General features: G+C 65.2%; 178 protein-coding genes, 3 tRNA genes, 3 pseudogenes and 3 riboswitches (1 of these 187 only partly in view). Of the genes and pseudogenes, 96 read left to right on the forward strand and 88 right to left on the reverse strand.

The genetic code is table 11. From position 1 onward, the window contains the following. The first annotated feature begins 293 nt into the window (after positions 1-293). The 3 genes from LV28_RS31335 to LV28_RS31345 all read left to right on the forward strand — a co-directional run bounded on the left by LV28_RS31335 (position 294) and on the right by LV28_RS31345 (position 4,133). A complete protein-coding gene (locus tag LV28_RS31335) occupies positions 294-2,519 on the forward strand; it encodes a TonB-dependent siderophore receptor (protein WP_080685342.1) in 2,226 nt (741 codons plus the stop codon). 192 nt (positions 2,520-2,711) lie between these two features. Further along, positions 2,712-3,296 carry a TetR/AcrR family transcriptional regulator gene (locus LV28_RS31340; RefSeq protein WP_023871892.1) on the forward strand — a complete coding sequence of 195 codons (585 nt, stop codon included), beginning with the start codon at positions 2,712-2,714 and terminating at the stop codon, positions 3,294-3,296. A 411-nt stretch (positions 3,297-3,707) separates the two neighbouring features. Beyond that, positions 3,708-4,133: an organic hydroperoxide resistance protein gene (locus LV28_RS31345; RefSeq protein WP_023595018.1), complete on the forward strand. Its 426-nt coding sequence runs from the start codon at positions 3,708-3,710 to the stop codon at positions 4,131-4,133. A gap of 76 nt (positions 4,134-4,209) precedes the next feature. Here the strand turns inward: LV28_RS31345 and LV28_RS31350 are convergent, their stop codons facing one another. Together LV28_RS31350 and LV28_RS31355 are read right to left on the reverse strand one after the other, a co-directional pair. Further along, the gene (locus tag LV28_RS31350; protein ID WP_080685338.1) at positions 4,210-4,878 is read right to left on the reverse strand and encodes a DUF1439 domain-containing protein; all 669 of its coding nucleotides are present in this window, start codon (positions 4,876-4,878) and stop codon (positions 4,210-4,212) included. Positions 4,879-5,012: 134 nt separating this feature from the next. Further along, complete coding sequence (locus LV28_RS31355; RefSeq protein ID WP_023871891.1) at positions 5,013-5,216, reverse strand: SlyX family protein; 204 nt, start codon at positions 5,214-5,216, stop codon at positions 5,013-5,015. An 85-nt stretch (positions 5,217-5,301) separates the two neighbouring features. On the opposite strand from LV28_RS31355, the gene LV28_RS31360 reads away from it, so the two are divergent. Further along, positions 5,302-5,619: a YnfA family protein gene (locus tag LV28_RS31360; protein WP_023871890.1), complete on the forward strand. Its 318-nt coding sequence runs from the start codon at positions 5,302-5,304 to the stop codon at positions 5,617-5,619. Between the two features lie 111 nt (positions 5,620-5,730). Here LV28_RS31360 and LV28_RS31365 read toward each other — a convergent pair whose 3' ends face one another. Continuing rightward, positions 5,731-6,402: a helix-turn-helix transcriptional regulator gene (locus tag LV28_RS31365; RefSeq protein WP_038618272.1), complete on the reverse strand. Its 672-nt coding sequence runs from the start codon at positions 6,400-6,402 to the stop codon at positions 5,731-5,733. A 65-nt stretch (positions 6,403-6,467) separates the two neighbouring features. Between LV28_RS31365 and LV28_RS31370 the strand changes: the two genes are divergently transcribed. Continuing rightward, a complete protein-coding gene (locus LV28_RS31370; protein WP_025250499.1) occupies positions 6,468-7,940 on the forward strand; it encodes an MFS transporter in 1,473 nt (490 codons plus the stop codon). Between the two features lie 17 nt (positions 7,941-7,957). Next, positions 7,958-8,890 (forward strand): annotated as a pseudogene (locus LV28_RS31375) (LysR family transcriptional regulator); the annotation flags it as partial. Between the two features lie 50 nt (positions 8,891-8,940). Here the strand turns inward: LV28_RS31375 and LV28_RS31380 are convergent. After that, positions 8,941-10,464: a sensor domain-containing diguanylate cyclase gene (locus LV28_RS31380; RefSeq protein WP_224785333.1), complete on the reverse strand. Its 1,524-nt coding sequence runs from the start codon at positions 10,462-10,464 to the stop codon at positions 8,941-8,943. Between the two features lie 215 nt (positions 10,465-10,679). Continuing rightward, the gene (locus LV28_RS31385) at positions 10,680-11,144 is read right to left on the reverse strand and encodes an Lrp/AsnC family transcriptional regulator (protein WP_023595026.1); all 465 of its coding nucleotides are present in this window, start codon (positions 11,142-11,144) and stop codon (positions 10,680-10,682) included. Positions 11,145-11,412: 268 nt separating this feature from the next. Here LV28_RS31385 and LV28_RS31390 point away from each other — a divergent pair, with 268 nt between their 5' ends. The 5 genes from LV28_RS31390 (at position 11,413) to LV28_RS31410 (ending at position 16,605) form a co-directional block, all read left to right on the forward strand. Next, positions 11,413-12,042 (forward strand): LysE family translocator, encoded by a 630-nt coding sequence (locus tag LV28_RS31390; protein WP_023595027.1) that lies wholly within the window; start codon positions 11,413-11,415, stop codon positions 12,040-12,042. A gap of 511 nt (positions 12,043-12,553) precedes the next feature. After that, the gene (cyoA, locus tag LV28_RS31395; RefSeq protein WP_025250502.1) at positions 12,554-13,615 is read left to right on the forward strand and encodes a ubiquinol oxidase subunit II; all 1,062 of its coding nucleotides are present in this window, start codon (positions 12,554-12,556) and stop codon (positions 13,613-13,615) included. A 15-nt stretch (positions 13,616-13,630) separates the two neighbouring features. Beyond that, positions 13,631-15,610, forward strand: a complete 1,980-nt coding sequence (gene cyoB / locus LV28_RS31400) for a cytochrome o ubiquinol oxidase subunit I (protein ID WP_023871884.1) — start codon at positions 13,631-13,633, stop codon at positions 15,608-15,610. Between the two features lie 2 nt (positions 15,611-15,612). Continuing rightward, complete coding sequence (locus tag LV28_RS31405) at positions 15,613-16,239, forward strand: cytochrome o ubiquinol oxidase subunit III (RefSeq protein ID WP_023871883.1); 627 nt, start codon at positions 15,613-15,615, stop codon at positions 16,237-16,239. Further along, on the forward strand, positions 16,240-16,605 hold the full coding sequence (locus LV28_RS31410; RefSeq protein WP_023595031.1) for a cytochrome o ubiquinol oxidase subunit IV: 366 nt from the start codon (positions 16,240-16,242) through the stop codon (positions 16,603-16,605). It begins immediately after the preceding gene. Between the two features lie 672 nt (positions 16,606-17,277). Here LV28_RS31410 and LV28_RS31415 read toward each other — a convergent pair. The 3 genes from LV28_RS31415 to LV28_RS31425 form a co-directional block, all read right to left on the reverse strand. After that, positions 17,278-19,062, reverse strand: coding sequence for a peptidoglycan D,D-transpeptidase FtsI family protein (locus LV28_RS31415; RefSeq protein ID WP_023595032.1), 1,785 nt, complete (start codon positions 19,060-19,062; stop codon positions 17,278-17,280). 276 nt (positions 19,063-19,338) lie between these two features. Next, on the reverse strand, positions 19,339-20,148 hold the full coding sequence (locus LV28_RS31420) for a DUF3047 domain-containing protein (protein WP_051399210.1): 810 nt from the start codon (positions 20,146-20,148) through the stop codon (positions 19,339-19,341). A gap of 80 nt (positions 20,149-20,228) precedes the next feature. Then, a complete protein-coding gene (locus tag LV28_RS31425) occupies positions 20,229-20,855 on the reverse strand; it encodes a LysE family translocator (protein ID WP_023595034.1) in 627 nt (208 codons plus the stop codon). A 152-nt stretch (positions 20,856-21,007) separates the two neighbouring features. On the opposite strand from LV28_RS31425, the gene LV28_RS31430 reads away from it, so the two are divergent. Beyond that, entirely contained in the window at positions 21,008-22,369 is a 1,362-nt protein-coding gene (locus LV28_RS31430; RefSeq protein ID WP_147291576.1) for a hypothetical protein, read from the forward strand. A 27-nt stretch (positions 22,370-22,396) separates the two neighbouring features. Here the strand turns inward: LV28_RS31430 and LV28_RS31435 are convergent, their stop codons facing one another. Then, positions 22,397-22,942, reverse strand: a complete 546-nt coding sequence (locus tag LV28_RS31435; protein WP_029754800.1) for a chromate transporter — start codon at positions 22,940-22,942, stop codon at positions 22,397-22,399. Then, a complete protein-coding gene (locus LV28_RS31440) occupies positions 22,924-23,472 on the reverse strand; it encodes a chromate transporter (protein ID WP_025250505.1) in 549 nt (182 codons plus the stop codon). The genes LV28_RS31435 and LV28_RS31440 overlap by 19 nt, the downstream gene beginning before the upstream one ends. 265 nt (positions 23,473-23,737) lie before the next feature. Here LV28_RS31440 and LV28_RS31445 point away from each other — a divergent pair, with 265 nt between their 5' ends. Continuing rightward, the gene (locus LV28_RS31445) at positions 23,738-24,661 is read left to right on the forward strand and encodes a LysR family transcriptional regulator (protein WP_023871877.1); all 924 of its coding nucleotides are present in this window, start codon (positions 23,738-23,740) and stop codon (positions 24,659-24,661) included. Between the two features lie 32 nt (positions 24,662-24,693). Here LV28_RS31445 and LV28_RS31450 read toward each other — a convergent pair whose 3' ends face one another. Both LV28_RS31450 and LV28_RS31455 read right to left on the reverse strand, forming a co-directional pair. Continuing rightward, a complete protein-coding gene (locus LV28_RS31450; protein WP_048806409.1) occupies positions 24,694-25,302 on the reverse strand; it encodes a TlpA family protein disulfide reductase in 609 nt (202 codons plus the stop codon). A gap of 117 nt (positions 25,303-25,419) precedes the next feature. Beyond that, a complete protein-coding gene (locus LV28_RS31455) occupies positions 25,420-26,571 on the reverse strand; it encodes a transglutaminase-like domain-containing protein (RefSeq protein ID WP_023595040.1) in 1,152 nt (383 codons plus the stop codon). A 106-nt stretch (positions 26,572-26,677) separates the two neighbouring features. Between LV28_RS31455 and selD the strand changes: the two genes are divergently transcribed. Beyond that, positions 26,678-27,757, forward strand: coding sequence for a selenide, water dikinase SelD (gene selD / locus LV28_RS31460; RefSeq protein WP_023595041.1), 1,080 nt, complete (start codon positions 26,678-26,680; stop codon positions 27,755-27,757). A gap of 49 nt (positions 27,758-27,806) precedes the next feature. Here selD and LV28_RS31465 read toward each other — a convergent pair whose 3' ends face one another. The 4 genes from LV28_RS31465 to LV28_RS31480 all read right to left on the reverse strand — a co-directional run bounded on the left by LV28_RS31465 (position 27,807) and on the right by LV28_RS31480 (position 32,487). Next, a complete protein-coding gene (locus LV28_RS31465) occupies positions 27,807-28,628 on the reverse strand; it encodes an alpha/beta fold hydrolase (protein WP_025250507.1) in 822 nt (273 codons plus the stop codon). A gap of 14 nt (positions 28,629-28,642) precedes the next feature. Beyond that, positions 28,643-30,214, reverse strand: a complete 1,572-nt coding sequence (locus tag LV28_RS31470; protein ID WP_023595043.1) for a benzoate-CoA ligase family protein — start codon at positions 30,212-30,214, stop codon at positions 28,643-28,645. A 165-nt stretch (positions 30,215-30,379) separates the two neighbouring features. Further along, positions 30,380-31,966, reverse strand: coding sequence for a 3,4-dehydroadipyl-CoA semialdehyde dehydrogenase (locus LV28_RS31475; protein WP_025250508.1), 1,587 nt, complete (start codon positions 31,964-31,966; stop codon positions 30,380-30,382). A gap of 50 nt (positions 31,967-32,016) precedes the next feature. Next, a complete protein-coding gene (locus tag LV28_RS31480) occupies positions 32,017-32,487 on the reverse strand; it encodes a DUF4863 family protein (RefSeq protein ID WP_023871873.1) in 471 nt (156 codons plus the stop codon). A 270-nt stretch (positions 32,488-32,757) separates the two neighbouring features. On the opposite strand from LV28_RS31480, the gene LV28_RS31485 reads away from it, so the two are divergent. From LV28_RS31485 to LV28_RS31505, 5 genes are all read left to right on the forward strand, one after another. Then, positions 32,758-33,672 (forward strand): helix-turn-helix transcriptional regulator, encoded by a 915-nt coding sequence (locus LV28_RS31485; protein ID WP_023595044.1) that lies wholly within the window; start codon positions 32,758-32,760, stop codon positions 33,670-33,672. 111 nt (positions 33,673-33,783) lie between these two features. Beyond that, complete coding sequence (gene boxC / locus LV28_RS31490; RefSeq protein WP_023595045.1) at positions 33,784-35,439, forward strand: 2,3-epoxybenzoyl-CoA dihydrolase; 1,656 nt, start codon at positions 33,784-33,786, stop codon at positions 35,437-35,439. 106 nt (positions 35,440-35,545) lie between these two features. Then, complete coding sequence (boxB, locus tag LV28_RS31495) at positions 35,546-36,973, forward strand: benzoyl-CoA 2,3-epoxidase subunit BoxB (RefSeq protein ID WP_023595046.1); 1,428 nt, start codon at positions 35,546-35,548, stop codon at positions 36,971-36,973. 55 nt (positions 36,974-37,028) lie between these two features. Next, positions 37,029-38,285: a benzoyl-CoA 2,3-epoxidase subunit BoxA gene (boxA, locus tag LV28_RS31500; RefSeq protein ID WP_023595047.1), complete on the forward strand. Its 1,257-nt coding sequence runs from the start codon at positions 37,029-37,031 to the stop codon at positions 38,283-38,285. Between the two features lie 327 nt (positions 38,286-38,612). After that, a complete protein-coding gene (locus tag LV28_RS31505; RefSeq protein ID WP_023595048.1) occupies positions 38,613-39,194 on the forward strand; it encodes a DJ-1/PfpI family protein in 582 nt (193 codons plus the stop codon). Positions 39,195-39,260: 66 nt separating this feature from the next. Here the strand turns inward: LV28_RS31505 and LV28_RS31510 are convergent, their stop codons facing one another. Beyond that, complete coding sequence (locus LV28_RS31510; protein ID WP_038618257.1) at positions 39,261-39,779, reverse strand: 2-thiouracil desulfurase family protein; 519 nt, start codon at positions 39,777-39,779, stop codon at positions 39,261-39,263. Between the two features lie 156 nt (positions 39,780-39,935). On the opposite strand from LV28_RS31510, the gene LV28_RS31515 reads away from it, so the two are divergent. The 3 genes from LV28_RS31515 (at position 39,936) to nrdR (ending at position 43,451) form a co-directional block, all read left to right on the forward strand. Next, entirely contained in the window at positions 39,936-41,240 is a 1,305-nt protein-coding gene (locus LV28_RS31515) for a hypothetical protein (protein ID WP_023871870.1), read from the forward strand. 256 nt (positions 41,241-41,496) lie between these two features. Then, a riboswitch (ZMP/ZTP riboswitch) is annotated at positions 41,497-41,604 on the forward strand. A 98-nt stretch (positions 41,605-41,702) separates the two neighbouring features. Further along, positions 41,703-42,950: a serine hydroxymethyltransferase gene (gene glyA, locus LV28_RS31525; RefSeq protein WP_023595052.1), complete on the forward strand. Its 1,248-nt coding sequence runs from the start codon at positions 41,703-41,705 to the stop codon at positions 42,948-42,950. Positions 42,951-42,968: 18 nt separating this feature from the next. After that, positions 42,969-43,451, forward strand: coding sequence for a transcriptional regulator NrdR (gene nrdR, locus LV28_RS31530; RefSeq protein ID WP_023595053.1), 483 nt, complete (start codon positions 42,969-42,971; stop codon positions 43,449-43,451). A 163-nt stretch (positions 43,452-43,614) separates the two neighbouring features. Here nrdR and LV28_RS31535 read toward each other — a convergent pair whose 3' ends face one another. Together LV28_RS31535 and LV28_RS31540 are read right to left on the reverse strand one after the other, a co-directional pair. Next, complete coding sequence (locus LV28_RS31535) at positions 43,615-44,679, reverse strand: porin (protein ID WP_023871869.1); 1,065 nt, start codon at positions 44,677-44,679, stop codon at positions 43,615-43,617. Between the two features lie 574 nt (positions 44,680-45,253). Then, a complete protein-coding gene (locus LV28_RS31540) occupies positions 45,254-46,183 on the reverse strand; it encodes a LysR family transcriptional regulator (RefSeq protein WP_023595055.1) in 930 nt (309 codons plus the stop codon). A gap of 216 nt (positions 46,184-46,399) precedes the next feature. Here LV28_RS31540 and LV28_RS31545 point away from each other — a divergent pair, with 216 nt between their 5' ends. The 4 genes and pseudogenes from LV28_RS31545 (at position 46,400) to LV28_RS31560 (ending at position 51,723) form a co-directional block, all read left to right on the forward strand. Next, entirely contained in the window at positions 46,400-47,305 is a 906-nt protein-coding gene (locus tag LV28_RS31545; RefSeq protein ID WP_038618250.1) for a VOC family protein, read from the forward strand. 56 nt (positions 47,306-47,361) lie between these two features. Beyond that, a pseudogene (locus LV28_RS31550) lies at positions 47,362-48,294 on the forward strand (NAD(P)-dependent oxidoreductase); the annotation flags it as partial. Positions 48,295-48,417: 123 nt separating this feature from the next. Then, positions 48,418-49,932: an aldehyde dehydrogenase family protein gene (locus LV28_RS31555; protein WP_038618247.1), complete on the forward strand. Its 1,515-nt coding sequence runs from the start codon at positions 48,418-48,420 to the stop codon at positions 49,930-49,932. Between the two features lie 423 nt (positions 49,933-50,355). Next, a complete protein-coding gene (locus LV28_RS31560; protein WP_023595059.1) occupies positions 50,356-51,723 on the forward strand; it encodes a DUF3100 domain-containing protein in 1,368 nt (455 codons plus the stop codon). Positions 51,724-51,898: 175 nt separating this feature from the next. Here the strand turns inward: LV28_RS31560 and LV28_RS31565 are convergent, their stop codons facing one another. The 3 genes from LV28_RS31565 to LV28_RS48680 form a co-directional block, all read right to left on the reverse strand. Continuing rightward, a complete protein-coding gene (locus tag LV28_RS31565; protein WP_051610670.1) occupies positions 51,899-52,486 on the reverse strand; it encodes an EF-hand domain-containing protein in 588 nt (195 codons plus the stop codon). An 89-nt stretch (positions 52,487-52,575) separates the two neighbouring features. Further along, the gene (locus LV28_RS31570) at positions 52,576-52,842 is read right to left on the reverse strand and encodes a YMGG-like glycine zipper-containing protein (protein WP_025250512.1); all 267 of its coding nucleotides are present in this window, start codon (positions 52,840-52,842) and stop codon (positions 52,576-52,578) included. 145 nt (positions 52,843-52,987) lie between these two features. Then, on the reverse strand, positions 52,988-53,401 hold the full coding sequence (locus LV28_RS48680) for a hypothetical protein (protein WP_145929469.1): 414 nt from the start codon (positions 53,399-53,401) through the stop codon (positions 52,988-52,990). Positions 53,402-54,186: 785 nt separating this feature from the next. On the opposite strand from LV28_RS48680, the gene LV28_RS31580 reads away from it, so the two are divergent. Together LV28_RS31580 and LV28_RS31585 are read left to right on the forward strand one after the other, a co-directional pair. Then, positions 54,187-54,828 carry a TetR/AcrR family transcriptional regulator gene (locus LV28_RS31580; protein WP_048806408.1) on the forward strand — a complete coding sequence of 214 codons (642 nt, stop codon included), beginning with the start codon at positions 54,187-54,189 and terminating at the stop codon, positions 54,826-54,828. A gap of 10 nt (positions 54,829-54,838) precedes the next feature. Further along, entirely contained in the window at positions 54,839-55,795 is a 957-nt protein-coding gene (locus tag LV28_RS31585; RefSeq protein WP_023871861.1) for a LysR substrate-binding domain-containing protein, read from the forward strand. A gap of 167 nt (positions 55,796-55,962) precedes the next feature. Here LV28_RS31585 and LV28_RS31590 read toward each other — a convergent pair whose 3' ends face one another. The 12 genes from LV28_RS31590 to LV28_RS31645 all read right to left on the reverse strand — a co-directional run bounded on the left by LV28_RS31590 (position 55,963) and on the right by LV28_RS31645 (position 66,804). Then, positions 55,963-56,322, reverse strand: a complete 360-nt coding sequence (locus tag LV28_RS31590) for a helix-turn-helix domain-containing protein (RefSeq protein ID WP_023595066.1) — start codon at positions 56,320-56,322, stop codon at positions 55,963-55,965. A gap of 237 nt (positions 56,323-56,559) precedes the next feature. After that, entirely contained in the window at positions 56,560-57,270 is a 711-nt protein-coding gene (locus LV28_RS31595; protein ID WP_038618244.1) for an ABC transporter ATP-binding protein, read from the reverse strand. Next, complete coding sequence (locus LV28_RS31600; RefSeq protein WP_038618242.1) at positions 57,267-58,037, reverse strand: ABC transporter ATP-binding protein; 771 nt, start codon at positions 58,035-58,037, stop codon at positions 57,267-57,269. Before LV28_RS31600 ends, LV28_RS31595 begins: the two co-directional genes overlap by 4 nt. Then, positions 58,034-59,008 (reverse strand): branched-chain amino acid ABC transporter permease, encoded by a 975-nt coding sequence (locus LV28_RS31605; RefSeq protein WP_024788711.1) that lies wholly within the window; start codon positions 59,006-59,008, stop codon positions 58,034-58,036. Before LV28_RS31605 ends, LV28_RS31600 begins: the two co-directional genes overlap by 4 nt. 17 nt (positions 59,009-59,025) lie before the next feature. Then, positions 59,026-59,946: a branched-chain amino acid ABC transporter permease gene (locus LV28_RS31610; protein ID WP_023595070.1), complete on the reverse strand. Its 921-nt coding sequence runs from the start codon at positions 59,944-59,946 to the stop codon at positions 59,026-59,028. Beyond that, entirely contained in the window at positions 59,943-60,815 is an 873-nt protein-coding gene (locus tag LV28_RS31615) for an alpha/beta hydrolase (protein ID WP_025250515.1), read from the reverse strand. The genes LV28_RS31610 and LV28_RS31615 overlap by 4 nt, the downstream gene beginning before the upstream one ends. A 199-nt stretch (positions 60,816-61,014) precedes the next feature. Continuing rightward, complete coding sequence (locus tag LV28_RS31620; protein WP_023595072.1) at positions 61,015-62,208, reverse strand: ABC transporter substrate-binding protein; 1,194 nt, start codon at positions 62,206-62,208, stop codon at positions 61,015-61,017. Between the two features lie 220 nt (positions 62,209-62,428). Continuing rightward, positions 62,429-63,424, reverse strand: coding sequence for an amidohydrolase family protein (locus tag LV28_RS31625; protein ID WP_038618237.1), 996 nt, complete (start codon positions 63,422-63,424; stop codon positions 62,429-62,431). 37 nt (positions 63,425-63,461) lie between these two features. Beyond that, complete coding sequence (locus LV28_RS31630; RefSeq protein WP_023595074.1) at positions 63,462-64,013, reverse strand: 3-hydroxyanthranilate 3,4-dioxygenase; 552 nt, start codon at positions 64,011-64,013, stop codon at positions 63,462-63,464. A gap of 54 nt (positions 64,014-64,067) precedes the next feature. Then, on the reverse strand, positions 64,068-64,502 hold the full coding sequence (locus tag LV28_RS31635; RefSeq protein WP_023595075.1) for a RidA family protein: 435 nt from the start codon (positions 64,500-64,502) through the stop codon (positions 64,068-64,070). A gap of 84 nt (positions 64,503-64,586) precedes the next feature. Next, complete coding sequence (locus LV28_RS31640) at positions 64,587-66,059, reverse strand: 2-hydroxymuconic semialdehyde dehydrogenase (protein ID WP_038618234.1); 1,473 nt, start codon at positions 66,057-66,059, stop codon at positions 64,587-64,589. A gap of 178 nt (positions 66,060-66,237) precedes the next feature. After that, entirely contained in the window at positions 66,238-66,804 is a 567-nt protein-coding gene (locus LV28_RS31645; RefSeq protein ID WP_038618231.1) for an SRPBCC family protein, read from the reverse strand. A gap of 259 nt (positions 66,805-67,063) precedes the next feature. Here LV28_RS31645 and LV28_RS31650 point away from each other — a divergent pair, with 259 nt between their 5' ends. The 6 genes from LV28_RS31650 (at position 67,064) to LV28_RS31675 (ending at position 72,917) form a co-directional block, all read left to right on the forward strand. Further along, entirely contained in the window at positions 67,064-68,137 is a 1,074-nt protein-coding gene (locus tag LV28_RS31650; protein WP_048806407.1) for a LacI family DNA-binding transcriptional regulator, read from the forward strand. Positions 68,138-68,317: 180 nt separating this feature from the next. Beyond that, positions 68,318-69,331 (forward strand): extracellular solute-binding protein, encoded by a 1,014-nt coding sequence (locus LV28_RS31655; RefSeq protein ID WP_038618229.1) that lies wholly within the window; start codon positions 68,318-68,320, stop codon positions 69,329-69,331. A gap of 40 nt (positions 69,332-69,371) precedes the next feature. Then, a complete protein-coding gene (locus tag LV28_RS31660; protein WP_023595080.1) occupies positions 69,372-70,196 on the forward strand; it encodes an ABC transporter permease in 825 nt (274 codons plus the stop codon). Positions 70,197-70,200: 4 nt separating this feature from the next. Next, a complete protein-coding gene (locus LV28_RS31665) occupies positions 70,201-71,016 on the forward strand; it encodes an ABC transporter permease (RefSeq protein WP_023871855.1) in 816 nt (271 codons plus the stop codon). Positions 71,017-71,038: 22 nt separating this feature from the next. Then, on the forward strand, positions 71,039-72,082 hold the full coding sequence (locus LV28_RS31670; RefSeq protein ID WP_023871854.1) for an ABC transporter ATP-binding protein: 1,044 nt from the start codon (positions 71,039-71,041) through the stop codon (positions 72,080-72,082). 7 nt (positions 72,083-72,089) lie between these two features. Beyond that, complete coding sequence (locus LV28_RS31675) at positions 72,090-72,917, forward strand: phosphodiesterase (protein WP_038618225.1); 828 nt, start codon at positions 72,090-72,092, stop codon at positions 72,915-72,917. Between the two features lie 100 nt (positions 72,918-73,017). Here the strand turns inward: LV28_RS31675 and hmpA are convergent, their stop codons facing one another. The 3 genes from hmpA to LV28_RS31690 form a co-directional block, all read right to left on the reverse strand. Next, positions 73,018-74,220 (reverse strand): NO-inducible flavohemoprotein, encoded by a 1,203-nt coding sequence (gene hmpA / locus LV28_RS31680; protein WP_023595084.1) that lies wholly within the window; start codon positions 74,218-74,220, stop codon positions 73,018-73,020. A gap of 260 nt (positions 74,221-74,480) precedes the next feature. Then, positions 74,481-76,331 (reverse strand): ankyrin repeat domain-containing protein, encoded by a 1,851-nt coding sequence (locus LV28_RS31685; RefSeq protein ID WP_147291575.1) that lies wholly within the window; start codon positions 76,329-76,331, stop codon positions 74,481-74,483. A gap of 146 nt (positions 76,332-76,477) precedes the next feature. After that, on the reverse strand, positions 76,478-77,674 hold the full coding sequence (locus tag LV28_RS31690; protein WP_038618219.1) for an ankyrin repeat domain-containing protein: 1,197 nt from the start codon (positions 77,672-77,674) through the stop codon (positions 76,478-76,480). Positions 77,675-77,832: 158 nt separating this feature from the next. Here LV28_RS31690 and LV28_RS31695 point away from each other — a divergent pair, with 158 nt between their 5' ends. After that, positions 77,833-78,510: a DUF1415 domain-containing protein gene (locus LV28_RS31695; RefSeq protein ID WP_048806694.1), complete on the forward strand. Its 678-nt coding sequence runs from the start codon at positions 77,833-77,835 to the stop codon at positions 78,508-78,510. A 210-nt stretch (positions 78,511-78,720) separates the two neighbouring features. On the opposite strand, the gene LV28_RS31700 is transcribed toward LV28_RS31695, so the two are convergent. The 3 genes from LV28_RS31700 to LV28_RS31710 all read right to left on the reverse strand — a co-directional run bounded on the left by LV28_RS31700 (position 78,721) and on the right by LV28_RS31710 (position 81,445). Next, positions 78,721-78,796, reverse strand: a tRNA-Thr gene (locus tag LV28_RS31700). 188 nt (positions 78,797-78,984) lie between these two features. Beyond that, positions 78,985-79,998 carry a class 1 fructose-bisphosphatase gene (locus LV28_RS31705; RefSeq protein ID WP_023595088.1) on the reverse strand — a complete coding sequence of 338 codons (1,014 nt, stop codon included), beginning with the start codon at positions 79,996-79,998 and terminating at the stop codon, positions 78,985-78,987. Between the two features lie 163 nt (positions 79,999-80,161). After that, on the reverse strand, positions 80,162-81,445 hold the full coding sequence (locus LV28_RS31710) for an aspartate carbamoyltransferase (protein ID WP_023871850.1): 1,284 nt from the start codon (positions 81,443-81,445) through the stop codon (positions 80,162-80,164). A gap of 135 nt (positions 81,446-81,580) precedes the next feature. On the opposite strand from LV28_RS31710, the gene LV28_RS31715 reads away from it, so the two are divergent. From LV28_RS31715 to LV28_RS31730, 4 genes are all read left to right on the forward strand, one after another. Beyond that, positions 81,581-82,516, forward strand: a complete 936-nt coding sequence (locus LV28_RS31715; RefSeq protein WP_023595090.1) for a LysR substrate-binding domain-containing protein — start codon at positions 81,581-81,583, stop codon at positions 82,514-82,516. A gap of 109 nt (positions 82,517-82,625) precedes the next feature. Further along, positions 82,626-84,629: an aconitase family protein gene (locus tag LV28_RS31720; RefSeq protein ID WP_038618216.1), complete on the forward strand. Its 2,004-nt coding sequence runs from the start codon at positions 82,626-82,628 to the stop codon at positions 84,627-84,629. A gap of 356 nt (positions 84,630-84,985) precedes the next feature. Then, complete coding sequence (locus LV28_RS31725; protein WP_115344552.1) at positions 84,986-86,404, forward strand: MFS transporter; 1,419 nt, start codon at positions 84,986-84,988, stop codon at positions 86,402-86,404. Between the two features lie 64 nt (positions 86,405-86,468). Further along, positions 86,469-87,062: a class I SAM-dependent methyltransferase gene (locus LV28_RS31730; RefSeq protein ID WP_023871847.1), complete on the forward strand. Its 594-nt coding sequence runs from the start codon at positions 86,469-86,471 to the stop codon at positions 87,060-87,062. A 52-nt stretch (positions 87,063-87,114) separates the two neighbouring features. On the opposite strand, the gene LV28_RS31735 is transcribed toward LV28_RS31730, so the two are convergent. Then, a complete protein-coding gene (locus LV28_RS31735) occupies positions 87,115-88,038 on the reverse strand; it encodes a LysR family transcriptional regulator (protein WP_038618213.1) in 924 nt (307 codons plus the stop codon). A 143-nt stretch (positions 88,039-88,181) separates the two neighbouring features. Between LV28_RS31735 and metE the strand changes: the two genes are divergently transcribed. Further along, a complete protein-coding gene (gene metE / locus LV28_RS31740; protein WP_048806405.1) occupies positions 88,182-90,518 on the forward strand; it encodes a 5-methyltetrahydropteroyltriglutamate--homocysteine S-methyltransferase in 2,337 nt (778 codons plus the stop codon). 280 nt (positions 90,519-90,798) lie between these two features. After that, positions 90,799-91,392, forward strand: a complete 594-nt coding sequence (locus LV28_RS31745; RefSeq protein ID WP_023595097.1) for a hypothetical protein — start codon at positions 90,799-90,801, stop codon at positions 91,390-91,392. Between the two features lie 41 nt (positions 91,393-91,433). Here the strand turns inward: LV28_RS31745 and pepN are convergent, their stop codons facing one another. After that, positions 91,434-94,145: an aminopeptidase N gene (gene pepN, locus LV28_RS31750; RefSeq protein ID WP_038618211.1), complete on the reverse strand. Its 2,712-nt coding sequence runs from the start codon at positions 94,143-94,145 to the stop codon at positions 91,434-91,436. Between the two features lie 200 nt (positions 94,146-94,345). Here pepN and LV28_RS31755 point away from each other — a divergent pair, with 200 nt between their 5' ends. Continuing rightward, complete coding sequence (locus LV28_RS31755; RefSeq protein WP_023871843.1) at positions 94,346-94,954, forward strand: DUF4136 domain-containing protein; 609 nt, start codon at positions 94,346-94,348, stop codon at positions 94,952-94,954. A 174-nt stretch (positions 94,955-95,128) separates the two neighbouring features. Here LV28_RS31755 and LV28_RS31760 read toward each other — a convergent pair whose 3' ends face one another. From LV28_RS31760 to xdhA, 7 genes are all read right to left on the reverse strand, one after another. Continuing rightward, the gene (locus LV28_RS31760) at positions 95,129-95,686 is read right to left on the reverse strand and encodes a TMEM165/GDT1 family protein (RefSeq protein WP_038618208.1); all 558 of its coding nucleotides are present in this window, start codon (positions 95,684-95,686) and stop codon (positions 95,129-95,131) included. 14 nt (positions 95,687-95,700) lie between these two features. Next, a riboswitch (yybP-ykoY riboswitch) is annotated at positions 95,701-95,885 on the reverse strand. A 300-nt stretch (positions 95,886-96,185) separates the two neighbouring features. Continuing rightward, positions 96,186-97,514 (reverse strand): guanine deaminase, encoded by a 1,329-nt coding sequence (gene guaD, locus LV28_RS31765; RefSeq protein ID WP_023595101.1) that lies wholly within the window; start codon positions 97,512-97,514, stop codon positions 96,186-96,188. 19 nt (positions 97,515-97,533) lie between these two features. Further along, a complete protein-coding gene (locus tag LV28_RS31770; protein ID WP_255315172.1) occupies positions 97,534-98,958 on the reverse strand; it encodes an NCS2 family permease in 1,425 nt (474 codons plus the stop codon). A gap of 314 nt (positions 98,959-99,272) precedes the next feature. Next, the gene (locus tag LV28_RS31775) at positions 99,273-100,313 is read right to left on the reverse strand and encodes an adenosine deaminase (RefSeq protein ID WP_023595103.1); all 1,041 of its coding nucleotides are present in this window, start codon (positions 100,311-100,313) and stop codon (positions 99,273-99,275) included. Positions 100,314-100,381: 68 nt separating this feature from the next. Further along, on the reverse strand, positions 100,382-101,461 hold the full coding sequence (gene xdhC, locus LV28_RS31780; protein WP_038618203.1) for a xanthine dehydrogenase accessory protein XdhC: 1,080 nt from the start codon (positions 101,459-101,461) through the stop codon (positions 100,382-100,384). Beyond that, complete coding sequence (gene xdhB / locus LV28_RS31785; protein WP_038618200.1) at positions 101,461-103,824, reverse strand: xanthine dehydrogenase molybdopterin binding subunit; 2,364 nt, start codon at positions 103,822-103,824, stop codon at positions 101,461-101,463. The genes xdhC and xdhB overlap by 1 nt, the downstream gene beginning before the upstream one ends. Before the next feature lie 12 nt (positions 103,825-103,836). Next, entirely contained in the window at positions 103,837-105,309 is a 1,473-nt protein-coding gene (gene xdhA / locus LV28_RS31790) for a xanthine dehydrogenase small subunit (protein WP_023871838.1), read from the reverse strand. Between the two features lie 215 nt (positions 105,310-105,524). On the opposite strand from xdhA, the gene LV28_RS31795 reads away from it, so the two are divergent. Continuing rightward, positions 105,525-106,490 (forward strand): LysR substrate-binding domain-containing protein, encoded by a 966-nt coding sequence (locus tag LV28_RS31795; protein WP_038618197.1) that lies wholly within the window; start codon positions 105,525-105,527, stop codon positions 106,488-106,490. 223 nt (positions 106,491-106,713) lie between these two features. Here the strand turns inward: LV28_RS31795 and LV28_RS31800 are convergent, their stop codons facing one another. From LV28_RS31800 to LV28_RS31815, 4 genes are all read right to left on the reverse strand, one after another. Continuing rightward, on the reverse strand, positions 106,714-107,226 hold the full coding sequence (locus tag LV28_RS31800) for a disulfide bond formation protein B (RefSeq protein WP_023871836.1): 513 nt from the start codon (positions 107,224-107,226) through the stop codon (positions 106,714-106,716). Between the two features lie 273 nt (positions 107,227-107,499). Further along, positions 107,500-108,885: an amidase gene (locus tag LV28_RS31805; protein ID WP_023871835.1), complete on the reverse strand. Its 1,386-nt coding sequence runs from the start codon at positions 108,883-108,885 to the stop codon at positions 107,500-107,502. 2 nt (positions 108,886-108,887) lie between these two features. Continuing rightward, complete coding sequence (locus tag LV28_RS31810) at positions 108,888-109,571, reverse strand: GntR family transcriptional regulator (RefSeq protein WP_023871834.1); 684 nt, start codon at positions 109,569-109,571, stop codon at positions 108,888-108,890. Positions 109,572-109,633: 62 nt separating this feature from the next. Then, entirely contained in the window at positions 109,634-110,377 is a 744-nt protein-coding gene (locus tag LV28_RS31815; protein WP_024788851.1) for a DUF2848 domain-containing protein, read from the reverse strand. 476 nt (positions 110,378-110,853) lie between these two features. Here LV28_RS31815 and LV28_RS31820 point away from each other — a divergent pair, with 476 nt between their 5' ends. Further along, entirely contained in the window at positions 110,854-112,641 is a 1,788-nt protein-coding gene (locus tag LV28_RS31820; RefSeq protein ID WP_023595114.1) for a cation:proton antiporter, read from the forward strand. Between the two features lie 54 nt (positions 112,642-112,695). On the opposite strand, the gene LV28_RS31825 is transcribed toward LV28_RS31820, so the two are convergent. The 3 genes from LV28_RS31825 to LV28_RS31835 form a co-directional block, all read right to left on the reverse strand. After that, positions 112,696-113,262, reverse strand: coding sequence for a PaaI family thioesterase (locus tag LV28_RS31825; protein ID WP_023595115.1), 567 nt, complete (start codon positions 113,260-113,262; stop codon positions 112,696-112,698). 180 nt (positions 113,263-113,442) lie between these two features. After that, complete coding sequence (gene ribB / locus LV28_RS31830) at positions 113,443-114,168, reverse strand: 3,4-dihydroxy-2-butanone-4-phosphate synthase (protein WP_081326836.1); 726 nt, start codon at positions 114,166-114,168, stop codon at positions 113,443-113,445. 97 nt (positions 114,169-114,265) lie between these two features. Continuing rightward, positions 114,266-114,447, reverse strand: a riboswitch (FMN riboswitch). A gap of 204 nt (positions 114,448-114,651) precedes the next feature. Further along, positions 114,652-114,852: a heavy-metal-associated domain-containing protein gene (locus LV28_RS31835; protein ID WP_023595117.1), complete on the reverse strand. Its 201-nt coding sequence runs from the start codon at positions 114,850-114,852 to the stop codon at positions 114,652-114,654. 301 nt (positions 114,853-115,153) lie between these two features. Between LV28_RS31835 and LV28_RS31840 the strand changes: the two genes are divergently transcribed. The 4 genes and pseudogenes from LV28_RS31840 to LV28_RS48340 all read left to right on the forward strand — a co-directional run bounded on the left by LV28_RS31840 (position 115,154) and on the right by LV28_RS48340 (position 119,786). Next, the gene (locus LV28_RS31840; protein ID WP_048806403.1) at positions 115,154-117,646 is read left to right on the forward strand and encodes a heavy metal translocating P-type ATPase; all 2,493 of its coding nucleotides are present in this window, start codon (positions 115,154-115,156) and stop codon (positions 117,644-117,646) included. Positions 117,647-117,878: 232 nt separating this feature from the next. Further along, the gene (locus LV28_RS31845) at positions 117,879-118,685 is read left to right on the forward strand and encodes an endonuclease/exonuclease/phosphatase family protein (RefSeq protein WP_023871831.1); all 807 of its coding nucleotides are present in this window, start codon (positions 117,879-117,881) and stop codon (positions 118,683-118,685) included. Between the two features lie 7 nt (positions 118,686-118,692). Then, positions 118,693-119,091: pseudogene (cueR, locus tag LV28_RS49280) on the forward strand (Cu(I)-responsive transcriptional regulator); the annotation flags it as partial. Between the two features lie 554 nt (positions 119,092-119,645). Further along, positions 119,646-119,786 (forward strand): DUF3563 family protein, encoded by a 141-nt coding sequence (locus LV28_RS48340; RefSeq protein ID WP_023595121.1) that lies wholly within the window; start codon positions 119,646-119,648, stop codon positions 119,784-119,786. Positions 119,787-120,207: 421 nt separating this feature from the next. On the opposite strand, the gene LV28_RS31855 is transcribed toward LV28_RS48340, so the two are convergent. The 4 genes from LV28_RS31855 to LV28_RS31870 all read right to left on the reverse strand — a co-directional run bounded on the left by LV28_RS31855 (position 120,208) and on the right by LV28_RS31870 (position 123,613). After that, positions 120,208-120,873 carry a DUF799 domain-containing protein gene (locus LV28_RS31855; protein ID WP_023595122.1) on the reverse strand — a complete coding sequence of 222 codons (666 nt, stop codon included), beginning with the start codon at positions 120,871-120,873 and terminating at the stop codon, positions 120,208-120,210. Further along, positions 120,870-121,250 carry a DUF4810 domain-containing protein gene (locus LV28_RS31860; protein WP_038618191.1) on the reverse strand — a complete coding sequence of 127 codons (381 nt, stop codon included), beginning with the start codon at positions 121,248-121,250 and terminating at the stop codon, positions 120,870-120,872. Before LV28_RS31860 ends, LV28_RS31855 begins: the two co-directional genes overlap by 4 nt. Before the next feature lie 178 nt (positions 121,251-121,428). Further along, positions 121,429-122,178, reverse strand: coding sequence for a CsgG/HfaB family protein (locus tag LV28_RS31865; protein WP_081326837.1), 750 nt, complete (start codon positions 122,176-122,178; stop codon positions 121,429-121,431). A gap of 124 nt (positions 122,179-122,302) precedes the next feature. Then, positions 122,303-123,613 (reverse strand): Nramp family divalent metal transporter, encoded by a 1,311-nt coding sequence (locus LV28_RS31870; RefSeq protein ID WP_023595125.1) that lies wholly within the window; start codon positions 123,611-123,613, stop codon positions 122,303-122,305. Between the two features lie 245 nt (positions 123,614-123,858). Here LV28_RS31870 and imuA point away from each other — a divergent pair, with 245 nt between their 5' ends. From imuA to LV28_RS31885, 3 genes are read left to right on the forward strand one after another with little or no spacing between them, the layout of a single operon-like run. After that, complete coding sequence (gene imuA, locus LV28_RS48685) at positions 123,859-124,758, forward strand: translesion DNA synthesis-associated protein ImuA (RefSeq protein ID WP_048806402.1); 900 nt, start codon at positions 123,859-123,861, stop codon at positions 124,756-124,758. Next, a complete protein-coding gene (locus LV28_RS31880) occupies positions 124,688-126,388 on the forward strand; it encodes a Y-family DNA polymerase (protein WP_038618188.1) in 1,701 nt (566 codons plus the stop codon). The genes imuA and LV28_RS31880 overlap by 71 nt, the downstream gene beginning before the upstream one ends. 21 nt (positions 126,389-126,409) lie before the next feature. Beyond that, the gene (locus LV28_RS31885) at positions 126,410-129,793 is read left to right on the forward strand and encodes an error-prone DNA polymerase (protein WP_081326838.1); all 3,384 of its coding nucleotides are present in this window, start codon (positions 126,410-126,412) and stop codon (positions 129,791-129,793) included. 51 nt (positions 129,794-129,844) lie between these two features. Here LV28_RS31885 and LV28_RS31890 read toward each other — a convergent pair whose 3' ends face one another. From LV28_RS31890 to LV28_RS31920, 6 genes are all read right to left on the reverse strand, one after another. Continuing rightward, a complete protein-coding gene (locus LV28_RS31890; RefSeq protein ID WP_023595129.1) occupies positions 129,845-131,215 on the reverse strand; it encodes a nucleobase:cation symporter-2 family protein in 1,371 nt (456 codons plus the stop codon). Positions 131,216-131,665: 450 nt separating this feature from the next. Continuing rightward, entirely contained in the window at positions 131,666-133,168 is a 1,503-nt protein-coding gene (locus LV28_RS31895) for an HDOD domain-containing protein (protein WP_023595130.1), read from the reverse strand. An 18-nt stretch (positions 133,169-133,186) separates the two neighbouring features. Next, positions 133,187-135,169: a putative bifunctional diguanylate cyclase/phosphodiesterase gene (locus tag LV28_RS31900; protein WP_155765749.1), complete on the reverse strand. Its 1,983-nt coding sequence runs from the start codon at positions 135,167-135,169 to the stop codon at positions 133,187-133,189. Positions 135,170-135,500: 331 nt separating this feature from the next. After that, the gene (gene cuyB / locus LV28_RS31910) at positions 135,501-136,229 is read right to left on the reverse strand and encodes a cysteate racemase (RefSeq protein ID WP_023595132.1); all 729 of its coding nucleotides are present in this window, start codon (positions 136,227-136,229) and stop codon (positions 135,501-135,503) included. 104 nt (positions 136,230-136,333) lie between these two features. Beyond that, complete coding sequence (locus LV28_RS31915) at positions 136,334-137,236, reverse strand: transporter substrate-binding domain-containing protein (protein ID WP_038618183.1); 903 nt, start codon at positions 137,234-137,236, stop codon at positions 136,334-136,336. Between the two features lie 186 nt (positions 137,237-137,422). Then, positions 137,423-138,679 (reverse strand): D-amino acid dehydrogenase, encoded by a 1,257-nt coding sequence (locus LV28_RS31920; protein WP_038621321.1) that lies wholly within the window; start codon positions 138,677-138,679, stop codon positions 137,423-137,425. A 223-nt stretch (positions 138,680-138,902) separates the two neighbouring features. Between LV28_RS31920 and LV28_RS31925 the strand changes: the two genes are divergently transcribed. Then, positions 138,903-139,862, forward strand: a complete 960-nt coding sequence (locus LV28_RS31925; RefSeq protein WP_023595135.1) for a LysR family transcriptional regulator — start codon at positions 138,903-138,905, stop codon at positions 139,860-139,862. A gap of 57 nt (positions 139,863-139,919) precedes the next feature. On the opposite strand, the gene LV28_RS31930 is transcribed toward LV28_RS31925, so the two are convergent. Both LV28_RS31930 and dbpA read right to left on the reverse strand, forming a co-directional pair. Beyond that, positions 139,920-140,531 (reverse strand): hypothetical protein, encoded by a 612-nt coding sequence (locus LV28_RS31930; RefSeq protein WP_023595136.1) that lies wholly within the window; start codon positions 140,529-140,531, stop codon positions 139,920-139,922. A 226-nt stretch (positions 140,532-140,757) separates the two neighbouring features. Beyond that, entirely contained in the window at positions 140,758-142,170 is a 1,413-nt protein-coding gene (gene dbpA, locus LV28_RS31935; protein WP_023595137.1) for an ATP-dependent RNA helicase DbpA, read from the reverse strand. A 159-nt stretch (positions 142,171-142,329) separates the two neighbouring features. Between dbpA and LV28_RS31940 the strand changes: the two genes are divergently transcribed. The 3 genes from LV28_RS31940 to LV28_RS31950 all read left to right on the forward strand — a co-directional run bounded on the left by LV28_RS31940 (position 142,330) and on the right by LV28_RS31950 (position 149,896). Then, positions 142,330-147,573 (forward strand): NAD-glutamate dehydrogenase, encoded by a 5,244-nt coding sequence (locus LV28_RS31940; protein WP_048806400.1) that lies wholly within the window; start codon positions 142,330-142,332, stop codon positions 147,571-147,573. Between the two features lie 281 nt (positions 147,574-147,854). Continuing rightward, complete coding sequence (locus LV28_RS31945; RefSeq protein WP_048806399.1) at positions 147,855-149,114, forward strand: MFS transporter; 1,260 nt, start codon at positions 147,855-147,857, stop codon at positions 149,112-149,114. Between the two features lie 317 nt (positions 149,115-149,431). Further along, complete coding sequence (locus LV28_RS31950) at positions 149,432-149,896, forward strand: DUF3757 domain-containing protein (RefSeq protein ID WP_023595140.1); 465 nt, start codon at positions 149,432-149,434, stop codon at positions 149,894-149,896. A 15-nt stretch (positions 149,897-149,911) separates the two neighbouring features. On the opposite strand, the gene pdxR is transcribed toward LV28_RS31950, so the two are convergent. Beyond that, a complete protein-coding gene (gene pdxR, locus LV28_RS31955) occupies positions 149,912-151,465 on the reverse strand; it encodes a MocR-like pyridoxine biosynthesis transcription factor PdxR (RefSeq protein WP_023595141.1) in 1,554 nt (517 codons plus the stop codon). Between the two features lie 106 nt (positions 151,466-151,571). On the opposite strand from pdxR, the gene LV28_RS31960 reads away from it, so the two are divergent. Then, the gene (locus tag LV28_RS31960) at positions 151,572-152,297 is read left to right on the forward strand and encodes a GNAT family N-acetyltransferase (protein WP_038618178.1); all 726 of its coding nucleotides are present in this window, start codon (positions 151,572-151,574) and stop codon (positions 152,295-152,297) included. Positions 152,298-152,458: 161 nt separating this feature from the next. Here the strand turns inward: LV28_RS31960 and LV28_RS31965 are convergent, their stop codons facing one another. From LV28_RS31965 to LV28_RS31975, 3 genes are all read right to left on the reverse strand, one after another. Beyond that, positions 152,459-153,751, reverse strand: a complete 1,293-nt coding sequence (locus LV28_RS31965; protein ID WP_023595143.1) for an NCS2 family permease — start codon at positions 153,749-153,751, stop codon at positions 152,459-152,461. A gap of 91 nt (positions 153,752-153,842) precedes the next feature. Continuing rightward, a complete protein-coding gene (locus LV28_RS31970) occupies positions 153,843-154,883 on the reverse strand; it encodes a porin (protein WP_025250546.1) in 1,041 nt (346 codons plus the stop codon). A gap of 282 nt (positions 154,884-155,165) precedes the next feature. Next, positions 155,166-156,005, reverse strand: a complete 840-nt coding sequence (locus tag LV28_RS31975) for a metal-dependent hydrolase (RefSeq protein ID WP_028731391.1) — start codon at positions 156,003-156,005, stop codon at positions 155,166-155,168. Positions 156,006-156,119: 114 nt separating this feature from the next. On the opposite strand from LV28_RS31975, the gene LV28_RS31980 reads away from it, so the two are divergent. After that, a complete protein-coding gene (locus LV28_RS31980; RefSeq protein ID WP_023595146.1) occupies positions 156,120-156,770 on the forward strand; it encodes a TetR/AcrR family transcriptional regulator in 651 nt (216 codons plus the stop codon). A 441-nt stretch (positions 156,771-157,211) separates the two neighbouring features. Beyond that, a complete protein-coding gene (locus LV28_RS31990; RefSeq protein WP_038618171.1) occupies positions 157,212-158,429 on the forward strand; it encodes an arabinose transporter in 1,218 nt (405 codons plus the stop codon). Here LV28_RS31990 and LV28_RS31995 read toward each other — a convergent pair. After that, a complete protein-coding gene (locus tag LV28_RS31995; RefSeq protein ID WP_048806398.1) occupies positions 158,404-159,303 on the reverse strand; it encodes a PhzF family phenazine biosynthesis protein in 900 nt (299 codons plus the stop codon). The genes LV28_RS31990 and LV28_RS31995 overlap by 26 nt on opposite strands. A gap of 619 nt (positions 159,304-159,922) precedes the next feature. Here LV28_RS31995 and LV28_RS32005 point away from each other — a divergent pair. Further along, complete coding sequence (locus tag LV28_RS32005; RefSeq protein ID WP_038621312.1) at positions 159,923-161,233, forward strand: MFS transporter; 1,311 nt, start codon at positions 159,923-159,925, stop codon at positions 161,231-161,233. 167 nt (positions 161,234-161,400) lie between these two features. Here the strand turns inward: LV28_RS32005 and LV28_RS32010 are convergent, their stop codons facing one another. Further along, a complete protein-coding gene (locus LV28_RS32010) occupies positions 161,401-163,641 on the reverse strand; it encodes an NADP-dependent isocitrate dehydrogenase (protein ID WP_038618165.1) in 2,241 nt (746 codons plus the stop codon). A 637-nt stretch (positions 163,642-164,278) separates the two neighbouring features. Between LV28_RS32010 and LV28_RS32015 the strand changes: the two genes are divergently transcribed. Both LV28_RS32015 and LV28_RS32020 read left to right on the forward strand, forming a co-directional pair. After that, positions 164,279-165,685: a surface lipoprotein assembly modifier gene (locus LV28_RS32015; RefSeq protein ID WP_023871810.1), complete on the forward strand. Its 1,407-nt coding sequence runs from the start codon at positions 164,279-164,281 to the stop codon at positions 165,683-165,685. Continuing rightward, the gene (locus tag LV28_RS32020) at positions 165,672-166,925 is read left to right on the forward strand and encodes a hypothetical protein (RefSeq protein ID WP_144347284.1); all 1,254 of its coding nucleotides are present in this window, start codon (positions 165,672-165,674) and stop codon (positions 166,923-166,925) included. Before LV28_RS32015 ends, LV28_RS32020 begins: the two co-directional genes overlap by 14 nt. Before the next feature lie 152 nt (positions 166,926-167,077). Here LV28_RS32020 and LV28_RS32025 read toward each other — a convergent pair. The 4 genes from LV28_RS32025 to LV28_RS32040 form a co-directional block, all read right to left on the reverse strand. Beyond that, positions 167,078-167,152, reverse strand: a tRNA-Val gene (locus LV28_RS32025). Positions 167,153-167,420: 268 nt separating this feature from the next. Next, positions 167,421-168,161, reverse strand: coding sequence for a DNA polymerase III subunit epsilon (gene dnaQ / locus LV28_RS32030; RefSeq protein ID WP_023871808.1), 741 nt, complete (start codon positions 168,159-168,161; stop codon positions 167,421-167,423). Between the two features lie 114 nt (positions 168,162-168,275). Continuing rightward, positions 168,276-168,722, reverse strand: coding sequence for a ribonuclease HI (gene rnhA / locus LV28_RS32035; RefSeq protein WP_023595156.1), 447 nt, complete (start codon positions 168,720-168,722; stop codon positions 168,276-168,278). An 11-nt stretch (positions 168,723-168,733) separates the two neighbouring features. Continuing rightward, a complete protein-coding gene (locus tag LV28_RS32040) occupies positions 168,734-169,612 on the reverse strand; it encodes a methyltransferase domain-containing protein (protein ID WP_023595157.1) in 879 nt (292 codons plus the stop codon). Between the two features lie 14 nt (positions 169,613-169,626). Between LV28_RS32040 and gloB the strand changes: the two genes are divergently transcribed. From gloB to mdtD, 4 genes are all read left to right on the forward strand, one after another. Then, positions 169,627-170,454 (forward strand): hydroxyacylglutathione hydrolase, encoded by an 828-nt coding sequence (gene gloB, locus LV28_RS32045; RefSeq protein WP_023595158.1) that lies wholly within the window; start codon positions 169,627-169,629, stop codon positions 170,452-170,454. A gap of 338 nt (positions 170,455-170,792) precedes the next feature. After that, on the forward strand, positions 170,793-172,466 hold the full coding sequence (locus LV28_RS32050) for a transglycosylase SLT domain-containing protein (RefSeq protein ID WP_023595159.1): 1,674 nt from the start codon (positions 170,793-170,795) through the stop codon (positions 172,464-172,466). Between the two features lie 517 nt (positions 172,467-172,983). Then, complete coding sequence (locus LV28_RS32055; RefSeq protein ID WP_023871806.1) at positions 172,984-174,885, forward strand: propionate--CoA ligase; 1,902 nt, start codon at positions 172,984-172,986, stop codon at positions 174,883-174,885. 58 nt (positions 174,886-174,943) lie between these two features. After that, on the forward strand, positions 174,944-176,398 hold the full coding sequence (gene mdtD, locus LV28_RS32060; RefSeq protein WP_081214965.1) for a multidrug transporter subunit MdtD: 1,455 nt from the start codon (positions 174,944-174,946) through the stop codon (positions 176,396-176,398). A gap of 36 nt (positions 176,399-176,434) precedes the next feature. On the opposite strand, the gene LV28_RS32065 is transcribed toward mdtD, so the two are convergent. Continuing rightward, entirely contained in the window at positions 176,435-177,352 is a 918-nt protein-coding gene (locus tag LV28_RS32065; RefSeq protein WP_023595162.1) for a LysR family transcriptional regulator, read from the reverse strand. Between the two features lie 217 nt (positions 177,353-177,569). Here LV28_RS32065 and LV28_RS32070 point away from each other — a divergent pair, with 217 nt between their 5' ends. The 9 genes from LV28_RS32070 to LV28_RS32110 all read left to right on the forward strand — a co-directional run bounded on the left by LV28_RS32070 (position 177,570) and on the right by LV28_RS32110 (position 188,606). Then, positions 177,570-178,967: a M20 family metallopeptidase gene (locus LV28_RS32070; protein ID WP_038618160.1), complete on the forward strand. Its 1,398-nt coding sequence runs from the start codon at positions 177,570-177,572 to the stop codon at positions 178,965-178,967. Next, the gene (locus tag LV28_RS32075) at positions 178,964-180,298 is read left to right on the forward strand and encodes an MFS transporter (protein ID WP_023595164.1); all 1,335 of its coding nucleotides are present in this window, start codon (positions 178,964-178,966) and stop codon (positions 180,296-180,298) included. The genes LV28_RS32070 and LV28_RS32075 overlap by 4 nt, the downstream gene beginning before the upstream one ends. A gap of 177 nt (positions 180,299-180,475) precedes the next feature. After that, the gene (locus tag LV28_RS32080) at positions 180,476-182,818 is read left to right on the forward strand and encodes a bifunctional salicylyl-CoA 5-hydroxylase/oxidoreductase (RefSeq protein ID WP_038618157.1); all 2,343 of its coding nucleotides are present in this window, start codon (positions 180,476-180,478) and stop codon (positions 182,816-182,818) included. Positions 182,819-182,827: 9 nt separating this feature from the next. After that, on the forward strand, positions 182,828-183,640 hold the full coding sequence (locus LV28_RS32085; RefSeq protein ID WP_023871803.1) for an SDR family NAD(P)-dependent oxidoreductase: 813 nt from the start codon (positions 182,828-182,830) through the stop codon (positions 183,638-183,640). A gap of 62 nt (positions 183,641-183,702) precedes the next feature. Then, positions 183,703-184,566 carry an enoyl-CoA hydratase family protein gene (locus LV28_RS32090; RefSeq protein ID WP_023595167.1) on the forward strand — a complete coding sequence of 288 codons (864 nt, stop codon included), beginning with the start codon at positions 183,703-183,705 and terminating at the stop codon, positions 184,564-184,566. Between the two features lie 18 nt (positions 184,567-184,584). Further along, a complete protein-coding gene (locus tag LV28_RS32095; protein ID WP_025248860.1) occupies positions 184,585-185,769 on the forward strand; it encodes an acyl-CoA dehydrogenase family protein in 1,185 nt (394 codons plus the stop codon). A gap of 190 nt (positions 185,770-185,959) precedes the next feature. Then, positions 185,960-187,603 carry an AMP-binding protein gene (locus LV28_RS32100; protein ID WP_038618154.1) on the forward strand — a complete coding sequence of 548 codons (1,644 nt, stop codon included), beginning with the start codon at positions 185,960-185,962 and terminating at the stop codon, positions 187,601-187,603. Positions 187,604-187,725: 122 nt separating this feature from the next. Then, positions 187,726-188,196: an acyl-CoA thioesterase gene (locus LV28_RS32105; protein ID WP_023595170.1), complete on the forward strand. Its 471-nt coding sequence runs from the start codon at positions 187,726-187,728 to the stop codon at positions 188,194-188,196. Positions 188,197-188,198: 2 nt separating this feature from the next. Next, positions 188,199-188,606, forward strand: coding sequence for a RidA family protein (locus LV28_RS32110; RefSeq protein WP_023871799.1), 408 nt, complete (start codon positions 188,199-188,201; stop codon positions 188,604-188,606). Positions 188,607-188,672: 66 nt separating this feature from the next. Here LV28_RS32110 and LV28_RS32115 read toward each other — a convergent pair whose 3' ends face one another. The 4 genes from LV28_RS32115 to LV28_RS32130 form a co-directional block, all read right to left on the reverse strand. Beyond that, a complete protein-coding gene (locus LV28_RS32115; RefSeq protein ID WP_023871798.1) occupies positions 188,673-189,086 on the reverse strand; it encodes a DoxX family protein in 414 nt (137 codons plus the stop codon). 511 nt (positions 189,087-189,597) lie between these two features. Beyond that, positions 189,598-190,131, reverse strand: coding sequence for an ureidoglycolate lyase (locus tag LV28_RS32120; protein ID WP_025249244.1), 534 nt, complete (start codon positions 190,129-190,131; stop codon positions 189,598-189,600). Positions 190,132-190,296: 165 nt separating this feature from the next. Further along, positions 190,297-191,319: an allantoicase gene (gene alc / locus LV28_RS32125; RefSeq protein WP_023595174.1), complete on the reverse strand. Its 1,023-nt coding sequence runs from the start codon at positions 191,317-191,319 to the stop codon at positions 190,297-190,299. 108 nt (positions 191,320-191,427) lie between these two features. Then, entirely contained in the window at positions 191,428-192,753 is a 1,326-nt protein-coding gene (locus tag LV28_RS32130) for a C4-dicarboxylate transporter DctA (protein WP_038618151.1), read from the reverse strand. 441 nt (positions 192,754-193,194) lie between these two features. Between LV28_RS32130 and LV28_RS32135 the strand changes: the two genes are divergently transcribed. The 8 genes from LV28_RS32135 to LV28_RS32170 all read left to right on the forward strand — a co-directional run bounded on the left by LV28_RS32135 (position 193,195) and on the right by LV28_RS32170 (position 203,080). After that, complete coding sequence (locus LV28_RS32135) at positions 193,195-193,962, forward strand: SDR family NAD(P)-dependent oxidoreductase (protein WP_023871795.1); 768 nt, start codon at positions 193,195-193,197, stop codon at positions 193,960-193,962. Between the two features lie 2 nt (positions 193,963-193,964). Further along, the gene (gene treF / locus LV28_RS32140; protein ID WP_255315171.1) at positions 193,965-195,593 is read left to right on the forward strand and encodes an alpha,alpha-trehalase TreF; all 1,629 of its coding nucleotides are present in this window, start codon (positions 193,965-193,967) and stop codon (positions 195,591-195,593) included. A gap of 152 nt (positions 195,594-195,745) precedes the next feature. Next, a complete protein-coding gene (locus LV28_RS32145; RefSeq protein WP_023595178.1) occupies positions 195,746-196,507 on the forward strand; it encodes a FadR/GntR family transcriptional regulator in 762 nt (253 codons plus the stop codon). Between the two features lie 195 nt (positions 196,508-196,702). Continuing rightward, positions 196,703-197,848, forward strand: a complete 1,146-nt coding sequence (gene carA / locus LV28_RS32150; protein ID WP_023595179.1) for a glutamine-hydrolyzing carbamoyl-phosphate synthase small subunit — start codon at positions 196,703-196,705, stop codon at positions 197,846-197,848. Positions 197,849-197,888: 40 nt separating this feature from the next. Next, positions 197,889-198,557 carry a leucine efflux protein LeuE gene (leuE, locus tag LV28_RS32155; RefSeq protein ID WP_023871791.1) on the forward strand — a complete coding sequence of 223 codons (669 nt, stop codon included), beginning with the start codon at positions 197,889-197,891 and terminating at the stop codon, positions 198,555-198,557. Between the two features lie 18 nt (positions 198,558-198,575). Next, positions 198,576-201,818 carry a carbamoyl-phosphate synthase large subunit gene (carB, locus tag LV28_RS32160; protein ID WP_038618148.1) on the forward strand — a complete coding sequence of 1,081 codons (3,243 nt, stop codon included), beginning with the start codon at positions 198,576-198,578 and terminating at the stop codon, positions 201,816-201,818. Positions 201,819-202,104: 286 nt separating this feature from the next. Continuing rightward, positions 202,105-202,581 carry a transcription elongation factor GreA gene (greA, locus tag LV28_RS32165; RefSeq protein ID WP_023595182.1) on the forward strand — a complete coding sequence of 159 codons (477 nt, stop codon included), beginning with the start codon at positions 202,105-202,107 and terminating at the stop codon, positions 202,579-202,581. Continuing rightward, positions 202,565-203,080 (forward strand): DUF4149 domain-containing protein, encoded by a 516-nt coding sequence (locus tag LV28_RS32170; protein WP_048806396.1) that lies wholly within the window; start codon positions 202,565-202,567, stop codon positions 203,078-203,080. The genes greA and LV28_RS32170 overlap by 17 nt, the downstream gene beginning before the upstream one ends. A gap of 144 nt (positions 203,081-203,224) precedes the next feature. On the opposite strand, the gene yhbY is transcribed toward LV28_RS32170, so the two are convergent. After that, positions 203,225-203,728, reverse strand: coding sequence for a ribosome assembly RNA-binding protein YhbY (gene yhbY, locus LV28_RS32175; protein ID WP_038618145.1), 504 nt, complete (start codon positions 203,726-203,728; stop codon positions 203,225-203,227). Positions 203,729-203,865: 137 nt separating this feature from the next. Between yhbY and LV28_RS32180 the strand changes: the two genes are divergently transcribed. The 11 genes from LV28_RS32180 to phoR all read left to right on the forward strand — a co-directional run bounded on the left by LV28_RS32180 (position 203,866) and on the right by phoR (position 216,609). Further along, positions 203,866-204,516, forward strand: a complete 651-nt coding sequence (locus LV28_RS32180) for an RlmE family RNA methyltransferase (RefSeq protein WP_023595185.1) — start codon at positions 203,866-203,868, stop codon at positions 204,514-204,516. A gap of 119 nt (positions 204,517-204,635) precedes the next feature. Next, a complete protein-coding gene (gene ftsH / locus LV28_RS32185; RefSeq protein WP_038618142.1) occupies positions 204,636-206,510 on the forward strand; it encodes an ATP-dependent zinc metalloprotease FtsH in 1,875 nt (624 codons plus the stop codon). Between the two features lie 325 nt (positions 206,511-206,835). Then, on the forward strand, positions 206,836-207,726 hold the full coding sequence (gene folP, locus LV28_RS32190; protein WP_024788457.1) for a dihydropteroate synthase: 891 nt from the start codon (positions 206,836-206,838) through the stop codon (positions 207,724-207,726). Between the two features lie 173 nt (positions 207,727-207,899). Next, a complete protein-coding gene (gene glmM, locus LV28_RS32195; protein ID WP_023595188.1) occupies positions 207,900-209,243 on the forward strand; it encodes a phosphoglucosamine mutase in 1,344 nt (447 codons plus the stop codon). 575 nt (positions 209,244-209,818) lie between these two features. Beyond that, a complete protein-coding gene (gene pstS, locus LV28_RS32200) occupies positions 209,819-210,853 on the forward strand; it encodes a phosphate ABC transporter substrate-binding protein PstS (protein ID WP_023595189.1) in 1,035 nt (344 codons plus the stop codon). Positions 210,854-210,989: 136 nt separating this feature from the next. Further along, complete coding sequence (gene pstC / locus LV28_RS32205; protein WP_038618137.1) at positions 210,990-211,964, forward strand: phosphate ABC transporter permease PstC; 975 nt, start codon at positions 210,990-210,992, stop codon at positions 211,962-211,964. Further along, positions 211,964-212,860 (forward strand): phosphate ABC transporter permease PstA, encoded by an 897-nt coding sequence (gene pstA, locus LV28_RS32210; protein WP_038618135.1) that lies wholly within the window; start codon positions 211,964-211,966, stop codon positions 212,858-212,860. The genes pstC and pstA overlap by 1 nt, the downstream gene beginning before the upstream one ends. 66 nt (positions 212,861-212,926) lie before the next feature. Then, positions 212,927-213,709 carry a phosphate ABC transporter ATP-binding protein PstB gene (gene pstB, locus LV28_RS32215; RefSeq protein WP_023595192.1) on the forward strand — a complete coding sequence of 261 codons (783 nt, stop codon included), beginning with the start codon at positions 212,927-212,929 and terminating at the stop codon, positions 213,707-213,709. A 22-nt stretch (positions 213,710-213,731) separates the two neighbouring features. Further along, positions 213,732-214,439: a phosphate signaling complex protein PhoU gene (phoU, locus tag LV28_RS32220; protein WP_023595193.1), complete on the forward strand. Its 708-nt coding sequence runs from the start codon at positions 213,732-213,734 to the stop codon at positions 214,437-214,439. Between the two features lie 33 nt (positions 214,440-214,472). Further along, a complete protein-coding gene (gene phoB, locus LV28_RS32225; protein ID WP_023595194.1) occupies positions 214,473-215,177 on the forward strand; it encodes a phosphate regulon transcriptional regulator PhoB in 705 nt (234 codons plus the stop codon). 106 nt (positions 215,178-215,283) lie between these two features. After that, positions 215,284-216,609, forward strand: a complete 1,326-nt coding sequence (gene phoR, locus LV28_RS32230) for a phosphate regulon sensor histidine kinase PhoR (protein ID WP_038618131.1) — start codon at positions 215,284-215,286, stop codon at positions 216,607-216,609. A 39-nt stretch (positions 216,610-216,648) separates the two neighbouring features. Here the strand turns inward: phoR and ppk1 are convergent, their stop codons facing one another. Beyond that, entirely contained in the window at positions 216,649-218,763 is a 2,115-nt protein-coding gene (ppk1, locus tag LV28_RS32235) for a polyphosphate kinase 1 (protein WP_048806394.1), read from the reverse strand. 152 nt (positions 218,764-218,915) lie between these two features. On the opposite strand from ppk1, the gene ppx reads away from it, so the two are divergent. Then, positions 218,916-220,430, forward strand: coding sequence for an exopolyphosphatase (ppx, locus tag LV28_RS32240; protein ID WP_023871783.1), 1,515 nt, complete (start codon positions 218,916-218,918; stop codon positions 220,428-220,430). 128 nt (positions 220,431-220,558) lie between these two features. Here ppx and LV28_RS32245 read toward each other — a convergent pair whose 3' ends face one another. Together LV28_RS32245 and LV28_RS32250 are read right to left on the reverse strand one after the other, a co-directional pair. Next, positions 220,559-221,386 (reverse strand): GNAT family N-acetyltransferase, encoded by an 828-nt coding sequence (locus tag LV28_RS32245; RefSeq protein WP_023595198.1) that lies wholly within the window; start codon positions 221,384-221,386, stop codon positions 220,559-220,561. A gap of 209 nt (positions 221,387-221,595) precedes the next feature. Further along, entirely contained in the window at positions 221,596-222,072 is a 477-nt protein-coding gene (locus tag LV28_RS32250) for a SixA phosphatase family protein (protein WP_023871781.1), read from the reverse strand. A 179-nt stretch (positions 222,073-222,251) separates the two neighbouring features. On the opposite strand from LV28_RS32250, the gene LV28_RS32255 reads away from it, so the two are divergent. Continuing rightward, positions 222,252-222,328: transfer RNA gene (locus tag LV28_RS32255), tRNA-Pro, on the forward strand. 174 nt (positions 222,329-222,502) lie between these two features. Here the strand turns inward: LV28_RS32255 and LV28_RS32260 are convergent. Further along, positions 222,503-224,272, reverse strand: a complete 1,770-nt coding sequence (locus LV28_RS32260; protein WP_023871780.1) for a ShlB/FhaC/HecB family hemolysin secretion/activation protein — start codon at positions 224,270-224,272, stop codon at positions 222,503-222,505. Between the two features lie 330 nt (positions 224,273-224,602). On the opposite strand from LV28_RS32260, the gene LV28_RS32265 reads away from it, so the two are divergent. After that, positions 224,603-230,686: the 5' portion of a hemagglutinin repeat-containing protein gene (locus LV28_RS32265; protein ID WP_081326840.1), read on the forward strand. Its footprint extends 3,099 nt past the window's final position; 6,084 of the gene's 9,183 nt are visible here — the first part of the coding sequence; it begins with the start codon at positions 224,603-224,605; its stop codon lies beyond the right edge, outside the window.

Raw genomic sequence — 230,686 nt, forward strand, 5'->3', positions numbered from 1 at the left:
ACTTGGCGCGCGCGCCCCGGATGAGGGACGGCGTTCCATTCAATAAGCCGCTCGGTTGGCGACAGTGCCGCAATACTAGCCTATTTGTTCCGGGCCCCGCGCGCGATATCACGCGAGCCCGCATGTCACCCGTGTAAGGATCGGAAATGTTGTATTTCCGTGTTGTTGCCGTCAATGGCTGACAACATTTGTTGACGCGGCGCCGAGGTTTGCTAATATCCCGAAACTTAAATGAGAACGTTAACGATTCTCATTAAAAATAAAGATTTCGACAGTCACACGGGAATTCAAGCATGTCTTTTGTTCACGCCCCTCGGACGTTGCGCGCCGCGCGCAACGCCGCAGCACCGGTTACGCATTGCACGCCATTGGCTCGTCCGGCGCCCCGCAGCGCATTGGCGCCACTGGCACTGGCCACGTTGCTGAGCTTTGCCGTTGTTCCGGCCTTCGGACAGACGCCGGGTACCGTCGGCAATGCCGACGCGAGCTCGGCCGACACCGCCTCGCAGGCGACGCTCAAGGCCACGACGGTGACGAGTTCGGCGCTGCGCGAGACGCCGCAGAATCTCAAACAGCCGGTGCAGGCCGGCGCGCTCGGTTCGCGCAGCCAGCTCGACACGCCGTATTCGACCACCGTCGTGAGCCAGGAGCAGCTCGAACAGCGCCAGCCTGCCAAGCTCGGCGACGTGTTCGTGACCGACGCGTCGGTGACTGACGGCAGCAACGCCTTCGACGCCTGGGCCGGCTACATCTTCGTGCGCGGCATGCCCATCGACTGGCAGTCCGGCTTCAAGCTCGACGGCCTGCCGGTGATGACCTACGGCGTGACCATGCCGTACGAACAGTTCGATCGCGTGGAACTGCTCAAGGGGCTGTCCGGCTTCATGTACGGTTTCGTCGCTCCGGGCGGGGTAGTGAACTACGTGACGAAGAAGCCGACCGACGAGCGTATCGCGAGCGTCGACGTGGGCTTTCATTCCGAAGGCATCTGGCGTGAGCATGTGGATCTCGGCGGCCGCGCGGGACCGAACGACATGTTCGGTGCGCGTTTGAACTACACGCATGAAGAGGGGCGGACGTACACCGACGGCAACCTCAATCGCGACACCGTTTCGGTCGCGCTCGACGCGCGCATCACCCGCGATCTCACATGGAACTTCGGCGCGATGTATCAGGATCGGCGCGCCACGGGCACGTCCCCCTCGCTCTCGACGTACAACTTCTCCGGCACGCAATTGCCTGGTCCCGTCAATGTGTCCAATGCGAATCTGCAAACGCAGGCCACGCATCTGAACACGATCACGCAGTTCTACACGACCGGTCTCCAATACCAGATCAATCCGGATTGGAAGGTCTCGGCGAACTACGCGTACAACAAGTCGACGCGCGATCGCAACGAAGCCACGCTGTATCTGCTCAATGGCGCGGGCGACTTCAGCGGCCAGAACGATCTGGGCGACGAAAACAATACGTTCCGCGCCTGGCAGGTCACGGCCGAAGGCAAGGTGCGCACCGGCCCGTTCACCCATCAGTTGACGTTCGGCCTCGCCTCGCAGTATCAGACCAACGACTACGCCTATCTCTACAGCCCGAGCTATACGGGCAATCTGTACCAGGGCACGTCATACCAGTATTACGGCGACGGCACGACGCTCAAGGCGCAACGCTCCAGCGCCATCGAGCAGCGCTCGGTGTTCGCGTCGGACACCGTGCAACTGACCGAGCGCTGGTCGGTGCTCGCGGGCGGCCGCTTCACGAATTACAACCAGACGAACGCGCAGGGCGTGTCGACCTACTCGACCAACGGCGTGTTCACGCCGACGCTCGCCGCCATGTACAAGCTCGCGCCGAACACCACCGCGTATGTCAGCTACGTCGAAGCGCTGGAGGCAGGAGAAGTGGTCGGTTCGACCTACGCGAACGCCGGGGCGGTGCTCAACCCATTCAAGAGCCGCCAGTACGAACTCGGCGTGAAGACCGAGCAGTCGACGTGGAGCACGACGGCGTCGATCTTCCGCATCGAGCGCGGCGCCGTCTATACCAACAGCGCCAACGCGCGCGTGGCCGACGGTCAGTCGATCTACCAGGGGATCGAGATCGCGGGCTCGGTGAAGCTCGGACCGCAGTGGACGCTCGGCGCGAGCGCCATGGCACTCGATGCCTGGTACGCGCGCACGGCCAATGGCTTCGACGGCAATCGCGTCGGCGGCGCACCGCGCTTCGTGCTCTCGGGCAACGTCGAGTACAAGATTCCGTACGTGCCTGGCCTGTCGGTCGGTGGCGACATTCGCTACAACGGGCGCACGTCGCTCAATCCGCAGAACTCGCTCACGGTGTCGGGTTACACGCTCATCAACCTCGGTGCGACGTATCGCACACGCGTGGCCGGCAAGGATGTGACGCTGCGCGCCGCGGTGAGCAACCTGACCAATCGCCAGTATTGGGAGTACCAATACGACAATTACATCAAGCCGGCCGACCCGCGCATGATCAGCCTGAACGCGAAGATCGACTTCTGAGGGTGCTGCGTCGCGCCGGTATGGGCGACGCACGACCGACGGAATCTTCCTGGCAACAGCGGCCCGCGGGGCCGCTGTTGCGGATTCGTGGGTGCCGGGCGGACGAAGGCTATGACGACCATCGAAAATTTCAATCGACCCGGCATATCGAAATGCTTGACTATCTACCTATCGATAGATAAAGTTCGTTTCATGAACCGCACGACGACACCGACCGCTGCACCGACCGTGAGAGAGCAATTGCTCGATCACGCGCAGACGTTCCTGATGACGCGAGGCTACAACGGCTTCAGCTACCGGGATCTGGCCGAGCGTGTCGGGGTGAAGACATCGAGCATCCACTATTACTTCCCCACCAAGGAAGATTTGGTACTCGAAGCGGTGAAGGCGTATGACGCGGCGATCGCGCAGGACGTAGCGGGCATCGACGAGGCGTTGCCGGCGCAGCGCAAGCTGAGCCTGTACGCGCAGGGTTTCGGCCGTATCGTGGCCGACGGTCATCGGATCTGCCTGTGCGGCATGTTGGCCGCCGACATCGAAACGTTGCCGGAGACGGTGCGCAACGCGGTCCAGCGCTTCTTCGCATTTCATGAATCATGGCTGGCGCGCGTGTTGGCGGATGGCGTGGCGCAGGGAACAGTGACGCTCACGTCGTCACCCGAAGCGACGGCGCGGGCGTTGTTTGCCGGATTCCAGGGCAGCGTGATGGCCTCCCGGCTGTTTCGGGCGCCGTCGAGGCTGGAGGATGTGGTGGCGTCGGTCTGTGGTGTTGGTTGATGCCACGACACCGTCGGAGCGCGTGACAACGGCGCCATGAGGCGGGAGTCCATCTCCCCTATTTTTGTGATTTGATATCTATCTACTGATAGATAAATTTGTGTGATCGAAGGAATCGGGACGCGTTTCGGCGACAGGCCGATGGGGCGTCACGATGCGGGTGCCGGAGGTGCATCAGGATCGTCGACGGTGTTTGCGTGCGGCGCGGACGCGGCCAGCGACCGGGCGTGTGCGGCACATCGGTACCGTCGACGCGGGAACACACGCGTGCGAAACGCGTCATGACGTGGGTTCGACGCGCGTTTGTATGTCAGGTTGGATCGTTCGGCCGGCAGAGGTTGCCGCGATGGCACGTCAGGCCGCTGCGATCGAAGTTTGGAAGTGAAATTTTCTACTTACCAGGAGTTCGTCATGTCGATCGAAAAAGTGCTGTACACCGCTCATGCCACCGCTACCGGAGGCCGTGACGGCCGCGCCGTCTCCTCGGACGGCGTGCTCGACGTCAAGCTTGTGGTGCCCAAGGAAATGGGCGGCCCGGGCGTTGGCGGCACCAACCCGGAACAACTTTTCGCCGCGGGCTATTCGGCCTGCTTTCTCGGCGCGCTGAAGTTCGTCGCCGGCAAGGAAAAGATCGCGTTGCCGGCCGAGACCAAGATCGACGGCAGCGTCGGCATCGGCCAGATCCCGACCGGTTTCGGCATCCAGGCGGAGCTCAAGATCAGCGTTCCGGGCGTGGACCGCAAGGTCGTGGAAGACCTCGTGCAGAAGGCGCACATCGTGTGCCCGTACTCGAACGCCACGCGCGGTAACATCGACGTGACGCTGACGGTGGTCTGAGGTTGGCGGCCCACGGGGCCGTCGATTGCGGTAAAGGAAAAAGGGCAGCCGGTTGGCTGCCCTTTTTGCTTTGCGTCTATTGGGTCTTGACTTCGACCTTGATGCCGTCGGGCAGCACCGTGATGGCGCCCGGTTCGACGTCGCGTCCGCCGTAGCGCAATTGCTCCGGCCTGAAGGTATAGATCGGATACTGATCGAGGACCTGCTGCGCGACGGTGCCGCCGATCGCGGTCAATTGCTGGCCGTAGGCGGGTGGCATGCCGTTCACGTCGACCCGCTCGACGCTCGGATGGTCGAGCAGCACGGCGCGTCGGACAGGGTCGTATTTCAGTGCGCTCGAGATCGCCAGCGTGCCCTGGAGCGGCTGGCCTTGCAGCAGGATGTTCTTCAGTTGCGCGTCGACCTGCGTGTTGACGCGGTTGGCCTGCGGATTGAAGCCGATCTGCGGATGCGTCAGCTCGACGGTGAGCAGTTGGCCGTAGTTGAGCGTGGTCGGGAATCGCTTGTCGACGGCGCTCTCGATGTCCTTGCGCGTCATGGTGTATTCGCCGGTCCAGATGTTGTAACCGGCATCGGCTCGTTGCATGCGCGACGCGAGCGCCAGGCCGAGCAGGCCGGCGAGCCCGATGCGCAAGACTTCGCGACGCGACGCCGTGAGTTGTTCGGCCTCGACCGGGGACGTAGCCCGCGCCAACCAGGGCGATGGAAGCGAGCGGGGGAGCGAAGGCGGGCGGCGGGTGGTCATGTGGCGAAGGTCTGGGAGACGGAGACGGGGACGGGGACGGGCGGGGCGCGGCGGTGCCTGAGTCGTCGATAGCGATATGACTCGCGCGGCGGCGAATCGTTCGGCCTGCGCGAGCGCGCCGCCTGTCGGGCCGATCAGTAATGCGGTGGGATTTCGTGGCGCGGGTTGCCGTCGTTGCCGCCCGGGCCTTGCGAGAGCATCTGTTGGTAAAGGGCCTTGAACTGCTTCTGCAGCAGGTCGATTTGCTGCTCCTGCCGTGTCACGATGCCGTTGAGCGTTTCGAGCAGGTCTTCCTGAAACGCCGTCTTGATTTCGAGTTCGACGATGCGGGCTTCCAGCGATTCCATGAACTTCTCCGTTGAAGGCGGCATTGTAGGCCATTGTGCGGTGACGCATGGCCGGCGCGCCCGGCATAATCGCGTCATGAAAACCTTTGCGCTGTATGTCGTCACCGCGGTGGCGGAAATCGTGGGCTGCTATCTGCCGTGGCTCTGGCTCAGGCAGGATCGCAGCGCATGGCTGCTGGTGCCGGGCGCGGCGTCGCTGGCGCTGTTCGCCTGGCTGCTGACGCTGCATCCCGCCGCGGCCGGCCGCGTCTATGCGGCGTATGGCGGTGTCTACATCACCGTGGCGATCGTGTGGCTGTGGTGGGTGGACGGCGTGCGTCCGACCTCTTGGGACATGGCCGGGGTGACGGTGGCCCTGGTGGGCATGGGCCTCATCGCCTTCCAGCCGCGCTGAGCGCGGCTCACGGCACCCCATCCATCACACCGCTGTCGTACGCCCCGGATGCGCGCGTGCTGTTCCGCCAGCCTTCCCGCGAGCGCCCCGGTATTGACGCCCGCGACACGTTCACGGGGTTCGCACGCGGTACGTACATCGCTGCCCGCCCGCGAGGATGTGCGTCTCGCGAGAGACGGTGCCACGCTCGCCGATCAGTTCCTGAAACAACTCCAGCTCGGTGCGGCAAAAGCCCTGGCAGGTCTTGGCGGCGGCGCAGATCGGGCAGTGGTCCTCGATGAGCAGCCAGTCGTCGCCGTCACGCTCCACTCGCGCCATATAGCCCTCGGCCGACCGGATCTCCGCGAGCTTGTCGAGCCGCGCCTGCAGTCCCTTGAGCGGATCGACGGCCTGCTTGTAATGCAACCGCGTGTCCGCGGCGCGCTGGGTAATGAGCCGATCCAGCCCATCTTCGCCGAACAACTGACGGATCGATCCGATCAATTGGATCGTGAGATGCGAGTGGGCGTCGGGGAAGCGGGCATGCCCGGCTTCCGTGAGCATCCACGTCTGACGTGGGCGACCCGCGCCGCGTGAGGGCGTCGTCTGACCAACGAGCAGGCCGTCCGACACCAGCCGCTGCACCTGCTGGCGTGCAGCCTCGGCCGTGATCCCCAGCGCCGCGGCGACCTCCGCCGTCGACGCCGGCCCCTGCGTTTTCAACCAATGCAGGACGCGCTCGTGCCCGGCGCCGGTCGCCGATGGGACCGCCCTATTATCCAAGTGGTTATTTGTGTAATTCATGGTGCGGCATGTAATATCCAAGAACTTACTTGCATATTAGTCGCCCGAGGGGTGGCTGTCCATCCATGACAACGAACACGACGAATTCCGGGACGCCGGGCTGGCGGGATCTGTTGAGCGGCAACAACGGTTGGCGTTCGCTGGCGCTGGCCGGCGGGGTGGCGCTGCATGCCACCAATGTCTATGTGTCGACGACGGTGCTGCCGTCGATCGTTCGGGACATCGGCGGGCTCGACCTGTACGCGTGGAACACGACGCTTTTCGTGGTGGCGTCGATTCTCGGTTCGGTACTTGCCGCAACGTTGATGGCGACGTTCGGACCGCGCATCGCCTATGGGATGGCACTGCTCGGCTTCAGCGCGGGCACGATCCTGTGCGCGGCGGCGCCGACCATGCCGTGGATGCTTGCGGGCAGAACGCTGCAGGGTTTCGGTGGCGGCATTCTGCTCTCGCTCAGCTACGCCCTGATCCGCATTGTCTTTGTGCCGTCGTTGTGGTCGAGGGCGATGGGACTCATCTCGGGCATGTGGGGGGTGGCCACGCTTTGCGGCCCGGCGTTGGGCGGCATCTTCGCGCAGTTCGGGCATTGGCGCTGGGCCTTCTGGTCGCTGCTGCCGGTCGTCGTGGGCCTCGGACTCATCATTCGGGTGCAGGTGCCCGCCGGACGCGCCATGGCAGCCGGTGCGGCATCACCGCGCAGCGACGAGGCGCAGGTCATTCCGTGGTTCAAGGTCATCTTGCTGTGCGCGTCGGCGGTTGCGATCTCGCTCGGCGCGGTGGTTACCTCGCATCCGCTTGCCGCCGCGTGGATGGTTGCCGGACTGGCGCTGGTCGGATGGCTCGCGCACCGAGAGCGAAGTGCGCGACATGCGTTGCCGCGCCTGATGCCGACCGGCGCCTACTCGTTGCGCACGCGCCTGGGGGGCCTCTACGTGGCCATGGGCCTGCTCGGGCTGGCCATGACGAGCGAGATCTACATCCCGTATTTCCTTCAGACGATTCACGGGCAGACGCCGTTCGCGGCCGGCTACCTCGCCGCCCTCATGGCGGCGGGCTGGTCGGTCGGATCGATGACGAGTGCCGGGCGACAGGGCGATGCGGCCGAGCGGTGTGTGCGTCTCGGACCGGTGATCGTCGCGATCGGCATGTTCGCACTCGCCTGGTTGCTGCCGCAGCGCTCTCTCTTCGAGAGCACTGCGGGCGCGTTGAGCCTTGGGGCGGCGCTCTTCGGCGTCGGCATGGGCGTGGGCATCGGCTGGCCGCATCTGCTCACACGGGTGATGACCGCGGCACGTCCGGGCGAAGCACATCTCGCGTCCGCCTCGATCACCACGGTGCAGTTGTATTCGATGGCGCTGGGCTCGGCGCTCGCGGGACTGGTCGCCAATTCTGCCGGGCTCGCGGACGGTGCGCTCGAGGCCGCGCAGCGTGCGTCGGTCTGGCTGTTCGCACTCTTCGCGCTCGCGCCGGCTGGCGCGGCGATCGTTGCATGGCGTGGCAAGGCCGCCGCGCGCGTTTCGGGACAGGAGGCATCATGATCGATCGCATCACCGCCATGCGCACGTTCGTTCGCGTCGCAGAAGTGGGCAGTTTCACCAAGGCGGCGGCCTCGCTCGATCTGCCGCGCGCGACGGCGACCACGCAAGTGCAGCATCTCGAGCGCTGGTTCGGCGTGGCGTTGTTCACCCGCTCGACCCGGCGTGTGGCGCTCACGATGGAGGGCGCGGCCTACTACGAGCGGTGCGCCGCGATTCTCGCCGACGTGGAGGAAGTCGAATCGGGGTTGTTCGGCGCGCATGTGCAACTGCGCGGGCGGCTCGCGGTGGTGTTGCCGCCGGTGATCGCCCGTGAAGTGGTGATGCCGTCGCTCGCCGAATTCCAGTCGCGCCACCCGGGCCTGGAAATTGCACTGGATGCCACGCCGGCGCACGGCGACTGGCGCGGTGACGGCGTCGATTGCGGTGTGGTGCTGGGTGAGTTGCCCGATTCACGCCTCGTCGCTCGCCACCTGGGCGATTTGCCTCGCGTGACGTGCGCGAGCCGGCGCTATCTCGACGTGCATGGCACACCGGAAGACCTTGACGATCTCGCCATGCATACCTCGGTGAAGTGGCGCTCGGCGCCTGCCGAGTCGCTGACCGTGCCCGCCTCGCCGACGTCGACACCGGCCGCCGACGAGGCGGGCACGGCCGGCATGACGCTCGCGACGCCGACCACGCGATGCGGCGATCTCATGCTGATGGTCGGCTCGCGCGCCACGTGCGTGCGCACACGGGGGCAGCTGCACGTGGGCGACGAAGCCGCCTATCTTGCCGCGGGTCTCGAAGGGCTCGGGCTGATTCAGCCGACGGTGCTGGCGGCCGCGCCCTATCTCGCGTCGGGGCGTCTGGTGCCGGTCCTGCCGAATTGCCCGCCGCCTGCGCTACGCCTGTCCGCGGCGTATCCCGCGCAAAAGCGTGTGTCACCGCGCGTGAGGGCATTCGTCGACTGGCTCGCGCAGATCTGCGAGCCGTTGGGGCATGGCGGCCGTGGCGGGGCTCAGGCGTCGCCCCGGCCCGCCGAGCCAGGCGTGCCGGCGGAGCCGGGTGTGGCGGGCGTGGTGGGCGTGGTGGCGCTACCGCTGCCGGAAGGCAAGGCATCGAGCACGCGCCGTTCGTTCACGCTACCGGCGTAGTGATTGCGCTTCTCCTCATACATCAGCAGATCGGCGCGTTGAACAGTGGCTTCGAGTCGTTCGCCGGCTTCGCAGGTCGCCATTCCCATCGAGAACGAGAGCGGCGTGCCGGGATAGAAGGAGTTGTTGAGCTCGACGAGTTGCCGGATGCTCTCCATGACGGCCGCGCCGCCCGTGGCATCGGTCGACGGCAGTAGCAGCGCGAACTCGTCGCCACCGATGCGCGCGGCGATCTGCGGTGCCACGACCGCCTTGCCGAGCACTTCGCCCGCGCGGCGCAGCAGACCGTCGCCAGCGGCATGACCGAGTTGATCGTTGACAGCCTTCAGGCCGTTGAGGTCCGCCACGACGACCGTCACCGGATACGGTCCCTTGCGTTCGAGCCGGTTCAGTTCGTCGACATAGAACGAGCGGTTACGCAGCTTGGTCAGTACGTCGTGCTTGCCGAGGAACTCGAGATACGACTCGGCTTTCTTGCGCGCGGTGATGTCGGTCAGCGCGACGAGCACGAGATCCCACCGCGCCTCGTGTCCCGGGAGCACGGCGAATTGCAGGTGGACGTTGATCTCGTTGCCGTCGAGCGCGTAGTTGATGACTTCGCGTTGCTGAAAGAGTTTGTTCTCCCACAAGTCGATCAACTGCTCGCGGAAGTTGTGGCGCATGTCGTCGCGAAAGACGTCGGGCAGGCGAGCGAGCAGGGTGGCCTTGTCGGGCGCGACGAACATGGCGAGGGTGTGGCGGTTCACGTCGAGCACGTGGATCTCGGTCATGCATCGCTCGACGAACTCGGGGTGTACGTCGGTGAAGGTCCGGAAGTCGGTGATGCCACGCGAGCGGGCGTCGTCGAGCAGCAGCTTGATGGCGCTGAAGTCCTCCACCCATAGCGAGACCGGCGAATACTCGAACAAACCTCGTGCGTACTGTTCGCCCATCGTCACGCGCTCGCGGGCGTGTTCCAGTTCGGTGACATCCTCGAGCGAGATCAACACCCGCGCGAGCGTGGCTTCGTGGCCGGGCAGTACCGAGCCGTTGAGCAGCACGTCGAGCCGTCGGCCGTCGAGCGTGTAGTTGACGGTCTTGCTCGTGAATTGCGTGCGGCCGTCCCACAGTTGGCACAGCTCTTCGATGTGCGTCTTGAGCATGTCGTCGCGGAACACGCGCGGCAGGTTCGCCACCAGCGTGTCGAGCGACGGCGCGTTGAACATGCTCAGGGTGCGCCGGTTGACCTTGACGACGCGAATGCGCTGCGAACACGCCGACACGTGCCCCGGATCGGACTTGAAGTGCGCGCGCAGATCGGTCACGCCTTGCGCGCGCCATGTGTCGAACATCTGCTTCACGCCGCTGAAGTCTTCGAGCCAGAGCGAAACCGGCGCGAGGTCGAACATCAGGGCGTCGTCATTCGTCACGCCCGTGGCGCCTTGTGCGAGATTCGACGGGCTCGTCTGCGCGAGTTCGGTCGCAGCGCGCGAGGGCGCTTGAGGGGGTACGGCTGGCATGGCGTCCGGCATGTGGCACCTGGGAGTCTGGTCGCGCTTTATGGGATCTGATCAACTCGCCATTCTACGGGCAATCCGGGCCGTGCCACAGCGCGGGCGTCGGTCTACAGCAACGGTGCGCCGGTGTCGCGTTTGACTTCGCGCAGCGACAACATCGATTCGATCGACGAAACGCCGGGCAGGGCGCGCAACACATCGCGCGTGAACATTCCGTAGTCGTCGAGGTCGGTGGCGACGACGCCGAGCAGATAGTCGGCGCTGCCGGAGATGTTATGGCAGGACACAATACGATCGATCGCCTGCACCTCGCGCTCGAACTGCTCGGAGAGCGAACGATCGTGCACGGCGAAGCGTACGTGGACGAATGCCGTGACGCCCAGGCCCAGTGCGCGATACGAGAGTTCCGCCCGGTAGCCGGTAATGTATCCCTCGGCTTCGAGCCGCTTCAGGCGTCGCGCGCAGGGAGTCTCGGAGAGCGACACGCGCTCGGCGAGTCGCGCGTTGGAGATGCGGCCGTCGCGTTGCACGATGGCCAGGATCGCCCGATCGATGGCGTCGAGTTCGTTCATTGTGGGTATCCCGCTACGAAAAGCTGCTGCAAAGATGGCATTCCACCACGAACCGCGGCTTCCGGATAGTGTTGCCCTCGTCCGTATGGACTACGGCGAGTGGCGAGCTGGAACCCAGGGTGTCGGGGGATTCATCTATCGTTGATGATATGTTGGTGGTTATCGCCAATTATTTTGGTTTTTTGGCGTGAAAAACGCCATGTAATGCTCATGATTTGGCGGGATCATATCGCTATTCTCGATCGCACGGGTCGTCAGGGGAAAAGTCATGGTTTCGCTGCAGTTGCTCACCGTCTTCATTGGCGCGCTGGTGGTCGTCTACGCATTGCCGGGGCCCGACATGGCGCTTGTAATGCAAACGAGCATGACGCGCGGGGTGCGGCACGGACTGGCGACGGCGGGCGGGCTGGCCATGGCACGCGCAGGACACGTGACACTGTCCGCCTGCGGTGTGGCGGCGTTGCTGCGCGCGGCGCCGTGGCTGTTCGAGACGGTGCGTATCGTGGGGGCGATCTATCTCGCCTGGGTGGCGATCCAGATCTGGCGCTCGCCGGCTTTCGGCGTCGACGCCGTGGCGCTGTCGACCGATGCACCGCCCCCGCTCTCGCAAGCGGTGCGCCGGGGCGTGCTCTCCAGCGTGCTCAATCCCAAGGCACTGCTGTTCTGCTCGGTATTGCTGCCGCAGTTCGTGCGTGCGGAAGCGGGGCCTGTCTGGTCCCAGGTGCTCGAACTCGGCGTGCTGTTGCTGGTCGTTGGTGCGATTTTCGACGTCACGCTGGCATTTGGCGCCGCGCGCATCGCGCGTTGGCTGCGCACCCGCCCGCTTGCGCAAAAAGTGCAACGCTGGTCGTTCGGGGCGGCGCTCATGGCTTTTGCCGTGCGACTGTCGTTAGACTGAAAAGCCGGGCACAATACCTGCTCCCATCCCCAGCAGGTCCATGCGCACCAATGTGGTGCGTTTTCGCTGCGACACCGCAATTCAGGGTGCGACACAACGTCGCACCCGTTCAAATTCGCGAACCTTGCCCGATTGCTGCATTGCACAGCGTTTACCGCTAAAAAGGTGTCCATCTGCTTGGAAATCGTCGCGCGCGTACGCGTGAAGGTCGCGCGACACATTGTCGCGCCGGTGGGTGCGCGATGGGCGGCCTAATTAAACTTCGGCATAATGCCGCACCGTGATGGAAGTAAAAGACAAGAAGTCGGACAGTGACTTGAGGTCTGCGGGCGGCGATTTGCCCCGGTTCCCGTCTTTTCGATGACACAGTCGTCGTAGTTCAACCGGTGCAATACCGGCGTGACGACTGCTCCCGTCTCACCTTAACCCTTGCCAACCTCCTGCGACCCTGCATCAGGCCGGTAAGCCCGTGTTGTGCCGTTCGCTGGCCAACTCAACCCTGTCGTGTGACATGAAGAAACACAGAAACCCGCGATTGTTTAGGCTCCTCGCCTTGTGCTCGCCGCTGATTTTGGCCGGCTGCGACATGACGCTGCTCGACCCTAAAGGGCAGATCGGAGTAGAGAACAAGAACCTGATCCTCACGGCCACGTGGCTGATGCTGATCGTGGTGATTCCGGTCATCCTGATGACGCTGTGGTTCGCGTGGAAGTATCGCGCGACCAACAAGTCGGCGCGCTATGAGCCGAACTGGTCGCACTCGACGGCCATCGAGGTCGTGGTCTGGCTCGTGCCGATCATCATCATTGCGATCCTCGCGCGCATCACCTGGGTGTCCACCCACGAACTCGATCCGTACAAGCCGCTGGAAAGCGAAGTCAAGCCGATCACGGTCGAAGTGGTGTCGATGAACTACAAGTGGTTGTTCATCTACCCGGAGCAGGGCATTGCGTCGATCAACGAACTGGCTGTTCCTGTCGATACCCCGGTGAATTTCAAGATCACCTCGGAATCGATCATGAACTCGTTCTTCATTCCGCAGCTGGGTAGCATGGTCTACACCATGGCGGGCATGGAGACGAAGCTGCACCTGATCGCCAACCACGTCGGCGAGTACGACGGGATTTCGGCGAACTACAGCGGCGGCGGCTTCTCGGGCATGCGTTTCAAGACGCTGGCGATGACCGATGGCGACTTCCAGGCATGGGTGACGAAGGTGCGCGAGTCGAAGAAGGTGCTCGACAAGGGCACTTACGCCTCGCTGGTGCCGATGAGCGAGAACACGCCGGTCACGTATTACAGCTCGGTCGACGCGAACATGTTCCAGTCGATCGTGCACGCCCCGATGGCGTCGGGCATGGCGCAGCAGCAGGAAGGCCATGAGAACCACGGCGCCATGGACATGAAAGGCATGGACAAGAAGATGGAAATGAAGGGCGCAGGCACCGACGCCGCGACGGCTCCGGCCGCCGCTGCCAACGTGCAGAACGGCCAGTCGATGACCATGGCCATGGACAACGCCGGCGCGCATGCGATGCACGCCGGTGCGGCTGCGCACGCGCATAAGGAGTAAACAACAATGTCAACGCTGTTTGGCAAACTGACTCTCGAAGCCATCCCGTACCACGAGCCGATCATTGTCGGCGCGGTCGGCATGATGGTGCTTGGTGGGCTGGGCATCATTGCCCTGCTGACCTACTTCGGCAAGTGGAAGTACCTGTGGAACGAGTGGGTGACCTCGGTCGATCACAAGAAGATCGGTGTCATGTACGTGCTCGTGGCGCTCGTCATGTTGCTGCGCGGCTTTGCCGACGCCATGATGATGCGTACGCAGCTCGCGCTCGCGCACAACTCGCCCGGCATTCTCCCGCCGGATCACTACGACCAGATCTTCACCGCCCACGGCGTGATCATGATCTTCTTCGTGGCGATGCCTTTCATGACGGGGCTGGTGAACCTTGTGGTGCCGCTGCAGATCGGCGCGCGCGACGTGGCGTTCCCGTTCCTGAACACGCTGTCGTTCTGGTTGTTCGTGGCTGGCGCGGCGCTGGTCAACCTGTCGCTGGGCGTGGGTGAATTCGCGCGCACGGGCTGGTTGGCATATCCGCCGCTTTCGGGCATTCAGTACAGTCCGGGCGTGGGGGTGGATTACTACATCTGGGCCTTGCAGATCTCGGGTCTGGGGACGTTGCTCACCGGGGTGAACTTCGTCGTCACGATTCTGAAGATGCGTGCGCCGGGCATGAACCTGATGAAGATGCCGATCTTCACGTGGACTTCGCTGTGCACGATGGTGCTCGTTTGCGCTGCGTTCCCGGTGCTCACGGTGACCCTGGCGCTGCTGTCGCTGGACCGCTACCTCGACTTCCATTTCTTCACGAATGAGTTGGGCGGCAACCCGATGATGTACATCAACCTGATCTGGATCTGGGGTCACCCGGAGGTGTACATCCTGATCCTGCCGGCGTTCGGTATCTTCTCGGAGATCATCTCGACGTTCTCCGGCAAGAAGCTGTTCGGCTACAAGTCGATGGTGTACGCGACGGCCGCGATCATGGTGCTGTCGTTCCTCGTGTGGGCGCACCACTTCTTCACGATGGGCTCTGGCGCGAGCGTGAACGCCTTCTTCGGCATCGCGACGATGATCATCTCGATCCCGACCGGCGTGAAGATCTTCAACTGGCTGTTCACGATGTACCGTGGTCGCGTGCAGATGACCACGCCGGTGCTGTGGACGCTGGGCTTCATCGTCACGTTCGTGATCGGCGGCATGACGGGCGTGCTGCTGGCCGTGCCGGGCGCCGACTTCGTGCTGCACAACTCGCTGTTCCTGATTGCTCACTTCCACAACGTGATCATCGGCGGCGTGCTGTTCGGCTACATCGCCGGCATGAACTACTGGTTCCCGAAGGCGTTCGGCTTCAAGCTCGACGAGCGCCTGGGCAAGGCCAGCTTCTGGTGCTGGCTGATCGGCTTCTACCTCGCCTTCATGCCGCTGTACGTACTGGGCCTGATGGGCATGACCCGTCGCCTGAACCACTACAGCAATCCGGAATGGCAACCCTGGCTGATCGCCGCGCTGATCGGTGCCCTGTTCATCGCTGCCGGTATCGGCTTCCAGGTGCTGCAACTGGTTGTCTCGATCAAGAACCGCAAGGCACTGGCCGACACCACGGGCGACCCCTGGAATGGCCGTACGCTGGAGTGGATGACCTCGTCGCCGCCGCAGTTCTACAACTTTGCCGAAGAGCCGCGCGTGCACGACGTCGACGAGCTGGCCTATCGCAAGGAACACGGCATCAAGGGCGATCTGAAGACGAGCTACGCTCCGATTCACATGCCGAAGAACACGGGCGCCGGCTTCATCATCAGCGCGTTCTCGCTGGTGTTCGGTTTCGCTGCCATCTGGCACATCTGGTGGCTGGCCATCGTTGGCTTCGTGGGCATGATCGTGACGTTCATCTGCCGCAGCAATAACGATTCGATCGACTACTACGTGCAGTCGCCGGAAGTGGTGGCCATCGAAACGGCCCACCATCAGGCACTGGCCGCAGCAGCAAAGGCTTAATCATGACGAGCGAAGTTCTCAAACACTCTGGCGCGCATGCCGATGCGCATGCGCATGACCACGCGCACCACGACACCGGGGGCAACACCATCTTCGGTTTCTGGGTGTACCTGATGACCGACCTGGTGCTGTTCGCGGGCCTGTTCGCCACCTTCGCGGTGCAGCGCAGCGCCACGGCGGGCGGCCCGACGGGCCATGAACTGTTCGACCTGAAGTTCGTGCTGGTCGAAACGTTCATCCTGCTGTTCTCGTCGATCACCTACGGCTTCGCCATGGTGGGCCTGCACAACGGCAAGAAGGGCGCCGTGCAGGGCTGGCTGGCGATCACGTGGCTGCTGGGCGCGGGCTTTATCGCGATGGAACTGTACGAGTTCCACCACCTGATCCTCGAAGGCGCGGGCCCGAACCGCAGCGGTTTCCTCTCGGCCTTCTTCGCACTGGTGGGCACCCACGGTCTGCACGTGGCCTCGGGCCTGCTGTGGATGGCCGTGCTGATGTTCCAGATCGGCAAGAAGGGCCTGACCGCGACCAACACCACGCGTCTGCAGTGCCTCTCGCTGTTCTGGCACTTTCTGGACGTGGTCTGGATCGGCGTGTTTACGGTCGTGTACCTGATGGGAGCCATGTAAATGAGCAATAGCAACTCGGTGCAGTCGCACGGCCACGAGGCTGGCCACAACGCCGCCGGCGGCAGCCACGGCAGCGTGAAGTCGTACCTGATCGGCTTCGTGCTCGCAGTGATCCTCACTGTGGTGCCGTTCAAGCTGGTCATGGACGGCACGATGCCGCCGTCGACGGTGCTGCCGCTGATTCTCGGCGCAGCCCTCGTGCAGATCATCGTCCACCTCGTCTACTTCCTGCACATGGACCGCTCGTCGGAACAACGCTGGAACGTGATGGCCTTTGCGTTCACGATCCTCATCGTGGCCATCGTGCTCGTCGGCTCGCTGTGGATCATGCACAACGCCAACTCGCTGATGATGCCGGGGATGTAAGTCTTCCCCGGGCTTGCCTGCAGTTCCGGTAAGCGAAAAGGCAGCCTCGGGACGCTCCGGGCTGCCTTTTTTTATTGCGCTTTTGCGGTGGGTTGCGCTTGTTGAGGTGTCTCGGTATGCAAAAAAGGCAGTTCGAATCGTCGAACTGCCTTTTTTGCTCACACGCTCCCTGTTCGTCGACACCGCCCGGGCATTCCCCCTTAACGTCCTCCCCATCCCCCGTACCCGCGGCGCTTGGCGGCACCCTGACTGCGCTCCACCTTAAAGTCGCTCCGTCAGGGCACCGCCAAGCGCCGCTCACGCATCCTCGACCTCACAGTCCCCCACATGAATCCACCGCAAGCGGGCGCGCCCCGCCCCCGGTGTCGTCGCATCGCTAACGTTGACACATCGGATCGGGGGCCGCCCGCGGTGCGACTTAACAAGCAATGGAGTGCCGCGGGCGGCCCCCGATCCGATCCACCGCTGAGGTGAGAACCGGGGACGGCGGAAATTGAACAACTCGACTTGATTTACCGCTGAGGTGAGAACCGGGGAGGGCGGAAATTGAACGACTTGACTTGATTTACCACTGAGGTGCGAACCGGGGAGGGCGGGGCCATCACGACTCGATCCCCATCGACCACCGGGATCGGCGCCGGAAGGCACGCAGTGCGCCTCCCGGACGGTCACTCAACCGTGCGCGCCTTTGTCGTCCGGCGGCGAGTCGGATGTCGGCGCCGCCAGGATCACGCCGGGTCGCACCGGAAGGTCCGGCCGAATCCCCAGTAGTGGCAACGCCTGCGACGCAATCTCCGCAAACGCCGGCCCGGCTGCCTGTCCGCCAAAGTGTTGCGATGCCTTTGGTTCGTCGACCGACACCGCAATCACCAGGCGCGGCGCCGACAAGGGCGCAATCCCGACGAACGATGCGCGGTATTTCGAATGGTCGTAACCATGGGCGCCGGCCTTGTAGGCCGTCCCGGTCTTGCCGCCAATGCTGTACCCCGCCACCTGCGCCGTGGTGGCGGTGCCGCCGGTGTCGACCACGCCCGCCAGCATCTTGCGCATCTCGGCGGCCGTGCGGGCGTCGATCACGCGCACGCCCTCGGGCTGCACCGGTGTATCGGGCTTGATGATCGAGATGGGAACGAGCACGCCGTCGTTGGCGAAGATGGTGTACGCGCGCGCCAATTGGAAGAGAGACGCGGAAATGCCATAGCCGTACGCCATCGTGGCCTGTTCGATCCGACGCCATGATTTGTACGGACGCAACCGGCCCGACACGGCCCCCGGAAACCCCAGCTTCGGCTGCTGACCCAGGCCGATCTCGGTGAACATGTCCCACATCTCCTCGGCCCGCAGCATGGTCGACACTTTGGTCATGCCGATGTTGCTGGACTTCTGGATCACGCCCGCGGCTGTCAGCACGCCGTTCGCACTGTCGTCGCTGATGGTCGCCCCCTCGAAGACGTAACGCCCCGGCCCCGTGTCGATCAGGGTCGACGGCGTGAGGCGATGCAGATCGAGCGCCAGCGCCATGGTGAAGGGCTTGAGAATGGAGCCGGGCTCGAAGACGTCGGTGAACACGCGGTTGCGCAACTGCTCGCCGGTGAGATGCTCGCGGTCGTTGGGGTTGTAGGTCGGCAAGTTGGCCAGCGCCAGCACCTGACCCGACTTGGCATCGATCACCACCGCCATCGCGGCCTTCGCGCCGGTGCGGTCCAGCGCATTCTTGAGTGCCTCGTACGCGATGTATTGCACCCGGGTGTCGAGCGTCAGGCGGATGTCCTTGCCATCGCGCGGCGGGCTGGAGTCGTCGAGATCCTGGATGGTTCGGCCGATACGGTCTTTGATGACGCGCCGAACCCCGGCAGTGCCTTCGAGTAACGACTCTTCGCCCAGCTCCATGCCTTCCTGGCCCTTGTCCTCGACGTTGGTGAAGCCCACGACGTGCGCCGCCACTTCGCCTTCGGGATAGAAGCGCTTGTATTCGCTGCTTTCGTAGACGCCCGGGATGCCCAGCGCTTCGACCTGCTTGCCGATCTCGGGCGAGACCTGACGCTTCACGTAGACGAACTTCTTCTCGCCGATGAGTTTGGTGCGCAACTCCTTGGGCGGAATGTCGAGCAACTTGCTTGCCTTGCGGATGTCGCTGTCGGACAGGTCGTCCGGCACTTCGGCGGGCACCGCCCAGACAGTGCGCATCGGCAGGCTGGTTGCCAGCACGCGTCCGTCGCGATCTTCGATCTTGCCGCGCACGGCGGGCATCACGATGGTGTGCTCGTAGCGCTTTTCGCCCTGCGCGATGTAGAACCCGTTGCCCGGGCCGGCAATCCAGAACGCCCGCACGACCAAACCAATGAACGCCAGGGTGATGCCGATGACGACGAGTTTGGAGCGCCACAGCGATGTGCGCGATTGCAATACCGGACTGGAGGCGAACGTGACGTCCTTGGGCTGGCGATTCTTTTGCATGGCGCTCGCGGGGCGTTGAGAGGCGTGAACAGCACTGAGCCGGTGGCAAACCCTGGCTCGAATTCTAGGCGAGATAGCGTAGCACGCAAGTGACTGTTGCAATAGCGCAAAAGCCCCGTCGGACGGGGCTTTCAGGGTATATTTCGATGCGGATGCGCGGCATTTCCATCAGGGTCTCGACAGGTGAAACCGAGCATGCTTTTTCGCGATGGATTTTTGCCCGGAGCGATACGTCGTCGCGCACCCCGCTTCTGGTTTGCCATCGGCTGCCGCCGCCTATTTTTCCGCCCCGAACCGCACGTCGCCATACCAGGCATGTGCACTCGCATGGGTGTTGTCGCTGTCGGTGAAAACGCCGTAACCCAGCAGCCTGCCCGGCTTCTCCCTGAACACCCGCTCGTAATCGGCCGCGAGGTTTCGGCTGAACGTCTGCCACTTGCCGAGCGACGCATCGCCTCCCGCCACCACGAGCATCTGCACCCGGTCGGTGTGCGGGTTCTGGATGACGCCGCCCGGCACGGCGTCGTTGGACCAGATGTACATGAGCGTGGCGTATGGCAGGTCTTCGCCGCCCGCCTTGGCCAATGTCATCGTCGCGCGATCGCCGAACGGCAGCTTCGACTTGTCGCCATCGAAGAAGAACACGAGCCGCGCCGGTGAATCTTCCTTGTCGGCCACACGGTTGTCCGCGCCCGGGATGGCGTTGTCGACTTTCCAGCGCCATGTCACGACAGGCGTCGCGCCCAGGTCGATCCGGTCGCCCTTGGCCATGAGCGCCGAGGCGGAATCGGCGGCGTTCGCTTCGACGACGTTGCTCCGACCATCGGCGACGACGGTGTACGTCGTCAGCTTCTTGCCGCTCACGACCGGCAGGTTCTGCCAGCCGGCGAGCGAGGTGCTGCCGGGCGCCGCCCGCGAAAACGCGACGGCGGCGACGGCCGGGGGCGGCGGCGCGGCGGCGTCGGCCGCGAACACCGGGTCAACGGGCCCGAGTCCGGCGATCAGGCAGGCCGCCGCGCCAAGCACGCGTAGCGGTGGAACATTCGGGGAACGCACTGAGCGAAGCGGCGAAACGATGCGAGGCATGGTGAGCGACTCCGGCGTTTGCGACGTTTGTGACGTTTTTGACGTTTTCCCCTCGAAACGCGGCGCCCGACCGCGCGGGCTCAGCGCTGCTGCATGGCCACACGCAGGCCGAGGCCGATGAAGAGGCTGCCGATGATCTTGCCCTGCCAGCGCAGCAGCCACGTGAAGCGCTTCACGAATCTGCCCAGTGGACGCACCGACAAGGCGATCGCGGCGGTATACAGCGCGCTCATGGCGACGAATACCATGCCGAGCACCAGGAATTGCAGGAAGACGTTGCCCTCGTGCGCATGCACGAACTGCGGCATGAACGCGAGAAAGAAGAGCGCCGTCTTGGGATTGAGCACTTCGGTCGCCACGGCCTGCACGAAGGCGCGTCCCGGCGATACGCGAGGGGCCGCCGGCAATTGCGGGTCGCTCGGAGGCTCGCGCAACGCCTTGATGCCCAGATAGATCAGGTACGCCGCCCCCACGTATTTGACGACATCGAATGCCAACGCGGAGGTCATCAGCACGGCCGACAATCCGACAGCCGCGCACAAGGTGTGCACGAGATCGCCCAACGCGATTCCCACACCGGTCATGACCCCCGCCCGTCGCCCACCCTGCACGGTGCGCGTGATGGTCAGCAGTACGGCCGGTCCGGGAATCAGAAACAGCCCGAGAACGACAACGACGAACGTGGCAAGCGTGGCTAGGGTCGGCATGGGGCCTCCGGTGAGATCGATGGCGATGCAATGACGACATCATCCCAGATTCCGCGTGGATTCGCCCGAAAGCGATACGGGCGAATCCGGAAGCACGCCGCAGGCACTGCGCCGACGATGCTCGCCTCATTCATCGAACGGAGACATGCGATATGCCAATGACTTGCGCCGGCCCCGCCATCAACCCCACCGTTCCCCCCGCGAACACGTTTCTTCAGCTTGGCATGCGCGTGGTGACGTGCGTTCGGGACGGGTTTCGCGATGATTTCGCAGGCATGACCGCCTGCCTTCGCGAGAGCGGATGGCGGTGTTTGCTCGACGAGGCGTGGCACAACGCGAGCGAACGCTTTCGGGTTCGCGGTGTGACGCTGCCCGAGGCAGCGGACGTCACCTTCGCCTGCGCCGCCAGCATACTGGCGATCGGCGCGACCTGCCGGTATCTGTGGCCTGAACTCCGGGCACTGGAGCGGGCGATCGCCGAGGGGGAAGGCGCGCGGCACGAATGGGCGTTGCAAACTGACGCGCAATTGCGCCGCCGGACGCTGGCCGACGTCACGGTCATGCGCCAGTGCATGGCAGCGTTCGAAGCGACCGAAGCCGATGCTAACGCTGCCAATACCACCAATGCGGGCGTTTCCGCGCGCGATCACGATCGCATGTCGCCGACGTCGCGCCGTAGGCTGGCCGAGATGCGCATTTCGGAAGCTCTGGTGCTGCATGTCGCAGACGCGCCGCAATGCAGCCTGGCGCAAAGCGACCGCGTCGCGGGCCTCTGCCAGTTGCTGGCACACGGGCTCGGCTTTCGATTGCCCGCGGCGCGGTTGCGAACGCTGCACGTGAGCGACGCGCGCCCTTCCCTGATTCGCTTCGACGAGGCTTTCGCCCTGTTGCGCGAACGTCTCGAGCCGGATTGGCGACGCGACACCCCGGGCGCGCCGACGTTTTGCGTACACCCGATCGATGTCCAGCTCTTCGATCCCGCGGAGACGACCGACGATCTGTGCGCGGACGTTCGCGACGCGCGTCGCCTTCTCACGCACCCGGAAGCGCTGCGCCGCGTGCGCTCGCGCGTTGTCGCGCTGATCGCCGCGAGCGTACGTGAAGACTGCGGCGGGACAGGAGACTGGCGGGCACTCGCCGAGCGCGCATTACGCACCGCCGCGCAATTGGGCATGACGTGCGGGCGGGTGCTCGGTGCGCTGGGCATTGCCACGCGCTCTGGGGTGAGCGCTCGCGCCGCATGGCGGTGGAGCGACGAGGTCCCGATGGCGCCAGGCAGGCACCCCGCGCCAGCCATCGGGGCGGACGTTGCGCAGTGGGTCGCCCGCACCATGCTGCTCGCGGGCAAGACCGCATGCCCGCCACGCCTCGCGGCGCTGGCACGCGGCGATACGCCGGCGTCGCTGGTGATCGGCTCGGCCGCATGGACCGATCTGGTCGATGGCATCGCGGTGCTGGGACGCGAGCATTGGCGCGTGGCGTACGCGCAGGTGTGTGAGGTCGGCCGGGCCTGAACCCGCCCGGTCGCGCGTCTGGCGCGTCTACAGGTAGGCGCCGCCCAACAACCCTGCGACGCTGCCTGCCGCGAGCCACCAAAGCGGGTGCACACGCGTGCGAATCGCCAGCACCGCCACGCTTGCCGTGATGCCGGCGAGCAGCCATGAGGTGGCCGATGCCTGTGCGATCAAGGCGGCGCTCGCGGCCACGAGCCCGGCGGTCATGGGCACCAGACCGGCCTGAACGATGCGTCGCCACGGCCGGTCCTTGAACCGCTCCCACAAGTGCAGGACACCGACGGTGATGAGCGACGAGGGGCCGAATTTTGCAATGGAGGTGACCAGCATGCCTTGCCAGCCGGCCACGTGCCAGCCAACCAGCGTCACGATCATGAGGTTCGGGCCCGGCGCGGCCTGTCCCAGGGCGAATAGCGCGCTGAACGCTTCCGAGGTCATCCAGTGATGCACGTCGACGACTTGCCGCTCCATCTCCGGCAGGATGGTGTTGCCGCCGCCGAAGGCCAGTACCGACAGCTGGGTGAAGATGACGGCCAGCGAAATGAGGGTGCCGGTCACTGCGACACCCGCCATGTGGCATAGATCGAAATCGGCGTCATCACGGCCATGGTCAGCACCAACGGCACACGCAGCACGGCAATGGCGATGAAGCACGCGAGCGCCACTGCGCCGAGCACCATCGATTTGCGCAGCGGCCACGACACCTTCCAGGCCATCTGAATCAACAGGCCGGCCGCCGCCGCCGCGAGCCCGGCAAACAGATGCTTGACGTGCGGATCGTTCTGAAAGTGCTGGTAGATCATGCCGAGCAGGATCACCACGGCCGACGGTGCCGCGATGAGCCCCAGGATCGACGCGAGCGCGCCGCGCCAGCCGTGAAAGCGCATGCCCAGCGCGACGGACAGGTTGATGATGTTGCCGCCGGGCAGAAACTGGCAGAGCCCGAGCAGATCGGTGAACTCGGCAGGCGTGAGCCATCGGTGCTTCTCGACGACCATGCGCCGCGCGAGCGGCAACGCACCGCCGAATGCGGTCATTCCAAGGCCGAGAAAGCCGAGGAACAGCGCGCGGACGCTCGGCGCGGGGCGGGTGTCGCCCGGCATCGCGACGGACGTTGTCGACGGCGTGGAAGCGGGGGGGCAAGAGGCCGCCGGGACACGCGTCGTGGAACCGACGTCGGCAGCGGAGGGAGGAGGGGCCGGAATACACATGGCGGGTTCATTCTGAAAACGTGACTGCTTTGGGGGCCGCCCGGCCCTGGGCGCCATCGAGACAGCGATGCATGGGCCGCGCGGGACCCCTTGAGCGTAGGCGGATTCCGCTATATTGTCCAATATATGGAAGTGACTTGAATCATATCGAATCAATATGGCAAACATCGACGTACGCCTGTTGCGCTACTTCATTGCGGTAGCCGAAACCGGGCACATGACGCGGGCGGCCGAGCGGCTGGGCATCGGCCAGCCGCCGCTTTCGCAGCAGATCCGGGTGCTCGAGACGCAATTGGGCGTCACGCTGTTCGAGCGGCTGCCGCGCGGGATGGCGCTGACCGACGCCGGACAGGCCTTTCTTGCCGACGCGTACGAAGTCGTGCGCAAACTCGACCAGGCGGTCGACGACGTACGTCGCGTGGCGGCGGGGGTGAAGGGGCGGCTCTCGGTGGGCTTCACGAGTTCGGCGGCGTTGCATCCGTTCGTGCCGACGGTGATCCGGGCGTTCCGCGCCGACGCGCCGTCCGTTTCCCTGATGCTCGACGAAGCGAGCACGAGCGAGCTGCTCGACAGCCTGCGCGACGGCCAGCTCGACGTGGCCTTCATTCGTCAGCCGCAGGGCGATACGGGGCAGATCACGTTTGTGCCGGTACTCGAAGAGCCGATGGTGCTCGCCGCACCGTCGGCGCATCCGTTGGCCCTCACGGGGCGTGCGGGCAAGGCGGTGGTCCCGATGACCGCCATCGCTGCCGAGAAGCTGATTCTTTACCGGCGACGCACGGGGCAGGGGTTGTACGACGCGATCATCGCCGCATGCCACGGCGCGGGCTTCAGCCCGAACATCGAACAGGAGGCGCCGCGTTTGCTCACCACGCTCTCACTCGTGGCGGCAGGGCTCGGTGTGTCGGTGGTGCCCGCATCGCTCATGCGCATGCAGGTGGAGGGCATCGTGTACCGTCCGCTCGCGCCGCCGCCGCGCGCGCCCCTGTACTGCGCCTATCGCGAGGGCGTGCTGGCCGGCCCCACGGCGCGGCTGCTCGATCATGTCCACGTCGCGGCGCGCTCGGTCGCGCCGGAATAGGGCAGGCGGGGTCGACCGGGAGCGGCGGCCCGTCAGGCGGACGTGCCGCCCTTTTGCGCGAGCAACGTTTCGATGTGGCCGTGCAGGCCGATGTCGCTCCATTCGAGTTCGCCCATGCGCCAGAAGCGCGCATTGCCGGCGCGGTCGATGAGATACGTCGCCGGCAGTCCGATCGGACCGAAGCGCTTGTAGACGGCGCCGTCGATGTCGAGCAGCACGGTGCCGTCGATGGGGACTTTGTCGACGAACGGCTTCACGGTGGCCGGCGGTTCCTTGTAGTTGACGGCGACGAGCATCAGTCCGCGCTCGCGATACTGCCGCGCCACCGCTCCCATGGCCGGGATTTCCTCGCGACACGGCGCACACCACGTCGCCCAGAAGTTGAGGATGACCACTCGCCCGCGCCATGCCGACGAGGCATGCGTGGTGCCGTCGAGGGCCGGCAGCGAAAACGCCGGTGTGGCGCCGCGCCATGCCGAGAGCGTGCCGCCGGAGGTGCCGGCCAGCACGCTGTCGTCGACTTGCGCCGTGCCCTTGGACGGTCCTGCCGCCATGGTCGGCGCGCTCATGCCGCCGATCGCGCCGACGGCTCCGGCGGCGCCAATGGCGCCCATCGTGTGAAGGAAATGTCGGCGCTGCATGGCAAGGCGCTCCTCGGGACGTGATGTCGCGCCGCACGTTGCGCGGCGCGATCATTCTGGTGGCCGGTCGGTCGGCAGATCGACCGTTCGGCGTGAACGAAAGGCAAACGCCGCGGGTCAGGCGGTCAGCTCGCGCGCGCTCATGCGATAGCGGAACGTGTCCGGGTCAAGACTGTCGAGCCGGGCATTCGCCACTTCGCCGTTCGGATACATGAGGAACGGCACGGGCTCGCGGTTCGCTCGCGTGGCGCCCGGCAGCGCGATGTCCGCGCCGTGATTGAATGCGACCCAGTTCATTTCCCACTGACCAAAGAGCATGGCGCGGGCAGCGCGTACGCGCAGGTCGTCGAGCGGCAGGCCGCCCGGCACTTCCTCGAGCACGACCTTGCGCACGTCAGCCGGGTCCACTGGCACCCAGCCATAGCCGGCGGCATGGAATTCGGCGCGGCAATGCTGGGCCCGCGTCACGTCGCCGGCCTTGCCCAGGCTGTTGAAACCATGCTGCGAGGCGGCGACCCGCACGCCGTAGGCGTCGCGCGCCGGAATGCCCACCGAGCGCGCCAGCGCGGTGAACAACGCGTTGATGTCGGCGCATTTGCCCGCGAGATTGCCGGTGGTAAGCATGTAGCGCACGTCGCCCGTGCCGCAGCCGCGCACCGATCCTTCACGCCGACAGTTGTCCACGATCCACTCGTAGATGGCGCGCGCTTTCTCCACGTCGCCCTGTTGGCCGCGCGTGATTTTCTCGGCGGTCTCGCGCACGAGCCCATCCGTCGGCTGGAGCGTCGTGGGCTGCAGATACTGGCGCAGCACGGCCGGCGCTTCCTTCGGGGCATCGGCCGACGGCGGCTGCGACAAATCGACGCGCCTGTCGCGTGTGGCGAAGGTGTTGACCAGCGTGACGGTACGGGCCTGCGTCGCATCCGGCCAGGCGACCGCGAGCATCGGCACCCCCACGCCTGCCGCACCGCGCACCATGCGAAGTTCCGCCTTCGCGCCGGGCGCCTCCCAGCGGGTGCCGAGTGCCTGCTGGTAGCCGCCGCCGGGCGAAGTCGCCACGGGCAGCCAGACTCGCGCGGGGCCGCCGCCCGCGGCGGCGGCGGGCAGATCGACCTGCGTCGTCAGCTCGAACGTGCGCCAGCCGTCGGCGGCGTCGTGCGGCGAGGCGGCGCGCGGCGACGCGTGTGCCTGGACGGGCAGCAGCGAGCTGGTGAGAAGGGAGGCGGGCAGGGCGCAGGCGCCCAGAGAGAGAAAGCGGCGGCGTTGCATGGAGAGGTCCCCTAGGGTTCAGCGCTCACGGCGCATGTGAGAGGGTGCTACAAGGGCAAAGCTGCTCCATAATACGTCGAGTTTCGATAAACGAACACCAACCACCATGACCGCAATCGATGCAACCCAAGCGGGCGCCACGCCGGCCGCTCCGCGCCTGACTTCGCTTTCGCACGGCGGCGGCTGCGGCTGCAAGATCGCGCCGGGCGTGCTGTCCGAACTCCTGGCCCGCAACGATACGCCGCTGCCCGCGCCTGCCGCGCTGCTCGTCGGCACGGAAACGTCGGACGATGCCGCGGTCTATCAGCTCAACGACGAGCAGGCCATCATCGCCACGACCGACTTCTTCATGCCGATCGTCGACGATCCGTACGACTTCGGCCGCATTGCCGCGACCAACGCGCTGTCCGACATCTACGCCATGGGCGGCAAGCCGATCTTTGCGCTGGCCATCGTCGGCATGCCGATCAACGTGCTGCCGCGCGAGACGATTCGCGACATTCTGCGCGGCGGCGAATCGATTTGCGCCGAAGCGGGCATTCCGATTGCCGGGGGACACAGCATCGACTCGGTGGAGCCGATCTACGGCCTGGCGGCACTCGGCGTGGTGCATCCGAAGCGCCTGAAGCGCAACGCCGACGCTCAGGCCGGCGACGTGCTGGTGCTCGGCAAGCCGTTGGGCGTCGGCGTCATGTCCGCCGCCCTGAAGAAGAACCAGCTCGACGACGCGGGCTATCGCCTCATGATCGATGCGACCACGCGCCTGAACCGCGTCGGACCGGCCCTCGCCGCGCTGCCGGGCGTGCATGCGCTCACCGACGTGACCGGCTTCGGCCTGCTCGGGCACACGCTCGAGATGTGCCGCGGCGCGAATCTGGCCGCGTATTTGCGCATGGCCGACGTGCCGCTGTTCGACGGTGTGCGCGAACTCGCGGACAAGGGATGCATCACCGGGGCTTCCGGGCGCAACTGGGCGTCTTACGGCGCATCGGTGGAACTGGGAGATCGGTTGACCACGCGCGATCGCGACCTGCTGTGCGATCCGCAAACGGCCGGCGGCCTGCTGGTGTCGTGCGCGCCCGGGGCTGTCGACGACGTGCTGGCCGTCTTCCGTGCCGATGGCTTTGCCGAGGCGGGCATCGTTGGGGCAATGCGCCCCGGCAAGCCGGGCGTACGCGTGATCTGATCCGTCACGGGACCGTGGGCGTTCCCCCGATCGGGAGGCGCCCGCGATGTCATGCGGCCTGCCGCTCGGCGTGCGCGCCGATGAACGCCACGATCGCCTCGCCCAGCGCCTGTGGCGCGTCGCGATGCGGCGAATGTCCGCAGGCGGGCAGCTTCACCACCCTGGCGTGCGGCACGTTGGCCGCAATGCTGTCCATTTGCGCCATCGTGCCGTACTCGTCATCTTCACCCTGAATCGCCAGCAGCGGCTTCGTGATGCTCGCCACCGCTCCGACCAGGTTCCAGTCGCGAAACGCCGGGTTCAGCCAGATGTCGTTCCATCCCCAGAACGCGGAATCGACGTCGTCGTGATAGCGCGCGAGCTTTGCCCGCAGATCGCTCGTCTCGTACACGGTCTTCGTCCTGGCGATGCTGTCCACCGAGAGGTCCTCGACAAACAGATGCGGCGCGATGACCACGGCACCGGCGAGCCGGTCAGGGAAGGCCGCCGAGAACAACAGCGAGATCGAACCGCCGTCGCTGTGACCGACAAGCCAAACGCGCTCGGCCTGAGCCGCACCCACACCGACGGCGTCGAGAAACGCGGGCAGGACTTCGCGTGCCTGCCGGTGCATGAAGTCCACCGGCCATTTCTCGTCATGCGGGCGCGGTGTTGAGCGACCGTAACCGTTGCGCGAATACACGAGGCCGCGAAATCCCCCGGCCTCGCAGAGTTGCTGTGGCCAGTCCTTCCACATGGCCACGGAACCGAGCCCCTCGTGCAGGAACACGAGCAGGGGGGCCTGGCTGCGCTCGGGGTGAATCCAGCGGTACTCCAGCGAGAGCGGGCCGTGCGAGGCCGTCTCGATCTGCGCGAACTGTACGTCCGACATCGTTCTCTTTTCTCCTATAACAACTCGCGCAGCTTGAAGCGCTGCACCTTGCCGGTAGCCGTTTTCGGCAGGTCGTCGACAAACACCAGCTCGCGCGGATACTTGTGCGGTGCCAGACGCGACTTGACGAAGGCCTTGAGCTCGCTGGCCATCGCCTCGGTCGGCGCCATGCCCGGCTTGAGCACGACAAACGCCTGCGTCTTGGTCAGGCCGTTATCGTCGCGGCCGACGACCCCCGCCTCGAGCACCGCGTCGTGCTGCATGAGCACCATTTCCACTTCGATGGGCGACACGTATTGGCCGCTGACCTTGAGCATATCGTCACTGCGCCCGGCATAGACGTAATACCCATTGGGTAGACGTTGATACTTGTCGCCGCTCTTGAGCCAGTCGCCGAGGAACGTGGCGCGCGATTTCTCTCGATTGCACCAATACATCAGCGCCGCGCTCGGCCCGCGAATGTAGAGGTCGCCGATCTCGCCGTCCGGTACCGGGTGACCCTGTTCGTCCCGCAATTGCACTTCATAGCCCGGCACCGGCTCGCCGGTGGTGCCGTAGGCTACCTGGCCCGCACGATTCGACAGGAAGATGTGGAGCATCTCGGTCGAGCCGATGCCGTCGAGGATTTCGGCGCCGAAGTGCGCTGTGAACCGCTCGCCGATCTCGCGCGGCAGCGCTTCGCCGGCCGACGTGCACAGGCGCAACGCCACGTCGGCGCGCGCAGGCAGGTGCGGCGAGGCGAGCAGGTTGGCGTAGAGCGTGGGCACACCGTAGAAGATCGTCGGTCGATGGCGGCGAAGCCGCAGGGCCACGGCTTCAGCCGTCGGACGCTCAGCCATCAGGATCACGGTCGCCCCGACCGACAGCGGGAACGTCAGTCCGTTGCCCAGACCGTAGGCGAAGAAGAGCTTGGCCGCCGAGAAGGCAACGTCGTCTTCTCGAATGCCCAGCACGTTTCGACCATAGGTCTCGGCGGTCCAGTAAAGGTTGGCGTGCGTATGCACGGTGCCCTTGGGCTTGCCGGTCGAGCCGGACGAATACAGCCAGAAGGCGATGTCGTCGCCCGCGGTATCCGCCGGTACGGCGCTCGGCGGGCCGTCGACCAGGGCGTCGAAGGTCGGGAGCGCGGGGGCGGCACCGGCTTCGGCGGCGACCGGCTGGGAGACGATGCACGGCGGCACAGGGCCCGTCTGCGCCACTTTGTCGAGGGCGGCCTGCACCGTGGGCATGAGCACGCCGGACGCGATCACGAGTTGCGCCTTGCTGTGCGAGATCATGTACGCATAGTCGTCGGCGGTGAGCAGCGTATTGACGACCACGGGCACCACGCCCGCATACAACGCGCCGAGAAACGCGACCGGCAGATCGACGGTGTCGAGCATGATGAGCAGAATGCGCTGCTCACGATGCACGCCCGCGCGCGCCAGGCCGGTGGCGAAGCGCCGGCTTTGCTCGGCCAGTTCGCCGTAGGTGAGGGCGCGTGTGTCGTCGAGATATGCAGTCTTGGCGGCGCGCTCGCGATTGAGCGCCTCCAGATGCGCGGCGAAGTTGAAGTTCGCCGGCGGTGGGGTGAGTACGGCTTCCATGTTGCCTCCGGTGGATCACCGCGAGAGGTCGCTCCAAATGCGGGGCGCCCACGCGGCGTGAGTTCTTTTGGCGCTCTGTCGGCGCCTGTGTGAATCACCTTGACTGCGACGGCTTGCGGCTTGCTGCGGATAACTTGACTGTAGTGCGCGAATGGCGGGGCAGGGTCAGCCGTTCGGAAATTCCACGGCATCCTGCGTCAGCGCTTCGATCAGCGCGGCGGGGCCCTGAACGGCCGAGCGCACATGATAGAAACGCAGAGCACGCAATCCGCCCAACTCCTCGCCACCGCCGGCGCGACCCGGACCGCCATGCAGCGACTGCGGCATGACATTGCCGTGGCCGGTCTGCGATTTCGCGACGGACGGATCGACGGCGTGCACGCGCCCGTGCGCGTCGGCCAGCGCGAGCGCCGGTGCGTGCATCGCGACCGCATCGTTGCTGTACAGCGAGACGACCAGCGAGCCCCGCGCACGACGGGCGAGCGCGATGGCGTCGTCGAGGTCGCGGTAACCGACGAGTGTGGCGACCGGCCCGAACACTTCCGTGTCGTGGATGCGCACGCCGCTCGCGCCGTCGCGCAGCCCAAGCAGCACCGGCGCGACGCAAGCGCTTTGCGGGCCGGCATCGACGAAGGCGGCATCACGATTACCGTCGTACAGCGTCTCGGCTTCCGCTTGCAGGTGGGCGATGCCCTCGAGCACGGCGCGCTTTTGCGCGAGGCTCACGAGCGCGCCCATCTTCACCGTCTCGTTGCGCGGGTTGCCAACGACGGTCCTCGCCAGACGCTCGGTGATCGCCGCCGCGGCGGCGTCGAAATGTTCGGCAGGGACCAGCGCACGGCGAATGGCCGTGCACTTCTGTCCCGACTTGACGGTCATTTCGCGCGCCACTTCACGCACGAACTGGTCGAATGCGGGCGTGCCGGGCAAGGCGTCGGGCAGCAGGATCGCGCTGTTCAGGCTGTCGGCTTCCACGTTGATGCGCGCGGAGCGTTGCGTGAACGCCGGGTGGGCACGCAGCGTGGCGGCGGTGTCGGCCGAGCCGGTAAACGAGACGATGTCGAACGGGCCGATCCGGTCGAGCAGACCGGCGGCGCTGCCGCAAATCACCGACAGGCTGCCCGGCGGCAGGATGCCCGCCGCAACGACATCGGCCACCATGCGCTGCGTGAGCCAGGCGGTCGATGTCGCCGGTTTGACGATCACCGGCACGCCCGAGAGCAAGGCGGCGGCGGCCTTCTCCCACAACCCCCAGGCCGGGAAGTTGAAGGCGTTGATGAAGAGCGCGACGCCCGGCGTCGGACGAAACACGTGACGCACCGCGAACGACGCGTCTTTCGCGAGCGGCACGGCGGCACCGTCGAGCAGCGTGTGTGCGTCGCCGAGCGTCGCGCCGAGCTTCGCAAACGTCGACAGCGTGTAGATGGCGCCGTCGATGTCCACGGCGGAATCGGTGGCGACCGTGCCGGCATTGGCGGTGGCAATGGCGTAGTAGTCGTCGCGATTCGCCTGCAGCGTGGCGACGATCTGTGACAGACGCGCGGCGCGCTCGCCATACGACAGCGCGCGCAGGGCCGGGCCGGCGGTATCGCGCGCATACGAGAAGGCGGCGTCGAGATCGAGCCCGGCGCTCGAGACGAAGGCGAGCGTGTCGCCGGTCACGGGGTCGGTGAGCGCGGTGCGTTCGCCGCTGCCGGCCACCCATTGACCGGCAACGTAGTTTTCCAACAAGGCAGGGGTACGCATGTCCATGAACCGATAAGCAAACAGGGAAGCAGGCGGCAGGCGCCTGCGCGCGACGCTCAGGCGCCGCGCGTGAATTCGATGGCGCCCTCGGGCAGCAGATAGAGCACGAGCGCCCGACCGTGGGCGACCGTCGGACGGTGCGCCGTGCCGGGGCCGTACACGCACCAGCCTGCGGGATGACCGTCGAAGGTCGCGCCCGCCGTGAGCGGCATGATCAGATCGATTTCGCCATTCGGGTGCACGTGATGCGGACCGGCCAGATCCGCCATGTCGACAACGTCGACGGAAAAGCCGTGCGTGTCGGGCGAAGGTTTGATGACGCGTCCGTAGCGAATGCCGCCGCCTTCGCGGTTGCACAGCCAGCCTTCGGCGACACCGGTGCGGCAGGCGTCGGCGAGCGCTTCATACCCGGGGGAGCCTGCACCGTAGTGCGTGTTGAGCCAGTCGGCGAGGCCGGCGTCGAGCGGGCGTTGGTCGATTTGCCGGGTGAGCGCGGCAATCAGCGCCTGAAATTGAGGCACATCCATCCATGTCTCCTGGGGACGTTCGCAGGCGCTACACCGGTCGCGGCGGCAGCAGAGGTCCGGCAAAGGCCGGCCGGCATCGTCTCGACAATGCCCTGTCGTTCGCGCGCATGGCGGTCCGCGCACTGTCTGTTGGTATGACGTCGATCAATGGCGGTGCGCAGAGGTCTGGCCCGTGTTTGCTTTTTTACCGACGCATGGTGAAAATTAGAGCATGCAAATTTCGCTGTCAAGCAATATATTACATGTTATCTGCTTCGAGGATCTCCCCCGATGAATAAGAGTGCGCAAGCCGATGGGGTGCCGACGGCACGTGGCGCCGGTGAGAAGGACCCGTTCCTGGTCGCGCTGGGCGAGCGGGTACGCACGCTGCGTGCCCGCCGTGGCCTCACACGCAAGGCGCTGGCGCTCGACGCCGGCGTCTCCGAGCGCCATGTGGCCAATCTGGAGTCGGGGGTCGGCAATGCGTCGGTGCTGTTCCTGCGTCAGTTGGCACAGGCACTAAATTGCACATTGGCGGAAATCGTGGGCGACGAAACGACGTCGTCGGCCGAGTGGCTGCTCATTCGCGAAATCCTCCATGGACGCGACGGCGAGGCGCTCACGCGCGCGCGCCAGGCACTCACCGAACTGTTCGCGGGCAGCGAGCGCGACCCGGACCGGCGCGGGCGCATCGCGCTCATCGGGCTGCGTGGCGCGGGCAAGTCCACGCTCGGTCGCATGCTCGCCGACGACATGCACGTGCCGTTCGTCGAACTCAACCGCGTGATCGAGCAACTGGCCGGTTGCCCGCCCTCGGAGATTTACTCGCTGTATGGCGCCTCGGCCTACCGTCGATACGAGTTGCGCGCGCTCGAGGCGGTCGTCGCCGAGCACCCGCGCGCGGTGATCGCCTCGCCGGGCGGCATCGTGAGCGATGCCGCGACGTTCAATTTCCTGCTCACCCATTGCTATACGGTATGGTTGCAGGCCTCGCCCGAAGAGCATATGAAGCGGGTGGTGGCGCAGGGTGACCTGCGCCCGATGTCGGGCAATGCCGAAGCCATGGACGATCTCAAGCGCATTCTGGCCGGCCGACAGGACTTCTATGCCAAGGCCGACATGAGCTTCGACACCGGCGGGCGCGCCCTGGCAGACGCCTATTTGCAGTTGCGCGGCCGCCTCGCCGTGCAGTTATCGTCCGACTGACGAGGCGTAACTGCAAAATAATTCATTTTTATTTAAATAAACGGTTGACGATGGGTTTGTGCTGCACTATATTGCAATCCAACAAGATCATTATTCGTGTTGGAGGCAATCATGTTCGGCAAACCCCACGTCGACTATCGTACGGACCCCTCGCAGTACAAGCACTGGAAGCTGAGCTTCGACGGCCCCGTCGCCACGCTCGCCATCGACATTGCGGAAGACGGCGGCATTCGCGAAGGCTACAAGCTCAAGCTCAATTCGTACGACCTGGGCGTGGACATCGAACTGCACGATGCCATTCAGCGCATCCGCTTCGAACATCCGGAAGTCAAGACCGTGGTGGTCACCAGCGCCAAGGACCGCGTGTTCTGCTCTGGCGCGAACATCTTCATGCTGGGCCTGTCGTCGCACGCCTGGAAAGTCAATTTCTGCAAGTTCACCAACGAAACGCGTAACGGTCTCGAGGATTCCAGCCGCCACTCCGGCCTGAAGTTCCTCGCCGCCGTGAACGGTGCATGCGCGGGCGGCGGCTACGAGCTGGCGCTGGCCTGTGACGAGATCTATCTGGTCGACGACCGCTCGTCGTCGGTTGCGCTGCCGGAAGTGCCGCTGCTCGGCGTACTGCCGGGCACGGGCGGACTCACGCGCCTGACGGACAAGCGCCATGTGCGTAACGACCGGGCCGACATTTTCTGCACCATTGTGGAAGGCATTCGCGGCGAGCGAGCCAAGCAGTGGCGTCTGGTCGACGAAGTCGTGAAGCCCGCGCAGTTCGCGCAGACGATCGCGGCACGTGCGCTGGAGCTCGCGCAAGGCAGCGATCGTCCGGGCGGCAAGGGCGTGACGCTCACGCGCATCGAGCGCACCGACGAGCCGGACGCGATCCGCTACGAATTCGTCGAAGTGGAAATCGACCGCGCCAATCGCACGGCGAGCCTCACCGTCAAGGCGCCGAAGTCGGCCCCGCCCGCCGACATCGCGGGCATCGAGGCGGCCGGCATCAACTGGTGGCCGCTGAAGATGGCACGCGAACTCGACGACGCCATTCTCAACCTGCGCACCAACGAGCTCGACATCGGCACGTGGCTGCTGCGCACCGAAGGCGACGCGAAGCACGTACTTGCCGCCGATGCCTCGTTGCTCGCGCATCAGGACCACTGGTTCGTGCGCGAGACGATCGGCATGCTGCGCCGCACGTTCGCGCGCATCGATGTGTCGTCGCGCTCGCTTTTCGCCCTGATCGAACCCGACTCGTGCTTCACCGGCACGCTCGCCGAGTTCGCCTTTGCCGCCGATCGCACCTACATGGCGTCGCTGCCGGCAAGCGAGGAAGACGAGCCGGCCATCACGCTCACCGAGGTCAATTTCGGCCTGCTGCCGATGGTGACGGACCAGTCGCGCCTGGCGCGCCGGTTCTATGAGAACGCCGAGGAACTCGACGCGGTGCGCGCCACGATCGGCCGCCAGGTGCGTCCGGACGAAGCCGAGCGACTCGGTCTGGTGACGGCCGCCGTGGACGATCTCGACTGGCCCGACGAAATCCGCATCGCCATCGAGGAGCGTGCGGCCATGTCGCCCGATGCGCTCACCGGCATGGAGGCAAACCTGCGCTTCAACGGCCGCGAGACGATGAATACGCGCATCTTCGGCCGCCTGTCCGCCTGGCAGAACTGGATTTTCATTCGTCCGAACGCCGTGGGCGAGAAGGGGGCGCTGAAGGTCTACGGCAAAGGCAACAAGGCGCAATTCGATCTGAATCGCGTCTGACCGGGACGCACGCAAGGACCGGTCGTCGCGCGACGCAAGGCGACGCGCGACGACATCCAACGAGACGTTTTCCACAGAATACGCACGAGACACGAGGATTCCCACGATGGCTTCGATCAACTACAGCGAGAAGATCCCCAACAACGTCAACCTGTCGGATGACCGCACGCTCCAGCGCGCGCTCGAACAGTGGCAACCGAATTTTTTGTCCTGGTGGGGCGACATGGGCCCGGAAGGCTCGCATGGATTTGACGTCTATCTGCGCACGGCGGTGAGCGTCGATCCGGGCGGCTGGGCGCACTTCGATCATGTGAAGATGCCGGACTATCGCTGGGGTATCTTCCTCACGCCGGGCGAGGCCGATCGCAAGATCCATTTCGGCGAGCACAAGGGCGAGGCCGCGTGGCAGGAAGTGCCGGGCGAGCATCGCGCGAACCTGCGCCGCATCATCGTGACGCAGGGCGATACGGAGCCGGCGTCGGTCGAGCAACAGCGTCACCTCGGACTCACGGCGCCCTCGATGTACGACCTGCGCAACCTGTTCCAGGTGAACGTGGAAGAGGGCCGCCACCTGTGGGCGATGGTCTATCTGCTGCATCGCTACTTTGGCCGCGACGGCCGCGAGGAAGCCGAAGCGCTGCTCGGCCGCCGCTCGGGCGACGAGGACAATCCGCGTATTCTGGGCGCGTTCAACGAGAAAACGCCGGACTGGCTGTCGTTCTACATGTTCACGTACTTCACGGATCGCGACGGCAAGTTCCAGCTCTCGGCGCTGGCCGAGTCGGGTTTCGACCCGCTCGCGCGCACCACGAAGTTCATGCTCACCGAAGAAGCGCACCACATGTTCGTGGGCGAGTCGGGCGTGTCGCGCGTCATCGCCCGTACCGCGCAGGTGATGAACGAACTGAAGACCGACGATGTGGCGAAGCTGCGCGCGGCAGGCGTGATCGATCTGCCGACCATTCAGCGCTACATCAACTTCCACTATTCCGTGACGATCGACCTGTTCGGCGCGGACCAGTCGTCGAACGCCGCCATCTTCTACAGCTCGGGTCTCAAGGGGCGTTACGAGGAAAGCAAGCGCGACGACGACCACCAGCTCAATGGCCAGATGTATCGCCTGCTGGACGTGGACAACGGCCGGCTCGTGGAGCGCGAAGTGCCGATGCTCAACGCGATGAACGAAGTGCTGCGCGATGACTACATCAAGGACTCGGTCGCGGGCGTGAACCGCTGGAACAAGGTGCTGGAGAAGGCCGGCATCGATTTTCGCCTGACCGTGCCCCACAAGGCGTTCAACCGCCAGATCGGCACGTTCGCGGGGGTGCGCGTGTCGCCGGACGGTCGTGTGGTGAGCGAGACCGAATGGGCCGCGCACGAGCGCGAGTGGCTGCCGTCGTCGGAAGACCGTGCCTACGTCGCGTCGCTCATGGGCCGCGTGACCGAGCCGGGCAAGTTCGCGAACTGGATCGCGCCGCCCCCGATCGGCATCAACCGCCAGCCGATCGACTTCGAGTACGTGCGCTTCAACTGATGACGCGGGGGGCCATGCAGCCCCCCAGGCGCATTCCCCACAAGGAGACAGCATCATGAACGGCCCCGTTCCGGTCGAAGTTCTTAAGCAGCATCTGATCGATCCGGAGATCTGCATTCGCTGCAACACCTGCGAGGAGACGTGTCCGATCGACGCGATCACGCACGACGACAACAACTATGTCGTGCGCGCGGACACGTGCAATGGATGCATGGCGTGTATCTCGCCGTGCCCGACGGGGGCGATCGACAACTGGCGCGACGTGCTCAGGGCCGAAGCCTATTCCATCGACGATCAGCTCACCTGGGACGAACTTCCGGTGCAGGACGACGCCATTGCCGGCCAGGGATCGATCGGCGAGGCCGCATCCGCCCCGGCGGGCGTCAATCCGTCGGACGCGCCGGAACCGGTCATCGGTGGCTCGGATCTCGTACGCGGTTCGGTCGTGCCGCCGTGGTCGGCGGCAAAGCCGTACGTCAACCTCTACAACCACAAGGCGCCGGTGCAGGCCACCGTGGTCGGCAACTACCGTCTGACCGACACGAGCGCCGAGAGCGACATTCATCACATCGTGCTGGACTTCGGCAAGCAACCGTTCCCGGTGCTTGAGGGACAGTCGATCGGCATCATCCCGCCGGGCACTACCGCCGACGGGCGCGCGCATCACGCACGGCAGTACTCGATCGCGTCGCCGCGCGACGGCGAGCGACCCGGTTACAACAACCTGGCGCTGACGGTCAAACGCGTCACGAAGGACCATCACGATCAGGCGGTCGGCGGGGTGTGCTCGAACTATCTGTGCGATCTGAAGAAGGGCGACGTGGTGAACGTGATGGGCCCGTTCGGCAGCACGTTCCTCATGCCGAATCACGCCGATTCGCATCTGTTGATGATCTGCACCGGCACGGGGGCGGCGCCCATGCGCGCCATGACCGAGTATCGTCGCCGTCGGCGCCTGAAAGGCGCGACGGGCAAGCTGATGCTGTTCTTCGGCGCGCGCACGCAGGGCGAGCTCCCGTACTTCGGTCCGCTGCTCAATCTGCCGAAGGATTTCATCGACACGAACCTCGCGTTCTCGCGCACGCCGGGGCAGCCCAAGCGCTACGTGCAGGACGCCATGCGCGAGCGCGCGACCGACGTGGCAGCGTTGCTCCGGCACGACCACACTTATATCTACGTGTGCGGCCTGAAGGGCATGGAGGATGGCGTGCTGCAAGTGCTGCAGACCATCGCGGGCGAGGCCGGTCTCGACTGGCAGGCGCTGTGGCAGCGGATGAAGACGGAAGGGCGTCTGCATCTCGAAACCTATTGACGAGTCCGGCTCGCGCGGCGTCTCCTCGAGCGAGGCGCCGCCGGGCAACCGCTTGACCGACGGCGTTTTGCGCCGACTTGATACCGCGTGCCTCGGCACGCGGTTTTTTTTCGTCCGAAGGGTGTTCGTAATACGCCAGGGATGGGGCGCGACGGGGCCGAAATGGGGCCATGATGGGGCCACCATGAGGCCGCGATGGCCGCGGCGCGGCCGAACGCGATCGGCGCGCCGGTGGCCCGGGCTCGCGGCCGTCCCGGAGACGTCACCGGAATTGAGTAACATGGAAGGGCGGTTTCCCCTCCCTCTTTTCTCTGAATGGAGCGTCACATGGGCAAGAAGCGGATTTTGGTACTCGCGGGCGACTACGTCGAAGACTACGAACTGATGGTGCCGGTGCAGGCGCTGATGGCCGTGGGCCATCGGGTGGAGGTGGTCTGCCCCGGCAAGAAGGCGGGCGACAAGGTGCGCACTGCGATTCACGATTTCGAGGGCGATCAGACCTACAGCGAGAAGCGCGGCCACGACTTCACCCTCAACGCCACGTTCGACGGCCTGTCGCCAGCCGACTTCGACGCGCTGGTCATTCCCGGCGGACGCGCCCCCGAATACCTGCGCCTGAACGATGCGGTGCTCGAGGCGGTGAAGCATTTTGCGCAGAACGACAAGCCCATTGCCGCGATCTGCCACGGCGCACAACTCCTGGCGGCGGCCGGCGTGATCGAAGGACGGGAGTGTTCGGCCTACCCCGCGTGTGCGCCGGAAGTGCGCCTGGCCGGCGGGAAGTACATGGAGATCGGCATTGATGAAGCGCACACCGACGGCAAACTTGTGACTGCGCCGGCCTGGCCGGCTCATCCGGCCTGGATCGCCCAGTTCCTTGCGGTGCTCGGCACGAAGATCGAGTTGTAACGACGCACGCCAGGCGGCGCTTGGGGCGTCGCCATATCGCCGCGCTGTCTGCGCGCTATCGGCCTGCTATCGGCGCTCGTCGATGGCGCGCAGTCTCGCATCCGCCTCGGCGAGCGTGTATTCGCTGAACACCTCGACACCGTGGCGTCGTAACCAGGCCGCCGTCACGCCCGCTTCCCGCACCTTCCCGCCCGTGAAGCTGCCGTCGTAGATCGACGTGCTGCCGCACGACGGGCTGTCCTCCTTGAGGACGGCAATGCGTACGCCATGACACAGCGCCAATGCGAGTGCCTGCCGTGCGCCGTCGAGAAAGGCAGCGCTCACGTCGGCGCCGGTATCGTCGATCACGCGTGCGCGCTGGAGCCAGACGGCGTCGCCACCGGCGGCGCCTTCGATTTCGGCGGGCGGCCGCGGCGTGGGCAGGCCGCCCGCGACTTCCGGACAGACCGGGACGATGCGACCTTCGGCATGCCAGCGCTCGAGAAAGGCGGCGGCTTCGGATTCGCAAGACGCGCTGCGTCCGTGATAGCGAACCGGATGGCCGAGCAGGCAGCTGCTGACAAGAATGCGGGCAAGCGTAGACATGGGACGAGCCTATCACGTGCGGCGGAATTGTCCGATGTTGCCTCATTTTCGAAAGCTGGCCGCGCACTGCCGCAGCAACATCGGCCGATCTCGAACGGGTCGGCCGGCCCGCGCACTGCGTGCCGGGGCCTCGCCATACGACGAAGGAGGGTCGTCATGGATATCCACGGCTATTTGTCAGGCGCGCAAGCGGCAGCGGCCAAACCGGCGCCGACGACACCCCAGGCATCCCCGGCATCCGGTCCGGGCGCGCCCGGCGGCATCGCGGCGGCGCTGGCGCTGCCGGCCACGATGACGACTTTCGGCCGTCTTGGGGCCGTTGCGGGATGCGACGGCTGCGATGTGCCGCTGCCGGGCATCGGACCCCATGATTTCGGCGCGGCGCAGCGTGTTCACGAGGCGGCACCGGAACCGGCTGCGGTGCAGATGCGGCTCGGCCCGCACGCGGACGCGTCCCGGTTCGTCGTCAGGGCGTATCCGGATGCCCGGCAGGCGTCGCTGGCCTGGTTCGCGTCCAGGCTCTTCGGTGCGTTGGGGCTGGTGACGCCGACAGCGATCCTGGTTCGGGGCTGTGCGGCGGCATACGACGGCACGCTTGATGCGACGCGTGTCTTTCTGGCAACGCCGTATCTGCCCGGTTACTCGAGCCTTGGCCGTTGGCTCGAGAGCGATGCCGCGAGCCGCGTCGTCGATGGCGCTGCGCCTCGCGCTCAGGGTGCGGCGAGGGCATTCGATCGCCTTGGGGAAGGCCAGCCCGGTGACGACGCCAACCGGTGGCGCACGCAACGCTGCGCCATGCTGCCCGACATCTATCAATGTGAACTCGAGCGCCAGTACCTCGCCGCCCTTTGGCTGGACAACCGGACGCTGTGCGATGCGGCCATGGAGAACGTGGGGATCTGGCGGGATCAGAACGATCTGCCGCACGTGATGACGGTGGAATTCGGGGCTTGCCTGTGCGCGGACGCCTTGAACGATATCGATGCCCCACCGCAGCGCATGGACGGTGCCGCGCCACCATGGGTCGATCGGACGCGCGTGTCATGCAACGCTGTCGGCACCCCGTTTGTGCGTCGGTTGGCGGGGTTCGTGCCGCACGCTCACGAGAAGACGATTCGCGACGAATTGAGACAGCCGGACGGTGTGCGAGCGGTGGCGGCGGAAATGGCGTTTCGTCTTGGCCGCATCGATGCGGCGACGATACGGCCGTGGGCGGCCGATGCCTGTCAGCTTGCCCGCGAGGCGCAGGCGCTGGCCGGGCACGGGGACGATACGCGCGATGCCGACGCGTTGGTCGACCATGTGATGGCCAGACGCGGCGAGGTGCTGAGGCACCTGGGTGGAGAGCTGACGGCCCGTGCCTGGGCGCGTCTGTACCCGACGCGGGCGGCCGCCATCAGCGCGCAGCAGGCGCTGTTCCTCGCGCTGGCCCCCGCGGCGCGCACGACCGGCCTTGCATGACGGCGGGCTCGGCGACCGGTTCCCCCTCGTTGGTACGCCGGTCGAATGCCGTGTGGCCTTCGCGACACCATGTCGGCGCCGGGCCGTAAGGTTTCCATCATTGGCATGTCTGGCGGCGGAAGCATTGAAATCGCCTGTCTGTGCGGCACCGCGCCAGCGCTGTCGCCGTTGCGTCACGGGGCGTTCTGCAAGGTGGCGGTGCGGGTTTCCGAGCCGGTTGCCTAACGCCGCAAGCTCGCATAAACTATTGACGCCACAAACCCCGCGTGACTGGCGATTAGGGTGCACAGCCTTGTGCGCCCGAGGTGGATCAACCCACCGGGAAGCGCCGGGGTCTTATTTGCCGTTCGCCTGGGCAGCCGTGATGGTTGGTGCTGCCCTGTCTATCGTCTTCCGAAGCACAAAGGAAGGCGCGCTGCACCATCCCCTCCCGGAAAACCTGTTCAATTCAACGGAACCGCCATGTTCGACAAATCGAAATCCACCGTTGCCGCCGTCGATCCCGACGTGTGGGCCGCGATTCAGAAGGAAAACCAGCGTCAGGAAGACCACATCGAGCTGATCGCGTCGGAAAACTACACCAGCCCGGCCGTGATGGAAGCGCAGGGCTCGCAACTGACCAACAAGTATGCGGAAGGTTATCCGGGCAAGCGCTATTACGGTGGTTGCGAGTATGTCGACGTGGTCGAACAACTGGCGATCGATCGGGTGAAGGCGCTGTTCGGTGCCGAGGCCGCGAACGTGCAGCCGAACTCCGGCTCGCAGGCCAACCAGGGCGTGTACTTCGCCATGCTCAAGCCGGGCGACACGATCATGGGCATGAGCCTCGCCCACGGCGGTCACCTCACGCACGGCTCGCCGGTCAACATGTCGGGCAAGTGGTTCAACGTGGTGAGCTACGGCCTGAACGAGAACGAAGACATCGATTACGACGCTGCCGAGAAACTCGCGCAGCAACACAAGCCGAAGATGATCGTGGCGGGCGCATCGGCCTTCGCCCTGAAGATCGACTTCGAGCGCATGGCGCGCATCGCCAAGTCGGTCGGCGCCTATTTCATGGTCGACATGGCGCACTATGCCGGCCTGATCGCCGCGGGCGTGTACCCGAACCCCGTGCCGCACGCCGATTTCGTGACGACCACCACGCACAAGAGCCTGCGCGGCCCACGCGGCGGTGTGATCCTGATGAAGGCCGAGTTCGAGAAGGCCATCAATTCGGCGATCTTCCCGGGAATCCAGGGTGGCCCGCTCATGCACGTGATCGCCGGCAAGGCCGTCGCGTTCAAGGAAGCCGCCACGCCGGAATTCAAGGCGTATCAGGAACAAGTCGTGAAGAACGCACGCGTGCTGGCCGAGACGCTGGTCAAGCGTGGCCTGCGCATCGTGTCGGGCAAGACCGAATCGCACGTGATGCTGGTCGACCTGCGCGCCAAGAACATCACCGGCAAGGCTGCCGAAGCCGCGCTGGGTGAAGCGCACATCACCGTCAACAAGAACGCCATTCCGAACGATCCGGAAAAGCCGTTCGTGACGAGCGGCGTGCGTCTGGGCTCGCCGGCCATGACCACGCGTGGCTTCAAGGAAGCTGAAGCCGAGCTGGTCGGCAACCTGATCGCCGACGTGCTGGACAACCCGGAAAACGCCGAAACGCTGGCCACGGTCCGCGCCAAGGTCGCCGAGTTGACCAAGCGCTTCCCGGTCTACGGCTAAGCCGACGGCGTCGCACGCATGCGCTGCCCGTTCTGCCGGCACGACGACACGCAGGTCATCGACTCGCGTGAAGCGGAAGACGGCGCCGCCATTCGGCGACGCCGGAAATGCCCGTCGTGCGACAAGCGATTCACCACGTACGAGCGTGTCGAACTTGCCATGCCCGCGGTCGTCAAGAAAGACGGCAGCCGGGCCGAGTACGATCGCGCGAAGGTGCGTGCGAGTATGCAACTGGCGATTCGCAAACGCCCCGTGAGTGCCGAAGCGATGGATGCCGCGATTGCGCGCATCGAATACAAGCTGCTGGCCGGCGCGGAGCGCGAAGTGATGAGCCAGCGTATCGGCGAACTGGTCATGCGCGAACTCAAGCGCCTCGACAAGATCGCCTATATCCGCTTTGCCTCCGTGTATCGCAGCTTCGAAGACATTGCGGAGTTCCGCGATGTCCTCGAGGAAATCGACAGCACCGACCTCAAGCCCAAGCGCAAGCCGGTGGCGTAGGACAGCGCGAGAGGCCGCGATGCGGTCTGAACGAGCGACGAAAAACCCGTCGCGCCTGAAAGGGCGCGGCGGGTTTTTTCATGGTGGACGGCACCGTGGGCGCGGACGACGGGCGCTGGCACCCGTTGCCCGGCGACGCGCAAGTCAACAGCGCCGCATGCGCTCAGAACGAGTGCGACACCCCGATGTAGGCGCCGGTCTGGCTCTTGCCTGGCGGCGGGTTGTCGAGCGAGTCGCTCGGAATGGCGGCGACCGAGAAGCTTTGGTTGGCGCTGTTCTTCACGTAGGCGACGGTGCCATACAGGAACGTGCGTTTGGACAGGTTGTACGTGGTGCCGAGCTCGAACATTGTCGCGTGTCCGAAACCGCCCGGCACGTTCACGTGGTAGACCGCCGCATTGGCCGCCCACACGGCCGTCGCCTGCCATTTCACCCCGGCCCAGTAGTGATCGGCGCGCGTGGCGAAATCGGGGGCGGGGGCGTCAGGCGCCGACATGTGTGTGTAGCCCAGCGAGATCGTGAAGCGATTCAGGAAGACATTCGCTCCCGCGAAATACTCGCGCGAGGTGGCGAACACGTCCGTGAATCGCCCGTTGGTGTCGCGAATTTCGTCATACAACGCGCGCAACTGGAAACGATCGTGCGTGTAGGTCAACTGGGCGCCCATGCCACGCCCGTTGTTGAACTGTCCGGCGATATTCGAGAATGCGTATTGGCCGGCGATATCGAATCCGTACCAGTTCGGACTCTGGTAATTGACGGTATTGCTCGCTTGCGGCCAGTTGCGTCCGCGCACGAGCGATGCCGACGAGAAGGCCTGCTGCTGGAAGGGATCGAAATCCCAGACGCCATTGCTGATGAACAGGTTGCGGCCGAGCGTGAGCTGACCCCACGAGCGGGAATTGAAGCCGACCAGGGCACGCCGATCGAAGATCGAGCCGGAACCGTTGTTGTTGTAGCCGTTCATCAACTGGAAGCCGCCTTCCAGATTGAATACCGCATGCAATCCCTGCCCGAGATCTTCATATCCGCGCAGCCCGAACAGGCTGGTGCCGAAGTCGCCGCCCTGAGCGCTCCAGCGCGACGTCGTGCCGCCGTTGCCGTCCTGCAGGTTGTTCATGAACTGGAAGCCGCCATCGACGCGGCCGTAAAGTTGCACGCTCGACTGTGCGTGCGCGAACGAGCCGATGCCGCACAGCAGGCTGGCTGCGATGAGCTTCTTTTTCATGGTCTGTTCCCCAGGTTGCGTTTTGCCCCGCACCTTTCTCGCGTGGTTATGCCCGTCGTCGTCGTCCATCGCCCGTTTCGGGGCGAGGCAGGAGACGCTCGGGAAAGCCTGAATTTTCGTTACGAGTGACGAGAAATCGGCAAGCGGAAACGCCTGGGCAACGGGCGCCGCACGGGAGCGTGCGGGCGGTTGCGAGTGATGCCGGCACGCTCTGGTCGTCAGAGATCGTTTTCATGGCAGTCCACTGGCGTGAGGCCGTCTTCGGCGTGCTGCCACGCGCCGTCGGAATGACGCTCACGTGACACGCAGGGGCCGTCCGGCGACCGGAATCGGCTGGCGAGGCGCGCCAAGATGATCGATGTCTTGTACTGCGAGATAACTTTGCGCGCGACGCCCGGATGGCTTCTTTATAGCTGAATTCTCACGCCTGCAACATCGGGTAAAGGCTTAGTCGCCGGATTGTTGCGTGCCAGCAACCGAAACCGCCGTCAGTGCAACGGCCGACAAGGCCGTCGGCATCGGCGCGGCGCCGTATCGGCTTGCCGGGCGGTCGCCCGCGTGGCCCGCAGGCGCCTCAATCCGGCGCGCCGAAGGCTTCCATCTTGCTTGCCAGATGCGTGAGCAGCCGATTGGCCGCCCCGGAAAGCCGGCGGCCCGCGCGGGTGACGAGATGCGCCTCGGCGCGATTGAGGATCGGGTGATCGATCGGCAGCGCACTCAGAATGCCGGCTTCGATCTCCTGCGACACCGCGAACGCGGGCAGGAACGTCGCGCCCAATCCGGCGCGAACGAAGTGCTTGAGCACGGAAATCGAGTTGGTGGTGACCGCGGGCGAGAGCCGGCGCTTTTCGGACTGCTCGGCCATTTCCATCATCTGGCGGGTGCCGTAGGCCCCGTGCATGAGTGCGAGCGGCACGTCGTAGAGCTCGTCCAGACGCAAGGCGCCCGCCTGGGCCGCGCGTGCGACGAGCGGCGAATCGGGCGCGACGATGGCGTGCACGGGTTGGCGCAACTGCGCCCGGGAAACGATCTTGGGCTCCGCCGGCGGGTTGTAGACGAGCCCGATATCCGCGTCGTCCTCGGCAACCAGGCGCATCACTTCGTTGGTGCCGGCCAGATCGAGGGTGAGCGTGATGTCCGGGTAGCGCCTGCAGAAATACTGCAGCGGCGGGCCCATCAGATCGCTGACAAACCCCTCGCCAACGGCCAGTCGAATATGCCCGCGCCGAAGTCCGCGCACTTCCTGCAGCTTGGCAAGCAAGTCCTCCTGGTGGGCGCGTTGCTCCCGGTAGTACTCCATGAGCAGGCGGCCCGCCTGCGTGAGATGCACGCCGCGCTTGTGGCGTTCGATGAGCGGTAGCGACAGTTCGGCCTCGAGCAGGGCGATCTGGCGACTCACGGCGGACGGGGCGATGTCGAGCCGGTCGGCGGCGGCACGTACCGTGCCGCACTGGACGGCTTCGTACAAATAGGCCAGACGGCTCTCGTTGATGGCGGGTGTCATAGCCTAAAGACTAATTTTTAGAACAAAAATCTTCAAGCGTTGTCATTGAGCGTCGTTTTTTTTTCAATCCACACTGCAAAACATGCGGATCGGCCCCATCGCCCGGCCCCGAACCCAGGCGAGGCCGGGCGACGGCGGCCCGATTCCGCGCCAGATGGCATGCGCCGCGATGCATGAGCGGCGCGGGACCCACGAACGATTCCACAGGAGACCCCGATGATTCTTCCGCGAAACACGCGATTCGGCATCGATCATCCGCTGGTCACCGTTCACGACCACCCGAGACGCCTCGCGCACTACGCGCGACTTGGTTTCTCGCCGTCGCCGGTGTCGTATCACCCGTGGGGCACGGTCACCTCGCTCATGATGTTCGCGGACAACTTCATCGAACTGATCGGCGTGGACGATCCCGCGAAGTTCGGCACGAACGCGGTGGGCGACTTCTGTTTCGGACGCTATCTCGGAAGCTTTCTCGCCCGGGAGGAGGGCGTCTCGCTCGTGGCACTGCACAGCAAGGACGCCCGGGCGGATCAGTCGCGTCTCGCCCAGGCCGGGCTCGAGACGCAGGGCATCATCGACTTCCGCCGTGCCATGCGCAAGCCGGACGGCACGCCCGACGAAGCGGTCGTCTCGCTGGGCTTGTTCCTCGACGACACGCTCGGCGACGCCTCCAATTTCATTTGCCACCAGCATCGCCCCGAACTGATCTGGGTGCCCGAGTGGCAGCGCCACCCGAACGGCGTGAGCGCCATTGTCGGCATCACGTACGTGACGCCGGACGCGACGGCGCTGCGTCAGCTCGCCACGCGCTGGCAGCGCCTCTACGGCGCGCGTCATGTGGATCTGTACGACGGGGGCGCGGTGGCCGACACCGGCTGTGGCCAACTGCTCGCGATGTCGCCGCAACGCGCCGAGGCGCGCTATGCCGCGGTGGGCCTGCCGATGGCGCAGGGCACACGCACGCATGCGGTGGCGATCACGTTGCTCGCCCCCGATCTGGCGCGCATCGAGGCGATGTGGCGCGAGCACGGCGTGCCATACGGCTACAACGAGCACGGTCTGGTCGTGGAGCCCGAATTCGCGGGCAACGTCGTGCTGGAGTTCGTGAACCACCCGCATTGAAGTATTCCCAGGACATGTCCTGACGTGGGCCGTCGCAGGGCGGCGCGCGAAGCACGCGACGTCGCCCGTGGGGGTGGCGTCATCCTCGCAGTCAATTTGGAGTCAACATGAAAATCATCGGAGTGGTCGGACTGGGCAACATGGGACGCGGCATGGCGCTGTCGTTGCAGCGCGGCGGTTTCACGGTGCTCGGCTTCGACCCGTCGCCGGCCGCGGGCGCGGCATTGGCCGACGCCGGCATCGGCCTGCGCGGGTCGGTGGCCGAACTCGCACGCGAAGCCGACGCGCTCGTGCTGTCGCTGCCGACCTCGCAAGTGGTCGAGGCCGTGGTCAACGGCGCCGACGGCATCGCCGCGAACGGCCGCGAAGGGCTGGTGGTGATCGACACCTCGACCGCCGATCCGCAGAGCACCCGGGCGCTGGCCGTCACGCTGCGCGAGAAGGGCATCGCGCTGGTCGACGCACCGGTGTCGGGCGGACCGAAGGGGGCGCTCAACGGCGCGCTCACGATGGTGCTGGGCGGCGCGGCCGAGGACGTCGCACGTATCGAGCCGGTGCTCGCGGCGATGTCGGCCAAGCGTGTGCACATCGGCGATGTGGGCGCGGGCCACGTGACCAAGCTCATCAACAACCTGATGTGCGCGGCGCATCTGATCGTGGCCGGTGAAGCCATGCGCCTGGCAACCGCTGCCGGCGTCGCGCCCGAACAAGTGCTCGAGGGGCTGAACGCTGGCTCGGGCCGCAGCGGTGTGACGCAAACCAACTATCCGACGTGGATCCTCAACGACGCCTTCGACTCGGGCTTCACGATGAAGCTCATGCGCAAGGACGTGCGTCTGGCGATGGCCCTCGCGGAGCAGGCGGGGACGCTCGCGACCGGGCCGTTGTCGGCCGAGGTCGGCCGCCTCTGGGCGGCGAGTGCCGCGACGGTGGGCGACGACGAGGACTTCAACCGTATCGTGCAGTTCATCGAGCCGGGACGGGCGTGAGCGTCGGCCGGGGCCGGCTGTTTTGAAGCGGGCGCGGTGACGTGAATCGTCACGGCCGATTTTCGATCTCTTCAGTTTTGCATAGGACGATGCGCCGCGAGGTGCATCGCACGGAGTTTTCTCATGGCAGACCAACAAGCCGCCGCGTTGCTCGGCGCATTCCACAAATTCTTTCCCAACGCCACCACCATCGGCTCGTACGTCAACGGTGAACTCGTCGAAGGCGCGGGCGACGCCGACATCGATATCGTGAACCCGGCCAGCGGGCAGAAAGTGCTGGCCTATCGCGACGCCGGTGCCGCGGTCGTCGCGCAGGCGGCCGATGCCGCGCAGGCCGCGCAAAAGACCTGGTGGGCGCTCACGCATGCCGCGCGCGGTCGCGTGATGCAGGCCGTCGGTGCAAAGATTCGCGAGAACGCGGAGGCGCTCGCCCAGCTCGAATCGATCGGCGCGGGCAAGCCGATCCGCGATTGCCGCGGCGAGGTCGGCAAGGTAGCCGAGATGTTCGAGTACTACGCCGGCTGGACCGACAAATTCTTCGGCGACGTGATCCCGGTGCCGAGCACGCACCTGAACTACACGCGCCGTGAAGCCATGGGCGTGGTGCTGCAGATCACCCCCTGGAACGCGCCCGTGTTTACTTGCGGCTGGCAGCTCGCGCCCGCCATCGCCATGGGCAACGGCGTGCTGCTCAAGCCGTCGGAACTCACCCCGGCGAGCTCGCTCGTCGTGGCGGCGCTGGCCGAGCAAGCCGGCGTGCCGCGCGGGCTCATCAACGTGCTGGCAGGCTTCGGTCACACCACGGGGCAGGCCGCGATCTCGCATCCGGTGGTCAAGAAGGTCGTGTTCGTCGGTTCGCCCGCGACCGGCAGCAAGATTGCCGCGGCCGCCGCGCAACGCCTGTTGCCGAGCGTGCTCGAGTTGGGCGGCAAGTCGGCGAACATCGTTTTCGACGACGCCGATCTGAAGCGCGCCTGCCTGGGCGCGCAGGCCGCCATCTTCTCCAGTGCGGGCCAGAGCTGCGTGGCCGGTTCGCGTTTGCTGGTGCAGCGCGGCGTGTACGACCGCATGATCGAGATGCTGGCGCGCGGCGCGGAGCAGATCCGCGTGGGCGAGCCGCTCGACGATGCCACCGAAGTCGGCCCGATCTGCAACCGAACGCAGTATCAGCACGTGATGAACATGATCGACGCGGGCGTCGCGGGCGGAGCGCGTCTGGCGGCCGGGTCGCAGCAGCGCGGCGACGGCGGCTTCTTCGTGCGCCCGACCGTGCTGGCCGATGCGAACAACGCGATGGGTGTGGCGCGCACCGAGATCTTCGGCCCGGTGGTGGTGGCCATTCCGTTCGACACCGAAGAGGAAGCGCTCGCGATCGCCAACGACAGCGAATTCGGCCTGGCCGGCGCCGTCTGGACGCAGGACGTGGCCCGTGCGCACCGTGTCGCATCGCAGGTCAACGCCGGTACGTTCTGGATCAATGGCTACAAGACGATCAACGTCGCCTCGCCGTTCGGCGGATACCACCACAGCGGCTATGGCCGCTCGAGCGGTGTGGAAGCGTTGTATGAGTACACGCAGACGAAGAGCGTGTGGGTCGAGACGGCCGCGAATCCGGCCACGCCGTTCGGTTACGTCTGATTCCCACGCAAATGGGCTGTCATCGTGCGTTCCGCGTTCGCGGATGCATCGTAAAGGTGTGAGAAATGTTGGAAGTGTGCCGGACATCGGTCGTGAGGCCCCGTCCGGCATGCGGCCGTTTCAGCCCGCGGGACAAGCGGCCGGAACGGTGATTTTGACCGCGTATAATGCCGCCCTCGGGTGGTTCGGCGCGGAACGCTGTTGCTGTCACCGAGGCGCGCCAATATGGCGAGCGCATTGGGTAAGGCGTGGTTGTTGATGCGCAGTGCCGCAGTGCCGAATGGCGCCGTGGGGTGCGTTCGCCGGGTTTCGCAACCCGGTGAGCGGCGCGCCGAATTTCCTTAACCACCGAAATGTTCGCGCATCTTCCGGGCAACCGGACGGCACCGGACCGGTTCAATAGCAAGTGCAGTGGAGACCCAGATGGCAGTCATGGAACAAAACGCGGCAAAGCCGCAAGGGGGCGCCTTCAGCGATGGCGTGCGCCTGTACGTATGGGCTATCGTGATCCTCGTGATCGCGGAGCTGATCGGGGCGATCAGCATCAGCGCCGGTCACGGCAAGATCGTGTTGTTGCCGATGGTCTGGGCGTTGTTGCTCGGCGCGGCGCTGGGTCTGGCACAGGCGCGGTTGCCGCGCTTCGCGCAGATCGACCTGCCGTTGCAGCACAAGGCGGCCGCCATTTTGCAACCGGCACTGCTGCTGTTCGTGGCGAAGCTCGGCCTGCTCGTGGGCGGTTCGCTGCCCAAGCTCGTGGCTGCCGGCTGGGCGCTGGTGTTCCAGGAGTTCGGCCACTTCGTGGGCACGATCATTCTGGGCCTGCCGGTCGCGCTCATGCTCGGTATCAAGCGCGAAGCGATCGGTGCGACCTTCTCGGTCGGCCGCGAGCCGAGCCTGGCCATCATCGGTGAAAAGTACGGCTTCGATTCGCCCGAAGGCCGCGGCGTGCTGGCCGAGTACCTGACCGGCACGGTTTTCGGCGCCGTGTTCATTTCGCTGTTCGCCGGCTTCGTCGCCAGCCTGAACCTGTTCCATCCGCACTCGCTTGCCATGGGCGCCGGCGTGGGCTCGGGCTCGATGATGGCGGCCGCAGCCGGCGCCATCGCCGCGCAACAAACGCCGGAAGTCGCGAAGGAAGTCGCCACGTTCGCGGCGGCGTCGAACCTGATCACGACGACCATTGGCACGTACTTCACGTTGTTCATCTCGCTGCCGCTCGCCGTGTGGGGCTACCGCGTGATGGAGCCGGTGCTCGGCCGTATCAGCAAGCGCGGTCGCGCCAACGCGGAAGCCGCTGCCGTGGCCGACGCCGAAGCCGCCAAGGAACTCAAGCAGGCCAGCACTGCGCACACCGTCGAAATGAATTTCGGTGCGCGTCTGTTCGCGTGGGTGTTCTCGGGCGCACTGGCGCTCGTGGGCAACAGCATGGCCTTCAAGACGCCGTTCCTCGACGGCGTGCCGGGCATGTTGATCATCATCTGCGCCGTGATCGTCGGCGAAGCGTTGTATTTCGTCACGCGCCGCAAGGTGCCGGCCGTATGCTGGGTGTCGCTGATCGCGATGTTCCTGACCTCGCCCGCGTTCCCCTTCGCGCCAGTGGTCGAACAGTTCACGGGCAAGATCAACTTCCTGGCCCTCGTCACGCCGATGCTGACCTACGCCGGTCTGTCGGTTGCCAAGGACGTTCCCGCGTTCCGTCGCCTCGGCTGGCGTATCGTGGTCGTGTCGTTCCTGGCCAACGCCGGGACGTTCCTCGGCGCGGCGATCATCGCTGAGTTCTTCCACGTGTAATGGGTGGGGGCGGTACGCGGCAGCAACAGGCCGCGCCGCCATCGAGGGGCAGTGACTCGTTGTCGCGGCCCCGGGGCTGCAAGTACAAAACGCCACGGCTTGCCGTGGCGTTTTGCTTTTCGCCAACCCCTTCGCTCCCTTTCGCTTGCAGGGGCTTGCGAGCCCGGGCGCGCGCTCAGGGTTTGGTCGTCGCTGCGTCGGCCTGCTCCCGTTCGTGGTAGTAACGGCGGAAGAACGCACGAATCTCCGCCGGGGAGAGTTTGCCGTCGTGATTCACGTCGATCTGGTCGAAATGCTGGTAGAGGAAGGGCTCGGCGGCCGCCGTTTCGTCGCGGCTCAGATAGCCGTCGCCGTCCTTGTCGGCCGCCCTGAAGTAGCGCTCGAAGGTTGCGCGGCGTGCCTGCAACTGATTGCGCTGGTAGGCGGCCCATTCATTGCGATCGATCTTGCCGTCGTGGTTCGCGTCGATCACGTCGAACGAGCGCTGCAAATAGAGCCCCAATGCGGCGTTCTGATCGGCCGCGTCGCCATAGTCAGGGCCTTGTGCCCCTGGTGCCGCAGCCGGCGGGGGCGGTGGCACCGGGGTGGTCGGTACCACGCCGTTGATCGGGGCGCGCGCCTGCTGTGCATAGCCCGGCACGGCGGCGAGCGTGAGTGCCGCCGCGCCGACACACAGGGCGGCTGCCGCGAGCGTGCGGCGACCGAGCCGACGCGCGGACAGCGTTCGAAGCGATCGTTGGCGGAGTGTCACTTGGGATGTCATGTCGCACTTCTCCTTATGGCTTGAGCAATGACGGCGGCGCGTGGCTCGCCCGGCGAGCACGCTGCCGCCCGGGAACGGCCCGTCAGCCGTCAGTAGCGGCGACGATCGTTCGTGATGACGTTACCGATCACACCGCCCACGACGGCGCCGCCCACGGTGGTGCCGAGGTCGCCGCCGGAGATAAGCGCACCACCCAGCGCGCCGACGCCGGCGCCAACCGCGGTGTTACGCGACTCGCGCGGCGTCATGCCGCCGCAGCCGGCCAGCGTGCCGACGAGCGCGGCGCCCACGAGCACCGGGGCCGCCTTACGGGAAAAATGCGAGAGGTGCGAGATCCATCGTTGTGTGGTTTTCATGACGCATGGCTCCTTCAAAGGGGCGAGGCCCCCGGGTATTCGCAGGTCGTCGTGTCCGGGCGGCCTGCCGTTTGATGAAAGCGGTGCTCGACGATCCCGCCGGGGACGGCGCATCGATGTCGTTCGACGCACATCGACGGACCCGTCAGTGCGCGGTGGCCGACCCCGGCTCCGGTGCGCCCGCGCCGCCTGCCGGATTCGATTCCTGGTAGGCCGGGGGCGGGGGCGGTGGCGGATACGGACGGCCCTGGGCATCGGACGCGTACGGCCTGCCCGAAGCATCCGTCGGCGGGTAGGGGCGCCCGTAGGCGTCGGTGCCCGGGGCAACCGGCGGAGGCGGTGCGGCATACGGGCTGCACGCCGAGCCCGGCGCATACGGCGGCGGTCCGCAATTGGGCTGGTACGCCGGATTCGTCGGTTCGTTACCTCGATAGGGCAGGCGTGGCTGGGGCGGCGCCTGGTATGCGCAGCCCGCCGTCGCCAGCATCAGGGCCGCCAGTCCTATGGCCGCCACCGTCCTGGCGGTGAATGGGGCGCGGTTCTCAGCATTCGTTCGCATCATGACCTCCTTGCGAGAGCGGTGTTCGTCCCACTCGTCGTCATCATGGATTCGAAAAAGCAAGGGCGATTCGGCTGGGCCGTCGACGCAGCCATCGAGCACCGCGCCGCCAACGTCATCCGACCAGCATCGCTTGCCGACCCATGTTGGACGCAAGTTGCGAAATTTGGATCGCCGGATCTTGTAAGCGTTTGTAATCGCCCTGGGACGCGCCGCAGGGCGGGCGTTTCCGGCCGGTGCGCGCGATAGGGCAGACGCAACGCCGAACGCTCACATGCAAGGTATGCGATGTAGTCCGAATTAATGTAGGAATGCACCGACATCGCGCTGTCGGCAAACGGCGGAGGTGTGATGTAGGTAGCGACGCGCGACAGCGCGACATTCGATGCGAGGGGAATCGTCAATTCCGTATTCGTTGAAATATACGAACGCATGTGCGAAGCCGGCCCGCAGCGCGCTCATGTCCGCGGCGAGAAACATGACATCGAAACAGTTCAATTTTGAAGTATCTCGGGGCGGCGGTTTCACGGTCCGGACGCCTCGTCGGTCGTCCGGCGCTCATGCGCACATTGCGCGGCAAGACGGCGTAATACGCGATGTCTGTCATCGCAATTCACGTCGAATGCGTTTAAACACCGGGAAAGTCCGGGGGAGTGTTTGCGCTTAGTTTTCGCCGCAAGGGGCTTTTGCGCTGGCATACTGTGCGCGCTGACGTTCGGTATGCGCTTCAGTGGACGTTGAGAAATTTCGATCAAGGTGCCCGGCCTATCCGTGCAGGCTCACACATGCCACAAGTCAAGAAAGAAGACATTCGTCAGGCCATTCTGGAGGCGTCGCAGGCCCTATTTCTGGAAAAGGGGTATGTCGACACCACGATGGTGCAGATTGCCAAGCGCGCAGGTATTTCGCACGCGAACATCTACAGCTACTTCACGGCGAAGCTGCAAGTCTTCTTCTGTGTTTACGAAAAATGGTTCAAGGCGCGCGTCATCGCGATAGAGGCGGACGTTCTGGCCGCACACGGGGCCCATGCCCGCATGCGCACGCTGCTGGCCGGCACGCTGGTGCAATTGCCGCGGCTCGATAACGGCTTCTCGCACAATCTGGTCCAGGCGTTGGCCACTGTCAGCCCCGGCGACCCGTACGATCCGGCGTTGTTGCAGTGGTTTCGCGAACGCCTGTCGGGCATGTTGGCCGCGTGCGCCCCGAGCCTGGCTCGTGACAGTGTGCGACGCGCGCGTCTGGTCGACATCCTGGTGCTGACGTTCGACGGGTGCCTCGTCAATCATCATGTCAACCCGGCTTCGCTGCCCGACATCGCCATGCTCGAGGAGTTCGTGACGGCGTTCCTGTCGTCGGAGCCGGTCGAGCCCGCTCCCGCGCCGCACTCGCCGCTCACGCCGACAGGCTCCGCGGCGGCGGCCTGACAGGACGCCAATGCGATCACTTCCCTGGACCGCCCTCAACCTCGGACGCAAGCTCAAGTTCCATCAACTCCAGGTCTTCGACCGCGTGCTCGAGACGGGCTCGCTCGTGCGCGCGGCCAATGAAACGGGACTCACGCAGCCGGCCGTGAGCAAGATCGTGCACGAACTCGAGGCCTGCTTCGAGGGCCCGTTGTTCGTGCGCAGCAATCGCGGCATGCAGCCCACCGAACTGGGTGAGTTGCTCGGCCATCGCGTGAAATCGCTGATGGCCGAACTGCGTTACCTGACCGACGAGGTCAATGCGTTCAGCGCCGGCACCAGCGGTCACGTGATCGTGGGCACGCTGATCTCCGCGTCGGCCGATTTGCTGCCTCGCACCATTGCCATGCTCAAGGGACGCGCGCCGGGCGTGCTGGTCACGGTTCGCGAGGCCACCACCGCGCAACTGTTCCCGGCACTCGCGAGCGGCGACCTCGATATCGTCGTGGGCCGCTTGCCCGAGCGTGCGCTACCGGTGGCCAACGCGTTCGCGCTCACGCACGAAGTGCTCTTCAATGAATCGCTCTGTGTGGTCGGTGGCAAGCGCCATTGGGCCCATGCGCCCGAGCGAGTGCCGCTCGCGCAGTTGCGCGAAGGCGCGTGGGTCCTGCCGGTGCCCGAGTCGCCGTCGCGGCTGGCCGCCGAGCGCCTCTTCCATGACGCCGGACTGGCGTTGCCCGAGGACGTCGTTGAATCCCTCTCGATGCTTACCAACATCGGCCTGATGCTGGAGAGCCCGCGTGTCGTGCTCATGCCGCGCGCGGCCGCCAAGCCGTTCGTCGAATCGGGGCTGCTGCGGGTGTTGGCCGATACCGTGCCGGGCAGCTTCGGCGACGTGGGATATTCGCTGCGCACCGACAGGCCGCCAAGCCCCGCTTGCGAGCGCTTCGTCGCCTGCCTTCGTGAGGTGTGCGGCCTGACTCCGTAATACCGCGCGTGCCCGTGAACGTGTGTCGATCGTCCGAACGCCACAGGGCGGTATGCCGTCACGTCGCGATGTCTTGACGTCGTCGATGGCATACCGCCCTGGAGGCACTGCGCGTGGGGTGAGGGGCGAAGGCGCTCGCGGCGTGACAACGCCGCATCAGATGCGCGTCAGAGTCGCGCGAGGGACGAAACCAGGCCCGGATTCTGTTGCACGAGTCGAATCAGGCACGCCGCCTGGGCGTTGGGGCGTGCGCGACCCTGCTCCCAGTTCTCCAGCGTACGCGGATTCGTGCGCAGGTAGTGCGCGAACACGTTGCGCGACATGCCCAGATGCTTGCGTAGCGCGAGGAGTTCGTCGGGGAATACTTCCAGTTTCGGTAGCGGCGTGCGAGGCAGCTCCTTGATGTTGAGCGGAAGATCCGCTGGAAGGCCGTTCTTGACGTGTGCCGGCTCAGTGGGCGGTGGCGCACCGGTGTCTTGCGTGAGCAGCCAGCGGAAGGGATTCGAAGGCGTATTTGAGTAAGCCATAGTCCTGCCCGGGAGTCTGAATGTTGGAAATCGGAACGCTTGCTAAGGCAATCAAGCGGAGCCGATTGCACCACACACTGCTGCTGGGTGCTTTCACAAAACACTCCCGATTTTCGCGTCTGACACCTATCGAATACTACGCACTTCGTACAGGCGGGGTGCCGCGGAGTGTACGCAAAAAAGTGAGGCGCGCACGGCGGCGCGCGCTCACGCGCACTGTCACGCATCCACACGCATTCACACGCCGAGGTAGGTCTGCAGCTCGGGCAGCGCCTGACGCAGGCTCGCCGAGTTGCCCTGCCAGGCCACACGGCCCTTGTCGACGATGTAGTGCCGGTCGCCGAGCTCAAGCATCGGCGCGAGGTTCTTGTCGATACACAGGATCGACAGTCCGCTGCCTTTGAGTTGCTTGAGGCATTGCCAGATTTCACCCCGAATGAGCGGCGCGAGGCCTTCCGTGGCTTCGTCGAGAATGAGCAATTTCGGATTCGTCATCAATGCGCGGCCGATCGCGAGCATTTGCTGCTCGCCGCCGGACAGATTGCTGCCGAGGTTCTTCTCGCGTTCGCGAAGCCGCGGGAAGAGGCCGTAGATGCGCTCCAGCGTCCAGGGCGAGCTGGCGCCGTGGCGATTGCCTGCGGTCGCGACGAGGTTCTCGCGAACGGTGAGCGTGGGGAATATCTGGCGGCCTTCGGGGACCAGCCCCATCCCGGCCCGTGCAATGCGATGCGACGGGCTCGCATGCACGGGCTGGCCGTCGAACACGATCTCGCCGCGCGCCGGGCGCATAAGTCCCGTCATCGATTTGACGGTGGTGGACTTGCCCATGCCATTGCGGCCGAGCAGCGTGACGAACGTTCCGCGCTCGATCTCCAGATGCATGCCGAACAGCGCCTGGCTCGCACCGTAATACGACTCGACGCCGGACAAAGACAACAATGTGCTCATGCGGTCGCTCCCAGCATTTCGTTGCGGGTGTCATCCCCGAGATAGGCCTCGCGCACGCCGGCGTCGTTGCGAATGGCGTCAGCGGTCCCGCAGGCGATGGCGCGTCCGTAGACGAGCACGGTGATGCGGTCGGCGAGCGCGAATACGGCGTCCATGTCGTGCTCCACGAGCACGATCGCGTAATCGCCCTTGAGTTCGGCGAGCAGATGCGTCATCTGTTCCGATTCGGCTTGCGACATCCCGGCCATCGGCTCGTCGAGCAGCAGCAGCTTCGGGTGGCTGGCGAGGGCCATGGCCAGTTCCAGTTGACGATGCTCGCCGTGGGCCAGGGCGCTGGCCGGCACGTGCATGCGCGTCGCGAGCCCGGCGCGCGCCAGGATCTCGCGTGCGGGCTCGACGAGCGACGCTTCGCCGATGGCCGGACGCCAGAAGCCGAAGCTGTGCCCCTGCATGGCCTGCACGGCGACCATCACATTCTCCAGCGCGGTGAATTCCCGGAACACCGATGTGATCTGGTACGACCGCGCGAGCCCGGCGTGGGCGCGCTGCTCGATGGGCATGGCGGTGATGTCGCGCCCGTCGAAATGAATGTTGCCCTCGTCGGAGCGCAGCTCGCCCGCCAGTTGGCCGATGAGCGTGCTCTTGCCGGCGCCGTTCGGGCCGATGATGGCGTGCAGCTCGCCCGGCGCGACGTCGAGGCAGAAGTGATCGGTCGCGGTCAGTCCGCCATATCGTTTGACCAGTTGGTCCACGCGAAGCAGGCTCATGCTTTGCCCTCCACGGTGCCGGTGCGGCGCGAGAGTCGCACCTGAAGGTCGCCGAGCAGGCCGTACAGGCCGCGTCGCGAAACGAGCACGGCCACCACGATCAGCGGCCCGAAGATGATCATCCAGTGTTCGGTCATGCCCTTGAGCCACTCCTCGATGAGCAGCATGGCCGCGCTGCCGAGCACCGGACCGAAGAACGATCCGAGGCCGCCGAGCACGACCATCACGATCAACTCGCCGGAGGCGGTCCATGCCATGTACGCGGGCGAGACGAAATGCGTGAGATTGGCGTAGAGCATGCCGGCCACGCCGCAGGCCATGGCGCTCAGGATGTAAGCCACGAGTTTGTAGCGCAGCGTCGGATAGCCGAGCGCACGCATGCGACGGTCGTTCTGGCGAGCGCCGCGAATGACCATGCCGAAGCGGGCCTCGACGAGGCGGCGACCGGCCCACACGCACAGGCACAGCACGGCGAACGCGACGTAATACAGCACGGCCGGATCGTCGAGCGTCACGCTGCCGAAGCGGCTGCCGGCGGAGACGGGCAGGCCGTCGTCGCCGCCATACTGCTTCAGGCTCACGGCAAGGAAGTAGAACATCTGGGCAAACGCCAGCGTGATCATGATGAATGCGATGCCGGTGGTGCGCAGCGACAGCAGGCCGGTCACGGCACCCACGATCGCGCACAGCAGCAGCGTGAGGCCGAGATGCACGAAGCCGTTGTCCACGCCGTGATAGCTGAGGATCCCCACCACATAGGCGCCGAGGCCCAGATACAACGCATGGCCGAAGCTCACCATGCCGCCGTAGCCGAGGATCAGGTCGAGCGAGACCGCCGCGATGGCGAACACGACGATGCGCCCGAACAGGGTGAGATAGAACGGTTGCTGGGCGTATGTCGCGTAAAGCGGCACCAACGCCAGCGCGGCCAGCAGCAACAGGGGCACGGCAGTGCGAAGATTGAGTTTCATTTCCATCGTTTCCATCGTCAGCCGTGTTTGACCGGGAAGAGACCTTGCGGGCGCACGGCGAGCACGGCGGCCATCACAAGGTAGATGAGCATCGACGCCAGCGCGGGGCCGGCGGTGTCCGCGGTGCTGCGCTCCATGAGGCTGCGCAGCAGTGCGGGCAATGCCGTTCGGCCGACCGTATCGACCACGCCGACGATCAACGCCGCGAGAAACGCGCCGCGCACCGAGCCGATGCCGCCGATCACGATCACGACCATCGTGAGAATCAGGATCGGCTCGCCCATGCCCGGCTGAACCGACAGGATCGGGCCCGCCATCAGGCCGGCAATCCCGGCGAGAATCGCGCCCAGGCCGAACAGCAGCGAATTGAGCAGCACAATGTTCACCCCCAGCGCGCCGACCATCTGGCGGTGCGTGGAGCCGGCGCGGATCAGCATGCCGATGCGCGTGCGGTGGATGAGCACATAGCAGCCGAGCGCCACCGCAAGACCCACCACGATGATGAGGAAACGGTATGCCGGGTACGCCAGGCCGAACAGATTCACCGTGCCGGCGAGCCATTCGGGCACTTCCATGTAGTACGGCGACGGCCCCCAGATCATCCGGGCCAGTTCATTGAAGAACAGGATCAGGCCGAAGGTGGCCAGTACCTGGTCGAGGTGATCGCGGTCGTAAAGGGTCTTGAGCGCGACAAACTCGACGATCAGGCCGATGACGAGCATGGCCGGCACGATCGCCACGGCGGCAAGCGCGAACGATCCCGTGTGGTTGTACACGGTGGCGGCGATGAAGGCGCCCATCATGTACAGCGAGCCGTGCGCGAGGTTCACGAAATTCATGATGCCGAAAACCAGCGTGAGGCCGGCGGCCATCAGGAACAGCAGAATGCCCAGTTGCAGGCCGTTCAGGCACTGCATGACGAAAAGCGTGAGACTCATGTCGCCTCCCGGGGAAGCCCCATCTGGCGGAAGATGGCCTGCGTGAGCGGGCTCGCGGCGTCGTTGAGCGTGAGTACGATATCGAAGTGGTTGGTGCCGGGCATCGGCACGTACGTCCCCTCGAAGCCTCTGGCGCGCCACGCCGCGAGATAGTCGTCGGTCTGGCGCTTGAACTCGGCTGTCTCGGTCTCGCCGTACGACACCACCAGCGGGCAGCCGTGCGAGGGCAACTGGAAATACGGGCTGTTGCGGCGGGCGTCTTCCTCGGAGAGCTTCATCCATTCATTGATGTGCGTGAACGGAATGGGCGTGAGGTCGAACAGGCCGGAGAGCGGCACCGCGCCGGCGATCACGTTCTCGGGGACGCCGTATGCCGCGTGCCAGCCGTGGGCAAGCAGCATGCCCACCAGGTGGCCGCCGGCCGAGCTGCCGCAGACATGGATGCGGCGCGCGTCGCCGTGGTGCTCGCCGATGTGGCGATGCACCCACGCGAGCGCACGTCGGGTCTGGTCGACGATGGTGTCGAGCGAGGCACCCGGCGCGAGCGAGTAGTTGACGGCGACCACCGTGGCGCCGGCGCGTGTGAAGGCGGGCGCCATGTTGCTCGAATCGCTCTTGTTGAGCGCGCGCCAGTAGCCGCCGTGCACGAAGAAGAACACGGGGGCGCCGGGCGCGGGCGCGGGAAAGATGTCCAGCGTTTCGTCGGGATGCTCCCCGTAGGCGACATCCAGGACGCACGGCGTGGTCGCGCGGGCATGCGCGCTGTCGGCGGCGTACTGTTCCAGGATGTCGAGAATGTTCGGCGTGGTGGCGCGAGCGTTGTATTGAACGTCCAGCTCGGCGTCGTCGAAATTGCGGTAGCGCTTCATAAACCCTCGATGGTGCTCCGGTATGGCCCGGGTCGTGCAACGGCGGTGACGGTGGCGGTGGGGGCCACGGACACTTCAGCAGCGGCCCGCGGCGATCCCGCGCGCGGGGCGCGCTCGCCGTGTGCCGGTCCAGCAGTTCACATCACGCATGGCGGGACATCGTGAGCCACGACGGCCCCACCATGCAATGCGCAGCAGCTTACGATTTGATCTTGCACTGTGCGGCCAGATCGGCGCGCGTCTTGATGTGGATTTGCCCCTTGGTGGCGAAGGCGGCGCCCGAGGCGTCCTTCACCACGTCCACGCGATAGAACTGCGCGACGGGGAACTGGTTGCTGGCGAACTTGAACGGTCCGCGCACCGACGCGAAGTCGGCCGCCTTGAGCGCGGTGCGCAGCGCTTCGCGGTCCGCCACGCTGCCCTTGGTCTTGGCAAGCGCGGAGTCGATCAGGTTGGCCGCGTCATACGACTGCGCGGCGTACATCGAGGGCACGCGGTTGTACTTTTTCTGGAAGGCCGCGACGAACTGCTTGTTCTGCGCGTTGTCGAGATCCGGCGAGTACGGCGCGCTGGTGATCGCCCCCACGGCCAGTTCCTTGAGCGCGGGCAGGGTGGAGCCGTCGATGGTCGACACCGAGATCAGCGGGATCTTGCCGAGCAAGCCGGCCTGGCGGTACTGCTTGACGAAGTTCACGCCCATGCCGCCCGGATAGAACACATAGACGGCGTCGGGCTTGGCGGCCTGCAACTGGGCAATTTCGGCCGAGTAGTCCGGCTGATTGACCTGGGTGTACACCTCGTCGACGATCTGCCCCTTGTAGTCGCGCTTGAAGCCGTTCACGGCGTCGCGTCCGGCTTGATAGTTCGGCGCCATCACGTACATCTTCTTGTAGCCGAGATCGGTCGAGAGCTGACCGCCCGCCTCGTGCAGCTCGTCGTTGTCCCACGAGGTCGAGAAGAAGTTCGGCGAGCACTGCGCGCCGGCGATCGGCGTCGGGCCGGCGTTCGAGCCGACCATGACCACGCCCGCGTTCGTCACGTTCTTGTGGATGGCCATCATCACGTTCGAGAACGTCACGCCGGTGATGATCGACACCTTGTCGCGCTCCACGAGCTTCTGCGCGGCCTGCACGCCCACGTCGGGCTTGAGCTGGTCGTCTTCCTTGATGACCTGCACCGGCACGCCGCCGAGCTTGCCGCCCTTTTGCTCGACGGCGAGCATGAAGGCGTCGTACTGGTCCTGCCCGAGCGCGCCGCCGGGGCCGGAGAGCGTACCGATGAAACCGATCTTCACCTGGGCGTGCGCCCCGGTCGATGCGAACATCGCGGCGGCTGCGGCGACGGCGCCCAGTACGGCGATGGCTTTGCGTTGCGTGGTCTTCGTTCCCGTCATCATGGTCTCCAAACTAAGTGCCGAAACTGGCAATCACTGTCAGCAGAGGACTTGCGCCGGGATACTTGACCGCTTCTTCACGTCGGTCATGGCAGGCCAGGCGCGTCAGACTGATACAAATCGTCCTATATTGTTTAAGCGTCAAATATTTCAGTGCCCAGCCTAAACGACGCCTTTTGCGTAGGCAAGCAATTTCAAAAACACCTCGGGAAAGCACCAGTCAGAGGTTGAAGAACTCCCGGGCGTTGCCGGCCAGAATGCGTGCCCGGGCGGTCTCGTCCAGGCCCGGCTGCTCGGCCACGAGCCGGCCGATGTCCTGTTCGCCGAGCGGGAAGGGGTGGTCCGAGCCGAGCATGATGCGCTCCACGCCCATGGTGTCGACCAGCAGGCGCAGGGCGCGCGGGTCGAACACCGCGCTGTCCACGTAAAAGCGTTCGAGATAGTGCGACGGCGGATGAGGGCTGTCGGCGCGCACGATGTCGCGGCAGTGCCACGCGTTCTCGGCGCGGCCGAGCAGATACGGGAACGCGCCGCCGCCATGGGCGAAGCACAGCTTGAGCGAGCGCGGCAGGCGCTCGAACGCGCCGGAGAGGATCAGCGAGAGGATCGAGAGCTGCGTCTCGGCGGGCATGGCCACGAGCCACGGCATCATCCACTTCTTCATGCGCCCGTCGGTCATCATGTCCCACGGATGTACCAGCACGGGAATGTGCTCGTTGCCGCAGTGCCGCAAAAACGCCACGAGTTGTTCGTCGTCCAGATCTTTCGGCCCCAGGTGGTTGCCGATCTGCACGCCCACGTGGCCGGTGGCCTTGGCACGCGAGGCTTCCGCGCAAGCCAGGTCGAGATCCTGCAGCGGCACCTGCGCCATGGCCTTCAGGCGAGTGGGGGCGTAGGCGCAATGTTCGAGCGCGAGATCGTTCATGCGCCGCACCCAGTCGATCACCTTGCGGCCCTCGTAGCGGTAGCCGAACATGATCGGCGTGGCACACACGACCTGCAGGTCGATGCCGTGACGGTCGAGTTCTTCGATACGCAGCGCGGGATCCCACAACGCGCGGTAGACCGGCCGGAAGGCACGGTCGTCGAGCATGATGTTGCCGGTCTCGCCACCGTCGTCGATACGAAGCCAGGGCGCGGTGGCGGGGTCGAGGCGGGCCGCTTCCTCCCGCGCGATGCGCGGGAAGAAGTGGGCGTGCATGTCGATTTTCTTCATGACGTGACGTATTGGGTTCAGAGGGCGGCGCTGTGGCTCAGGCGGATGCCGCGGTGGTCTTCGGTTGCGCGGCGCGCCCCGGGTGGATCTCTCCGCAGCCCGGGCAGCGGCGCAACGCTTCGTTGCCGTAGAACGCCTCGAAAAGCGGGGGCAGGTCGGTCACGATGCTCTTGAGCTGGACTTCCACGCGGTGCACGCGGGTGCCGCAATTCAGGCAGTACCACTCGAAGCCGTCCAGCAGTCCGGCGGGGCGCTGGCGCTCGATCACGAGGCACAGGCTGCCGGCTTCGGGACGCTGCGGCGAGTGGCGCACATGCGGCGGCAACAGGAAGATGTCGCCTTCCTTGAGATCGATGCGCTCGGCGCGGCCGTCGATCCACAGGTTCACCCAGGCATTGCCCTTGAACTGGTAAAAGAATTCCTCGAGCGGATCGTCGTGATAATCGGTGCGATGGTTCGGGCCGCCCACGACCGTCACGATGAAATCGCTGTCCTGCCAGACTTGCTGGTTGCCCACGGGCGGTTTGAGCAAATGTGCGTGGTCGTCGATCCAGCGCTGGAAATTGAAAGGCTTGCCATACGTCAACATGCTGTCTCCCGGGTCATGCCGCGTCAGGTGGGGTATCGGTTGGCCGCTGTCTCGTCAGCGTGCGCGCGGCGAGTACGCCACGCATTTGATCTCGACGAGCAGCAGCGGATGCGGCAACTGGTGCACCGCCACGGTGGTGCGCGTGGGGCCGCTCTCGTCGAAATACTCGCCGTACACTTCGTTGTAGCCGCCGAAGTCGTTCATGTTGACGAGAAACGCGCCGACTTCGACCACGTCGGCGAGCGAGGCGCCTTCGCTGGCGAGAATGTCGCGAATGTTCTCGATGACCGCGCGGGTCTGCTCGCGAATGTCCAGTTGGGTCACGCCCAGGGCATCGACCTGGGCGCCGGCGTAGGTATTGTCCGGACGGCGCGAGCTGGTGCCCGAGACGAACAGGAAGTCTCCGGCGCGCTTGATGTGTGGGAATTTGCCGCGCGGTCTGGCCTTGCCTTCGACCACGCGGGCCTGCGTGTCTTGCGATGCGCTCATGGATTCAGTCTCCGATTGGCTTGGGTAGCATTGGCGCACGGGTGCGGCGCGCTCGACCCCCATCGATTGCGCCGCACCGTCGCCTCACAGTTTGATGCAGATGTTGGTGATTTCGGAATAGAAATCGAGCGAGTGGCGGCCGCCCTCGCGGCCCAGTCCCGAGAGCTTCACGCCGCCGAACGGCGTGCGCAGATCGCGCAGGAACCATGTGTTGACCCACACGAGTCCGGTCTGGAACTGCCGGGCCACCCGGTGCGCGCGCGAAAGATTCGTCGTCCACACGCATCCGGCCAGACCGTAGTCGCTGTCGTTCACGCGACGAATCACTTCCTCTTCGGTGTCGAACGGCGCCACGTGACACACCGGTCCGAAGATCTCTTCGCGCACGCAGCGCGCCGAGTCCGGCAGGCCGGTCCAGACGGTGGGCTGCACGAATGCGCCTTCGTCGCGGCCATCGCCGAACGTCGGCACGCCGCCGCCGGTGACGACCGTGGCACCTTCCTCCACCGCGAGCCGATAGTACGAGAGCACCTTCTCGCGATGCTTTCGGGAAACGAGCGGCCCCATCTGCACCCCCGGCGCATCGGGCGCGTCGATGCGCAGCGCGGCGGCCCGTTCGCCGAGCGCGGCCACGAATTTGTCGAAGATCGGGCGCTCGACATAGACACGCTCGGAGCACAGGCAGACCTGGCCGGCATTGGTGAACGAGGAGCGCACCACGCCGTCGACAGCCTTCTCGAAGTCGGCGTCGGCGAACACCACGGCGGCGTTCTTGCCGCCGAGTTCGAATGAGATTTCTTTCACGCCGTCGGCCACGGCCTTCATGATGGCGCTGCCGGTGCGCGATTCGCCGGTGAACGTGATCGCGGCGACGTCCGGGTGCCGGGTGAGGAATTCGCCCGCCGAGTTCGGCCCGAATCCGTGCACGAGGTTGAACACGCCCGGCGGCACGCCGGCGTCGTGCATCACCTCGGCGAGCAGCGTGGCGGACGAGGGCGTTTCTTCCGAGGGCTTGGCCACCACGCAGTTGCCCATCGCCAGGGCGGGGGCAACCTTCCACGTGAAGAGCAGCAGCGGCAGGTTCCACGGCGAGATGATGCCGATCACGCCGAGCGGCTTGCGTGTGACGTAGTTCATCACGTCGCCGCCGTCGGCCGCGCGCATCTCGAAGACCTCGCTGCCGGCGGTCTTGATGAGGTCCGCAAACATTCGGAAGTTGGCGATGCCGCGCGCGATGTCGAGGGTGCGTGCCTGTTCCTGCGGGCGTCCCGTGTCGGCCACTTCGGCGGCCACGAATTCGTCGAAGCGCGCCTGGATGCCGTCGGCGATGCGATGCAGCACGTCCGCGCGCTCGGCCGGCGTGGTCTTGCCCCATGGGCCTTCGTGCAGGGCGCGGCGCGCGGCGCGCACGGCGCGATCGACCGTGGTGGCGTCCGCTTCGCAAACCTTCGCGACGCAATGCCCGTCGACCGGGCTGAGGTTATCGAACTGACGATCGGTGGCGACGAACGCACCGTCCACGTAATGCCGCAGCAGCGGCGCAGTCGCAAGGCTCACGAGGTCTCCTGGAGCTGAGTGTTTTGCGGGGTGGCGGCGCGGCGCTCGACGCCATGGGTCCTCCACCGGATGCCCTCAAGTCTAGGCATCCGGGTCTATAAAAAATAATGAAATGTCGCGGATCGTCTATTCCTAAATGGAATAGCAGCGGGAATAGCAGCGGGAATAGCAGCGCCGTTCAGCGGTGGGATGGGTGGTTCACCCGGGCGCGGGCTTCACGAAGGTCGCGCGGGTCACGTTCCTCGCCGATGGCCGCGGGAGGCAGGTCGGAGTCCAGATATTCGACCAGGTGGGCGTTGAGCAGGGCGGCAAGTCCTTCGCCGCCGCGGCGCATCACGTAATTGTGGTTCCAGCGGAACAACGGCTGGGCAAGGGGGGCGAGCTTGTTCATCCATGGCCGCGTGGTGTGCACGTCCCAGGCATAGCGCACGACCGTGATCGCGCCTTCGGTATCGAAACGCCACACGCCGGTGCCTTGCGCCTCGCCGGTGGCCACGCTGCGCACTTCGCGCATGGGCTCGACGTGGGTGATGCGGGTCTCGAACGTCAGCGAGTAGGGCAAGGCGCCATGCCATGTGAGTTCGCGCACGGCGCCCACACCGTCGGCATCGCCCGGATCCAGCGTGCGCACTTCGCGCACGCATGGCCACCAACGTGCCCAATGGTCCACGTCGCGGATCGTGTCCCAGACTTCGTTGAGCGGCGCGGTGAGCCGCCAAAGGGTCAGAAAGTGATACTCGTTCATGGCCGATCCCGTTCGTGGTTGGAGGGGGCGTCGTCATGCCCGGTGCGGCAAATGCGCCCGAGGGGAACCGCATCGGACTTCCAGTATAGGCGGGCTGGCGCGCTTTGCCGGCACCGGCCATCGCCCCTGGGCCTGTCATCAATTCATCACATTCCCTCCATACAATCCCGTAGTGAAAACGTTTTCGTAAACGTTTACATTTACGCAAAATCCGTCAACGTCGATATCGGCGTCGTTTGACGACACTAACGAGAGGAGCATGGGCGTGGCAGATATCCGGGACGTGGCGCAGCGCGCGGGATGTTCGATTGCGACGGTGTCGCGCGCCCTCAATTCGCCGCAACTGGTGCGCCCCGAGACGCTGGCACGGGTGCAGGCCGCCGCGGCGGAACTCAAGTTCCGCCCGAATGCGCTCGGGCGGCAGTTGCGTGGCGAGCGCACCGGCCTGATCGGCGTGATGCTGCCCACGCTGGGCAACCCCGTGTTCGCCGACTGTCTCGAAGGGATCGAGGCGGCCATCGACGGCACCGGCCGCCGGCTGCTGCTCGTGACCACGCAGTACGACCCCGAGCGCGAGCGCAACGCCATCGAAACGTTGTTGCAACAGCGCGTCGACGGTCTGCTGCTCACGCTGGCCGATGCCGAGCACAGTGCGCTGATCGACGATCTCGCCGCCGAAGGCGTGCCCTGCCAGATGCTCTACAACGACGCGCCGGCGCGGCCGTGCGTGTCGGTCGACAACCGGGCGGCCGCCGCGCAGGGCGTGGCAATGCTGATCGAAGCGGGACATCGCGACATCGTCATGGTGACCGGGGCGCTGCACGCCTCCGACCGTGCCAAGCGGCGTTATCTCGGCTATGGCGACGCCATGCGGGCCGCCGGCCTCACGCCGCTGCCCGCCGTCGAAATCGATTTCAACAGTGGTGCACGCGGCGAACGCGTGCGCGAGTGGCTGGCGCAGCGCGAGCGCGACGGCGCTCGCCCCACCGCCATCTTCTGCTCCAACGATTTGCTTGCCCTCGGCGTGATGCGCGCGCTGCGCGAGGCGGGACTGCGCGTGCCCGACGACATGTCCGTGCTCGGTTTCGACGGCCTGGCCGTGGGCGAGCTGCTCTCGCCCACGCTCGCCACCGTCGTGCAGCCGAGCGTGGAGATCGGCCGCCACGCGGCGCAACGCCTGCTCGCGCAAATCGACGCGCGCGCCGGTGCGACGCCCGGGCACGAGGCGTCGCCGAGCCACGCGCTGATCCTGCCGCACGAGATTCGGCGGGGCGGCACGGTGGCGGCGCCGCCGCACGGCATCGGCCAGCAAGGCCCAGGCAGTGATGAATAGGGGCTGGCGAAGGTTTTGAAGGTTTTGCAGGGCAGCAGTAAGCAAGGAAATGGGCGCACGACTGGCTCCGCCAAGAGAGCACAGCGTTCGCCGAGGCAATCAGGCATTGGACTAGCACCAGACCGCAACTTGCGGCGGCATGAGAGTGCCGCCAACGCTCAGACATTCAGGAGCCCGGAAATGAAGCTTTGGATTACCCGCGCCGCACGCACGCTGGCGCTTTGCACCTTGCTCGGCGCTGGCGCCGCGCAGGCCCAGCAGACCGCCATCTGTTACAACTGCCCGCCGGAGTGGGCGGACTGGGCTGGTCAGGTCAAGGCGATTGCACAGGACACCGGCATTCGCGTGCCGCTCGACAACAAGAACTCCGGTCAGGCGGTCGCGCAGCTCATCGCCGAGCAGAAGGCGCCGGTGGCCGACATCGTGTACCTGGGGATCACGTCCGCGATCGAAGCGGCCAAGAAGGGTCTGCTCGCGCCGTACAAGCCCGCCAACTGGGATCAGGTGCCGGCCAATCTGAAGGACCCGAACGGCATGTGGACCACGATCCACTCGGGCACGGTGGGTTTCTTCGTGAACCGCGACGCGCTCGAGGGCAAGCCGGTGCCGCGTTCGTGGGCCGACCTGCTCAAGCCGGAGTATCGCGGCATGGTGGGTTATCTGGACCCGAGCAGCGCGTTCGCGGGCTATGCCGCGGCGATCGCCGCCAACCAGGCGCTCGGCGGCTCGATGGACAACTTCGGTCCGGCCATCGGCTATTTTCAGAAGCTCAAGGCCAACGCGCCGATCGTGCCGAAGCAGACGGCCTACGCTCGCGTGCTCTCGGGTGAGATTCCTATCCTGATCGACTTCGACTTCAACGCGTACCGTGCGATCTACAAGGACCGCGCCAACGTGCAGTTCGTGATTCCGATGGAAGGCACCGTGTCGCTGCCGTACGTCATCGCACTGGTCAGGGGCGCGCCGCATGCCGACAACGGCAAGAAGGTGATCGACTACACGCTCTCGGACAAGGGCCAGGCGCATTGGGCGCATGCGTTCCTGCGTCCGGTGCGTGCCAACACGATGCCGGCGGACGTGGCCGCCAAGTTCCTGCCGGCCACCGACTATGCCCGTGTGAAGCCGGTCGATCTGCAGAAGCTGGCCGCGCAGCAGGATGCGTTCGGTCAGCAGTATCTGAAGAACGTGCGCTGAGCACGGCAAAGCCCAACGAGGAAGAGGAGCAAAGCAAGCGATGCGTGACCTGACTCTGCCGCGCGGCTGGCGCGTGGCACTTCTGCTACCGGCGCTGGCGGTCTTTCTGGCGTTCTGGCTGTTGCCGATGGCCGCCCTCGTGCAGGTGAGCGGCGACGGTCATGCGTTCGAGACCTATCGCGCGATTCTCACCAATGCGCGCTATCTCGACAGCCTATGGCAGACCGTGGTGCTCTCGGCACTGGTCACGCTGGCCACACTGGCGTTGTCGCTTGTGGCGGGCCTCTTCCTCACCCGTCATGACTTTCGGGGCAAATCGGCACTCGTGTCGATGCTGACCCTGCCCTTGGCGTTCCCTGGCGTGGTGGTCGGCTTCATGGTCATCATGCTCGCGGGGCGTCAGGGCCTCATCGGCGATCTCACGCTCAAGCTCGTCGGCCACAAGCTCGTGTTTGCCTACTCGCTCGCGGGCCTGTTTCTCGGATATCTGTACTTCTCGATTCCGCGCGTGATTCTCGCCGTGATGGCGGCGGCGGAATCGCTCGATCATTCGCTCACGGAAGCGGCGGCGTCGCTGGGCGCGGGGCCGTTCGCCATTGCGCGCGACGTGACACTCCCCGCGCTGGCGCCGGCGCTGATCGCCTCGGGCGCGATGTGTTTCGCGACCTCGGTTGGCGCATTCGGCACGGCCTTCACGCTCGCGACGGATATCGACGTGCTGCCCATGACCATCTACACCGAATTCACGCTCAACGCCAACGTGGCGACGGCGGCGGCGCTCTCGGTCATTCTCGGCATCGTGACCTGGGCCGTCCTCATGCTGGCCCGCAATTTCACGGGTCAGGCCGTGGCCGCCGGAGGTTGATCCGATGCTCAAGAAAATTCTCTTCGCACTCCAGCTCACGCTCACGCTGCTGATGTGCGCATTCCTGCTGATTCCCGTGGGCATGTCGATTCTCGCCGGGTTGTCGGTGAACTACTTCCGCGGGCCGTCGGCCGGGCTCACGTTCCGATGGGTGATCCAGGTCTGGCAGGATTATCACGACGCCATTCTGAATTCCCTGTACGTCGGGCTGAGCACGCTGGTGCTCGTGACGCTGCTCGGCGTGCCTGCCGGCTATGTGCTCGCGCGCTGGAAGAGCCGCATGGCGCGATGGATCGAGGAATTGCTCACGCTGCCCATTGCGCTGCCCGGACTGGCGAGCGCGCTGGCGTTGATCAGCGTGTATGGCGGGATGCGCGGTTTTCGCGAGAGCCTGGCGTTCATCGTGGTGGGCCACGTGATCTTCACGTTGCCGTTCATGGTGCGCGCCGTGGCCGCGGCGTGCGCCGACTCGCGCATCAAGCTGATGGAGGAGGGCGCGGCCAGTCTCGGGGCGAGCTTCCTGCGACGCTTCACCACCGTGGTCCTGCCCAATATCCGTAGCGAGATCGTGGCCGCGGCGCTCATCGTGATCACGCTTTCGCTCGGCGAATTCAACCTCACCTGGATGCTGCACACCCCGGACACCAAGACATTGCCGGTCGGCCTTGCGGACGCCTACGCGTCGCTGCGGCTGGAGATCGGCAGCGCGTATACGGCGGTGTTCTTCGTGCTGATCGTGCCCCTGCTCATCGTGATGCAGATGACGGCGCAGCGCGCGAAGGCCACCAACGGGAAAAATTCGGCGCGCGGTCGCACCTGAACCGAACGCCAAGGACATGACGATGAAACTGACTTCCATCCCCATTCATCTGGAACGTTGTGCCAAGACGTTCAACGGCAACACCGTGCTCCAGCCGCTCGACCTGACGATCGGCGCGGGCGAGACGCTGGTTCTGCTCGGGCCGTCCGGCTGCGGCAAGACCACGACATTGCGCATGATCGCCGGGCTCGAGCGTCCCGACGCGGGAGGCCGCGTGCTTTTCGGCGACGAGGACGTTACACGCCTGCCGATCGAGAAGCGCCGTGTGGGCATGGTGTTCCAGAACTATGCGCTGTTTCCGAACTTCAGCGTGCGCGGCAATGTGGCATACGGGCTCAAGCTGCGCGGCCTGCCGTCGGCGCAGATCGACAAGCGCGTGAACGAATTGCTCGAACTCGTGCATCTCACGCCGTTCGCCGAGCGCGCCATCGCGCAGCTCTCGGGCGGCCAGAAGCAGCGTGTGGCCCTCGCGCGCGCGCTCGCACCGGAGCCGCGCGTGCTGTTGCTCGACGAGCCGCTCACGGCGCTCGACGCCAAGCTGCGCGAGACCGTGCGTGCCGACATGGATCGTCTGTTGCGCGGGTTGGGGGTCACGACGGTGTACGTGACGCACGATCAGGACGAGGCGATGGCGCTGGGCGATCGCATCGTGGTGATGAGTGCCGGGCGCATCGAGCAGATCGGTGCGCCGCGCGACATCTACTATCAACCGTCGTCGCGGCATGTGGCGAACTTCGTCGGCACGCTCAATCGTCTGGCCGGCGTGTGGCGCGACGGGCATTTCCATCTCGAGGGCGGCCGTCTGGCCTGTCCGGACGTACGAGCCGACGTACAAGAGCTTTACTTCCGTCCGGAGGATGCCATCGTCGTGCCCGCGGGCGAGGCCTCGCTCGTCGGCTGCATCGACGAAGTGCAGTTCCTCGGCGACCGCACGCGCCTCACGCTCAGCGGCGTGTCGTCGGCCGGGGCGGTGCTGGTCGAAGTCTCGAGCCGTCGCGAATGCCGCGTCGGCGACCGGGTGGGCCTGTCGCTGCCCGCTGCCCATGTCTTCTCGCTTCACGGATAAACCGCTCATGCTGTTCGCGCAAATCAGCGACCTTCACATCAAACGTCCCGGCAAGCTCGCCTATCGGCGTGTCGATACCGCCGCCTATCTGACGCGTTGCGTGGCACGGCTCAATACGCTCGCGCCGCGCCCGGACTTCGTGGTACTCACCGGCGATCTCGTCGATTTCGGCGCGCGAGAGGAGTATGACCACCTGCGCAGCCTGCTCGCGCCGCTGGAAATTCCGTACTACCTCGTCATCGGCAATCACGATGGACGCGATGCACTGCGGGAAGTGTTTCCGGAACACACCTATCTGGGCAATCCCGGGGAGTTCGTGCAATACGCTGCGACGTTCGGCCCGATGCGGCTCGTGGCGCTCGATACGCAGGATCCGCCCAACGGCGGCGGCAGGCTGTGCGATGCGCGACTGCAATGGCTGGAGGCGACGCTCGCCGCCGATACGGGAACGCCGACGGTCATCGCGATGCACCATCCGCCGTTCGTGTGCGGCATCGAGCACATGGATGTGCAGTCGCTCGACGCGGCCGACGCCGCGAAGCTCGCCGCCGTCGTGCGCCGGTTCGACAATGTCGAGCGCGTGATCTGCGGGCACGTGCACCGGCCCATTCACACGCGTTTCGCGGGCACCATTGCCAGCGTGTGCCCTTCGCCGGCGCACCAGGTCGCGCTCGATCTGCGCGACGGCGGACCGTCCGCCTGGGTGCTCGATCCCCCGGCGTTCGAACTGCATCGTTTCACGCCGTCGACGGGACTGGTGTCGCACCTCGCCTTCGTCGACGACGCGGGGGGCGCGCATCCCTTCTACGACGCCTCCGGTGCGTTGATCGATTGAGGCGGATGGTGCCGGCGCGATCCACGCCGAACGCCCGGAACGACACAAGGTCCCCGAACGGGGACCTTGTCGTTGGTGGCAACGAACTTGCGGCAAGGGCTTACAACAGATGGTCGAGCGCGTCCGGGCCGAAGACTTCGCGGTGCAGGCGCTCGGCCGGCACCCCGGCGTCGCGCAGGGCACGCCATTGTGTCTGCATGAACGGTACCGGACCGCACAACAGATAGTCGGCGTTGGCGGGCAGCGACAGGTGGGCGACGTCCATGCGCCCGGCATGGGTGAAGTCGGCGCCTTCGCGCTCGGTGTCCTGCGGCGTTTCGAAGAACGTGACCACGCGCAGGTGCGGCAATTGCTTCGCCGCGTAGGCGATGTGGCGGCGCAGCGCCATGTGCGAACCGTTGCGGGCGGCATGGGCGAATACGATGTCGCGACGCGAGCCCTTGGCGGCGAGCTCCGCGAGCATCGACATCATCGGCGTGATGCCCACGCCGGCGCTGAGCAGCACGAGCGGGTGAGCGGCGTCGAGACGGGGGGTGAATTCGCCGTAAGGCGGGCTCACCATGATGCGATCGCCGGCCTTCAGATGGGCGTGCAGCCAGTTCGACACCTGGCCGGCCGGCTTGGCGACGTCGGCGTCTTCACGCTTGACGGTGATGCGCCAGTGCGGGGCGCCAGGGGCGTCCGACAGGCTGTACTGGCGGCGCTGAACCAGCCCGTCCGGCAGTGTGACGGACACGCTCACGTATTGGCCCGGCACGAAGTCGCCCGGCGAGCCGCCCTCGGGCGTACGCAGGTAATACGAGACAACGTGATCCGTTTCGCGGTCGACATCGGCCACGATCAGTTCGCGCAGCATGCCGAGCGGTGCATGGCTGCGCTCCGAGAGACGTGCCTCGGCGGCGATCAGCTCCCCGGCGAGCAGCCAGTAGGCTTCATCCCAGGCGGCGATGAGTTCGGGCGTGGCGGCCTCGCCGAGCACGTCCTTGATGGCACCGAGCAGATGGCGACCGACGATCGGATAGTGCGACGGGGTAATGCCCACGGAGACATGCTTGTGCACGATGCGCTCCAGCACCGGCCCGAGCGCCGCGGCGTTGTCGATGTTGGCCGCATAGGCGAACACCGCCGAGGCGAGCGATTGCTGCTGTGCCCCGCTGGCCTGATTGCCCATGTTGAACAGATTGCGCAGCTCGGGGTGGGCGTCGAACATGCTCGCGTAGAAGTGGCGCGTGATCGCAAGACCGTGCTCGCGCAAAACGGGAACGCTGGCGTCGATGTAAGGGCGGGAAGCTGCGGAAAGCATGGCAAGACTCCTGAATATATAAGATGCAATTCATATGCATCTTTTTGGTCGCACTTGTGGGTGTTTCGTTGGCATCGTGCCGGGCGCTCGGCGAGGCAGTGGCACGGTGCGGCATTCGGTCGCCGGTACCCCAGGGCTCACAGCTCAACTCACGACAACAACATCGGGGCCCGGCGAGGTGATTATAAGATGCAAATTAAATGCATATTATTGCGATGCGGCGGAATGTCGCATCGGCGGCGCATCGGCAGCCTGGCAGGTCATGTCGGGCGTGGCGGACGTAGTGGACCCATTGCGCCGGATGGATTCCGTGGTGCTGACGACGGGGCCGGCGTCCTGGGTGCATGGGACCCATCGGGCGCGGCGGGCGCCGCGGCCGCACCGGGCGCCGCAGGTGTGGTGGGCTGACGACGGTGGGCAATCGTCCAGCGGGCGCGGCGGTGGGTTTCGGAGACAAACGCGTGGGTGGCGCGCACGAACCGTGCACGTTCGCCGCAGAGCATGGCCAGTGGCGTGGTGCCTGCCCGGTTCGCGCGGTTCGGATCGGCACCGTACCGCATGGCGATGTTGAGCAGGTAATCGGCGTGGGTCGGGTCGCCCGCCGCGCGTGTGGATCCGGCGAGGTAGTGCATGAGGGTATTGCCTTCGTCGTCGGGCGCATTGCCCGCGTCCGGCTGCAATGAGAGCAGGACCTCGGCGGCGCCGCAGAAGCCATGCCGGCCGAGCCAAACGATGGGCAGCGCGTATTCCCGGTGGACGGCCTCCCGGTCGGCACCCTGGCGTAGCAGCGCTCTGGCCGTCTGGAACAGCGACGCGTGGGGCAGCAGCGGATCGTGTCCGCCGTCGCACAGGCGCTTCGCTTCGCGCTGCATGGCGACGGTCAGCGGGGACAGGCGAGCGTCGGTGTCCGACACCGTCGGCGTCTCGCTCTCAAGTATCAGGTGGCGGGCGCGTTCGCGCGCCTGCGTGAGCATCGCCCGGTAGAGGTGAACGTATTTGACGAGGCTGCGTGGCAACAGGGCGATAGGCGTGGCACCGGCATGATTGGCCTGGCATGGATCGCCGTCGTAGCGCAGGGCGACCGTGAAAAGAAAGAAGGCGGCGTACGAGTGTGCCGAGTGTTGCGTGGCGGCGGCGAGGTGGTGCATCAGGGTATTGCCGTCGTGGTTCTCGATGTTGCACGTCTCGCCGAGCGACAGCACCGCCTCCGCGGCGGCGCAATAGCCGTTCAGGGCGAGCAGCATCGCCGGCGGCGAGGCCGTGGGGGCCGGTTGCGACGCGAGGGCGCCGTTCGACACGAGCAAAGTCCCCAGTCGGTAAAGCGATTCATGAAGCGTCAGCGGAGGGTGTCCGCTGTGGTGCAGGCGCTCGGCCTCGGCAGCCATGGCGGCGGCGAGCAGCGGCACGCCGGACGCCGCGCGCTGATTGGCGTCCGCGCCGAAATCCAGCAGACTCGGCAACCATTCCGGCGCGACCAGGCTGCACAGATGCGACAGCGGGGGATGGAAGTGACCGGGCATCTCGGAGGCGGCCACATCGCGGGTCGTGTCGCGACCACAGGCGACGAGCACGCGCAGCGCCGTTCGCAGTCGTGCATTGGGACCCTCCGCTGCGGTCGTCCCGGTCATTCCGGTCGTTCCGGGCGCGGTGCATTCGTTCATGATCGTGTCGACGAACACGCTCGGGTAGGCACTGGGCGACGCGGCGTATCGGAGCCAGAGAAGCAGGCCCTCGTCGCTGAGCAACAGGTCGGCTTCGTCGCGGCGCAAGTGGAGGCGGCGCGATGGCGTGACGAAAATTCCGCAGTCGTCGAGTTGCGCGAGCGTTCGGTCCTTCGCCGGTGTGCCCAGCAGCGATGCCAGGGAGAAGACGCGGTCCTCGGCCGCCGTGATGTCCGTCATTCGGCAGGCATCGCGCAGTTCCCGGCCCGAAGCGGTGTCCGTGCGCAGCAGCAGGTCGCGCACTGCCTGCGCGGCACAATGACCGCGTCGCATGGCGGCAAGCAGCTGGGGCAAGGGCAATTCCGTCAGGTTCGCCGGTTTGGGTTGGAGTGGCCTCAGTGGTGTGGTGGACGATGTCGACGGCAGGGGCGGCACCGTGGGATTGGTCATGCGTAAGTCGTGTGGCATGGTGCGTCGATGCGAGGAAAATGCTGTTTCGGGTGCTTGGAGGCGGTCGGTGTTTCGATGCCTGCGGGAAGGGCGACCGTGAAGAGGGGCCGGGCCGGAGTCTGAGGGCTAGAGTCAGCGGGCCGAAGTCAGAGGGCGGGACCGCCGATGCGGCGCAATGCTGTCCTGCGCACGGCGTCGATGAACTCGGGGCTGATGGGCGGCGGCGTGCCCTGGGCGTCGGGCATCCACGACAGGGGCGTATGGCCCGCGAGGTTCCTGCGTGTCAGGTCGCCGTGATGTCGCGCCGCGACGGCGATGCTGTAAAGGGCGAGGTTGGCGTTGTCGCGCTTGGCGGCGGTGTCGCGCGCACGGGCGATGATGCCCAGATGGTGCATGAACGTATTGCCATGGCGATCGGGGGCGTTCGGATCCGCGCCGGCCAGGAGCAAGGCTTCGACGGCTCCGCACAGTCCGAGCATCGCGAGCATTACACCTGCGGGGGCGCCGTGCCGGTTCGGTTGCATCAGGTCGCCGCCGTAATGCCTGAGCAATCGGGCGAGTTGGCGCAGCGACACATGCGGATGCAAGGGATCCTCACCAGCGCAATGCAGGCGCAGCGCCTGTGCTCGCATGGCGATGACCGTGAGCGGCATGCCGTGACGGTTGGTCTGATTGGGACTGGCGCCGATCTCGAGCAGACGTCTGAGCCATTGCGGGGCGATCTGACTGCACAGGTGGACGAGCGGATTGTCCGGCAGTGTGCGCGTCATGCTCGAGGGACGCGCGTCGGTTCTGTCGCGGCCGCAGGCGACCATCACCTGGAGGGCCTTGTCGATACGTGCGGTGTTCTCGTCGTCCGGCTCGCCGAAGATGTCGGAGGCGTCGAACAGGTTCAGATAGCCGGTGGGCGTCGCCGCGTATTGCAACCAGAACATGAGGCCCTTGTCGCTGCGCAGCAGGGCGCTCGCGTCGAGCGAAGGGGAGAGGTCGCGCGTCGGTATCAGAAAGACGCCGGCGTCGGACAGTCGATCGAGCGAGCGGTCGGCTTCCGGCAGCATCAGCAGCGTCACCATTTCCAGGAAAAGCGGGCCATTCGGGCAGGCGGCCTCGCAGAGATCGTGTAGTTCGCGGCCAGCGTAGGTGCGCGTGTTGACGAGCGTGTTCCAGATGTCCTGCGGGCGAAATTCGCGGTGAAAGTGGGCCTGGAGGACTTCTTGCAGGGACTGCGTGGCCAGAGGAGCGGTGTCGCGGTAATAGCCGCGTCGCTCGGCTTCGATGGCGGGACGTGTGACCGGACTGCTGGTGCTGTGAGCGGCGGAGGGGATGGGAGGTGTGCCTGGCATGGTGTGAAGACGCGCGGTCGTGGGAAAGGCGCATGGTTGCGCAGATGCGGCACGCGTGTTTTGGCATTCGCGCCGCGATGCTATCGAGCGAGGCCTTGCCGGTGGCGACGGGCGGCGATTTACAATGCCATCTTCAGGATTCATCGCCAGTTTTCGATATGCCGGAGAAAAAATCCCCCGCCGCGGAGTCGACCGCGCAGACACCGGATCACGACACCGTGATCGCCGCCACGCGCCACTGGCTCACGCGTGCGGTGATCGGGTTGAACCTTTGCCCTTTTGCGAAGGCGGTTCACGTGAAGGAACAGATTCGCTATGTGGTGAGCGGCGCGCGCGACATGGAGGGGACGCTGGTCGATCTCGAGCGCGAACTGCAATGGCTGGCGGGGTCGGACCCACAGGCAGTCGACACCACACTGCTGATCGTGCCGGCCGCACTGCGCGAGTTCCACGAGTTCAACGACGCACTGTTCTTTGCGCAGCGCATGCTCAGGCAACTGGGCCTGGAGGGCGAGTTGCAGATCGCGAGTTTCCATCCGGACTATCAGTTCGAAGGGACTGCGCCTGACGACGTGGAGAACTACACGAACCGCTCGCCGTACCCGATCCTGCACCTGCTGCGGGAGTCGAGCATCGACCGCGCCGTGGAGGCGTTTCCGGAAGCCGAGACGATCTACGCGCGCAACGAAGCGCTGATGCGCAAGATGGGCGTGGCGGGTTACCACGCGTGGATGGCGCAGCCCGCCAAGGACGAGGACGGGGCAAATGACAACCCGGGCGACCTCATGGATGCGGCGGATGCGGTGCGCGATACGCGCGGTGAGGCAGGGCAGTGAGGCGATAGCACCGCGACGATGCGGCGTGCGCGCCGCATCGGAATGCACGCTGCGGGCGCAGGCATGGCGGACAGGGAAGCGGGAGAGACGGTCCGGCGACCCAGGCGATTCGAACCGGACGCAGAAAACAAAAAAGCCGCACGACAAATTCGGGCGGCTTTCTTGTTGACTGCGGTCTTGCTTGCATGACCAGGGACTTCAGGAAGTCGCTGGTGCCGGAGAGAGGAATCGAACCCCCGACCTTCTCATTACGAATGAGCTGCTCTACCGACTGAGCTACTCCGGCGCTGCGAAGAAGTGAGATAATAGCAGAATTTCCGTGGTTGTCACTACTTTTTTCAAAGATTTTTTGCCGTCTCTGCGCGAGTCACGCGTAAATCATTGAAATTCCAGAAATCCTGCGCTTCGACCTCGAGAAAATGTTCTGCGACATTTTCATGCGACGTCTTCCCACTTCTCCCGCGTCACTGAAACTTACTTCGCGCCGCCTTCGTGGTGATAGCCGGTCACGCGTTCGACCTCGTTCTTCGAACCGAGAAACACCGCCACGCGCTCGTGCAACTTTTGCGGCTGAATGTCCAGAATGCGCTGCACGCCGTTCGTCGCCGCGCCGCCCGCCTGCTCGACCAGGAAGCTCATCGGGTTCGCTTCATACATGATGCGCAGCTTGCCCGGCTTGTCCGGATCGCGCTTGTCGGCCGGATACATGAACACGCCGCCGCGCGTCAGGATGCGATGCACGTCCGCCACCATCGAGGCGATCCAACGCATGTTGAAGTCCTTGCCGCGCACGCCTTCCTTGCCCTGCAGCAGCTCGCGGATGTAACGCTGCACCGGCGGGTACCAGTGACGCTCGTTCGACATGTTGATGGCGAATTCCTTCGTGTCCTCGGGAATGCGCATCCCTTCCTGCGTGAGCACCCACGAACCCATCTCGCGATCCAGCGTGAAGCAGTTCACGCCATGTCCCGTCGTGAGCACCAGCACCGTCTGCGGACCGTACACGGCGTAACCGGCGGCGACCTGCTGCGTGCCGGGCTGAAGGAAGTCCTTCTCCGTCGGATCCGTCACGCCTTCGGGGCAACGCAACACCGAGAAGATCGTGCCGATCGACACGTTCACGTCGATGTTGGACGAGCCGTCGAGCGGATCGAACATCAACAGGTATTCGCCCTGCGGGTAACGGTTCGGAATGTGGAAGACGTCCTCCATCTCTTCGGACGCCATCGCCGCGAGGTGGCCACCCCACTCGTTGGCCTCGAGCATGATCTCGTTGGAAATCACGTCGAGCTTCTTCTGAACCTCGCCCTGCACGTTCTCGCTGCCCGCGCTGCCGAGCACACCGCCCAGCGCACCCTTGGACACCGCATGGCTGATGGACTTGCACGCGCGCGCGACGACTTCGATCAACAGGCGCAGCTCTGCAGGAATATTGTTGTATTCCCGCTGCTGTTCGATGAGATATTGCGTTAGGGTCTTGCGCCGCATGAGGGCCTCCAGAAAAGCAAAAAAGCGTACATATTCGCGATGGACGCAATTTTACTCGTAAAGCGACGCTGCCCCCGGGAAAATCCTCGGGGCAGCGCAATTTCGGCGGTGTCTGAAGTCCGTCCCGGAAGCCTCCGCGACGCGCGGCCGGCACGTTCGTCGCTCAGTCGATCGCGTCGAACAAGGCGTCATCCGGACCGATGTGCGACGGTGCACGCCAGGCGGCGTCGCGCATGCTGTGCTGCACCTGCTTGTCCACGCCGAGCAGCACGGCGAAGATCGCCATGCGCACCGGAATGCCGTTATCCGTCTGACGGAAGATTGCCAGGCGCGGGTCGTGGTTCAGGTCGGTCGACAGGTCGTTCGCGCCCGGACGACTGTCGCGCGGCAGCGGATGCATGATGATCGTGCGGGCGTCGCAGTACTGATTGATCAGCGCTTCGTTGATCTGGAAGTCAGGCGTATAACCCTCGATCGCCTCGTCGGCGAAACGCTCCTTCTGGATGCGCGTCGCGTACACGACGTCGGCTCCCGTCAGGTCGGCGAGCGAGTTGCTCTGCACGATCACGTGACCGTTCTGCGAGATCTGGTCGAGAATGTACGTCGGCATTTCCAGCGACGGCGGCGAAATCAGCGTGAACTTCAGGCCGCGGTACAGCGCGAGCAGCTTGATGAGCGAATGCACCGTGCGGCCATAACGCAGATCGCCGACCATGGCGACGTGCGCGCCGTCGACCAGTTTGCCCAGACGCGAGAACTCGCGACCGATCGTGTACAGGTCGAGAATCGCCTGGCTGGGGTGTTCGCCGGGACCGTCGCCGCCGTTGATGACGGGGATGTTCGTGGCGCGGGCGAATTCCGCGACCGATCCCTTTTCCGGGTGACGCACGACGAGCGCGTCGACATAGCCACTCATCACGCGACTCGTGTCGTAGATCGATTCGCCCTTGGCCATCGACGAGAACGTGAAGCCGGTCGTGTCGCAGACCGACCCGCCCAGGCGGCAGAAGGCGGCGCCGAAGCTCACGCGGGTGCGGGTGCTGGCCTCGAAGAACAGGTTGCCCAGCACGGCGCCCTCAAGCACGCGCGAGATCTTCTGGCGGCGCGCGATCGGTTGCATGATGTCGGCGACGTGAAACAGCTCTTCGAGCGAGTCGCGCGAGAACTGGTCGACGGAGATCAGGTGCGGCTTGCCGTCGAGGCCCATGCGTTCGCGCAGCGGCTTGTGTGCGCTTTGCGTAGATTCCGCGGACGGTGCTTCACGGCCGAGGATTTCGCCCACGAATTTCTCCACGATGCTCGGCATCGTGCGATATTCGCTCGAATCCTCAGGCAGCAGCCAGGTGTCGAGGGCGCGCCGGCGAACGCCGATGCGCTCGGCGAAGCTGTCGCGGGTCATGTTCAGGCGACGCATCGCGTCGCGCAGGAAAGTCTGCTGTGCACTCATGGTCGGGTCGGCAGGGCTGTGTACGCGATGCGTATAATAGGCGTCGAATCGTTGTTTGTCCAGCAAAAGACGTGCTCCGCGTGGAGCCGCGCCGGCCGGGCGTTTCCGGCAATTCCGATGTGTTGTCCGACGGGTATGGAAAACCTTCTCCGCAAGCTTGACCTCACTTCTTTGCGCCTTTTCGTGGCCGTCTGCCAGGAGCGGAGCATGGCGCGCGCGGCCGAGCGCGAATTCATCGCGCCGTCGGCGATCAGCCGACGCATCGCCGACATCGAGGCGATCGTCGGGCTGCCCTTGATTCAGCGTCATCAGCGCGGCATCACCGTCACGCCGGTGGGCGAGACGGTGCGCCGCTACGCCGAACGTATCCTGGGGACCATCGAATCCCTGGGGGCCGAGCTGTCCCAATTCCATGAAGGCGCGCGCGGGAGCGTGCGCATTGCGGCGAACCTCTCGGCCATCGTGCAGTTCCTGCCGGAAGACCTCGCCGCGTTCGGCCGCGTATTTTCCGCCGTGGACGTCGAACTCGACGAGCAGCACAGCAACGAAGTGCTTCAGCGCGTGGCCGAACGCGCGGTGGACGTGGGCATCTGCAACGCCGTCGAAGGCATCGAGGCATTCACGATGGTGCCGTACCGTCGCGACCGACTTGCGGTGATTCTGCCGGTGGGACATCCGCTGGCCGCGCGTACGGGCGAGATTCCGTTCTCGGCCTGCGTTGGCGAGACGCTCGTGGGGCTTCAGGGCAACAGCGCCCTTACGCAGTTGCTGCGTCAGCAGGCCAGCGCGGCGGGCGCGTCGTTGCGCATCAAGATCCGGGTGTCGAGTCTGGACGCGCTGTGCCGCATGGCGCACGCGGGACTGGGCATCGCCATTGCGCCCGAGCAGGTCGGTCAGTTGTATGTCGGCAAGCTCGACGTGGTCGTGCGCCCGCTCACCGATGAGTGGGCGCACCGCCAGCTCTGGCTCGTGTTCCCGTCGCGCGAGCAGTTGAGCGCCACGGCGTCGGCGGTGGTCAATTTCCTCGCGCAAGGGCAGGGCGCCGGCGGCGTGGCGCACGTCAAGGGGTAACCCCGCGCGGTCGCGCCGACCCTTCGCAATCTGTCACGCCGGGCTTGCCGAGACGGCACGGCAGGCGCGTGGCCCGGCCGCTATGCTGTCTTCCGGAGGTAATTGCCGCATGGAAGACACCATTCGTTTCGACGGTCGCATTCTGTTCCTGTCCGACGACCCTGCCATCGTGCGTCGTCAGTTGGCCGGTGAGTCCCTCGCCCGCGTCGACGCCGGTCGGCTGCGCGACAACGTCTCGACCGACGAAATCACGCCCGTCACCGTCATGCTCACTTACGATGAGCGTCTCGGGCGCTACCCATACGTCGGTTTCAAGGCGGGAAACGAGATGCCCATCGGCGAGCACGACGTGCGTCGCGGCGGCTTCCAGGTCACGGTCGCGGGCAAGCGCTACGGCAAGGGCTCGTCGCGCGAATCGAGTCCGCTCGCCGAGCTCAGTGCCGGCATTCGCCTGATCGTGGCCGAGAGCTTCGAGCGCATCTATCAGCAGAACTGCGACAACATCGGCATTCTGACCACGACCGACGTCAGCGTTCTCGATCGCATCGCCGCCGGCGAGCCGATCCCCATCACCGAGTTTCTCAAGGGGCGCGACGCCCTCACGCAACAGATCATCCGCAGCGGTGGCCTGCTTGCGTTCAGCAAGTTTGCCGACTGGCCGGCGCCCGCCATCGACTCGGACGACGAGGCGAATGCCGGCGATCCGCCCGCCCGCACCCTCGTCGAGAAGATCATGGCACGTCGGCTGCATCCGTCGACGCCCGGGCTCGCCCACGGCGACGGCGTATTCCTGCGCGTGGACTGGCGCTTCTCGCACGACTACTTCACGGGTATGTGCGCGCATCTGATGCACCGTGCCTTCGGTGAACCGGCGGCATTGCACGACCCTGCACGCATCATCGCGTTTCAGGATCACCTGGTGCTGGCCGGGCAAAGCGTGCCGCACGCCACGCAGGGGCTGCTGCCGGGCGTGGCCAATCTGACGAGCGGCCACCGCGACTTCGTGGCGCGATATCCCGTGCTGGCGCATGGCGAACGGGCGGCGCAGGGCGGGCAGGCAGGCGATGGGACGGATGGTGCCGATGGTGCCGATGGGGCGGACGGCATTTGCCATGCGCTGATGGCCGAGCGCTACGCGCTGCCCGGACAGATTGTGATCGGCACCGATTCGCACACGCCGCACGCCGGCGCGCTGGGTTGCCTGGCCTTCGGCGCGGGCGCGACAGATGTCGCCAACAGCTGGGTTACCGGTTACGTGCGCTGCAAGGTGCCTGAGACGCTGCGTGTCGAGATCGACGGTGAACTGCCCGCCGGTGTCACGGCCAAGGACGTGGTGCTGCACCTATTGCGCCTCGATGCGATTCGCGGCGGCGAGGCCATCGGCGTCGTGTTCGAATACGCGGGAAGCGCGGTGCGCGCGATGTCGATCGACGAGCGCGCCACGCTCACCAACATGGTCGCGGAGCTTGGCGGCTTCACCGGGATCGTTGCCCCCGACGAGAAGACGGTGGCCTTCCTCAAGACCCGTCGGGGCGTCGATATCACGCTCGAGCCGTGGATGACGAGCGACGAGGGCGCGCGCTACCGCGATGTGATCCGTGTCGACGCCGGGTCGCTCACACCGATGCTGGCGCGCCCGGGCGATCCGGGCAACGGCGTGGCGCTTGCCGAGCTCGTCTCGCCCGTGGCCATCGACATCGCATACGGCGGCTCGTGCACGGCGGGCAAGCGCGACGACTTCGACGCCTATCACGCCGTGCTCGCCTGGGGCGTGGCGAATGGGCTGCGCGTGGCCGACGGCCGCCGGCTGTTCCTTCAGTTCGGCACCATGGACGTTCGCGCCTATTGCGAAGCGCAGGGCTATCTCGCGACATTCGAGGCGGTTGGCGCCACGCTGATCATGCCCGGTTGTGGCGCGTGCGCGAACTGCGGGCCTGGGCAGTCGACATCGGCCGATCAGGTCACGATCAGCGCCATCAACCGGAATTTCCCGGGGCGTTCGGGGCCCGGCAGCGTGTGGCTGGCGAGCCCCTATACGGTGGCCGCCAGTGCGCTGGCCGGACGTATCGCGAGTTTCGAGGAACTGAAGGCAGCGGCTGCCGTGGCGGACTGAGGGCGCGGCGTCGACGGCATCGGCACGGTGATTTCGATGGATGAGGCGGATGCCGCGGTTGGACGAATTCGTGGAAGGCTGAGCTGGGGGCGGGCGGGAGATTGGCATGCCGTGCTGCCGTCGGTCGGCATCATAGTTTTTTCGTAGTGCGTGATAAAGCTTGGCAAAGGTGACCGGCGCGGTGTCGTTCGTGGCACAATTTCGGCCTCGTGCCTGTCGATTCATGGTGTATCCGGCGTTCCGGCGACCGTTGGCGAACGCCTTCGGGAAGGTGCTGCGCGATGCCGGCCAATGAGCAGTTCGGCCATGACCGAACGGGCCCGGAGACGATTTTCATGCCATCCCCCGACGTTTCGATGCCTTCCATGCTTCATACCGGCCAAGCGGTTTGCGCGGCCACCCACCCGACTGCCGGCGACATTTCCGCCCGCCTCGACCGACTCCCTCCGACCCGCACCGTGTGGAAACTGGTGGTGCTGCTCAGTCTCGGTTTTTTCTTCGAGCTTTACGATCTGCTGTACACCGGCTACGTGGCGCCCGGCCTCGTGAAGAGCGGCATCCTCACGCCGACCACGCCGGGCCTGTTCGGCACCACGGGGGTCGCCAGTTTCATCGCGGCGCTGTTCTCGGGGCTGTTCATCGGCACCATCGCGTGCGGCTTCCTCGCCGATCGTTTCGGACGTCGCGCGGTGTTTACGGGCTCGCTGCTCTGGTACACCGCGGCCAACATCATCATGGCGTTTCAGGAGACGGCCACGGGCCTGAACTTCTGGCGCTTCGTGGTGGGCCTCGGCATCGGCGTGGAGCTGGTGACGATCGGCACCTATATCGCGGAGCTTGTCCCGAGGCAGATTCGCGGACGTGCATTCGCCTGCGAGCAGGCCGTGGGCTTCACGGCCGTGCCGGTCGTCGCGTTTCTCGCGTTCTGGCTCGTGCCGCGCGAATTCCTCGGGCTGGAAGGCTGGCGCTGGGTCGTGCTGATTGGCGCGCACGGCGCGGTGTTCGTCTGGTGGATTCGCCGGGCGCTGCCGGAAAGCCCGCGGTGGCTGGCGCAGAAGGGGCGGCTGGACGAGGCGGACCAGGTGCTGCGCGAGCTCGAGGCGAAAGTCGAGCGCGAGTATGGCCGACCGCTGCCGCCGCCGGGCGAGCCCGAGCCGGTGGTGCCCAAGCGCGCGTTTCGCGACATGTGGGTGCCGCCGTATCGCAAGCGCGCGATCATGATGATCCTGTTCAACATCTTCCAGACGGTCGGCTTCTACGGCTTCGCCAACTGGGTGCCCACGCTGCTCATCAAGCAGGGCATCACCGTGACGACGAGTCTGGCCTATTCGAGTGTGATCGCGCTGGCGGCGCCGGTCGGCCCGCTCATCGGGCTATGGATGGCCGACAAGGTCGAGCGCAAACATGCCATCGTCTGGACGGCCGGCATCGGCATCGTGTGCGGCCTGGTGTTCTCGCAGGTGACGTCGTCGGTGCTGCTCGTCGCCATGGGCATTGGCCTGACGCTCGCGAACAACATCATGTCGTACAGCTATCACGCGTACCAGACGGAGTTGTTTCCCACCGGCATTCGCGCGCGTGCGGTCGGTTTTGTTTATTCGTGGAGCCGCTTCTCGGCGATTTTCACGGCATTCCTGATCGCATCCGTGCTGCGCAACTTCGGTGTGACGGGTGTTTTCGTCTTCATTTCGTGCGCGATGCTCGTGGTCATGCTTTCCATCGGCCTGATGGGGCCGCGTACCCGAGATCTCGCGCTGGAGACGATTTCGCAGTGAGGCAGACAACCCTGGCGTGACGGCGAAGGCGCGCCGTCGCGCGCGAACTTCCGGAGATCGGACCATGACGGACCTGAAAACCGAAGCGGCCTACGAGGCCAATGCCGTGCGTTACAGCGAGGACTGGCTCAACCAGCCGCCGCCCGACGACATGTATGCGTTGCTGATGCGGCACTTCATTGCCGGCGGCCGCACCGTCGACGTGGGGTGCGGCAACGGGCGCGACGCCGCATGGCTGGCGCGTCAGGGGTTCGACGTGGAGGGATACGACAGTTCGCCCGCGCTGATCGAGCTCGCTCGCAAGACGTTCCCATGGGTGCCTTTCCACGTGGGCCGGCTGCCGTTGCTGGAGAACGTGACAGGCCAGTTCGATAACGTCGTATGTGAGACCGTGCTCATGCACCTGCCCGCCGCGCAGGTGCCGCAGGCCGCCGACCGCCTGTGGACGCTCGTGCGTCCGGGCGGCGTGCTCTACGTGTCATGGCGCGTGACCGAGGGGGCGGACGTGCGCCATGAAGACGGCCGTCTCTACAGTGCTTTTGCGCCGGACGTCGTGCGTGCCGCGTTGCACGAGGCCGTCGTGCTGCACGAGGAGGATGTGACAAGCGCGAGCTCGGGCAGGCGCGTCTGCCGTCTGATCGTGCGCCGGCCCGTCTGAGTTTTCGGCGCGCCGCGCCTTCCGGCCCCCTGAGGGTTCGGCGTGTCGAGGATCAGAGCAATTCGATTTCCGGTAGCGTCAACAGGCTCGTCTCGCGCATGAGCGATACGAACTCGCCGATGTACGGCCGGGTCGTGACGCTCGGCAGCGTGGCCGCCCACAATTCGGCGGTCAGCCCATCGGGCGTGATCGGCCGCGCGCTCACGTAGCGCCGTTCCAGATAGCCCGTGACCGCCCAAAGCGGGAGCGCGGCCAGGCCGCGACGACTCGCCACCAGTTGCAGAATTGCCACGGTCAGCTCGGTGGTGCGGCGCGTCGGTTCGATGCCGGCGGGGCGCAGTACCTGACGCACGATGTCGAGCATGTCGTCGGGCACGGGGTACGTGATCAGCGTCTCGTCACGGAAGTCCTCTGCCTCGAGACAGGGCTTCGCGGCCAGCGGATGGTCGTTCGCCATGAGCGCCATCATCTGGAAGCGGAACAGCGGGTGGAAGTCGACGGCTTCGCCCTCTTCGTGCTCCGAGATGATCGCCAGATCCGCGCGATCCTGATGCAGCAAGCCGATCGGGTCGGCATGGAAGCCCGACACGATGTCGAGCTCCACCTCCGGCCAGCGCAGGCGAAACGCATCCATCGCCGGCATCAGCCAATCGAAACAGGTGTGACATTCGACAGCAATACGCAGCGTGCCCTGCGTGCCTTGCGCCAGCCGGGTGAGGTCGCGGCCCGCCTCGTCGACCGCCGGCACCACCTCTTCGGCCAGGGCGAGCAAGCGCTTGCCCGCGGGAGTGAACACCAGCGGCGACGACTTGCGCACGAACAGCGGCAACCCGTAGAAGTCCTCCAATGCCTTGATCTGATGCGACAGCGCGGACTGTGTCAGGTGGAGCCACAGCGCGGCGCGCGACACGCTGCCGGTATCGCGCAGCGCGAGCAGCGTTTGCAGATGACGCAGTTCAATGGGGGTTCTTTGCATGAATAAAATTAATAATATTCGCTAAAAACTTTCGTTTGAATAATACACGGGCCGCCGGGATACTGCCAGCCTGGGCGGGAATTGCCCGCCAGCAACGACGTCGCGACGTCGCCCCATTGGAATCTCCCGGAAGGACAACGCACATGGCTCAGGCCCACGTACTCGGATTGCCGCGCATCGGCGCGCAGCGTGAACTCAAATTCGCCGTGGAGGCTTTCTGGCGTGGCGAGATGGACGTGGCGGCGTTGCAGGATGTCGGGCGGCGCATTCGCGCCGCGAACCGGCGCGCGCAGCGCGACGCCGGCCTGGACTGGATTGTCGTGGGCGACTTTCATTGGTACGACCAGGTGCTCTCCACGCTCGCGCTGGTCGGCGCGTTGCCGGCACGCTTCGGCGCCTCGCCTGCGGCGCTGACGCTGGCCGACTACTTTGCGGCGGCTCGCGGCACAGCGGCGCAGGGCGCGATGGAGATGACGAAGTGGTTCGACACGAACTACCACTATCTCGTGCCGGAGTACTCGCCGCAGACGCGCTTCGGCACCGGTACGGAGTGGTTCTTCGAGGAAGTGACAGAGGCGTTGGCCGAGGGCGATAACGTCAAGCCCGTGCTCCTCGGGCCGCTCTCGCTGCTGTACCTCGGCAAGGAAAAGGGCGGGCTGGCCGACCGCCTCGCATTGCTCCCCGACCTGCTCGCGCAATACGAGCGCGTGCTGGCGCGTCTCAAATCCCTGGGGGTGCAATGGGTGCAGATCGACGAGCCGATTCTCGCGCTCGATCTGCCGACGAACTGGAGCGAGGCGTTCGCGCCGGTGTATGCGCGGCTGGCGCCCGTGGCGCCGTCGCTGCTGCTCGCCACGTATTTCGGCGACGTGACCGAACATCTGTCGTTGCTCACCGCATTGCCCGTGTCCGGCCTTCACCTCGACGGCGTGCGTGCGCCGAAGCAACTCGAAGCGTTTGCCCGGCAATGGCCGCGGGACAAGGTGCTGTCCGCCGGGGTGGTCGATGCGCGCAACGTCTGGCGCTGCGATCTGGCCCGCGCGGGCGATATGCTCGCACCGCTGGCCGAAGCGCTGGGCGAGCGGCTGTGGGTCGCTTCGAGCGGTTCGCTGATGCACTGCCCGGTCGATCTGTCGAGCGAATCGCGCCTGGACAAGGAAGTGCGCAACTGGCTCGCGTTTGCCAGGCAGAAGCTCGACGAAGTGGCGCTGCTGTGCCGCTCGCTCGACCCGGCCGAATTCGCTCGGGCCGACGTGCGGGCCGCCTACCTCGCGGACGCCGCGGCGCATGCCGCGCGCCGCACATCGCCGCGCATTCACAACTCGATGGTGCAAAGGCGTCTGGCCGCGCTGACCGAATCGGATGCGCGCCGCCGGTCCGACTATCCGGTGCGCGCCGTCGCGCAACGCGCCTGGCTCAAGTTGCCGGTGTTGCCGACGACCACGATCGGTTCGTTCCCGCAGACGGCGTCGATCCGCGCGGCGCGCGCGGACTTCCGGCGTCGCGCGTTGTCGCATCTCGATTACCTCGAGACGATGCGCGAGCAGATTCGCCTGGCGATCGAGAAGCAGGAAGCCTACGGGCTCGACGTGCTGGTCCACGGCGAGGCCGAGCGCAACGACATGGTGGAGTATTTTGGCGAACAGCTCTGGGGATTCGTCATCACCGAACATGGCTGGGTGCAGAGCTATGGCTCGCGCTGCGTGAAGCCGCCGGTGATCTATGGCGACGTGTATCTGCCCGAGCCGATGACCGTCACCTGGAGTGCCTATGCGCAGCAACTGACCGACAAGCCGGTCAAGGGCATGCTGACCGGGCCGGTGACGATGCTGCAATGGTCGTTCGTTCGCGATGATCAGCCGCGCGAGATCACTGCCCTGCAGATCGCACTGGCACTGCGCGAGGAAGTGGCGGCACTGGAGAAAGCCGGCGTGCGCGTGATCCAGATCGACGAACCCGCATTGCGCGAAGGGCTGCCGCTGCGAGAGCGCGACCGGGCGGAATATCTCGAATGGGCGGTCCGCGCGTTTCGTGTGTGTTCGTGCGGCGTGGCCGACGAGACGCAGATTCATACGCACATGTGCTATTCGGAGTTTCACGACATTCTGCCGTCGATCGCGGCGCTCGACGCCGACGTGATCTCCATCGAGACCACGCGCTCCGACATGGAACTGCTCGACGCGTTCGAAGCATTCGACTATCCGAACGAAATCGGCCCGGGCGTGTACGACATTCACTCGCCGCGTGTGCCGTCACAGGCGGAAATCGAACGGCTGATCGAGGCGGCGCTCGCGCGAATTCCGGCCGAACGCCTGTGGGTCAATCCCGACTGCGGCCTGAAGACGCGCGACTGGACTCAGGTCGACGCCGCGCTTGCAAACATGGTCGCGGCGGCCAAAGCCATGCGTGCGCGTCTCGCATCGGCGCGAATCCAGGCCGAGGTGCAAACCCGGCTTTGCACTCAGGTCCAGGCTGCCTGAGAGGACCTTTCGGCCGATATCTGCTGATATCGGTCTCCTCCTGCGCGCGACCGATTCCGCCAGGCACCGGCGGCATCGTTTCGGCCGCGCGTCGACGCGATGCGCTGTCACCTGTCAGGGTTGACAGGTGCGTAACCGAGGGGCGTTGCCTAAACTGCGCAGCAAATAGCGCGCGTACGAAATAAGTGACGACGACGGCGTGATGAGGGGTATCGCCGGCAAAATCAATGACGCGCGCGGCAACGGCTTTCGGTTCGAGGCAGAAGTCGGGAGGTAGCGCATGGATGAGTTCATTCTCACGCGCGGTCAGCTCGTCGCGCCGTTATCCGTGGACCGTTGCTATCCGCGCGTCATGATCGATGCACAGGGGGTCTCCGAGCGCGAGTCGGTGCACGCTGACGGTTGCATGCGGGCCTGCTTTTACGAGGATGGCGACAGGAAGCCGTTTCGGCCTGTCGATGTGCGAATCGATACGGTAGACGGCTCGCCCTTCTGGTGGTGCGTGCGCGGGGAAGTGCGCTCACCCGTCGCGTCGCATGCGGCATTCGACGAAGTGCTCACGCTCACCTTCCGCTCGAGTCTGCTCAATGGCACCCATGCGGTGGGGGCGCCGCCCGGCGCGGACGTCATGCTGATCTATCGCCTGATGTTTCGCGATCCACCGGCCTATCCCGGGCGGGATGTCTATGTGGTCGCGGGCGCGACGAGCGGCACGGTGACACTGGGCAACGATCCTGCCAATTACCTCATGGCCGGGGCATTCGGCGAAGCGATCATTCAGGTTCCGGCGCTGTATCCGCTGGTCGGGACCGGGCCACGGTGGCCGTACGACCTCTGCATCAAGGGAGGGTATTTCGAAGTCATGCGGCCGTGACGCGTGCAGGCGTCGGGCCGCATGACCGGTGGATCGTCGGATCAGGCGAGGGCCTTCTCGACGATCTCGCGCACGTCCTTCGACAGTGCCTTGTGATCCCCGACACGCTGCAGTGCCTCGCGCATGCGCTCGCGCAGGGCCGGCGTGTACTTGCGCCAGCGATCGAGCACGCGGGCCAGGCGCGCGGCGACTTGCGGGTTCAGTGCGTCGAGCGCCAGTACCTGTTCCGCCCAGAACTGATAGCCCGAGCCGTCTGCGGCGTGGAACTGCGCCGGGTTGCCGCTGCAGAAGCTGAAGATCAGCGAGCGCGCGCGGTTGGGATTCTTCAGCGTGAACGCCGGGTGACGCATGAGCGCACGCACCGCATCGATCACGCAGTGGCTGCCGTCGCCGCGCTGCATTGCCTGCAGTGCGAACCACTTGTCGATGGCGAGCGGCTCGTGCTCGAAGCGCTGATAGAAGTCGACGAGCGCTTCGGCGGCGTGATTCGGGCCGTGCGCGGCATCGCCGTCGCGGGCGGCGCCGCCGCGCTGCACGAGCGCGGTGAGTGCGGCGAAGCGGTCCGTCATGTTGTCGGCTTCGTCGTATTGGGTGCGCGCGGTTTGCGCCACGCCCGCGTCCGAGAGCTCCATCAGATACGACAGCGCGAGGTTCTTCAGTGCGCGCTCGCCGGCCGACGCGGCGTCGGGGCGGTACGGACCGGGCACGCGATGGTTGTGATACGCCGCGAGCCACTCGGTGTGCAGCGACGCCGCGAGGCGTTGGCGCAGATATTGGCGCGCCGCGTGAATGGCCGCCGGGTCGATCTCGGCCATCTGCTCGCCCAGATACGACTCGGCCGGCAGCGTGAGCGCCTGTGCGCGGAAGGCGGGGTCGAGCGTTTCGTCGCGCAGCACCTGGCGGAAGGCTTCGAGCACGTAGCTGTCCACGCTCGGCAACTGCCCCATCTGGATCGACTCGACCAGTGCCAGCAACTGACGCGTGGCCAGTCGCTGGCCAGCTTCCCAGCGGTTGAACGGGTCGCTGTCGTGCGCCATCAGGAACGCGAGTTCGTCGATGGTGTACTCATGCTCGACGATCACCGGCGCGGAAAAGCCACGCAGCAGCGAGGGCATCGGTGCATGCGGCACGTCGACGAACGTGAAGCTCTGGCGCTCCTGCGTGAAGTCGAGCACGCGCGTGGTGGCGGCCGGTGTGTCGCCCGCGTCGTCCGCCAGATGCAGCGGCATGTCGCGCCCGTCGCGATCGAGCAGGCCGACAGCGAACGGGATATGGAACGGCTGTTTGATCAGTTGGCTGACCTGCAACTCCACGCCAACCTTCGGACAGCGCTGCGTGAGCGTCAGCGTGTAGGTGCGCGCGGCCTCGTCGTAGACGGCGTCGACGGTGACGCGCGGCGTGCCGGCCTGGCTGTACCAGCGGCCGAACTGCGTGAGGTCGCGCCGGTTCGCGTCGGCCATCGCGGCGCGGAAGTCGTCGCAGGTCACGGCCTGGCCGTCGTGGCGCTCGAAGTACAGGTCCATGCCGCGGCGAAAGCCGTCGCGACCGAGCAGCGTCTGGTACATGCGCACGACCTCGGCGCCTTTCTCGTAGACGGTGACGGTGTAGAAATTGTTGATCTCGACGTAGCTCTCGGGGCGCACCGGGTGCGCCATCGGACCGGCGTCCTCGGGGAATTGCGCCTGGCGCAGCACGCGGACGTCGTCGATGCGCTTGACCGCGCGGCCCGACTCGGAGCCCATCATGTCGGCGGAGAACTCCTGATCGCGGAACACCGTCAGGCCTTCCTTCAGGCTCAGCTGGAACCAGTCGCGGCAGGTCACGCGGTTGCCGGTCCAGTTGTGGAAGTACTCGTGGCCCACCACGGCTTCGATGTTGCCGAAGTCGTCGTCGGTCGCGGTGGCGGCGTCGGCCAGCACGTACTTCGTGTTGAAAATGTTCAGCCCCTTGTTCTCCATCGCGCCCATGTTGAAGTCGCTCACGGCAACGATCATGAAGCGGTCCAGATCGAGCACGCGGCCGAAGCGCTCCTCGTCCCAGCGAATCGAGTTCACGAGGGAGTGCATGGCGTGCTCGGTCTTGTCCAGATCCTGCGGCTGCACCCAGACCTGAAGCAGCTTCTCGCGCCCGTCGCCGGCGACGATGCGCTCCTCGCGGCAGACCAGGCGTCCGGCCACCAGCGCGAACAGGTAGCTGGGCTTCTTGAACGGGTCGTCCCAGATGGCGAAGTGACGGCCGTCGGGCAGGTCGCCCTGGTCGATCAGGTTGCCGTTGGCCAGCAGGACGGGATACGCCTCCCGATCGGCGCGCAGCGTCACGGTGTAGGTGGCCATCACGTCGGGGCGGTCCAGGAAGTACGTGATCTTGCGAAAGCCCTCGGCTTCGCATTGCGTGAAGAAATTGCCGCCGGAGACGTACAGCCCCATGAGCGACGTGTTCTCCTGCGGCCGGCAACGTGTCACGAGCGTGAGCTCGAACGTCTCGGGGGGGCCTTCGATCGTGAGCGTTTCCTCGCCCGTCCGATAGCCGCCCCACGGCTTGCCGTCGAGTTCGAGGCTCACCAGTTGCAGTCCCTGGCCCACCAGTTCCAGGTCGCCACCGGCGCCGGCCGGGTTGCGGTGCAGCCGCATTCGGCTGGTCACCGTGGTGACATCGGGGGCAAGATCGAAGTCGAGTTGGACGGTGTCGATCAAATACGCCGGGGGCGTATAGTCGGAGCGTTGGATGACACCTGCAAGGTCGGTTCTGAGCATGGACGGTATTTCACGGACGGCCAAGGATTCATAAATTGTAACGGAGTGGCGGGCCATTCGCGTCCGGCGTCGAAATTTGCTGAATTTTGGTGCGTCCCGGGTATCGAAAGCTCAGGACGTGCGCAGGGCGCCGTCCTATGCTTAAATCGGCGCGAGCGGCGCGCATGGGTGTGCCCGGCCTTTCTGTGGAGCAGCGAATCATGTGGAAACGATGGGCAATGGCGACGTTTGCCGTCGCCAGCGTATTGCTGGCGGGTTGCGCCAGCACGGTCACGAGCCAGGTGACCGCGTTCGGCAGCGCGCCGGGCTTTGACGGGCCTCGCACCTATGCGCTCACGCGCACCGCCGAGCAGCAGAACAACCAGGAGCACGCCACCTATGAGCAATGGCTGCGCAACCGTCTCGCGGGCGACGGCTTCAGCGAGCAGAGCCCGACGAGCGCGCATTACCTGATCGGCATGAGCTATGGCATCACCCAACAGGTGATGCGCGTGACGGAGCCCGCCTACGATCCAATGTTCTCGCCCGGCCCGTGGGGGCCGTGGGGACGCCCGTGGGGCTGGTACGGCGCGCCGTTCGGCCCGCCTCCGACCTACGTCCAGCGCGACTATGCCTACGGGCTGGCCGGCCTGCAACTGCGCTTCACGGACCGCGCGAGCGGCAAGGAGGTGTATCGCGTGCAGGCCAGTACCAGCGATGCCGGGACGTCGCTCGCCGCGGCCATGCCGTTCCTGATCGATGCGGCGCTCAAGCAACTGCCGTTCCCGAGCGGACGTACGGTCAACGTGCAGCAGAAGGTCGGGCAGTAGTCGCGTGCAGGGCCGAGGGCGAACACCGAAGCCGCATGGCGGCTGACGCGCCGGGGCGACACGGACCTGGACCACGGTGACGGATCATGCCGCCGACGCCGACGCCGACGCCGACGCCGACGCCGACGATGCGACGCGTGATGGCAACGCGTGACATCGTCGGCGTTTTTGCGTTTACTGCAGCAGCGTGACGATGCCGAGCACCGCGAAAATCACGGCGGCCACGACATGGACGGCCCGCGTGGGCAGGCGGCCGGCGAACTTGTGACCCACGAGCACGGCCGGTACGTTGGCGAGCATCATCCCGAGCGTGGTGCCTGCGACCACGCCGACGAAGTCCTGATAGCGCGCCGCGAGCATGACCGTCGCGATCTGCGTCTTGTCGCCCATCTCGGCAATGAAGAAGGTGATGACGGTGGTAACGAAGACGCCGAACCTGCGGCGCGTGTCCGCCTCTTCGTCGTCGAGTTTGTCGGGCACGAGGATCCAGATTGCCATGCCGATGAACGACGCGACGATCGCCCACTTCATGACGGCAGGGCTGACCGCGCTCGAGAGCCATTCGCCGATGGCGCCGGCAAAACCGTGATTGACGAGGGTGGCGACGAGAATGCCGAGAATGATCGGCACGGGCTTCTTGAAGCGCGCGGCGAGCACGAGGGACAACAGTTGGGTTTTATCGCCGATTTCGGCGAGCGCGACCACACCGGTCGAGACGAGGAATGGGGACACCTTGTATTTTCTCCGCCGGGCCGTGTATACGCGAGCCAATGACAATGCATCCCGGCCCGGTTGGCGGAAGCATCGTCATCGGTCTCGCCAGGCCCGAGGGCTGCGCACGCCATAGCCGGAACCGGCCAAGTCTGTTGACGTACGCCCCTGTCGAACACGAGTGTCCACGACAGGGCGGCTACTCCCCAATGAATCGAAGCGGATTATAGCATCGCGCCTCGGCGGCGGGGCAAGCGAAATGGCGCGGGTGGTGTGTACGACGCTGCCGGTGAGTTTCGACGCACTGCCGTAAAAAAGGGCAGCCATCGGCTGCCCAAGGAGATCCCCGACCGCATGCCCCTTGCGCGCGGTCGGTGACCGCGAGGCAGCGTGCATCGCACCAAGGCGACGACGCACGCTGCCTCGCGTAAGCGTTACGTGAACGACACGAACCGGCACGACGTGAGCGGCGCCCGCACGGCTGCGCCCGGAAGGGACGCGGCGCGCGGGAGGCCGCGACTCAGTGCGCCGCGCGGCGATGCACCGGTTTGCCGGCCGCATAGGTCGCGGCGACCGCCCGGTCGTCGCCGAGCATGGCGAAGGCAAACAGCAGCTCTTCCAGCGATTCGGCCAGTGCGGTCCGGCGCGCGAGCAACGGCGTCGCCTTGGGATCGAGCACCACGAAATCGGCCTCCGCCCCGGTCGCGAGCGTACCGATCGTGCCGTGCAGATCCAGCGCGTGCGCGGCCCCTTCGGTCGCCAGATAGAACATGCGTTCGGCCGACAGGTGGTAGCCCGAGAGTCGGGCGACCTTGTGCGCCTCGTTCATCGTTTGCAACATCGAGAAGGTCGAACCGCCGCCCACGTCGGTCGCGAGCGTGACCGGCATGCGCGAGGCCTCGGCGGCGGCAAAGTCGAACAGGCCGCTGCCGAGGAACTGGTTCGACGTCGGGCAATGCGCCGCGACGGCGCCGGTCTCGAACATGCGACGGCGATCATGTTCGTCGAGCCAGATGCAATGGCCGTACACGGCGCGCCGGCGCAGCAGCTTGTAATGGTCGTACACGTCGAGGTAGCTGCGATGCCCCGGAAAGAGCGAGCGCACCCACTCGACTTCGTCGGTATTCTCCGCTACGTGGCTCTGGATGAACACGTCCGCATAGCGCTGGGCGAGTTCGCCGCACACGCCGAGCTGCGCCTCGGTCGACGTCGGCGCGAAACGCGGCGTGAGCGCGTAGAGCTGACGGCCCTTGTTGTGCCAGCGCTGGATCAGCGCCTCGCTGTCGCGCGCGCCGCTCTCGGCGGTGTCGCGCAGAAACTCCGGGCAGTTGCGATCCATCATCACCTTCCCGGCGATCATGCGCAGGTCGCGGGCCTCGCTGGCGCGGAAGAAGGCGTCGGCGGAGCCGGGATGCACCGTGCAGTACACGAGCGCACTCGTGGTGCCCCCGCGCAGCAGTTCGTCGAGGAAGAACTGGGCGACGTCGGCCGCGTAGTCCGGGTTCTCGAAGCGCCGCTCGGTCGGGAACGTGTACTTCTCCAGCCACGGCAGCAGTCCCGGCGCGGGCGACGCAATCATGTCCGTTTGCGGATAGTGGATATGCGTGTCGATGAAGCCGGGCGTGATGACCTTGTCGCGCAGATCTTCGACGGGCGTGCCGGCCGGCAGCGTGGGCGCCACCCTGGCGTAGTCGCCCACGGCCGTGATGCGTCCGTTCTCGAAGGCGACGATGCCGTCGGTGTGGTGCACCGTGCCGGGCGTGCCGTCGAGATAGGCGCGCGCCGGATCGTGGGTGAAGTAGACCAGTTGCGCGCGTACGGCGCGCAGGCCTTGGTTCGTGGTGGACATGTGCGGGGTCCTTCAGTCGTTACATTTGTGTGAGCAGCAGCACTGCCAGGGCTGCGACGATCCACATGGCCGGCATGATCTCCTTCGCGCGTCCCGTGAACAGCTTGAGTACGACGAACGCGAGGAAGCTGTAGGCGATGCCGTCGGTGATCGAGTACGAAATCGGAATCATCACCAGCGCAATGAAGCTCGGGATCGCTTCGTCCATGCGGTGCCATTCGATGCGCGCCACAGACTCCATCATAAACACGCCGACCAGGATCAGCGCCGGCGCCGTCGCGATGGCGGGCACCAGCGAGAGCATCGGCGACAGGAACAGGAACGGCAGGAAGAGCAGCGCGCATACGACCGCGGTCAGGCCGGTGCGTCCGCCCTGGGCGATGCCGGCGGCCGACTCGATGTACGCGTTGGCCGGGCTTGTGCCGAGCGGTCCGGAGATGAGCACCGAGAACGAGTCGACGATCATGGCTTGCCGCATATTGCGCGGGTTGCCGTCGCGATCCTTCATGTTGCCGGCTTCGGCAATGCTCATGAAGGTCGAGAGGGTATCAAAGAACGCCGTGAAGAGCATCACGAAGATGAACGGCAGGTACGCGACCTTCAGTGCGCCGAGCAGATCCAGCTGGCCAATGCCCGAGAAGTCCGGCGCGGCGAAGAAGCCCTGGAAGTTCACCAGCGTGGCCGTGGCGATCTCCTTCGGAAAATAGGCGCTGCCGTCGCCCCAGTAACGGCCGATCGGAATGGCCATGAGCGTGGTGACGACGATGCCGATCATCAGCGCGCCGTTCACGCGGCGCGCGACGAGCACGGTCGTGAGCGCCAGGCCAATGAGGAAGGTGACCGTGGGCGGCGACAGATGCGCCAGGCGCACCACCGTGACCGGATCGCTCACCACCAGTTTGGCGTTGACCAGACCGATCACCGTGATGAACAGACCGATGCCGCACGAAATGGCGTAACGCAGGTTCGCCGGGATTGCCTCGACGACGAAGCGTCGCACGTTGAGCGCCGCGAGCAGCGCGAACAGAATGCCCGACCAGAACACGCACCCGAGTGCCGTCTGCCAAGGCATGCCAACACCGTGCACCATCGTGAAGGCGAACAGGGCGTTCAGGCCCATGCCGGGGGCGACCAACACCGGGTTGCGCGCGTACAGGCCCATTGCGCAGCTGCCGAAAAAACTGATCAGTACCGTGGCCGTCAGCGCGGCAGGGAAGGCCATGCCGGTCTTGGAGAGGATCGCGGGGTTCACGACGATGATGTACATCGCCGCGAGAAATGTTGTGATGCCCGCAATCACTTCGGTGCGCAACGTGGAACCGAGGGCGGTGATGCCGAAGTAGCGGTCGAGCGACGAGACAGGGTGCGCGCCCTCCACGCGCGTGCTGTCGTGGGCCACGTCAGGCGTGGCGCTACCCGCCGGGGGGCTGAGCGATGAGTCCATGGGGTGTTGTCTCCGATGTTCTAGGGTGTCGTGTGCGGTCGGCCTGCGCGGTGTGGGGGCACCGCGTGAAACCTATATGGGCACGCTCGAAAAATAGCATCGGGTCCCGGGGAAAATATTCCCCATCGGGAATGTTCGACATCATCCGGGGGTAATGTGGGCCGCGTTGCTCGCGAGGTGGGCCGGGGCGCCTGCGAGGCGGCGGCGATCACGCGACAAGGGGCGCCTCGACGTCGCGCAAGGCGGCAAAAAGGAAAACGCCCGAACGGGGTCGGGCGTCGAAGGGGGCGGCGGCGGCGCGGGCGCCGCTGTGCTCAGGCGGGATGCGCCGCGCGGAACCGGTCGAGCTCCGCGATGAGGCGGCGCTTCTCGTCGTCGTCGATGAACGACGCCTCGAAGCTGTTCCTTGCCATGGTGTAAGCGTCGTCGAGGGTCATATCGAGCGCATCGAACGTGGCGAGAAAGTTTTCATTCAGATAGCCGCCGAAGTAGGCCGGATCGTCGGAATTGATCGTCACGGCCAGTCCACGCTTGAGCAATTGATGCAGCGTGTGCTGGCCCATGTGATCGAACACCTTGAGGCGGACGTTCGACAGCGGGCACACCGTGAGCGCGATCTTCTCCCGGGCGAGCCGCTCGAGCAGGGCGTCGTCTTCGATGGCGCGCACCCCGTGGTCGACCCGCTCCACGTGCAATGTGTCGAGCGCCTCGTGAATGTAGGCGGGCGGACCTTCCTCGCCCGCGTGCGCCACGATGCGCAGTCCCAGCGCGCGGCAACGCTCGAACACGCGCGTGAATTTGCTGGGCGGGTGACCCTGCTCCGACGAATCGAGCCCCACGCCGACGAGCCGGTGTGCGTGACTGTCGAAGTAGGGCAGTGCCGTCTCGAGGGTTTGCAGGGCATCTTCCTCGGACAGGTGGCGCAGGAAGCAGAGAATCATGCGGCTGGTGATGCCGTGCGAGCGCTGCGCCTCGGCCAGCGCTCGCTCGATGCCGTTGATGACGGTGGCCATCGAAACACCGCGCGACGTATGCGTTTGCGGATCGAAGAAGATTTCCGTGTGGCGGATGTTGTCGGCCACGGCGCGTTCGAGATACGCGCGCGTCATATCGTGGAAATCATCTTCCGTGAGCAGCACGCTCGCGCCCGCGTAGTAAATGTCGAGAAACGATTGCAGATCCGTGAACGCATAGGCGTCGCGCAGCGCCTGCACGCTCGGATAAGGGAGTTTCACCCGATTGCGTTCGGCGAGCCGGAAGATCAGCTCGGGCTCCAGCGTGCCCTCGATATGCAGATGCAACTCCGCTTTGGGCATGGCGCAAAGGGTTTTGGCGAGTTCTGGCGTGAGCGGCATGGATCGATCGTGTAGTGGGGGATGGCGGGGATTTTACCGTTGACGTCGCCTTGCCTGGGCGCGGCACGTCAAGTGGGCGCACCGGCGGCGGGGGAGGGCGCGCCTGCCCCCAGCCGCATCTGCTGCTCGCGAACACGCAACAGCTGTGCCGCGACGGCGATCGCGATCGTGGCGGGCGCCTTGCCGCTGATGCCGGCCACGCCGACGGGGCAGATCATCTGTTCGAGTCGCTCGGCCGACACGCCGCGCTCTCGCAGACGATGCTCGAACTGACGACGCTTGGTCATCGAGCCGATCAGGCCGAAGTAGGCAAAGTCGTCACGCCTGAAGATCGCCTCGCACAGGCGCTGATCGAGCGCATGGTTGTGCGTCATCACGAGGAAATAGGCGCCTGGCGGTGCTTCGGTCACCAGGGCCTCGGGGGTGTCGGTGGATTCGACCACGGTGTTGGCCGGCACCGTTTCGGGGAACGTTTCGGTACGCTCGTCGGCCCACGTCACGCGGCACGGCAACGTGGCGAGCACCTGGACGATGGCCTGTCCGACGTGTCCCGCACCGAACAGCACGATATGAAAGTCGCTCGGCGCGAGTCGCTCGCTCAGCCACAGCCAGCCGTCGCTGCCCTGCCAGAAGGAGCAGGCGGCGTCGTCGGCGTCGCGAGTGAGCGTGTGCGGATGGGCGAGCGGTTCGTCGGGGTCGAGCCCGGTCAACATGACCGGACCGCCTTGCTGCTGACTGGCAGCGGCATTGGCACCGGGCGCGCCGAACGCCACGCTGCGCAGGCTCGCCTCGCCAGCCGCCAGGCGCTTGTGCAACGCGCTCACCCACGCCAGGTCGGTCAGCGTGAGCACCTCGAACGCGAGTGTGACGGCCCCGCCACAGCATTGCCCGAGGCTGGGGCCGAGGGCGAAACGCTCGACGTGACGTGCACCTTGCTGCCCGTATTGGCGCAACAGCGTGCGCGCCACCTCCATCGCCTTCCATTCGAGATGACCGCCGCCGATGGTCTCCCAGACGTGCTCGCGCGTGACGAGCAGGTGCGTGCCCGCTTCGCGCGGCGCGGAGCCTTCCACGCGTGCGATCGTCACCAGTACCGCGGCTTCGCCGCGGGCCAGCAGCTTGTGGGCGGCGTCGACCCAGCGATGCATCAGGCGGCGCTCCGGGTGCGCAACTCGGTGATGGCCATGAGCAGTGCTTCGGAAGTGGCGGGCGCATTGAGCAACGGTTCGTCGCGATAGTCGTTCACGCTGGCCACGGCGTCGCGCAGGGCGTTGAAGACCGAGAACGGCAGCAGCAGCGGCGGCTCGCCCACAGCCTTGGAGCGATGGATCGAGTCCGAGACGTTGGTGTTCTCGAACAGCGCCACGCGAAAGTCCGTCGGGCAATCGCTGATGCCGGGGATCTTGTACGTGGAAGGTGCGTGCGTCATCAGCTTGCCGTCCTGGTTCCACCAGAGCTCTTCCGTCGTGAGCCAGCCCATGCCCTGGATGAACGCGCCTTCGACCTGTCCGATGTCGAGCGCCGGGTTGATGGACTTGCCGGCGTCGTGCAGCACGTCGGCGCGCAGCAGGCGCCATTCGCCGGTCAGTGTGTCGAGAATGACTTCCGAGACCGCCGCGCCGTAGGCGAAGTAGAAGAACGGGTTGCCGTTCATGGTCCTGGCGTCCCACGACAGGCCCGGTGTGGCATAGAAGCCGTCGGACCACAGCTGCACGCGCGCCCAGTAGGCCGCTTCGACCAGATCGGGGAAGGGGACGTCGGTGCCGTTGACGCTGACCACGTCGTTGGCGAAGTGCACGTCGTCGGCCGAGCCGCCGTACTTCTGCGCGGCGAAGTCGGCCAGACGCCGGCGAATCTGCCAGGCGGCGTTCTGTGCCGCCTTGCCGTTCAGGTCGGCTCCCGTCGAGGCGGCCGTGGCGGAGGTGTTGGCCACCTTGCTGGTGTCGGTCGCCGTCACGCGCACGTGCGAGAGATCGACGCCAAGCTCGTGAGCGACCACCTGTGCGACCTTCGTGTTCAGGCCCTGGCCCATCTCGGTGCCGCCGTGATTGACGAGCATCGAGCCGTCGCGATAGACGTGCACGAGGGCGCCCGCCTGGTTGAAGGCCTGCACGTTGAACGAAATGCCGAACTTCAGCGGCGTGAGTGCGAGCCCCTTGCGCAGCACCGGACTCGTGCGGTTGAACGCGCGCACGGCTTCGCGTCGGGCCCGGTAATCGCTGGTCTGTTCCAGTTGCGCCACCAGCTCGTGAATGACGTTGTCCTTCACGAGCTGGCCGTAGGGCGTGGTGTTGCGCTCGGTCTTGCCATAGAAGTTCGCGCGGCGCACATCGAGCGCATCCTTGCCCAGGCGGCGCGCGATCGCGTCCTGCAGGACTTCCATGATAAGTGCGCCCTGCGGGCCACCGAAGCCGCGAAACGCCGTGTTCGATTGCGTATTGGTCTTGCCGCACAGGGCGCGCAGATCGGCGGCCGGCACGAAGTAGGCGTTGTCGAAATGGCAGATGGCGCGCGTGGCGACAGGGCCAGACAGGTCCGCCGAGAAGCCCGCGCGCAGCGTCATGTCGACCTTCGCGCCGACGATGCGGCCGTCGTCGTCATACCCGACGTCGTATTCGAAGTAGAAGCCATGACGCTTGCCGGTCATCATGAAGTCGTCGTCGCGATCCAGACGCAGCTTCACCGGACGTTTCAGTCGCGAGGCGCACAGCGACGCCACACACGCGAACAGGCCCGATTGCGATTCCTTGCCGCCGAAGCCGCCGCCCATGCGGCGGCACTCCACCTGCACCTGATGGCTATGCCAGCCGAGTGCGTGCGACACGAGCGCCTGCATTTCGGTGGGGTGCTGCGTCGAGCAATACAGGTGGATACCGTCGTTTTCCTTCGGAATCGCGTACGAGATCTGTCCTTCGAGGTAGAACTGCTCCTGACCGTTGCACTCGAACGTGCCGCTCAGTCGATGCGGCGCGGTTTGCAGTGCGGCATCGGCATCGCCGCGGCGCAACTGCATCGGCGGCAGCACGCCCGCACCGGCGGCCTTGGCGGCCTGCGGCGTGAGAATGGCGGGCAGGTCTTCGTACTCGCCCCTGGCCAGGCGCGCCGCGCGACGCGCCGCGTCGTGCGATTCGGCCACCACGGCGAACATCGGCTGGCCGATGTACTGGACCACGCCGTCGGCGAGGATCGGATCGTCGTGAACGACCGGACCGCAATCGTTCACGCCCGGGATGTCGGCGGCGGTGAAAACCGCGACCACGCCCGGTGCGCGTCGCACGGCGTCGAGATCGAGCGAGAGAATGCGGGCGTGCGCCCTGGGCGACGCGCCCAGCGCGCAGTGCAGCGTGCCTTGCACTTCGGGAATGTCGTCCGTGTAGGTGGCTTCGCCGGCCACATGGAGGACGGCCGATTCGTGCGGACGCGAGCGGCCCACCTGCGCGGTGGCCGCGGCCGGGGCGGCCTGTGCAGTCTGCGGGGTCTGCGTCATGAAGCCTTCGACTTGCGTGTTCATGGGCAACTCCGATTAGACGTTCGCGAACGCGTTGACTTCATGGGCCGCAAGCGGCGCATCGGTGCGCGTTTCCAGGAAAAAACGATACAACAGATTCTGCGCGCCGGCGAGGCGGTAGGCGCTCGTGGCGCGCATGTCCGACAGCGGCTGGTAGTCGGTGGGCAGCGCGGCCATGGCGGCGCGCACGGTGGCCTCCGTCCACGGCCGACCCGTCAGTGCGGCCTCGATGGCGCTACCTCGCCTGGGCGTGGCGGCCATACCGCCGAACGCGACACGGGCCGAGCGCACGGTCTCGCCGTCGAGTTCGATGGCGAACGCGGCGCACACGGCCGAGATGTCCTGGTCGAAGCGCTTGGCCAGCTTGTACGTGCGAAAGCGCTGTACGGCCACCGGCAGCGGCACGCGAATGCCTTGCACGAATTCGCCTGCTTCCAGCGCGTTCTTTTGATAAGCGAGATAGAAATCCTCGAGTGGCATTTCGCGCACGACGCCTTCGCGATGCAGCACGATGCGCGTACCCAGCGCGATCAGCGCGGGCATCGAGTCGCCAATGGGCGAGCCGTTGGCCACGTTGCCGCCGAGGGTGCCGGCGTTGCGAATCGGGAACGAGGCGAAGCGCTGGCGCAATTCGGCCAGCTCCGGATAGTGAGCCACGAGTGCGTCGAACGCGTCGTTGAGCAGTGCACCGGCGCCGATGTAAAGGCCGTCGGGGCCCTCGGAAATCTCGCGGAGTTCGGCGACCTGACCGAGGTAGATCAGGTGAGGGAGCTCGCGAAACTGTTTGGTCACCCACAGGCCGACGTCGGTGCTGCCGGCGAGCAGGCGGGCCTGCGGGTGCGCCGCGCGCAGGCGCGCCAGCTCGGCCAGCGTGCGGGGTGCGTGGAAGACCTGGCCGTCGTGTTCGTACGAGAGCGTTTCGCCGCGCTGCAGGGCCCGGAGCTGTTGGGCCAGTGCGCCGCGGTCGAACGCCTGACGCGGCAGATCGAACATTTTCTGGGCGGCGTCGACGATGGGGCGATAGCCCGTGCAGCGGCACAGGTTGCCGGAGAGCACGTCGTCGATTTCGCGCCGGCTCGGGCAGCCGGCGTCGGCCGGACGGTTCTGGTACATGGCCCACAGCGACATCACGAAGCCCGGCGTGCAGAAGCCGCACTGCGACGCATGGCAATCCACCAGTGCCTGCTGCACCGGGTGCAGCGTGCCATCGGCGCCGCGCAGGTCTTCCACCGTGAAGAGGGCGCGGCCGTCGAGCGTCGGCAGGAACTGGATGCAAGCGTTGACCGCACGCAGCGCCACGTTGCCGTCGTCGGCCAACTCGCCGATCACGACCGTGCAGGCCCCGCAGTCGCCTTCGGCACACCCTTCCTTGGTGCCGGTGCAATGCAGGTCTTCGCGCGTGTACTGAAGCACGGTGCGGGTCGTGGCCTCGCCAGTGACCTCGTGCACCTTGCCGCGGTAAAAAAAGCGGATGGCTTGTGTCTCCATGGTTCTCAGTGTAGTGCAGTGCATTGTGGACGCGCCGGATATCGTTGTCTCCGCCGGCGTGGGGGATGGGCCGAAGATAGCACCGCGGGCCGGGGGAAATATTTCGTCGGCATGATGATGCCTATTCGGGCGCCCCGATGAGGTGGCATTGTCATAAACTATGGCTCAACCCGCCGTCATCCGGCGTTCAACACGCCATCAGTGCGCCCCAGCTCATGCAAAGACCCCGCGAACAGATCGACGCCTACCTGCTGCGGGTACTCCATACGTTGCTGACCGAACAGAGCGTGTCGCGCGCCGCTCTCAAGCTCGGACAGTCGCAGCCGGCCGTCAGCAATTCGCTGCGCCGTCTGCGAGAGATCACCGGCGACGCCATTCTGGTGCGCGGCAAGAGCGGGATGGTCGCCACCGAACGCGGACAGGAGCTGCTGGGCTACGCGACCGACGCGCTCGCGGCCATCGACCGGATCACGCATCCGAGCACGGAGTTCGCGCCGCAGACCACGACCCGGGCCTTCCGACTGGGCGCGCCCGATTATCTCGACGCTGTCTTCCTCCCCAATATCGCCGAGGTGTTGCGTCGCGACGCGCCATCGGCGCGCCTGCACGTCCAGCCGATCAACGCGGGCTTCGATTACGCGGGCGCCCTGGAGAACGGCTCGCTCGACGTGGTGATCGGCAACTGGCTCGAGCCGCCGCCCCAATTGCACATGTCGCGCCTGTTCGACGACGAGGTGGTGTGCATGCTCGGTGCGCAGCATCCGCTTGCAAGCAAGGGCATTTCGCTTAAGCATTATCTGGAATTACCGCATCTGGCGCCCACGCCTTACGTGGCCGAGCGACAGAGCTTCATCGACGGATGGCTGGCCGACCAGGGCCTGCGCCGCAACATCCAGATGACGATGCCGTACTTCGGCCTCGTGCCGTACGTGCTGATGCGCACCGACCTGGTATTCACGACCGGCCGCCAGTTCGCGCAGCACTACGCGCGGTATCTGCCGATCCGGGTGCTGCCATCGCCCTTTGCCTTCCCGCCGATGCGCTTTTATCAGTTGTGGCACGAACGCACACACGCGGCGCCCGAGGTGACCTGGCTGCGACGACGCATTGCGGAAGTGGCGACGGAGCTCGACGTCGCGAACGGGAGCGGGGCGCAAGTGCCGGTGGCGTCGCGGCCCTGAGATTTGGGGCGCGTGTGCCAAGATTCGGGGCGGGCCAGGGGGCGCGTGAGGGCCGCTGTCCAGAGGCAGGAGGCACGAGGGCTGCCCGGTATCAGCGCGAGGCGCGAGCGGTCTGGGCGGTTGAGGAGGAAGGGGCTGGAGACGCGCGCGAGGCGGGAGGTGGCGACCCGAGGGAAGCCCCGGCCGTTGCCTGAAGGCGAACGGCCGGCAAAACGAACAACGCTCAGCGCAGCGAGACGGCGCGAGGCGGGCGGTGCAGCGCCAGCGACAGGAAAATCACGACGAACGCGGCGAGCGACCACATCGGCAGCGTCAGACCCAGAATCGGCGGGTACATCGTCTGGCACATGCCTTGTACCTGGAAGACCTGCGGCAGCAGGCGCGAGGTCGGCAGGGCGTCGACGAACGCCTCGACCACGTCGTACCCGCAGCTCACGAGCGGATTGGCCTGCACGTAGATCAGATAGCCCGACGCCGCCATGCCGCCGATGGCCGACAGCGCTGCCAGCACGCGGGCAACCTGAATGCCTGTCCGATGGCGCGAGATCGCACCGACCAGACCGAAGATTGCGATCAGCACGAGGGCATAGCGTGTCAGGATGCACAGCGGACACGGATCTTCGTGACGCACGTACTGGAAGTACAGCGCGCCGCCCAGCAGGGCGAGGCAGACCACGGTAAGCAGGAGATACAGCAGACGTTCGCGGCGCAGGGCCGGGTCGAGTTGGGCGTTCATGTCACTTCGGGCGGTGGGCCATCACAATTCCCGCAACACCCCGAATGACGCCGGGCGACGGGCACTTGGGCAGGGATTGTAACCCCACCCCGAGGTCAATGTGCGTCTCGCATGGCGCGAAAATGAAGCGAAAAGCCGGGAACTTTTCGCCCTGATTTGACACGCCCGACCCCTTCCCGCCGCAAGGCATCCCGCCGGCGGCACATCGGCGCGCCGACACGTGAGCGAGGCTGCCGTCCACGCGGCGCCTGGCGTGCCGCGGCGCGAGCGCGATCAGGCGCCGAGGCCCGCCGAGCGCAGCGCGTGCTCGATGGCGCGCGCCACCGGGAACAGGCGGGCATCGTCGCCCGCCGCGCTGCTGGCCATGAGGCCGATTGGGGCTTCTCCCTTGCCGTGGCAAGGCAGGGAGAAGGCGCAACCGTCGATCATGTTGATGGCGGTCGGGTTGCGCAGCACCAGCGCGTTGGTGGCCGTGAAGGTCTCGTCGCTCGCTTCGAGCGGTGCGATGGCCGGCGGGGTGAGCGGCACGGTCGGGCAAAGCACCGCGTCGAAGCTTTGCCAGACGGGGTTCGCCGCGGCAATGAGTGCCGCGCGTGCGTTCAGCAGGTCGATGTAGTCGGCGGCGCCCGCGGGTTCGCCCTTGCGAATGCGTACGAGCACGCGCGGATCATAGTCCTGCGCACGCTCGGCGAGCCACTTGCGATGCCATGCGTAGGCTTCGATCGGCGAGAACCCGAAACGGTTGATGGCAGGCAGGTCGTCGAACGGCGTGAACTTGAATTCCACCAGCGTGGCGCCTGCCCCGGCGAGCGCGGCCAGGGCGCGTTCGTAGATGGCGATGGCCTCCGGTTCGGCGCCGTCGAGCACGAAGTTCGTCAAGACACCGAAGCGCATGCCGCGCATCTCGCGCGGTGCGGCCGGGGCTTCGTCCACGGCCTGTCCCGCGAGGATGGCGTCGACCCGGGCACAGCAGTCGACCGAGCGGCCGATGGGGCCGACGGAGTCTAGCGACGTCGACAGCGGCAGGGCGCCCTCGCGCGGTGTGCGCGCGGCGGTCGGCTTGAAGCCCGTGAGGCCGCAGAAGGCCGACGGAATGCGAATGGACCCCCCGGTGTCGGTGCCGAGGCCGATGGCCGCCATGCCATCCGCGACCGAGGCGGCGGCGCCGGACGACGAGCCGCCGGCGATGTGGCCCGCGTCGCGCTGCCACGGCGAGCGCGGCGTGCCGTAGTGCGGATTCAGTCCGAGGCCGGAAAAGGCGAATTCCGTCATGTTGGTGCGACCGACGATCACGGCGCCCGCCTGCCGCAGCCTGGCCACGGCGAGCGCGTCGTGCTTGGCCGGGGGCGCGTTGTCGAGCACCCTGGAGCCGGCGCGCGTGACTTGTCCGGCGACGTCGAACAGGTCCTTCACCGACACGGGGATGCCCATGAGCGGCGACAGCCGCACCCCGGCACGGCGCAATGCGTCGAGCCCGTCGGCGGCGTCGCGGGCGGCTTGCGCGTCGACGTGCGTGAAGACGACGTGGCCCTGGCCCGCGGGGTCGGCAATGCGGGCGAGCGCCTGTTCGGTGAGGGCGCGGCTGGTGGTGCGGCCCGCGTCGAGCGCGGCGGCGAGGTCGGACAGGGGGCGTTGCAGATCGATGGCGTCGGTGCTCATGTTCAGATCGCTTTCAGGATATGGGTGCGGAATTCGTCAATGTGACGGGCGATGGCCCGGCGGGCGCGCTCGGCGTCATGCGCGGCGAGCGCGTCATACAGTTCGAGATGCTCCTCGTAGACGCCCTCGAGATGGCTCGGCGTCGACAGCGCAAGGAACCAGAAGCGCAGCGAGCGCTCGTGCAGGCCGCGCAGCAGATCGGCGAGTGTCTGGTTGCGCGAGGCGCGCGAGATCGCGAGATGGAAGTCACGGTCGATGCGCATCATGGCGGCCACGTCGCGCGCGGCGATGGCGTCGCGAGAGCGCAGCAGCACCGCCTCGATGGCCGCGAGGTCGTCGGGCGTGGCCGCGCGCGCGGCCAGCTCGACGCAATAGGTCTCGTTGATCATGCGCACGTCGATGATCTCGAGCGCGTCGTTCAGCGAGACGGGCGCGACCATGGCGCCCTTGCGCGGCAGGATGACCACCAGCCCTTCGAGCGCGAGGCGATGCATGGCCTGATGCACCGGCGTGCGCCCAAGCCCCGTCGACTGCATCAGTTGCGCTTCGTTCAGGGGCTCACCCGGACGCAGACGCAGCGTGATGATGTCGTGCTTGATGGCTTCGTAGGCGCGCTCGGTAAGGCTGCGGCCCTCGGGGCTCGCGCTCGAACCGGGCGGGTTCGTCGCGGCGGTCGCGTCGGGCATGCGGCGCACGGGAGCGTTGGGGGGAGGGGCGGTCGTCTCGTTGGGCATCGGGTCTGAGGAGGTCAGTCGGCGATGGCCAGCGCCTGCGTGACGTAGCCGTGCCGGATCGTGCGGCCGAGCACGGGGTCGTGCAGCTCGATCTCGAACCGCTCGCCGCCGGCCACGCCGCCAATGGCAGCGAGTGTGCCACAGAACATCGCGGCACCCGAGCGCAGTCCGCCGACACTCGCCGTATCGCCGGCACTACCGATACCATCGGCCCCGGCACCCGCTTCGAGCCTCGCCATCAATTCCTGCGGCGCGAGCAGCCCCGCCACCGTGCCCTCCTGATACAGGCGGCGCTCTCCGTCGCACGTGACCCACGAGCGCAGTTCCAGCCGATCCCAGTGCGCCGCCACATCGGCAAGGTGCCACGCGCCGCGCGCTACCGGCTTGGCGCAGATCTGCTTCGAGACCGTCACCCCATATGCCTCGACTTCCCGGTCGGTGTGGTCCGAACCGACGCTCACGAGCATGGCGTCGCCGTGGCGCACGAGCACGCATTCGGCCTCTCCGCTGCTCGTCTGGCCGACGACGTCGATGGTTTCATCCTGCGACAGCAACGCCGGCGCCAGTCGATAGAAGCAGGGCGTGCTCGACGGACGGCGCACGCCGAGCGCGGCCAGCTCTGCAATGTGATGCTCGACGGCGTCGCGATCGCGGCCGGCCCAGCCCGCAATGATCAGGGTGTCGATCGGCACGTCGACGCGCGTGGCGACGCCGCTGCCGCCGACAGCGGACACCGAAAAGGACAGACGGGAACCCATACGTTGCAAACTCCTGAAAGTGCGACTAGTGAAATTGATTTGATATTGTTGTGATATTTCACTGGCGGAGGCGACAAAAAGCAAGCGAAAAAATTTCGTCGCATCTTGCGGAAAACGGGAATCTTTTATGAAAAGCCCCGTCAATCTTGGGTTGCGCGCCGGTTCGCCCGTCGCGTATATTGATTCCGCACCCGTTTTCGGCCTGTGGTTTGTCGGGTTTCGGCATTCCGGCGAGCGCGTCGGAGCCCTCCCCGGGGGGAGGGGGTGCGGACCCGCGACCCGGTGGCCGTCCGGTCGGCGGGACCGGGCAAGCGAGCGCAACGTCTATCAAGCCGGCGGCACATGGCCGGCTTCCCACCTTTATCAAGCATCACGTCTTGTGTTGCCGCTGCGGCCCGCGAGGGGCGCGACGCGTGGCCGGCGTGGAGTCAAGAACAGCAAAATCGGCGCAACGCGCCGCGGGGAGAACGTATCGGATGCATCACGCCATCGACTTCATTCAGGACCTGGCCGTCATCATGCTGCTGGCCGGCATCGTGACGGTCATCTTCAACCGGTTCCGGCAGCCGGTCGTGCTCGGCTACATCGTGGCGGGGGTGATCATCGGCCCGTACACGCCGCCGTTTGCCCTGATACACGACGAGAAGACCATCGGCATTCTGGCCGAGCTGGGCGTGGTGTTCCTGATGTTCTCGCTGGGGCTGGAGTTCAGCCTGCGCAAACTCGCACGCGTGGGGGTGACCGCCTTCGTGGCGGCGCTCACCGAGATCGTGCTCATGCTGTGGATCGGCTACGAGATCGGCCGCTTCTTCGGCTGGGGCACCATGGATTCGATCTTCCTCGGCGCCATGCTCGCGGTGTCGTCGACGACCATCATCGTGAAGGCGCTCGACGAGCTGGGCATGAAACGCGAACGTTTCGCGCAACTGATCTTCGGTGTGCTGATCGTCGAGGACGTGTTGGCCATCGGCATGATCGCGCTGCTCTCGGGCATTGCCATCAGCGGCTCGGTCGACGCCGGGGAGGCTACCTTCACCCTCGGCAAGCTGCTGTTGTTCATGGTGGTGTCGCTGGTCGTGGGTATCCTGCTGGTGCCGCGCATTCTCGCGTACGTGGCCAAGTTCAAGAGCGACGAGATGCTGCTGGTCGTGGTGCTCGGCCTGTGCTTCGGCTTCTGCCTGCTCGTCATCCAGATGGGTTACAGCGTGGCGCTCGGTGCGTTCCTGATCGGTGCCATCATGGCCGAGGCCCGCGAGCTGCATACGATCGAGCGACTCGTCGCGCCGCTGCGCGACATGTTCAGCGCGGTGTTCTTCGTCACCATCGGCTTGCTGCTCGATCCGCACGTGCTCGCCACGTACATCTGGCCGATCCTGGTGATCACGGTGGCGGTGGTGCTCGGCAAGATCGTGTCCTGCGGGCTGGGGGCCTATCTCTCAGGGCAGGACGGCCGCACATCGATGCGCGTGGGCATGGGGCTGTCGCAGATCGGCGAGTTCTCGTTCATCATCGCGTCGCTGGGCCTGTCGCTCAAGGTGACCAGCGACTTCCTCTATCCGATCGCCGTGGCGGTGTCGGTCATCACGACGCTGCTCACCCCCTATCTCATCAAGAGCGCCGATCCGGTAACGGGGTGGCTCGGACGCGCGATGCCGGGCCGTCTGTCGTACGTGCTCGGACAATACACGCAGTGGTTGCAGAGCATTCATCTGACGGGCGACAGCGCGGCGATCGTCACCATCGTGCGGCGCATCGTGGTGAGCGTTGCGATCAATCTGGCGCTGGTGGTGACGATCTTCCTCGGTGGCGCATTCTTCTACCGGCGCCTTGCCGAACTGATGTCGCCGTGGGTGAGCGATCCGAGTCTGCAAAGTGCGGTGGTTTGGGGCGCGGCGCTGGTGTTGTCGCTGCCGTTCCTGATTGCGGTGTACCGCAAGCTCAAGTCGCTCTCCTTGCTGCTCGTGGAGCTTTCCGTGCCGCCGAGTCTGACGGGGCGCTACACATTCCAGGTGCGACGTGTGGTGGCGGAGATCCTGCCGATCGCGGCGATGGTCGGCGTGATCCTGCTCGTGGCGGCGCTCTCGGCGAGCATTCTGCCGTCGACGGAGATGATCGTCCTGATCGTGGCGGGCACCGTGGTGCTGGCCGTCGCCATGCGCAGCTGGTTCGTGCGCATGCACGCAAAGCTCCAGATCGCGCTCAAGGAGACGCTCGAGCATCAACCGGACAGCGGCGAGCAGGGCGGCGGCGGGGCGTCGCACTGAGCGGCACCAAGCGGCACCAAGCGGCACCAAGCGGCTTCGGATGCTTCCGGCGCTTCAGCTTTTGCGCGGCGGGAAATCAAAGATCAGGCACGTGGTCGTGGCGTGCGCGTACAGCGTGCCGTCCGGCCCGACGATGCGCCCCTCCGCGATGCCGACCTGACGCCCCGCCTGAATGACTTTCCCTTCGGCGCGCACGCACGGGACATCCCGGGTGAGGGCGCGCACCATGTTGGTCTTGAGTTCCAGCGTGGTGTAACTGCGACCGGCGGGGAGCGTCGAATGAATGGCGCAGGCCACGGCCGAATCGAGCAAGGCGGCGAACCAGCCGCCATGGACCGAGCCCAGCGGGTTGTAATACGGCAGGGCCGGTCGTCCCTGAAAGACCGCGCGGCCCTCTGCCACTTCGATGGCGATGAAGCCGAGTGTCTCGCTGATCGGCGGCATCGGCAGCGCCCCATCGAACATCGCTTCGAAAATCTCCCGACCCGACAGCCCGACGACGTCGGCGGGGTTGGCGACGCCATAGCGTGCCGGCCCGCGACGTTCGATGCGTTCGCGCACGGCCGCTTCGTCGGCATTCCACTGTGCCAGCACCGCGGTGGCATCCGGCTTGTTGTTCATGACGTCTTCCTCGTAACTTTTATAATGCTAGGGATGTGGCCCGATTATAGAAGTCACGATGCATGCCCAGGGGCATTTGCGTTAGAGGGAAGTGTCGATGTTCGGCGGCGAGCCACGGGGGGGCGGGAGGACGCGGGGACCAGACTCACTGTCCCCGCTGTCTCCACTGGCCGTGGCCGTTCAGGCCGCCTGCGCGTGGCTGCGACGGTAGTTCGCCAGCTCGTCGATCGTGAGGATCGGCAGGCCGTGCAGCTCGGCGAAGCGCTCGATGTCAGCGCCTCGCGTCATCGTGCCGTCCGGGTTCATCAGCTCGCACAGCACGGCGGCCGGCTTCAGACCGGCGAGAATCGCCAGATCCACCGACCCCTCGGTGTGGCCGCGGCGCGTGAGCACGCCGCCCGGCTGCGCACGCAGCGGGAAGACGTGACCGGGGCGTGACAAATCGGAAGGCTTGGCATCGTCGGCGATGGCGGTGCGGATCGTGGTGACGCGATCGGCCGCCGATACGCCGGTGCTCACGCCCTGACGCGCCTCTATCGTCACCGTGAATGCGGTGCCGTAACGGCTCTGGTTCTGCTCGACCATCGGGGGCAGATCGAGACGGCGCAGCGTCTCGTCGGGCAGGCACAGACAGACGATGCCGCTGCATTCGCGAATCAGCATGGCCATCGTGGTCGGAGTGATTTTCTCTGCGGCCACGATCAGATCGGCTTCGTTCTCGCGGTCGAGATCGTCCATGAGGATGACCGGACGGCCTTCGCGCATGGCGTCGAGTGACGCCGCCAGACGAACTTCGACGGGCGGCAGGTTGGCGAACGCCGGATAGGCGTGCAGATCGTCGGCGTTGTTGGCGGCCGGTGTATCGGCTTGCGGTGCGACTTGGGCAGTGCTGTTGAATGCGGACATGAAACGCTCCTCGCGTAAGTCAATCGGGCGAAAAACGTTTTCGGGGCATGCGAACGGACGTCGCCATGGGACGGCATCCCATGGTGCGCGGGTATCGACGCATCTTCTCTCATCCGGACTATGACCGTCGGCTCTGGCTTCGCACCAGATCTGCTGACCCTGCCGGTGTCGCGAAAGCAACGATGGCAGGCGCTCGCGGGCTCGTGACGCACGCAACTCGCGCTGCGTGAGGTGTCACATACCGCCGGTGGGGACTTTCACCCCGCCCTGAAGACGTGTGTGTCGAACGCATCGCACCTCGCGGATACTCATTGCGCGGCGTCATTGCGTATTCGACACGCCGGAGCGTAGCACAAGGTGCCGAGGGTTCGCAGCGAAGACTGCGCGACATATGGGGGCATTCGGGATGCGCAGGGCGCGAATCCGGAGGCTGTCGCGGCGCGCCAGTGGCGCCGCGACCCGGCAACGACGCCGCCGAAAACGTCAGGCGCTCGTGCCCTTGACGGTGTACCCGGCGTCCGTGATGGCGGCGCTGACTTCCGCCGGCGAGAGCCGGCTTTCGACGTCGACGCGGCCGGCGCCGAGATCCACGTTGACCTTGGCTGTGGCGTCGCGCTCGGTGATCGCTCGCGTGACAGCCTTTACGCAATGACCGCAGCTCATTCCTTCGACTTGCACTTGCATGTTGCTCTCCTTGAAGTAGGTATCGGTTACGGATACGTCAAACCGATCATAGACCTTCCTATGGCGGGAAGCTCAAGCACTTTTTCGGATGATTCGCGTCGACGCTCAGACACGCCCCAAACGCATGCGGCGCCGACAGCGCTATTGTGGATAGGTGAAGGGTTCTGGCGCGGCGTTGCCTGCGACACGTTGACGCGGTGGGCCCCAAAGGCATGGAAGCGCGCGGCGAGACACTTGACCTTCCTGCCATGGCAAGCTTTAAGCTGCGAAGCATGATGACAGTCCTCCCGGAGGCCGCTATATGACTCAGAACTGGTCGGTGGGTATCGAAGGCATGACCTGCGCGTCGTGCGTGACGCGGGTCGAGAAGGCGTTGCGACGCGCGCCGGGCGTCGCGAACGCCAATGTGAATCTCGCTACCGAGACGGCGGCGGTGGAAGCGCTCGCCGGAGTTGCGCCGGCCGCCCTGCTGGGGGCGGTCGAAGCCGCCGTGAGCGACGCCGGCTATCAGGTCGCCGAGCAGCCGTTCGAGCTGGCGATCGGCGGCATGACATGCGCATCGTGCGCGGGGCGAGTGGAAAAGGCGCTTCGCGGCGTGCCGGGCGTGGTGGAAGCGAACGTCAACCTGGCAACCGAGCGTGCCGCTGTACGCGGGGTGCGAGGGGTGGTCGACATGAGTGCGCTGACAGCGGCGGTGGCGAAGGCGGGGTACGAGGCGTCGCCCGTCACCGATCCGGCGCAGGCGGCATCGTCCGGCGAGGGGCCGACGTGGTGGCCCGTGGCGGTGGCGGCACTGTTGTCGTTGCCGCTGTTGCTGCCGATGTTGCTCGAACCGCTGGGCGTCCATTTGATGCCGCCGCCATGGGTGCAGTGGTTGCTCGCCACACCCGTGCAGTTCTGGCTCGGCGCCCGGTTCTACCGGGCGGGGTACAAAGCCGTGCGTGCCGGTAGCGGCAACATGGATCTGCTGGTGGCGTTGGGCACGTCTGCCGCGTACGGCTTGAGTCTTTACGAGTGGTGGCGCGCACCGACCGGCAGCATGCCGCATCTGTATTTCGAAGCGGCGGCCGTCGTGATTACGCTCGTCTTGCTCGGCAAATGGCTGGAAGCGCGTGCGAAACGACGCACGGTCGAGGCGATACGTGCGCTGGCGGCATTGCGGCCCGAAACGGCGCGTGTGCTGCGCGATCCGCAGGGTCTGGCCAGTGAAGTCACGGTGCCGCTCGGGCAGGTAAAGGTTGGCGATTGGGTGGTCGTGCGCGCCGGCGAACGCGTGCCGGTCGATGGCGTGATTCGCGATGGCGCCAGCCAACTCGACGAGTCGCTGCTCACGGGCGAGCCGCTGCCGATCGACAAGGCGGCGGGGGACACGGTCGTGGGCGGCTCGATCAATGGAGCGGGCACGCTGCGCGTGGAGACGAGCGCCATCGGTGCGGACACCGCGCTCGCCCGCATCATTCGGATGGTCGAAGATGCACAGGCCGGCAAGGCGCCGATTCAGCGCGCCGTCGACCGCGTGGCGGCGATATTCGTGCCGGTGGTCGTGCTGATCGCCATCGTCACGGTGGTCGCCGGACTCATGCTGGGGATCGGCCTGGAAGCGGCGCTGCTCAATGCGGTGGCGGTACTCGTCATTGCCTGTCCGTGTGCGCTCGGATTGGCCACGCCCGCCGCGATCATGGTCGGCACGGGCGCCGCGGCGCGGCAGGGCATTCTCATCAAGGATGCCGAGGCGTTGGAGCTGGCGCATCGCATCCGTGTGGTGGCGTTCGACAAGACCGGTACGCTGACCGAAGGGAAGCCGCGCCTGGTGGCGCATCTGCCTGCCGGAGGCACGTCTGCCGAGACGTTGCTGCGCTGGGCCGCGGCAGTCCAGTCAGGCAGTTCGCACCCGCTCGCGAAGGCCGTGATGGTCGCCGCGGATGAGGCGGGGCTGACGTCGTCCCTGCCGGTGGCGTCCGACGTGACGGCGTTGCCCGGTCGTGGCATGCGGGCGCACATCTCGGAAGCGGGCGACGCGAGCGGTGCGCACAGCCTGCAGTTGGGCAACACACGGCTGCTCGAGGAACTCGGGGTGTCTGCGGGTGCGCTCGCGAGCGAGGCGACGCGCCTTGCCGCCGAGGGACGCACGGTATCCTGGCTGGTCGAGACGCCTGGGGCGAGTGCCGCGCAATTGCTCGGCTTGCTGGCATTCGGGGATACGCTCAAGGCAAGCGCCAGGCCGGCGATCGAGCGGCTCCATGCGCTTGGTGTGCGATGCGTGATGGTCACGGGCGACAACGCCGGGAGCGCCGGGGCGGTGGCGGCGGCGCTGGGCCTCGACGCGGTTCATGCGGATGTGTTGCCGGAGCACAAGGCGCAAGTCATCGCGCAACTCAAGCGCGATGGTGCTGTCGTAGCGATGGTCGGCGACGGCATCAATGACGCGCCGGCACTGGCGGCCGCCGATGTGGGCATCGCCATGGGCTCGGGCACGGACGTTGCGATGCAGACGGCAGGTATCACACTCATGCGCGGCGATCCGCTGCGTGTGGCCGATGCCATCGATGTGTCGCGTCGCACGTGGTCGAAGATTCGTCAGAACCTGTTCTGGGCATTTGCCTACAACGTTGTCGGCATCCCGCTCGCGGCCTTTGGCCTGCTGAGTCCGGTGATCGCCGGGGCAGCGATGGCGCTGAGCAGCGTCAGCGTGGTGAGCAATGCCTTGTTGTTGCGCCGCTGGCGTCCGGCGGTGCTGGCGGCCAACGTTGGGGCGTCCGACGTCCCCCACTTGCCGCGCGACGCGCGAGCGTGACATGCCCCGGTGCCCCCCCGACAGGTCGATCGTGCACCGGGCAGGGGCGTTCGGCTTGCCCGGGCGTCAGGCGAACGGCGCATAATGGGCTCATCGGGACGGATGTCGCGGCGACGGACAGGCCAACCGGCCGGGCCGCGTCGCCTGAATTTTTTTGACTTGAAAATCGCCGAAAGCGACCTCATCTAGGTGATATCGTCTGTCTTCCGGCACGAGGTCCATGCTGCCGAATATGAATAGTCTGCATATCGCGAGTTACAACATTCACAAGGGATTTTCCGCGTTCAACCGCTTGCGCGTTCACGAACTACGCGCCGGGTTGGAGGGGCTCGCGCCGGATCTCGTTTTCCTGCAGGAAGTGCAGGGCATGCATCAGAGACACGCCCTGCGCCATACCGATTGGCCGCTGCAACCGCAGCACGAGTTTCTGGCCGGGGCGATGTGGCGCGATCACGCGTATGGTCGCAACGTCGTTTATGAGCACGGGCATCACGGCAATGCGATTCTCAGTCGCTATCCGATCGTGAAATCGGACAATCACGACATCACGACCTATAGTTTTGAGAAGCGGGGCATGCTTCATTGCGAGATCGCCGTGCCGGGATTGGCGCAGCCCCTGCATTGTCTGTGTGTGCACCTGTCGCTGGCTGGGCCTGGCCGTCGGCGCCAGTTCGAGATGCTTACCGAGCGCGTTGCCGATGCCATTCCGGCGGATGCACCGCTGATCATTGCGGGCGATTTCAACGACTGGAGCAATCAGGCCGATCGGTTGCTGGCCGAGAAACTGGCGCTGACCGAGGTTTTCCAGAACAGTGCGGGGCGTCCTGCCCGGAGTTTTCCGAGCGGAATGCCGCTTTTGCGACTTGACCGCATTTACGCACGCGGCTTTCATATTGAAGGGGCGCAGGTTTTACACGGTCGCCCCTGGTCACGGATCTCCGATCACGCGCCGATCAGCGCCCGACTCGTGCCGTCGGGTGGCGACGAGGCGGTGAACGGCTCCAATACCCCGTCGTTCAACCCTCGTTCCCCCCAGTGAGGCAGCCATGAACATCGGACAAGCGGCACAGGCCAGCGGCGTGACCGCCAAGATGATCCGGTACTACGAGAGTATCGGCCTGATGCCCCCGAGCCCGCGCTCCGAGGCAGGTTACCGGCGCTATGGCGAGCAGGATCTGCACCTTCTGCGTTTCATCCGTCAGGCCCGACGATTGGGCTTCGGCATCGATCAGATCCGCCAGTTGCTCGCCCTTTGGCAGGATCGCGACCGGTCCAGCGCCCAGGTCAAGGCGTTGGCGCAATCCCACGTCGACGAGCTGAATCAGCGCATCGGGGAATTGGTGGCGATGCGCGATACGCTCTCGCATCTCGCGAAGCACTGCCACGGCGACGATCGTCCCGACTGCCCGATTCTCGAAGGTATTGCCGCGGCCGGGTTGTCGTCGGCACCGAACCCCAAGGCGGACGGCTCCTCGGAAGGCGCGTCACCTTGTGTTCATGAGCCAGCGGCGCTCGCGCAGGGCGCAGCCACCGGCGTAACCGCCACGGCCGGCACTGCTGGCTCGGCAGATACTACGGGAACCGCCGGCACCACGGCGCCCGCCAGTGCGGCCGGAGGCGATGGGGATGGCAAGGCGTTGCACAGCCTGCAGAAGTAATTGGATCACCCGGACATCGGCCGCGAACCGCCCTCGGGTCCAAAATTCGGGCCGCATACCGTCCGTTGCAACATGACGCGCCGCAATAGCGGCGCTTTTTTTTGTCTGCGTAATTTTGATCGATCGCTGCGACACCGTGCCGCAAGCCAGTCGTCGGGACTGTGGAATTTTTTTATCTAATTGATTTTTATAATATTTATATGGAATAAATTGGATTCGAAGCGTGCCTCTAGCAGATTTTGTGGGATTTTTGCACATAGGGGCTAACCCTTACCGGGAAAACCCTATATAATGCGAAGCACTGCTGCGATGCAGCACACTAAATGAACTGGAGAAACGTCATGTTTGCCGCCCTGTTTGAAGTCGTGAACACTTGGTTTGAAACTGCTGAGCGTCGTCGTCGTGAAGCGTTCCTGGCTGAGTCGAAGGACATCATTGAGTTGGAACAACGTATCCGCGCGATCGAAACCGCCGGTTACTAAGCCAGTCTGCAAGAAGTCCTTTCGGACGAACGGTCGTCGCTGGCGCAATCAGATCAGTCGATCGGCCAACGGGCGATTCGCGTCATCGGTTGCGATGACGTGCGACGGCGCCCCGCCGTGAGTCCGGATGCCAAATCTCGCTGTTCCGGGAATTGGTTCGCGAAAGCCCGCCACCTTGGCGGGCTTTGTCGTTTACCTCGCGGTGTCGCCTTGTCGCCGTGTCGCTGTGTCGCCGTGTCACCGCGTCACCGCGTCGTCGCTGGCAGCTTCGTTGCCTCCACCGCCCCCCGCCATTGCCGCAGCTCAGGTCCCCGCCGTCGGCAGGCGTATCGGCAATGTGCTGGGGGGGTGTCGATGCCCGCCCAATGCGGGTGAGGTGCCCGGGAGCAGGGGGCTCCCGGGATACGCTTCAGGTACGGCGTCAGTCGGTGCCGTACTTCGGCGAGCGCGGCCCGTACAGCAGGCCGTTGGGGTGTCCGGCGGACAGCAGACGAGCGTTCGCCGTGCCCGCCACCGTGTAACCGGCGTTCGACACGCTGTTGACGATCTGCTTGACCGCTGCCGTGATCAGCATGCCGATCAGGCCGCCGCCGCTGTTGTTGCCTCCCTCGTTGTTCGACGCACTTGCGGCACCGCTCCAGAGCTTGGCACCGTTGCGCAGGTCGATGAGATCGGCTGACACCGTGACGACGGTCGCGCTGTCGAGCACCATGTACTTCGTGCCGTATTGCTTGATCTTGATATAGAGGGCGGCGTCGGCGCCGAAGATCTCACGCAGCTTGGCCGGGCTTACCTGGTGGATGTCGCCGGCTACCGTCAAGCCATTCTGACGGAACGACTCGTCGACCAGCGCGACGGGCATCACGTAATAGCCGGCTTCGCCCAGCGGCACCGTCACCTGCGACAGCACGCTGTAGGTGGCATCGATGTCGGGTGATTCGTTGAGCGGCGGCAGCACCAGAATCGACTTCGGCTTGCTTTCCTTGAACGCGGTGTAGTCGTAGGGCTTGGCCTGATGCACGGCGCACCCGGTCATCGCGGCGGCGAGCGCCGCAACGGCCATCCATTTGCAAAGTCGGGCGATCATTGTTTGGCCTCCGAGGTCTTGTTCTTGAGGAGGAAGTCGATGTAGCCGGCCGATTCGGGGAACAACTGCTTTTCGGTCTGGAATTCCTCGACCATCTTGTCGGGCTTGCCGACCGATGCGTAGAGCAGTCCAAGGTGCGCGTGATAGCCCGGGGGCGTGGCGTGGTTGCCGGCCTTGATCTTTTCGAGATCACGCTCGAGCACGATGATCTGCGCTTCCTTCGATTCTCCCTTGAAGTATTCGTAGACCTGTGGCTGATAGCTTTCCCAGTCGTACAGCGGCTTGGGCGGCGTGGCACAGCCGGTCACCAACGTGACGACGGCGCCACCCACGGCGGCCGCGAGCGCGGCACGGCCGAACGAGAACTTGCGATTCATGGCGTAGTAATCCTGTCAGGCATGGCGCGGCGTGGTCGTGCATCGCGCTCGCGCACACGAGAAGTGCGCGCGATCACGCGATTACGTGAGTAAGTGAGTACGCGGGCGCGCGGCGTGCGCGTCACGGTCGACGCGCCGCGACATGCGGCATCAATAGAGGCTTGGGGCGTGAGTGGGCTTACTTGCCGGGCTTCCAGGCACCGCTTTCGATGCCGGCGACCAGGTTGTTGACCGCTTCGCGCATGGCCAGATCAAGGACCTTGCCATTGAGCGTGGAGTCGTAGCCGGCGGTGCCGCCGAAGCCGATCACCTCGCGATTCGACAGCGCGAACTCGCCCGCGCCACCGCTCGAGAAGACGACTTCCGACGTGGCGATGTCGACCACGTTCAGATTGACCTTGGCGTAGGCGATCTGCTCGCGGCCTCGGCCGAGAATGCCGAAGAGCTGTTTGTCGCCCACTTCCTTGCGGCCGAACTCGACGACATCCCCGGTGATGACGTAGTCGGCACCCTTGAGGGTCTGCCGCGTTTTCTTGATGTCGGCTTCCTGGCGAATCTCGGCCATGTTGTCGCGGTCGAGCACGTTGAAGCGGTTGGTTTGCTGCAGATGCGTGATCAGGATCGTCTTGGCCTGACTGCCGAGGCGGTCGACGTTATCGGAAAACACGCCTCGCATGTATGCCGAACGATTGTCGAACTTGCCGACGGCGATCGGCGTGCGCACCCCGACGAATGGGCGGCTGGCACTCTCGACCCTGGCGACTTCCACGGTACGCGAGCTTTCGGTGGCGCAACCGCCGAGCACGCCGACGGCGAGCACGGCGGCGCTGAACAGCGCGACGCTGGACTTCCTGTTTTGCACGGTGAACCCCTTGTAGTGTTGTCGCCCGGCGGTCGACGTCTCGTGGCGTCGACCTGCTGCGGGCATCTGATCGCCTTACCGGAATTGCGGACTTCTCGTTCTGATATTTGGTAAGGGGTGCTGATGTTAGCACGCGTGCGAGCCGGTGAGGGCGTTGCCGAATGTCAAAAAATGCTCGCGTTCGGTCGCCTCAGTCGAGACCGAAGACGAGCAGGAGGTTGGTGGCGGTGATGAGGGCGAACAGGCTCCACGCCGCCACTTGCGTGGGGCGTCCGATGGCGTTGCCGCGCATCACGCGGCGATCGCTCACCGAGCGGATGAGCGGCCACATGGCGAACGGGAGTTGCAGGCTGAGCAGCACCTGACTCCAGACGAGCAGCTTGCCCACGGCGCCGTCGCCGAGCCACAGCACGCCGACGAGCGCGGGCACGAGCGCCAGCCCACGCGTGATCAGGCGTCGCTGATAGCACGGGATCTTCAGGTGCAGGAAGCCGTCCATGATGACCTGACCGGCGATGGTGCCGGTGAGCGTCGAGCTTTGCCCCGAGGCGAGCAGGGCGATACCGAAGAGGAAGGCGGCCGCACTGCCGGCAATCGGCGTGATGAGTTGATACGCCTGCTCGATATCGGTGACGTTGGTCTGGCCGCTGGCGTGAAACACCGAACCCGCAAGCATCAGGATCGCCGCATTCACCCCCATGGCGATCACGAGCGAGACCCACGTATCGATGCGCACCAGCGCGAGCGTGTCGTGCACGTCGCCGCGCTTGCCGCCGACCACGCGCCGGGTCTGCACGACCGACGAATGCAGGTACAGGTTGTGCGGCATGATCGTCGCGCCGACAATGCCGAGCGCGAGCACGATGGCATCGCGCCGGTCGTGGCTCGGGGCGCCGGGCACGAGTCCGGCGGCAACCGCATGCCAGTCGGGCGGCACCATCGCGACCTGCGCGACGAAGCAGAATGCCATGGTGCCGATCAGTCCGAAGACAATGGCCTCGATCTGCCGGAAGCCTTTGCCCTGCAGGCCCAGCACGATCATGGTGTCGAGCGCGGTGAGCACGATGCCCCACGCGATCGGCACGCCGAGCAGCAGTTTGAAGGCCAGCGCGCAGCCGAGCACTTCGGCGATATCGCACGCGATGATCGAAATCTCGGCGGTGATCCATTGCACGAAACGTCCCGCGCGGCCGTACCGTTCATAGCTGGCCTGTGCGAGATCGCGTCCGGCAACGAGTCCCAGCCGCGCCGCGAGCATCTGGAGAAAGATGGCGGCGAGACTCGACATCGCCACGACCCAGAGCAGGGAGTAACCGAATTGCGAGCCGGCCTGAATGTCCGTGGCCCAGTTCCCGGGATCCATGTAGCCGATGGCGATGAGCAGCCCGGGACCGGCGAAGCGCTTGAGCTTGCGCCAGCGGGAGTCGCGTGCGTCGATGACGATGCTGCCTTTGACTTCGGAGGGACAGAACGGTGCGGTGGCGGTGGTCGGCAGGGGCATGAAGGCGCAAAGGCGGGAAGCGGGAAATGAGAACGGTTGGCAACGGGTTTCGTCCGATCCCGCAACGTTAGCCGGGTGTGCGCAGGCTCGCAAGCGGGATCGCGGCGGGAGGGGGGCGGTGAGCGGCGAGGAACCGGGGGACAAGGGTAAGCGGTGAGGGGCGCCGCCGGAAATGCGATCACGAATCTCTGGTCAATGACGGGTGAACTGTTATACTGTACATTCATACAGTATTTCGACGCGTGATGACCCTGTCGCTTTCCTCCCTGCCTGCCGGGCTGTGGCGTGCCAGTGAACTGGCGCATTGCCACCGTGCGGGGCACGCCTCCGGCTTTGCCGCGCTCGACGCCGAGTTGCCCGGCGCCGGATGGCCATATGGCGCGGTGACGGAGTTGCTGAGCGATCGTCCCGGGATCGGTGAATGGCGGCTGCTCGCCCCGGCGTTGCGCGATCTCACGCAGGCGGGCAAGCCGGTGATGGTGATTGCGCCGCCGATGCTGCCGTATGCGCCAGCGCTGGCCGGCTGGGGAATCGATTTGCGCTGGCTCAGTGTCGTGCTGCGTCCCGTGCATGACACGGCAGGCGCGGGGGCGCGCCGGCGTGGTGTGCGTGGCGTGCGTGGGGCGGGGGCCGCCGGCGCGCAGGACCGGGACATGCTCTGGTGCACCGAGCAGGCGCTCAAGAGCGCGTGTTGCGGCGCGGTGCTGACCTGGCTCCCGGCGGCCACACCCGAGCAGATTCGGCGGTTGCAGGTCGCGGCGGGGGGCGCGCAAACGCTGGCCTGGGTGATGCGTCCTTGTGCCGCGGCGGCCACGGCTTCGGCGGCGCCGTTGCGACTGGGGCTGAGCGTCGGCGAGGGGAGCCGTCTCGGCGTGCGGTTTCACAAGCGTCGAGGTCCGCCACGGCTCGAACCTCTCTGGCTGAGCCTGCCCGCCCCGTACGCTGGTGTTGCTCAGGGGGGCACGGGAGCCGCCGATGTCGCCGACGACGGGATGGCGGTGTCCGCGGCGCCCGATCCCGCGCCTTCGCCCGCACCGTCCACGGTGCCTTTCGTTTCTGCTTCCGGAGTCTCGCATGGCTTGCTGGATCGCCCTGCATCTGCCGTATCTGGCGCTCGAGATCGCCGCGTCGTTCACGCCGGCTGACGCGCAGACGACGGTCGTGCTCGCGCAGTCGCGCGTCTGGCAGGCCGGCGAGGCGGCACGGGCGGCGGGCGTGCAAAACGGCATGCGTCGCGGCGGGGTGTTGGCGCTGTTGCCGCAGGCGCGATTCCATGATCGCGACGAAGCGGCCGAGCGCGTTGCACTCGAGGCGCTGGCGCTCGCGTTGCTGCGTTTCGGCCCCGACGTTGCCATTGCCTCGCCACAGTGCGTGCTGATCGACGTGGCCCCGAGCCTGCGCTTGTTCGGCGGGCTGGCCTCGCTTGCCGCGCAGGTATTCGAGAGCGCCGAGGCGCTCGGGCACCGGGCGTCGCTCGGCATTGCCGCGACGGCCGGTGCGGCGGCGTTGCTCGCGCGTGCCGGCGAGGCGGTGCCGCTGCCTGTCGACTCGCAGGCGGACTCGCAGGCGCCGACACCGCGGCAGATGCAGGCCGCCATGCAGACGCGAGCGTCGCGCCGCTCGATCGCGCCCGGGGAAGCCCGGCAGGCGGTAGCCACGAGAACTTCTGCGGAGACGGCGATGCCGCTGGCATCCGCATGGCGCGGCGAGCCATTGTTGCCGCCAGACGAGCGGGCGCTGCCGCAACAGCTCGACTCGCTGTCGGTGGCATGGGTGCCCGAGGCGCAGCCGTGGCTCGACTGGCTCGCACAGATCGGGTGTGCGACGTTGGGCGAATTGCGGGCATTGCCTGCGCCCGGCGTGCGACGGCGCTGCGGCGCCGAACTGCTGGCGGCGCTTTCCCGCGCGTATGGCGAGACACCGGAGGCACCGGCCTGGTACCGTGCGCCGCCCCATTTCGAGGCCGTGCTGCCGCTGCCGTCACTCACGCATGACGTCGAGGTGCTGCTCTTCGGCCTGCGCCGTCTGCTGGCCCAGCTCACCGGGTGGCTTGCGTCAGGTCAACTGGCCACGCGCGCGCTCACGCTGGTGCTGGAGCACGAGCCGCTTGGCCGGCAGACTCTGGCGCCGACACGTTTCGATATCCGCCTGGCCGAGCCGAGCGCCGCGCCCGCGCACCTGCTGTCGCTGTGCAAGGAACGACTGGCCCGTGCGCCGCTGGTCGCGCCGGTGTTGACCTTGCGGCTCGACGTCACGCAAACGGCCCGGCATGAACCGCAAAGCGGATCGTTGCTGCCCGAGCCGGGACGCGCCCGGCAGGACTTCGTGCAACTGATGGAGCGCGTGACGGCGCGGCTGGGCGATGAACACGTGAGGCGTTTGCACGTGCGCGGCGATCACCGCCCGGAGGCGGCCTGCGTCAGTGAGCCCTACGGCTCGCCCGCGGCATCCGGTCAGGCATCCGTCGGCAAACGCGCGACGCCCGATGCGAGTCGCCATCTGCCGACGCGGGAGGTGCCGGTCCCGCCGCGTCCGGTGTGGCTGCTCGATACGCCTCAGCGGTTGCGCGTGCACGAGGAGCGTCCGTGGCGGCAGGGCGTGTTGCAACTGGTGAGCGGCCCGGAGCGCATCGAGGCCGGCTGGTGGGCGCCGGGAACGGTCACGCGCGACTACTTCATCGCCGCGGACACCACAGGGGCGCTGCTGTGGGTGTTTCGCGAGCGTCCCGTGAAGGGGGCGGACGCCGCGTGGTATTTGCATGGCTTGTTCGGTTGAATTCGACGAGACCGTTCTGCTATGAATGTCGACGATTTTCTGCCATGGCAAGGGCCTACCGAGGGGCTGGCCGCCAATGACGACGGTGCCGATGACAGTGCCGCTGCGTCCGCTGCGGCCGCTTCGGCCGCTTCGCGCGAGACGGACGACGGCGGTCTGCCCGCCTATGCCGAACTGCATTGCCTGTCGAACTTCTCGTTTCAGCGCGGTGCGTCGCATCCGGAGGAGTTGATCGCGCGCGCTGCACATCTGGGCTACACCGCGCTGGCGATCACCGACGAGTGCTCGCTGGCCGGCGTGGTGCGCGCGTTGGCCGAGGTGGTGAAACATCCGTCGATGTCGCTGATCGTGGGCAGCGAGTTTCGCCTGACGCCTCAGGCACCGCAAGCGGCCGAGCCGGTGCCGGCCCGCGCGCCGCTGGCGCCCGCCGGCATCGACACCTCGGGACAGGATCCGGATCGCCTGGGAACTCTTCATCTCGTGGCACTTGCGCAGCATCGCGACGGTTACGGCAACCTTTCCGAGATGATCACGCTGGGGCGCATGCGCGGGCCGAACCGCAGTTATCGCCTGCACCCGCGAGACTTCAGTGCGCCGCACGCCGGGCAGGCCCATTTGCGGGGGCTGCCGGGCTGCCTGATCATTCTCGTGCCCGACCCCGACGCGAGTGTCGAGTGCACGCTGGCCCAGACGCGTTGGGCAAGGCAGACGTTTGGCGAGGGGCGTGTCTGGCTCGCGCTCGAGCGGCGGCACCGCGCCGACGATGACGCGCATCTGGCACGGCTGCGCACGATCGGCGCCGAATGCGGCGTGCCGCTCGTTGCCACCGGCCACGTTCTCATGCATGTGCGCTCGCGCAAGCCGTTGCAGGACACGCTCACGGCCATCGGACTGGGCAAGCCGGTGCAGGCCTGCGGGCTGGCACTGGCGGCCAACGCCGAGCAGCATCTGCGTACACGGTTGCGGCTCGCATGGCGCTATCCGGCCGAGGCCCTGGCCGAGACGATTGCCATCGCTTCCCGGTGCCATTTCGATCTGCGCAGCCTGCGTTACGAGTATCCCGAGGAGCTGGTGCCCGCCGGTCATACCCCGCAGACCTACCTGCGTCAGGAAGTCGAGGCGGGCGCGAAGCGGCGCTATCCGCATGGCGTGCCGCAAAAGGTTCGCGACCTGATAGAGAGCGAACTGGCGCTCATTCGGGATCTCGAGTACGAGCCGTACTTTCTGACGGTGTACGACATCGTGCGCTTTGCCCGCAGTCAGAACATCCTGTGCCAGGGGCGTGGGTCGGCGGCCAACTCGGCGGTGTGCTATTGCCTGCACATCACGGCCGTCAATCCGGACGAAGTGCAGTTGCTCTTCGGTCGCTTTCTGTCGAAGGAGCGCAACGAGCCTCCCGATATCGATGTCGACTTCGAGCATCAGAAGCGCGAGATCGTCATCCAGTACATCTACAACAAGTACGGCAACGACCGGGCGGCGCTGGCCGCGACGGTGATTTCCTATCGCATGCGCAGCGCGGTTCGCGATGTCGGGCGGGCGCTCGGCATCGATCTGTCGATCGTCGAGCAGGTGGCGCAGAGCCAGCAGTGGTGGGACGGGCGCGAGAATCTGCTCGCGCGCATGGCGGCACAGGGGTTGTCGCCCGATGCGCCGACCACGCGGATGTGGGCCGACCTGGTGGCGCGGCTGATCGGCTTTCCGCGGCATCTGTCACAGCACGTCGGTGGTTTCGTGATCTCGCGCGACAGACTCTCGCGGCTCGTGCCGATCGCACCGGCGGCGATGGAGAATCGTTACGTCATCCAATGGGACAAGGACGACATCGAGACGCTCAAGCTGCTCAAGGTTGACGTGCTGGCGCTTGGCATGCTGAGCGCGTTGCGTCGTACGCTCGACCTGCTGGGCGAATGGCGGGGCAAGCCGATGGAGCTGGCCGATATTCCGCGCGACGACCCGGCAACGTACGGAATGATTCGCCGGGCCGATACCGTGGGCGTTTTCCAGATCGAGTCGCGGGCGCAGATGAGCATGCTGCCGAGGCTCAAGCCGGACAAGTTCTACGATCTCGTGATCGAAGTGGCGATCGTGCGGCCGGGGCCGATTCAGGGCGGCATGGTGCATCCGTATCTGCGCCGCAAGCAGGGCAAGGAGGCGGTGATCTATCCGCGCGAGGAGATCAAGGCGGCACTCGAGCGCACGTTGGGCGTGCCGATCTTTCAGGAGCAGGTCATGCAGATCGCGATGATCGCCGCCGACTTCTCGCCCGGCGATGCCGATCAGTTACGCCGCTCGATGGCCGCATGGAAGCGCAAGGGCGGGCTCGAGAAATTCCAGACACGCATCATCGGCGGGATGCAGAAAAACGGCTATCCGCTCGAATTCGCCGAAGCCATCTGCCGACAGATCGAGGGCTTCGGCGAATACGGGTTCCCCGAAAGCCATGCGGCGAGTTTCGCGTTGCTCGCGTATGCCAGTGCGTGGCTCAAGTGTCATGCGCCGGAGATGTTCCTGTGCGGGTTGCTCAACAGTTTGCCGATGGGGTTCTATTCGGCGTCGCAACTGGTGCAGGATGCGCGCCGGCATCGTGTCGAGGTGCGGGCGGTCGATGTCTGTGTGAGCGATGTCGATTCGCGTCCCGAGGCGAGGGTCGGGCGATACGGCAATGCCCGGCGCCCGGCGGTGCGGCTTGGGCTGTCGTTGGTCAAGGGCCTGTCGGAGGCGGGCGCGAAAGCGATCGAGCAGGCGCGGCGGCAGCGCCCGTTTACCGACATCGACGATCTGACCGCTCGCGCGGCGTTGTCGCGACGCGATCTCGATGCGCTGGCGGCGGCCGATGCATTGTCGGCCTTGCTGGGCGGACGCCGCCAGGCGCGCTGGGCGGTGGCGGCGTGGCAGCCGCCCACGCCGCTGCTGGGCGCAACGGTCCTGCGCGACGCGCTGCCGGGCAGTGCCGACGAGCAGGTGGCGTTGCCGGCGATGCCCGAGGGGCAGGACATCGTGGCCGATTATGCGAGCACGGGGTTGACACTGCGGCGTCACCCGTTGCTGTTGCTACGCGAGAAACTCGCGAGAATGCGCGTGCGAACGGCAAGGGAGTTGCAGGCCGAGGGCGTCAACGGCCGACGCGTGCGAACGGCAGGCATCGTGACGGGGCGCCAGCGTCCCGGCACGGCCAATGGCACGGTGTTCGTCTCGCTGGAAGACGAGACTGGCGTGATCAATGTGATTGTCTGGCCGGACCTGGTCGAATCGCAGCGCAAGGAACTGCTGGCGTCGTCCTTGCTGGGGGTGGAAGGCGTGTGGCAGCGCGAGGAGCGTGTGACCCATCTGGTGGCGCATCGCCTGGTCGATCTCTCGTCGATGCTCGGCGAGCTCACGATCTCGAGTCGGAACTTTCACTGACACGATTTCGCCAGCTCACCGAGGCGTGATGCACGCCTCCGGCACGTCGGTTCAATGGGCGGCGTCGGCTTGCTTGCCCGCCTCCTGAGCGAGTGCACTGGCCTCTTCCTCGCTGCGCAGGCCGTTGAAGTGAGCGTTGAGCAGCACGGCGCTGATCGAGGCGAGCAAAATGCCGCTGTGAAAGAACGGCGCGAACGCGTGCGGCAGCTTCATGAAGAACTTGTCCGACGCCACGGGAATCATCCCCACGCCGATGCTGATGGCGATGATGTAGAGGTTGTAGCGATTCTTCGAAAGATCCACCTTCGAGAGGATCTTGATGCCTGTGGCCGTGACCATGCCGAACATCACGATGCCCGCACCGCCCAGCACGAATTGCGGCACCGATGCCACCACGTGCGCCACCTTCGGAAACAGTCCGAGCACGATCAGGATCAGCCCGCCCGTCGCGCACACCCAGCGGCTTTTCACTCCCGTCACGCCAACGAGCCCGACGTTCTGCGAGAACGACGTGTACGGAAACGTATTGAAGATCCCGCCGATGACCGTGCCCAGTCCGTCGACGCGCAGCCCGCGCACCAGCGTCTTCTGATCGACCGGGCGACCGACGATGTCGCCTACCGCGAGAAACATGCCGGTCGATTCGATGAACGTCACGAGCATGACCAGCGTCATCGTGGCGATGGCGATCGGATCGAAACGCGGCATGCCGAAGTGAAAGGGCATGACGAAGCCGAACCACGGCGCCTCGGACACCCCGGCGAACGACACCTTGCCGAGCACGACCGCCACGATCGTGCCGAACAGAATGCCGAGCAACACGGCAATGTTGGCGAAGAAGCCGCGAACATATTTGGTGATGAACAGGATGCACAGCAGCACCGCGAACGACACGCCGAGGTAAAGCGGATTGCCATAGTCGGGGTTGCCGAAGCCGCCCGCCGCCCAGTTGATGCCCACACCCATGAGCGAGATGCCGATCACCGTAATGACCGTGCCCGTGACAACCGGCGGGAAGAGCCGCAGCAGTTTGCCGATGAAGGGGGCGATGAAGATGCCGATCACGCCTGCCGCGATGGTCGCGCCGTAAATGTCGAGCAGTCCGAGCTCGGGGTTGGTGCCGATCGCGATCATGGGGGTGACGGCCGTAAACGTCACGCCCATCATGATCGGCAGGCGAAGGCCGAAGATCCAGAGGCCGAGCGTCTGTATCAGCGTGGCGATACCGCACGCGAAGAGATCGGCATTGATCAGGAACGCAATCTGATCAACCGACATCTTCAGCGCTCCGCCAATGATCAGCGGCACGGCGACCGCGCCCGCATACATCACCAGCACGTGTTGCAATCCCAGCGTGAACAACTTGGGCAGCGGCAGGCGCTCATCGACCGGGTGCACCGGCACAGCAGCGGATTGCGTCATGTCTTCTCCTGATCCGACGGCATGCGTAGATTTACAAGGCGAAGCCGAGCGTAAATTTTTTACCGGGGGGCAGCGAGTGCAGTCAAAAAAAGGCCGCGCGTGGCGATCATCCCTTCAAGGCCCGCAATCGACGTGCGGGCATGGCGAAAAACTGCGGTATGTCGCCATGGTACGCCTGCCGGCGAGGCAATTGCGCGTCGGGCGCAACGCCTTGCCGGGCGTGGCATGGGGCGTTATGCCTGCGTGCGGATGACACAATCGCGCACGCGACCGACGGCGTTGGAATGGTCCATTCGACAGCGTCCGGGCGCACCGTCGAGTGACTCAATATATCGATTTTGAAATACCAAAGATTGCGTCTGGCGTATGAGGCGGCGCGACACGAACGGCGGGTTCGCCGACGTCCCAAGCGCCTGGGCGCTCGGACGCGCAGACCCCGCGCCAGCAGTCCTAGCGCGTGCCGGTCGTACCGGAGGGCTTGCGCACGAGCGCGTCGCCGGTGTGGCTTCCCGTAGTGGCATTGCGTTGGGCGACGCTGTCGAGCTTGCTGGAGATTTCGTCACCCATGTGGTGCAGAAACTCCATTTCCTTCGCACCGATGCCGCCCGCGCAAAGCGCACCGCCCCAGTCGCCGTAGAGCAGGGCCACGGTCTGGTTACGCTGGCGAATCGGCAACAGGAAGAAAGACTTCACATTGGCGAAGTGCTGCCGGTGCCAGAGCGGGATACGCGCCACGATGCGAGGCTCGCGCGCATTGTCGATCAGGATGGCGCGTCCGTTGGTCAGCGCAAGGTGGAAGACGTCGGGCTCGAACGCTTCGGGGAATGCCAGCCCGAGCAGCGGCTGCACGTCGCGCCCGATGCCGAATCGCATCTCGAAGACCTTGTTGGCCGGCGAACGCACGAAAGCGGCGCAATTCACGAAGCCCAGCGACTGCAGGATCGCCTCGAGCGTCAGGTTGAGCAGGCCCACGGCATCCGTCTCGCCGGTGGCGGCACGTACTTCGGAGAGGCCGTCGGCCAGGCGGCGTGCCGCGTCCAGCGGCTTGCCGGCCGGCGGCTGGCGCGAGTTCGACGCACCGGTGCTGATCGCGATGAATTCCTGATGGCTCGTGTCGCGCGCCATCTCTTCGCCCACCGAGACGACTTCGCCGACGTCCAGCGCCAGACGGTCCGCGTAACGCTCCGCCAGCTCGGCCAGACGCGCCGGGTCGGCGCCGCGCGTGAGCTCGGTCACCATTTCGTTGGACATGTTGGCCACCGCGCACAGCCAGTCGGCGTGCGAGAGCGGCGCATCGCCTTCCAGGTCGATCGGCCGCATGCTGGTCGCGATCGACTCGGGCAACCCCCACTTGCGGGCCGCCGCTTCGGACAGTTCCGGGAACGAGATGGCCAGCACCTGTTCGCAGGCATCGCTGTCGCTGATGCCTTGCTGCTCGGCGAGCCTCTGGATCTCCACCCATTCGTCGGGAAAGCAGTACGTCACCAGCAATCGCGCCACGTGATGCAGCAACGTGCACACGACCGCCTCTTCGCCGTCGCGAATGCCGTTCTTGGACGTGATGTCGCGCGCGAACGCGCCCGCGAGCGTGGCGCGCGCGAGTTCGCGGGCCATGTCGTCGCGGCCCGCCGCGACTTCGCCGAAGCCTTCGAGCAGCTTGAGACTCAGGGCGAGGTGGCCGATCGTATCGACGCCGAGAATCATGATCGCGCGCGAGACCGTCGTCACGTTGCAGCCAAACGGCGCATACATGGCGGAGTTGGCCAGGCGGATCACTTTCTGCGTGAGCGCGAAGTCGGAGAGCACCGACGACGCCAGATCGGCGGTACTCGTGTTCTCGCTTTGCATGGCGGACACAATGCCCGTGACCGAGCGCTGCAGCGACGGAAAGTCGCCGCGCTCGGCCATGCGCTGCCATAACAGTTCGAGCGTTTTTTCTTTGGTCAGACTCATGGTGGCGGGGTTGTCCGGTCAGTGGCCGGCATCCACATGGAGGCGCCCGCTCGCAAAAGCCGCCTCGAGTTCTCCCGCGGGCAGGGCTTTCGACACCAGCCAGCCCTGGATGGAATGGCAGCCGCGATCAATCAGCATCTGCCGTTGTTCTTCCGTCTCGACGCCCTCGGCGATCGCCGACAGTCCGAGCTCGCGTGCCAGTCCGAGGACCGCGGTCACGATCGTACGGTCGTTCGGTGACGTGGGCATGTCTTTCACGAAGCTGCGATCGATCTTGAGCGACGAGAGCGGGAAGCGCTTGAGGTATCCCAGACTCGAATAGCCCGCGCCGAAATCGTCGACGGCAAAGCGCACGCCAAGCGTCTGCAACTCGCGCAGCACCAGATTGGCCTGCTCCGGATCGCGCATGAGCACGCTCTCGGTAATTTCGAGGACCAGCCGGTGGCCTTCCACGCCCGAATCGGCAATCGCCTGCCAGACCAGGCTCGGGAACGAGGGATGGTGAAACTGCTGCGCCGAGACGTTGACCGACATGTAAATCCCGTCGAGCCGGGTGCGATCCCAGCGCGCGAGTTGCATGCAGGCCGCGCGCAAGGCCCAGCCGCCGAGCAAATTGATCAGACCGTTGGCTTCGGCCAGCGGAATGAATTCCGCCGGCGAGACCGGGCCCAGCGCCGGATGCCAGCGCATGAGTGCCTCGACCCCTTTCACGTTCAACGTGATGGGGTCGCAGATCGGTTGGTAATGCAGGCTGAACTCGCCGTTGTGAATCGCCTCGAACATGGCCGATTCCAGCGAGAACGCCTTGCGATGCAGGTCGCCCAGATCGTCCGTGTAGACAAACAACCCGTTGCGGCCGCGATCCTTGGCGCAGTACATGGCGGCGTCGGCGTGCTTGATGAGCAGGCCGGCCGAGTCGCCGTGCTGCGGATAAAACGATACGCCGATGCTCGTGGTCAGGTGCAACAACTGGTCGCCGACCTGGAACGGCTGTTGCACCGCCGAGAGCAACCGCTTCATGATCCCGCCGAGCGCCTGTTCATTGTCGCAGCCCGGCAGCACCAGCACGAACTCGTCGCCGCCCATGCGCGCGGCCATGTCCGTGTCGCGGATCTGCGCGATCAGGCGCTGCCCGGCGTCGCGCAGCAATTGATCGCCCACGTCGTGGCCGAGCGAATCGTTGACCTTCTTGAAACCGTCCAGGTCGAGCAGGGCGACCGCGAAGTTCGGACCGCCCTCGCGCGCATGCTGAATCGCGTCGACGATGCACTGCTGGATGTACTGACGATTGCCCAGACCGGTCACCGCGTCGCGCACGGCCAGATCGGAAAGACGCGCCTCGTTTTCCTTGAAGGCGGTGATGTCTTCGCCATGGACGAGGAACGTCGCGCCCGCGCCGGCAATGCGCGGGGTGTACTGGGCGATGCGCAGGCGCATCCAGACCCGGTCGGTCAGGCCGCGCAGCAGACGAACCGTGCACTGCTGGGGACCGAGCGTCTGGGCGGCGGAGAAGGCGTCTTGCAGCAGCGGCACGTCTTCGATGCCGGTGAGCTCGAAAAGCGTGGCGTGGTCGATATACTCGCGCGAGTATTCGAGCAGGCGCAGGGAAGTCTCGGCAATGAAAAGAAAACGGCCGTCGGCAGCGACATGCGCCGAGAGTCCGCCGGTCAGCTCGACCAGCGCCCGGGACAGCGCCGGGGCCGGCACCGAGACCTGGGTCTCGGCGATGGCCGGCGTCAGGGTCGAAGGTTCGACCAGGGGCACGCCGGCTGGGAGTCGATCTGAACTCATTGTTGTTGTCTGTGCATGCATCACGTCGAGCGCGCTGCTGCTCATGTGCTTCCCCGTTAAGGCAAACGCGCTCATGGCCGGACGTCGGTCCGGCAGGTGTCCGATGGATTGTGGGCCATTATAGCCAAAGACGCCAGCGATTTTGGTGGCCGCAACCCTCGTTTCATGCCGCTTTCCACAGGTTTGGGCTTGTGGGTTTTTTTCTGACAAGGCAAGCCGGTTTTTTCCTGCGTGGACATGGGGCGTCAGACCGATGCCGTGCCGTGGGCCTGGCCGCAAACGCACGTCGGACGGCGCCTTGGGCGCACGCGATCGCCGACGCGCGCCGATGAGCACCGTTCGCGAGCGCCAAGTCGACTCGGGCGCGGGGTGTTTGCGGGCACGGCAATCTCGTGAATTTCGTGCCAGCGGCGCAACATCGCCGCTGGTGGACGAGCCGATGATGCCCGCAATGCACGACGTCGGCAACGCCGCCGACGGAGCGCGGCAGCGCGGTGGCCTGGTGGCCTGGTGGCGGTGGGGTTCCCGCGGGTGAATGCCCCTACGCTGCTACTGGGTTTTCGTGCGCGAGCGACCACGCGATGCACGCACGGGCGAGGGCGGCCGAGGCATCGAGGCCGAAGCGGCCGAGGGGAGTCTCGCAGGTCGCGAGCGCCACCGGAATCTCGGTGCAGCCGAGAATGACACGCTGCGCCCCGGCGGCGAGCAGTTGCTCCATCGCCATGGCAAGCGCTTCGCCGCCGCGACGCACGTCACCGGCCTTGGTGAGGCGGATGCCTTCGTTCACGAGCGCCTGATGGGCGAGCGGTTCGGCCGCCGAGGCAAACCGGTAACCGAGTGCTTCGAGCCGAGGGCGGTAGACATTGGCGTGGTGCGTGCCTTCCGTGGCCATCAGCCCGATGGGCGACCCGGGCGCGACGCAGGAGGACAATTCGCCCGCGACGGCCTCGACCACGTCGAGCACGGGCAGGCGGGTGCGATGTCGCAGGGCGTCGAGCCACGCATGCGCGGTATTGCAGGCAATGGCGATGCAGCCGGCGCCGGATTGCTCGAGCGCGTGCACACCGTCGAGCATGCCGTCGAGCGGGGAGGCGCCGTCGTGCAGCAGGGCTTCGGTGCGGTCGGGGATCTGCGGCACCGAGTAGAGGATGAACGGAATGTGATCCTGATCCCGGCTGGCCGGATGTTGATCGACGATCTTGCGGCAGAGGTCGATACCGGCGGCGGGGCCCATGCCGCCCAGGATACCGAGCGTGGCGTGCGAATTCATGGTGATGACAATCAGGAGGGGGAAGGCTGCGGTCGAACGGGATCGGGCGCCGGGCAGGGCGGCACAGGGGCGCAGGCCCCTGCACGACGCGCCGTCCTTCAGGATCAGTCGTAAGCCTTGGTGATCGGGTCCTTGAACATGGCCTTCATTTCCGCGGTCATCGGATAGTTCATGTTCTGACCCTTCGGCGGCACCGGCTGGGTGAACCACTTGTCGTAGAGCTTGGTCATCTCGCCCGACTTTTCCATGCTGGCGATGGTCGTGTCCACGACCTTGGTGAACGCCGGATCGTCCTTGCGCAACATGCAGGCGTAGTTCTCGAACTGGAGGTTCGGGCCGACGATCTCATAGTTCTTGCCTTCGTCCGCGGACAGCGCGGCGCGCTGACCGTAGAGCAGCGGCTCGTCCATCACGAACGCCACGGCGCGGCCTTGCTTGACCGTCAGGAAGCCGTCGGAGTGTTCCTTCGTCTGAATCAGGTTGAAGCCGATCTCGCCCTTCTTGCCCGACAGAATGCGGTCGGCGGTCGTGCCGGCGGTCGTGGAGATGGTTTTGCCCTTCAGGCTGTTCAGGTCAGTGATACCCGAACCCTTCTTGGCGATCATCTTGATCGAATACAGGAAGATGTTGTGCGAGAAGCCGACCTGCTTGGCGCGCTCGAACGTGTGCGTGGTCGAGCCGCATTCCAGATCGATGGTGCCGTTCTGCATCAGGGCGATACGGTTCTGCGAGGTGATCGGCGTCTCCGTCACCTTCAGGTTCGGCATGTTGAGCTCTTTCTTGACCGCGTCGACGATCTTGAGCGCGATTTCCTGCGAGTAGCCGATGGTCTTGCCGTTGTTGTCCGAATACGAGAACGGAATCGACGACTCGCGCACCCCGAGGGCGATCACGCCGGTGTCCTTGATCTTCTTGAGGGTTCCCGTGAGTTCCTGCGCGCTCGCGGTTTGCGCGAACAGGGCGGCAGCAGCGCTGACGAGCAGCAGGGGAGCAAACAGCTTCTTCATGGTCTCTGTCCTATCGGAAGTGAATGGCACGGTGGTCCGCGCCGTTGGAATGTCAAACCCAAACACACTGATACAACTCGACACGTCTTCCCGCGTTTTCCCCGTGGGAGAGAGGTACCTGACGTCTCACACCCGGCGCTGCCTGCATCGCCGGCCGGGCGGCCTGCTATGGTCGTCGACCAAAAATCACCCGGCCAGCCGGGCAAACCCTGCCAGATCGACAGCGGGGCGCTTGCCGTCGATCGCGTCGGCGATCACGCGCGCGGCGCCCATCGACAACGTGAAACCCAGGCCACCGTGGCCGACGTTCAGCCACAGATTGCCCAGCGTATGCGCGCGCCCCAGAATCGGGCGGCCATGCGGCGTTGCCGGACGCATGCCGGTCCACTCGAGCGGCGCGTCCGCACCGCGCAGCGCGGGGAACAATCCCGCCGACAACGTGCGCAGCGCGTCGATGCGGTGCGCGGCAATGCGATAGTCGTAGCCGACCAGATCGGCAATGCCCGCCACGCGCAGGTGCTCGCCGAGACTGGCATAGACGACCTTGTTGTCCGCATCGGTCACCGACACTTGCGGGCGGGCTTGCGGCGGTGCGCCGCGATACGTCAGGCTGTAGCCCTTGAGCGGATACAGCGACACCGACTCGCCCACGGTGCGCAGCAGCGGCATGGCTGCCAGCCCATTGGCGACCACGCACGCGTCGACCGTCACATCGCCCGAACGGGTGCGGATCGCCCGCACGGTGTTGCCGCGCGCGTCGAAACCGGTGACCTCGCGCTCGTACAGCAGTGCGCCGCGCGAATGTTCGCCGACGAGCCGTGCCAACGCCTGACACAGCAACTGACAATCGCCGGTCCCCTCGCCCGGCGTATGAATGCCGCCGGCCAGCTCGCCCGCGATCCTGGCAAGCGCGGGTTCGAGCTCGGCGCAGGTCGCGGCGTCCACGCGTCGTTGCGCATAGCCCAGCCCGTTGGCCAGTTCGAGCGAGCGCTCCGCGGCAGCGAGCTTGTCCGCGTCGCGATACACCACGAGCTTGCCGCTCAGCCGGTAATCGAACGACACCGATTCGCTCGTCAGGAACTCCAGCATCACCTCGCGGCTGTGCAGCCCGAGCGAGAGCAGGCGCAGCGTGGAGCTGGCGTTGGCCTGGGCATTGCAATGTTTGACGAACTCGATCGACCACCGCCAGAAGTCCGGATCGAACGAGGGTTTGATCCGCAACGGCCCCGTGCGCGAGAACAGCAGCGAGGGCAGTTGCGAGAGCACGCCGGGGGCGGCGAGGGGCGACACGTAGCCGTAGCTCAACTGGCCGCCGTTGGCGAAGCTGGTCCCGAGACCCGGACCCCGTGCGGCGTCGATGACCGTGACCTCGTGGCCTGCGCGAAGCAACTGATACGCGCTGGCGAGGCCGACGACGCCCGCCCCGATGACTCCAATATGCATGACGATGAATGACAACCAAAAACGCAGGGGAATGCAAGGCGGAAAAATATGCCCCGCCGGGGACGGGGGCGCCTCGCGGCGGGCCTTCCGCACCACCTTTGCTACGCAGTGTAGAGCGAGAAAATTCGGTAACCTATGCGGATTTGAGGCAGCATATGTCTTTTGGGTATAGGGTCGGCGGCCTCGCCGATGCGCGCTTCGGGACTGGGGGACGACGTCAGGCATGAAATTGCGGCATATCGAGACGTTTCGCGCGGTGGTGCTGACGGGCTCCGCCAGCGGCGCGGCGCAATTGCTCAACGTATCGCAACCGGTCGTCTCGCGCGTATTGCAGCACGCCGAACAGCAACTCGGCTTCAAGCTGTTCGATCGCGTCAAGGGGCGCCTCGTGCCGACAGCGGAGGCGCGCCGCTTGTACCCCGACGTCGAGCGTATCTTCAGCGACCTCGAGCGTCTTCGCACCACGTCGCGCAATCTGCGTCAGCACGGCATCGGGCATCTGCGCATTGCCGCCACGCCGAGTCTGGCGCACAGCCTTCTTCCCGCGGCCATCGAGCGCATGCGGCGCGCGCACCCCGATGTCGTCTTCGAACTCATCACCCACCACACGACCGAGATGATCACCGCGATTCTCACGTCGTCGGTCGACGTAGGCATCGTGTCCGCGCCGCCGATGGCGGCCGGCATCGTGAGCCGTCCGGTCGCGCAGGGACACATCGTGCTGGCGGTACCGGCCGTGTGGCCGAAGCTCGCGCGGCGCGGCCCGGCGAGCGCCGATGCGCTGGTCGGGCGCGACCTCATCAAGCTGCACGACGACACGCCGCTCGGTGCGCTGATCAACGAGCGTCTGGAGCAGACCGAACTGCTGCAGGATGCGGAGGTCATGGTGCAGACGTACTCGCTCGCGGCGGCGCTCGTCGAGCATGGCCTGGGGTATGCGCTGCTCGATCAGTTCACGGCGGCGAGCGCGAACGGGCAGGCGCAGCGCCTGTATCGCGTGGCGCCCGCCATCGTGTTCCCCGTGGAGATGCTGCGCCCGTCGCACGAACCCGAGTCGGTGCTCGCCGATACGCTGCGGCGTCATCTCGCGGATGTGGCCACGGAGCTCAGCGAGCGGGCCGACGCCCTGTGCGAAGGTCGCGAGATCGTGCTGGCGCCGAACGGCGTCGCCGAGGAAGGCTGAGCCCCTCGGCCGCCGTCGACGTGCATCGCTCTTCAGCGGGTGGCGAAGCGCGCGGCCTCAGCGGCAACTCGGTTCGCTCCTCACTTCCAGGTAGGTAAACGGCTGCGGCTGGAGCTTGTCGGCCAGCGACGGGTAATTGGCTTGCACGAAGCGGCGCGCGCCGGCCATGTCGAACGCCGTGCGCAACCAGAGTTTGCCGTCGTGACTGTCGAGCATGAGCGTGCCCGCGTAGATCACGTCGCCGCGACGCACATTGACGGTCGGCACCTTGCGTCCCTTGCAGTAGCGAAAGCGGTAACTGTTGTCGGCGGGGGTGAATTCCATCGGTCCGAAACGCTCGTTGCGCATGAGCGGCGAGACGCGCATGGCGATGAACCCGCGCGTGGGCGGATTGGCGTTGAGCGTGCGGATAAGCTTTGCGCCGACGATGCCGTTGACCGTTTGCGAGTCATCGGAATAACTCCACGGTCCCCAGGTGCTGCGCAGCGGCGTGTCGAGCCCGACGATCACGAGCGCGTATTCGTCGAGCGTGTCTTCGGTGAGGGCGGGGTTGGGCGGCACGCCCTTGGTGCTGCAGGCGGCGAGCCAGACGGCGCTCAGCGACGCCAGCGCGGCGAGCGCTGCACGCCGCGCGAGAGGCGAAAACAACAGGGTGCGAAACGACCTCATTGCAGCCTCCTTGTCGCGCCTGGCGCTCGGGGACGATTCCAACGGTACGAATGGTACGAATGGTACGAATGGTACGAGTGCTACGAATGGTACGAGTGCTACGAACGGTACGAACGGATTGACCGGATCGACTGAAGCGGCAAGACATCCGGCGGGTACCGTGCGACGGGTCGGTCCGTGCCGGGCAAGGCGCGCACGCCCGAAAACGCCGTCAGGCGCCCGAATCTCAGTCCTGCAGGAATCTTACCTTGACCTTGCGGCCCTTCACACGCCCATCGCTCAGCTTTCGCAACGCCACCGGTGCGATGTCGCGTTCCACGGCAATATACGTGAAGTTGTCGAGCACGTTGATCTTGCCGATCTGCGACGCGGTGAAGCCGGCTTCTCCGGTCAGCGCGCCGAGCACGTCGCCGGGACGGATCTTGTCCTTCTTGCCGCCCAGCATCTGAATCGTCACCATCGGCGGCAGCAGATGGCTGCTGCCCGACGGCGTAAGCTCGTCGAGCTTGTGCCACGGCACCTCATGGCCCAGCGCGGCTTCGATATTGCCCACACGGCCCATCTCGTTCATCGTGACGAGGCTGAAGGCCCAGCCGTCTTCGTCGGCGCGGCCGGTGCGGCCGATGCGGTGCACGTACACCTCGGGGTCGGGCGTCACATCCACGTTGATCACTGCCTCGAGCTGGGCAATATCCAGCCCACGTGCGGCCACGTCGGTCGCCACGAGCACGGAGCAGCTACGGTTGGCGAACTGGATCAATACCTGATCGCGCTCGCGCTGCTCCAGCTCGCCATGCAGCATGAGCGCATGGAAGCCTTCGGCGCGCAGCACGTCGGTGAGATCGCGGCACTGCGCGCGCGTGTTGCAGAACGCAATGGTGCTCACCGGGCGGAAGTGATCGAGCAGGCGACCCACGACGTGCAGGCGCTCGTTATCGTCCACTTCGTAGAAGCGTTGGCGGATCTTGCTCGCGTCATGCTTCTCTTCAAGGCGCACTTCGCGCGGTGCGCGCAGCAGGCGCTGCGCGAGCTTGCCGATGCCTTCCGGATACGTCGCCGAGAAGAGCAGTGTCTGGCGCGAGGCGGGGGTTTGGCGTGCGACCGTGGCGATATCGTCGAAAAAGCCCATGTCGAGCATGCGGTCGGCTTCGTCGAGTACCAGGGTCTTGACGCCGGCGAGCGAGAGCGTGCCGCGCTCCAGGTGGTCCATGATGCGTCCGGGCGTGCCGACGATCACGTGCGCGCCATGCGCGAGACTCTCCGCCTGCGGCCGAATCGGCGTGCCGCCACACAGGGTGAGCACCTTGACGTTGTCTTCCGCCCGCGCGATGCGGCGCACCTCCTGGGCGACCTGCTCGGCGAGCTCGCGGGTCGGGCAGAGCACGGCGGCCTGCACGGCGAAATCGCGGGCGTCGACGCGCTGGAGCAGGCCGAGCGCGAACGCGGCAGTCTTGCCGCTGCCGGTCTTGGCCTGCGCGATGAGGTCGTGGCCGGCGAGCATGTCGGGCAGCGACGCCTGCTGGATGGGCGTCATCGAGACGTAACCGAGCCGTGCGAGGTTCTCCTGCATGGCAGGCGTGAGCGGCAGGCTCGAGAAGGGGGCGCTGTCGTTGCGCGAGTCGGTGGCTTTTGAGTTCATGCGCAATTATACCGGGCAGGGGAACGGGCCGACGCGGGTCCGTCCTGGGGCTCGGGGTTTGCGCCGTTGCCAGTCCGGGGCCGCCGGGCGTAGCATGGCCGTGCCTGGTCGATATCGTCGCATGTTCCGAAGTCTCGTCCATTCCCGCAGAGGTTGCCCATGCCCGCGAATCCGGAAGAGAAGGTCCGCCAGCACATGGCGGAAGTCGTCGCAATGGCGCGCGAGCGCGCGCCCGACGTGGCCGCCCTGTTCGAACCGTTCGTGCGGCATTACTACGGACTGGCCGACGCCGACGACGTCGTCTCGCGCAGTGTCGCCGATCTGTACGGCGCGGCGATGGCCCATTGGCAGCTCGGCCAGAAGTTCGTCAGTGGCGAGCCGCGCATCCGCATCTACAATCCCACGCTCGACCAGCACGGTTGGCATTGCGGCCACACGGTCGTGGAGATCGTCAACGACGACATGCCGTTCCTGGTCGATTCGGTGACGATGGAGATCAACCGTCAGGGGCTCGCCCTGCATTCGGCGTTTCACCCCGTTTATCGGCTTCGGCGCGACGCGTCTGGCAAGCGCCTGGCCGTGGCGCCGGGCGCGGGGCCGGGGCGGGCGGCTTCGGCGGGCGAGAGCACGACGGCCGGCGCGGACAACGAGGGTGCGTCGGGCACGTCGGGCGCGTCGGGCACACTTGGTGGCGCCGGTGCGTTACTGACCCCGGGCGCGGGCGGCGCGGCGTCCGGCAATGGCGCAGGGGCGCATGACGGCAACGGTGCCCCGGCGGACGGCAGCCGTTTCGAATCGTACATCCACATCGAAGTCGATCGGTTCTCCGAGCCCGAGCGTATCCAGGCGCTGGCCGAGGGCCTGCAACGCGCGCTTGGCGACGTGCGCGCCGCCGTGGAAGACTGGCGCGCCATGCAGGCCGCGGCGCAAGCCGCCATCGAATCGCTCGCGCAACGGGCGCAGCACGCGGCTGTGAGCGCGCAGGAGCGTTCCGAGATCGACGAAGCGCAGGCGTTTCTCGACTGGATGCTCGCACGGCATTTCACTTTCCTGGGTTATCGCGATTACGAACTGGTCGTGCGCGACGGCGATCCCTGTTTGCAGGGCGTGGCGGGCACGGGCCTGGGCGTGCTGCGCGAGTCGCGGCGAGATGCCGCCACGCCGGACGTGACCCGTCTGTCGCCCGGCGCCATCGGCATCGTGCAGGCCACCACGCCGATTTTCCTGACCAAGGCGAACTCGCGTGCGAGCGTACATCGCCCGGGCTATCTCGACTACGTCGGTGTAAAGCGTTACGACGCTCATGGAAACGTGTGCGGCGAGCGGCGGTTTCTCGGCCTGTACACCTCCACGGTCTACATGGTGCCGGTCGACGAGATTCCGCTCGTGCGGCGCAAGGTCGCGGAAGTGATCGCGCGCACCGGCTTCTTGCCGAACGGTCATCTGGCCAAGACGCTGGTGACGATCCTCGAGCAGTACCCGCGCGATGAACTGTTCCAGATCGACGTCGATGCACTCACCGACATCGCCTTGGGCATTTTGCGGTTGCAGGAGCGCCAGCGCACGCGGCTGTTCGTGCGGCGCGACTGCTTCGACCGCTACGTGTCGTGCCTCGTGTTCGTGCCACGCGAGAAGTTCAATACCGATCTGCGGGTGCGCGTGCAGAACTTGCTGCTCGCGGCATACCACGGCACGAGCGTGGAGTTCACTCCCCAGCTCTCCGAGTCGATGCTCGCGCGCATTCACATCACGGTGCGCACGCAGCCGGGCAAGGTGCCGGACGTCGACGTGAACGAGTTGGAGGCGCGCATCGTCGAGGCCACGCGCCGCTGGCAGGACGATCTTGCCGACGCCCTGCGCGAGCAACTGGGCGAGGAGCGTGGCACGCGCGCGCTGCGGCGCTACGCGCAGGCCTTTCCCGCGGGATATCGCGAGGACTATGCCGCGCGCGTCGCGGTGCGCGACGTCGAACTGATCGAACCGCTGCTCGTGGCGGCATCGCCCTCGCCCTCGCCCTCTCCCTCGCCCGCCGCGGCGTCGGGCGCCAGGCCGCTGGCCATGCAGCTCTACCGCCCGCTCGAAGCCCCGGCGGGCACGCTGCGCTTCAAGATTTATCAGGCGGGCGAGCCTATCGCGCTCTCGCGCAGCCTGCCCATGCTCGAACACCTCGGCGTGCGGGTGAACGACGAGCGTCCCTATCGCATCGAGCCCGCAGGCGAAGGCGTCGTCTGGATGCACGACTTCGGCATGACGAGCCTCGATGGCGCCGACGTCGACCTGGAACACGCCCGGGCGCGATTCGAAGACGCCTTCGCGCGCATCTGGGCGGGCGACGTGGAGAATGACGATCTGAATCGTCTCGTGCTGCAAGCCGGGCTGACGTGGCGCGAGGTGCGTATCCTGCGTGCGTATGCGAAGTACATCCGGCAAGTCGGCTCGACGTTCAGCAATGCCTACATCGAGAGCGCGCTGACCGGGAATTCGGCGATCGCGGGCATGCTGGTGCGCCTGTTCTTGGCGCGTTTCGATCCGACGCGGGGCGACGACGCGCGTGCATCGCAAGCGCAACAGCTTCGCGGGCAAATCCACGCCGCGCTGGAGGACGTGCCGAATCTCGACGAGGACCGCATCCTGCGCCAGTTCCTCGGCGTGCTGGAAGCGACGTTGCGGACCAACTACTTCCAGACGACCGGCGATGGCCACACGCAGAAGGCCTATCTGTCGTTCAAGTTCGATCCGTCCCGGGTGCCGGGACTGCCCGAACCCAAGCCGATGTTCGAGATCTGGGTCTATTCGCCGCGCGTGGAGGGCGTGCACCTGCGTGGCGGTCGCGTGGCGCGCGGCGGCTTGCGCTGGTCGGATCGCCGGGAAGACTTCCGCACGGAAGTGCTGGGTCTGGTCAAGGCGCAGATGGTGAAGAACACGGTGATCGTGCCCGTGGGTTCCAAAGGCGGTTTCGTGGTCAAGCAACCGCCGCCGGCGGGCGATCGCGACGCCTATCTGGCCGAAGGCGTGGCGTGCTACCAGACGTTCCTGCGCGGGCTGCTCGATCTCACCGACAACTATGTCGACGGCCGACTCGTCCCGCCGAAGCAGACCGTGCGCATCGACGGCGACGACCCGTATCTCGTCGTGGCGGCCGACAAGGGCACGGCGACCTTCTCCGATTACGCCAACGCCATCTCCGCGGAATACGGCTTCTGGCTGGGCGACGCCTTCGCATCGGGCGGCTCGGTCGGGTACGACCACAAGAAGATGGCCATCACCGCGCGCGGGGCCTGGGAGTCGGTGAAGCGGCACTTCAGCGAGATGGGCGTCGACACGCAGACGCAGGACTTCACGGTGGTGGGCATCGGCGACATGTCGGGCGACGTGTTCGGCAACGGCATGCTGCTCTCCCGGCATATCCGGCTGGTGGCCGCGTTCGACCATCGTCATGTGTTTCTCGATCCGGCGCCGGACGCGGCGGCATCGTTTGCGGAGCGAGAGCGCCTGTTCCAGTTGCCGCGCTCGAGCTGGGCCGATTACGACACGCGCCTGATCTCGGAAGGCGGCGGCGTCTTTCCTCGCACGGCCAAGGTCATCCCGATCTCGCCGCAGGTGCGCGGGCTGATCGGCACCGACGCCACGGAAATGGCGCCCAACGACCTGTTGCGTGCGCTGCTCAAGGCGCCTGTCGATCTGCTCTACAACGGTGGCATCGGCACGTACGTGAAGGCGAGCAGCGAGACGCACGCCCAGGTCGGCGATCGTGCCAACGACGGCCTGCGGGTCAACGGGGGCGAGTTGCGCTGCAAGGTCGTGGCCGAAGGCGGCAATCTGGGCCTCACCCAGCTTGGCCGCATCGAGTATGCGCAGCACGGCGGGCGCATCAACACCGATGCCATCGACAACTCGGCGGGCGTCGATTGCTCCGATCACGAAGTCAACATCAAGATTCTGCTGGGGCTTGTCGTCACCGACGGTGAAATGACGCTCAAGCAGCGCAACAGTCTGCTTGCCGAGATGACCGACGAAGTCGGTGCGCTGGTGTTGCGCGACAACTACCTGCAGACACAGGCGTTGTCGCTGGGCAGGTTGCGCGCGCCGCAGTCGCTCGACGACGAGGCGCGCTTCATGCGCTTTCTCGAGCGCGCGCAGCGGCTGGCGCGCGCCATCGAGTTCCTCCCGGACGACGAAGCGCTCGACGCGCGTCGAGCGGCGGGCACGGGGCTCACCTCGCCCGAGCGCGCCGTGCTCATGGCATACAGCAAGATGTGGCTCTACGACGTGCTGCTCGCGAGCGATCTGCCCGACGCCGGGTTCGTGGCCGACGGATTGCCGTCGTACTTCCCCACGCCGCTGGCGAGCCGGTGCGGCGCGGCAATGCAGCGTCACCCGCTCAGGCGCGAGATCCTCGCCACGATGCATGCCAACGCGCTGGTCAACCGCGCGGGCGTGACGTTCGTGCACCGGCTCAGCGAGGAGACCGGGGCCGACCCGGCCGACGTGGTGCGTGCCAGTCTGGCCGCGCGCGGCGCCTACGGGCTCGACGCCCTGTGGCGCGAGATCGACGCGCTCGATGCGCGCGTGTCGCACGAGACACAGGCGTCGTTGTTTGCCGCGGTGTCGCAGTGGCATGAACAGGCGACGTTGTGGTTCCTGCGTCGCCGCCTGAGCGATGTACCGCAAACGGTCGAGCGTTTGCGCGGTGTGCTCGACCCGATGCTGCCCGCGCTCGACGGGCTCGTGAGCGGCGAGGCCGCCGACGCCGCAAGCGCGCGCTGCCGGACCCTGATCGACGCGGGCGTGCCGCCCGAGCTGGCGCGGACGGCCGCGGACATCGACGCCCGTGTGGCACTGCTCGACATTGCCGAGGTGGCCAGCACCTGCGGTCGCGAACCGGCGCTCGCGGCGCAGGTGTACTTCGCGCTCGCCGCGCCGCTGGGTTACGGCTGGCTTCAGTCGGGCGTGCTCGGCTTGCCGGTGCAGACGCACTGGCAACGGCTCGCGCGCGCCACGTTGCTCGAGGAGCTGTCGGTGTTGCGGCGGCGGTTGACGGCGAGTGTGCTGGCGCGCGACGCGGCCGTGGGCGAGGACGTGCGGGCGGCGAGGGCGGCCGAGGGGGCGGAAGGGGCGGAAGGGGAGGAAGGGAAGGAAGGAGCCGAGGGCGCAGACAAGGCGAAACGCGAGGGGAGCCGTGGCGCCGGGCGGGGCGAGGCAAGCGAGGTAAGCGAGGTGAGCGAACTAAGCGAAGCGGCCGATGCGACGCCGGCGGGCCGTCTGGTTGCGCACTGGCAGAAGGCGCATGCCGATGCGCTGGCCCGTTACCACCGCGTGCTGGCCGATCAGGTTGCGGCGGGGAGCGCCGATCTGGCGATGCTCTCGGTGAGCCTCAAGGCGCTTGCCGAAGTCGGGCGCTGAATGGAGCGTTGAATCGCGTGCGGACGCCGGCAGTCACCCCGCGGCGGGCCGATGTGGTGCCCGTCGTGCCCGGCGGCGTCCCGCGAGGGTGTCGTGCGGGCGGGCCCGGCGTCCACGTCGCCCCGCAAAACCGTCGTCAGGTAACTTTTAAGCGTTTACACAAAAGACGCGAAACGGCGTATCATCCGGGAAAACCCTAGGATTGCATCGACCCGTACGAACGCTTGCCCGTCGTACGTCTCGATGCGTCCTGGGGTTTCGTCGATTCCTGATCCCGCGAAATGCCCAACGATACCCGCCCTGCGAACGGACAGTTCGCCACGACGTTGCAGATCGTCTCCACCGTGTTTTTCACGTTCCTCTGCTATCTGACGATCGGCCTGCCGCTCGCCGTGCTGCCGTCGTTCGTGCACGTCGATCTCGCTTACAGTTCCGTGATCGCGGGGCTGGCCATCAGCGTTCAGTATCTCGCGACGCTGCTCTCGCGGCCGTACGCCGGTCGAACGGCCGATGCCTGGGGGCCCAAGCGCACGGTCCTTTGCGGACTGGCCGCATGCGGTGCATCGGGCTTGCTCGTGTCGCTCGGCGGACTCGTCTCCGGTGTGCCCTGGCTGTCCCTGATCACCCTGATTCTCGGGCGCCTCGTGCTGGGCTTCGGCGAGAGCTGGGTGTCGACGGGCGCGATCATGTGGGGCATTGGGCAAGTCGGGCCGTCGCACACCGCACGGGTCATCTCGTGGAACGGCGTGGCGACGTATGGCGCGCTGGCGCTGGGCGCGCCGCTCGGCGTGGCGCTCGACAATGCCTACGGGATCGAGGCGCTCGGCGGTGCGATCGCGCTGGCCGGCGTCGTTGGCCTGGCGCTGGCGCGCCTGAAGCGCGCAACGCCGGTCATTCACGGCGAACGGCTCGCATTCCGCGCGGTGCTCGGTCGCGTGATGCCATTCGGCATGGGGCTTGCGCTGGGTTCGATCGGCTTCGGGGCCATTTCGACGTTCATCACGCTCTACTACGCCAGCCATCACTGGGATCACGCCGCGCTTGCCCTGACGGCGTTCGGTCTTTGCTTCATGGGGGTGCGCCTGCTCTTTGGCAACAGCATCGGCCGTTTCGGCGGGTATCGCGTTGCGATGACTTCGTTCGCGCTCGAAGCCTTTGGCCTCATCGTGCTGGGGATTGCGCCCACGGGCTTCACCGCGCTGCTCGGTGCGGCGCTGGCCGGCGCGGGCTTCTCGCTCGTGTTTCCGTCGCTGGGGGTCGCGGCCGTCAATCGTGTGCCGGCGCAGAATCGCGGCGCGGCATTGGGCGCGTATTCCGTTTTCCTCGACGTGGCACTGGGCGTTACCGGTCCGGTGGCCGGCCTGATCGTTGGCGCGTACGGATACGCGCAGGTCTACCTTTGCGCGGCCATTGCGGCCATCGCGGCGGTGTTGCTCACGCTGTGGATGTCGCGCAACGTCGCGGCGAGCGAGGCGCACGACGCCGAGCCGGCGGGCCATCGGCCAGCCCGTGCCGCAACCTCTTCGGCCGCGTCTTCCTGACGACCGTCCGCGCGCCGCGACTTCCCCGGTCGCGACGTCGCTTGCCAGCGGCCACGTGCGCCGTACCCCCGGTGCGCGGCCTTTGGGCGCGACGCATCGCCACGCCAATGCAATCTCCCAAAGCACCTTAACGCTGCCGCGATCCCGACACGCGCGGCTCTTTTTCTGAAGTCTCTCCGCACGCACGCGCCTTAAATCGAATTCGCTGTACGAAGTCAACGGACGTACAACCGCCTCGATCGGCGTAGTGCAGCGCAGTGCGTACGACGTGCGCGTCGTTGGCGTCGCGTCGGCATTCAATGCTTCGGGAGATGACGATGGAACACCGTGAACTGGTTTGGGCCGCCTTGCTGGCGGCGTTGATGGTCGTGGCGACGCCGTCGCATGCCGGCGTCCAGGTCGGCGTGCAGCGTTGTCCGTCGATGGAGGATATCGGCGGCAAGGGGGAGGAATTCACACAGCCGTTGCTGGAAGCCGAGGGGGAGTGGCGCGCCGCGCCACTGGCCAAAGGCGCGCGCGGGCGCGTCGTGAGCTTCGTCAACGCGTTGGCGATTGGCGAGGGCGACGAAGTCCGCCTTCAGAAGTGCGTCTACAAGCTCGACGTCAGCGGCGAACTCGATGTGCTCTACGAGCCTGTGTCAAAGGACCGCGCCGTGAGGCTGCCGTCGGGGCCGACGAGTTGGACGCAAACGTCGTTCGCCGGTCTGACGGTGTTTGTTTGCGAGGCGGCGAAACCGGAGCGCTGCGTGTTCGCGCCGGCGGCGCGTCCCCGGAGCGACTGACGGTATTGACCTTACCTAAGCGGCTTGCGACGCCACGATCGCCGCAAGTCGTTTGATGAGGCCGGGGATGCGGGCGGCGTCCGTGTCTCCGTAGCCGATCACCAGCCCGTTGTCCGCCGGTTGTGGATCGAGCGCAAAGCTCGACAGCGCCCGCGGGCCGATCCCTTCGCGCTGCGCCGCCGCCACGATGGCCTTGTCGGGGAACGCCGGGTCCAGACGCACCGTGAGGTGCAGCCCGCAGCGCTCGCCGATCACCGCATAGCTCGGTCCGAAGTGTGCCGAGAGCGCGTCGCGCAATGCGCTCTGACGCTCCCGGTACAGTCGTCGCATGCGACCCAGGTGACGCGCGAACTGGCCGCTGCGAATGAAGTCCGCGAGCGCGAGCTGTTCGAAGCGATGGCCGCCGCGCAGCAATTCGTCGAGGGCATCGCGGGCTTGCGCGAGCAAGGACGGCGGGAGGATCAGGAAGCCCAGGCGCAGCGCCGGGAACATCGTCTTGCTGAATGTGCCCACGTACACCACGGGAGCGTCGGGCACCATCCCCTGCATGGCCGCGATCGGTTCGCCCTGGTGACGGAATTCGCTGTCGTAGTCGTCTTCGAGAATCCAGGCGCCATGGCGGCGCGCCTGCGCGATCAGGTCGAGCCGTCGCGCTGCCGAGAGCACACTGCCGAGCGGGTATTGGTGCGACGGCGTGACGTACACGAGCCGCGGCGGCATGCGTTCCCACCATCCATCGGGAATCACGATGCCTTCGTCATCCACCCGCAGCGCGTGCAGGCGCACGTCGCTCGAATGAAAGGCGGCCTTGGCGCCGCGATAGCCGGGATCTTCCATCCAGACGGCGTCGCCCGGATCGGTGAGCAGGCGTACACAAAGGATCAGCGCCTCGTGGGCGCCTTCGGTGATGACGACCTGCGAGGCGTCGCAGCGCACGCCGCGCGAGATGCGCAGGTGGCCCGCGATGGCCTCGCGCAGGGCGGGCTCGCCCAGAGGGTCGCCGTAGTGATAGAGGCGCGGCGGCGCCTCGCGCATGACTCGCTCGAGCGTGCGCCGCCACGTACTGGCCGGAAAACGCGTCAGCGCCGGCACGCCCGGGGTGAAGGGGAGCGGTGACTCGCCGGCGCGCGCGGCATGACGTGTGGCCGGCAGGCGTTGCAGGCGGCGCGAGGCCAGTGGCGGTGCTTCCGAATCGGACGGCGGCAACGGTGCGACGGTCCTCTGCCTGGCCGCCTCGGCGGCTTCTGCCGCGATTTGCGGATCGATGGACAGGTGCGCCACACGCGTACCGAGCCGGTGCGGCACGATGAAACCTTCCGCAGCGAGCTGGTCGTAGACGATCGACACCGTATTTCGGGAAACGGACAAATCTTCAGCGAGCGTGCGCGAGGCAGGCAGCCGCGCACCGGCCGGCAGGCGCCCCTCGAGAATGGCGTGTTTGAGCCGTGAGAGCAGTTGCTTTTGCAGCGAGGTGCCGCGCCCGGCACCGACGCTCAACGGACTGTCGAAGAGCGCGGCGACGTTTTCGGGAACGGGTTCGTGCAAGGGCGCAGCCGCTTTGGGATTCATGTGGCACCAAGAGATTGTTCGCGAGTGGTGCTTTTCATCGTACCACTGAACCGATACTTTTGACGTCAGAGACAGCGATGACCCATCCATCTCCAGTGAGGAAGCGATGACCGAAGCGCCGAACTTCAACGAATTCGATCAACCCATCGGGCCGCCGATGCCGGATTGGACGCCGCGCGCGTTGCCGCCGCGCACCCCGATCAGCGGGCGCTACTGCCGGCTCGAGCCGATCGACGTCGAGCGTCACGCAAAGGACTTGTACGAGGCCTACGCGAGCGCTCCGGATACCCGAGACTGGACGTACATGACCACGGGGCCGTTTCCGGACTTCGACACCTATTACGCGCATGCGACCCGACAGGCGGTGTCGACCGATCCCTTGCACCACGCAGTGATCGACCTGGCGACGGGCAAGGCCGTGGGCACGCTGTCGCTCATGCGCATCGATCCGGCCAATGGCGTGGTCGAAGTGGGGCACGTGGCGTATTCGCCATTGCTCAAACGTACACGGGCGGGGACCGAGGCGCAGTATCTGCTGATGCGCCGTGCGTTCGACGAACTGGGTTACCGGCGGTACGAATGGAAGTGCGATTCGCTCAATGCACCGTCGCGCCGAGCGGCGGCGCGTTACGGCTTCACGTTCGAGGGCATCTTCCGACAGGCGACGGTATACAAGGGCCGCAGCCGCGATACGGCCTGGTTTGCCATGACCGACGGGGAATGGCCTGCCATCAGCCGCGGCTTCGAGCAGTGGCTCTCGCCGGAGAACTTCGATGCCGAGGGCCGGCAGCGCGCGGGACTCGCCGCGTTGATCGCCGCGGCGCGGGTGTAGACGCGGGCATTACCGCAGGTATTGCTGCTGGCACGACCGCAAGCCGACAGGCGCGTTCAGGCGCGCTGGCGAAAACAAACGGCCCGCCGGAGTCATCCGGCGGGCCGTTGGCTTTGACGCGTCAGCTGGATGCCGACGCAATCTCGGACAAATCTTAGCGATCAGCCCGGGAAGAACACGTACTTCAGCACGAACAGCACGGCGATGACCCAGGCGGCCGGATGGACTTCCCTGGCACGCCCGGTGAACAACTTGAGCACGGCGTACGAGATGAAGCCGAAGGCCAGACCCGTGGCGATGGAGTACGTGAACGGCATGGCCAGCGCCGTGAGGGCGGCAGGCGTCGCTTCGGTGACGTCGTCCCATTCCACGTCGAGCAGTTCGCGCAGCATCAGGCCGGCCACGTACAGCAGCGCCGGGGCGGCGGCATAGGCGGGCACGGAGCCGGCCAGCGGCGCGATGAACAGCGCGAGGATGAACAGGACGGCGATCGTGAGCGCGGTAAGGCCGGTGCGGCCGCCGGCCTGCACGCCCGAGGCGCTTTCCACGTACGCGGTGGTGCTGCTCGTGCCCAGCAGGGAACCGATGAAGATGGCGATCGAGTCGGCGAACAATGCACGTCCGAGTCCCTTGTAGTGCGTACCTTCGAGCAGGCCGGCGCGCTTGGCCACGCCCATCAGCGTGCCGGTCGCGTCGAACACTTCCACCAGCACGAAGGCCAGGATCACATGCACGAAGCCGGCGTGCAGCGCGCCCGGAATATCGAGTTGGAGGAACGTCGGGGCAAGGCTCGGCGGCATGGCGAAAACGCCCTGGAACTGGTTCAGGCCCAGGACCATCGACAGCACCGTGACCACCAGAATCCCGATCAGGATCGCGCCACGCACGCGCAAGGCGTCGAGCACGGCGATCAGGAAGAAGCCGAAGATGGCGAGCAGGGCCTGCGGCGAGTGGAGGTCGCCCAGACCGATCTTCGTTGCCGGATTGGCCACGACGACGCCGGCGTTACCGAGGGCGATGATGGCGAGAAAGAGGCCGATACCGGCGGCGATGGCGCATCGCAGCGACTTGGGTACCCCGGCAATGAGCCAGGAGCGAATGCCGGTGACCGTCAGAATGATGAACAGGCAGCCGGAGATGAACACCGCGCCGAGCGCCTGTTGCCACGTGTAGCCCATGGCGCCCACGACCGTGAAGGCGAAGAACGCATTGAGCCCCATGCCCGGGGCCATGCCGATGGGATAGTTGGCCACGAAAGCCATGACCACCGAGCCGATCGCGGCGGCCAGGCACGTCGCGACGAACACGGCGCTCTTGTCCATCCCGGTCGTGCCCAGGATGTTCGGGTTGACGAAAATGATGTACGACATCGTGAGGAAGGTCGTGAGACCCGCCACGATTTCCGTGCGTACATTGGAGCCATGCTCCTCGAGCTTGAAGAATTTGGTCAGCAACGTGCTCTCCTTGTGACTTTGTTATGCCGTTGTCCGTGTGCAGCGGGGGCGCGCGCATTGTACTGCGGGCGCGTCCGTGCAAACGAGTTTGTCAGAACTTCATGCGCATGCCCACCCCGAAAGTATTCCCGGCGTCGAGCCCCGAGACCTTGTCGTTCAGGTAGGCCGCGTACAGGTCCGTACGCTTGGAGAGGTCGTAATCGTAGCCGAGCGCCCAGGTGTTACGACTGCTGGTGTTGGCGCCCGAATTCTTCGTGTAGGCGTAGGAAGCCATCACGCGGCCGCCGCCGAGCGGCACCGAAACCCCGAGCTGACCGCCGTTGGAGGTGAGGTTACCGCCCGTGATCGTGTTCTTGATGTACTGATACTGGCCGAACAGCTTCACCACCCGGAAGTCGTACGTCATGCCGGCCTGCAACGCCTGCTGATTGCGAAAGCCCGCGATGCCTGCCATGTCGTCGGGCGTCGTATCGAACTTCACTTGCTGGTAGGCGAGCGTGGCGGCGAACGGACCATGAAAATACATGGCGGCGGCGCTCCACTTGTTCTGGCCCGTCTCGCCGGCCTTGTTGCCGAAGGCGTACGAGACGCTGGCGCCCAGGCCCTTGTAATCCGGCGTGGCGTACATCACCGCATTGCTCCATCCCGAGTCGCCCACGATGCCCTGGCCCGCGAGGCCGAGGAACGTGTGATACACCATCGGGCTGAAGGTATACGAGTCGACGAACGGATTGAAAAGAATCGTCGAGACGAAATAGGACGTCGTCAGACGCCCCATGGTGATCGTGCCGAGGGTATTCGATTGAAGGCCGACGTAAGCGTTGCGCGAGAAGAAACTGTCGCCCGTGAATCGGCCATAAGTACCGCGTTGCGGCAGGAAGAAGTCTTCCAGCGTGAAGATCGCCTTCAGACCGTCGCCGAGATCTTCCGAGCCCTTCATCCCCCAGTACGATGTCGACATGCCCCCGCCGCCCTGCGTCCACGCGCGCTCGCCGCCGGGGGCCTTGGCCGCGCCGACCCAGGCGTCGACCTGACCGTAAAGCGATACGTTCGATTGTGCGTGAGCGACGCCCGCCGCGCCGCAGACCGCGAGGGCGAGCGCGCCCCGCAGCCAACCTGCTGCCTTGCTCATGAATGTGTCTCCGTCTCGTTATGATTTATGCGTGCCTCTGGACTTCCGTTCGTCACCGACGAGTGCAAGGGGCCGCCTGAGTCATTGACACACTGACTTCGCTTCGCGCGGGTATCGGTGCTGCTTTGAGGCGTGATCATTATTATCAGGATGCCTCGCGCGAAATATCACGCAGCGTTGATACCCGGTATTACGTTGTTGTCGTCACAGTTCGCGGGTTAACACCGGCAGCCGACCGCTTGCCTCCCGTTGCGGTCTCCGATCGGCGTTGCGCCGCGTGCGCTAACGAATCGCCCGCCAACTGGCGTGATGCGCGGCGAGCCAATTCCGCGCGAGGCTCGGATCGCCGTGCCGGTTCGGATGAAACGACGGCGCGAGGTATTTCAGCATCGGCCCAGTGCTGCGCCAGACCACGCCGTCGCGGCCGAAGAACATCGTGGCGAATCCCCACCACGTGCGGGGCTTGAAGAGCGTGCCGTCGTGCCAGAGGTTGTTGATCGTCTGCGCGTGGCTCTCGAGCGCGAACATGACGAGCACGTAGAGATAAGTGAGCACCCGTTGGCGTTCGCTGCCGCCAAGCGCACGGTACAGATCGAACGCCACCGCCTTGTGCTCCGTTTCCTCCGCCGCATGCCAGCGCCACATCAGGCGCATTTTCGGTTCGGCGTTCGCCAGCCATCGGTCATAGCGCAATGCGCCGTCGCCGAACACCGCGGTGCAGTGCTCATACGCCGCGGTGACCGCGAGCATGTACATCGGCGAGAGTTTGCGGCGGTGGGCCCAGCGAATGCGCCGGTTCGCCCAGTTCTCCCAGTGGTTCACCAGCCCCTGCCTGGCCAGTTGCGCGTTGTACTGACCATGCAAATGGCGATGCGTGGCTTCCTGCCCGATGAATTGGGCGATGTCGGCGCGCAACGTGTCGTAGCGGGCGTCCGCCGGAAGCCGATCCATCGTGTTGCGCACCGAGTCGATGAACGACTGCTCGCCGACCGGAAAACTCATCGACAACGCGTTGTAGTACATCGTTCGATAGGCGTCGCCGCTGTGCCAGTGCCGATCGAAGCCGGCGGCCAGATCGACCGTCAGCTTGCGCACGGTCAGCGCGGAAATGTCATGGCTCATGGTGTCGTATCTCCCCGGTCGGGTTGAGGAATCGCTTGATATCCGGTGCGAATGTGAGCATTATTCATTTTTCAGGCGCCTGGCCGCAACTCGCTTCCCACTCAGATTTTCCTCATGTCCACCACCAAGCCGCCCACGTCGCCGAATGCCTCGTCCACCATGCGAAAGCGGCCGATGCAGGCTCGCGCGCAACATACCGTCGAGACCATTTTCGAGGCCACCGCTCAGGTTCTCGACGAAGAAGGCGAAGCCGCGCTCACGACCAATCGCATCGCGAGGAAGGCGGGTTTCTCCATCGGTACGCTTTATCAGTACTTCCCCACGAAGGAGGCGATCCTGCTCGCGATGATCGCGCGCGAGCGCCGGCGGGTCATGGACGAACTCAATGAGCGCATCGCGCGCGCCGCGCAAGAGGGCGCCGACCCCGAACGTGTCATTCGCGAGCGGCTGCGTGTGCTGATCGAGGCGTTCGGTGCGGGGGGGCGCGTCAAGCGTTCGCTCATCAAGATGGCGTGGCAGCTCGACCATCACGAGAACATCATGCAGGCCATGCGCGAGGCCGCGGAGCACATTGCCGTCGCCATGTCGCGGCGCGACGCGCCCGAGATGCGCCCGCCGAGTGCTGCGACCGTGTTCGTGCTCACGCGTGCCGTGATGGGCACGCTGCGCTCGGCGGCGCTCGAAGACTCGCCGTTGCTTGGCACGCCTGAATTCGAGGACGAGCTTTACCGGTTGTGCTGGGGGCTCCTGCGCGCGGACACTTGAGGCGGTCCGGGGGCCAGCCCCGTCGCCGTTGGCGCAAGGGTGTGACGCGCCTCGACTTGCCTTACGCAAAGTGCGTGGCTAGAATGCGAACTGATTTTTGGTATCCGGCGATGTGATCGGCCGGTGCCACGTAAGCGTTCACGTGAACCAACGCATACTCCGCGACAGCGGCCGGGCGATCCGGCACGTCGGTCGAGGGGCGTGCGTTCGTCGATGAACCACCGGGCAGCCCATTCGGCGCAATCCCCGGTTCTCCACGCGCCACAAGCGCCTTCTCTCCCGATTTGTCCGTACTGCCGGTTCGTTCCGATGCCTGCGTCGCGATCGTTCGCCCGCCGGCTCGCGCTCGCGCCGCGCCCATCGGTATCGATGCCCTGTCGCTTCGGTCGCCGACGTGTGCGCGGCACTCGCGTCTGCCGGCCCCTCATGGAGTCTTGACACATGCCGTCCCCCGCAACTCCGGCCGCTGACGCGACCGTCAGCGCAACAGCCCGCGCAACCGCCAGCGCAACCGCGCTGCTGCTGCGCTTCTCGCTGAACGTCTTCCTCGCATGCCTGACCATCGGCATGTCGCTGTCCGTCGTGCCGCTGTTCGTGCACGACGTTCTCGGTTTTCACAACGTCGTGGTCGGATTCGCTGTCGGCGTACAGTCGCTCGCCACGGTGCTCACGCGCAAATTCGCCGGTCGCACGGCGGATCTGCGCGGCGCCCGTGTTGCGCTGATGCGCGGGCTGACGTTTGTCGGGCTCTCCGGTGTTGCCCTGCTCGCGACCGGGCTCGTCACGCTGTCCCCCGAGCCCCGGCTGGCGGTGCTGACCGTGGCACGTTTGCTGCTGGGCGTGGGCGAGAGCCTGTGCATCACCGGCACGCTGACGTGGGCCATCGGCAGTCTGGGGGCATCGCAATCGGGGCGTGTGATGTCGTGGACCGGGGCGGCCGTCTTCAGCGGATTTGCCGTCGGCGCGCCACTCGGCCTCTCGCTTTATGGGGCTACCGCGCTCATCGGCGTGGCCATCGCGATCTGCCTGCTGCCCATCGCCGGTTGGGTCGTGATCTCGCGGATTCCCGGCGTGGCGCCGGTACATCAGACGGGGCGTGCGCTGCCGTACTCGCAGGTGTTGCGCATCGTTTTCCTGCCGGGGCTGGCGCTCGCATTGCAGGGTGTGGGTTTCGCGGTGGTCGGCGCTTTCGTGGTGCTGTACTTCGATGCGTCGCGCTGGTCCGGCGCTGCTGTCGCGCTGTCGGCCTTTGGGCTCGCGTTCGTGCTGGTGAGACTGATCGGTGGACGTTGGCCCGAGCGCTTCGGCAATCTGCGCGTGGCGCAGGCGTCGCTCGCGGTCGAAGCCGTCGGCCTGTTGCTGGTGTGGCAGGCGCCGGGCGCGTGGCTTGCGCTGGCCGGCACCGCGCTCGCCGGCGCCGGCGCATCGCTGATCTTTCCCTCGCTGGGCATCGAGGTGGTGCAGCGTGCGCCCGCCGCTAGCCGTGGCACGAGCCTGGGCACGTATGCCGCGTTTCAGGACGTCGCCATTCTCCTGACCGGGCCGCTCGCCGGCGCCGTGGCCAACCCGTTCGGCTATCGCGCGGTCTTCCTGTGCGGTGGGCTCGCGGCAGCGGTGGGCGTCATCGTCGTCGTCATATTGCGCGCACGTCGCCGCTGATCCAACAGCCCGCGGCGGCGTCGAGCGGATCGCGCAGCGTCACGGTGATCGCCGAGGCGCGTCCCATGGCGACCCCCTGGCGCACGACGACGCCGCGCTCGCCAGGGAGAAGCCAGCCGTAGCGGCGCGCGCCGTAAAGCAGTGCGGCTGCCGCGATGCCGGTCGCGGCATCTTCGGGATAGCCGGAGGCGCGCGGATACTGGCGCGCCTGCAACACCGGCAACGCGCGCCCATCGCCCACCGCCTCGCGCGCGCAAGGGTACAGACCAGTGGATGCGATGGCGTCGCACGTGGCGGCCATCGTGGCGAAGTCGGGCCGCAGCGCCTGCAATGTCGCCACGCTGCGCAGCGGCACGAGTGTCTTCACGCGACTCGTCGCCGCGTTGCAGATACCTTCCGGGGCAATATCGTCGGGCGAGATTCGCAATGTGGCGCAGATTGCCTCGATGGCGCTCGCGTCGATGACCGGCTCGGTGCGCCCCGCCGGCTGACTGACTTCGATGTGCTCGCCGTCGGCGGCCAGCCTGCCTTCGACCGGGCCACTCAGCGTCTCGATCGTGACCGGCCTGCCGTCCCAGCGTCCCGCGCGGCGCAATACCCACAACGCACCCAGCGTCGCATGACCGCACATCTCCATCTCGTGATTCGGTACGAAAAAGCGAAAGCGCCACGCCCGGTCCGGCTGCGTCGAGGCCATGACGAAGCCGCTCTCGTGGCCGTAGTGCGCCGCGACGGCGCGCATATCGCCTTCCGACATCGCGTCGGCGTCGAGCACGATCGGGGCGGGGTTGCCGCCGTCGTCTGTGGCGGGGAAGACGCTGACCAGGCAAACCGAGGCAGGTGCGGGCAGCGAGAGCGGGTTGTGGACGTTCATGATTCGACTCGAGGAAAGCGGGACAGTGGTCGACGTCGCGTGGGGCGGCATCTGTCGGGATGATGTTCCGCGCCGGCAACGCGATCGGCGTAAGGGAAGCCTTAAGGGTACGCGTGAAATCACACGTCCGTCAGGCATCGATGGCCCGCGGCGTGCCGAATCTTTCGGACGCATTTTCATCGCCACGCGGGTGTCAGGCAGCCACGTCGAATATCGGCGCGCCATCGGGGCATTGACGCGGCGCATCGTCGACCGTCCTGTCAATGGCGTTTGGCTGTCGCGCTCTTGCCGCAGTCGGGCGACTTACGATTTCGGAATGTGATCAGTGACTGAAGGACTGCTCCATATAGAGCGGTGTCCTATGGTTTACAATCGCGGCGGCCTCCCAATCACCAAATGGGATGGCCGGGTGAGAAACGTCGCGCAGGCCCTCAGGCTGGGCGCAGACGTCCGGAGACAATGTCGACGGACTCCGCGAAATCGATTCCCGCGACATGGGAATCGTGAGGTCTTCAGAGCAGTCGGGTGGGTAAGGCGGCGTGATCGGTGCGAGTGGTCCGGCGGCAGCGTTGCAGTCTTGATTCCGGCTGCATGGCAGCCGAAGTTCGAAGTGGAAACCATGAGTACTATCGCTAGCGGTACCCAACCCAGTGCGCAGTCGCGCGCGATCGAGGCGCAAGCCTACGCCAAAGCGACCTGGCGTTTGTTGCCGTTCCTTTTCCTTTGTTACGTCGCGGCGTATCTCGACCGTGTCAACGTCGGCTTCGCCAAGCTGCAGATGCTCAACGACCTTCAGTTCAGCGAGACGGTCTATGGCCTGGGCGCCGGCATCTTCTTCATCGGCTACTTTTTCTTTGAAGTGCCGAGCAACATCATCATGCACAAGGTCGGTGCGCGCCGCTGGATCGCGCGCATCATGATCTCGTGGGCGGTGCTCTCGGCGGCCACGCTGTTCGTGAAGACACCCACGCAGTTCTACGTCGTGCGTTTTCTGCTCGGCGTGGCCGAGGCGGGCTTCTTCCCCGGCATCGTGCTGTACCTGACCTACTGGTTCCCGGCGCAGCGTCGCGGTCGCATGAACGCGCTGTTCATGATCGGCATTCCCGTCGCGGGCGTGTTCGGCGGTCCGCTCTCGGGCTGGATTCTCGCGGCATTCAATGGCGTGGGCGGCTGGGCCGCCTGGCAATGGCTGTTCTTCATCGAAGCCATTCCGTCGGTGATTCTCGGCGTGATCACGCTCATGTATCTGCCGAACGGCATTCGCGCTGCCACTTGGCTCACCGAAGACGAAAAGGCCGTTCTGGAGCACAACATCGCGCAGGACAGCGCGGGCAAGGTGCAGCACTCGGTCGCGTCGGTGTTCGCGAACGGTCGCGTGTGGCTCATGGCCGCGATTTACTTCTGCTGCATGATGGGCCTATATGGCATTGGCTTTTATCTGCCGACGCTAATCAAGGCCAGCGGCGTGAAGAGCGCGCTGGACGTGGGGCTGCTTACCGCCATTCCCTACGCCTGCGCCGTGCTCAGCATGATCGTCGTGGCGCGCAGCTCGGACCGCACGCGCGAGCGCCGCTGGCACTTCGCCGTGGTGTCGCTTGCCGGGGCCGTGGGCCTGTACCTGAGCACGGTCTGGGGCAACAATGTCCCGCTCGCCATGGTGGCGCTGTCGGTCGGCACGGCCGGCATGCTGGCCACGATGCCGGTGTTCTGGACGTACCCGAGCGCGCTGCTCGTCGGCGGCTCGGCTGCTGCCGCCATCGGCATGATCAACTCGATCGGCAACCTGGCCGGTTTCGTGAGCCCGTTCGTCATCGGCTGGCTCAAGGACGTGACGCAAAGCACCAACGCCGGCATGTACTGCGTGTCGGCCGCGCTCGCCTTGGGGGCCGTGCTGGCGCTCACGCAATCGAAGGCGCAGGTCAACCGCTGAAACGCTTCAGAGCACGGTGATGGCGGCAGCGGTGCCAATGCCGCCGATGTCGCCAATGTCGCCTTTGTCGTGCGTGGTCCGTGAAATAGAAAAAGCCGGCGTTCGCCGGCTTTTTCATTGGATGCTGCGGGGCGGTCGTGCCGACCCGCCCTCGATCGCTTTCGCGCTTACGCCGTCGCGACGCTTGCCAGCGCGGCGTTGAACGTCTTGCTCGGGCGCATGACTTGCTCGAGCTTGTCGAAGTCGGGCTTGTAGTAGCCACCGATGTCGGCCGGCTTGCCTTGTACTTCGGCGAGTTCGGCCACGATCGTCTTCTCGTTCTCGGCCAGTCGCTTGGCCAGCGGCGCGAAGCGCTGGGCCAGCTCGGCGTCTTCCTTCTGCTCGGCGAGTTCCTGTGCCCAGTACATCGACAGATAGAACTGGCTGCCGCGATTGTCGAGCTCGCCGGTCTTGGGCGACGGGCCCTTGTTGTTGTCCAGCAGCTTGCCGGTTGCCGCGTCGAGCGTCTTGGCGAGGATCTTGGCGCGGTTGTTGCCCGTCTTGATACCGAGGTCTTCCAGCGACACGGCCAGCGCCAGGAATTCACCCAGCGAGTCCCAACGCAGGTGATTCTCCTCGATCAGTTGCTTGACGTGCTTCGGTGCCGAGCCGCCGGCGCCCGTTTCGTACATGCCGCCACCGGCCATCAGCGGCACGATCGACAGCATCTTGGCGCTGGTGCCCAGCTCCATGATCGGGAAGAGGTCGGTCAGGTAGTCGCGCAGAATGTTGCCGGTCACCGAAATGGTGTCCAGGCCGCGGATCACGCGCTCGAGCGTGTAACGCATGGCGCGCACTTGCGACATGATCTGGATATCGAGGCCGGTGGTGTCGTGGTCCTTCAGGTACGTCTCGACCTTCTTGATCAGTTCGGCTTCGTGCGGACGGTACGGGTCGAGCCAGAAGACGGCCGGCATGCCCGAGTTGCGAACGCGGTTCACCGCGAGCTTTACCCAGTCGCGGATCGGGGCGTCCTTGACCTGGCACATGCGCCAGATGTCGCCGGCTTCTACATTCTGCGAGAGCAGCACTTCGCCCGTGGCGATGTTGACGATGTTCGCCACGCCGTCTTCGACGATTTCGAACGTCTTGTCGTGCGAGCCGTACTCTTCTGCCTTCTGCGCCATGAGGCCGACGTTCGGCACCGTGCCCATGGTGGTCGGGTCGAATGCGCCGTTCGTCTTGCAGAAGTTGATGATTTCCTGGTAAATGCGGGCGAACGTGCTCTCCGGGATCACGGCCTTGGTGTCCTTCGGACGGCCGTCGGCACCCCACATCTTGCCGCCCAGGCGGATCATGGCCGGCATCGAGGCATCGACGATCACGTCGTTCGGTGCGTGCAGGTTCGAGATGCCCTTGGCCGAGTCGACCATCGCCAGTTCCGGACGGTGCTCGTGGCAGGCGTGCAGATCGCGGATGATCTCTTCACGTTGCGTGCTCGGCAGCGCCTCGATTTTCTCGTACAGGTTCACGAGGCCGTTGTTGACGTTCACGCCCAGTTCGTCGAACAGCTTGCCGTGCTTCTCGAAGGCTTCCTTGTAGAAGATCTTCACGGCGTGGCCGAACACGATCGGGTGCGAGACCTTCATCATGGTGGCCTTCACGTGCAGCGAGAACATGACGCCGGTCTTGCGGGCGTCTTCCATCTGTTCTTCGTAGAACTCGCACAGCGCCTTCTTGCTCATGAACATGCTGTCGATGATTTCGCCGTCGAGCAGCGAGACCTTCGGCTTGAGCACGATGGTCTTGCCGCTCTTCGTCACGAGTTCCATGCGCACGTCGCAAGCCTTGTCGATCGTCATCGACTTTTCGCCGTGGTAGAAGTCGCCGTGCTTCATGTGCGCCACGTGAGTGCGCGAAGCCATGCTCCATTCGCCCATGCTGTGCGGATGCTTCTTGGCGTAGTTCTTCACGGCCAGCGGGGCGCGGCGATCCGAATTGCCTTCGCGCAGCACCGGGTTCACGGCCGAGCCCAGGCACTTCGAGTAGCGCTTCTGGATGGCCTTCTCTTCGTCGGTCTTCGGGTCTTCCGGATAGTCCGGCACCTTGTAGCCCTTCGATTGGAGCTCCTTGATGGCGCTCTGCAACTGGAACACCGAAGCGCTGATGTTCGGCAGCTTGATGATGTTGGTGTCCGGATCCTGCGTGAGGCGGCCCAACTCGGCGAGGTTGTCCGGCACGCGCTGTTCTTCCGTCAGGAATTCGGGGAATTCGCCGAGGATACGACCTGCCACCGAGATGTCGCTCGTCTCGATCGCCACGCCGGCCGGCGCGGTGAACGTGCGAATGATCGGGAGGAAGGCGCCGGTGGCCAGAAGCGGTGCTTCGTCGGTCAGGGTGTAGATGATGCTGGATTGCTGCGTACTCATCGCTGGTCTCGGATTCAAGAATCAGGAAAAGGTGGGGGAACGCCGCCGACTGGGGTGACAGTCCGCTAGCCATGACAAATTCTCTCGATTGTGACACGGGTCAGGGGCAAAACTGAAATGCCTTTTCGTAATGTGAATGCGTCAGTCTTATATAAGACTGGCTCTGAAGGCCCCGTCATATCGTGGAAATCCCCGTCGCGCGGGGCACGGGTCGCGCCACGCCCCGGCGGGAAGTTGGATCGGTATGTGGTTAAATTGATCGAATTTTAGTTTTGATTTAAAAAATCTATTGATGTTGCGATGTCGCGCATGCATTTCCGCGGGGCATGCGCCGCGACTGCGTAGTGTCGCTCGCAGCCGGTGCGTACGGTTGGGGGGGGCTCTCGGTCTGCCGCTTGCCATGGCTGGGCGGTTGCGCTCTAATGGCGCCCAGCGCCGACCTTGGGAAGCCGCCAACGGTTCCCATGCGCAGTCCTCCCCCCGTTTGCTGTGCCGCGCGCGCTCCCTCGCTGCCGTCATCAGAAGAATGAAAACGCAGCATGGTGGTATTCGACCGTAGCGCACAAAACCAATCATTGTTCCGCGAGCGTCGTCGGGCATGCATGCCCGATGCCTCGCCGTACCGGGGAATCACTGCATGTCTGTTTCAACGCTTCGCCGAAGTGCGCTTGCCGCAGCGGTGCTCGGTGCCGTTCTGACGCATGGCGCGTATGCCGCGGGCACGCTCGTCGCAGACGGCACTGCCGCTGTCGGCGGGCCGCCTGCCTCGTCGTCCGACGCGGGAAACGCCGCGATCTCCGAGGCTCGCGCGCTGATGCGCGCCAAATCGCCCGCACGGGCCTACGCGTTGCTGGCGCCGCTGGAGAGCCGTCTGGCGGGCGACGGCGAATATGACTACCTGCTGGGTATCGCTGCCGCGGACAGTCATCACCTCGAGGTTGCCGAGCGCGCACTCAAACGCAGCGTGGCGGCGCGTCCTGGCGATGGTCCGGCTCACCTCGAACTGGCGCGCACCTATTTTCTGCTCGGGCAGCGCGATAACGCGAGACGCGAGTTCGAGGGGGTGGCCGCGGGCGAGGTCCCCGAGGGTGTGCGTCCGGTCATCGAGGCCTACCTGAACGCGATCAATGCGCCTGCGGGCGCGCGTACGTCCTGGACCGGCTACGTGCAGGGCAACGTCGGGCACGATACCAATGCCAACAACGCGACGACGAATTCCGCGATCGCGATTCCGGCACTGGGCGGCTTGATGTTCGTCCTCGACGGCGCCTCGCGCGGAACGCCGGCGAACTTCGGCGACATCAGTGGCGGGCTAGGCGTGCGACATGCCGTGACGGACAACCTGGTGGTGTCGGCATCGGGAGAGGTCGATGTGCGCACCTACGCCGATAAGGCGCGCGCCTTCGATCAGGGCAGCTATTTGCTTCAACTGGGCGCGAACTGGTTGTCCGGGCCGAACAATTTCGGACTTCAGTACGCCAACCAGCACATGTGGGTCGATTCGGAGAGCTACCGCAATCTCAACGGCTTCACCGCGCAGTGGACGCGCGATCTTGGCAGCGACCTTCAGGTGGCGACGTTCGCGCAGTACACGCCGATTCGCTACATGGGCACGAATGCGCGCGACGTGAATCGCGCCATCGTTGGCGCGTCGATCGTCAAGGGATTCTCGTCGGTCTATGGCGCGCCGGTCGCTTATGCCTCGCTGTACGCGGGGCGAGAAAAGCCCAAGGACGACTTGTCCGCCGCGTTCGGCAATCGGCTGTGGGGCGCGCGACTCGGCGGCGAATGGCACGTGATGCCGGATCAACTGCTGTTCGCCAGCGCTAGCATCGAGCGACGCAACTACGACACGCTCGACAGTTTGTTTCTCGTGGAGCGCAGCGACCGTCAGCTTGACGTGAGGGCTGGCTATTCGTACTTCGTGACGAAGGCGTTTTCGATCACGCCGCAATTCAGCTTCACGCGGAATGGCTCCAGCCAGCCGCTGTACCAGTACCACCGAAGTGTCTACGAGGTCGTGGCTCGCTATGACTTCCGCTGATCTCAATCCTCACGCCGATCCGGAGCGATCGATCATGACATTCATCGTGTTGTCGGGGCCTCGTCGGGCCTTGCGTTTTCCCGCACGCCGCGCTGCGCAATGGAGCGCCATCGCATCGGCGGTGGCTTCTTTCGTCATCCCGCAGGCCAGAGCGCAGAGTGGAGGGCTCGACTTCTCGCGATTCCTGCCGCAGCCGGTGGTGTCAGCTTCAGGAGGCACTGCTGCGAGTGCTGTGCCGGGTGGGGCGAGTCCGGGTCTCTATGTCGAGGTGCTCGGTGGCGCGATCGTCGTGAGCAATGGTGGTGGATCGCCGCTTTTCTCGGCCGGGCAATTCGGCTTCACGCCCAATTTCAGCGTGCCGCCGGTCGTGCTTCCGCAGAATCCGGGAATCCTTTTCACGCCGCCCCCGATATTTTCGGCAACGGGTTCGCCGACGCAGCCCACACCGGCTACAGGGCCTGTCGTGCTGTTGCCGACGCCACGGCCGCCCGCCGCCGAGCTTCCGCCGGTCTTGACGCCCCCGGTTGTGACGCCGCCGGTGCTCCCACCACCCGTCGTGCTGACCAGCGGCGCGGGGTATTACATGATGAACTGGGGCTCGGACGGTATCGCAAGTCTTGGCACGGGCACGGCGACCTTCAATGCCGCGAGCGAGATGACGAAGTTCGTGGGGTCGGACATGCCGTTCAATGTCGTGTCGGCCGTGACGGTCGCCGACGCGGGCAAACTGGACGATCTGGGCTGGGGGCGCTGGACGGCGGGCACGATATCCGATCACGGCGAGACGATCGATTTGTCGACGTGGAGTTCGGGCATGCCTTATATCGTTGGCAAGCCCACGCTGGATGCGAATCTGCCGATCTCGGGCACGATGACGTACGCGCTCGCCGGCGCAACGAAGGCTATCGACAGAATTTCCGGTGCGACCGGCACGTTGACGGGATCGCTGAGCATCGCGTTCCAGAATGCGCGCTACGACGTCACGCCGAATCTGAATATCGCCATGCCCGGGCAGACTTACGCGACCGGCGCCGGCATGACGGTGGTTGGCCCGGACGGTGCGCGTGCAACGTTCGACACGATGACGCAAAACGTCTCGGGCGGCGCGTGTGTCGGCGGCGCTTGTACGTTTTCGACGCAAGGCGTGCTGACCGGCGCGGCGGCGAACAATGCGGGCATCGTGTACTCGCTCTCGGGCCCTGAGATTCGGGTAACGGGGGCGGCGGGGTTCAAGCGCTGAGGTGCGAGGTGTGGTGCAGGGCAGGGGAGGTGCGCTCGCATTGAAGCGGGCGTCCGTCTCGTCGTTGCGGCATGCGGAATGGATCGCGCGCGATCCCTGCGATACCGACGCAGAATGCAAAAAGGGCCGACGTATCGTCGGCCCTTCGAATCTGGTGGGTGGTACAGGGATTGAACCTGTGACCCCTGCCGTGTGAAGGCAGTGCTCTACCGCTGAGCTAACCACCCAAATCATTAACTAAATCAATGATTTAGTGTTGATTGCTGAAGTCTTTCCTTCGCAATCAGGAGCAGAACTTTAACTGTTTTCGTAGAAGTCTGCAACCTTTCTTTTCAATCTTGTTTTGCTGCCGCCGTGACGATATCTCTCGATCACTTCACGCCGTTTCTCGCGATGACTCGCAAGCAGCAAAGACAGCGATTATAGGGATGTTTTCTTCGCTTGGGAAGGGCTCCGTGCAATTTTTTCGCGGATACCTCGCGAATCCCTGTCATGTCACGCAGCCGGCGTCGCTTCACCTTCCGGCGCTGCCGGTTCCGTGCGCCAGACGCATGTCCCTTTGATGCCCTTGTCGATGCCGTCGAGTACCGCGCCGTGCAGTGCGATCTCTTCAGCCGCCGCGAGGATGACCGGCAGTTCGAATTGACGCAGCGAGATCTTTTCGCGATGTGCGCCCGCGTCGCTTTCGTCGCCGTCGCCCGAATCGATGACCAGGCTCTCCTGACCGCGGGTCATCGCCAGGTACACGTCGGCGAGCAGTTCTGCGTCGAGCAGTGCGCCGTGCAACGTACGATGCGCATTGTTCACGCCAAGACGTTCGCACAGCGCATCCAGCGAGTTGCGCCGACCAGGGAACATCTCCCGCGCACGCAGCAGCGTGTCGATCAGGCCGGAGCAGTGCTCCATGAAAGGCGGCCAGCCGAGGCGCCCGAACTCCATGTCGAGAAAGCCCAGGTCGAACGCGGCGTTGTGAATGATGATTTCGGCGCCGCGGCAATACTCGCGCAGCTCTTCCGCAATCTCCGCGAACTTGGGCTTGTCGGAGAGGAATTCCGTCGTCAGGCCGTGCACCGCCAGTGCCCCCGGATCGCTGTCGCGCTCGGGGTTGATGTAGAAATGCAGGTTGTTGCCGGTCAGGCGGCGATTGACCAGTTCGACGCAACCGATCTCCAGCAGACGGTCCCCCGTCTTCGGGTTCAGCCCGGTGGTTTCGGTATCGAGGATCAGTTGTCGCATGATGTTTCGGTAGTTGGCTCGTACTTTCGGAATTGGCACGCGCAGCCGTATGGTCTCACGGACCGCCGGACTGACGAACTCGCGCAACGCGCGGTCGCTCGCCCGCGTGCAAGGTCACCCGCGCCGCAGACTCTCCACGCCGCGATTGGCCAGTTGGTCGGCGGCTTCATTGCCGTCGTGTCCCGCGTGACCTTTCACCCAGCGCCAGTCGATCTCGTGCTTCTGAGAGACGGCGTCGAGTTCCTGCCACAGGTCGGCGTTCTTCACGGGCTCCTTCGCGGCGGTCTTCCAGCCTCGGGCCTTCCAGCCGTGAATCCATTCGCTGATGCCCTTTTGCACGTACTGCGAATCGGTATGCAGCACGACATGGCACGGCTTGTTCAACGCTTCGAGCGCGCGAATGACGGCAAGCAGCTCCATGCGGTTATTGGTCGTATTCGGCTCGCCGCCGAACATTTCCTTGCGGTGTTTGCCGGCAACGAGCAGGGCGCCCCAACCGCCGGGGCCGGGATTGCCTTTGCAGGCACCGTCGGTATAGATCTCAACTTGCGGCAAGGTCATCTCTCAAACGATCAGTCGGACACTTCGGTCGCTTCGGCCATCTGGCGGTGCGTGGTGTTCGGTGTGGCCACCGGCGCCGCCGCGGGCTGGAGCGCGAGTATACGCTTGCGGACCTTGCCGACCAAGCGCATGCCACGCACACGCTTCACCGCGCGAACCCCGTACAAGGCGCCGAAGATCGGCCACCAGCGATCGCCGGCGGACTCCATGAACTCGAAGCGTTGCAGCCAGTGATCGCCGCGCAGCGGCGGCCGGTAGCACCCGAAGCGGCCACGGTCGATGTCGAACGACAGCAGCTTGAGCCAGTCCTTCAGGCGAGTGAAGGCGATGAGGTCGGCGCCCGGGGGCAGAAACGGCGCGCCCGCCAGACGTCCCAGCTCTTCGCGCGCGCCCCACAGGCTCAGGTTGTTGAAGCCGGTGATGATGACCTGTCCCTCGGGCACGAGAATGCGCTCGACTTCGCGCAGGATGTCGTGCGGGTTCTCGGCGAACTCGAGCACGTGCGGCAGCACAACGAGGTCGGTGCTGGCCGTGGCAATCGGCAATTCGTCGAATCGACTCACCAGGATGTCGCGCGCCACCATCTCGGATGCGATGGGCGTGGCGCCGTCCGCCGCCGTCGCGCACGTGGTCGTATCGGTCGTGTCGCTCGCGGCCTTGGTCATGAGCGTGGGGGCCTCTGGCCCCCGTGCGGCGGGTAGCACGAGCCCTCGGTAGGGCATGCGGTTCTCGCGCAGCGTATCGAGCTCGGGACGGCCCAGCTGCAACGCGTGATAGCCGAACAGATCCCCGACCCATTGATCGAAGAGGGCCTGTTCCCATGCGAGCGCGTAGCGGCCTGGCGGTGAGACGAGCCAGACGGGCCAGTCTATAATCGGACGTTCTGACATGGTGGCGAGTATATATGGATGCGCACGCAGATGCGGCAAGTGGGCAGTCGGCCGGAACACTGACCGTCTTTCCCGTCCCCGCGTTCCAGGACAATTATCTCTGGGTCATCGACAACGGCAAAGACGCTGTTGTCGTCGACCCCGGCGACGCCGATCCCGTGCTCGCCTATCTCGAATCGCGCGGCCTCACGCTGCGCGCCATTCTCATCACCCACAAGCATGCGGATCACGTCGGCGGCGTGGGCACGTTGCTGCGGCATTTCAATGTGCCGGTGCACGGCCCGGCGCGTGAAGCCATCGCGGGCGTCGATCATCCCCACGCGGGCGGCGACACGGTGCACATCGCGGCGCCGGCCATGACGCTGGAGGTCATCGATGTCCCCGGCCACACGTCCGGCCACGTCGCCTACTTCCTCGGCGCGGGCGCGGCGGGCGTGCCGCGGCTGTTCTGCGGCGATACGTTGTTTTCGTGCGGATGCGGGCGCCTCTTCGAGGGCACGCCGGCGCAAATGCTCGCATCGCTCGACAGGCTCGCGGCGCTGCCGCCGGCCACGCTCGTGCATTGCACCCACGAGTACACCCTGTCGAACATTCGCTTCGCGCTGGCCGTCGATCCGGACAACGAGGCACTCGCCGCCTGGCATCAGGAGGCCACGGCGCTGCGCGCGGCAGGGCGTCCCACGCTGCCCACCACGCTCGCCCAGGAGCGGGTGACGAACCCGTTCCTGCGCAGCGACGCACCGGCGGTCGTCGCGGCCGCCGAGCGGCACGCCGGGCGCACGTCGCTGTCTCGGGAGGCGGTATTCGCCGCCATCCGCGGCTGGAAAGACAACTTCCGTTGATCGAGAGCGCGTCGCACTGTCAACAGCGCGACGCGCGATGACATCTGCCGCATTGCGGACGTTGACACATGTCGGCTCGTCTGCTCACCCCTGATTCATTGCCCCACACGTGATGTTTCGGAGTCATATCGATGGCATCGCGCATGCGATCCGAGCGTACCTTCCGTGTGTCGTTGCGACCACATCTCGTGGGTTCCCGGTCGGGGATAACCCTTAAATTTCGGCCATTTTGATGAGATTTTTGCAAAAAAATTAGGCAGAAAGGTTGACGCATCTGAAGGGTTTCCTTACCATCCTTGCCAATTTCATGAAGATGTAACCCCATTCGAGCCCGATCAATGCGACTTATCGTTAGCTTGTTACTGACGCTGCTTCTGGCGGCTTGCGCCAGCACAGCGCCGACCACAGGTGCGTCGAATACGACTCCCGATGCGCAGAGCAAGTCGCCTCTCGCCTCGACCGCAAAAGGCAAACAACGCGTTTCGAGCGATCAGACCATCGACCTCGACAACGACTCGATCAACGATCTGGCCTACGGCAGCGACGACGCCGATCTCTGGTCACGTATCCGCCACGGCTTTGCCATCCCCGATCTCGACACCGACCTCGCGCAGGACCGCACGCAGTGGTACGCGCAGCGCCCCGAGTATGTCGAGCGCATGATCGACCGGTCGAGCAAGTACCTGTTCCATATCGTCGAAGAACTCGAGCGCCGTCATATGCCGACGGAACTTGCGCTGCTGCCGTTCGTGGAAAGCGCTTACAACCCGCAGGCGCTCTCCACGGCGAAGGCGGCCGGCATGTGGCAGTTCATTCCCAGTACCGGCAAGACGTACAACCTCAAGCAGAACATGTGGCAGGATCAGCGCCGCGATGTGCTCGCATCGACGACCGCCGCGCTCGACTATCTGTCGAAGCTCTACGCGATGTTCGGCGACTGGCACTTGGCGCTTGCCGCGTACAACTGGGGCGAAGGCAACGTGCAGCGCGCCATCGACCGCAATCAGGCGCAGGGGCTGCCGACCGACTACCTGAGCCTGCGCATGCCGACCGAAACGCGCTACTACGTGCCGAAGCTGCAGGCGATCAAGAACATCATCGCGCACCCCGACGTCTACAGCGTCAAGCTGCCGGACATTCCGAATCACCCGTATTTCGTTAGCGTGACGACCAAGCGCGACATCGACGTGGCGCTCGCCGCCAAGCTCGCCGATCTGCCGCTCGACGAATTCCGCGCGCTCAACCCGTCGTTCCGCAAGCCTGTGATCCTGGGCGCCGGGCAGCCGCAGATCCTGTTGCCGTTCGACAGTGCGGAAGTGTTTCAGCGTCGTTTGAAGAGTTACGACAAGCCGCTCTCGAGCTGGACGACCTACACCTCGTCTTCGCGCGAGCGTCCGGAAGACGTTGCCCGCAAGCTCGGTGTCGACGCCGCGGTGATCCGCTCCGTCAACAACATCGCGCCGCGCATGCGCCTGAAGGCGGGCTCGACGCTGCTGGTGCCGCGCTCTGACGACATCGACCAGGACATCAGCCCGTCCGTGGCGAGCAATGCCGTGCTGGCGCTGGAGCCGGACCTGCCGGATACGCGCAAGATCATGGTGCGTGCGCGCAAGCGCGACACGCTCGCTGCCGTCGCGTCGCGCAGTGGCGTGAGCGTCGCGCAGATCAAGAGCTGGAATCGTCTGCGCAGTGACAGGCTCACGTCGGGCCAACTGCTGGTGCTTCACGTGCCGGTCAAGGACGCTTCGCGTGTTGCCGCTGCATCGGCGCCTGCCGCAAAGGACGACGAGGAAGCGCCGCGCACGCGCATGGTGCGTGGCAAGAACGGCAAAATGATTCGCGTGGTCGACCATCGACCCGCCGCCAAGCCGGCGAAGGTGGCCGCCAGCAGCAAGGCCGCTCCGGCCAGGACGACTGGCAAGACCGCCAAGGCGTCGGCAAAGGCGGTGACCAGGACCGCGAAGGCGCCAGCGAAGGCCTCGACCAAGGTCACCAAAACGGCCCAACGCTGAAGTCGTCCCCGGGCTCTGGCGAACGGTGATCGATCCGATATCGTTCGCTCGTCAATGGTCCGGAGCCCATAGACAACCCCGCATCAAATCGAGCGCCCGTGAGGATTCCCTCACGGGCGCTTTCTTTTGCGCGTCGACGGCACGTTGGCCAACGCCTTATGCGTGCGTGAGCGCCTCCGGGCTTCGCGTCATCTCGCCACGCGCGTGAACAGGCGATGCCGACGACTTACCGGTGCGCGCTGCCGACGTTCGCGCATCGGCGTAATCCCCTAGCGTTTGCGCGGGGGCGCGTGCGTCCACGGTAAGCCTTCCGTAAGCGTCAACGCGCACACTGAACGCGAGGCACGTGACCCGTGCCCGACGATTTCATTGCACCGAAGCGAATTGCCGTTCGATGGCCAAACGCCGTCGACCCAGCCGGCCCGATCCGGCGCCGCGCAGCCAGGTCCGACCCACCGTCGACATCGCCCGGGGGAGGGGGCCGCGTGAGCTCATCAAATACATGCAAGGAGACACCATGACTTCGTACGCGTCATTTCACGCCCGCTCGATCGCCCCTGACTCACGCGAGGCCTTCTGGGAGGAACAGGCCAGCCTGATCGACTGGGAGACGCCCTTCACGCGGGTGCTCGATTACGACAAGCCGCCGTTCGCGCGCTGGTTCGTGGGCGGGCGTACCAATCTTTGCCACAACGCCGTCGATCGCCACCTGCCGTCGCGTGGCACGCAGAATGCCCTGATCTGGGTCTCGACCGAGACCGGGCAGGAGCGCGTCTATACGTACGACGAGCTTGCGGCGGAGGTGAACCGCATGGCGGCGTCGCTGCAATCGTTGGGCGTGGGTCGCGGCGAGCGGGTGCTGATCTACATGCCGATGGTGCCCGAGGCGCTGTTCGCCATGCTGGCATGCACGCGGCTTGGCGCAATTCACTCGGTCGTTTTCGGGGGCTTCGCCTCGGTGAATCTCGCCGCGCGCATCGACGACGCGCAGCCGAAGGTCATCGTCTCGGCCGACGCCGGCTCGCGCAACGGCAAGGTCGTCCCGTACAAGCCGCTGCTCGACGAGGGCATCGAACTCGCACGGCACAAGCCGTCGAGCGTGCTGCTCATCGATCGTGGCCTGGCCGAAATGACGCGCGTGCCCGGTCGCGACGTCGACTACGCGCCGCTGCGCGAACAACATCTCGACGCTTTCGTCGCGTGCGAATGGCTCGAATCGAGCGAGCCGTCGTACGTGCTCTACACGTCCGGCACCACGGGCAAGCCCAAGGGGGTGCAGCGCGACACCGGCGGATACGCCGTGGCACTCGCCTCGTCGATGCAGCACATCTTCTGCGCCCGGCCGGGCGACACGATGTTCTGCGCGTCGGACATCGGCTGGGTCGTCGGGCACAGCTACATCGTATACGCGCCGTTGCTCGCGGGCATTGCAACGGTCATGTACGAGGGCACGCCGATTCGTCCGGACGGCGGCATCTGGTGGCGCATCGTGGAGAAGTACAAGGTCACGCAGCTCTTCACCGCGCCCACGGCCATTCGGGTGCTCAAGAAGCAGGACCCGGCATACCTGACGCAATACGATCTGTCCTCGCTGCGGCTGATTTTCCTGGCCGGGGAGCCGCTCGACGAGCCGACCGCACGCTGGCTCACCGATGGCGTCGGCAAGCCCGTCGTGGACAATTACTGGCAGACCGAGACGGGCTGGCCGATCCTCGGCATGGCGCGCGGCGTGGAGGTGTTGCCGGGCAAGCTGGGGTCGCCGGGCAAGCCGGTGTATGGCTATGACGTGAAGCTCGTCGACGAGGTCACGGGCGAGGACTGCGGGCCGAATCAGAAGGGCGTGCTGGCCATCGAAGGACCGCTGCCGCCCGGATGCATGAGCACGGTGTGGGGCGACGACGCGCGTTTCGTCAAGACGTATTGGGAGACGGTGCCGGGGCGGATGCTTTACTCGAGCTTCGACTGGGGCGTGCGCGACGACGACGGCTATTACTTCATTCTCGGGCGCACCGACGACGTGATCAACGTGGCCGGGCACCGGCTGGGCTCGCGCGAGATCGAGGAGAGCATCGCGAGCCATCCGGCCGTGGCCGAGGTGGCGGTGATCGGCGCGCAGGATGCGCTCAAGGGGCAGGTGGCGATGGCGTTCGCCGTGCTGCGCCAGCCGGAGCTGGCAGCCACGCCAGAGGCGCGCATGGCGCTCGAGGGCGACGTGATGAAGACGGTCGACAGACAACTGGGCGCGGTGGCGCGTCCGGCGCGCGTGTTCTTCGTCTCGATGCTGCCGAAGACCCGCTCCGGCAAGCTCCTGCGCCGGGCGATCCAGGCGATCTGCGAAGGCCGCGAAACGGGCGACCTCATCACGATCGAAGATCCGGCGGCGCTCGAACAGGTACGTGACGCGGTCAAAGCGGTGTAGTAGGGTCATGGGGTTCCGGGGGCTGGCGCAGCTCCCATGACCCCGATTGCCCCTCGACATGACCTCATCCCAACCGGCCGCCTGGCGGCAAAAGGCGATGCTGCTCGTGGTCTCCGTCGGCTTTTTCATGCAGACGCTGGACTCGACCATCGTGAACACCGCATTGCCCGCCATGGCGCGCGACCTCGGCCAGTCGCCGCTGCACATGCAGGCGGTGGTCATCGCCTACGCCCTGACCATGGCGGTGACGATTCCGATATCCGGATGGCTGGCCGATCGGTTCGGCACGCGCGTCGTCTTCTCCAGCGCATTGACCATTTTCTCCATCGGCTCGGCGATGTGCGCCTATTCCGGAACGCTCGACGCGCTGGTCGCCTGGCGTGTGGTGCAGGGCTTCGGCGGCGCGATGCTGCTGCCCGTGGGGCGGCTCGCCGTACTGCGCACGTTCCCGCGCGAGCGGTATCTCCAGGCGCTGGCGTTCGTCGCCGTGCCGGGCATGATCGGTCCGCTCATCGGCCCGACGCTCGGCGGCTGGCTCGTGAAGGTGGCTTCGTGGCACTGGGTGTTTCTCATCAACGTGCCAGTCGGGGCCGCGGGGTGTCTCGCCGCGCACTTCTTTCTGACGAATGCCCGCGCGCCCCACACGGCACCCTTCGATGTCAAGGGGTACCTGCTGCTCACCGTGGGTATGGTGGCGACGTCGCTGGCGCTGGACCGGCACGCCGACATCGCCGGTGCGCATGCGCTGATGCTGGTGTTGCTCGTGCTGGGCTTCGCCGGCTTCGTTGCCTACGGCCTCTATGCGAACCGCGCCCCGCAGCCACTGTTCTCGCTCGCCATGTTTCGCGTGCACACGTTCAGCGTCGGGTTGCTCGGCAATCTGTTCGCGCGAATCGGCATCGCGGCGGTGCCGTATCTCGTTCCGCTGCTCTTGCAGGTCAGTCTGGGCTACACCGCTTTCGAGGCGGGGTTGCTGATGCTGCCGATCACCCTCGCGGGGATCTTCGCCAAGGGTCTGGCGACGCGGCTGGTGATGCGCTTCGGCTATCGCCCGGTGCTGGTCTGGAACACGATCCTCGCCGGCGGCGTGATGGCGAGTTTCGCGCTCGTCACGCCGCACTATCCGGTGCCGCTGCTGGTTGTTCAACTCGGCATTCTCGGCGGCATCAACTCGGTGCAGTTCACGGCCATGAACACGCTTACGCTCAAGGACCTGAATCCGGACGATGCGAGCGGCGGCAACAGTCTGTTCTCGCTCGTGCAGATGCTGGCGATGAGCTTCGGGCTGACCGTCGGCGGCGCGTTGCTGGTGACGTTTACCGGTGCCTTCGGCGAGCATGCGGGCGTGGGTGCGCTGCCCGCGTTTCGCGCAACCTTCGCGTGCGTCGGCCTGATCACCTGCTGCTCGGCGTGGATCTTCGGTCAACTGACGGATCGTGAACAGCGCGCGACCGACGATGGCGACGCCCAGGCGCGCGCCGTCACGTCCGCGCCGCCGCCGCCGGCGCACTAGCGGCGGCGCGCGGCGTTCCGGCACGGCGTCGACCGCTCAGGCGAACGGTCGATCGAGAATTTCCGGTGCACGGATCGCGTCGATCAGCAGGCCCAGGAAGGCCTCCACGGGAGCGGGCAGGGTGCGGCCCGCCATGGTCTGCACCTGGAGCGTGCGCTGGTGCAGGGCGGGATTGCGAATCGGTATGGCGACCAACCCATCCGGCGCCAACCGGCTGCGCACGGTGAGCAGGCCCGTGAGCGTAACCGCGTTGCCCGAGCGCACGAAGCTATGCAGCGCGGCGTGGTAGTTGCTCACGAACACCGGTTCGAACAGCAAGCCTTCGAGCGTGCAGCACAGGTCGAACATCTGTCGGATCGTCACCCCGGCATTGGACAGCGCCATCGGGTAGGGCTGCAGGTCGGCGAGGGCGACGTCGCGGCGCCTGGCCAGCGGATGTTGCTCCGCCATCAGGGCGAAGATGGGCGCGGGTTGGGTGTGCACGACCTGCACACCTTTCTCGGGCGCCACGCTGAAACACACCGCGATGTCGGCCTCGCCATCGCGCACGCGCTCGGTGGCGACGAAGGGCGACACGACGTCGAGCAGGAAATGTGCGCCGGGGTAGGCTTCGCGAAAGCGCGCGAAGACCTGCGGCAGAAAGTCTCGCGCGACCCCTTCGGCGCTCGCCACGCGAATCGTGGCACGCCCCGCCTCCGTCAGCCCCCGGATTTCCGACGTCACGCGCTCGGTGTCGAGCAGCACGCGACGCGCATGATCGGCGAGCAACGCGCCTGCCTCGCTCAGCACCATGCCGCGCGGGCGACGCTCGAACAGCGGGGTGCCGAGGTCTTCCTCCAGCTTGGCGATCTGACGGCTCAGCGCCGAGACGGCCACGTGCAGGCGCTCCGACGCGCGGCTGAGCGAACCGGTGCGGGCGACCTCGAGAAAATAGCGTAGCGCGTGTGTTTGCATGAGCCGTTCCAGCCATAGAGAGGTTCAACGGCAGGTGTCTGCCTGGCGATGGTTGCTTTGCCGAAATGGCAACGAAACCTTCGAAATATTATCATTGTTGTCAAAAATACCCGCTCCTAGAATGGCCTGAACGGTTGTGCCGCAGCGTGCTTCCGACATGCTTCGCGCGATGTGCGAGACGGCAGCCGTCCCCTCAAAAGCCATCTGGAGACAAGCAGTGACCCGTAGCGCAGCCATTGCACAAGCCACCGCCCAATACGATTCGGGCGCGTTCCTGGACACACTCAGCCGTCGTGTCGCCTACAAGACCGAGAGTCAGGAGGCGGATAGCGGCGAGGTGCTCCATGCCTATCTTTCCGACGAAATGACGCCTTCGCTGGCGGCGCTCGGCTTCACGTCGCGCATCGTGCCGAACCCGGTGCCGGGCGGCGGCCCGTTCCTGATCGCGCAGCGTCATGAAAGCGACGACGCGCCGACCGTGCTCACCTACGGGCACGGCGATGTGGTGCGCGGCTATGACGCCCAGTGGCGCAGCGGGCTGAAGCCGTGGGAGATCGTCGTGGAGGGCGATCGCTGGTATGGGCGCGGCACGGCCGACAACAAGGGCCAGCACACCATCAACCTCGCGGCGTTGGCCCAGGTGCTGGCCTTGCGTGGCGGCAAGCTCGGCTACAACGTGAAGATGATCGTGGAGATGGGCGAGGAAATGGGCTCGCCGGGCCTGCATGCGATTTGCGAGCAACTGCGCGACGAGTTGCGCGCCGACGTGCTGATCGCGTCCGACGGCCCGCGTCTGAGTGCCGAACGTCCGACGGTTTTCCTCGGCTCGCGCGGCCTTGTCAATTTCAAGCTGAGTCTGAATCTTCGCGATGGTGGTCATCACTCCGGCAACTGGGGTGGTTTGCTGCGCAATCCGGGCGTGGTGCTGGCGAACGCCATTGCTTCGATCGTCGACGGCAACGGCAAGATCCTCGTCGAGGGGCTGCGCCCGCCGGAGCTGCCCGCTTCGGTGCGGCGTGCACTGGCAGGGCTGGAGGTCGGCGGCGGGCCGAACGATCCCGAGGTCGACGCCGACTACGGCGAGCCGGGGCTCACACCGACCGAGCGCGTCATCGGCTGGAACAACATCGAAGTCCTCGCGTTCAAGACGGGCAATCCTGAAAAGCCGGTCAATGCCATCCCGCCGTATGCGTATGCCCACATGCAGATCCGCTTCGTGGTCGGCACGGACTGGGAGCGACTTGGCGAGATTCTGCGCGCGCATCTCGACGCGCACGGATTCCCGATGGTGGAGGTCGAGGTGGAGCGCGGCGTGATGGCGACGCGTCTCGACCCGGAGGATCCCTGGGTGCTGTGGGCGCTTGGGTCGATGCGCGAGACGACGGGCAAGCCGCCGGTGCTGCTGCCGAACCTCGGCGGCACGTTGCCGAACGACGTGTTTGCCGACGTGCTCGGGCTGCCCACGCTGTGGGTGCCGCACTCCTACCCGGCATGTTCGCAGCATGCGCCCGACGAGCACCTGCTCGGCTCGGTCGCGCGTGAAGCGTTGCAGATCATGGCCGGGCTGTTCTGGGATCTTGGGGATGTGAATCTGAAAGAGGGGAAGCCGCGATGAACAGTTCTGCTGCCGCCGCCGGGGCGGACCCGGCGAAGGGCGCGTCGAGCGCAGACAAGGAGGGGGCGCGCGCCGAGGTGCCCGTCTACAAGCTGATCGTCGCGACGTCCATCGGCAATGCGCTCGAATGGTACGACCTGATCGTCTACGGCTATTTCGCCGTGACGATTTCCAGGCTGTTCTTTCCCGCGCACGACGAAACCGTGTCGTTGCTCATGGCGCTGGGGACGTTTGCGCTGTCGTATCTCGCGCGCCCGCTCGGTGCGTTCGTGCTGGGCGCGTATGCCGACCGGCACGGGCGTCGTGCGTCGCTCATGCTCTCGATCGCCATGATGACGCTCGGCACCGGTCTCATTGCGTTCATGCCGACGTACGCCGCGATCGGTGTCTGGGCGCCCATCGGCATCTTCGTGTCACGACTGATGCAGGGGTTCTCGGCGGGCGGGGAGTTCGGCAGTTCCACGGCGTTTCTCGTCGAGCATGTGCCGAACCGGCCGGGCTTCATGTCGAGCTGGCAGTTCGCGAGTCAGGGGGCGAGCACGCTGCTGGCCTCGGCGTTCGGTGCGGTGCTTACCGGCGCGCTGACCCAGCCGCAGCTCGAATCCTGGGGGTGGCGCATTCCCTTCCTGTTCGGGATGCTGGTCGGGCCGATCGGACTCTACATTCGCAAGTACATGGATGAGACGCCCGCCTTCGAGACGGCCCGCAAGACCGAATCGCCAGGCAAGGCGTCGCCGGTATGGGAGGTGCTCGCCACGCAGAAGTCGCGCCTGCTGGTCTCCATCGGCGCGCTCATCCTGACGACGACGGCAAACTACATGATCCTGTACATGCCGACGTATGCCACGAAGCAACTGGGCCTGCCGCCGGCGCAGGGCTTCATTGCGACGCTGGTCACCGGCTTCGTGATCATGACGCTCACGCCGTTCGTGGGCCACTGGTCGGACAAGGTCGGGCGCATTCGCATCATGTTCGTGGCCGGTGTGCTGTTCCTGTGCACCGTGTATCCGGCGTTCGCGTTCATGAACGCGCATCCGTCGCTGGCGACGATGATGCTGGTGATGCTGTGGGTCGGCACGTTGAAGGCGGTGTACTTTGCGCCGATTCCAGCCCTGATGTCGTCGCTGTTCCCGACGCGCACGCGCGCAACGGGCATGGCGGTGGGGTACAACCTCGGCACGACGATCTTCGGTGGCTTCACGCCGTTGGCCGTGGCGTGGCTGATTGCATCGACCGGCAACAAGCTCGCCCCGGGGCTGTATCTGATGGTCGGGGCGGTGATCAGCCTGACGACGTTGGCCATTGCACGAAAGCGCATGGGCGCGCGCTGACGCGAACGCGCCGGCCTTGGTCGCCTAAGGGCTTTCCCGAGCTTCCCGCCAGCAGGGCACACCGACCTTGCTGGCGGGAATTTTTTTCGCTAGTATTTTAGGCATAAACTATTTACGATTTAACAAAGATCGAGGCGTCGGTGAGTGCGGCGCGGTCAGTGAATCCGGAGGCTGGAGATGAATATCGTCTGTATCGGTGGCGGTCCCGCGGGCCTGTATTTCGGGCTGTTGATGAAATTGCGCGAGCCGTCGCACCGGGTGGTGGTGGTCGAGCGCAATCGTCCGTACGACACCTTCGGCTGGGGCGTGGTGTTCTCCGACGCCACCATGGACAACCTCCAGGACGCCGATCCGGTGAGCGCCGCGGAAATCAACGCGGCCTTCAATCACTGGGACGACATTGACATCCATTTCGAGGGCCGCACCATCACGTCCGGCGGCCACGGCTTCATCGGCATCGGCCGCAAGAAGCTGCTCAACATTCTTCAGGCGCGCTGCGAGGCGCTTGGCGTCGAGCTCGTTTTCGAGACGGAAGTGGGCGACGATCAGGAGATCGCGCGCCGCTATCAGGCCGATCTGGTCATCGCCTCGGACGGCCTGAACAGCCGCATCCGCACCCGCTACGCCGACACCTACCGCCCGGACATCGATACGCGCCAGAACCGCTTTGTCTGGCTCGGCACGCATCAGCGCTTCGATGCCTTCACGTTCGCCTTCGAAAAGACCGAGCACGGCTGGTTCCAGGCGCACGCCTACCAGTTCGACGCCGACACGTCGACCTTCATCGTGGAGACGCCCGAGGAAGTCTGGCGCGCGCACGGTATCGATCAGATGAGCCAGGAAGAGGGCGTGAAGTTTTGCGAGAAGCTCTTCGCCAAATACCTCGGCGGCCACGAGCTGATGAGCAACGCCAAGCACCTTCGCGGCTCGGCGATCTGGATTCGTTTCCCACGCGTGATCTGCGAGCACTGGGTGCACTGGAACGACGTCGACGGCAAACGCGTGCCGGTCGTGCTCATGGGCGACGCCGCCCATACGGCGCACTTCTCCATCGGCTCGGGTACGAAGCTCGCACTCGAAGACGCGATCGCGCTGGCCGACGGCCTGGTCGCGCAGAATGTCGACGCCGTGCCGCGCGTTTTGCAGGACTATGAAGCCGCCCGCAGCGTGGAGGTGCTGAAGATTCAGAATGCCGCGCGCAATTCCACGGAATGGTTCGAGACGGTCGATCGTTACGCGCGTTTCGCGCCGGAGCAGTTCGCTTATTCGCTGCTCACGCGCTCGCAGCGCATCTCGCACGAGAACCTGCGTGTGCGAGATGCCGGTTACGTCGAGGGCTACGAGGACTGGCTCGCCGAGCGCGCCGGGGTGAAACGCGCCGCCGGTCAGCACGCGATCCCGCCGATGTTTACGCCGTATCGCGCGCGTGAGCTCACGCTCAAGAATCGCATCGTGATGTCGCCGATGGCGATGTATTCGGCCGTGGACGGCGTGCCGGGGGATTTCCATCTCGTGCACCTGGGCAGCCGTGCGCTGGGCGGCGCGGGCATGATCGTCGCGGAAATGACCTGCGTGTCGCCCGAGGCGCGCATCACCCCGGGCTGCCCGGGGCTCTGGAACGACACGCAGCGCGACGCGTGGAAGCGCATTGTCGACTTCGTGCACGCGGGAAGCGACGCGAAGATCGCCATGCAGATCGGTCACGCCGGTCGCAAGGGTTCGACGCGACTGGCCTGGGACGGCATCGATCTGCCGCTCGACGAAGGCAACTGGCCGCTCATCTCGGCGTCGCCGCTGCCATACATCGACGGCGTGTCGCAGACACCGCGCGAGATGACGCGCGCCGACATGGGCCGTGTGAAGGACGACTTCGTGCAGGCGGCGCGGCGCGCGGCCGAAGCCGGTTTCGACTGGCTCGAACTGCACTGCGCGCACGGCTATCTGCTCTCGAGCTTCATTTCGCCACTCACGAATCAGCGTACCGACGAATACGGCGGCTCGCTGGAGAACCGCCTGCGCTATCCGCTGGAGGTGTTCCGCGCGGTGCGGGCCGTCTGGCCGGACGCCAGGCCGATGTCGGTGCGGATTTCGGCGCACGACTGGGTCGAAGGCGGCATCACGCCCGACGACGCGGTGCAGATCGCACGGGCGTTCAAGGCAGCCGGCGCCGATCTCATCGACTGCTCGTCGGGGCAGGTGAGCAAGGCGGAGAAGCCGGTCTACGGTCGCATGTTCCAGACGCCGTTCGCCGATCGGGTGCGCAACGAAGCGGGCATTCCGACGATTGCCGTTGGCGCGATCTTTGAAGCGGACCATGTGAACAGCATCATCGCGTCGGGCCGCGCCGACCTGTGCGCGCTGGCGCGTCCGCATCTGGCCGATCCGTTCTGGACGCTGCATGAAGCCGCGAAGATCGGCTACAAGGATCTGCCGTGGCCGGCGCAGTACTATGCCGGCAAGCGGCAGTACGAGACCAATCTGGAGCGTGCTGCCGCCTACGCTCAACAGATCGGCAAATAAGGACAGTTCATGACGTCTACGACAACTCCGGCCACCGCGGCGCCGGCATCGCTGCAAGGAGCGCACGCCCTTGTGACGGGTGGCGCGCGTGGTATTGGCGAGGCGGTGGCGCGCGCGTTGCTCTCGCAAGGCGCGCGCGTGACCCTGCTCGGGCGCAACGAGACCACGCTCGCCGCCGGCGCGCGGGCATTGGCCGCGCACGGCGACGTGGCATGGGTGAGCGCCGACATTTCGGACGCCGCGGCCGTCGAGGCGGCGTTCGCCCGCGCTGCCGAGCGCTTCGGGCCGGTGCAGGTGCTGGTCAACAACGCCGGGCAAGCGCTCAGCGCCCCGTTCGGCAAGACGGACGCGGCGCTGTGGCAGCAGATGATCGACGTCAACCTGACGGGCACGTTCCACTGCATTCGCGCCGCACTGCCGGCCATGCTTGCGGCCGGCTGGGGCCGCATCGTGAATGTGGCCAGCACGGCGGGCCTGATCGGCTACCCGTACGTGACGGCCTATTGCGCGGCCAAGCACGGCGTGGTCGGCCTCACGCGCGCGCTCGCGCTGGAGGTGGCGAAAAAGGGTGTGACGGTCAACGCCGTGTGTCCGGGATACACGGAGACGGACATCGTGCGCGACGCCGTGGCGAACATCGTCGCGAAGACGGGGCGCAGCGAGGACGAGGCGCGTGCCGAGCTGGCCGGACGCAATCCGCAGGCTCGACTGGTGCAGCCGCAGGAGGTGGCCGACGCGGTGCTGTGGCTGTGCCAGCCCGCCGCGAGCGCGATGACAGGGCAGTCGCTCGCGGTGGCGGGCGGCGAGGTGACTGTCGGCTGAGCGCCGGGCGCCCGGATCCGCGCCATGGCGCGAACGCATAACCTATTCAAGGAGATTGGCCAATGAGCGACGTGAAACTGACGATGGCGCACCACAAGCGCCCTTTCGCGAACTATGAAGCCAGGCACTTTCTGTGGTCGGTGTCGAATGACGCGCAAGGGCGTCCGAGCATTGGCACGATCACGCTGAACCGACCCGACAAGAAGAACCCGCTCACGTTCGATTCGTATGCCGAGCTGCGCGATCTGTTCCGCGGGCTGGTGTATGCGACGGATATCAGGACGGTGGTGGTGACGGGTGCAGGCGGCAATTTCTGCTCGGGCGGCGACGTCCACGAGATCATCGGCCCGCTCACGCAGATGAGCATGCCGGAACTGCTGGATTTCACGCGTATGACGGGCGATCTGGTCAAGGCGATGCGCGCCTGTCCGCAGCCGATCGTCAGCGCGATCGATGGCATTTGCGCCGGTGCGGGCGCCATGGTGGCGCTGGCCTCGGACATGCGCCTGGGCACGCCGCAGACGAAGACGGCCTTCCTGTTCGTGCGTGTGGGACTTGCGGGGGCCGACATGGGCGCCTGCACGCTGCTGCCGCGCATGATCGGGCAGGGGCGGGCGTCGGAGCTTCTGTACACGGGGCGCGTGATGACGGCCGAGGAAGGGGTGCAGTGGGGGTTTTTCAACGCGCTGCATGACGGCGGCGCGGTGTTGAGCGCCGCGCAAACGCTGGCCGACCAGATCGCGTGCGGGCCGACGTTCGCCCATGGTGTGACGAAGAAGCTCCTGCATCAGGAGTGGAACATGGGCGTGGACGAGGCGATCGAGGCCGAGGCCGAGGCGCAGGCCATCTGCATGCAGACGAAGGATTTTCGCCGCGCCTACGACGCCTTTGTCGCCAGGCAAAAGCCGGTATTCCAGGGTGACTGACGCGAGACGGCAGGCAACATGACTTCCCTAACACCTCACCACGCGCGCAACGCCGATTTTCTGGCGTGGCCGTTCTTCGACGACGCGCACCGTCGCCTTGGTGCCGAACTGGACGATTGGTGCTCGCGCGAGCTGCATGTCGATCATCACGCCGACACCGATGCCACCTGCATCTCGCTGGTCCGCCAGTTGGGCCGCGCGGGCTGGTTGAAGTATTGCGTACCGGCCAGTCATGGCGGCGCGATGGACAAGCTCGATTCCCGGGCGCTGTGCGTGCTGCGCGAGACGCTGGCGCGCCACGACGGCCTGGCCGATTTCGCCTTCGCGATGCAGGGCCTGGGCAGCGGCGCGATCACGCTTGCCGGCAGCGACGCGCTGCGCCGGCGTTATCTGCCGCGCGTGGCGTCGGGCGAGGCGATTGCGGCCTTCGCGCTCTCTGAGCCCAACGCCGGGTCGGATGTGGCGGCGATGGCCTGCTCGGCCACGCCTGACGGTGACCATTACGTACTCAACGGCGAGAAGACCTGGATCTCGAACGGCGGTATCGCGGATTTCTATTGTGTCTTCGTGCGGACCGGCGAGGCGCCGGGTGCGCGCGGCATCAGCGCCTTCGTGGTGGATGCCGATACGCCGGGGCTGACGATCGCCGAGCGCATCGATGTGAGCGCGCCGCACCCGTTGGCCCGACTGAAGTTCGAGAACTGCCGCGTGCCGGCCTCGCAGCGCCTGGGCGACGCGGGGCAGGGTTTCAAGGTCGCGATGATGACGCTGGATATTTTCCGTGCGTCGGTGGCCGCGGCGTCGTTGGGTTTCGCACGTCGCGCGCTCGATGAAGGTCTGGCGCGCACGAAGTCGCGCGAGATGTTCGGGCAGACGCTGGCGGACTTCCAGATCACGCAGGCGGCGTTGGGCGACATGGCGACGTCGGTGGACGCGGCGGCGCTGCTGACGTATCGCGCCGCGTGGCAGCGCGATGTACAGGGTCAGCGCACGACGCGCGAAGCGGCGATGGCAAAGATGTTCGCGACAGAATCGGCGCAGCAGGTCATCGACCGCGCGTTGCAGATGTTCGGTGGCGCGGGAGTGGTGTCGGGCGCGATTGTGGAGCGTCTGTATCGGGAGATTCGTTCGTTGCGCATTTACGAGGGCGCAACGGAGGTGCAAAAGCTGATCATCGCGCGCGAACTGCTCAAGGACGATTGAGCCTCGGTGTCCGAAGCGCCGGGCGTGGCGGTACGTGGCGGTAAGTAGCAGGATAAGGCGGGTGATGTGCGCGGTGCCCCCGGGAGACAGGGACGGCATGGCGTCTTGCAATGACACTTGGAAGCACTTGATCGACGTTTGGCCGGGGCGGTCGGCGTCATGCTGGATTACCGGGGGCAAGGAGAAGCACATGGAACGATCTGGACATCTCGACACTTTCGCGCGCGACAATTTGCCGCCCGCGGATCAGTGGCCCGAGTTTCTGCTGGACAATCCGGACGTGGCGTACCCGGCGCGCATCAATTGCGCCGCCGAACTGCTGGATCGCACGATTGCGCAGGGCCGCGGTGACGCGCCCGCGATTTATTCGGTGGAGAACGGCAAGCCCACGGTCACGACGTATCTCGGCCTGCGCCAGATGGTCGATCGCATCGCGCATGTGCTTCGCAACGACATGTCGCTGGTGCCGGGCAATCGCGTGCTGTTACGTGGTCCGAACAATCTGTTCATGGCGGCGGCCTGGCTGGCGGTGATCAAGGCGGGGCTGGTCGGCGTGCCGACGATGCCGCTGTTGCGTGCGAAGGAGCTCAAGCAGATCGTCGACAAGGCGGAGATCGGCGCGGCTTTGTGCGACGGCCGTCTGAAGGAGGAGCTGGAGTTCAACCGTCAGGCGGGCCATGAGTATTTCTGTCCCACGCTCACACAGGCGGTGTATTTCCATGACGTGGGTGAGGACTCACTGGAGGCCCGCATGGCGCGTCAGCCGGCGAGCTTCGAGGCGTGCGACACGGCGGTGGACGATGTCTGCCTGATCGCGTTCACGAGCGGCACGACAGGGCAGCCGAAGGGTACGATGCATTTTCATCGCGACGTGCTGGCGATGTGCGATCTGTTCCCGCGCCATGTGCTCAAGCCGGGGCCGGACGATATTTTCTGCGGCACGCCCCCGTTAGCGTTCACTTTCGGCACGGGCGGCTTGCTGACGTTCCCGCTGCGCGTCGGTGCATCGACGGTGTTGCTCGAGAAGCTCACGCCGGACAGTCTGTTGCAGGCGATCGAGCAGTACCGCGCGACGATCTGCTTTACGGCGCCGACGTTCTATCGTCAGATGGCGGCGCTGGTGGGCAAGTACGATCTGTCGAGTCTGAAGAAGACGGTGTCCGCGGGCGAGGCGTTGCCGGACGCGACGCGTCAGCTGTGGAAGCAGGCCACGGGCATCGAGATGATCGACGGCATCGGCGGCACGGAGATGATCCATATTTTTATTTCGGCGGCGAACGGGGATGTGGTGCCGGGCGCGATCGGCAAGCCGGTGCCGGGGTATGTGGCGATGATCGTGGACGAGAACATGCAGCCGCTGCCGCCGGGGAAGGTGGGCAAGCTGGCGGTGAAGGGGCCCACGGGCTGTCGGTATCTCGCGGATTCGCGTCAGACGAATTATGTGAAGAACGGCTGGAATCTGCCGGGCGACACGTTCATGTGCGATGAAGCGGGCAATTATTACTATCAGGCGCGCTCGGACGACATGATTGTCTCGGCGGGCTACAACATCGCGGGGCCGGAGGTGGAGTCGGCGTTGCTCAAGCATCCGTCGGTGGCGGAGTGCGGGGTGGTGGGGGCGAACGATGAGGCGCGCGGCCAGATCGTGAAGGCTTATGTGGTGCTCAAGGCGGGCGAGCCACGCGACGCTTCGATGGTCAAGGCGCTTCAGGAGTATGTGAAGGCTAACATCGCGCCGTACAAGTATCCGCGTGCGATCGAGTTCGTCGACGCGCTTCCGCGCACGGAGACGGGTAAGCTTCAGCGCTTCAAGCTGCGGCAGATGACGCAGTGAGGTGAGGGCGGAGCGCTCCGGTGGGCGCTTACTCACGTGCGGGCTCGGCGCCGCGATGCGGTGGGATTCGACGTGATGAAGCCCGATGCACCGGGGTGCGTGGGACGATGAGGAGATAAAGGATGGCGGGCACTGAAGTGGCGGCGAATGCTTTCGTGAAGCCGGTGCTGGTGCGGTTCAAGCACTGCGATGCCGCTGGCATTGTGTTTTATCCGCGCTATTTCGAGATGATCAACGATCTGGTCGAGGACTGGTGCGCCGAAGGGCTCGGCCTGTCGTTCGGCGAGATGCATTTGCGCAATGGGATGGGCGTGCCGACGGCGAACCTGGAGTGCCGTTTCAGTGCGCCAAGTTTTCTGGGCGAGACGCTCTCGCGTTCGTTGGAGGTGGTGCGTCTGGGGCGTTCGTCGATGACGTTGCGCATCCGCTTCGCGGGACCCGACGACGAGACGCGTCTGCTGGCCACGCTGGTGTTGGTCTGGGTCGCGAAAGGCGAGGGCGGCAGGCCCGCCCCGATCGCGGTTCCCGAGGCCCAGCGTGAAGCAATTGTGCGCTTTGCCGCACCTGATTCTGTGATTGAAGGAGTGTCGTGATGCTGCAAGTTCTGCAACCGCCCGAGTGGGCGAAACCGCGCGGCTATGCGAATGGCATGGCTTTCGAGATGACGGCCGGCAGCCGCATCGTGTTTGTCGGCGGTCAGATCGGCTGGAATGGGCAGCAACGTTTCGAGACGGATGATTTTGCGCTTCAGGTGCGTCAGACGCTGGAGAACATCGTGGCGATTCTGGCGGAGGGCAACGCGAAGCCCGAGCATATCGTGCGCATGACGTGGTACGTGAAGGACAAGAAGGAGTATGTCGCGAACTATCCGGCGATCGGCGAACACTATCGCGCGGTAATCGGTCGGCATTTCCCCGCGATGACGGCGGTTGAGGTGGCCGATCTGGTGGAGGACGAAGCGAAGGTGGAAATCGAGGTGACGGCGGTGGTGCCGGCCGCCTGACGCGCGGTAGGTCCAACGCCACAAACGAGGACGCAATCCCGCATCCTCGTTTGACCAACGATCAGCTCACTTGCGGTCGAACGAATACTTGCCCGGACCGGTGAGCGCCAATAGGATCAACCCGCCTGCAATGCTCAGGTTCTTGTAGAAGTTGATCATCGCCATGAACTGCTCCACGCCGCTCAAACCCCAGTATCGATGGCCAATCAACGCCGTCGCCACGGTGTACGCCGCAAGTACCAACGCCAGCGGTCGCGTATAGAAACCCAAGACGATCATTACCCCCGCGATCAACTCCACAACCACCGCAATGACCGCTGACACCGCCGGCATCGGCGCACCCGTCGCGGCCATGTATCCAACGGTCCCCTCGAAGCTCATCAGCTTCTGAAAACCAAACATCACAAACAACACCATCAGCAATACCCGTGCAGCCAACAGCACGCCATCTTTGTTCGTTTCGAGCGAGACGTATCGCATTTTCATTTGCCTTTTCATGTGGGTGTTTCGCGTGATTCGCAAAAACATGTGGCAATTTTAGTGTCCTGATTTGATGCATCAAGATGGTGAGATTTGTAAGTTTGTCGCGAATAGGTTGACAAAACCTCTCCCCCAGACGGACCGGAGCCCCTTTCCGCCGCTCAGACATAGACCCAACTCGCCGCGAAAAGGCGCCCCGGTCCGTCCCCCTCCATGCCCCCAGTCCTTCCACCAACACCCCCCGCTATCCCACCCCCCTCTCTCCTCTCACCCCCCATCGCCCCGTCGACACCACCCGCATCCAGCGCGAACGCGACGCCGCACCCGCCCCGCACGTGCTCCGCATGCTCCGCAACTGCGCAGGCCGGCCGCGCCGCCGCCTCATTCCCCCGTTATCCCTCCCATCTTCCTTTTCCCCCCCGCACAACGCAAAACGCCGAGGATCTCTCCCCGGCGTTCTCTCTTGCAGCCCGCTTCCAATGTCTCGCCTGCCTCAAAAACACACGCAGTCTTAAGCAGCCTTTCGCGCCTTCTGCACCACATCCAACGCCGCCTGCGTCAGCAGATACGCGCCCGGCAAATCCTGCTCGTCACAGTTGTGCCCCTCGCCACCCCGATCCACCACCACGAAGTCACTCACTTCTTCCAACGCCAACAACGGGTGATGCCATACCCCCCTCGCATAATTCACGCCCTGCCATCCATCCGAGACGAACGCCCGCATGCGACTCACGTCCAACTCGCCCGCCGGTGCCACCACCACCAGATACGGCGTCGTCTTCAACGGGATGAACGCCTGGCTACCCAGCGGGTGACGCTCCAACATCCTCACCTCGTACGGCAACTGCCTCGGCTGACCCCGGAAGACGTTCACCAACGGTCGCCCACCCTCCGGCCCCAGATCCACCGTCGCCAGATCGTGATATCGCTCGGTCGTGCCCCCGTTGATCGCGAAATGCTTCGCCCCCTCCAACTCGATCACGTCGCCAAACTCCGCAAACGCCTCTCGCGTCAACCGCTCGATCTTCAACGCCGCACCCGCCATGTCACACTCCCTTTTCCTCGCATTTGCCATCCCGTCCCGCGAACCATCGGCTCGCAGCAAGGACACCATGCTTCTGAACCCCTCATCGCGCCCGTCATGCACGCCATGCCCGCGCGACGAGTGGGTCCGGTGCCGCTCGCGACACTCCCTTTTTGCTGCGCCTGCCTATGCCTTCCTGTCGCTCAATCGCCCCCACAAACGCAGGCGCGATACGCCCCCGTCCGGAATGATGTTGAACCGGATGTGCGTGATCGCACCGAGCTTCTGCACCGGCTCCTCGAAGTGGAACTGCTTGTCCATCGCCAATTTCTGCTCGGGCAACAACACCGGCCAGAACATGGACTGCGTGATCAACGACTGCTCGGTGCCTCCGGTCACATACGCCGCCTGTATCGAGCACCGGTCGGGGAAGTTGCCCTTGAAGTGCGCGGTGTCCACTTCGATCTTCGCGATCTCACCCGGCTGCGCCAGCGCAATGATCGCCCAGTCGTTGCCCGGCTCGCGACGCCGACGCGTCTCCCATCCATCGCCCATGTTCACCCCGCGACCCGGCATCAACAGGTTCGACGCCAACCCGAAGTGCTGGTTGTTCGCGGCCACCACGTATCCCCCGTTCTCCATCGCGATGAGGTCGATGAGCTCGTCACGCGAGCGTCCCGCCCAGTCGCTCTGCGGCAGGCCGTACAGGCGCAGACGCGCCAGACCACCATCCGGATACAGGTTCACGCGCACATGGGTGGCCGGACGCTGCTCGGCAATGGCATGGTAGTGGTGCGCGTTGCCCTGCAACGTGGTCGACGGCAACAACTCGAACCACTGCGCCGATTCTCCCGGCGCGCCCTCGGGGCTGTAGCACCCCTCGAGCGAGGCCGCCGGCGGGAAGTTGCCGGTGAAGTGGCTGGTGTCGAGATCGACACCGAACAACACGCCCGGGCGCGCCAGCCTGACGATGCACCAGTCGTATCCGTTCACGCGCTTGCGACGCGTCTCCCAACCGTCCATCCACTTGCCGTTGTCGTCGTACTTGCCCGGGATGAACACGGCCGGCTCGGGATTGAGCATGCGCTCCTTGGCCGCGAAGAACTCGTCGCTGGCCTCCAATGCCTGCGCGCCAAGGCGAGGATCGGCCAGATTCACGTATCGGCGCACGAATTCCGGTGCGTTCGGATCTTGCGGGGCGAGGGCCATGTTGCAGTTGACTCCAAGGTATGTGGCCGACGACTGACGTCGGCCTTAAGCGGGTTCGGGCAGGCGCCAGGCATCGCCAGGCACCCGCGGTTTGAATGGTGCTGTATTTCAGCGTGTCAGGGCGGCGTTGACCGGTGCGCCGGATTCAGCCCCGGCAGACTCGGAAATCGGTTCGTAGGGCAGGGCGCCGTCGAGGACTTTGTGCGCTCTTGCGAAGTCGACGTCTTTTTCCCACGCGGCCACGACGAGCGTTGCCACGCAGTTGCCGAGCAGGTTGGTGATGGCCCGCGCAATGCCGACGAACCAGTCCACGGGCAGGATCAACACGAGCCCGATCACCGGAATGGCCGGAATGGCAGTCAATGTCGCCGCGAGAATGACGATGGCCGATCCGGGAATGCCATGCGCGCCCTTGGACGTGAGCAGCGACACGAGCACGACGAGAATGAGGTCGTGGATGGACAGCGGGGTGTTGGTCGCCTGCGCAATGAAGATGACCGCCAGGGTGAGGTAGATGGAGAATCCGTCGAGGTTGAAGGAGTAACCGGTCGGCACGACGAGGCCCACGGTCGATTTCTTGATCCCCATCCATTCGAGCTTGCGCATGATGGTCGGCAACACGGCATCGGACGACGCGGTACCCAGCACGATGGACAGCTCTTCACGGAAGTATTTGATGAACTTGAAGATGTTGAAGCCCGCCAGACGCAACACACCCCCCAGTACGATGGTGACGAAGACGAAGCAGCTCAGGTAGAACACGAGGACGAGCATGCCCAACTGTTTGAGCGACGCCGCGCCGTATTTGCCGGTGGTGAATGCCACCGCCCCCAGCACGCCCAACGGCGCCAGCCGGATGATGAACGCCATCACGCGAAAGAAGACATGGCTCAGGTCGTCGATGAAGCGCGCGACGGGACGGCCGCGCTCGCCGATGGCCGCAAGTGCGCAACCGAACATCACGGAAAACACGAGGATCTGCAGGATGTCGCCCTTGGCAAAGGCGTCGGTGATGGTGTCGGGAATGATCTTCAACAGGAAGCCCGCAGTGTCTTTGAGGCTCTTCGCATTCTCGGTGTACGCGGACATGGCGCTCGGATCGAGGCTGTGAATGTCGATGTTCATGCCCACGCCCGGACGCGTGACCCACGCAAGCACGGCGCCAATCACGAGCGCGAAGGTGGTGATGATCTCGAAGTACAACACGGCCTTGACGCCCACCCGGCCGACTTTGCGCAAATCGCCCGCGCTCGCCATGCCACTCACCACCACGCAGAAGACGATGGGGCCGATGACCATCTTGATCAATTTCAGAAAGCCGTCGCCCAAGGGGCGCAATGACTCTCCCAACTGCGGAAACCATATGCCGAGCGCCACACCAACGATCAACGCTATGACAACTCGGCCAAACAACGAACGAAACAGCTTGGGCATGGTTTTGTCTCCTCTGCCTGCGCAAATCACTCTCTCGGATTTCGCGATTTCTACGTCTGACGGACTGCTCTCGGGGGCTGGCTCTGTGCATCTACCGCATCGATGAGCGCTGCGCACTCATCCACCACTTTCCAGTGTAGTTAAACATGTCATACCGGTCTGACCAGTGGTGTTATGGCGAATATTAGAAAGTCAATATAGTGAGGTCAAGGTGAGTCTTGTGAGGGGATTCCCTAGGACGGGGTGATGCGCCAGGGCCGACTTCGCCGGTAGCGACGATCCGCTCGAAAGCCTTTGTTTTGTCAGGCGAATCGGGGGCATTCGGTGTGAACTTCACTTTCCTCCCTTCGGTCGCACTGGTATCGGGCACGTGGTTCGGGGCAGACGGATCCTCGGGTGGCGTGCACGGATTTCCCCAAACCGACGAAGCAGGGAGGCGCCATGCGGATGAAGGACACGGTGGTTCTGGTCACCGGCAGCGGGCAGGGTATCGGGCGCGCGATCGCGATCCGGCTGGCCCAGGAGGGCGCGCGGCTGGTGATCGAGGACCGGCTGGACAATGCGATGGCCGAGCAGACACTCGATTTCGTGCGCAAGGCCGGCAGCGACGGCTGCGTGATCGCGGGAGATGTGGGCAGTGTCGCCGACGACCGCGCGGTGATCGAGCAGGCGGTCGAGGCCATGGGCCGCGTGGACGTGTTGGTCAATAACGCCGGTGTGGAACGCCGCGCCCCGTTCCTGGAGGTAACGGAGGACGATTACGACCTGGTGATGGACGTGAATCTGAAGGGGGCGTTTTTTGTGACGCAGGCGTTTGTGAAGCATCTCCGGGACACGAAGCGCGGCGGGCGCATCGTCAACGTGAGCTCGGTTCATGAGGAGCTGCCGTTTCCGCATTTCGCCAGCTACTGCGCAAGCAAGGGCGGCATGAAGATGATGATGCGCAACCTTGCCATCGAACTCGCCCCGCTCGGCATCGCCATCAATAACGTGGCGCCCGGCGCGGTGGGCACGCCGATCAATCAGCACCTGCTCGCGAACAAGGCCCAGCTCGATGCGCTGGTCGCGAACATTCCCCTTGGACGCCTGGCGGATCCCAGCGAGGTGGCCAACGCGGTGTTGTTCCTCGCCTCGCCGGAGGCAAGCTATATCACCGGCACGACTCTGTTCATCGACGGCGGCCTGCTCTGGAATTATTCGGAGCAATGACGATGACGGACACCGCTCAACGCACGCTCGCACGGGGCGGCATGACGCCGGATGTCGCGCACTCGGCGCCGTCGGACGTGCTCACGCCTGCCGACCGATATCAGGAACTGTTCGTCGCCGTGCAGACGCAACGCATCTTTCCCGACAGCAAGACGTTCGTCGATTGCGTTCCTTCGCTGGCTCCGGAGGAGGTGCTGCGCCGCTATCGGGAAAGCGCGCAAGTGCCCGGCTTCGATCTGTCACGCTTCGTGGCCACGTATTTCACGCTGGAGCGCACACCGCCAAGCCATTATGTGTCGGCGCCGGGGCAGGCACTGGTACCCCACATCGACGGTCTGTGGGACGTGCTTACGCGCGAGCCGGAAGCCCACCCGTCGTGCAGTTCGCTGTTGCCGTTGCCTCGTGCCTATGTGGTGCCCGGCGGACGCTTTCACGAGCTCTATTACTGGGATTCGTATTTCACGATGCTCGGACTCGCCAGCAGCGGCCGCCATGACCTGCTGGTGAGCATGGCCGACAATTTCTCGTTTCTCATCGACACCTATGGCCACATTCCGAATGGCAATCGCACCTATTACCTCAGCCGTTCGCAACCGCCGATGTACGGCCTGATGGTCGAACTTTTCGAGTCGCACGGCGTGGACCGCGCCCTGCGCTATCTGCCGCATCTGCGACGTGAGTACGAGTACTGGATGGACGGCGAGGCGTCGCTCGCACCCGGCGACGCCCGGCGTCATGTCGTGCGCATGCCCGACGGTGCCTGCCTGAACCGCTATTGGGACGAGCGCGATACGCCACGCGAGGAGGGCTATCTGGAGGACGTGAATACGGCGCTGCATGCCCCGCACCGACCCGCCGGCGAGGTGTATCGCGATCTCCGCGCAGGCGCGGCGTCGGGCTGGGACTTCAGTTCGCGCTGGCTCGATGACGTCAATGACCTCTCGTCGATCCGCACCACGGCTATCGTCCCCGTGGACCTGAACAGCTTTCTGTACGCCTCGGAACGCCAACTGGCCTGCCTCGCCCAGGCCGCCGGCGACTCGCAGGCCGCACACGCGTTCGCCGCCCGCGCACTGGCCCGGCGCGATGCGATGACCCGCTACCTCTGGAGCGACGAGGTTGGCGCCTTCCTCGACTATGACTGGCAACGCGGGCAACGCCGAACTTGCCTGAGCGCGGCCGCGGCCACCCCGCTCTTCGTCGGGCTGGCCTCGCCGGCGCAGGCGCAACGCACGGCCGACACGCTGCGCGACCATCTGATCGCCGCCGGCGGTCTGCGCACGACCCAGGCGTCGAGTTTGCAACAGTGGGACCCGCCCAACGGCTGGGCCCCGTTGCAATGGATCGCCATCCATGGCCTTCGCAAGTACGGCGAGCAAGCCCTAGCGGGGGATATCGCCCACCGCTGGCTCTCGACCGTGAGCGCCCTGTATGTCCGTGAGAGCAAGCTCGTGGAAAAGTACTCGCTGCATACGAGCGACGCCATGTGCGCGAGCGGTGGGGGCGGCGGCGAGTATCCGCTGCAGGACGGCTTCGGCTGGACCAACGGCGTGGTGAGACGCCTGCTCGGCGATCATCCGGAACACGACGCGCATCAGGCGACGGCGCAAGGCCGCACGCCAGGCAATTGATCCGGCAAATGGTCGGGGCCGCGCAGGCGTGTCCGGCAAGGCGCGCGGGGAAACGGCTGTCGGGCTTCCGGGCGCCCGGCAGGCTGGCACCGGACCGATATTTGGCGTCGTACAATGCGCCTTACGAATCCCCGCATTCCCAGTGAGGCCTCATGAAGCATTCGGCGCATGCCGTAACCGACGCCGCCGTCGCCACTATCCGCGAGCGCATCGAACGCCAGGTTTATCCCGCCGGCGCGATGCTGCCCTCGCAGCGCCAGCTCGCCGAAGAGCTGGCGATCAGTCGCGCCTCGCTGCGCGAGGCGCTCTCGACGCTCGAAGCGCTCGGGATGGTCGCGATCCGCCCCGGCAAAGGGGTGTACGTGAACGACGCTTCGGCACGGGTCGGCGTCGCCTGGCGCTTCGCCGACCAGATCTCGCTCGCCGATACTTACCAACTGCGCTTTGCCCTGGAAGGCTTCTCGACCCGGCTCGCCGCCCACGCCGCCAGCGCCGACGAGATCGACTGGCTCACGGACAATGTCGAGTCGATGAAGGCCGCCCTGATCGAGGGCGATGTGGATACCGCCGCCCAGCTGGACTTCGCTTTTCACCTGCGTATCGTGGGGCTGGCCGGCAACGGCGCCATCGCAGACATTTTGCGCGGCAGCACCGACATCGTCATGGAAAGCCAGCGCCTGCCGTTCTATCAGCGCGAACTCGTGCTTTCCACCTATCATGAACATCTGGAGATCCTCAACGCCCTGCGACGACGCGATGGCGCCGCCGCCGGGGCCGCGATGGAACGCCATATCGTGCTGGCAGCCCAGCGAGCGGGCATTCATTTTCCTATCCCCTCTGCGTATTCGTCGCCCGACAGCTTGCCCCCTCGCGAGAACGCAGAGCGTACTGGTGCCCCACACGTTCAGCTTTGAGATGCATCGGTTTTGCGCTATACTTTGAAGGTTTTAGTCATTTAACCCTCACCCTAGCGCCTACCCGCCTGACATCTCGTCCGCAGTCCGAGCATCCGCTGTGCGCATATTTCGCGCAATTCCGGTGCCCGCGCTGATGTCATCGCGAGCGGACGATGGGGCTGGCAGCCGGGGTGAACCCTTCAGGAGTTTCCCGTGCTGCCGTCATTCCCACCCGCCATTCTCGCGCTCGCTGACGGCACGGTCTTTCGTGGGTACGCCATCGGCGCTGCCGGTCACACCATCGGTGAAGTGGTCTTCAATACGGCCATTACCGGCTACCAGGAAATCCTCACCGACCCCAGCTATGCGCGCCAGATCGTCACGCTGACGTATCCGCACATCGGCAACACGGGCGTCAACGGTGAAGACGTCGAAGCCACGAAAGTCCATGCCGCCGGCCTGATCATCAAGGATCTCCCGATCCTCGACTCGAATTTCCGCGCCAACAAGACGCTCTCGCAATATCTGAAGGACGAAGGCGTCGTGGCCATCGCCGGCATCGATACGCGCCGCCTGACCCGTATCCTGCGCGACAAGGGCGCCCAGAACGGTTGCATCCTCGCCGGAGAAGAGGCGGACGAAGCCAAGGCCATCGCCCTCGCACAGTCGTTCCCCGGGCTGGCCGGCATGGACCTCGCGAAGGTCGTCTCGACCACGGAAAAGTATTCGTGGACGCAAACGGAATGGACGCTCGAGGAAGGCTACGGCGAACAGACGCAACCGAAATTCCACGTGGTCGCGCTCGACTACGGCGTCAAGCGCAATATCCTGCGCATGCTTGCCCAACGCGGCTGCAAGGTGACCGTGCTGCCCGCCCAAAGCTCGGCTGACGAGGTGTTCGCCCTCAACCCGGACGGTGTATTCCTCTCGAACGGCCCCGGCGACCCCGAGCCGTGCGATTACGCCATTGCCGCCACCAAGACCTTCCTCGAGCGACGCATCCCGACGTTCGGCATCTGCCTCGGTCACCAGATCATGGGCCTGGCGGTCGGCGCCAGGACGCTGAAGATGAAGACCGGCCACCACGGCGCCAACCATCCGGTGAAGGATCTGGCAACCGGCCGCGTGGTCATCACGTCTCAAAACCACGGTTTCGCCGTCGATGCGAACAGCCTGCCCGCCAACGCCCGCGTGTCGCACGTGTCGCTGTTCGACGGCACGCTGCAAGGCTTCGAGCTGACGGACCGCCCGGCCTTCTGTTTCCAGGGCCACCCGGAAGCGTCGCCCGGCCCGCACGACATCGGCTACCTGTTCGACCGCTTCGTGCAGTCGATGGCCGACGCCAAGCAGCCGGCGTAAGGCACGGCGACGACGAACAACGGACAAGGAATCACGTCACATGCTCGGAACCTCGATCGGCATCGTCAACCTCTGGACCTATCTGGCCGGGGTGGTGGTGATCATTCTGCTGCCGGGACCGAACTCGCTGTATGTGCTGTCGGTGGCCGCGCAGCGCGGCGTGCGCCAGGGCTATGCGGGGGCGTGCGGCGTGTTCCTGGGCGACACGATCCTCATGACGCTGTCGGCCGCGGGCGTGGCCTCGCTGCTGCACGCCCAACCGGCACTCTTCTTCGTGGTGAAGTACCTCGGCGCCGCCTATCTTTGCTGGATGGGCCTGAACATGCTGCGCGGCGCGCTCGCGAATGCGCGGGCCGCACGGGCCAGCGCCGCGGCGTCGGTCGCCGCGCCGAAGCACGTCGACGCGGATCACCCGTTCAAGCGCGCGCTGTTCATCAGCCTGCTGAATCCCAAGGCGATCCTGTTCTGCGTGTCGTTCTTCATCCAGTTCGTCGATCCGGGCTACGCCCACCCCGCCGTGTCGTTCGCGGTGCTGGGCGCGATCGTGCAGACCTGCAGTTTCCTGTACCTGAGCACGCTGATCCTGGCCGGTTACCGCCTGGCCGAGCACTTCCGGCAACGTCGCCGGTTGAGCGCCGGGGCAACCGGCGGCGTGGGCGCGCTGTTCGTTGGCTTCGGTGTGAAGCTGGCGACCGCGACGCTGAGTTAAATTTTTGTTGAGAACGTTATGCCAAAGCGCACAGACATCAAGAGCATCCTCATCATCGGCGCCGGCCCGATCATCATCGGTCAGGCATGCGAGTTCGATTATTCCGGCGCACAGGCCTGCAAGGCCCTGCGCGAGGAAGGCTACAAGGTCATTCTGATCAACAGCAACCCGGCCACGATCATGACCGACCCGGATACGGCCGATGTGACCTACATCGAACCGATCACGTGGGAAGTCGTCGAGCGCATCATCGCCAAGGAGCGCCCGGACGCGATCCTGCCGACGATGGGCGGCCAGACCGCGCTGAACTGCGCGCTCGACCTGCACCGCCACGGCGTGCTCGACAAGTACAAGGTGGAACTCATTGGCGCGTCGCCCGAAGCCATCGACAAGGCCGAAGACCGCCAGAAGTTCAAGGACGCGATGACCAAGATCGGTCTCGGTTCGGCCAAGTCGGGCATCGCCCACTCGATGGAAGACGCCCTGGCCGTGCAGGCGCAGATCACGGCCGAGACCGGCGGCAGCGGCTACCCGATGGTGATCCGTCCGTCGTTCACGCTCGGCGGCTCGGGCGGCGGCATTGCCTACAACCGCGAGGAATTCGAAGAGATCTGCAAGCGCGGTCTCGACCTCTCGCCCACGCGCGAACTCCTCATCGAGGAGTCGCTCCTCGGCTGGAAGGAGTTCGAGATGGAAGTCGTGCGCGATCGCGCCGATAACTGCATCATCGTCTGCTCGATCGAAAACCTCGACCCGATGGGCGTGCACACCGGCGACTCGATTACCGTCGCCCCCGCGCAAACGCTCACCGACAAGGAATACCAGTTGCTGCGCAACGCGTCGCTCGCCGTATTGCGCGAGATCGGCGTGGAGACGGGCGGCTCGAATGTCCAGTTCTCGATCAACCCGAAGGACGGCCGCATGGTCGTCATCGAGATGAACCCCCGTGTGTCGCGCTCGTCGGCGCTGGCCTCGAAGGCCACCGGGTTCCCGATCGCGAAGGTCGCCGCCAAGCTCGCCGTGGGCTATACGCTCGACGAACTGCGCAACGAAATCACCGGCGGCGCCACGCCGGCTTCGTTCGAGCCGACCATCGACTATGTCGTGACCAAGGTGCCCCGTTTCGCCTTCGAGAAGTTCCGCGAAGCCGACGCCCGCCTCACCACGCAGATGAAGTCGGTCGGGGAAGTGATGGCCATGGGCCGCACGTTCCAGGAATCGTTCCAGAAGGCCATGCGCGGTCTGGAAGTCGGCGTGGACGGTCTGGACGAGAAGTCGACCGATCGCGACGAGATCGTGGCCGAAATCGGTGAACCGGGCCCGGACCGCATCTGGTACGTCGGCGACGCGTTCCGCATCGGCATGAGCCTCGAGGAGGTCTACGCCGAGACGGCCATCGACCCGTGGTTCCTCGCCCAGCTCGAAGACATCGTCAAGAAGGAAAAGGCGCTCGCCGGCCGCACGCTGGAGAGCCTGTCGACCGAAGAACTGCGCTTCCTGAAGCAAAGCGGTTTCTCCGATCGCCGCCTGGCCAAGCTGCTGGATACCGACCAGACCGCCGTGCGCCGCGCGCGCATCGCGCAGAAGGTGCGCCCGGTCTACAAGCGCGTGGACACGTGCGCGGCCGAATTCTCGACCAATACCGCTTACATGTACTCGACCTATGAGGAAGAGTGCGAAGCCCAGCCGACCAACAAGAAGAAGATCATGGTGCTTGGCGGCGGCCCGAACCGGATCGGTCAGGGCATCGAGTTCGATTACTGCTGCGTGCACGCGGCGCTCGCGCTGCGCGAGGACGGGTACGAGACCATCATGGTCAACTGCAACCCGGAAACGGTGTCGACGGACTACGACACGTCCGATCGTCTGTACTTCGAACCGGTGACGCTCGAGGACGTGCTGGAAATCGTCGACCTCGAGAAGCCGGCCGGCGTGATCGTGCAGTACGGCGGTCAGACGCCGCTGAAGCTCGCCCTCGATCTCGAGGCGAACGGCGTGCCCATCGTCGGCACCAGCCCGGACATGATCGATGCCGCGGAAGACCGCGAGCGTTTCCAGAAGCTGCTCAACGACCTCGGTCTGCGTCAGCCGCCCAACCGCACGGCGCGCGCCGAGGACGAAGCCCTGAAGCTGGCCTCGGAAATCGGCTATCCCCTGGTCGTGCGTCCTTCGTACGTGCTGGGTGGCCGCGCGATGGAAATCGTTCACGAGCCGCGTGACCTCGAGCGCTACATGCGCGAAGCCGTCAAGGTGAGCAACGATAGCCCCGTGCTGCTCGACCGCTTCCTGGACGACGCCATCGAATGCGACGTCGACTGCATCTCGGACGGTACCGACGTGTATATCGGCGGCGTGATGGAGCACATCGAACAGGCCGGCGTGCACTCGGGCGACTCGGCCTGCTCGCTGCCGCCGTACTCGCTGTCGGCCGAAACGGTCGCCGAACTCAAGCGCCAGACGGCCGCGATGGCCAGGGCGCTCAACGTGATCGGCCTGATGAACGTGCAGTTCGCGATTCAGCAGGGCAATGGCGTGGACACGATCTATGTGCTCGAAGTGAACCCGCGCGCCTCGCGTACGGTGCCGTACGTCTCGAAGGCCACCGGCCGTCAGCTGGCCAAGATCGCCGCGCGCGCCATGGTCGGCCAGTCGCTCACGTCGCAGAACGTGACGACCGAGGTCGTGCCGCCATATTTCAGCGTGAAGGAAGCGGTGTTCCCGTTCGTGAAGTTCCCGGGGGTCGACCCGGTGCTCGGACCGGAAATGCGCTCGACCGGCGAAGTGATGGGCGTGGGCCGCACGTTCGGCGAAGCGCTCTTCAAGTCGCAACTGGCGGCCGGCTCGCGCCTGCCGGCCTCGGGCACGGTGCTGCTCACCGTCAAGGACGCCGACAAGCCGCGTGCCGTCGAGGTCGCCCGCATGCTGCACGCGCTGGGTTACCCGATCGTGGCAACGCGCGGGACCGCGGCGGCGATCGAAGCCGCCGGCATCCCGGTGCGCGTGGTCAACAAGGTGAAGGATGGCCGTCCGCACATCGTCGACATGATCAAGAACGGCGAAATCGCGCTGGTATTCACCACGGTGGATGAAACGCGCACGGCCATCGCCGACTCGCGCTCGATCCGCATGTCGGCGCAGGCACACAAGGTCACGTACTACACGACCATCTCGGGCGCCCGCGCCGCGGTGGAAGGCCTGAAATACCTGCAGAACCTCGAGGTCTACGATCTCCAGGGGCTTCACGCCTCGCTGCCGAACTGAGGAAGTCAGGTTTGCCCGGCTGAGCGGGCCATCGCCCGGCCGCCCTGCGGGGCGCCGGGCGATGACGCAAAAATTTGGCGCGCCCGATGGGGAACCGATCTCCGCCGGGCGCGCCAAACGCTTCATGGATGGCGCGATGTCGTCCGGCGAACCCTCGGGGTCGCGCCGTCGGCAACTCTGCTACACTAATGCCATACAGGTGTCACAGCCGCGGTCGAGCGGCGTTCGCGAAAAGTGCGAATGCGGCTTTGCTGCGGCAATTTTTTTGTCTTTTGGAATAACGCGCATGAGTACCATTCCTCTGACCAAACGGGGCGCCGAGCTGCTCAAGAATGAGCTGCACCGCCTGAAGACCGTCGAACGTCCGAACGTGATCACTGCGATTGCCGAAGCCCGTGCGCAGGGTGATCTGTCGGAAAATGCGGAATACGACGCCGCCAAGGAAAAGCAGGGCTTCATCGAAGGGCGCATCGCCGAACTCGAGTCGAAGCTCTCGGCGGCCCAAATCATCGACCCCGCGGCGCTCGACGCCGAAGGCCGCGTGGTGTTCGCCGCCACCGTCGAACTCGAAGACCTCGACAACGGCGGCACGGTCCTGTATCAGATCGTCGGCGACGATGAAGCCGACCTGGAGCACGGCAAGATCTCGGTGAGTTCGCCGATCGCACGTGCGCTCATCGGCAAGTACGCAGGCGATGTGGCCGAAGTGCAGGCCCCGAGCGGCGTGCGTGAGTACGAGATCATCGATGTCCGCTACGTCTGATGTGACGTCTGCCGGCGGCTCGCCCAGGCTGGAACGGTTGTTCCGGCTGGTGGCAACGCTCTGGTGCGGGAGTCAGTGGGCGATTGGTTATGTCGTCGCGCCCACGCTTTTTGCGGTGCTCGAATCACGCACCGTGGCCGGAACGGTCGCAGGCCGGCTATTCCACACGCAGGCCTGGTTGAGCCTGGTTTGCGGGGCGCTACTGGTCTGGCTGGCTACGGCGCTCATCGCCCGTACGCCCGATGCCACGGCCGCGCGCAGCTATCGAACGCTTCGCTGGTTGGCGGTGGCGATGATGGTCTGCGTGCTGATCGCTTCGTTTGGCCTGCAGCCGTTCATGGCGGATTTGCGTGCGCAGGCGGAAGCCGCGGGCGTGGAAATCGGTCAGTCGGTTTTTGCCGCCCGATTCGGCATGCTTCACGGCATTTCGAGCGGAATTTACCTGCTGCAAAGTCTGTTGGGGATCGTGCTGATCTGGCGTCAGCCAGTACGCGGCTGATTGTCGCAGGCGTGGGTGGCCGGGCCGGATGGAACGCTCGGCGGCTCCGTCAAGGCGCGTCGAACACCGTCGCCCACGAAAAAACGCGCCCGACATTGTCCGGGCGCGTTCTTTTAGGCAAACGCCACAAAGCGGAAGCGGCGATCAGTCGTTGCGCTGACGCTTGACGCTGGTCTGGCGCTTCTTGGCCTTCTTGACGATGCCGCCGGCAGTCATGCGTTCGTTGCCGCGAACGGTCACTTTCTTGACCGTCGGGCGTCGCCCGGCGTTGGTGCTGTGCTTGACGACTGTCACAGTGCGGGGGGCGCGGCCCTTGACCGTGGCTCCGGTTCCGCCGGATTTGGCGCGAACCGGGGCTTCGGCGGTTTCGTCGGTCGTGGGACGGTACAGGACCAGCAGTTTGCCGATGTGTTGCACCGGCGCGGCACCGAGTTGGTCGCAAATGGTGTCGTAAATCGCCACGCGCGTGTCGCGTTCGTCGCCGAACACGCGCACCTTGATCAGTTCGTGGGCCTTGAGGGCGCCGTCGATTTCCTTGAGCACCGCCGGCGTCAAGCCGTCGGCGCCGATCAGAACGACGGGATTCAGCGCATGGGCGGCGGAGCGCAAGTCGGCGCGTTGCGCCGGGGTCAGGGTCAAAGCGGGCATAGAAAACAGACGAGACAAACGAGTTAGGATGCGCCCGCGAGCGCTGGTGAGGCGTCTGCCGCACGGCAGGCCGCTCCACGCATTTTTGGGCGCGCAAGGGCGTATTATCCTGCAAATTGCAGCGTTTTCGAAGAATCATGGCAAAAAACCGTTTCAGTCACGCGTGGCTGCACGATCACATCAACGATCCCTACGTCAAAATGGCGCAGCGCGAGGGCTATCGCGCCCGCGCAGCCTATAAACTCAAGGAAATCGACGAACAGGACCGGCTCATCAAGCCGGGGCAGGTGATTGTCGACCTGGGGTCGACACCCGGCAGTTGGAGTCAATACGCGCGCAACAAGCTCGCCAAGGGCAATCGGGTCGACGGCGGTATCGACGGCACGATCATCGCGCTCGATATCTTGCCGATGGAGCCGATCGCCGACGTCCATTTCCTGCAGGGCGACTTCCGGGAGGACAGTGTCCTCGAGCAACTCGAGGAAATCGTTGCCGGGCGCAAAGTCGACCTTGTAGTTTCGGATATGGCCCCCAACTTGTCGGGAGTGGCGTCGGCCGACGCCGCGCGAATCGAGCATTTATGCGATCTGGCGCTCGATTTCGCTCAACGACACCTGAAACCGGAGGGCGCGCTGCTGGTCAAATGTTTTCACGGCAGCGGCTATAGCCAGATCGTCGAGAAATTCAAACAACAGTTCAAAACCGTGGCGCCGCGCAAGCCGAAGGCGTCTCGAGACAAATCTTCCGAAACGTTCATCCTCGGACGGGGTTTGAAAAAACCGGCTTGATGCCCGTCAAACCGGCGCACTGGCGCTATGGTGGCGGTAGAGAATCACTATGGCGGTGTGCCTGCGAGTGGATTAGAATGAATTCCTGGCGCGAAGCGATTTCATGAAGGAGCAACGCTTTGAACAATAATATGTTTTCCAAAGCGGCGGTGTGGTTAGTCATCGCGCTGGTCTTGTTTACTGTTTTTAAACAGTTCGACAAGCCGCACGTCCAGGAGGGCGTGACGTACTCCCAGTTCATGGACGATGCCAAGAACGGCAAGATCAAGAACGTGGTGGTGCAGGGCCGCAGCCTTCAGGTCACGCCCAGCGACGGTCAGAAGTACACCATCGTGTCGCCCGGCGACATCTGGATGGTGGGCGATCTCATGAAGTACGGTGTTCAGGTCTCGGGCAAGGCCGACGACGAACCGAACGTGCTCATGTCCGCGCTTTACTACCTCGGACCAACGCTGCTGATCATCGGCTTCTGGTTCTACATGATGCGGCAGATGCAGGGCGGGGGTAAGGGCGGCGCCTTTTCCTTCGGTAAATCCCGTGCGCGCCTCATCGACGAGAATGCCAATCCGGTCACCTTTGCCGACGTCGCGGGCTGCGACGAAGCCAAGTACGAGGTCGGCGAGCTGGTCGACTTCCTGAAGGATCCGCAGAAATTCCAGAAGCTGGGCGGGCGTATTCCACGCGGCGTGCTGCTCGTCGGGCCGCCGGGAACTGGTAAGACGCTGCTGGCACGCGCCATCGCGGGCGAAGCCAAGGTGCCGTTCTTCAGCATTTCGGGTTCGGACTTCGTGGAAATGTTCGTCGGCGTGGGCGCGGCCCGTGTGCGCGACATGTTCGAAAACGCCAAGAAGCAGTCGCCGTGTATCGTGTTCATCGACGAAATCGACGCGGTCGGTCGCCATCGTGGCGCCGGCATGGGCGGCGGTAATGACGAACGCGAGCAGACGCTGAACCAGATGCTCGTCGAAATGGACGGCTTCGAAGCGAATTCGGGCGTGATCGTGATCGCGGCGACCAACCGTTCGGACGTGCTGGACAAGGCGCTGCTGCGTCCGGGGCGCTTCGACCGTCAGGTCTACGTCGGTTTGCCGGATATCCGCGGTCGCGAGCAGATCCTGAAGGTGCACCTGCGCAAGGTGCCGATTGCGAGCGACGTCGACGCATCGGTCATCGCACGCGGTACGCCGGGCATGTCGGGCGCCGATCTGGCCAACCTCGTGAACGAAGCGGCATTGTTTGCGGCGCGTCGTAACAAGCGCATCGTCGAGATGCTCGACTTCGAAGACGCGAAGGACAAGATTTTCATGGGTCCCGAGCGCAAGTCGGCGGTCATGCGCGACGAGGAACGCCGTGCCACGGCCTACCACGAGTCGGGTCACGCGGTGGTGGCGATGCTTCTGCCGGGGGCCGATCCGGTCCACAAGGTCACGATCATTCCGCGTGGATGGGCGCTGGGTCTGACGATGCAGTTGCCGGAACACGACAAGTATTCGGAGTATCGCGACACCATGCTCACGCAGATCGCGATCCTGTTTGGCGGTCGTGCGGCCGAGGAAGTCTTCATCAACAAGATGTCGACGGGGGCATCGAACGACTTCGAGCGCGCGACCAAGCTGGCGCGCGACATGGTGACCCGCTACGGCATGTCGGACGCCCTGGGCCCGATGGTCTACGTCGACACGGAGCAGGATTCGGTGTTCGGCCGGATGTCAGCCAAGTCGGTGTCGGAAGCCACGCAGCAAAAGGTCGATGCGGAAGTGCGTCGTATTCTCGACGAGCAGTACGCGCTGGCCAAGAAGCTGCTGGAAGACAACCGCGAGAAGGTCGAGTCGATGACGCAGGCGCTCATGGAGTGGGAAACCATCGACGGCGAGCAGATCAACGACATCATGGACGGCCGTCCGCCGCGCCCGCCGAAGAGCGGCCCGTCGAACGGTGGTGCTTCGGGCGGCAACTCGCCGCTCAAGCCGAGCAACACCCCGGCAACCGTCTGATCGGTTGCCGCGACGGACGAAAGCACGTCGTTTCAGAAAAGGCCGGCAGACCGCCGGCCTTTTTGTATTTTCCGGGCGGCATCGGAGGGCGGTCGCAGCGCGCCCTGGCCGATCGGCATATGGGCGTGATCGAGTGTTTCCGAGTGTTTCCGAGTGTTTCCGCGGTCGATGCGCAGGGTGAATCCGGTAACATTACGGCCATAAGCGATGCCCGCCTTGCGGGCGCGTGGGTCCGCTCCTCCCGAACGGGCCACCACACAGGTTTTTCTGAGCTACGAGCTGTCGAATGTCCACTGAGCAGTCGAAATCCGCGCCTTCCGCCTCGATGCCCGCCGACGATATCGTCGCGCCTGCCGATGCCCTCCACACCCCGGCCAGTCCCGCCACATTGGCGCTGGGCCCCCGTTTCCGGCTCGATGCCAGCCGTGTCCACGTGATGGGCATCCTGAATGTGACGCCCGATTCGTTTTCCGACGGCGGCAAGTTCGTGGCGCGCGACGCGGCGCTGCGCCATGCCGAGCAACTGATTTCTGACGGGGCGGATATCCTCGACATCGGCGGTGAGTCGACCCGTCCGGGGGCCGAGGCCTTGCCGGAGGACGCCGAACTCGAGCGCGTCGTACCGATCGTCGAGGCATTGCGCGATTGCGGCGTGCCGCTTTCGATCGACACCTACAAGCCGGGCGTAATGCGCGCCGTGCTGGCCGCCGGCGCGGACATGATCAACGACATCTGGGGCTTCCAGCAGCCCGGTGCGATCGAGGCGGTACGCGACAGCGAGGCAGCGCTGTGCATCATGCACATGTTGCACGATCCGAAAACGATGCAGGATGCGCCCATCTACACCGATGTGGTGACCGAAGTCGCGGCCTTCCTGGATGGCCGGGTCGACGCGATGCTCTCGGCCGGTGTTGCGCCGACGCGTCTGTATCTCGATCCGGGATTCGGTTTTGGCAAGAATCTCGCCCATAATCTCGCCTTGCTCAAGCATCTGCGGGTGCTCTCGCGCGACGGCCTGCCATTGCTCGTGGGCATGTCGCGCAAAAGAATGCTCGGCGAAATCACCGGACGCGCCCTGCCGCTGGAGCGCCGCACGGCGAGTGTGGCGGCCGCGCTGTGCGCTGCCCAGCAGGGCGCTGCTGTCGTGCGGGTGCACGATGTGGCGGAGACCGTCGATGCCCTGAAGGTATGGCAGGCGGTGCGCGACGCCGAGTAGGCGTATGGCAGGCCGGGCCAGACGTCGGCCGGGGACCGAGTGGGGACGCATGTCGTCGAAAATGTCGCCGCCCCGCTCGCGCTCGAACGACGAGCAAGACACAGAATGAAAGACGCGCACGTCCGGCCCACCACGGGGCGCGGGCGTGACGCCTCACCTGGGAACGAAGCAAGATGAAACGACGCTATTTTGGTACGGACGGTGTTCGCGGCACCGTGGGCGAAAGCCCGATCACGCCGGAGTTCGTGCTGCGGCTCGGCTATGCGGCCGGGCGCGTGCTGGCCGGCAATCAGACGATGGGCCGGCCGACGGTGTTGATCGGCAAGGACACCCGGGTCTCGGGTTACATGCTCGAGGCCGCGCTGGAAGCCGGGTTCGCGGCCGCCGGCGTCGATACCATGATGGCGGGCCCCATGCCCACGCCCGCGGTCGCCTACCTCACCCGCGCACTGCGTCTGGCGGCGGGCGTCGTCATCAGCGCCTCGCACAATCCGTATCACGACAACGGTATCAAGTTCTTTTCGGCCGACGGCAACAAACTGCCGGACCAGACCGAACTGTCGATCGAGGCGGAGCTCGACAATCCGATGTCCTGCGTGCGCTCCGAGCAGCTCGGCAAGGCGCGTCGCCTGGACGACGCCGCCGGCCGCTACATCGAGTTCTGCAAGAGCACCTTTCCGAACGATTTCGACCTGCGCGGCATGAAAATCGTGGTCGACTGCGCCAACGGTGCGGCGTATCACATCGCGCCGCACGTTTTTCACGAATTGGGCGCGGAAGTCATCGCGATCGGCAACCAGCCGAACGGTTTCAACATCAACGAAGACTGCGGCGCGACCGCCCCGGATGCACTCATGCGCGCGGTGCGGGCGAACCATGCCGATATTGGCGTGGCGCTCGACGGCGACGCTGACCGCCTGCAGATCGTCGACGGTGCAGGACGTTTGTACAACGGCGACGAGCTGTTGTATCTGCTCGTCAAGGATCGTCTGGACAACGGCGGCGTGCCCGGTGCCGTGGGCACACTGATGACCAACATGGCCGTCGAAGTAGCGCTCAAGGGCCTGGGGGTGCCGTTCGTGCGCGCCAAGGTCGGCGATCGCTACGTGCTCGAGCAACTGCACAAGCATGGCTGGCAGCTCGGTGCGGAAGGCTCGGGGCACATCCTGTGTCTGGACAAGCACACCACGGGCGACGGCATCGTCTCGGCGCTGCAGGTGCTCGCGGCGATCCGTCGCGCGGACAACAAGCCGCTGGCCCGGCTGCTCGACGGTGTGCGCCTGTTCCCGCAACACATGATCAACGTTCGCACGATACCCGGTTACGACTGGCAGGCCGACGCGCGTCTTGCCGCCGAACGCGACGCCGTCGAGGCAAAGCTCGGCGACGCGGGCCGTGTGCTGATTCGCGCATCCGGCACCGAACCGGTGCTGCGCGTGATGGTCGAGGCGCGCGACGAGTCGCAGGCCACGTCGTTGGCCCAGCATCTGGCGAACGTCGTGAAGGCGGCCGCTTAATGCCCTGTCGGAACAGCGCCATGACGTCATAACGCGTCGCCCGGCCGGCCCTCAGGCCGACACCCGGCGGCGGTCGCCGATCTTTCGCGGTCGGTCTGCCGGTGCCTCGCGCGATGTCATTCGCCCCGATCGTTCCCGCCGGTCAATCCCGGCGCAAAAGCCGTCACGGTTCGTGGCGGCTTTTGTCGTTTCCGGGGCGCCGGAGACGCCTTTCGCGCGCCACCACACCATCCAATCATAGGAATCACGGGGCATCGCGCCGTCCGTTTGTGACAGTCTTCGTGACGGTTGTCGGCGAATTTCCGACATCGATTCGTCACGGTCATGGCGGGGTCCCGGCGCCTAAAAGTGCGCGGCAGGCGTGCCGGATGGTCGCCGAAATCGACCGAAACCCGCGCCAGTCAACGATCTTGTGCACCGCCAGAGCGGTGTGGAAGCTGCATGCAATGTGTCGATGGGAAGACGGCTTCGTGACACTTTGATGGTGGGCTTTCGAATGTGACACATTACTGTCACATTCGGAATCTATGCTTCGAGCCATCCACACGCTGTACCACACCAACTCGGAGAGATCCATGAAGCTGATGAAGACTGCGATTGCCGGCCTGGCTGGCGTTCTGTTTGCCGCGGGCGCGATTGCGGGCGAGATTACGGGTGCCGGCAGCACGTTCGCCGCTCCGATCTACACGAAGTGGGCCGACGCCTACCAGAAGGCGACCCAGAACAAGGTGAACTACCAGGGTATCGGTTCCTCGGGCGGCATCAAGCAGATCCAGGCCAAGACCGTCGATTTCGCTGGCTCGGACGCCCCGCTGACCGATGAAGAACTCGCCAAGCAGGGCCTGTTCCAGTTCCCGACCGTGGTCGGCGGCATCGTGCCGGTCATCAACGTGCCGGGTGTGAAGGCTGGCGAGCTGGTCCTGTCGGGCGAAGTGCTGGGCGACATCTACCTGGGCAAGATCAAGAAGTGGAACGATCCGGCCATCGCCAAGCTGAACCCGAAGGTCAAGCTGCCGGATACCGACATCGCCGTGGTTCGCCGCGCCGACGGTTCGGGCACGAGCTTCGTGTTCACGAACTACCTGTCGAAGGTCAACGCCGAGTGGAAGAGCAAGGTCGGCGAAGGCACCACGGTCAACTGGCCTACCGGTACGGGTGGCAAGGGTAACGACGGCGTTGCCGCCTTCGTGCAGCGCCTGCCGGGCGCCATCGGCTATGTCGAATCGGCCTACGCCAAGCAGAACAAGCTCACGCACACGGCCCTCGTGAATGCCGACGGCAAGACGGTCGAGCCGGATGCCAAGACGTTCGCGGCCGCGGCCGGCAAGGCAGAGTGGTCGAAGACGTTCTACCAGATCCTGACCAACGAGAAGGGTGCCGATTCGTGGCCGATCGTGGCGGCGACGTTCGTTCTGGTGCACCAGAAGGCTGACGCGGGCAAGGAAGCGCAAAGCGCCGACGTACTCAAGTTCTTCGACTGGTCGTTCAAGAACGGCGTGAACACGGCGAAGGAGCTGGACTACATCCCGCTGCCGGAAGCCGTGCTCAAGCAGATCCGTGCCGGCTGGAAGGCAAAGGTTGCCGAATCGGCCGCCAAGGCCGGTATCTAACGCGCCTTGCAGGCATCGGGCAATGCAAGGCTGCGTTGCCCGTGACCACAAAACCGGCAATATCCGCGCCGCCTGTTCCGAAGCCCGGACTCTGATCCGGCACCGGCCGGCGGCGCGCTCACGCTGAGACGACATCATGGCAGAAGCCACCAGCCCCCTCGCAACGCCGGGCGCGCAGCGCGCCCCGTCTTCCGTTGGCGACTTTCTCTTCGCGCTGCTGGCACGCGCGGCCGCGTTCATCACGCTGCTCCTGCTCGGTGGCATCATCGTGTCGCTGATCGTGAGCGCAATGCCGTCGATCGAGAAGTTCGGCTTCGCCTTTCTGTGGACGAAGGACTGGGATCCTCCCGCAGAGCAATTCGGCGCGCTCGTCCCCATCTACGGCACGATCGTCACGTCGGTGATCGCGCTCATCATCGCGGTGCCGGTGAGCTTCGGTATTGCGCTCTTCCTGACGGAACTCTCGCCCGTATGGCTGCGCCGCCCGCTGGGCACCGCCATCGAGCTGCTCGCGGCCATCCCGAGCATCGTCTACGGTATGTGGGGCCTGCTGATCTTCGCCCCGATCTTCAGCCAGTATTTTCAGAAGCCGCTGCAGACGCTGCTCGGCAACGTGCCGGTCATCGGCGCGCTGTTCCAGGGGCCGCCGCTGGGCATCGGCATCCTGCCGGCCGGCGTCATCCTCGCCATCATGATCATTCCTTACATCGCCTCGGTCATGCGCGACGTGTTCGAAGTCACGCCCGTGCTGCTCAAGGAATCGGCGTACGGCATCGGCTGCACGACCTGGGAAGTGATGTGGCGAGTGGTGCTGCCCTTCACGAAAACCGGCGTCATCGGCGGCATCATGCTCGGCCTGGGCCGGGCGCTCGGCGAGACCATGGCCGTCACCTTCGTGATCGGCAACACGAACCTGCTCGACAACGTGTCGCTGTATTCGCCGGGCAACAGCATTACCTCGGCGCTGGCCAACGAATTCGCCGAAGCCGGGCCGGGTCTGCACACCTCGGCGCTCATGGAACTTGGCCTGATTCTCTTCTTCATCACCTTTGTGGTGCTGGCGTTGTCCAAGCTCATGCTGCTGCGCCTCGAGAAAAGCGAAGGTAAATAATGACCCAACAAGCGCTCGAACTGGAAACGCCCGACGTGAAGCCCACCGACGCCTTTACCCGCGTGCGGCTCCAGGCCTACCGCCGCCGCAAGAACATTTTCGCGATCGCCATGTCGCTCGCGGCGATGGCCTTCGGCCTGCTCTGGCTGCTGTGGATTCTCTATACCACGCTCTCACTGGGCATCGGCGGTCTGTCGCTGTCGCTGTTCACCGAGATGACGCCGCCGCCGAACACCGCGGGCGGGGGGCTGGCCAACGCCATCGCGGGCAGCCTCGTGATGGTCGGCATGGCCACGCTGTTGGGCACCCCGCTGGGCATCCTCGCGGGCGTGTACCTCGCGGAATACGGACAGAAGTCCTGGCTCGCGAGCCTCACCCGCTTCATCAATGACATTCTGCTCTCTGCGCCGTCGATCGTGATCGGCCTGTTCGTGTATGCGCTGGTCGTGGCCAAGATGGGGCACTTCTCGGCGTGGGCCGGCATCGTGGCGCTGGCGCTGCTGCAGATCCCGATCGTGATCCGCACGACCGAGAACATGCTCAAGCTGGTGCCGAACAACCTGCGCGAGGCCGCCTTCGCGCTGGGCACGCCGAAGTGGCGCATCATCGTGAAGATCACGCTGAAGGCCTCGATCGCCGGCATCGTGACGGGGGTGCTGCTGGCCGTGGCGCGCATTGCGGGCGAGACCGCGCCGCTGCTCTTCACCGCGCTGTCGAATCAGTTCTGGTCGATGAACCTGAACCAGCCGATGGCCAACTTGCCGGTCACGATCTTCAAATTTGCCATGAGCCCGTTTGCGGAGTGGCAGGCGCTTGCCTGGGCGGGGGTGTTCATCATCACCCTCGGGGTGCTGTTCCTGAACATTCTGGCGCGCACGCTGTTTGCCAGGAAGTGACCGGCGAATCGAGCGACGCGAAACGACACCTCCCGACACGACGCCTACATGACGGTTGAGACCAACATGACGAACCCGACCCAAGAAATCAAGCTGCCCTCGAAGATCGAAGTCAAGAACCTGAACTTCTTCTACGACAAGTACCACGCGCTCAAGAACATCAACCTGCGCATTCCCGATCGCAAGGTCACGGCCTTCATCGGCCCGTCGGGTTGCGGCAAGTCGACGCTGCTGCGCACGTTCAACAAGATGTACGCCCTGTATCCGGAGCAGCGCGCCGAGGGCGAGATCAACATGGACGGCGAGAACCTGCTCACCAGCAAACAGGACATCGCGCTGCTGCGCGCCAAGGTCGGCATGGTGTTCCAGAAGCCGACCCCGTTCCCGATGTCCATCTACGACAACATCGCGTTCGGCGTGCGCCTGTTCGAGAAGCTCTCGCGCTCGGAAATGGACGACCGTGTCGAGTGGGCGCTGACCAAGGCGGCGCTGTGGAGCGAAGTCAAGGACAAGCTGCAACAGTCGGGGTACGGGCTCTCGGGCGGCCAGCAACAGCGTCTGTGCATCGCGCGCGGCATCGCCATTCGTCCGGAAGTGCTCCTGCTCGACGAGCCGTGCTCAGCGCTCGACCCGATCTCGACCGGTCGTATCGAAGAGCTGATCGCCGAGCTCAAGGACGACTACACCGTGGTGATCGTCACGCACAACATGCAGCAGGCCGCGCGTTGCTCGGACTTCACGGCCTACATGTATCTGGGCGAGCTGATCGAATTCGGCGAGACCGAGAAGATATTCATCAAGCCGGATCGCAAAGAGACCGAAGACTACATCACCGGCCGTTTCGGTTGATGCCCACGAGGAAATCAGCGACATGAACGACAAACACCTTTCCAGCCAGTTCGACTCCGATCTCAATCAGGTTTGCTCGCGCGTCCTCGAAATGGGCGGCCTGGTCGAATCGCAGATCGTGACGGCCATGCAGGCGCTCAACACGTTCGATCGCGCGCTCGTGGACGAAGTGATCGCCACCGAGCAGCGGCTGAACACGATGGAAGTCGAGATCGACGAGGAGTGCAGCAAGATCATCGCCCGCCGACAGCCGACCGCGCGCGATCTTCGTCTGCTGCTCTCGATCTCCAAGACGATCACCAACCTGGAGCGCGCCGGCGACGAAGCCGAGAAGATCGCCAAGCGCACGCGCCATCTGCTCGAGGACGGCGCCGCGCAGAGCGTGAATTTTGCCGAGATCAAGCTCTCGGGCGAGATGGCGGCTCAATTGCTGCGCCGCACGCTCGACGCGTTTGCCCGCCTGGACATCGTCGCCGCGGCGGAGATCGTGCGCGACGACAAGGCGATCGACAATGAGTTTCGTGGCTTCGTGCGAAAATTGGTCACGTACATGATGGAAGACCCGCGGACCATTTCGGCGGGCCTGGATTTCCTGTTCATCGCCAAGGCCGTCGAGCGCATCGGCGACCACGCGAAGAACATCGCGGAGTTCATCATCTACATTGTCAAGGGCACCGACGTCCGGCACATTTCGCGCGAAGATCTGCAGCGCAAAGTGCAAGGCGAGTAAAGCCAGACATCACCGAAGGTTTGAGAGGAACCGATGCCCAGCAGCATTCTGATCGTGGAAGACGAGCCGGCGATTTCCGAGCTGATCTCCGTTAATCTGCAACACGCGGGTCATTATCCGATCCGGGCGTACAACGCGGAGCAGGCGCTCACGTTGATCAGTGACGTCCTGCCGGATCTGGTGCTGCTGGACTGGATGCTGCCCGGCAAGTCGGGGGTGACGTTCGCGCGTGAGCTGCGTGCGAACGAGCGCACCAAGCACGTGCCGATCATCATGCTCACGGCGCGCAGCGAAGAGCAGGACAAGGTAATGGGCCTCGAGATCGGCGCGGACGACTACGTCACCAAGCCGTTCTCGCCGAAGGAGCTGATGGCGCGCATCAAGGCCGTGCTTCGCCGGCGTGCGCCGCAGCTCACCGAGGACGTGGTGAGCGTGAACGGCCTGAAGCTCGACCCGGCAACCCACCGCGTCACGAGCCACCAGGCCGGCGGCGACAGCATCAAACTGGACCTCGGGCCCACGGAGTTCCGGTTGCTGCACTTCTTCATGACGCACCCCGAGCGCGTGCACAGCCGCTCGCAGTTGCTCGACCAGGTGTGGGGCGACCACGTGTTCGTCGAGGAGCGCACGGTCGACGTGCACATCAAGCGTTTGCGCGCCGCGCTCAAGCCGGCGGGCCACGATGCTATGATCGAGACGGTGCGCGGCAGCGGCTATCGCCTGACGAAGTCCGTCTGACGGACCGAACCGAGCCTGCGCACCGCGCGCCCGGCGGCCGACGCCTGCCGGGCCAAGGTCGCTCTCGTCCGGTGGCGCCGGGCGGTAAAATTCCTGTGCATCGTCTATGAATATCATCTGGGCCCGTGCGCTGGCGTTCCTGATCCTGCAGGCGGTCATTTCGGTGGCCGTCGGCTGGCTGTTCGGCGCGAGCGCGGGTTACGTCACCGCCATCGTGCTGCTGGTGACGCAGCTCCTGTTCAACGTCTATCACGCCCAGCGTCTCTGGCGTCTGCTCGACGCCCCCGTCTACGGAGAAGTCCCCAGCGCCATCGGCCTGTGGGGCGAGATCTACTACCGGCTGCACAAGCTCGCCAAACGCTGGCACAGTCAGGTCAAGCAGGTGGAGCAACAGCACGCCCGCTTCATTCAGGCGATCCAGGCGTCGCCCAACGGCGTGATCATGCTCGACGAGCAGAACCAGATCGAGTGGTGCAACGCGATCGCCGAGGTGCATTTCGGCATCGACGCCAAGCGCGACCTGCGCCAGCAGATCACGCATTTGCTGCGCACGCCGGCGTTCCTGCACTATCTCTCGTCGGAGCGCTACGACGAGGCGCTCACCATGCCGAACATGGGCGCCAAGCGTAACCATGTGCTCTCGATGCAGGTGTTTCCGTACGGGGACAACCGCAAGCTGATCATCTCGCTCGACGTGACCGACATCGAGCGCACCGACGCCATGCGGCGCGATTTCGTGGCGAATGTCTCGCACGAACTCAAGACGCCACTCACTGTGCTCTCGGGCTTTCTCGAGACGGTCGGCGAGTTGCCGCTGTCGCCGGAGGAAATCCAGCGCTACGTCGAGATCATGCGGCAGCAGGCCTCGCGCATGCAGAACATCGTGAATGACCTGCTCACGCTCGCGAAGCTCGAAGGCAGCGGCAAGCCGCCGGCGGACGAGCGGATCGACATGGACATGCAGATGCGCTCGCTGCGAAGCGATGCGGAAGGGCTCTCGCAGGGGCAGCACGTGATCGAGGTCGACGCCGCGCCAGGCATCGATCTTCGCGGCGCGGAGGGAGAGCTTCACAGCGCGTTCAGCAACCTGGTAAGCAATGCCGTGCGATACACGCCACAGGGCGGGAAGATCCGGATCGAGTGGGGGCCGAGTGCTGACGGCGGCGCGCGTTTTGCCGTTGTGGATTCGGGGCTCGGTATTCCCGCGGAGCACATTCCGCGGTTGACCGAGCGCTTCTACCGCATCGACCGCAGCCGTTCGCGCGATACCGGGGGGACTGGTCTGGGCCTGGCCATCGTCAAGCACGTGCTCACCCGACATCAGGCCGATCTGAAGGTCACGAGCGAGGTGGGGCGGGGCAGCGTGTTCGCGATTCATTTCCCGCCCACGCGCGTGGTGCATCGCGCCCCCGTGGATGCGTCGGCCGCGTGATTGCCGGCGCGTTCGTGCCGCTGCCGCAGCGGCACGCGCTCAGTTGCCGGTCTGTACGTGCTGCGCGATTTCCTGCATCAGCACCATCTGGCTGTTGAACGGGGTCTTGCCCGGCTTGCGGCGAACATAGCTGCCGTCCGGGCGCATCAGCCAGGCCGCCGTATTGTCGCGCAGATGCACCATCAGGCCTTCGCGAATCACGCGCGCCTTCAGGCGCTTGTCGCGCACCGGGAAGGCCACCTCCACGCGTCGGAAGAAATTGCGCTCCATCCAGTCGGCGCTCGAGAGCATGACGCGCTCGTCACCGTCGGCATGGAAGTAATAGATGCGATGGTGCTCGAGAAAGCGTCCGACGATCGAGCGAACGGTGATGTTCTCGGAGAGCCCCGGGACGCCCGCGCGCAGCGAGCACACGCCGCGCACGATCAGGTCGATCTTCACGCCGGCGCGCGACGCCTTGTACAGTTCGGCGATGATGGTCGGCTCGAGCAGCGCGTTCATCTTCGCGACGATGCGGGCCTTGCGGCCGGCCGCGGCCGCTTCCGTCTCCCGCCGGATGGCCTCGAGCAGATGCGCGTGCATCGTGAAGGGCGATTGCCACAGGCCGTCGAGGTGGGTCTGGCGGCCGATGCCCGTCAACTGCTGGAAGACTACGTGTACGTCGGCGCACAGGGTCTCGTCCGCGGTCATCAGCCCGAAGTCCGTGTACAGACGGGCCGTGCGTGGGTGATAGTTGCCGGTGCCGAGGTGGACATAGCGCTTGAGATACGTCTTCTTGCCCTGACGCGTGCGTCGCACGATCAATAGCATCTTCGCATGGCACTTGTGGCCGACCACCCCATAGACCACATGCGCGCCGACCGCTTCGAGGCGTGCGGCCCAGTTGATGTTCGTTTCTTCGTCGAATCGCGCGAGCAGCTCCACGACCACCGTGACTTCCTTGCCGTTGCGGGCCGCCTCCATGAGCGCGTCCATGAGCGCGGATTCGTTGCCGGTGCGGTAGATCGTCTGCTTGATGGCAACCACGTCCGGGTCGCGGGCGGCCTGAAGCAACAGCTCCAGCACGGGCTGGAAGCTGTCGTACGGATGGTGCAGCAGCAGATCGCCCTGATCGATGAGGTCGAACATGGCGGGCGAGGCGGTCATGCGCCTGGGCAAGGCCGGCACGAACGGCACGAACTTCAGGTCCGGGCGGTCGACCATTTCGGGGAGCGGCATGAGGCGCACCAGATTGACCGGGCCCTTGACGCGGTAGCAGTCCGAGTCGGACAGGCCGCACTCGGTCTGCAGGCGTCGTACGAGCCGCGACGGCGCACCCGCGTCGACTTCGAGGCGCACGGCGTCGCCGAGGTGCCGGGCGGGAAGTTCGCCCTGGAGTGCCGTGCGCAGGTTCGTGATCTCGTCTTCGTCGACGAACAGGTCGCTGTTGCGGGTCACGCGAAACTGGTGGCAACCCTTGGCGGTGAGGCCAGGGAAGAGTTCGCTTGCGAAGCGCAGCATGAACGAGCTGAGCAGCACGAAGCTGTTGGGCAGGGGGGCCAGCGCGGGCGGCATGGGCACGAGGCGGGGCAGGGCACGCGGGGCCTGGACGATGGCCAGTTCCGCGTCGCGCCCGAAGGCATCCTTGCCTTCGAGCTCCACGGCGAAGTTCAGGCTCTTGTTGAGGACTCGCGGGAACGGGTGCGCGGGGTCGAGGCCGATGGGCGTGAGCACCGGTACCAGTTCGCGCAGGAAGTAGTCGCGGGCCCACTCGACCTGAGCGTCGTTCCATTGGCCGGACGGATGAAAGGCGATGCCTTCGGCCTCGAGTTTCGGCAGAATGCTGTCGAACATCGCGTATTGCTTTTCGACGAGCGCCTGTGCCCGGGCGCAGACTTGCGTGTAAACTTGCTGGAACGTCATGCCGTCGGGCGTGAGCATGCCCGGATTCTCGCGCATCTGCTCTTTCAGTCCGGCGACGCGGATTTCGAAGAACTCGTCCAGATTGCTGCTCACGATACAGACGAAGCGCAGGCGCTCGAGCAATGGCGTTGCCGGATCGGCCGCCTGGGCGAGCACGCGTTCGTTGAATGCGAGGATGCCCAGCTCACGATTGAGCAGCGGGTAATTCATATTGAACGTGCGAAAGACATGGGATTGGCGTGAATTCTTCATCCGTATTGTTACAGTTATATGACATTCACATTTGTCAACGACGTGTCATATACGATTTGTAACGTATTCGTCATTTATTTGTCGAGTGCGCGTCATGCATTTAAAGTGAAGCATCGCGTTTACCGACTCTCATCGCTCAGGCGCACCTCCCCATGAGTACCCCAACGCCCTTGCTAGCGGCCGTCGATCTCGGTTCGAACAGCTTCCGCCTGATCATCGGACGTGTGGAGGAAACCTCCGCCGGCACCCAGATCTATCAGGTCGATGCCTTGCGCGAGCCGGTGCGGCTGGCCGCCGGTCTGAATGCCGAGAAATACCTCGATCATCCGTCGCAGCAACGTGGGTGGGACGTGCTCAAGCGCTTCGGCGAGCGGCTGCGCGGTTTTCATCCCGACCAGGTGCGCGCCGTGGCGACCAACACGTTGCGCGTGGCCAAGAATGCGCAGGATTTCCTGGGCGAGGCGCAGCGAGCGCTGGGTTTTCCGATCGAAGTGATTGCCGGACGGGAAGAGGCGCGCCTGATCTATGCGGGCGCGGCGCATTCGGTGCCGACCTGCCCGGGCAACCGGCTGGTGGTGGACATTGGCGGTGGTTCGACGGAATTCATCATCGGTGAGGATTACGAACCGATCATCATGGAGAGCCTGTATATCGGCTGCGTGAGCCACAGCCGTCAGTTCTTTCCGAGCGGCAACGTGGACGAGTATGCGATGAAGCAGGCCGAACTGGCGGCGCGTCGCGAGATTCAGATCATCTCCGCGCCGTATCGCGATGCGGGCTGGTCGCAGGCGATCGGTTCGTCGGGCACGGCACGCGCGTTGGCCGAACTGCTCGAGGCCAATGGTTTCAATGACGGCGGCGTGCACGGTCTCACACGCGGCGGCCTCGAGCGTCTCAAGCGTGCGCTCATCAAGGCCGAGAACGCGAATCGCCTGAAGCTGTCCGGACTTAAGCAGGATCGCATTCCGGTGCTGCCCGGGGGGCTGTCCATCATGCTGTCCGTCTTCAACGAACTCGAAGTCGAGCATATGGAGACGACCGACGCCGCGCTGCGTCTCGGCGTGATGTACGACCTGCTCGGGCGGACCCAGCACCAGGACATGCGCGCGGTGACCGTCGAGCAGTTCGTGCGGCGATACGGCGTGGATCGGGCGCAGGCCGAGCGAGTGGGGCGCCTGGCCATTGCGCTGTACCGTCAGTTGCCGGTCGCCGGCGAAGATGCCGACGACGGCCGCGAGGACGACGAGGCGTTGCTGAGCTGGGCGGCGTCGCTGCACGAGATGGGGCTGTCGATCTCTCACAGTGCCTATCACAAGCATTCGGCCTACATCGGCAGCAACGCGGACATGCCGGGGTTCTCGCGTCCCGATCAGGCGCGCCTGGCGGAGCTGCTGCTGGGGCACGTGGGTAAGCTGGGCAAGCTCGCCGCGCAGGCGCAGCAGGTCGACTGGCAATTGCTGTTCTGCCTGCGGCTGGCCGTGCTGTTCTGTCGTCGGCGAACCGACGCGCTACCCGACAGCATCGAGGTCGAACGCCTGGGTGACGGTTTCCAGGTGTCGGTGCCGCGTGTATGGATCGAGGCCAACCCGTTGACCGATTACAGCCTGCAACGTGAGGCGCAGGAGTGGGAGAAGATCGGCATGCGCTACAAGGTGGTCTACGCCTGAGCGACTGCGCCGAAGCCTAATCGTAAGGGCGCCTGCACCGATGTGCGGCCCTCGATGAAAGAATGCCCGGCAGAAGCCGGGCATTCTTTTGTCCGCAGCGGGGGCGGAAGCCGTGGTGGGGAGGTCTGTCAGGCTTGCTGGAGCTTGCCGACGAGTTCGGGTCCGAGGAAGTGGCGCGCGTAGCGCGGGTTGATGTCGGACAGCCGGAACAGCGTGAGGAAGTCGGCGGTGTTGAAGTCGGGGTCCCAGGCCGGGGCGCCGCAGATGCGGGCACCGAGGCGCAGATAACCCTTGACGAGCGCGGGCGGCTCGACGTCGAGCGTGGATTGCAGCTCGTCGACGGGCAAGGCGATGCGCGGCACGGCGTGATATTCCGAGGGGGCCATGGCGGCGCCTTGCAGCTTGCGGTACAGGCTGGCGGCGTAGTGCCCGCCGTCGGCCATCGGCACGCTGGCGCAGCCGAGCATCGTTTCGAGGCCGTTGCGCAGCATGTATTCGGCCAGACCGCTCCAGAGCGCCATGATGACGGCGCCGTTGCGGTAGTCGGGGTGCACGCACGAGCGGCCCGTTTCGAGCATCTTCGGGCGCAGGTGATCGAGCCGGGAGAGGTCGAATTCTCCTTCGGAGTACAAACGTCCGAGGCGTTTGGCTTGTGCCGGGGGCAATACGCGGTAGGTGCCAACGACCCTGAGCGAGTCTTGATCGCGCACGATCAGGTGGTCGCAATATTGGTCGTATTCGTCGACATCCAGACCGGCCGGGCCTTTGACCGAGGCGCCCATTTCTTCGGCGAAGACCTGATATCTCAGGCGTTGGGCTTCCCGAAGCTCGCTTTCGTCGCGTGCCCAAGCCACGGCCAGATTCGGTTTGACAGGCGTTTGAGGGCGAGGAAGACGCCTCCGCGACGTGGGGGTCAACGAAGAGAGCGGCATGGTGGGGTTCGGCAGGTCGCGCATAAAGGCCCTTTTTTTGACGGTCGCGTTGCGACGTACTTTAAAAAGCATCAATGTCGATTCCGTGAACGGTAGGCGACAATTCTATGACAAAACCACAAGTGTCATGAGTCAGGTCCCATTTTCCGTACCTTCCACGGGTCTGGCGCAGGCGCTCGGGAGGGGCCTTTCGCGCGGGATGGCCGCCGGTTCGCCGCCGGCGGCGGGCGGGTTCAGAGCAGATCGGGGTTGATGACGGCGCGCACGACGACCTGGCTTTCGTCTTCGCGACGGCGGGAGGCGAGCCACCAGATGCCCGATTTCTTGATGGTCCAGTAAGCTTCCTGGCCGCTCAGCAGCAGGGCGGCGAGTTGTCCGAGGGCGGGTTGGTGGCCCACGACGACGACGGTCTGTGCGGTGCCGGGCCAGTGGATGGCGCCGAGCAGGGTCATGGCGTTGGCGCCTGGGGCGAGGTCGCGCACGATCCGCGGGGTGGGGGTGAGCGCCTGAGCCGTTTGCACGGCGCGCACGGCGGGGCTGGAGAGGATGAGGGCGTCGGCGGGCAGGCGGGCGCGCAGCCACTGGGCGGATTTTTCGGCCTGTTTGCGCCCGCGATCGGTCAGTTCGCGGGCAAGGTCGGCCTGGGCGCTGGTGGCCAGCGTGGCAGGCAGGTTTTCGGCGTCGGCGTGACGCCAGAGAATCAGGTTCATCGACACGGGTTCGGACATGGAGAACCTCCCACTATGGCGGGGTTTCGTGGCGGCGGGATGACCGTCGACGACGCAGCAACGAAAATGCCATTGTGCCAGCCGGAATAGGGAAATTGCCGGTGGGATGTGCGTCTATTTGACGCGGGACGCCGAACCCTCTAGAATCTAGCCTCTTTGCTCGGAGCGTAGCGCAGCCTGGTAGCGCATCTGATTTGGGATCAGAGGGTCGTAGGTTCGAATCCTATCGCTCCGACCAAAAACCCTTGCAGTACAAGCAGTTACGGAGCGCCCCATCGGGGCGTTTTTCGTTTATCCATGATCCTGTCCCGGTGCGTCAAATATCCAGTGCTCAAACAGTGCTGGTGATTCATCCAGTTATCGGCGGGTTCATGCGCATTTCGTCCCTCAACTCGCCGGCAGGCATGGACGATCAGAACTGCGCGGTAAGCGAGAATCCGACTGTGGTGTGTGCTGTCTGAAAGGACGCTGGCTTATGGATTGGCGTGCCGGCAAAGACTTCACCAGCGACAAAGCCGAATGGGAGCCTGGTATTGCCGCGTACGCCAATGACCGCACCCGCAAGTTGTGTACCGGCCAGGTATTGCGCGTTCGGACCGCTGACACGGCCGTAATCCACCCCGGCGAAGAGCGATACGCCAGACGCGCCAGGTGCCCACTGCAATTCGTTGCGCCAGTAAAAGCCTTTTTCCGCAGCAAGGGACGATTCACCGTCAAATCCACGAACCGTATAACGGCTACCGATACTCATATCGTCGATGTAGTGCAGCACGTCGCCGGTGAATTGCCCGTGAAATGTCGTGACGTAGCGAAGTGGCAATTGACCGAGCGGCAGTGACAGGTTGGCGTCAAGTACCGCCATCTTGAAGCGATACGTCGGCGTGCCGGGCGGGGCGTTATCCGGCGCCGCCCCGAGCCCCGACACACTTTGCCGATAAGCAAGGGTGCTGTCGAATTGCCCGCCGCCGATGTGGTGACGATCCGAAATCCCGAACTCGATGAAAGTGTTGTTCCGGTACTGCTGATCGATTTCAGCGTCCTCGAGGAAGCTGCGTCCAAAGCGCTTGCTTAACCGGACGTGCGCGCTCAGCACATTGCTCTGGCTGCGCTGAAGGACTCGCGACAGTTTGAAATCGAGATTCTGCGACTGTCCACGCGTGACGAAAGTGTCGTTCACGCCTGCGATTTGCTGGTTATACCGATTGGCGTAGGCCGCCACTGTAGCAGTCCAGAATCCCCACGGAATCGAGTAGAAAGCATTCCACCCGTTCGATCCGAAGCGCTTGTCAGCGAACGACAGATCATGTGTCGCGCCGACATTCAGGATGTCGTTCAGACCCAGGGGATTGTCGATGCCGAGGGCGAGGCTGCCCTGTAGTTTCCCTGTATCGCGAGATCCTGAGTTGTCGACCGAGGCGACAACGCTCCATCGCTTTGTTCGCTTGACGTCGATGACGACATCACTCTCGCCCGGGGCTTGCGTCGGCACGATCTGCATCGTCACGTCCTGGCTGGCAAGGCGCTTCATCTGCTCAAGCCCCTGCTCGAGGTCGCGCAGTTCGAGGAGATCGCCCGGGCGTGTGGGGAATGCCGTACGCCACGTGCCGTATTGCGAGGCATCGGAGAAGCGGATGTCCCCGATGATGCCGGGAACGAGCATGAGCTTCAGTTCTCCGGTCGTCAGATCCTGCTCGGGCACGAGAACGCGTGTCGTCACATAGCCTTTGGCCAGAATCGCCTTAGAGAGCCCCGCCGTTATCGCTGCAATGCCCTCTCGGCCGACGCATTCGCCTCGATAGTGCGCGAGCCAGTCTGTTGCGAACGCAAATGGATCAAGAGAAAGCGATGACGCACCAGCGGCTTGCGCACGTTGCGGGAGTTTCTCGGGAACGTGCAGCGAAAACCTCTCGATCGGAAAACATGGGGACTCCACGGGAAGCGCCGGGAAGCCGTCTGCAGCGGGGAGTGCCGAGCGCACCGTTGGCGTATTGATCGCGGCGGCGCGCTCCTGTGCCTGACGTTGCTGCTCGAGCAGTTGCTGTTGTCGCGCATTCGACGCAGCCGCATCGACGGCCGGCGCAGGCGACGTTTGTGCCACAGCCTCGAATGACAGCGGAAGCGAGAGCAGAGCTGGAAGCAGGCGACAAAACTGTGCGGTTGACCAACGTGATGCGAAATTCATTGCGAGGCAACGGAAAAAGGAATCGCGGAGACAAGACGAGCGCCAGCCTGACCCGAAGTTGTAGATCGAAAAGCGATGTCAAAGAAAGGAGGCGTGTCCTACTTAACGACCCCGAATCAGGTGTCGAAGCGCATTGGTATCCCCGGCGATATTCATTCGGACTATTAGCTTTTTTTGGATGTTACCGCCATTGATCACTTTTCGGAAGATGGTTTTGCATAGGGAACTGATCATGAAAAATTTAGTAATATTCGGCATGCGAAGTTTTTTGCGATAAATGTAGAGCATCGGGAAGAGGCAAATAGAAAAAGACAGTCGCACAAAGATCAGATGAAAACACACACGAATCGGCGCGTGCGGGGCGCGCTTCAGGGGAGTGCCTTGGAAACTGGGTTGCAGCACGGCCTGATCCGCGCGCTGGTGCTTGCGCAGATCATTGCGCCGATTTCGGTTCGGGCGCAGGTAGTTGCAGCGCCGGGTGGTCCCAATGTCGTGCAGACTGCCAATGGCTTGCAGCAGGTCAATATCACCACACCTACCGCTGCGGGCGTTTCAAAAAACGTCTATTCGCAGTTCGACGTGCCGCGTCAGGGCGTCATCCTGAACAACTCGCCGACGATCGTGAACACACAGCAAGCGGGGTACGTCAACGGCAACCCCAATCTCGCTCGGGATCAGGCTGCGCGCGTGATCCTGAATCAGGTCAACAGCAATTCCCCGAGTCAGCTACGGGGTTATCTCGAAGTCGCGGGCAAGGCCGCGCAAGTCGTTGTGGCGAACAGCGCGGGAATCATGGTCGACGGTGGGGGGTTCATCAACACCACGCGTGCGGTGCTGACCACCGGTATTCCGATCATGGGTGCGGACGGCAGCCTCGCTGGCTATCAGGTCAACGGCGGGCGTCTGGTGGTTCAGGGAGACGGGCTGAACGCGGCGAATGTCGATCAGGTTGACCTCATCGCACGTGCCGTACAGGTCAACGCTGCGTTGCATGCCAAGCAACTGAATGTGGTGACGGGCGCGAATCGCGTCGATCACGAGACCCTCGCGTTGCAGAAGACAACCGGTGACGGTGCTGCGCCCGATGTGGCCGTGGACGTCGGCCAGTTGGGCGGGATGTACGCGCAACGCATCTTTCTCGTGGGCACCGAGAACGGCGTCGGCGTCTCCAACAAGGGTGTGATTGCGGCGCAGGCCGGCGATCTGACGCTGACGACCGAGGGTAAGCTTGTCACGACCGGAAAGCTTGATGCAACGGGCAATGCGCGCCTCAACGCCCTGACAGGCATCGACAATCGGGGTAGTGTCTACGCGGGCGGATTGACTGACATCCGCACAGGCGGCCTGCTCGATAACAGCGGTGTGCTGAGCGCAGCGGGCAATCTCATCGCGCAGGCCGCCGGTCTGACGTCGGGCGGCACACTCGGTGCCGGTATCGATTCCACGGGGCAGGCGACGCTCGCGGGCAATCTGAGCGTGACGGCCTCCGGAAAGGTGATCGCGACGGGGCGCAACGTCGCGCGCGGCGACATGACGTTCGTTGCCGGTGCGCTGGACCTGTCCGGCAGTCGTACGGATGCGAGTCAAAGCTTGTCGCTGACGTCGCGGGCGGGCGATATCGATCTTCAACGCGCCATTGTCACGGCGTCCAACGCGCTGAGTGTGAAGGCCGCGCAAGGCCTTCTCAATGCCAATGGCGTATTGTCGGCCGACACGATCACGTTGGCGGCGCTAGGCCGTATCGACAACACCGACGCACAAACGGCCGCGAGAACGCGACTCGACGTCACCGGGGGAAGTCTCGATAACCAGCGCGGGTTGCTTCAATCGGGCGGGCTTCTCAAGGTCAGGGGCGCATCGCTGAACAACACCGCCGGGCGTGTGGTATCGCTCGGCGACGACGGAACATCCATCGATATCGACGGCGAATTGCGTAACGCGGCGGGCACGAACGGACTCGGTGCCCCCGGCGGGGTCATCGGCACCAACGGCGACCTGCGTCTGCATGCCGGCTCGCTGATCAATGCTGCGCAACTCGTCGCCGGGACGACGATGACCCTTACGTCCGGACAACTGGACAACACTAACGGAACACTTTCCAGCGAGAAAATCGACGTGAGCGTCGACAGTGTTCTGACCAATCGTCAGGGCGCGATTTCCGCGACGACATCGACGCTTCGCGCCGGGCAACTCGTCAACGATCATGGACTGATCGACGCGGGCACCCTGTCGCTGACAGTGTTGGGGGATGCGTCAAACCGTTCGGGAGAGATCAAGCAGTACGGCGATTCGGCGCAGACCGTCAAAGTCGGTGGGGTGCTGGACAACAATGCAGGCACGGTGGCAACCAAGGCCAGCGGGCTGACACTGAACGTCGGACAGTTGGTCAACGATCAGGGGAAGATCAGCCATCTCGGCAGCGGCACCTTGTCGGTCGTGTCGACGGGTGACGTCACAAACTTGACCGGTCTGCTGGGAAGTCTGGGCGCGCTTCGGATCTCGGCGGCGCGCATCGATAACACGGGCGGCGAGCTGAGTGCGGGCGATTCCGTGTGGCTTACCGCCGCTGCGAACATCGTCAATCGTAGTGGCGGTGCGGTGTATGGCGCGAATAGTCTGACGGTTTCGGCGAGCACCGACATCTACAACACGGCGGGATCGATGCAGTCGGGGGGCACCGTCAAGCTGGATGCTAACGGTACGCTCACCAATACCGGCGGTCGTATCAGTGCCAATGGCGCGCACGATGCACTGACGGTGACCGTCGGTAGCCTCGTGAATGCCACCGGGCAACTGACGAATGCCGGCGATGGCGATACTTCTGTAACGGCAGCTGGGGACGTGGGCAATGCCGGAGGAACGATCGGTGGCAACGGCAAACTGAGCGTCAATGCGGCGTCGCTGAGCAACAGCGCCGGCGGCAAGATCATTGGCGGTGCAGACGTTCTGCTGGGTGTGGTCGGTTTGCTCGACAACTCGGCGGGGCAGTTGTTCGGCGGTAACTCGCTCATGGCGACGCAAGCCACCGCACGCTTGAACAATGCGGGCGGCACCATCGAAAGTCGCGGCGACGTCTCGTTGCAGGTCGCTTCGCTCGATAACGCAAGCGGCATCATCCGTTCGAACCGCGACGTGGGCGTGGGCGGTGCCATGAACGGTGCCGGACAAATGACGGCCGGTCGCAATCTGACGCTTGCTGCCGTTGGCGACTACGTGAACGCATCCGCCAATCGTCTGCGCGCAGACGGCATGCTCAAGCTCACGTCGACGGGGCGCTTCACCAACGATGGCACGCTCACGGCACCCGGCACACTCGACGTACAAGCCGCCCAGATCGTCAATAGCGCGAATGGCTCGATCAATGCGGCGACGACACAACTGAGTGCTGCGGGCCTGTTCTCCAACTCGGGCAGCATCGGCGGCGATACCGTTCGACTCAAGGCGAACTACTTCTTCAATGGCTATGGTGTGCTGGGCAACGATGTGCAGATCAATGCCGTCGATATCGAGAACAACAGCGCGTCGGCGATTATGGGGGGCGCGAGGCGACTCGCGTTATATGCGTCGAACTCCGTCTCCAACTACGACGGAGCATTGCTCTACAGCATGGGCGACATCGAGATTGCGCGTGACGGCACACGCGACGGGCAGGGGCTGCTCGCCAATCAGATGGCGTTGCTGACCAACCGTTCGGCCAGCATCGTTGCCGACGGCAATCTGGACATTGCGGCGCGCGTCATCAACAACTCGCGCACCAGCATCGTGACACAGCCGGGAACGCCACAATCCACGACGCAGAGCTTCAGTCTCTACACTGCGGGGCTGACCGGTGGCGATGAAACGATGATGCACATGAGCCTGACGTTCCCAGAATGGTTCTGGAGCGGGGGCAGAGCGCCGATATCGTCATCGTTGCTGCAGACGCTTGCCAGACCGTTGACTGTCGACATTCCAAAGTCTCAGGTGACGAATTTGGATCTTGCGGCGAAGACCTTCAGTCTGACGAAGCCGCTCGAAGAGTCGTATCAGGACATGACGACGCAAGGCCAGGGGCCGTGCGACGATCATGGCCAGTGCGCGTCGACCACCAAGACGCGCGACGTCGGCACGAACCCGACGCAGTACTTCAACAGCATCGTCGATAACGGGGACAGTTACCGTGTCGTGTTCTGGCCGGATTGGGATCCGAATACGATGATCCGGCCGGATCAGGCGATCTCGCGTGGCGATCTGGGGATCGATCAGCGCGACTACAACGAAATCGCGCGCGTCGTCACGACGACGCGAACGCGCGACGAACTCATCAGCGCATCTCCCGAGGCGAAGCTGCAAGCGCAGGGATCGATTCGCATCAATGCCGACGGCGGTGCGATCAACAACCAGTCGTCGACGATGACGGCAGGGGGCGATCTGATTCGACGGGCGACCGGTGGGTCTGTCAACGACGTTGGCATCACGTTGCAGGAGACGGTGACGCAAACGCAGACGTCGACTTTCTACTGGCATCAGAAATCGGGTGGCGACAGCGATCAGCAGACGGTGGCCTATCCCGTCACGCCGTTGCCGCCGACTACACTTGCGTCGCTTCCCGCGATTGCCGTGGGCAATCAGTCGGTGCAATCCAGCGGCAGGAACATCACGGTGTCGAGTGTGGACCGATCCGGTAATACGGTGGGTAGCGCAGGCGTGACTGGTGGTAATGCGACCGGCACGCAGTTGGGCAACCTGTCGGGTGCGGTGGCCAATCGTCAGACGCTTGGGTCATCTGCCCAGGCGATTCCCGGCCTGACGTTGCCAAAAAACGCGCTGTTCCAATTGCGCTCGGCACCGGGGCAAACCTATCTCGTCGCCACCGATTCGCGTTTCACCGATTACGGCAAGTTCATCTCCAGCGACTACATGCTCACTGGACTGAATCTCGATCCGCAGACAACGCAGAAGCGCATCGGCGACGGCTTTTATGAAACGCAATTGGTGCGGGATCAGATTACGGCGCTCACGGGCAAGACATTGCTCGCGGGTTACACCAATTATCTCGATGAGTACACGGCGTTACTCAACAACGGTGTGACGTACGGAAAGCAGTTCGGGTTGAACGTTGGCGTGGCTTTGTCGGAAGCGCAGATGAAGCAACTGACCAGCGACATGGTGTGGCTGGTCTCGCAAGACGTGACGCTGCCAGATGGGTCCGTTCAGTCGGTGCTGGTCCCGCAGGTGTATCTGGCGCAGGCCAACACCGTCGATCTGACGAACACCGGGGCACTGGTCGCGGGCGGGAGTGTGAAGCTTGCCGCGACGGGCGACGTGAAGAACAGTGGCCAGATCGTCAGCGACACCGCGACGACGATTCTGGGCGACGCCATCGTCAACCTCGGCGTCATCGGTAGCGGTGGCACGACCGCGCTTTCGTCGCTCGGCGATATCCGGAACACCGGCGGGCGCATTGGCGGTAAGGACGTCGTGGTGCAGGCGGGCCGCGACCTCATCAATGAATCCACCACGCTCACCCGGACCGCAGGGACGGACAACGGTGGCGGCTTTACGTCGTCCGCATCGGCCACCGGTATCGGTGCAGTCGGCATCATCTCGGGATCGAACAGCGCTACCGCCGTGGCGGCGCGCGACGTCACCCTCAATGCGGGCGCGATCGCCAGCGATGGCGCGGTGGTGGTTGCGGCGGGACGCGACATCAACGCCAACACGTTGACGGTCGGTCAGTCGCAGATCGTCGGTACGACCGATGGGCAGAACGGTGGTCGTGATGTCATTGTGCAGAACGTCGGCAGTGCGATCTCCGCTGGCGGCAATCTGACGACGGTCTCAGGGCGCGACACCACGTTGAGCGGAACGACAGTGGCCGCAGGTGGTAATGCGACGGTACTCGCGGGCAACGATGTCACAGTGACGGCGGTCAAGGATTCGCATACGCACGATGAGCGCTCCTTCGGGGGCTCGTTGCAGTACACCAAATCGTCGCTGGACGAGGCGGTCAATGGCGCCAGCGTGAGCGCAGGAAACCACTTGCTGATCGGCGCGGGTCAGGCGAGTGCGGTCGGTGGCGTGCTGGATGCTTATCAGATCTCGCCGGTCGCTGCCTCGTCGGGGACAGGGAATCTGTCGGTGCTGGGATCATCTGTTTCGTCGCAGGGTAATGGAACCATCGCATTGGCGGCGACGGGCGACGTCAATATCGGCACGGCGACGGAGACGCACGATAGTCGGAATTGGCAGCACGATAGCAGTTCAGGGTTCCTCTCCACAACGGAGGAGACATCGTCATCCAGCTCACATCAGACGATTGCGGTCGGATCGACCGTGTCCGGCAATGCAGTGGGCGTGTCGGCGGGCCGGGACCTCGTCGTGAGTGGTTCAACGGTCGTTGGCACGCAGGACGTCGCTTTGCAGGCCGGACGC

The organism is Pandoraea pnomenusa (assembly GCF_000767615.3).
GTDB lineage: Bacteria > Pseudomonadota > Gammaproteobacteria > Burkholderiales > Burkholderiaceae > Pandoraea > Pandoraea pnomenusa.

Bases quoted from the DNA above. Each gene is read 5' to 3' on its own strand.
- LV28_RS31335 (WP_080685342.1), top strand. From the start codon at position 294: ATGTCTTTTGTTCACGCCCCTCGGACGTTGCGCGCCGCGCGCAACGCC.
- LV28_RS31340 (WP_023871892.1), top strand. From the start codon at position 2,712: ATGAACCGCACGACGACACCGACCGCTGCACCGACCGTGAGAGAGCAA.
- LV28_RS31345 (WP_023595018.1), top strand. From the start codon at position 3,708: ATGTCGATCGAAAAAGTGCTGTACACCGCTCATGCCACCGCTACCGGA.
- LV28_RS31350 (WP_080685338.1), bottom strand. From the start codon at position 4,878: ATGACCACCCGCCGCCCGCCTTCGCTCCCCCGCTCGCTTCCATCGCCC.
- LV28_RS31360 (WP_023871890.1), top strand. From the start codon at position 5,302: ATGAAAACCTTTGCGCTGTATGTCGTCACCGCGGTGGCGGAAATCGTG.
- LV28_RS31365 (WP_038618272.1), bottom strand. From the start codon at position 6,402: ATGAATTACACAAATAACCACTTGGATAATAGGGCGGTCCCATCGGCG.
- LV28_RS31370 (WP_025250499.1), top strand. From the start codon at position 6,468: ATGACAACGAACACGACGAATTCCGGGACGCCGGGCTGGCGGGATCTG.
- LV28_RS31380 (WP_224785333.1), bottom strand. From the start codon at position 10,464: ATGTTCGACCTCGCGCCGGTTTCGCTCTGGCTCGAAGACTTCAGCGGC.
- LV28_RS31385 (WP_023595026.1), bottom strand. From the start codon at position 11,144: ATGAACGAACTCGACGCCATCGATCGGGCGATCCTGGCCATCGTGCAA.
- LV28_RS31390 (WP_023595027.1), top strand. From the start codon at position 11,413: ATGGTTTCGCTGCAGTTGCTCACCGTCTTCATTGGCGCGCTGGTGGTC.
- cyoA (WP_025250502.1), top strand. From the start codon at position 12,554: ATGAAGAAACACAGAAACCCGCGATTGTTTAGGCTCCTCGCCTTGTGC.
- LV28_RS31405 (WP_023871883.1), top strand. From the start codon at position 15,613: ATGACGAGCGAAGTTCTCAAACACTCTGGCGCGCATGCCGATGCGCAT.
- LV28_RS31410 (WP_023595031.1), top strand. From the start codon at position 16,240: ATGAGCAATAGCAACTCGGTGCAGTCGCACGGCCACGAGGCTGGCCAC.
- LV28_RS31415 (WP_023595032.1), bottom strand. From the start codon at position 19,062: ATGCAAAAGAATCGCCAGCCCAAGGACGTCACGTTCGCCTCCAGTCCG.
- LV28_RS31420 (WP_051399210.1), bottom strand. From the start codon at position 20,148: ATGCCTCGCATCGTTTCGCCGCTTCGCTCAGTGCGTTCCCCGAATGTT.
- LV28_RS31425 (WP_023595034.1), bottom strand. From the start codon at position 20,855: ATGCCGACCCTAGCCACGCTTGCCACGTTCGTCGTTGTCGTTCTCGGG.
- LV28_RS31430 (WP_147291576.1), top strand. From the start codon at position 21,008: ATGCCAATGACTTGCGCCGGCCCCGCCATCAACCCCACCGTTCCCCCC.
- LV28_RS31435 (WP_029754800.1), bottom strand. From the start codon at position 22,942: ATGGCGGGTGTCGCAGTGACCGGCACCCTCATTTCGCTGGCCGTCATC.
- LV28_RS31440 (WP_025250505.1), bottom strand. From the start codon at position 23,472: ATGCCGGGCGACACCCGCCCCGCGCCGAGCGTCCGCGCGCTGTTCCTC.
- LV28_RS31445 (WP_023871877.1), top strand. From the start codon at position 23,738: ATGGCAAACATCGACGTACGCCTGTTGCGCTACTTCATTGCGGTAGCC.
- LV28_RS31450 (WP_048806409.1), bottom strand. From the start codon at position 25,302: ATGCAGCGCCGACATTTCCTTCACACGATGGGCGCCATTGGCGCCGCC.
- LV28_RS31455 (WP_023595040.1), bottom strand. From the start codon at position 26,571: ATGCAACGCCGCCGCTTTCTCTCTCTGGGCGCCTGCGCCCTGCCCGCC.
- selD (WP_023595041.1), top strand. From the start codon at position 26,678: ATGACCGCAATCGATGCAACCCAAGCGGGCGCCACGCCGGCCGCTCCG.
- LV28_RS31465 (WP_025250507.1), bottom strand. From the start codon at position 28,628: ATGTCGGACGTACAGTTCGCGCAGATCGAGACGGCCTCGCACGGCCCG.
- LV28_RS31470 (WP_023595043.1), bottom strand. From the start codon at position 30,214: ATGGAAGCCGTACTCACCCCACCGCCGGCGAACTTCAACTTCGCCGCG.
- LV28_RS31475 (WP_025250508.1), bottom strand. From the start codon at position 31,966: ATGGACATGCGTACCCCTGCCTTGTTGGAAAACTACGTTGCCGGTCAA.
- LV28_RS31480 (WP_023871873.1), bottom strand. From the start codon at position 32,487: ATGGATGTGCCTCAATTTCAGGCGCTGATTGCCGCGCTCACCCGGCAA.
- LV28_RS31485 (WP_023595044.1), top strand. From the start codon at position 32,758: ATGAATAAGAGTGCGCAAGCCGATGGGGTGCCGACGGCACGTGGCGCC.
- boxC (WP_023595045.1), top strand. From the start codon at position 33,784: ATGTTCGGCAAACCCCACGTCGACTATCGTACGGACCCCTCGCAGTAC.
- boxB (WP_023595046.1), top strand. From the start codon at position 35,546: ATGGCTTCGATCAACTACAGCGAGAAGATCCCCAACAACGTCAACCTG.
- boxA (WP_023595047.1), top strand. From the start codon at position 37,029: ATGAACGGCCCCGTTCCGGTCGAAGTTCTTAAGCAGCATCTGATCGAT.
- LV28_RS31505 (WP_023595048.1), top strand. From the start codon at position 38,613: ATGGGCAAGAAGCGGATTTTGGTACTCGCGGGCGACTACGTCGAAGAC.
- LV28_RS31510 (WP_038618257.1), bottom strand. From the start codon at position 39,779: ATGTCTACGCTTGCCCGCATTCTTGTCAGCAGCTGCCTGCTCGGCCAT.
- LV28_RS31515 (WP_023871870.1), top strand. From the start codon at position 39,936: ATGGATATCCACGGCTATTTGTCAGGCGCGCAAGCGGCAGCGGCCAAA.
- glyA (WP_023595052.1), top strand. From the start codon at position 41,703: ATGTTCGACAAATCGAAATCCACCGTTGCCGCCGTCGATCCCGACGTG.
- nrdR (WP_023595053.1), top strand. From the start codon at position 42,969: ATGCGCTGCCCGTTCTGCCGGCACGACGACACGCAGGTCATCGACTCG.
- LV28_RS31535 (WP_023871869.1), bottom strand. From the start codon at position 44,679: ATGAAAAAGAAGCTCATCGCAGCCAGCCTGCTGTGCGGCATCGGCTCG.
- LV28_RS31540 (WP_023595055.1), bottom strand. From the start codon at position 46,183: ATGACACCCGCCATCAACGAGAGCCGTCTGGCCTATTTGTACGAAGCC.
- LV28_RS31545 (WP_038618250.1), top strand. From the start codon at position 46,400: ATGATTCTTCCGCGAAACACGCGATTCGGCATCGATCATCCGCTGGTC.
- LV28_RS31555 (WP_038618247.1), top strand. From the start codon at position 48,418: ATGGCAGACCAACAAGCCGCCGCGTTGCTCGGCGCATTCCACAAATTC.
- LV28_RS31560 (WP_023595059.1), top strand. From the start codon at position 50,356: ATGGCAGTCATGGAACAAAACGCGGCAAAGCCGCAAGGGGGCGCCTTC.
- LV28_RS31565 (WP_051610670.1), bottom strand. From the start codon at position 52,486: ATGACATCCCAAGTGACACTCCGCCAACGATCGCTTCGAACGCTGTCC.
- LV28_RS31570 (WP_025250512.1), bottom strand. From the start codon at position 52,842: ATGAAAACCACACAACGATGGATCTCGCACCTCTCGCATTTTTCCCGT.
- LV28_RS48680 (WP_145929469.1), bottom strand. From the start codon at position 53,401: ATGCGAACGAATGCTGAGAACCGCGCCCCATTCACCGCCAGGACGGTG.
- LV28_RS31580 (WP_048806408.1), top strand. From the start codon at position 54,187: ATGCCACAAGTCAAGAAAGAAGACATTCGTCAGGCCATTCTGGAGGCG.
- LV28_RS31585 (WP_023871861.1), top strand. From the start codon at position 54,839: ATGCGATCACTTCCCTGGACCGCCCTCAACCTCGGACGCAAGCTCAAG.
- LV28_RS31590 (WP_023595066.1), bottom strand. From the start codon at position 56,322: ATGGCTTACTCAAATACGCCTTCGAATCCCTTCCGCTGGCTGCTCACG.
- LV28_RS31595 (WP_038618244.1), bottom strand. From the start codon at position 57,270: ATGAGCACATTGTTGTCTTTGTCCGGCGTCGAGTCGTATTACGGTGCG.
- LV28_RS31600 (WP_038618242.1), bottom strand. From the start codon at position 58,037: ATGAGCCTGCTTCGCGTGGACCAACTGGTCAAACGATATGGCGGACTG.
- LV28_RS31605 (WP_024788711.1), bottom strand. From the start codon at position 59,008: ATGAAACTCAATCTTCGCACTGCCGTGCCCCTGTTGCTGCTGGCCGCG.
- LV28_RS31610 (WP_023595070.1), bottom strand. From the start codon at position 59,946: ATGAGTCTCACGCTTTTCGTCATGCAGTGCCTGAACGGCCTGCAACTG.
- LV28_RS31615 (WP_025250515.1), bottom strand. From the start codon at position 60,815: ATGAAGCGCTACCGCAATTTCGACGACGCCGAGCTGGACGTTCAATAC.
- LV28_RS31620 (WP_023595072.1), bottom strand. From the start codon at position 62,208: ATGACGGGAACGAAGACCACGCAACGCAAAGCCATCGCCGTACTGGGC.
- LV28_RS31625 (WP_038618237.1), bottom strand. From the start codon at position 63,424: ATGAAGAAAATCGACATGCACGCCCACTTCTTCCCGCGCATCGCGCGG.
- LV28_RS31630 (WP_023595074.1), bottom strand. From the start codon at position 64,013: ATGTTGACGTATGGCAAGCCTTTCAATTTCCAGCGCTGGATCGACGAC.
- LV28_RS31635 (WP_023595075.1), bottom strand. From the start codon at position 64,502: ATGAGCGCATCGCAAGACACGCAGGCCCGCGTGGTCGAAGGCAAGGCC.
- LV28_RS31645 (WP_038618231.1), bottom strand. From the start codon at position 66,804: ATGAACGAGTATCACTTTCTGACCCTTTGGCGGCTCACCGCGCCGCTC.
- LV28_RS31650 (WP_048806407.1), top strand. From the start codon at position 67,064: ATGGGCGTGGCAGATATCCGGGACGTGGCGCAGCGCGCGGGATGTTCG.
- LV28_RS31655 (WP_038618229.1), top strand. From the start codon at position 68,318: ATGAAGCTTTGGATTACCCGCGCCGCACGCACGCTGGCGCTTTGCACC.
- LV28_RS31660 (WP_023595080.1), top strand. From the start codon at position 69,372: ATGCGTGACCTGACTCTGCCGCGCGGCTGGCGCGTGGCACTTCTGCTA.
- LV28_RS31665 (WP_023871855.1), top strand. From the start codon at position 70,201: ATGCTCAAGAAAATTCTCTTCGCACTCCAGCTCACGCTCACGCTGCTG.
- LV28_RS31670 (WP_023871854.1), top strand. From the start codon at position 71,039: ATGAAACTGACTTCCATCCCCATTCATCTGGAACGTTGTGCCAAGACG.
- LV28_RS31675 (WP_038618225.1), top strand. From the start codon at position 72,090: ATGCTGTTCGCGCAAATCAGCGACCTTCACATCAAACGTCCCGGCAAG.
- hmpA (WP_023595084.1), bottom strand. From the start codon at position 74,220: ATGCTTTCCGCAGCTTCCCGCCCTTACATCGACGCCAGCGTTCCCGTT.
- LV28_RS31685 (WP_147291575.1), bottom strand. From the start codon at position 76,331: ATGACCAATCCCACGGTGCCGCCCCTGCCGTCGACATCGTCCACCACA.
- LV28_RS31690 (WP_038618219.1), bottom strand. From the start codon at position 77,674: ATGCCAGGCACACCTCCCATCCCCTCCGCCGCTCACAGCACCAGCAGT.
- LV28_RS31695 (WP_048806694.1), top strand. From the start codon at position 77,833: ATGCCGGAGAAAAAATCCCCCGCCGCGGAGTCGACCGCGCAGACACCG.
- LV28_RS31705 (WP_023595088.1), bottom strand. From the start codon at position 79,998: ATGCGGCGCAAGACCCTAACGCAATATCTCATCGAACAGCAGCGGGAA.
- LV28_RS31710 (WP_023871850.1), bottom strand. From the start codon at position 81,445: ATGAGTGCACAGCAGACTTTCCTGCGCGACGCGATGCGTCGCCTGAAC.
- LV28_RS31715 (WP_023595090.1), top strand. From the start codon at position 81,581: ATGGAAAACCTTCTCCGCAAGCTTGACCTCACTTCTTTGCGCCTTTTC.
- LV28_RS31720 (WP_038618216.1), top strand. From the start codon at position 82,626: ATGGAAGACACCATTCGTTTCGACGGTCGCATTCTGTTCCTGTCCGAC.
- LV28_RS31725 (WP_115344552.1), top strand. From the start codon at position 84,986: ATGCCTTCCATGCTTCATACCGGCCAAGCGGTTTGCGCGGCCACCCAC.
- LV28_RS31730 (WP_023871847.1), top strand. From the start codon at position 86,469: ATGACGGACCTGAAAACCGAAGCGGCCTACGAGGCCAATGCCGTGCGT.
- LV28_RS31735 (WP_038618213.1), bottom strand. From the start codon at position 88,038: ATGCAAAGAACCCCCATTGAACTGCGTCATCTGCAAACGCTGCTCGCG.
- metE (WP_048806405.1), top strand. From the start codon at position 88,182: ATGGCTCAGGCCCACGTACTCGGATTGCCGCGCATCGGCGCGCAGCGT.
- LV28_RS31745 (WP_023595097.1), top strand. From the start codon at position 90,799: ATGGATGAGTTCATTCTCACGCGCGGTCAGCTCGTCGCGCCGTTATCC.
- pepN (WP_038618211.1), bottom strand. From the start codon at position 94,145: ATGCTCAGAACCGACCTTGCAGGTGTCATCCAACGCTCCGACTATACG.
- LV28_RS31755 (WP_023871843.1), top strand. From the start codon at position 94,346: ATGTGGAAACGATGGGCAATGGCGACGTTTGCCGTCGCCAGCGTATTG.
- guaD (WP_023595101.1), bottom strand. From the start codon at position 97,514: ATGTCCACCACGAACCAAGGCCTGCGCGCCGTACGCGCGCAACTGGTC.
- LV28_RS31770 (WP_255315172.1), bottom strand. From the start codon at position 98,958: ATGGACTCATCGCTCAGCCCCCCGGCGGGTAGCGCCACGCCTGACGTG.
- LV28_RS31775 (WP_023595103.1), bottom strand. From the start codon at position 100,313: ATGCCGCTCACGCCAGAACTCGCCAAAACCCTTTGCGCCATGCCCAAA.
- xdhC (WP_038618203.1), bottom strand. From the start codon at position 101,461: ATGCATCGCTGGGTCGACGCCGCCCACAAGCTGCTGGCCCGCGGCGAA.
- xdhB (WP_038618200.1), bottom strand. From the start codon at position 103,824: ATGAACACGCAAGTCGAAGGCTTCATGACGCAGACCCCGCAGACTGCA.
- xdhA (WP_023871838.1), bottom strand. From the start codon at position 105,309: ATGGAGACACAAGCCATCCGCTTTTTTTACCGCGGCAAGGTGCACGAG.
- LV28_RS31795 (WP_038618197.1), top strand. From the start codon at position 105,525: ATGCAAAGACCCCGCGAACAGATCGACGCCTACCTGCTGCGGGTACTC.
- LV28_RS31800 (WP_023871836.1), bottom strand. From the start codon at position 107,226: ATGAACGCCCAACTCGACCCGGCCCTGCGCCGCGAACGTCTGCTGTAT.
- LV28_RS31805 (WP_023871835.1), bottom strand. From the start codon at position 108,885: ATGAGCACCGACGCCATCGATCTGCAACGCCCCCTGTCCGACCTCGCC.
- LV28_RS31810 (WP_023871834.1), bottom strand. From the start codon at position 109,571: ATGCCCGACGCGACCGCCGCGACGAACCCGCCCGGTTCGAGCGCGAGC.
- LV28_RS31815 (WP_024788851.1), bottom strand. From the start codon at position 110,377: ATGGGTTCCCGTCTGTCCTTTTCGGTGTCCGCTGTCGGCGGCAGCGGC.
- LV28_RS31820 (WP_023595114.1), top strand. From the start codon at position 110,854: ATGCATCACGCCATCGACTTCATTCAGGACCTGGCCGTCATCATGCTG.
- LV28_RS31825 (WP_023595115.1), bottom strand. From the start codon at position 113,262: ATGAACAACAAGCCGGATGCCACCGCGGTGCTGGCACAGTGGAATGCC.
- ribB (WP_081326836.1), bottom strand. From the start codon at position 114,168: ATGTCCGCATTCAACAGCACTGCCCAAGTCGCACCGCAAGCCGATACA.
- LV28_RS31835 (WP_023595117.1), bottom strand. From the start codon at position 114,852: ATGCAAGTGCAAGTCGAAGGAATGAGCTGCGGTCATTGCGTAAAGGCT.
- LV28_RS31840 (WP_048806403.1), top strand. From the start codon at position 115,154: ATGACTCAGAACTGGTCGGTGGGTATCGAAGGCATGACCTGCGCGTCG.
- LV28_RS31845 (WP_023871831.1), top strand. From the start codon at position 117,879: ATGAATAGTCTGCATATCGCGAGTTACAACATTCACAAGGGATTTTCC.
- LV28_RS48340 (WP_023595121.1), top strand. From the start codon at position 119,646: ATGTTTGCCGCCCTGTTTGAAGTCGTGAACACTTGGTTTGAAACTGCT.
- LV28_RS31855 (WP_023595122.1), bottom strand. From the start codon at position 120,873: ATGATCGCCCGACTTTGCAAATGGATGGCCGTTGCGGCGCTCGCCGCC.
- LV28_RS31860 (WP_038618191.1), bottom strand. From the start codon at position 121,250: ATGAATCGCAAGTTCTCGTTCGGCCGTGCCGCGCTCGCGGCCGCCGTG.
- LV28_RS31865 (WP_081326837.1), bottom strand. From the start codon at position 122,178: ATGCCCGCAGCAGGTCGACGCCACGAGACGTCGACCGCCGGGCGACAA.
- LV28_RS31870 (WP_023595125.1), bottom strand. From the start codon at position 123,613: ATGCCCCTGCCGACCACCGCCACCGCACCGTTCTGTCCCTCCGAAGTC.
- imuA (WP_048806402.1), top strand. From the start codon at position 123,859: ATGACCCTGTCGCTTTCCTCCCTGCCTGCCGGGCTGTGGCGTGCCAGT.
- LV28_RS31880 (WP_038618188.1), top strand. From the start codon at position 124,688: ATGGCTTGCTGGATCGCCCTGCATCTGCCGTATCTGGCGCTCGAGATC.
- LV28_RS31885 (WP_081326838.1), top strand. From the start codon at position 126,410: ATGAATGTCGACGATTTTCTGCCATGGCAAGGGCCTACCGAGGGGCTG.
- LV28_RS31890 (WP_023595129.1), bottom strand. From the start codon at position 131,215: ATGACGCAATCCGCTGCTGTGCCGGTGCACCCGGTCGATGAGCGCCTG.
- LV28_RS31895 (WP_023595130.1), bottom strand. From the start codon at position 133,168: ATGAGTCTGACCAAAGAAAAAACGCTCGAACTGTTATGGCAGCGCATG.
- cuyB (WP_023595132.1), bottom strand. From the start codon at position 136,229: ATGAATTCGCACGCCACGCTCGGTATCCTGGGCGGCATGGGCCCCGCC.
- LV28_RS31915 (WP_038618183.1), bottom strand. From the start codon at position 137,236: ATGAAGAAGCTGTTTGCTCCCCTGCTGCTCGTCAGCGCTGCTGCCGCC.
- LV28_RS31920 (WP_038621321.1), bottom strand. From the start codon at position 138,679: ATGCATATTGGAGTCATCGGGGCGGGCGTCGTCGGCCTCGCCAGCGCG.
- LV28_RS31925 (WP_023595135.1), top strand. From the start codon at position 138,903: ATGAAATTGCGGCATATCGAGACGTTTCGCGCGGTGGTGCTGACGGGC.
- LV28_RS31930 (WP_023595136.1), bottom strand. From the start codon at position 140,531: ATGAGGTCGTTTCGCACCCTGTTGTTTTCGCCTCTCGCGCGGCGTGCA.
- dbpA (WP_023595137.1), bottom strand. From the start codon at position 142,170: ATGAACTCAAAAGCCACCGACTCGCGCAACGACAGCGCCCCCTTCTCG.
- LV28_RS31940 (WP_048806400.1), top strand. From the start codon at position 142,330: ATGCCCGCGAATCCGGAAGAGAAGGTCCGCCAGCACATGGCGGAAGTC.
- LV28_RS31945 (WP_048806399.1), top strand. From the start codon at position 147,855: ATGCCCAACGATACCCGCCCTGCGAACGGACAGTTCGCCACGACGTTG.
- LV28_RS31950 (WP_023595140.1), top strand. From the start codon at position 149,432: ATGGAACACCGTGAACTGGTTTGGGCCGCCTTGCTGGCGGCGTTGATG.
- pdxR (WP_023595141.1), bottom strand. From the start codon at position 151,465: ATGAATCCCAAAGCGGCTGCGCCCTTGCACGAACCCGTTCCCGAAAAC.
- LV28_RS31960 (WP_038618178.1), top strand. From the start codon at position 151,572: ATGACCGAAGCGCCGAACTTCAACGAATTCGATCAACCCATCGGGCCG.
- LV28_RS31970 (WP_025250546.1), bottom strand. From the start codon at position 154,883: ATGAGCAAGGCAGCAGGTTGGCTGCGGGGCGCGCTCGCCCTCGCGGTC.
- LV28_RS31975 (WP_028731391.1), bottom strand. From the start codon at position 156,005: ATGAGCCATGACATTTCCGCGCTGACCGTGCGCAAGCTGACGGTCGAT.
- LV28_RS31980 (WP_023595146.1), top strand. From the start codon at position 156,120: ATGTCCACCACCAAGCCGCCCACGTCGCCGAATGCCTCGTCCACCATG.
- LV28_RS31990 (WP_038618171.1), top strand. From the start codon at position 157,212: ATGCCGTCCCCCGCAACTCCGGCCGCTGACGCGACCGTCAGCGCAACA.
- LV28_RS31995 (WP_048806398.1), bottom strand. From the start codon at position 159,303: ATGAACGTCCACAACCCGCTCTCGCTGCCCGCACCTGCCTCGGTTTGC.
- LV28_RS32005 (WP_038621312.1), top strand. From the start codon at position 159,923: ATGAGTACTATCGCTAGCGGTACCCAACCCAGTGCGCAGTCGCGCGCG.
- LV28_RS32010 (WP_038618165.1), bottom strand. From the start codon at position 163,641: ATGAGTACGCAGCAATCCAGCATCATCTACACCCTGACCGACGAAGCA.
- LV28_RS32015 (WP_023871810.1), top strand. From the start codon at position 164,279: ATGTCTGTTTCAACGCTTCGCCGAAGTGCGCTTGCCGCAGCGGTGCTC.
- LV28_RS32020 (WP_144347284.1), top strand. From the start codon at position 165,672: ATGACTTCCGCTGATCTCAATCCTCACGCCGATCCGGAGCGATCGATC.
- dnaQ (WP_023871808.1), bottom strand. From the start codon at position 168,161: ATGCGACAACTGATCCTCGATACCGAAACCACCGGGCTGAACCCGAAG.
- rnhA (WP_023595156.1), bottom strand. From the start codon at position 168,722: ATGACCTTGCCGCAAGTTGAGATCTATACCGACGGTGCCTGCAAAGGC.
- LV28_RS32040 (WP_023595157.1), bottom strand. From the start codon at position 169,612: ATGTCAGAACGTCCGATTATAGACTGGCCCGTCTGGCTCGTCTCACCG.
- gloB (WP_023595158.1), top strand. From the start codon at position 169,627: ATGGATGCGCACGCAGATGCGGCAAGTGGGCAGTCGGCCGGAACACTG.
- LV28_RS32050 (WP_023595159.1), top strand. From the start codon at position 170,793: ATGCGACTTATCGTTAGCTTGTTACTGACGCTGCTTCTGGCGGCTTGC.
- LV28_RS32055 (WP_023871806.1), top strand. From the start codon at position 172,984: ATGACTTCGTACGCGTCATTTCACGCCCGCTCGATCGCCCCTGACTCA.
- mdtD (WP_081214965.1), top strand. From the start codon at position 174,944: ATGACCTCATCCCAACCGGCCGCCTGGCGGCAAAAGGCGATGCTGCTC.
- LV28_RS32065 (WP_023595162.1), bottom strand. From the start codon at position 177,352: ATGCAAACACACGCGCTACGCTATTTTCTCGAGGTCGCCCGCACCGGT.
- LV28_RS32075 (WP_023595164.1), top strand. From the start codon at position 178,964: ATGAACAGTTCTGCTGCCGCCGCCGGGGCGGACCCGGCGAAGGGCGCG.
- LV28_RS32080 (WP_038618157.1), top strand. From the start codon at position 180,476: ATGAATATCGTCTGTATCGGTGGCGGTCCCGCGGGCCTGTATTTCGGG.
- LV28_RS32085 (WP_023871803.1), top strand. From the start codon at position 182,828: ATGACGTCTACGACAACTCCGGCCACCGCGGCGCCGGCATCGCTGCAA.
- LV28_RS32090 (WP_023595167.1), top strand. From the start codon at position 183,703: ATGAGCGACGTGAAACTGACGATGGCGCACCACAAGCGCCCTTTCGCG.
- LV28_RS32095 (WP_025248860.1), top strand. From the start codon at position 184,585: ATGACTTCCCTAACACCTCACCACGCGCGCAACGCCGATTTTCTGGCG.
- LV28_RS32100 (WP_038618154.1), top strand. From the start codon at position 185,960: ATGGAACGATCTGGACATCTCGACACTTTCGCGCGCGACAATTTGCCG.
- LV28_RS32105 (WP_023595170.1), top strand. From the start codon at position 187,726: ATGGCGGGCACTGAAGTGGCGGCGAATGCTTTCGTGAAGCCGGTGCTG.
- LV28_RS32115 (WP_023871798.1), bottom strand. From the start codon at position 189,086: ATGCGATACGTCTCGCTCGAAACGAACAAAGATGGCGTGCTGTTGGCT.
- LV28_RS32120 (WP_025249244.1), bottom strand. From the start codon at position 190,131: ATGGCGGGTGCGGCGTTGAAGATCGAGCGGTTGACGCGAGAGGCGTTT.
- alc (WP_023595174.1), bottom strand. From the start codon at position 191,319: ATGGCCCTCGCCCCGCAAGATCCGAACGCACCGGAATTCGTGCGCCGA.
- LV28_RS32130 (WP_038618151.1), bottom strand. From the start codon at position 192,753: ATGCCCAAGCTGTTTCGTTCGTTGTTTGGCCGAGTTGTCATAGCGTTG.
- LV28_RS32135 (WP_023871795.1), top strand. From the start codon at position 193,195: ATGCGGATGAAGGACACGGTGGTTCTGGTCACCGGCAGCGGGCAGGGT.
- treF (WP_255315171.1), top strand. From the start codon at position 193,965: ATGACGGACACCGCTCAACGCACGCTCGCACGGGGCGGCATGACGCCG.
- LV28_RS32145 (WP_023595178.1), top strand. From the start codon at position 195,746: ATGAAGCATTCGGCGCATGCCGTAACCGACGCCGCCGTCGCCACTATC.
- leuE (WP_023871791.1), top strand. From the start codon at position 197,889: ATGCTCGGAACCTCGATCGGCATCGTCAACCTCTGGACCTATCTGGCC.
- carB (WP_038618148.1), top strand. From the start codon at position 198,576: ATGCCAAAGCGCACAGACATCAAGAGCATCCTCATCATCGGCGCCGGC.
- greA (WP_023595182.1), top strand. From the start codon at position 202,105: ATGAGTACCATTCCTCTGACCAAACGGGGCGCCGAGCTGCTCAAGAAT.
- LV28_RS32170 (WP_048806396.1), top strand. From the start codon at position 202,565: ATGTCCGCTACGTCTGATGTGACGTCTGCCGGCGGCTCGCCCAGGCTG.
- yhbY (WP_038618145.1), bottom strand. From the start codon at position 203,728: ATGCCCGCTTTGACCCTGACCCCGGCGCAACGCGCCGACTTGCGCTCC.
- LV28_RS32180 (WP_023595185.1), top strand. From the start codon at position 203,866: ATGGCAAAAAACCGTTTCAGTCACGCGTGGCTGCACGATCACATCAAC.
- folP (WP_024788457.1), top strand. From the start codon at position 206,836: ATGCCCGCCGACGATATCGTCGCGCCTGCCGATGCCCTCCACACCCCG.
- glmM (WP_023595188.1), top strand. From the start codon at position 207,900: ATGAAACGACGCTATTTTGGTACGGACGGTGTTCGCGGCACCGTGGGC.
- pstS (WP_023595189.1), top strand. From the start codon at position 209,819: ATGAAGCTGATGAAGACTGCGATTGCCGGCCTGGCTGGCGTTCTGTTT.
- pstC (WP_038618137.1), top strand. From the start codon at position 210,990: ATGGCAGAAGCCACCAGCCCCCTCGCAACGCCGGGCGCGCAGCGCGCC.
- pstA (WP_038618135.1), top strand. From the start codon at position 211,964: ATGACCCAACAAGCGCTCGAACTGGAAACGCCCGACGTGAAGCCCACC.
- pstB (WP_023595192.1), top strand. From the start codon at position 212,927: ATGACGAACCCGACCCAAGAAATCAAGCTGCCCTCGAAGATCGAAGTC.
- phoU (WP_023595193.1), top strand. From the start codon at position 213,732: ATGAACGACAAACACCTTTCCAGCCAGTTCGACTCCGATCTCAATCAG.
- phoB (WP_023595194.1), top strand. From the start codon at position 214,473: ATGCCCAGCAGCATTCTGATCGTGGAAGACGAGCCGGCGATTTCCGAG.
- phoR (WP_038618131.1), top strand. From the start codon at position 215,284: ATGAATATCATCTGGGCCCGTGCGCTGGCGTTCCTGATCCTGCAGGCG.
- ppk1 (WP_048806394.1), bottom strand. From the start codon at position 218,763: ATGAAGAATTCACGCCAATCCCATGTCTTTCGCACGTTCAATATGAAT.
- ppx (WP_023871783.1), top strand. From the start codon at position 218,916: ATGAGTACCCCAACGCCCTTGCTAGCGGCCGTCGATCTCGGTTCGAAC.
- LV28_RS32245 (WP_023595198.1), bottom strand. From the start codon at position 221,386: ATGCGCGACCTGCCGAACCCCACCATGCCGCTCTCTTCGTTGACCCCC.
- LV28_RS32250 (WP_023871781.1), bottom strand. From the start codon at position 222,072: ATGAACCTGATTCTCTGGCGTCACGCCGACGCCGAAAACCTGCCTGCC.
- LV28_RS32260 (WP_023871780.1), bottom strand. From the start codon at position 224,272: ATGAATTTCGCATCACGTTGGTCAACCGCACAGTTTTGTCGCCTGCTT.